The 226244-nt window shown below is 62.1% G+C and carries 221 protein-coding genes and 4 tRNA genes (2 of these 225 only partly in view); 129 read left to right on the plus strand and 96 right to left on the minus strand.

The genetic code is table 11. The features are described from left to right. Positions 1-1329: the 3' portion of an N-acyl-D-amino-acid deacylase family protein gene (locus U1R88_RS02880; protein ID WP_322429879.1), read on the plus strand. The gene continues 261 nt to the left of window position 1, outside the view; 1329 of the gene's 1590 nt are visible here — the last part of the coding sequence; its start codon lies off the left edge, out of view; its stop codon occupies positions 1327-1329. Here the strand turns inward: U1R88_RS02880 and U1R88_RS02885 are convergent. Both U1R88_RS02885 and tet read right to left on the minus strand, forming a co-directional pair. Beyond that, the gene (locus U1R88_RS02885) at positions 1326-2528 is read right to left on the minus strand and encodes a hypothetical protein (RefSeq protein WP_322429880.1); all 1203 of its coding nucleotides are present in this window, start codon (positions 2526-2528) and stop codon (positions 1326-1328) included. The two genes, U1R88_RS02880 and U1R88_RS02885, sit on opposite strands and share 4 nt — an antisense overlap. 252 nt (positions 2529-2780) lie before the next feature. Beyond that, entirely contained in the window at positions 2781-3962 is a 1182-nt protein-coding gene (gene tet, locus U1R88_RS02890; protein ID WP_322429881.1) for a Tet(A)/Tet(B)/Tet(C) family tetracycline efflux MFS transporter, read from the minus strand. Between the two features lie 193 nt (positions 3963-4155). On the opposite strand from tet, the gene tetR reads away from it, so the two are divergent. The 3 genes from tetR (at position 4156) to U1R88_RS02905 (ending at position 6384) form a co-directional block, all read left to right on the plus strand. Next, on the plus strand, positions 4156-4770 hold the full coding sequence (gene tetR / locus U1R88_RS02895) for a tetracycline resistance transcriptional repressor TetR (RefSeq protein ID WP_322429882.1): 615 nt from the start codon (positions 4156-4158) through the stop codon (positions 4768-4770). Then, on the plus strand, positions 4767-5309 hold the full coding sequence (locus U1R88_RS02900; RefSeq protein WP_322429883.1) for a helix-turn-helix domain-containing protein: 543 nt from the start codon (positions 4767-4769) through the stop codon (positions 5307-5309). Before tetR ends, U1R88_RS02900 begins: the two co-directional genes overlap by 4 nt. A gap of 88 nt (positions 5310-5397) precedes the next feature. Further along, positions 5398-6384: an NAD-dependent epimerase/dehydratase family protein gene (locus U1R88_RS02905; RefSeq protein ID WP_322429884.1), complete on the plus strand. Its 987-nt coding sequence runs from the start codon at positions 5398-5400 to the stop codon at positions 6382-6384. Between the two features lie 74 nt (positions 6385-6458). On the opposite strand, the gene U1R88_RS02910 is transcribed toward U1R88_RS02905, so the two are convergent. Continuing rightward, on the minus strand, positions 6459-7079 hold the full coding sequence (locus tag U1R88_RS02910) for an alpha/beta hydrolase (RefSeq protein ID WP_425545377.1): 621 nt from the start codon (positions 7077-7079) through the stop codon (positions 6459-6461). An 84-nt stretch (positions 7080-7163) separates the two neighbouring features. Next, a complete protein-coding gene (locus tag U1R88_RS02915) occupies positions 7164-8108 on the minus strand; it encodes a ring-cleaving dioxygenase (protein WP_322429885.1) in 945 nt (314 codons plus the stop codon). Positions 8109-8285: 177 nt separating this feature from the next. Here U1R88_RS02915 and U1R88_RS02920 point away from each other — a divergent pair, with 177 nt between their 5' ends. Continuing rightward, positions 8286-9194, plus strand: coding sequence for a LysR family transcriptional regulator (locus U1R88_RS02920; RefSeq protein ID WP_322429886.1), 909 nt, complete (start codon positions 8286-8288; stop codon positions 9192-9194). A 196-nt stretch (positions 9195-9390) separates the two neighbouring features. Here U1R88_RS02920 and U1R88_RS02925 read toward each other — a convergent pair whose 3' ends face one another. Continuing rightward, positions 9391-10158 (minus strand): SDR family oxidoreductase, encoded by a 768-nt coding sequence (locus U1R88_RS02925; protein WP_322429887.1) that lies wholly within the window; start codon positions 10156-10158, stop codon positions 9391-9393. Between the two features lie 385 nt (positions 10159-10543). Between U1R88_RS02925 and U1R88_RS02930 the strand changes: the two genes are divergently transcribed. Next, entirely contained in the window at positions 10544-10831 is a 288-nt protein-coding gene (locus tag U1R88_RS02930; protein ID WP_322429888.1) for a hypothetical protein, read from the plus strand. A gap of 52 nt (positions 10832-10883) precedes the next feature. On the opposite strand, the gene U1R88_RS02935 is transcribed toward U1R88_RS02930, so the two are convergent. Together U1R88_RS02935 and U1R88_RS02940 are read right to left on the minus strand one after the other, a co-directional pair. Further along, positions 10884-11312 carry a response regulator transcription factor gene (locus U1R88_RS02935; protein ID WP_322429889.1) on the minus strand — a complete coding sequence of 143 codons (429 nt, stop codon included), beginning with the start codon at positions 11310-11312 and terminating at the stop codon, positions 10884-10886. A gap of 207 nt (positions 11313-11519) precedes the next feature. Further along, entirely contained in the window at positions 11520-11804 is a 285-nt protein-coding gene (locus U1R88_RS02940) for a transcriptional regulator (RefSeq protein WP_322429890.1), read from the minus strand. 195 nt (positions 11805-11999) lie between these two features. Here U1R88_RS02940 and U1R88_RS02945 point away from each other — a divergent pair, with 195 nt between their 5' ends. Continuing rightward, positions 12000-12344 carry a RidA family protein gene (locus U1R88_RS02945; RefSeq protein WP_322429891.1) on the plus strand — a complete coding sequence of 115 codons (345 nt, stop codon included), beginning with the start codon at positions 12000-12002 and terminating at the stop codon, positions 12342-12344. A 135-nt stretch (positions 12345-12479) separates the two neighbouring features. Here the strand turns inward: U1R88_RS02945 and U1R88_RS02950 are convergent, their stop codons facing one another. Both U1R88_RS02950 and U1R88_RS02955 read right to left on the minus strand, forming a co-directional pair. After that, entirely contained in the window at positions 12480-13085 is a 606-nt protein-coding gene (locus tag U1R88_RS02950; RefSeq protein ID WP_322429892.1) for a histidine phosphatase family protein, read from the minus strand. A 33-nt stretch (positions 13086-13118) separates the two neighbouring features. After that, complete coding sequence (locus U1R88_RS02955; protein WP_322429893.1) at positions 13119-13424, minus strand: hypothetical protein; 306 nt, start codon at positions 13422-13424, stop codon at positions 13119-13121. 183 nt (positions 13425-13607) lie between these two features. Here U1R88_RS02955 and U1R88_RS02960 point away from each other — a divergent pair, with 183 nt between their 5' ends. Both U1R88_RS02960 and U1R88_RS02965 read left to right on the plus strand, forming a co-directional pair. After that, positions 13608-14237 (plus strand): LysE family translocator, encoded by a 630-nt coding sequence (locus tag U1R88_RS02960; protein WP_322429894.1) that lies wholly within the window; start codon positions 13608-13610, stop codon positions 14235-14237. A gap of 227 nt (positions 14238-14464) precedes the next feature. Further along, the gene (locus U1R88_RS02965) at positions 14465-15442 is read left to right on the plus strand and encodes a glutathione S-transferase family protein (protein WP_322429895.1); all 978 of its coding nucleotides are present in this window, start codon (positions 14465-14467) and stop codon (positions 15440-15442) included. A gap of 6 nt (positions 15443-15448) precedes the next feature. Here U1R88_RS02965 and U1R88_RS02970 read toward each other — a convergent pair whose 3' ends face one another. Further along, complete coding sequence (locus U1R88_RS02970) at positions 15449-16339, minus strand: LysR family transcriptional regulator (protein ID WP_322429896.1); 891 nt, start codon at positions 16337-16339, stop codon at positions 15449-15451. A gap of 267 nt (positions 16340-16606) precedes the next feature. On the opposite strand from U1R88_RS02970, the gene U1R88_RS02975 reads away from it, so the two are divergent. Continuing rightward, the gene (locus U1R88_RS02975) at positions 16607-16843 is read left to right on the plus strand and encodes a hypothetical protein (protein WP_322429897.1); all 237 of its coding nucleotides are present in this window, start codon (positions 16607-16609) and stop codon (positions 16841-16843) included. A gap of 21 nt (positions 16844-16864) precedes the next feature. Here the strand turns inward: U1R88_RS02975 and U1R88_RS02980 are convergent, their stop codons facing one another. Further along, the gene (locus U1R88_RS02980) at positions 16865-17239 is read right to left on the minus strand and encodes a hypothetical protein (RefSeq protein WP_322429898.1); all 375 of its coding nucleotides are present in this window, start codon (positions 17237-17239) and stop codon (positions 16865-16867) included. Between the two features lie 96 nt (positions 17240-17335). Here U1R88_RS02980 and U1R88_RS02985 point away from each other — a divergent pair, with 96 nt between their 5' ends. Beyond that, a complete protein-coding gene (locus U1R88_RS02985) occupies positions 17336-18262 on the plus strand; it encodes a DMT family transporter (RefSeq protein ID WP_322429899.1) in 927 nt (308 codons plus the stop codon). On the opposite strand, the gene U1R88_RS02990 is transcribed toward U1R88_RS02985, so the two are convergent. The 5 genes from U1R88_RS02990 to U1R88_RS03010 form a co-directional block, all read right to left on the minus strand. Further along, complete coding sequence (locus tag U1R88_RS02990; RefSeq protein WP_322429900.1) at positions 18216-18530, minus strand: hypothetical protein; 315 nt, start codon at positions 18528-18530, stop codon at positions 18216-18218. The two genes, U1R88_RS02985 and U1R88_RS02990, sit on opposite strands and share 47 nt — an antisense overlap. A 142-nt stretch (positions 18531-18672) precedes the next feature. Then, complete coding sequence (locus tag U1R88_RS02995) at positions 18673-19389, minus strand: class I SAM-dependent methyltransferase (protein ID WP_322429901.1); 717 nt, start codon at positions 19387-19389, stop codon at positions 18673-18675. A gap of 97 nt (positions 19390-19486) precedes the next feature. Then, the gene (locus U1R88_RS03000) at positions 19487-20278 is read right to left on the minus strand and encodes a dienelactone hydrolase family protein (protein ID WP_322429902.1); all 792 of its coding nucleotides are present in this window, start codon (positions 20276-20278) and stop codon (positions 19487-19489) included. Between the two features lie 65 nt (positions 20279-20343). Next, complete coding sequence (locus U1R88_RS03005; RefSeq protein ID WP_322429903.1) at positions 20344-21255, minus strand: agmatinase; 912 nt, start codon at positions 21253-21255, stop codon at positions 20344-20346. Between the two features lie 26 nt (positions 21256-21281). After that, positions 21282-21761: an Lrp/AsnC family transcriptional regulator gene (locus tag U1R88_RS03010; RefSeq protein ID WP_068283050.1), complete on the minus strand. Its 480-nt coding sequence runs from the start codon at positions 21759-21761 to the stop codon at positions 21282-21284. Positions 21762-21825: 64 nt separating this feature from the next. Here U1R88_RS03010 and ehuR point away from each other — a divergent pair, with 64 nt between their 5' ends. The 11 genes from ehuR to U1R88_RS03065 all read left to right on the plus strand — a co-directional run bounded on the left by ehuR (position 21826) and on the right by U1R88_RS03065 (position 33943). Then, positions 21826-23286, plus strand: a complete 1461-nt coding sequence (gene ehuR, locus U1R88_RS03015) for a MocR-like ectoine utilization transcription factor EhuR (protein WP_322429904.1) — start codon at positions 21826-21828, stop codon at positions 23284-23286. An 85-nt stretch (positions 23287-23371) separates the two neighbouring features. Further along, positions 23372-24352, plus strand: coding sequence for a hydroxyectoine utilization dehydratase EutB (gene eutB / locus U1R88_RS03020; protein ID WP_322429905.1), 981 nt, complete (start codon positions 23372-23374; stop codon positions 24350-24352). Next, a complete protein-coding gene (eutC, locus tag U1R88_RS03025; RefSeq protein WP_322429906.1) occupies positions 24349-25341 on the plus strand; it encodes an ectoine utilization protein EutC in 993 nt (330 codons plus the stop codon). Before eutB ends, eutC begins: the two co-directional genes overlap by 4 nt. A gap of 7 nt (positions 25342-25348) precedes the next feature. Beyond that, the gene (gene doeA, locus U1R88_RS03030; RefSeq protein WP_322430498.1) at positions 25349-26527 is read left to right on the plus strand and encodes an ectoine hydrolase DoeA; all 1179 of its coding nucleotides are present in this window, start codon (positions 25349-25351) and stop codon (positions 26525-26527) included. Beyond that, a complete protein-coding gene (gene doeB, locus U1R88_RS03035; protein WP_322429907.1) occupies positions 26524-27540 on the plus strand; it encodes a N(2)-acetyl-L-2,4-diaminobutanoate deacetylase DoeB in 1017 nt (338 codons plus the stop codon). The genes doeA and doeB overlap by 4 nt, the downstream gene beginning before the upstream one ends. A gap of 65 nt (positions 27541-27605) precedes the next feature. Further along, complete coding sequence (gene ehuB / locus U1R88_RS03040; RefSeq protein ID WP_322430499.1) at positions 27606-28457, plus strand: ectoine/hydroxyectoine ABC transporter substrate-binding protein EhuB; 852 nt, start codon at positions 27606-27608, stop codon at positions 28455-28457. 327 nt (positions 28458-28784) lie between these two features. Beyond that, entirely contained in the window at positions 28785-29450 is a 666-nt protein-coding gene (ehuC, locus tag U1R88_RS03045; RefSeq protein WP_068282870.1) for an ectoine/hydroxyectoine ABC transporter permease subunit EhuC, read from the plus strand. Continuing rightward, positions 29447-30139: an ectoine/hydroxyectoine ABC transporter permease subunit EhuD gene (gene ehuD, locus U1R88_RS03050; RefSeq protein WP_322429908.1), complete on the plus strand. Its 693-nt coding sequence runs from the start codon at positions 29447-29449 to the stop codon at positions 30137-30139. The genes ehuC and ehuD overlap by 4 nt, the downstream gene beginning before the upstream one ends. After that, positions 30136-30912 (plus strand): ectoine/hydroxyectoine ABC transporter ATP-binding protein EhuA, encoded by a 777-nt coding sequence (gene ehuA, locus U1R88_RS03055; protein ID WP_322429909.1) that lies wholly within the window; start codon positions 30136-30138, stop codon positions 30910-30912. The genes ehuD and ehuA overlap by 4 nt, the downstream gene beginning before the upstream one ends. A 127-nt stretch (positions 30913-31039) precedes the next feature. After that, complete coding sequence (locus U1R88_RS03060) at positions 31040-32530, plus strand: NAD-dependent succinate-semialdehyde dehydrogenase (RefSeq protein WP_322429910.1); 1491 nt, start codon at positions 31040-31042, stop codon at positions 32528-32530. A 30-nt stretch (positions 32531-32560) separates the two neighbouring features. Continuing rightward, the gene (locus tag U1R88_RS03065) at positions 32561-33943 is read left to right on the plus strand and encodes an aspartate aminotransferase family protein (RefSeq protein WP_322429911.1); all 1383 of its coding nucleotides are present in this window, start codon (positions 32561-32563) and stop codon (positions 33941-33943) included. A 106-nt stretch (positions 33944-34049) separates the two neighbouring features. Here U1R88_RS03065 and U1R88_RS03070 read toward each other — a convergent pair whose 3' ends face one another. The 3 genes from U1R88_RS03070 to pdxR form a co-directional block, all read right to left on the minus strand. Beyond that, entirely contained in the window at positions 34050-35135 is a 1086-nt protein-coding gene (locus tag U1R88_RS03070) for a PLP-dependent cysteine synthase family protein (RefSeq protein WP_322429912.1), read from the minus strand. Between the two features lie 123 nt (positions 35136-35258). Further along, positions 35259-35984: a class I SAM-dependent methyltransferase gene (locus U1R88_RS03075; protein ID WP_322429913.1), complete on the minus strand. Its 726-nt coding sequence runs from the start codon at positions 35982-35984 to the stop codon at positions 35259-35261. 79 nt (positions 35985-36063) lie between these two features. Next, a complete protein-coding gene (gene pdxR / locus U1R88_RS03080; protein WP_322429914.1) occupies positions 36064-37521 on the minus strand; it encodes a MocR-like pyridoxine biosynthesis transcription factor PdxR in 1458 nt (485 codons plus the stop codon). A 116-nt stretch (positions 37522-37637) separates the two neighbouring features. Between pdxR and U1R88_RS03085 the strand changes: the two genes are divergently transcribed. From U1R88_RS03085 to U1R88_RS03095, 3 genes are all read left to right on the plus strand, one after another. After that, positions 37638-38273: an FMN-binding negative transcriptional regulator gene (locus U1R88_RS03085; protein WP_322429915.1), complete on the plus strand. Its 636-nt coding sequence runs from the start codon at positions 37638-37640 to the stop codon at positions 38271-38273. A 44-nt stretch (positions 38274-38317) separates the two neighbouring features. Beyond that, positions 38318-39133, plus strand: a complete 816-nt coding sequence (locus U1R88_RS03090; RefSeq protein ID WP_322430500.1) for a YggS family pyridoxal phosphate-dependent enzyme — start codon at positions 38318-38320, stop codon at positions 39131-39133. 106 nt (positions 39134-39239) lie between these two features. Continuing rightward, positions 39240-39566: a hypothetical protein gene (locus tag U1R88_RS03095; protein WP_322429916.1), complete on the plus strand. Its 327-nt coding sequence runs from the start codon at positions 39240-39242 to the stop codon at positions 39564-39566. Here the strand turns inward: U1R88_RS03095 and U1R88_RS03100 are convergent. The 3 genes from U1R88_RS03100 to U1R88_RS03110 form a co-directional block, all read right to left on the minus strand. Further along, entirely contained in the window at positions 39548-39907 is a 360-nt protein-coding gene (locus U1R88_RS03100) for a hypothetical protein (protein WP_322429917.1), read from the minus strand. The genes U1R88_RS03095 and U1R88_RS03100 overlap by 19 nt on opposite strands. A gap of 184 nt (positions 39908-40091) precedes the next feature. Beyond that, complete coding sequence (locus U1R88_RS03105; RefSeq protein WP_322429918.1) at positions 40092-41624, minus strand: FAD-dependent monooxygenase; 1533 nt, start codon at positions 41622-41624, stop codon at positions 40092-40094. Between the two features lie 210 nt (positions 41625-41834). Beyond that, on the minus strand, positions 41835-42674 hold the full coding sequence (locus U1R88_RS03110) for an oxidoreductase (protein WP_322429919.1): 840 nt from the start codon (positions 42672-42674) through the stop codon (positions 41835-41837). 172 nt (positions 42675-42846) lie between these two features. On the opposite strand from U1R88_RS03110, the gene U1R88_RS03115 reads away from it, so the two are divergent. The 16 genes from U1R88_RS03115 to U1R88_RS03190 all read left to right on the plus strand — a co-directional run bounded on the left by U1R88_RS03115 (position 42847) and on the right by U1R88_RS03190 (position 54435). Then, the gene (locus U1R88_RS03115) at positions 42847-43428 is read left to right on the plus strand and encodes a TetR/AcrR family transcriptional regulator (RefSeq protein WP_322429920.1); all 582 of its coding nucleotides are present in this window, start codon (positions 42847-42849) and stop codon (positions 43426-43428) included. Between the two features lie 230 nt (positions 43429-43658). Next, entirely contained in the window at positions 43659-44144 is a 486-nt protein-coding gene (locus U1R88_RS03120) for a hypothetical protein (RefSeq protein ID WP_068282915.1), read from the plus strand. A 631-nt stretch (positions 44145-44775) separates the two neighbouring features. Then, on the plus strand, positions 44776-45306 hold the full coding sequence (locus U1R88_RS03125) for a dihydrofolate reductase family protein (protein WP_322429921.1): 531 nt from the start codon (positions 44776-44778) through the stop codon (positions 45304-45306). Positions 45307-45508: 202 nt separating this feature from the next. After that, positions 45509-45949 carry a lipid-binding SYLF domain-containing protein gene (locus U1R88_RS03130; protein WP_068282923.1) on the plus strand — a complete coding sequence of 147 codons (441 nt, stop codon included), beginning with the start codon at positions 45509-45511 and terminating at the stop codon, positions 45947-45949. A 270-nt stretch (positions 45950-46219) separates the two neighbouring features. Continuing rightward, positions 46220-47443, plus strand: coding sequence for a tyrosine-type recombinase/integrase (locus tag U1R88_RS03135; RefSeq protein WP_322429922.1), 1224 nt, complete (start codon positions 46220-46222; stop codon positions 47441-47443). A 65-nt stretch (positions 47444-47508) separates the two neighbouring features. Further along, positions 47509-48288: a hypothetical protein gene (locus U1R88_RS03140; protein ID WP_322429923.1), complete on the plus strand. Its 780-nt coding sequence runs from the start codon at positions 47509-47511 to the stop codon at positions 48286-48288. 239 nt (positions 48289-48527) lie between these two features. After that, positions 48528-48686: a DNA-binding protein gene (locus U1R88_RS03145; protein ID WP_322429924.1), complete on the plus strand. Its 159-nt coding sequence runs from the start codon at positions 48528-48530 to the stop codon at positions 48684-48686. A gap of 274 nt (positions 48687-48960) precedes the next feature. Beyond that, the gene (locus U1R88_RS03150) at positions 48961-49254 is read left to right on the plus strand and encodes a winged helix domain-containing protein (protein WP_322429925.1); all 294 of its coding nucleotides are present in this window, start codon (positions 48961-48963) and stop codon (positions 49252-49254) included. After that, on the plus strand, positions 49251-49481 hold the full coding sequence (locus tag U1R88_RS03155; RefSeq protein ID WP_322429926.1) for a hypothetical protein: 231 nt from the start codon (positions 49251-49253) through the stop codon (positions 49479-49481). Before U1R88_RS03150 ends, U1R88_RS03155 begins: the two co-directional genes overlap by 4 nt. Next, positions 49471-50892 carry a replicative DNA helicase gene (locus U1R88_RS03160; protein WP_322429927.1) on the plus strand — a complete coding sequence of 474 codons (1422 nt, stop codon included), beginning with the start codon at positions 49471-49473 and terminating at the stop codon, positions 50890-50892. Before U1R88_RS03155 ends, U1R88_RS03160 begins: the two co-directional genes overlap by 11 nt. Beyond that, positions 50885-51955 carry a hypothetical protein gene (locus U1R88_RS03165; RefSeq protein WP_322429928.1) on the plus strand — a complete coding sequence of 357 codons (1071 nt, stop codon included), beginning with the start codon at positions 50885-50887 and terminating at the stop codon, positions 51953-51955. The genes U1R88_RS03160 and U1R88_RS03165 overlap by 8 nt, the downstream gene beginning before the upstream one ends. Further along, positions 51955-52371: a hypothetical protein gene (locus U1R88_RS03170; RefSeq protein WP_322429929.1), complete on the plus strand. Its 417-nt coding sequence runs from the start codon at positions 51955-51957 to the stop codon at positions 52369-52371. The genes U1R88_RS03165 and U1R88_RS03170 overlap by 1 nt, the downstream gene beginning before the upstream one ends. Beyond that, positions 52358-52732 (plus strand): hypothetical protein, encoded by a 375-nt coding sequence (locus U1R88_RS03175; protein ID WP_322429930.1) that lies wholly within the window; start codon positions 52358-52360, stop codon positions 52730-52732. Before U1R88_RS03170 ends, U1R88_RS03175 begins: the two co-directional genes overlap by 14 nt. Next, complete coding sequence (locus U1R88_RS03180) at positions 52723-53367, plus strand: terminase small subunit (protein WP_322429931.1); 645 nt, start codon at positions 52723-52725, stop codon at positions 53365-53367. The genes U1R88_RS03175 and U1R88_RS03180 overlap by 10 nt, the downstream gene beginning before the upstream one ends. After that, complete coding sequence (locus U1R88_RS03185; protein WP_322429932.1) at positions 53360-53950, plus strand: hypothetical protein; 591 nt, start codon at positions 53360-53362, stop codon at positions 53948-53950. Before U1R88_RS03180 ends, U1R88_RS03185 begins: the two co-directional genes overlap by 8 nt. A 50-nt stretch (positions 53951-54000) precedes the next feature. Next, entirely contained in the window at positions 54001-54435 is a 435-nt protein-coding gene (locus U1R88_RS03190) for a hypothetical protein (protein WP_322429933.1), read from the plus strand. On the opposite strand, the gene U1R88_RS03195 is transcribed toward U1R88_RS03190, so the two are convergent. The 5 genes from U1R88_RS03195 to U1R88_RS03215 form a co-directional block, all read right to left on the minus strand. After that, on the minus strand, positions 54432-55523 hold the full coding sequence (locus tag U1R88_RS03195) for a M48 family metalloprotease (protein WP_322429934.1): 1092 nt from the start codon (positions 55521-55523) through the stop codon (positions 54432-54434). The genes U1R88_RS03190 and U1R88_RS03195 overlap by 4 nt on opposite strands. A gap of 7 nt (positions 55524-55530) precedes the next feature. After that, positions 55531-56250, minus strand: a complete 720-nt coding sequence (locus tag U1R88_RS03200) for a lysozyme (RefSeq protein WP_322429935.1) — start codon at positions 56248-56250, stop codon at positions 55531-55533. 278 nt (positions 56251-56528) lie between these two features. After that, positions 56529-56987, minus strand: a complete 459-nt coding sequence (locus U1R88_RS03205) for a thermonuclease family protein (RefSeq protein WP_322429936.1) — start codon at positions 56985-56987, stop codon at positions 56529-56531. Positions 56988-57002: 15 nt separating this feature from the next. Next, positions 57003-57329 carry a hypothetical protein gene (locus U1R88_RS03210; RefSeq protein ID WP_322429937.1) on the minus strand — a complete coding sequence of 109 codons (327 nt, stop codon included), beginning with the start codon at positions 57327-57329 and terminating at the stop codon, positions 57003-57005. Between the two features lie 26 nt (positions 57330-57355). Continuing rightward, positions 57356-57577, minus strand: a complete 222-nt coding sequence (locus tag U1R88_RS03215) for a hypothetical protein (RefSeq protein ID WP_322429938.1) — start codon at positions 57575-57577, stop codon at positions 57356-57358. Positions 57578-57706: 129 nt separating this feature from the next. Between U1R88_RS03215 and U1R88_RS03220 the strand changes: the two genes are divergently transcribed. The 3 genes from U1R88_RS03220 (at position 57707) to fosX (ending at position 59598) form a co-directional block, all read left to right on the plus strand. After that, the gene (locus U1R88_RS03220) at positions 57707-58447 is read left to right on the plus strand and encodes an SOS response-associated peptidase (protein WP_322429939.1); all 741 of its coding nucleotides are present in this window, start codon (positions 57707-57709) and stop codon (positions 58445-58447) included. A gap of 312 nt (positions 58448-58759) precedes the next feature. Then, positions 58760-59158: a hypothetical protein gene (locus tag U1R88_RS03225; protein WP_322429940.1), complete on the plus strand. Its 399-nt coding sequence runs from the start codon at positions 58760-58762 to the stop codon at positions 59156-59158. A 20-nt stretch (positions 59159-59178) separates the two neighbouring features. Further along, positions 59179-59598 (plus strand): FosX/FosE/FosI family fosfomycin resistance hydrolase, encoded by a 420-nt coding sequence (gene fosX, locus U1R88_RS03230; RefSeq protein ID WP_322429941.1) that lies wholly within the window; start codon positions 59179-59181, stop codon positions 59596-59598. A gap of 103 nt (positions 59599-59701) precedes the next feature. Here the strand turns inward: fosX and U1R88_RS35820 are convergent, their stop codons facing one another. After that, complete coding sequence (locus U1R88_RS35820; RefSeq protein WP_322429942.1) at positions 59702-59887, minus strand: hypothetical protein; 186 nt, start codon at positions 59885-59887, stop codon at positions 59702-59704. A gap of 475 nt (positions 59888-60362) precedes the next feature. Between U1R88_RS35820 and U1R88_RS03240 the strand changes: the two genes are divergently transcribed. From U1R88_RS03240 to U1R88_RS03255, 4 genes are all read left to right on the plus strand, one after another. After that, positions 60363-60647 (plus strand): hypothetical protein, encoded by a 285-nt coding sequence (locus U1R88_RS03240; RefSeq protein ID WP_322429943.1) that lies wholly within the window; start codon positions 60363-60365, stop codon positions 60645-60647. Next, on the plus strand, positions 60644-62569 hold the full coding sequence (locus U1R88_RS03245) for a hypothetical protein (protein ID WP_322429944.1): 1926 nt from the start codon (positions 60644-60646) through the stop codon (positions 62567-62569). The genes U1R88_RS03240 and U1R88_RS03245 overlap by 4 nt, the downstream gene beginning before the upstream one ends. 338 nt (positions 62570-62907) lie before the next feature. Beyond that, positions 62908-66378 (plus strand): M15 family metallopeptidase, encoded by a 3471-nt coding sequence (locus U1R88_RS03250; protein WP_322429945.1) that lies wholly within the window; start codon positions 62908-62910, stop codon positions 66376-66378. Between the two features lie 145 nt (positions 66379-66523). Next, the gene (locus tag U1R88_RS03255; protein ID WP_322429946.1) at positions 66524-67660 is read left to right on the plus strand and encodes a hypothetical protein; all 1137 of its coding nucleotides are present in this window, start codon (positions 66524-66526) and stop codon (positions 67658-67660) included. A gap of 227 nt (positions 67661-67887) precedes the next feature. On the opposite strand, the gene U1R88_RS03260 is transcribed toward U1R88_RS03255, so the two are convergent. The 3 genes from U1R88_RS03260 to U1R88_RS03270 form a co-directional block, all read right to left on the minus strand. After that, entirely contained in the window at positions 67888-68223 is a 336-nt protein-coding gene (locus U1R88_RS03260) for a hypothetical protein (protein WP_322429947.1), read from the minus strand. A 100-nt stretch (positions 68224-68323) separates the two neighbouring features. Next, the gene (locus U1R88_RS03265) at positions 68324-68785 is read right to left on the minus strand and encodes a hypothetical protein (RefSeq protein ID WP_322429948.1); all 462 of its coding nucleotides are present in this window, start codon (positions 68783-68785) and stop codon (positions 68324-68326) included. A 496-nt stretch (positions 68786-69281) separates the two neighbouring features. After that, positions 69282-70376 (minus strand): DUF2806 domain-containing protein, encoded by a 1095-nt coding sequence (locus U1R88_RS03270; RefSeq protein ID WP_322429949.1) that lies wholly within the window; start codon positions 70374-70376, stop codon positions 69282-69284. Between the two features lie 155 nt (positions 70377-70531). Between U1R88_RS03270 and U1R88_RS03275 the strand changes: the two genes are divergently transcribed. Further along, on the plus strand, positions 70532-70822 hold the full coding sequence (locus U1R88_RS03275; RefSeq protein ID WP_322429950.1) for a hypothetical protein: 291 nt from the start codon (positions 70532-70534) through the stop codon (positions 70820-70822). 129 nt (positions 70823-70951) lie between these two features. Here U1R88_RS03275 and U1R88_RS03280 read toward each other — a convergent pair whose 3' ends face one another. Further along, positions 70952-71722 (minus strand): hypothetical protein, encoded by a 771-nt coding sequence (locus U1R88_RS03280; protein ID WP_322429951.1) that lies wholly within the window; start codon positions 71720-71722, stop codon positions 70952-70954. Between the two features lie 447 nt (positions 71723-72169). After that, positions 72170-72361 carry a hypothetical protein gene (locus U1R88_RS03285; RefSeq protein WP_322430501.1) on the minus strand — a complete coding sequence of 64 codons (192 nt, stop codon included), beginning with the start codon at positions 72359-72361 and terminating at the stop codon, positions 72170-72172. Positions 72362-72587: 226 nt separating this feature from the next. Between U1R88_RS03285 and U1R88_RS03290 the strand changes: the two genes are divergently transcribed. The 3 genes from U1R88_RS03290 to U1R88_RS03300 all read left to right on the plus strand — a co-directional run bounded on the left by U1R88_RS03290 (position 72588) and on the right by U1R88_RS03300 (position 74210). Beyond that, entirely contained in the window at positions 72588-73016 is a 429-nt protein-coding gene (locus U1R88_RS03290) for a hypothetical protein (RefSeq protein ID WP_322429952.1), read from the plus strand. Between the two features lie 116 nt (positions 73017-73132). Beyond that, on the plus strand, positions 73133-73873 hold the full coding sequence (locus U1R88_RS03295) for a hypothetical protein (RefSeq protein WP_322429953.1): 741 nt from the start codon (positions 73133-73135) through the stop codon (positions 73871-73873). Between the two features lie 142 nt (positions 73874-74015). Further along, the gene (locus U1R88_RS03300) at positions 74016-74210 is read left to right on the plus strand and encodes a hypothetical protein (RefSeq protein ID WP_322429954.1); all 195 of its coding nucleotides are present in this window, start codon (positions 74016-74018) and stop codon (positions 74208-74210) included. A 147-nt stretch (positions 74211-74357) separates the two neighbouring features. Here U1R88_RS03300 and U1R88_RS03305 read toward each other — a convergent pair. Further along, positions 74358-74447 (minus strand) — tRNA-Ser (locus tag U1R88_RS03305). Positions 74448-74795: 348 nt separating this feature from the next. Here U1R88_RS03305 and U1R88_RS03310 point away from each other — a divergent pair. The 6 genes from U1R88_RS03310 (at position 74796) to U1R88_RS03335 (ending at position 81665) form a co-directional block, all read left to right on the plus strand. Beyond that, positions 74796-75887 carry a sugar ABC transporter substrate-binding protein gene (locus U1R88_RS03310; protein WP_068295369.1) on the plus strand — a complete coding sequence of 364 codons (1092 nt, stop codon included), beginning with the start codon at positions 74796-74798 and terminating at the stop codon, positions 75885-75887. Positions 75888-76011: 124 nt separating this feature from the next. Continuing rightward, positions 76012-76971, plus strand: coding sequence for an ABC transporter permease (locus tag U1R88_RS03315; RefSeq protein WP_322429956.1), 960 nt, complete (start codon positions 76012-76014; stop codon positions 76969-76971). Between the two features lie 11 nt (positions 76972-76982). Then, the gene (locus U1R88_RS03320; RefSeq protein WP_322429957.1) at positions 76983-78485 is read left to right on the plus strand and encodes a sugar ABC transporter ATP-binding protein; all 1503 of its coding nucleotides are present in this window, start codon (positions 76983-76985) and stop codon (positions 78483-78485) included. Between the two features lie 2 nt (positions 78486-78487). Further along, positions 78488-79432 (plus strand): ABC transporter permease, encoded by a 945-nt coding sequence (locus tag U1R88_RS03325; protein WP_322429958.1) that lies wholly within the window; start codon positions 78488-78490, stop codon positions 79430-79432. Positions 79433-79455: 23 nt separating this feature from the next. Further along, positions 79456-80217, plus strand: coding sequence for an SDR family NAD(P)-dependent oxidoreductase (locus U1R88_RS03330; RefSeq protein WP_322429959.1), 762 nt, complete (start codon positions 79456-79458; stop codon positions 80215-80217). A 227-nt stretch (positions 80218-80444) separates the two neighbouring features. Next, entirely contained in the window at positions 80445-81665 is a 1221-nt protein-coding gene (locus U1R88_RS03335; RefSeq protein WP_322429960.1) for an ROK family transcriptional regulator, read from the plus strand. Positions 81666-81838: 173 nt separating this feature from the next. On the opposite strand, the gene U1R88_RS03340 is transcribed toward U1R88_RS03335, so the two are convergent. Next, complete coding sequence (locus tag U1R88_RS03340) at positions 81839-84640, minus strand: aminotransferase class I/II-fold pyridoxal phosphate-dependent enzyme (RefSeq protein ID WP_322429961.1); 2802 nt, start codon at positions 84638-84640, stop codon at positions 81839-81841. Positions 84641-85027: 387 nt separating this feature from the next. Between U1R88_RS03340 and U1R88_RS03345 the strand changes: the two genes are divergently transcribed. Together U1R88_RS03345 and U1R88_RS03350 are read left to right on the plus strand one after the other, a co-directional pair. Continuing rightward, positions 85028-85834, plus strand: coding sequence for a class I SAM-dependent methyltransferase (locus U1R88_RS03345; RefSeq protein ID WP_322429962.1), 807 nt, complete (start codon positions 85028-85030; stop codon positions 85832-85834). 118 nt (positions 85835-85952) lie between these two features. Then, positions 85953-86633, plus strand: a complete 681-nt coding sequence (locus U1R88_RS03350) for a haloacid dehalogenase type II (RefSeq protein WP_322429963.1) — start codon at positions 85953-85955, stop codon at positions 86631-86633. On the opposite strand, the gene U1R88_RS03355 is transcribed toward U1R88_RS03350, so the two are convergent. The 4 genes from U1R88_RS03355 to U1R88_RS03370 are packed head-to-tail and all read right to left on the minus strand — an operon-like array spanning position 86630 to position 95728. Next, complete coding sequence (locus tag U1R88_RS03355) at positions 86630-89737, minus strand: efflux RND transporter permease subunit (RefSeq protein WP_322429964.1); 3108 nt, start codon at positions 89735-89737, stop codon at positions 86630-86632. The genes U1R88_RS03350 and U1R88_RS03355 overlap by 4 nt on opposite strands. Next, a complete protein-coding gene (locus tag U1R88_RS03360) occupies positions 89734-92922 on the minus strand; it encodes an efflux RND transporter permease subunit (protein ID WP_322429965.1) in 3189 nt (1062 codons plus the stop codon). The genes U1R88_RS03355 and U1R88_RS03360 overlap by 4 nt, the downstream gene beginning before the upstream one ends. Next, positions 92919-94283: an efflux RND transporter periplasmic adaptor subunit gene (locus U1R88_RS03365; protein ID WP_322429966.1), complete on the minus strand. Its 1365-nt coding sequence runs from the start codon at positions 94281-94283 to the stop codon at positions 92919-92921. Before U1R88_RS03365 ends, U1R88_RS03360 begins: the two co-directional genes overlap by 4 nt. A gap of 59 nt (positions 94284-94342) precedes the next feature. Then, positions 94343-95728 carry an efflux transporter outer membrane subunit gene (locus U1R88_RS03370; RefSeq protein WP_322429967.1) on the minus strand — a complete coding sequence of 462 codons (1386 nt, stop codon included), beginning with the start codon at positions 95726-95728 and terminating at the stop codon, positions 94343-94345. Positions 95729-96408: 680 nt separating this feature from the next. On the opposite strand from U1R88_RS03370, the gene U1R88_RS03375 reads away from it, so the two are divergent. Then, positions 96409-97563 carry a septal ring lytic transglycosylase RlpA family protein gene (locus U1R88_RS03375; protein ID WP_322429968.1) on the plus strand — a complete coding sequence of 385 codons (1155 nt, stop codon included), beginning with the start codon at positions 96409-96411 and terminating at the stop codon, positions 97561-97563. A gap of 106 nt (positions 97564-97669) precedes the next feature. On the opposite strand, the gene sseA is transcribed toward U1R88_RS03375, so the two are convergent. The 5 genes from sseA to gnd are packed head-to-tail and all read right to left on the minus strand — an operon-like array spanning position 97670 to position 103328. After that, positions 97670-98515, minus strand: coding sequence for a 3-mercaptopyruvate sulfurtransferase (sseA, locus tag U1R88_RS03380; protein ID WP_322429969.1), 846 nt, complete (start codon positions 98513-98515; stop codon positions 97670-97672). An 8-nt stretch (positions 98516-98523) separates the two neighbouring features. Beyond that, a complete protein-coding gene (locus U1R88_RS03385) occupies positions 98524-100056 on the minus strand; it encodes a tetratricopeptide repeat protein (RefSeq protein ID WP_322429970.1) in 1533 nt (510 codons plus the stop codon). 33 nt (positions 100057-100089) lie between these two features. Further along, positions 100090-100815 (minus strand): 6-phosphogluconolactonase, encoded by a 726-nt coding sequence (gene pgl / locus U1R88_RS03390; RefSeq protein ID WP_322429971.1) that lies wholly within the window; start codon positions 100813-100815, stop codon positions 100090-100092. Continuing rightward, positions 100812-102332, minus strand: coding sequence for a glucose-6-phosphate dehydrogenase (zwf, locus tag U1R88_RS03395; protein WP_322429972.1), 1521 nt, complete (start codon positions 102330-102332; stop codon positions 100812-100814). The genes pgl and zwf overlap by 4 nt, the downstream gene beginning before the upstream one ends. 3 nt (positions 102333-102335) lie before the next feature. After that, positions 102336-103328, minus strand: a complete 993-nt coding sequence (gene gnd, locus U1R88_RS03400; RefSeq protein ID WP_068295306.1) for a phosphogluconate dehydrogenase (NAD(+)-dependent, decarboxylating) — start codon at positions 103326-103328, stop codon at positions 102336-102338. 213 nt (positions 103329-103541) lie between these two features. Between gnd and U1R88_RS03405 the strand changes: the two genes are divergently transcribed. The 3 genes from U1R88_RS03405 to U1R88_RS03415 all read left to right on the plus strand — a co-directional run bounded on the left by U1R88_RS03405 (position 103542) and on the right by U1R88_RS03415 (position 104885). Beyond that, positions 103542-103617, plus strand: a tRNA-Lys gene (locus U1R88_RS03405). Positions 103618-103746: 129 nt separating this feature from the next. Then, on the plus strand, positions 103747-104592 hold the full coding sequence (locus U1R88_RS03410; RefSeq protein ID WP_322429973.1) for a protein-L-isoaspartate O-methyltransferase family protein: 846 nt from the start codon (positions 103747-103749) through the stop codon (positions 104590-104592). A gap of 89 nt (positions 104593-104681) precedes the next feature. Beyond that, positions 104682-104885 (plus strand): heavy-metal-associated domain-containing protein, encoded by a 204-nt coding sequence (locus U1R88_RS03415; protein ID WP_068295128.1) that lies wholly within the window; start codon positions 104682-104684, stop codon positions 104883-104885. Between the two features lie 100 nt (positions 104886-104985). Here the strand turns inward: U1R88_RS03415 and U1R88_RS03420 are convergent, their stop codons facing one another. Beyond that, positions 104986-107844, minus strand: coding sequence for a phosphoenolpyruvate carboxylase (locus U1R88_RS03420; RefSeq protein ID WP_322429974.1), 2859 nt, complete (start codon positions 107842-107844; stop codon positions 104986-104988). A gap of 370 nt (positions 107845-108214) precedes the next feature. Continuing rightward, positions 108215-108670, minus strand: coding sequence for a manganese-binding transcriptional regulator MntR (mntR, locus tag U1R88_RS03425; RefSeq protein WP_322429975.1), 456 nt, complete (start codon positions 108668-108670; stop codon positions 108215-108217). A gap of 225 nt (positions 108671-108895) precedes the next feature. Between mntR and U1R88_RS03430 the strand changes: the two genes are divergently transcribed. Continuing rightward, positions 108896-110260: an Nramp family divalent metal transporter gene (locus U1R88_RS03430; RefSeq protein ID WP_068295410.1), complete on the plus strand. Its 1365-nt coding sequence runs from the start codon at positions 108896-108898 to the stop codon at positions 110258-110260. Positions 110261-110379: 119 nt separating this feature from the next. Here the strand turns inward: U1R88_RS03430 and U1R88_RS03435 are convergent, their stop codons facing one another. Further along, positions 110380-111828 carry a hypothetical protein gene (locus U1R88_RS03435; protein ID WP_322429976.1) on the minus strand — a complete coding sequence of 483 codons (1449 nt, stop codon included), beginning with the start codon at positions 111826-111828 and terminating at the stop codon, positions 110380-110382. Between the two features lie 470 nt (positions 111829-112298). Here U1R88_RS03435 and panB point away from each other — a divergent pair, with 470 nt between their 5' ends. Continuing rightward, positions 112299-113120: a 3-methyl-2-oxobutanoate hydroxymethyltransferase gene (gene panB / locus U1R88_RS03440; protein ID WP_322429977.1), complete on the plus strand. Its 822-nt coding sequence runs from the start codon at positions 112299-112301 to the stop codon at positions 113118-113120. A 55-nt stretch (positions 113121-113175) separates the two neighbouring features. Here the strand turns inward: panB and U1R88_RS03445 are convergent, their stop codons facing one another. Further along, complete coding sequence (locus U1R88_RS03445; RefSeq protein ID WP_068295109.1) at positions 113176-114654, minus strand: AMP nucleosidase; 1479 nt, start codon at positions 114652-114654, stop codon at positions 113176-113178. Positions 114655-114818: 164 nt separating this feature from the next. Here U1R88_RS03445 and U1R88_RS03450 point away from each other — a divergent pair, with 164 nt between their 5' ends. From U1R88_RS03450 to der, 3 genes are all read left to right on the plus strand, one after another. Further along, positions 114819-115691, plus strand: coding sequence for a DUF2167 domain-containing protein (locus U1R88_RS03450; protein WP_322429978.1), 873 nt, complete (start codon positions 114819-114821; stop codon positions 115689-115691). Positions 115692-115925: 234 nt separating this feature from the next. Further along, a complete protein-coding gene (locus tag U1R88_RS03455) occupies positions 115926-116585 on the plus strand; it encodes a tetratricopeptide repeat protein (protein WP_322429979.1) in 660 nt (219 codons plus the stop codon). Between the two features lie 2 nt (positions 116586-116587). Further along, positions 116588-117994, plus strand: coding sequence for a ribosome biogenesis GTPase Der (gene der, locus U1R88_RS03460; RefSeq protein WP_322429980.1), 1407 nt, complete (start codon positions 116588-116590; stop codon positions 117992-117994). A gap of 10 nt (positions 117995-118004) precedes the next feature. Here der and U1R88_RS03465 read toward each other — a convergent pair whose 3' ends face one another. From U1R88_RS03465 to radA, 5 genes are all read right to left on the minus strand, one after another. After that, complete coding sequence (locus U1R88_RS03465) at positions 118005-118640, minus strand: macro domain-containing protein (protein WP_322429981.1); 636 nt, start codon at positions 118638-118640, stop codon at positions 118005-118007. Positions 118641-118655: 15 nt separating this feature from the next. Then, complete coding sequence (locus U1R88_RS03470; RefSeq protein ID WP_322429982.1) at positions 118656-119396, minus strand: SDR family NAD(P)-dependent oxidoreductase; 741 nt, start codon at positions 119394-119396, stop codon at positions 118656-118658. A 60-nt stretch (positions 119397-119456) separates the two neighbouring features. Continuing rightward, positions 119457-120920 carry an amidophosphoribosyltransferase gene (gene purF / locus U1R88_RS03475; protein WP_322429983.1) on the minus strand — a complete coding sequence of 488 codons (1464 nt, stop codon included), beginning with the start codon at positions 120918-120920 and terminating at the stop codon, positions 119457-119459. 142 nt (positions 120921-121062) lie between these two features. Further along, on the minus strand, positions 121063-121707 hold the full coding sequence (locus tag U1R88_RS03480) for a CvpA family protein (protein WP_322429984.1): 645 nt from the start codon (positions 121705-121707) through the stop codon (positions 121063-121065). A 181-nt stretch (positions 121708-121888) separates the two neighbouring features. Beyond that, complete coding sequence (gene radA, locus U1R88_RS03485; RefSeq protein ID WP_322429985.1) at positions 121889-123298, minus strand: DNA repair protein RadA; 1410 nt, start codon at positions 123296-123298, stop codon at positions 121889-121891. A 190-nt stretch (positions 123299-123488) separates the two neighbouring features. Between radA and U1R88_RS03490 the strand changes: the two genes are divergently transcribed. After that, positions 123489-123803, plus strand: a complete 315-nt coding sequence (locus U1R88_RS03490; protein WP_322429986.1) for a polyhydroxyalkanoic acid system family protein — start codon at positions 123489-123491, stop codon at positions 123801-123803. Between the two features lie 28 nt (positions 123804-123831). Here U1R88_RS03490 and U1R88_RS03495 read toward each other — a convergent pair whose 3' ends face one another. From U1R88_RS03495 to U1R88_RS03535, 9 genes are all read right to left on the minus strand, one after another. Continuing rightward, positions 123832-124836 (minus strand): sterol desaturase family protein, encoded by a 1005-nt coding sequence (locus tag U1R88_RS03495; protein ID WP_322429987.1) that lies wholly within the window; start codon positions 124834-124836, stop codon positions 123832-123834. Between the two features lie 213 nt (positions 124837-125049). Then, entirely contained in the window at positions 125050-125436 is a 387-nt protein-coding gene (locus U1R88_RS03500; RefSeq protein WP_322429988.1) for a VOC family protein, read from the minus strand. A 56-nt stretch (positions 125437-125492) separates the two neighbouring features. Beyond that, positions 125493-126599, minus strand: a complete 1107-nt coding sequence (gene alr, locus U1R88_RS03505; RefSeq protein WP_322429989.1) for an alanine racemase — start codon at positions 126597-126599, stop codon at positions 125493-125495. A 75-nt stretch (positions 126600-126674) separates the two neighbouring features. Then, positions 126675-128180 (minus strand): replicative DNA helicase, encoded by a 1506-nt coding sequence (locus U1R88_RS03510; RefSeq protein ID WP_322429990.1) that lies wholly within the window; start codon positions 128178-128180, stop codon positions 126675-126677. A gap of 154 nt (positions 128181-128334) precedes the next feature. After that, positions 128335-128907, minus strand: coding sequence for a 50S ribosomal protein L9 (rplI, locus tag U1R88_RS03515; protein ID WP_068295073.1), 573 nt, complete (start codon positions 128905-128907; stop codon positions 128335-128337). A 19-nt stretch (positions 128908-128926) separates the two neighbouring features. Continuing rightward, positions 128927-129931 carry a DUF2232 domain-containing protein gene (locus U1R88_RS03520; protein WP_322429991.1) on the minus strand — a complete coding sequence of 335 codons (1005 nt, stop codon included), beginning with the start codon at positions 129929-129931 and terminating at the stop codon, positions 128927-128929. Positions 129932-130056: 125 nt separating this feature from the next. Continuing rightward, complete coding sequence (rpsR, locus tag U1R88_RS03525; RefSeq protein WP_068295067.1) at positions 130057-130296, minus strand: 30S ribosomal protein S18; 240 nt, start codon at positions 130294-130296, stop codon at positions 130057-130059. Positions 130297-130298: 2 nt separating this feature from the next. Beyond that, positions 130299-130760, minus strand: coding sequence for a 30S ribosomal protein S6 (gene rpsF / locus U1R88_RS03530; protein ID WP_068295064.1), 462 nt, complete (start codon positions 130758-130760; stop codon positions 130299-130301). 309 nt (positions 130761-131069) lie between these two features. Continuing rightward, entirely contained in the window at positions 131070-132005 is a 936-nt protein-coding gene (locus U1R88_RS03535) for a TerC/Alx family metal homeostasis membrane protein (RefSeq protein WP_322429992.1), read from the minus strand. Positions 132006-132273: 268 nt separating this feature from the next. Here U1R88_RS03535 and U1R88_RS03540 point away from each other — a divergent pair, with 268 nt between their 5' ends. From U1R88_RS03540 to gyrA, 4 genes are all read left to right on the plus strand, one after another. Further along, on the plus strand, positions 132274-133044 hold the full coding sequence (locus tag U1R88_RS03540; RefSeq protein WP_322429993.1) for a CDP-alcohol phosphatidyltransferase family protein: 771 nt from the start codon (positions 132274-132276) through the stop codon (positions 133042-133044). Between the two features lie 156 nt (positions 133045-133200). Beyond that, positions 133201-134175 carry a quinone oxidoreductase family protein gene (locus U1R88_RS03545; protein WP_322429994.1) on the plus strand — a complete coding sequence of 325 codons (975 nt, stop codon included), beginning with the start codon at positions 133201-133203 and terminating at the stop codon, positions 134173-134175. Between the two features lie 30 nt (positions 134176-134205). After that, positions 134206-134928 (plus strand): class I SAM-dependent methyltransferase, encoded by a 723-nt coding sequence (locus tag U1R88_RS03550; protein ID WP_322429995.1) that lies wholly within the window; start codon positions 134206-134208, stop codon positions 134926-134928. Positions 134929-135320: 392 nt separating this feature from the next. Next, a complete protein-coding gene (gene gyrA, locus U1R88_RS03555; protein ID WP_322429996.1) occupies positions 135321-138050 on the plus strand; it encodes a DNA gyrase subunit A in 2730 nt (909 codons plus the stop codon). 146 nt (positions 138051-138196) lie between these two features. Here gyrA and U1R88_RS03560 read toward each other — a convergent pair whose 3' ends face one another. After that, the gene (locus U1R88_RS03560) at positions 138197-138478 is read right to left on the minus strand and encodes a hypothetical protein (RefSeq protein ID WP_322429997.1); all 282 of its coding nucleotides are present in this window, start codon (positions 138476-138478) and stop codon (positions 138197-138199) included. 602 nt (positions 138479-139080) lie between these two features. On the opposite strand from U1R88_RS03560, the gene coaD reads away from it, so the two are divergent. From coaD to dmeF, 7 genes are all read left to right on the plus strand, one after another. Beyond that, positions 139081-139599, plus strand: coding sequence for a pantetheine-phosphate adenylyltransferase (gene coaD / locus U1R88_RS03565; protein ID WP_322429998.1), 519 nt, complete (start codon positions 139081-139083; stop codon positions 139597-139599). 43 nt (positions 139600-139642) lie between these two features. Next, entirely contained in the window at positions 139643-140185 is a 543-nt protein-coding gene (locus U1R88_RS03570; RefSeq protein WP_425545379.1) for a peptidylprolyl isomerase, read from the plus strand. Between the two features lie 227 nt (positions 140186-140412). Continuing rightward, positions 140413-140883: a peptidylprolyl isomerase gene (locus U1R88_RS03575; RefSeq protein ID WP_322429999.1), complete on the plus strand. Its 471-nt coding sequence runs from the start codon at positions 140413-140415 to the stop codon at positions 140881-140883. Between the two features lie 189 nt (positions 140884-141072). Then, entirely contained in the window at positions 141073-142131 is a 1059-nt protein-coding gene (gene queA / locus U1R88_RS03580) for a tRNA preQ1(34) S-adenosylmethionine ribosyltransferase-isomerase QueA (RefSeq protein ID WP_322430000.1), read from the plus strand. Further along, positions 142125-143279 (plus strand): tRNA guanosine(34) transglycosylase Tgt, encoded by a 1155-nt coding sequence (gene tgt, locus U1R88_RS03585; protein WP_322430001.1) that lies wholly within the window; start codon positions 142125-142127, stop codon positions 143277-143279. Before queA ends, tgt begins: the two co-directional genes overlap by 7 nt. A gap of 171 nt (positions 143280-143450) precedes the next feature. Beyond that, complete coding sequence (locus U1R88_RS03590) at positions 143451-143726, plus strand: metal/formaldehyde-sensitive transcriptional repressor (protein WP_322430002.1); 276 nt, start codon at positions 143451-143453, stop codon at positions 143724-143726. Beyond that, the gene (gene dmeF, locus U1R88_RS03595) at positions 143723-144961 is read left to right on the plus strand and encodes a CDF family Co(II)/Ni(II) efflux transporter DmeF (RefSeq protein ID WP_322430003.1); all 1239 of its coding nucleotides are present in this window, start codon (positions 143723-143725) and stop codon (positions 144959-144961) included. The genes U1R88_RS03590 and dmeF overlap by 4 nt, the downstream gene beginning before the upstream one ends. Here the strand turns inward: dmeF and U1R88_RS03600 are convergent. Further along, entirely contained in the window at positions 144936-145472 is a 537-nt protein-coding gene (locus U1R88_RS03600) for a hypothetical protein (protein ID WP_322430004.1), read from the minus strand. The genes dmeF and U1R88_RS03600 overlap by 26 nt on opposite strands. 170 nt (positions 145473-145642) lie before the next feature. On the opposite strand from U1R88_RS03600, the gene msrP reads away from it, so the two are divergent. From msrP to U1R88_RS03620, 4 genes are all read left to right on the plus strand, one after another. Continuing rightward, complete coding sequence (msrP, locus tag U1R88_RS03605) at positions 145643-146584, plus strand: protein-methionine-sulfoxide reductase catalytic subunit MsrP (protein WP_322430005.1); 942 nt, start codon at positions 145643-145645, stop codon at positions 146582-146584. Continuing rightward, complete coding sequence (gene msrQ, locus U1R88_RS03610) at positions 146584-147213, plus strand: protein-methionine-sulfoxide reductase heme-binding subunit MsrQ (protein ID WP_322430006.1); 630 nt, start codon at positions 146584-146586, stop codon at positions 147211-147213. The genes msrP and msrQ overlap by 1 nt, the downstream gene beginning before the upstream one ends. Positions 147214-147556: 343 nt before the next feature. Beyond that, the gene (locus U1R88_RS03615) at positions 147557-149350 is read left to right on the plus strand and encodes an ABC transporter ATP-binding protein (protein ID WP_322430007.1); all 1794 of its coding nucleotides are present in this window, start codon (positions 147557-147559) and stop codon (positions 149348-149350) included. A 104-nt stretch (positions 149351-149454) separates the two neighbouring features. Next, a complete protein-coding gene (locus U1R88_RS03620; protein WP_322430008.1) occupies positions 149455-150216 on the plus strand; it encodes a hypothetical protein in 762 nt (253 codons plus the stop codon). A 41-nt stretch (positions 150217-150257) separates the two neighbouring features. Here U1R88_RS03620 and U1R88_RS03625 read toward each other — a convergent pair whose 3' ends face one another. Continuing rightward, positions 150258-150971 (minus strand): alanyl-tRNA editing protein, encoded by a 714-nt coding sequence (locus U1R88_RS03625; RefSeq protein ID WP_322430009.1) that lies wholly within the window; start codon positions 150969-150971, stop codon positions 150258-150260. An 8-nt stretch (positions 150972-150979) separates the two neighbouring features. Continuing rightward, positions 150980-152011: a cysteine synthase A gene (locus U1R88_RS03630; RefSeq protein ID WP_322430010.1), complete on the minus strand. Its 1032-nt coding sequence runs from the start codon at positions 152009-152011 to the stop codon at positions 150980-150982. Positions 152012-152289: 278 nt separating this feature from the next. Between U1R88_RS03630 and ybaK the strand changes: the two genes are divergently transcribed. After that, entirely contained in the window at positions 152290-152766 is a 477-nt protein-coding gene (gene ybaK / locus U1R88_RS03635) for a Cys-tRNA(Pro) deacylase (RefSeq protein ID WP_322430011.1), read from the plus strand. 303 nt (positions 152767-153069) lie between these two features. Here ybaK and U1R88_RS03640 read toward each other — a convergent pair. Beyond that, positions 153070-153145, minus strand: a tRNA-Asn gene (locus U1R88_RS03640). 157 nt (positions 153146-153302) lie between these two features. On the opposite strand from U1R88_RS03640, the gene U1R88_RS03645 reads away from it, so the two are divergent. Next, positions 153303-153572 (plus strand): hypothetical protein, encoded by a 270-nt coding sequence (locus U1R88_RS03645; protein ID WP_311936171.1) that lies wholly within the window; start codon positions 153303-153305, stop codon positions 153570-153572. A gap of 13 nt (positions 153573-153585) precedes the next feature. On the opposite strand, the gene U1R88_RS03650 is transcribed toward U1R88_RS03645, so the two are convergent. After that, complete coding sequence (locus tag U1R88_RS03650) at positions 153586-153990, minus strand: hypothetical protein (protein ID WP_322430012.1); 405 nt, start codon at positions 153988-153990, stop codon at positions 153586-153588. A 333-nt stretch (positions 153991-154323) separates the two neighbouring features. On the opposite strand from U1R88_RS03650, the gene U1R88_RS03655 reads away from it, so the two are divergent. Both U1R88_RS03655 and U1R88_RS03660 read left to right on the plus strand, forming a co-directional pair. Beyond that, positions 154324-154581 carry a hypothetical protein gene (locus tag U1R88_RS03655; RefSeq protein WP_311936165.1) on the plus strand — a complete coding sequence of 86 codons (258 nt, stop codon included), beginning with the start codon at positions 154324-154326 and terminating at the stop codon, positions 154579-154581. Positions 154582-154960: 379 nt separating this feature from the next. Next, positions 154961-155299 carry a hypothetical protein gene (locus U1R88_RS03660; protein WP_322430013.1) on the plus strand — a complete coding sequence of 113 codons (339 nt, stop codon included), beginning with the start codon at positions 154961-154963 and terminating at the stop codon, positions 155297-155299. A gap of 41 nt (positions 155300-155340) precedes the next feature. Here U1R88_RS03660 and U1R88_RS03665 read toward each other — a convergent pair whose 3' ends face one another. Next, complete coding sequence (locus tag U1R88_RS03665; protein ID WP_322430014.1) at positions 155341-155583, minus strand: type II toxin-antitoxin system HicB family antitoxin; 243 nt, start codon at positions 155581-155583, stop codon at positions 155341-155343. 512 nt (positions 155584-156095) lie between these two features. After that, positions 156096-156169 (minus strand) — tRNA-Cys (locus U1R88_RS03670). 215 nt (positions 156170-156384) lie between these two features. On the opposite strand from U1R88_RS03670, the gene U1R88_RS03675 reads away from it, so the two are divergent. The 5 genes from U1R88_RS03675 to U1R88_RS03695 all read left to right on the plus strand — a co-directional run bounded on the left by U1R88_RS03675 (position 156385) and on the right by U1R88_RS03695 (position 162003). Then, positions 156385-157041, plus strand: coding sequence for a protein-L-isoaspartate O-methyltransferase family protein (locus U1R88_RS03675; RefSeq protein ID WP_322430015.1), 657 nt, complete (start codon positions 156385-156387; stop codon positions 157039-157041). Between the two features lie 276 nt (positions 157042-157317). Beyond that, positions 157318-158607, plus strand: a complete 1290-nt coding sequence (locus U1R88_RS03680; protein ID WP_322430016.1) for a TolC family outer membrane protein — start codon at positions 157318-157320, stop codon at positions 158605-158607. Between the two features lie 228 nt (positions 158608-158835). Further along, positions 158836-159273 carry a PopZ family protein gene (locus U1R88_RS03685; RefSeq protein WP_322430017.1) on the plus strand — a complete coding sequence of 146 codons (438 nt, stop codon included), beginning with the start codon at positions 158836-158838 and terminating at the stop codon, positions 159271-159273. A gap of 114 nt (positions 159274-159387) precedes the next feature. Beyond that, positions 159388-161214 (plus strand): glutamine--fructose-6-phosphate transaminase (isomerizing), encoded by a 1827-nt coding sequence (gene glmS / locus U1R88_RS03690; protein ID WP_322430018.1) that lies wholly within the window; start codon positions 159388-159390, stop codon positions 161212-161214. An 84-nt stretch (positions 161215-161298) separates the two neighbouring features. Continuing rightward, positions 161299-162003, plus strand: coding sequence for a DUF502 domain-containing protein (locus U1R88_RS03695; protein WP_322430019.1), 705 nt, complete (start codon positions 161299-161301; stop codon positions 162001-162003). A gap of 19 nt (positions 162004-162022) precedes the next feature. On the opposite strand, the gene U1R88_RS03700 is transcribed toward U1R88_RS03695, so the two are convergent. The 3 genes from U1R88_RS03700 to U1R88_RS03710 all read right to left on the minus strand — a co-directional run bounded on the left by U1R88_RS03700 (position 162023) and on the right by U1R88_RS03710 (position 166463). Beyond that, positions 162023-163618 (minus strand): class I SAM-dependent methyltransferase, encoded by a 1596-nt coding sequence (locus tag U1R88_RS03700; RefSeq protein ID WP_322430020.1) that lies wholly within the window; start codon positions 163616-163618, stop codon positions 162023-162025. Between the two features lie 62 nt (positions 163619-163680). Next, positions 163681-165777 (minus strand): ATP-dependent DNA helicase RecG, encoded by a 2097-nt coding sequence (gene recG / locus U1R88_RS03705; protein ID WP_322430021.1) that lies wholly within the window; start codon positions 165775-165777, stop codon positions 163681-163683. A gap of 332 nt (positions 165778-166109) precedes the next feature. Further along, positions 166110-166463 (minus strand): DUF488 domain-containing protein, encoded by a 354-nt coding sequence (locus U1R88_RS03710; protein ID WP_322430022.1) that lies wholly within the window; start codon positions 166461-166463, stop codon positions 166110-166112. Between the two features lie 124 nt (positions 166464-166587). Here U1R88_RS03710 and U1R88_RS03715 point away from each other — a divergent pair, with 124 nt between their 5' ends. The 3 genes from U1R88_RS03715 to U1R88_RS03725 are packed head-to-tail and all read left to right on the plus strand — an operon-like array spanning position 166588 to position 171485. After that, a complete protein-coding gene (locus U1R88_RS03715; RefSeq protein ID WP_068284896.1) occupies positions 166588-166884 on the plus strand; it encodes an FAD assembly factor SdhE in 297 nt (98 codons plus the stop codon). After that, positions 166881-170405, plus strand: a complete 3525-nt coding sequence (mfd, locus tag U1R88_RS03720) for a transcription-repair coupling factor (protein ID WP_322430023.1) — start codon at positions 166881-166883, stop codon at positions 170403-170405. Before U1R88_RS03715 ends, mfd begins: the two co-directional genes overlap by 4 nt. A gap of 12 nt (positions 170406-170417) precedes the next feature. After that, positions 170418-171485 carry a D-TA family PLP-dependent enzyme gene (locus tag U1R88_RS03725; RefSeq protein WP_322430024.1) on the plus strand — a complete coding sequence of 356 codons (1068 nt, stop codon included), beginning with the start codon at positions 170418-170420 and terminating at the stop codon, positions 171483-171485. Between the two features lie 111 nt (positions 171486-171596). Here the strand turns inward: U1R88_RS03725 and U1R88_RS03730 are convergent, their stop codons facing one another. Continuing rightward, positions 171597-172982, minus strand: coding sequence for a class I adenylate-forming enzyme family protein (locus U1R88_RS03730; RefSeq protein WP_322430025.1), 1386 nt, complete (start codon positions 172980-172982; stop codon positions 171597-171599). A gap of 213 nt (positions 172983-173195) precedes the next feature. Here U1R88_RS03730 and U1R88_RS03735 point away from each other — a divergent pair, with 213 nt between their 5' ends. From U1R88_RS03735 to U1R88_RS03745, 3 genes are all read left to right on the plus strand, one after another. Beyond that, positions 173196-174545, plus strand: coding sequence for an AmpG family muropeptide MFS transporter (locus U1R88_RS03735; RefSeq protein ID WP_322430026.1), 1350 nt, complete (start codon positions 173196-173198; stop codon positions 174543-174545). Positions 174546-174776: 231 nt separating this feature from the next. Then, positions 174777-175517, plus strand: a complete 741-nt coding sequence (locus U1R88_RS03740; protein ID WP_322430027.1) for an invasion associated locus B family protein — start codon at positions 174777-174779, stop codon at positions 175515-175517. Positions 175518-175544: 27 nt separating this feature from the next. Further along, complete coding sequence (locus U1R88_RS03745) at positions 175545-176213, plus strand: invasion associated locus B family protein (RefSeq protein WP_322430028.1); 669 nt, start codon at positions 175545-175547, stop codon at positions 176211-176213. Positions 176214-176312: 99 nt separating this feature from the next. Here the strand turns inward: U1R88_RS03745 and hspQ are convergent, their stop codons facing one another. From hspQ to U1R88_RS03760, 3 genes are all read right to left on the minus strand, one after another. Further along, the gene (gene hspQ, locus U1R88_RS03750; protein ID WP_245197071.1) at positions 176313-176663 is read right to left on the minus strand and encodes a heat shock protein HspQ; all 351 of its coding nucleotides are present in this window, start codon (positions 176661-176663) and stop codon (positions 176313-176315) included. A 167-nt stretch (positions 176664-176830) separates the two neighbouring features. After that, positions 176831-177751 (minus strand): LpxL/LpxP family acyltransferase, encoded by a 921-nt coding sequence (locus U1R88_RS03755; RefSeq protein WP_322430029.1) that lies wholly within the window; start codon positions 177749-177751, stop codon positions 176831-176833. Positions 177752-177796: 45 nt separating this feature from the next. Further along, a complete protein-coding gene (locus tag U1R88_RS03760) occupies positions 177797-178972 on the minus strand; it encodes a UbiH/UbiF family hydroxylase (RefSeq protein WP_322430030.1) in 1176 nt (391 codons plus the stop codon). 122 nt (positions 178973-179094) lie between these two features. On the opposite strand from U1R88_RS03760, the gene U1R88_RS03765 reads away from it, so the two are divergent. The 7 genes from U1R88_RS03765 to U1R88_RS03795 all read left to right on the plus strand — a co-directional run bounded on the left by U1R88_RS03765 (position 179095) and on the right by U1R88_RS03795 (position 187168). Further along, positions 179095-180261 carry a D-alanyl-D-alanine carboxypeptidase family protein gene (locus tag U1R88_RS03765; protein WP_322430031.1) on the plus strand — a complete coding sequence of 389 codons (1167 nt, stop codon included), beginning with the start codon at positions 179095-179097 and terminating at the stop codon, positions 180259-180261. Next, positions 180258-180905, plus strand: a complete 648-nt coding sequence (gene tmk / locus U1R88_RS03770; protein ID WP_322430032.1) for a dTMP kinase — start codon at positions 180258-180260, stop codon at positions 180903-180905. The genes U1R88_RS03765 and tmk overlap by 4 nt, the downstream gene beginning before the upstream one ends. Beyond that, a complete protein-coding gene (locus U1R88_RS03775) occupies positions 180902-181942 on the plus strand; it encodes a DNA polymerase III subunit delta' (RefSeq protein WP_322430033.1) in 1041 nt (346 codons plus the stop codon). The genes tmk and U1R88_RS03775 overlap by 4 nt, the downstream gene beginning before the upstream one ends. A 161-nt stretch (positions 181943-182103) precedes the next feature. Continuing rightward, complete coding sequence (metG, locus tag U1R88_RS03780) at positions 182104-183669, plus strand: methionine--tRNA ligase (RefSeq protein WP_322430034.1); 1566 nt, start codon at positions 182104-182106, stop codon at positions 183667-183669. A 17-nt stretch (positions 183670-183686) separates the two neighbouring features. Beyond that, positions 183687-184487 carry a TatD family hydrolase gene (locus tag U1R88_RS03785; protein ID WP_322430035.1) on the plus strand — a complete coding sequence of 267 codons (801 nt, stop codon included), beginning with the start codon at positions 183687-183689 and terminating at the stop codon, positions 184485-184487. A gap of 5 nt (positions 184488-184492) precedes the next feature. Beyond that, entirely contained in the window at positions 184493-185314 is an 822-nt protein-coding gene (locus U1R88_RS03790) for an MBL fold metallo-hydrolase (protein WP_322430036.1), read from the plus strand. 201 nt (positions 185315-185515) lie between these two features. Beyond that, positions 185516-187168 carry a Na/Pi cotransporter family protein gene (locus tag U1R88_RS03795; protein WP_068284874.1) on the plus strand — a complete coding sequence of 551 codons (1653 nt, stop codon included), beginning with the start codon at positions 185516-185518 and terminating at the stop codon, positions 187166-187168. Between the two features lie 66 nt (positions 187169-187234). Here the strand turns inward: U1R88_RS03795 and U1R88_RS03800 are convergent, their stop codons facing one another. Further along, positions 187235-188476, minus strand: a complete 1242-nt coding sequence (locus tag U1R88_RS03800) for a Zn-dependent hydrolase (RefSeq protein ID WP_322430037.1) — start codon at positions 188474-188476, stop codon at positions 187235-187237. Next, the gene (locus U1R88_RS03805) at positions 188473-189681 is read right to left on the minus strand and encodes a diaminopropionate ammonia-lyase (RefSeq protein ID WP_322430038.1); all 1209 of its coding nucleotides are present in this window, start codon (positions 189679-189681) and stop codon (positions 188473-188475) included. Before U1R88_RS03805 ends, U1R88_RS03800 begins: the two co-directional genes overlap by 4 nt. 99 nt (positions 189682-189780) lie before the next feature. Here U1R88_RS03805 and U1R88_RS03810 point away from each other — a divergent pair, with 99 nt between their 5' ends. Next, positions 189781-190293 (plus strand): Lrp/AsnC family transcriptional regulator, encoded by a 513-nt coding sequence (locus U1R88_RS03810; RefSeq protein WP_322430039.1) that lies wholly within the window; start codon positions 189781-189783, stop codon positions 190291-190293. Between the two features lie 243 nt (positions 190294-190536). Then, positions 190537-191262, plus strand: a complete 726-nt coding sequence (locus U1R88_RS03815) for a tellurite resistance TerB family protein (protein WP_322430040.1) — start codon at positions 190537-190539, stop codon at positions 191260-191262. 235 nt (positions 191263-191497) lie between these two features. Here the strand turns inward: U1R88_RS03815 and U1R88_RS03820 are convergent, their stop codons facing one another. Further along, the gene (locus tag U1R88_RS03820; protein WP_322430041.1) at positions 191498-192160 is read right to left on the minus strand and encodes a hypothetical protein; all 663 of its coding nucleotides are present in this window, start codon (positions 192158-192160) and stop codon (positions 191498-191500) included. Here U1R88_RS03820 and U1R88_RS03825 point away from each other — a divergent pair. Further along, positions 192134-193000, plus strand: coding sequence for a S41 family peptidase (locus U1R88_RS03825; RefSeq protein WP_322430042.1), 867 nt, complete (start codon positions 192134-192136; stop codon positions 192998-193000). The two genes, U1R88_RS03820 and U1R88_RS03825, sit on opposite strands and share 27 nt — an antisense overlap. A 57-nt stretch (positions 193001-193057) precedes the next feature. On the opposite strand, the gene U1R88_RS03830 is transcribed toward U1R88_RS03825, so the two are convergent. Further along, positions 193058-193735, minus strand: coding sequence for a cysteine hydrolase family protein (locus U1R88_RS03830; protein ID WP_322430043.1), 678 nt, complete (start codon positions 193733-193735; stop codon positions 193058-193060). Positions 193736-193884: 149 nt separating this feature from the next. Here U1R88_RS03830 and U1R88_RS03835 point away from each other — a divergent pair, with 149 nt between their 5' ends. The 11 genes from U1R88_RS03835 to lysM all read left to right on the plus strand — a co-directional run bounded on the left by U1R88_RS03835 (position 193885) and on the right by lysM (position 203753). Beyond that, entirely contained in the window at positions 193885-194751 is an 867-nt protein-coding gene (locus U1R88_RS03835) for a MurR/RpiR family transcriptional regulator (RefSeq protein ID WP_322430044.1), read from the plus strand. A 109-nt stretch (positions 194752-194860) separates the two neighbouring features. Then, on the plus strand, positions 194861-196180 hold the full coding sequence (locus U1R88_RS03840; protein ID WP_322430045.1) for a glutamine synthetase family protein: 1320 nt from the start codon (positions 194861-194863) through the stop codon (positions 196178-196180). Next, positions 196180-196989: an N-formylglutamate amidohydrolase gene (locus U1R88_RS03845; protein WP_322430046.1), complete on the plus strand. Its 810-nt coding sequence runs from the start codon at positions 196180-196182 to the stop codon at positions 196987-196989. The genes U1R88_RS03840 and U1R88_RS03845 overlap by 1 nt, the downstream gene beginning before the upstream one ends. Beyond that, positions 196986-197612, plus strand: coding sequence for a cysteine hydrolase family protein (locus U1R88_RS03850; RefSeq protein ID WP_322430047.1), 627 nt, complete (start codon positions 196986-196988; stop codon positions 197610-197612). Before U1R88_RS03845 ends, U1R88_RS03850 begins: the two co-directional genes overlap by 4 nt. Then, a complete protein-coding gene (locus U1R88_RS03855; protein ID WP_322430048.1) occupies positions 197605-198393 on the plus strand; it encodes an ABC transporter ATP-binding protein in 789 nt (262 codons plus the stop codon). Before U1R88_RS03850 ends, U1R88_RS03855 begins: the two co-directional genes overlap by 8 nt. Then, a complete protein-coding gene (locus tag U1R88_RS03860) occupies positions 198386-199123 on the plus strand; it encodes an ABC transporter ATP-binding protein (protein ID WP_068284836.1) in 738 nt (245 codons plus the stop codon). Before U1R88_RS03855 ends, U1R88_RS03860 begins: the two co-directional genes overlap by 8 nt. Next, positions 199120-200022: a branched-chain amino acid ABC transporter permease gene (locus U1R88_RS03865; RefSeq protein WP_322430049.1), complete on the plus strand. Its 903-nt coding sequence runs from the start codon at positions 199120-199122 to the stop codon at positions 200020-200022. The genes U1R88_RS03860 and U1R88_RS03865 overlap by 4 nt, the downstream gene beginning before the upstream one ends. After that, positions 200019-201059, plus strand: a complete 1041-nt coding sequence (locus tag U1R88_RS03870; protein ID WP_322430050.1) for a branched-chain amino acid ABC transporter permease — start codon at positions 200019-200021, stop codon at positions 201057-201059. Before U1R88_RS03865 ends, U1R88_RS03870 begins: the two co-directional genes overlap by 4 nt. A 4-nt stretch (positions 201060-201063) precedes the next feature. Next, entirely contained in the window at positions 201064-202242 is a 1179-nt protein-coding gene (locus U1R88_RS03875) for an ABC transporter substrate-binding protein (RefSeq protein ID WP_322430051.1), read from the plus strand. 1 nt (position 202243) lies between these two features. Then, positions 202244-202993: a cyclase family protein gene (locus tag U1R88_RS03880; protein WP_322430052.1), complete on the plus strand. Its 750-nt coding sequence runs from the start codon at positions 202244-202246 to the stop codon at positions 202991-202993. Between the two features lie 274 nt (positions 202994-203267). After that, positions 203268-203753, plus strand: a complete 486-nt coding sequence (lysM, locus tag U1R88_RS03885; RefSeq protein ID WP_068284818.1) for a peptidoglycan-binding protein LysM — start codon at positions 203268-203270, stop codon at positions 203751-203753. A 507-nt stretch (positions 203754-204260) separates the two neighbouring features. Here lysM and U1R88_RS03890 read toward each other — a convergent pair. The 5 genes from U1R88_RS03890 to U1R88_RS03910 form a co-directional block, all read right to left on the minus strand. Beyond that, entirely contained in the window at positions 204261-205094 is an 834-nt protein-coding gene (locus U1R88_RS03890) for a carbohydrate ABC transporter permease (protein ID WP_322430503.1), read from the minus strand. Positions 205095-205119: 25 nt separating this feature from the next. Beyond that, complete coding sequence (locus U1R88_RS03895) at positions 205120-206037, minus strand: carbohydrate ABC transporter permease (RefSeq protein ID WP_425545380.1); 918 nt, start codon at positions 206035-206037, stop codon at positions 205120-205122. After that, entirely contained in the window at positions 206034-207368 is a 1335-nt protein-coding gene (locus U1R88_RS03900; protein WP_322430053.1) for an ABC transporter substrate-binding protein, read from the minus strand. Before U1R88_RS03900 ends, U1R88_RS03895 begins: the two co-directional genes overlap by 4 nt. A 56-nt stretch (positions 207369-207424) precedes the next feature. Beyond that, positions 207425-208084, minus strand: coding sequence for a GntR family transcriptional regulator (locus tag U1R88_RS03905; RefSeq protein WP_068284811.1), 660 nt, complete (start codon positions 208082-208084; stop codon positions 207425-207427). Positions 208085-208159: 75 nt separating this feature from the next. Continuing rightward, the gene (locus tag U1R88_RS03910; RefSeq protein ID WP_322430054.1) at positions 208160-209047 is read right to left on the minus strand and encodes a dihydrodipicolinate synthase family protein; all 888 of its coding nucleotides are present in this window, start codon (positions 209045-209047) and stop codon (positions 208160-208162) included. A 208-nt stretch (positions 209048-209255) separates the two neighbouring features. On the opposite strand from U1R88_RS03910, the gene U1R88_RS03915 reads away from it, so the two are divergent. Next, the gene (locus tag U1R88_RS03915) at positions 209256-209747 is read left to right on the plus strand and encodes an MEKHLA domain-containing protein (RefSeq protein ID WP_322430055.1); all 492 of its coding nucleotides are present in this window, start codon (positions 209256-209258) and stop codon (positions 209745-209747) included. Between the two features lie 4 nt (positions 209748-209751). On the opposite strand, the gene U1R88_RS03920 is transcribed toward U1R88_RS03915, so the two are convergent. Continuing rightward, positions 209752-210231 carry a DUF2938 domain-containing protein gene (locus U1R88_RS03920; protein WP_322430056.1) on the minus strand — a complete coding sequence of 160 codons (480 nt, stop codon included), beginning with the start codon at positions 210229-210231 and terminating at the stop codon, positions 209752-209754. 65 nt (positions 210232-210296) lie between these two features. Next, positions 210297-210827 carry a regulatory protein RecX gene (locus U1R88_RS03925; protein WP_322430057.1) on the minus strand — a complete coding sequence of 177 codons (531 nt, stop codon included), beginning with the start codon at positions 210825-210827 and terminating at the stop codon, positions 210297-210299. A gap of 132 nt (positions 210828-210959) precedes the next feature. Here U1R88_RS03925 and U1R88_RS03930 point away from each other — a divergent pair, with 132 nt between their 5' ends. After that, positions 210960-211616, plus strand: a complete 657-nt coding sequence (locus U1R88_RS03930) for an HAD-IA family hydrolase (protein WP_322430058.1) — start codon at positions 210960-210962, stop codon at positions 211614-211616. 82 nt (positions 211617-211698) lie between these two features. Here U1R88_RS03930 and arfB read toward each other — a convergent pair whose 3' ends face one another. Continuing rightward, positions 211699-212124: an alternative ribosome rescue aminoacyl-tRNA hydrolase ArfB gene (arfB, locus tag U1R88_RS03935; protein ID WP_068284801.1), complete on the minus strand. Its 426-nt coding sequence runs from the start codon at positions 212122-212124 to the stop codon at positions 211699-211701. Between the two features lie 144 nt (positions 212125-212268). On the opposite strand from arfB, the gene uvrA reads away from it, so the two are divergent. Together uvrA and U1R88_RS03945 are read left to right on the plus strand one after the other, a co-directional pair. After that, a complete protein-coding gene (gene uvrA / locus U1R88_RS03940) occupies positions 212269-215193 on the plus strand; it encodes an excinuclease ABC subunit UvrA (protein WP_322430059.1) in 2925 nt (974 codons plus the stop codon). A 217-nt stretch (positions 215194-215410) separates the two neighbouring features. Further along, positions 215411-216211, plus strand: a complete 801-nt coding sequence (locus U1R88_RS03945) for an extracellular solute-binding protein (protein WP_322430060.1) — start codon at positions 215411-215413, stop codon at positions 216209-216211. Here U1R88_RS03945 and U1R88_RS03950 read toward each other — a convergent pair. After that, positions 216131-217225, minus strand: coding sequence for a hypothetical protein (locus tag U1R88_RS03950; protein WP_322430061.1), 1095 nt, complete (start codon positions 217223-217225; stop codon positions 216131-216133). The two genes, U1R88_RS03945 and U1R88_RS03950, sit on opposite strands and share 81 nt — an antisense overlap. A 648-nt stretch (positions 217226-217873) precedes the next feature. Here U1R88_RS03950 and U1R88_RS03955 point away from each other — a divergent pair. From U1R88_RS03955 to U1R88_RS03965, 3 genes are all read left to right on the plus strand, one after another. After that, on the plus strand, positions 217874-218029 hold the full coding sequence (locus tag U1R88_RS03955) for a DUF1127 domain-containing protein (RefSeq protein ID WP_082979542.1): 156 nt from the start codon (positions 217874-217876) through the stop codon (positions 218027-218029). Between the two features lie 276 nt (positions 218030-218305). Next, on the plus strand, positions 218306-219718 hold the full coding sequence (trmFO, locus tag U1R88_RS03960) for a methylenetetrahydrofolate--tRNA-(uracil(54)-C(5))-methyltransferase (FADH(2)-oxidizing) TrmFO (RefSeq protein WP_322430062.1): 1413 nt from the start codon (positions 218306-218308) through the stop codon (positions 219716-219718). A 171-nt stretch (positions 219719-219889) separates the two neighbouring features. Next, positions 219890-220351, plus strand: a complete 462-nt coding sequence (locus U1R88_RS03965) for a tetratricopeptide repeat protein (protein WP_322430063.1) — start codon at positions 219890-219892, stop codon at positions 220349-220351. A 23-nt stretch (positions 220352-220374) separates the two neighbouring features. Here the strand turns inward: U1R88_RS03965 and U1R88_RS03970 are convergent, their stop codons facing one another. From U1R88_RS03970 to yajC, 5 genes are all read right to left on the minus strand, one after another. After that, a complete protein-coding gene (locus tag U1R88_RS03970; RefSeq protein ID WP_322430064.1) occupies positions 220375-221262 on the minus strand; it encodes a phytoene/squalene synthase family protein in 888 nt (295 codons plus the stop codon). After that, positions 221259-221639: an Mth938-like domain-containing protein gene (locus U1R88_RS03975; RefSeq protein WP_322430065.1), complete on the minus strand. Its 381-nt coding sequence runs from the start codon at positions 221637-221639 to the stop codon at positions 221259-221261. Before U1R88_RS03975 ends, U1R88_RS03970 begins: the two co-directional genes overlap by 4 nt. 6 nt (positions 221640-221645) lie before the next feature. Continuing rightward, positions 221646-222587 carry a protein translocase subunit SecF gene (gene secF / locus U1R88_RS03980; RefSeq protein ID WP_322430066.1) on the minus strand — a complete coding sequence of 314 codons (942 nt, stop codon included), beginning with the start codon at positions 222585-222587 and terminating at the stop codon, positions 221646-221648. A gap of 21 nt (positions 222588-222608) precedes the next feature. Continuing rightward, a complete protein-coding gene (secD, locus tag U1R88_RS03985) occupies positions 222609-224207 on the minus strand; it encodes a protein translocase subunit SecD (protein ID WP_322430067.1) in 1599 nt (532 codons plus the stop codon). A gap of 132 nt (positions 224208-224339) precedes the next feature. Further along, positions 224340-224690, minus strand: coding sequence for a preprotein translocase subunit YajC (gene yajC / locus U1R88_RS03990; protein ID WP_068284781.1), 351 nt, complete (start codon positions 224688-224690; stop codon positions 224340-224342). Between the two features lie 386 nt (positions 224691-225076). Between yajC and U1R88_RS03995 the strand changes: the two genes are divergently transcribed. Next, on the plus strand, positions 225077-225943 hold the full coding sequence (locus U1R88_RS03995) for an ATP-binding protein (protein ID WP_322430068.1): 867 nt from the start codon (positions 225077-225079) through the stop codon (positions 225941-225943). Between the two features lie 93 nt (positions 225944-226036). Here the strand turns inward: U1R88_RS03995 and U1R88_RS04000 are convergent, their stop codons facing one another. Then, positions 226037-226244, minus strand: partial view of a peptidoglycan DD-metalloendopeptidase family protein gene (locus U1R88_RS04000; RefSeq protein ID WP_322430069.1) — the final stretch only. The gene runs 1586 nt beyond the window's last position; 208 of the gene's 1794 nt are visible here — the last part of the coding sequence; the start codon falls outside the window, past its right edge; it ends in the stop codon at positions 226037-226039.

Genomic DNA, 226244 nt, shown 5'->3' on the forward strand with positions numbered 1-226244 from the left:
GTCGGCAATTGTTCCTTCTCGCTTTATCCGGCGGTGCCGGCTTCGCGCGAAAATCTGCGGTTGCATTTCTCCGGCCTGCTCGGCGAGACCCTGGACAGCGAGATCTTCGCCGACCTCGATGGCTATCGCCAGGCGCTGACGGGGGAGGGCATTGCACTCAATCTGGTGTCGCTGGTCGGCCATGCCGCGCTTCGCCTCGCGGTGATGGGTCATGAGCGCCGCCCGGCCAGCCCCGCCGAGATCGAAGCAATGTGCACGCTGCTCGCCGCCCAGCTCGACCAGGGCGCCGCTGGCCTCTCGCTCGGCCTCGTCTATCCGCCGAGCGCCTTTGCCGAGGAGGACGAACTCTTTGCGCTGGGAGACACCGTGCGCAGCCATGGCAAGGTGCTGGCAGCCCATGTCCGCTCCTATGAGGCCGGCCTGATGGATGCCATCCGCGAGTTCGGCGGCATTCTCCGGCATTCCGGTTCGGCGGGCCTGCTGTCGCATCTGCAATCGGCCGGCCGGCCGAACTGGGGCCAGATCCCGGCGGCGATCGAACTGCTCGAAGGCATGCGCTGCGAAGGCATCGACATCAGTTTCGACATGTATCCCTATCCGGCCGGCAGCACCTGGCTGCTGCAATTGCTGCCGCCTGCCGCCATGGATGGCGGGCTTGATGGCCTCAAGGCCCGCCTGCGCGATCCCACCCAATTGGCAATCCTGCGCGAATGGGTCGAACATGGCGGCCCTGCCTTCCATGGCCAGAGCAAGGTGTCGCTGATCGGCTGGGGCAATGTCCGCCTGTCCGCCGTAGGCAGCGCCGAGCTCAAGCGCCTGGAAGGCCTCGACATGGAGAAGGCCGCGGGTGAGCTCGGTGTCACGCCTTTCGACCTGATGCTGCGCTTCGTCGAGGAGGATGACGGCCAGACCGGCATCATCCTGTTCCAGCTCGATGAGGACGATCTGCACGCCGCCTGCTGCAATCGGCTTTACATGGCCGGATCCGATGGCCTGCCGCGGCCGGGCTCCAAGCCGCATCCGCGCGCCTTCGGCACCTTCCCGCGCATTGCCGGGCCGCTCCGGCGCGACAAGGACTGGTTCAGCCTGGAAGACGCCGTGCGCCGCATGACGTCCGTGGCCGCGCAGCGCTTCCAGCTCTCGGACCGGGGCCTGGTCCGTCCCGGACTTGCCGCCGATCTCGTGCTGTTCGAGGACGCCATCACCGACCGAGCGACCTTCGAGAACTCGACCCAATTGCCGACCGGCATTTCCCATGTCTGGGTAAACGGCGGAACCGTGGTTGCCGAGGGGCGCCAGACGGGCGAGCGGCCGGGCAGGGTGCTCTAGGAGCTGTCGACTTTCGACGCGATAGCGGTGACGGCGGCGCGTACCCAATCGAGCCGCTTGGCGGGTATCAGGCCGTAATTGTAGAAATTGATGCCTTCGGCACCGGCGGCCACGGCCGCCTGCACCCGCGCGACCAGGTCGGCGGCACTGCGGTTCTCCGGATAGAACACCCGAAAACCGGCTCCCAGGAATTTGCCGGGAGCCAGGGTCTTGCGGCCCGCGGCAAGCACCTCGCCGATCTCGTCGGGCGACATGTCGTAGCAGCACAGGATGAGGCCGTCGCATATCTCGCCCACGGCGGTGTGATCGACGCCGCCGAGCCAGCCATCCTTGAGGTCGATCAGTACGATCTTGGTGGAGGGATCGGCCTTCTGCCGGATCTCGCGGATCAGGCTGGTCACCGGTTCGCTGCGCCAGGCCAGGAAAGCATGCAGTTCGGGCCAGGCCTTGAAGGCATCGATGCCGGTGGCGGGAAAGTTTGGGAATTGCCGCTCCGGGGTTTCTCGCTCGCATAAATCGACGATGAAGCGCCGCACGGTCTCGCGTGCGGCCGCCCCGTCGACACCGGCCCGCGAAGCCCTTGCCAGGCAGTGGCCGCAAAAGCAGAGCGACAGCAGGAAGTCATCCTCGGCATTCAGGCCGACGCCATCCTTCTCATGATGATATTCATGCGCAAAACCCATGAAATTCGGGCTTTCGAGTTCCAGCATGTCAGGCTTGTAGGTCCGCGTGACATCCTCGACCAAGGTCACCACATAATCGCGCGCCGCCGGGCTCGACGGGCACAGATTGTAGTAGTTGGGGTTGCCGAAGGCATTGCGCGTGACGTGGCCGGGATGAAGCATGCCGAGCCGCGTATTGTGCAGGCACACCGTCCAGCAGGAGACCCGGGGGCCGCCAAGGGCGCGCTGCTCCACCAGGGCTGCCAGCATGTCGCCGCGCTCGGCGAGGTTTCGCGCCACCAGCGGCCGGATTTCCTTGCCCTGCCACAGCCGTTCATCCGGCCTGAAATAGATCGTGCCGTCCTCGGGGAAATAGGCCTTTCCGACAGGGCTGCGGGGCTGCAGGAAGCGGCCGGCGTGATAGGACGTCGCCAGCGAGATCGTGTTGAGGCCGGCGCGATCCCGCAGGTCCGCGACAGTTCCGGCCAGCCCCTGGTCCTGGATGTCCCAGGGATAGGTCCACATGGATAGATGCATGGTCGTTCCGCTCCGGCGTTCTGCAATCCGACGAAATTTTCGAAAGACGCAAAATCGTTTTTGAACAAGAGATTACGGCAAGATCTTCCCTCATCGATGCACGTCTTGCCCGGATCGAGTCGAATCGTCTGAGGATAGAATTCGAGCTGCGCCGGAACCAAGCGGAATGTGCCCCCCGCAGCGAAAAACCGCAGGACTTTGGCGGCCGGGTATGGCGGCATTGGTGGGCACTGTCCGGACGAAGTCGATTGCTCAAGCCTTGGCGGGGACCGACCGTTTCAGGAATGGGGGACACAGGAGATAGAGCAGGGCACCTGCCAGCCAGGCCCAGCCGCTCCAGGAAGCCAGGGAGGCAGAGTAGATCGCGGTGAAGAGCAGGGGGCCGATGATGGATGTCAGGCTGGTGAGGGCCGATAGCGATCCCTGCAACCGGCCTTGATGGTTCTCGCCGACCTCCCGCGACAACATGGCCTGAAGGGCAGGTGCGCCGATGCCTCCTGCCGCCAGCGGGATCATGATGGCGAATGCCATCCAGCCTTGCGTGGCGAAGGCCAGCAGCACATAGCCGAGTGCGTCGGCGGACATGCCGAGGATGATGGCACGGTCTTCGCCGAGCCATTGGGCCAAGGGGCCGGTCACGAACCCCTGGGCGACGGCGTGGAGAATGCCGAAGGCGGCCAGGGACAGCCCCACAGTGCCCGTATCCCAATGGAAGCGGCTTTCGCCGAACAGGACCCAGATCGACCCAGGCACCTGGCCGACCAGTTGCATGACGAAGAACACCGCCATCAGGGCCATTACCACCGGCAAGCCACGCACCCAACGGAAGGAGGCAATGGGATTGAAGGCCGCTCGGGAGAGAGGCCGGTGCTCGCCTCTATGGGTTTCAGGCAGGAGCAGGAGAGCGAGTAGCCCATTGAGGCCGTTCAGGCCGGCAGCCATCAGGAAGGGGGCATGCGGGGAAAAGCCCCCGAGCAGGCCACCGAGGGCGGGCCCGCCCACCAGGCCGAGGCCGAAGAACGCGCTCATCAGGCCGAAGCGCCGCGCACGCCGATCCTCCGGCGTGATGTCGGCGATTGCAGCACCAGCCACGGCCGCTGTCGCACCGGTGATGCCGGCAACGGCCCGCCCGACATAGAGCACCCACAAGACCGGTGCCGTCGTCATGATGGCATAGTCGACGGTCGCGCCCGCCAGCGAAGCCAATAGCACGGGGCGGCGGCCGAAACGGTCCGACAGGGCCCCGAGGGCTGGCGCGCACAGGAACTGCATCAGGGCATAGATGGCCAGCAACACGCCATAATGTCCGGCCACCGCATCGGCATGGACGAGATTGCGCAGGAGTTCGGGCAAGACCGGCATGACCAGGCCGATGCCGATGGCATCGAGGGTGACGACGCCCAGTATGAGCGGTAAGGCGAATTTGGTTGTCATCGGCACGCGGGGGCCCGTTCGATATGAATTTATCATTGATAAATTACGTCATAAAACTTATCGTTGATAAATGGTCAAGCCGGTGATGAACGGACCCGGCTTACTGAATCGGGATCGATGGGGTAGTTCTCCATGGCCGCATCGCCGTTCCGGAGGCCGGCGCCTTCTGGAGGCGATGCTGGGGAAGGACGCCATGGCGAAGCTGCAGCGCGAAAAGGTCATTCGAGCCGCACTCGATCTCTTGAACGAGGTCGGTGTCGATGGCCTGACCACCCGCAAGCTGGCCGACCATCTCGGCGTGCAGCAGCCGGCGCTCTATTGGCATTTCAAGAACAAGCGGGCCCTGCTCGATGCCCTGGCCCATGCCATGCTTGCCGAACGGCATACGCATGCGGTGCCGAAGCCGGGTGATGATTGGTGTTCCTTCGTCACCGGTAATGCCCGCAGTTTCAGGAAGGCCTTGCTTTCCTATCGTGACGGTGCGCGCATCCATGCGGGTACCAGGCCCAACGGGTCGGAAACCGCAAATGCGGAGACGCAACTGCGCTGCCTGACCGAGGCCGGGTTCACCACGGCCGACACCACCTATGCGCTGATGACCATCAGCTATTTCGTGGTCGGCTCGGTGATGGAGCAGCAATCGGCGCAGGCGGACAAGGCCGAGCGCGGTGACATGCCTCCTCCGGCAGGGACATCGCCTCTGCTGGCAGAGGCCATGGAGACTTTCGATCGGGATGGCTTCGAGGTGGCGTTCGAACGCGGACTGAGCTTCATCATTGCCGGCATGAGGGAGAGATTGCAGCGATGAACGCGATCGAGCAGGGACGTGCCTTACGCCGGCTACGCATGCTCAGGGGCATCAAGCAGAGCCACCTGGCGGAATTGCTCGGCGTGGACCAGGCCAGTATTTCCCGCTGGGAAAGAGGCGGCATGCCGCTCGGGCCAGATCGCTGGGCGATGGTCCTGGATCTGCTTGCCGCATCACCGGCTTCGGCTGGAGATGCCGCCTTGAAGCGCCTGGTAACGTCTTCGAGTGCCAAGGTTCATCTCATCTGCGACGATAGCCATCGCCTGCTGGCCGCCTCCCAGCCGCGGCAGGCCGAATGGCATGCCGATTTGCCCGAACTGATCGGCAGGTCACTGCTACCCTACGCCTCGGATGAAATCCTGGCGGCGGAGGAAGGGCTCTTCGCGCGCGGCTGGCATGAAGGCTATCTGGCCTCGCTGACGCTGGAGACGGGAGCCAATCATGATGCTGTCCTGCCGATCGAACCGAGCCGTGTGTTGTGGGAACGCGTGGCGCTGGCGGACGGCAGCGCGGGACGGCTGGTCACTACCATCGGCTGACCTCGCGCGCTTGCATATTTTATGCGTGGCCAGCCCAGCTTGCGATCGTTAGTCATCGGCGCCGAATGCCAATAGCGGATACTTCACCATGACGATCTTGGTAACGGGCAGCGCCGGACATCTGGGCGAGGGGCTGATGCGCACCTTGCGGGCGGCGGGCCGGCCTGCCATCGGCCTCGACATCAAGGCCTCGCCCTTCACCGATGCCGTGGGTTCGATCGGCGATCGCGCTTTCGTCCAGCGCCACCTGCCGGGGGTGCGTACGGTCCTCCACACGGCAACGCTGCACAAGCCGCATGTGGCCACCCATGGCTATCCGGACTTTCTCGACGTGAATGTCCAGGGGACACTCGCGCTGCTCGAGGCAGCCGCAGCCACCGATGTCGAATCCTTCGTCTTCACCAGCACGACCAGCACCTTCGGCTCGGCCCTGACGCCGGCAGCGGGCGAACCGACCGCCTGGGTCACCGAGGATGTGATCCCGATCCCGAAGAACATCTATGGTGCCAGCAAGATCGCGGCGGAGACCCTGTGCGAACTCTTTGCCCGCCGCCATCGCCTGCCCGTCATCGTGCTGCGCACCTCGCGCTTCTTTCCGGAAGCCGACGACGACGCACAGATGCGGGAGCGCTACAGCACCGACAACGCCCAGGCCAACGAGCTGCTCAACCGCCGCTGTGACATCCAGGACGTGGTCGATGCCCATATCGCGGCGGCAGAAAGGGCACCGGCGCTGGGCTTCGGCCGCTACATCGTCTCGGCGACGACGCCTTTCGGGCCGGAGGACTGCGCGGTGCTGCGGGTGGATGCGCCGGCCCTCGTGCATCGCCTGTTTCCCGATTGTGCCGAGCTCTATGCTGCCCGGGGCTGGAGCCTGTTTCCCGAGGTCGACCGGGTCTATGTCAACGCCCGGGCACGGGCGGAGCTCGGCTGGCATCCGCGCTACGATTACCGGCACATGCTCGACTGCCTGCGCGAGGGCCGGGACTTCCGCAGCCCACTCACCGGCGAGGTCGGCAGCAAGGGCTACCACGACAGGGCTTTCGCGGAAGGACCTTATCCGGTTCACGATTGAGCGACCGAACAGGCGGAACTCTACCGGAGGCGCTGTGATGACCTCGCCTCCGGTAGACGGCCTCTGCCACGCCACTACAAGCCGGCGAGCCAGGCCTTGGTCTGCTGGACATCGGCCTGCGTCAGGCCATGGCCGGCCGGGAGAGTTTCGTGGCGGACAGCGGCGTCACGTTCCCTCAGAAGAGCGGCCAGCGTGCCGGCATCGGCAGCCGGCACGATCGAATCGGCGGCTCCGGAAAGCATCAGCACCGGCTTGCCCTCCAAATTCGCCGCAGGCGCCGATCGCAAGGGCGTCATCGGCCTGAGCAGGGCCGCCCCGGCCAGAGCCTGCGGGTGCAACAGCAGGAGCGCCGCGGCGATATTGGCACCGTTGGAAAAGCCCAGTGCGACGGGCGCCGCGAGGCCATAGGCTTCACGCGCCTCCGCAATGAAGCCTGCCAGTTCGGCGGCCCGCCGGCGCAGATCCTCTTCATCGAACACACCTTCGCTCAGGCGCCGGAAGAAGCGGGGCATGCCGTTTTCCAGCACCTTGCCGCGCGGGGAGATGAGGGCACTGCCGGGCGCGACGAGTTCGCCCAAGCCGATGAGATCGTTTTCGTCGCCGCCCGTCCCGTGCAGGAGCAGGAGAGGCGGGCGCTTCGTATCCCGTCCCGTAACGAAGCGGTGGATATGCGACAATTGGGTTGTCATGGTCATGGTGATTGCCTCCTCGGATCGAGGGTGATGGGGATGTTCGGCGCTCCCGCCATATCGAAACGGGGGGGCGGGGCAGAAAGAGCTTTAGGCCGCGCCTGGCTCCAGGCGTGGCAGGGTGGCTTCCAGGGCCGAACGACGGCGTTCGAGGAAGGCTGGCAGTTTCAGGGCTTCGCCGAGCGTCGATGCCGGCTCGTCCACGGCAAAGCCGGGAACATCGGTCGCGATCTCGAACAGGACATGGCCGGGTTCCCGGAAATAGACCGAGCGGAAATAGTTCCGGTCTTTCTGCTCCGTGGTGCGGATGCGGTGGTTCTCGGCAAGTTTACGCACCATTGCGACCTCCTCGGCATCGTCGGCTGCACGAAAGGCGATGTGATGCACCGAGCCACCGCCGAGGCGGGCCGGCAGGTAACCGCTCGCCTCATTGATATCGACGATGCTGCCGGCTCCACCGCCTGGTACGCGATACCGCACCAGGCTGCCTTCGCGCCCGACCTCGCTGAAGCCGAAGACATCGGTGAGGATAGCGCCGGTCGGAGCTGCCTGCGCCAGCAGGAGGTTAACACCATGGAACCCGCGGATGGCGGCATCGGCAGGTATGCCGGCACCGTTCCATCCAGCCTCGTTCTCGATGCCGGGCACGGCGACGAGCGCAAGGCGCATGCCATCCGGATCCTGGAAGGACAACAGGGGCTCGCCGAAACGTCTGGTCAGCGGCTGATGGGCGACGCCGTTCACGACGAAGCGTTGCGTCCAATAGTCGATCGAACCTTCCGGTACCCGAAACACGGTTTCCTGTGTCTCGCCGAGCCCGATACGGCCGGGCGCAACGTGTTTCCAGGGAAAGAAGGTCAGGATGCTGCCTGGATGGCCGGCTTCGTCACCATAATAGAGATGATAGGTGCCTGGATCGTCGAAATTCACGGTCTTCTTGACCAGACGAAGGCCAAGTATGCGGGTGTAGAAATCGAGGTTGCGCTGGGCGGGGCCAGCAATGGCCGTGACGTGATGGATGCCTTTGCCGCTCATGGCGAAACTCCTTTCGGTTGGGAACGCCGGTTCCCTCGCCAAAGAGATAGGTCCGATAGGGCGGGAATTGCCATTGCGCTGATGCAATGAAATGGTTGGGTGTCAGGCTATTGAATTGTCGAGGCGAAACGTAATATAGCTGTGGAATAGGTTGAAGATGACGCCAGGGAATTTGTCGTGGGGGACGGTTTTCCGAATTTGGCCTGGGACGATCTGCGTCTGGTAAAGGCGGTTGCCGATACCAGGAACCTGCCCGCGGCGGCCGCGCGCATCGGCATCGATCACTCGACCGCCTTCCGGCGGTTGCGCCAGATCGAACAGACGCTAGGCGTCACCCTGTTCGAAAAACACCGTACGGGCTACACGCTGACATCAGCAGGCGAGGACGTGGCGGGGCTGGCCGACCGCGTCGACGAGGATATCGTCTCGGTCCTGCGCAGGCTTGCCGGTAGCGAACTCGACCTTTCCGGCGAACTGCGCATAACCACCAACGATACCTTGCTTGTGGAGTTGCTGACGCCACTGCTCGCCCGGTTCACAGAGGCCTATCCGGGCATGCGACTCGATGTGATCCTGTCGAATGCCGCGTTGAATCTGTCCAAGCGTGACGCGGATATCGCCATTCGTGCCTCCGACGCACCGCCGGACACGCTGGTCGGCCGGCGCGTCGCCCGCATCGGCTGGGCGCTCTATGGCAGGGTGGAGGATTTCCCCGAGCCCGGCCTGCCGGATCTGGAGACGCTGCATCGCCGGCGCTGGGTGGCGCTCGGCGACAATCTCGCCACGCTCAAGGCCGTGCGTTATGTCAAGGCTCACATAGCGCCGGAACGCATCGTCTATCGCGTCAATTCCGTACTAGGCCTCGCCGAGGCCGTCGAGGCCGGCATCGGCATCGGCCATCTGCCCTGTTTCATCGCCGGAACCCGGCCGGGGCTGCGGCGTATTGGACCGGTCAATCCGGATTTTGGAGCGGACCTCTGGCTACTCACCCATCCCGATCTTCGCGACGCTCCGCGCATTCGGGCGTTCCTCGATTTCCTCGCCGCCGAGATCGTGCGGCGACGGGCTTTCATCGAAGGTGCCTGACACCGCGGCAGTGATTTGGCCAAGACATCGGGCTGGCGTCATTGCGAGCGCAGCTTTAAAACGTCCTCTCGAAGGATGGGAGTGTCAGCCTCCGGCTGACATCTTGAAAGCCAAGCACTTGCCGCCCAATGAAATGTCAGCCGGAGGCTGACACGCCACATGTCTTGCGCGCCTTCATGCCAACGCGTCCGTCATGCTAGGTCCTCGTAATCGAGACACCGCCGTCGGCCAGCAGGGCCGTTCCCGTCACGAAGCTTGACAGGTCCGAGACCAGATAGAGCGCGGAACGGGCTATCTCCTCAGGCGTGGCCATGCGCTTGAGGGCGTGCAGCCCTTCGACGAAGGCGCGTGCCTCCGGCGTGTTGGAGACGCTTCGCCCCATCGGCGTATCCGTACCCCCAGGCAACAGTGCATTGGCCCGAATGCCCTTGGCGCTGTATTCGGCGGCGATCACCTGGGTGAGGCCGATCAGGCCAGCCTTGCTGGCGGCATAGGCGGCCATGCCGGGAAAGCCGACGGTATGGCCAACAAAGGTCGAGGTGAACACCAGAGCACCGCCGCCGCGCGACAGCATGGCGGGAAGCTGGTGCCGGGCTGCAAGGAAGGCGCTGGTCAGGTTGACATCGAGCGTATCGCGCCAGCTTTCAAGGGAGATTTCGGTCAGCGGCGCCATGTCGCCGGTGGTACCGGCGTTGTTGAAAGCAATGTCGAGTCCACCGAAATGCCGCTGGGAGGCCTCGACCAAAGCGATCTGGTGGTCCTCGTCCCGGATGTTGCCGGGCACCGTGACAGCTCTTCCGCCGGCGGCCGCGATTTCGGCAGCGACCTTGTCGAGAGCATCCTGACGGCGCCCCGACAGGACGACGGCGGCGCCCTCGGCGGCAAACAGGCGTGCCGCCGCTTCGCCTATGCCCGAGCTGGCACCGGTGATGATCGCGACCTTGTTTTCGAGTGTAGACCTCATGCCCGAAACCTCCAATTTGTTTGGGAGGTTCTTGTTCCCCGGGCATGACCCGATCGCGACCCGTTTCCTATGGTCCTGCTACTTTAGGTCAATTGCTGTTTCCTGGGAAATCGCAAAACGGGAAAACGGGCGGCAAGACTGGTTGTGTCCACCCGCCCATCGGCATAACCGTTTGAGGCGATCAAAACCCGAGAATGAACCTATGGCTTCTCTTCACTGCCGCCTCAGACGGATCGGCGCTATCCTGCTTGCGGGCCTTGCAGGCGGATTGTGGGCCACTTCCGTATCTGCGAGCGGGCAATTGCCGCCTCGTCCGGTTCCAGCCCAGCATTTCGCTGATTTCGAGACCTGCCTCGATCATTTGAAGACCGTTCAGAGGGCTGATATGGCAGGGGTGGCCGAGGGAGCGGTTGCCGATGGCGAAAACCGCACGCGCCAGAAACTGGTCGACGGCGACGGCATCGTGCGTGTCGGCGCGCAAAATGCACGCTACCAGGCCCGTGTCGGCAACCAGTTCCGCGTCACCGATCGCCAGAAGGGCGTCATCGAGACGACTTTCAGCTATGAAGACACCACACTCGAATGCCAGGGCGGCGAACTTACGGGGAGCGTGACCTCGGGCTATATGCTGCCGGGCGTGGAACAATTGCCCGAAGCCGCCAAGCCGCAGTGATGCGGCTCCAAAGCGAATAGCGCGTCGACCGAGGCGCTATTCGCTCTGGCGGTCACTGGCGCAAGGTGGCGCCTTCGGCGGCCTTGCTCGCAGCTTCCTCTCGCGAGGCAACATTGAGGACGCGCAGCAGCAGCGAGACATGGTTGCGCACCGTGAAGGGCGAGATGGCCAGCGCCCTGGCGATCTCCTTGTTCGACTTGCCCTGGACGATCAGGTCCAGGATGTCCTGCTGGCGAGGGGTGAGAACCGGGGTCAGGTGCAGGGCCTGGTCCGGGCCAGCCCAGGTCTCGAGTGCCGAGACCACCTGCTCGGCCGATACCAGCTTGCCGTCGGCGCCGCCCGGCTGGGCCGTCAGCAGGAAAATCGTGGCATTGGGGAAGTGTCGGCGCAATTGCGCCAGCGCATCCTCGCCATCCATTTCAATGATCGCCATGATGGCGCGGCGGATGTCGACGGGAGGGGCGGAGGAGGAAGACGTCAAAGCAATGTGTCTCAATCGAAATGTCCCAGTCATCGCGGTGCGGCGATTTCGGTGAAGCGATTTCCTGGCGGATACCGAACCTGCGACCTTGCTTGCTCTCCTTCTGTCATGCCTCCACATGGCCGTCTGTTCCGCACGTGACTCCGGAACAGACCCGCCGCCTTGCTCTCTTGGCTCGGCCCTCGCGCCAAGCCGGCGATCAACGGCTCAATCGTCGTTTTCGGAAGTGAGTTCCTCCGGCCGAAGGCCGGATTGGCGCCCCCCGAGGCGCAGGCGCAGGCCCGGCCCGTTGCCATCGTCCTCCAGGAACTGGATGCCCGCTTCTTCGAAGGCAAGGCACATGGCCGCCAAGTCCTGCCTCTGCGGTACTCGTCCGCCCTTTTCAAACTCGGCAATGATGACTTTCGGCACGCCGGAGCGCTTCACCAGATCGGCAACGTCGAAATCCAGGAGAGCGCGGGCAGCGCGGCTGAGAGAAGGGGTGAGGGACATTGTGAACGCCTCATGCGAATGAACAGGTCAATATTTGGCAGCAACCGGCCTTAACAGGAGATGTAGGAAACAGCGAGGCGTTCGGCCAGTTCATCCATCAAGATCGCAGGCAAGTGTTTCCTCGGCGGATGCGATTCCTGAATCGATTTCGATGCTGTAGAGGAGGGCCCTGACTTTTCAAGGAAGGACACTCCCATGGTCAAGCGTCTCCATCCCGGCGCGCGTTTCTGCAAGGCGGTCGTCGCCAACGGCATCGTCACCACGGCCGGCATCACCGCTGCCGATACCAGCGGCGACACCACCGCGCAGACCACCGACATCCTGGCGCAGATCGATGCCCTGCTGGCCGAAGCCGGTAGCTCGAAGTCGAACCTGCTCACGGCCAGCATCTGGCTGCGCGACATCGCTCATTTCGGCCAGATGAATGCCGTCTGGGACAAGTGGGTCGACATGAACAATCTGCCCGTTCGCGCCACCGTGGAAGCTCGCCTGGCCACGCCGGAACTGCTGGTCGAGATCCAGGTCACCGCGACGGCTTGATCGTCCTCGCTGAGGCGATCCTTTGTCATTGCTGGGCTCGACCCGGCAACCCAGCTCCCAGGCGACGGCCGCAGGATGCCCGGGTCAAGCCCGGGCATGACAAAAGTGGCGTTTCAGCCCTTTCCGGACCAGGCCCTAGCTCCGCGCCACGCGGGCATAGGCGTCCGCAGACATCCATTCGCCATTCTCGATCGGACGGCCCAGGAAAGCGGTGAAATAGCGTTTCATGTCCGTTCTATCGCTGGCATCGGGGCGTGCGGCCAGCATGCGCCAAGTCTGCATGATGTGGCCATGCGTAAAAATGGCGATGCGATCGAGCCCAAGCGCTTCTATACGACGGGCCGTGGCCCTGACACGCTCCAGCATCCGGGCAAATGATTCGGCGCCGGGACCGTCGACCCGCTCCGGATCGGCAATGCGCCAATAAGCTTCGACCAGCGGGCGACGCTGCTCCATCGTGGTATTTGCGCAGCGAACGGGCGACAGATAGGTAAATTCCTGCACCGGCCAGGTTTCGATCGGCGTCGCCGCGAAACGCTCAGCCGTCGGCGCCCCAGTCTGGCGTGCCCGCAGATAGGGCGACACCACGATCAATTCCGGGGCCCGTTCGAACCTGGCCGCCACCTCACGGGCCTGCTGCCATCCGGCTTCGGTAAGCGGCGCCGAGGAGGCGTCCTTGCTTACAGCCCCCACATTGCCAGTGCTTTCGCCATGGCGGATCAGCCAGAGCTCACGCGCCATGCCGCCTCCGGCAAACCGGCGGGGGAACGGCTCTCACTCGAATTCCTCAAACGGACGTCGAAGCCGGTCTTCCCGCGTGACCTGACGGGCGTTGAGCTTAATTTCACAGCCATCGCAGATGTCCGGCCGAGTCGTGAAAGCCTTGGATGCCTTGTCGTTGGCATCCGGAGCCCATTGTGAAGCAGGACTTCCCAAGGCAGGAGCCTTGCTGGCCGCAGCAACTGGTTTCTTGTGCCTGGGTTGCTCCACAGTCAGGTCCGGTAGTGCGAATTCCTCTGCCAGGACGGAGGTGCCCAGCAGTGGCAGGAGGAGGAATGCAGTGCAGGCGGACAGCTTCATCGGGGAGCCCCAGCATCAGGCCTTGCCAGCACGACAAGACCAGACGAGTCGATGGCAATATTCCAGCATAACACCCCCTCGGCAAGGGGAGAGCCTTTCGCCAAGCAAGGCCCTTGACACGGTTCTTGCTTTGCGCCCGACCTTGTGGCTTGCTCCGTCGCAAGAAATGACAAGGAGCGACCAATGCCTGATCCGACACTCTGGGGACTGTTCGTTCTCGCATCGGTCACGCTGCTGTTGACGCCTGGACCGGCGGTGCTGTTCATCGTGGCGCGCTCGGTCGAGCGGGGCAAGGTCGCGGGCCTGGTTTCGGTCCTCGGCATCCATCTCGGCACCATCGTCCATATCGTCGCCGCGGCGGTCGGGCTTTCCGCCTTGGTCGTGTCCTCGACCCTGGCTTTTTCCGTGGTCAAATATCTCGGCGCAGCCTATCTGATCTGGATCGGCATCCGCACGCTGATGGCACCGGACCTGCCGCCGGAGTTCTCCACCAGGCCGACCAAACCGCTGCATCGGCTCTTTCAGGAAGGCTTCATCGTCAACCTGTTCAACCCGAAGACGGCGATCTTCTTCCTGGCTTTCCTGCCCCAGTTCGTCGATCCGGCCCGGGGCGCCCTGCATTGGCAGATCCTCGTGCTCGGCTTCACCTTCATGGGGCTCGGCATGCTGAGTGACGCCATGTTTGCACTGGCAGCCGGCGCGGCGGGGGATTTCCTGCGCCGCAGCCGCCGCTTCCTGCGCTTCCAGCGCTGGTTCGCCGGCCTGTCCTTCATCGGCCTGGGCGTGACGGCAGCGCTGGTTTCGCGCAAATAGGACGCGGTGGCGCGCAGCATTGCTGCATCGGCAACGGGAGATCGACCTCGATCATGCTTGCGGATGCGGCTGCAGGCCAGCGTGCAGGGCGCTTCTTATCGATTTCATCGACAGATAGGTTCTATCGAACTCGACTATTCGGCTGGGCCGCCCCGTGCCAGCATTGCTTCCACCGGCGGCCGCCTGCCGGTGCGTCGAGGCGGATTGGATAAGCGTGAGGCTGCATCATGGGCGAGTTGATCGACGGACAATGGCATCGCACAACTCCCTCGAAGCTGATGGCTGACGGCCGGTTGAGGCGCCCGCCCTCCGTCTATCGCAACTGGATCTCCTCCCAGGCAGACGCGCCTTTCAAGCCGGAAGCCGGGCGCTACCACCTCTATGTCTCGCTGGCCTGTCCGTGGGCGCACCGCACCCTGATCATGCGCAGCCTCAAGGGGCTGGAGGGACTGATCGACATCTCCATCGTCAACTGGCTGATGGGAGAGGATGGCTGGAGCTTCGATCCGGGCCCCGGCGTGATGCCGGACAGCGTGAACGGCACGGCCAAGCTTCACGAAATCTATACGCTGGGCGATCCCGGTGCCACCACGCGCGTCACCGTGCCCGTCCTGTGGGACAAGCAGAGCCGGCGCATCGTTTCCAACGAATCCGCCGAAATCATCCGCATGTTCAATTCCGCTTTCGACAGCGTCGGGGCGCGACCGGGCGACTTCTATCCGCACGAGCTCCGCACGGAGATCGATGCCGTCAACGAGCGCATCTACGAAAGCTTGAACAACGGTGTCTACAAGGCAGGCTTCGCCACCACGCAAGCCGCCTATGAGGAGGCCGTAGGGGCCGTCTTCGAGACGCTGGATTGGCTGGAGCATCGGCTCTCGCGACAGGCATTCCTTTTGGGCGAGCGCCTGACGGAGGCCGACATTCGCCTATTCACGACATTGCTGCGCTTCGACCCGGTCTATCACGGCCACTTCAAATGCAACCGGCGCAGGATTGCCGATTACCCCGCGCTTTGGGACTATACACGGATGCTTCATCAGCATCGGCTGATCCGGCCGACCATCGCCATGGATCACATCAAGAAGCACTATTATGCCAGCCATGCCTGGATCAATCCGAGCCGTATCGTGCCTCTCGGCCCCGATCTCGACTATGACGCGCCCGTTTCCAGTCTGCGTGCGTCAGCGAGCCGCGCGGCGTGAGATCTCTCATGGCGCCTGAAGGCGCCTGATCGGCAGTTCGTCCGGTATCGCAGCGAAGGCTTCGCGCAGATGATCTGCCAGCATGGCAACCGCCCGTGTCGGATCCGGCGCGAGATGAAGCCGGATCTCGGCACCGGGCAGGGCAGGCAGGCCATCCCCGGGAGACAGGCTACGCAACCTGCGCGGCAGGAAGCTCGATTTCACCACGGTGACCGCCAACCCCTGGGCAGCCACGGCTTCCACCGTCGCCAGATTATGCGACACGAAGGCCAGTCGCCATGATCGTCTTGCGGCGTCGAGGGCTTCGATCGCCCATTTGCGGAAAAGGCAGCCCATCGGATAGAGCGCCACGGGGAGGGGATCGACCAGCCAGGCCTGATGCTCCGCACTGGCGGCCCAGACCGGCCGTTCGAGCCGCAGCAATTCTCCGCTCCCATGCCCCTCGGCGTGCATGGCGATGACGAGGTCGTAACTCTCGCCAAGGCGGCCGAGCATGGTGCTGGTCAGGCCGGTCTCCATCTCGACGTGAATGCGGGGATAGAGCGTCAGGAAGCGCGCCAGCAGGGACGGCAGTACATGGCTCCCATAATCGTCCATCACACCCAGGCGCACGCGCCCCTCGATCCGGTGCTGGCGAAGCTTGCCCACCGCCTCTTCGTTCAGGGCGAGGATGCGCCGGGCATAGGTAACCAGGCTTTCGCCGGCCTGGGTAAGCTCGACCATGGTGGTGTTGCGGCGGAACAACTCGGCGGCAACCCGCATTTCCAGACGCCTGATCTGCATGCTCACGGCAGATTGCGTGCGATTGAGCCGGGCCGCCGCCCGCGTGAAGGAGCGGTGATCGGCCACGGCCAGGAAGGCTCTCAGAAGATCGGGATCGAGCATCGGCAACGTCATCACGCATCATGATGACGACGGTGCAAGAAATGCAATTTCCTTATGAGCCCGCTTCCCGTGCCCGCCACTCGACGCGGCGTCGCCGACTTGATGAAAAGCGCCGACAGGCCCCGATATAGGGAGCGGTTTCCTTGCCTAGCCGATCCGTATTCGGCATAGCTCCGATTTTTTCCACGCCGCTTTCCGTCGCGTAAGCGGCCTGCTTGATAATTCATCCGGAACTAGGGATACCCCCGTCGGGACAGAGAATTTCTGGAAAGGGAAGCCATGGACGGAGCATATTTGTCGGCTTTGGCGGCTCTGGCCGGATCGAGCATCGGGGCGTTCGCATCCTTTGTAACGACCTGGCTCAATCAGAACTATCAGCAAAGAGTTCAGCGCCTTTCCAATGAAATGTCACGGCGAGAAAGAATATTCGGAGAATTTATTGACGAAGCGTCGAGGGTCTACGGCGATACCCTGGAGAATGATCGGACCGACACAGCAAAACTTGTTAAGCTGTAATCTATCAAGAATAGAATGAAACTATTCCCGGGGGACGAGGTTATCGCAAGAGCGGAAGAAGGCCTTCAAATAATCGTTCAGCGATATTCCTCGGAGAAGGTGGATTTCTCTCATTTTGATGCCAAAAAACTTCGGGAATCCGATCTCTTGTATGGCTTTACGGAAGCCTGCCGGAAGGAAGTCGTGCGCTACTGAAGGCCGGATTATGGAGCAGGCCGCCATCGGTGGGTCACGGCTTCCGCAAGCTTCATTCTGCCGATTTGCCGGCGGTGCCAGCCCCATCGGATCGACGATCCGACGTTCGAAGGAGAGGAACGAGGGCCCGACGGCGCAGGCCTCCGGGCAACTTGATTCATTCAGACCGGGGGCGGTCAAGCCTTGCAATCCGACGGCCATCACAGATCATGATGACGTTCATCAACCAAATGCAATTCCCGCGCACCCCCCGCCGCCGCTAACCTGTTCCCGTAACGATCACGACGGGAGCGGGCGATGTGGGGTGTTCTGGCGGCTGTCCTTTCGAGCGGTATCGGAGGCACTGCCGTGGTCGCCACACGCTCGCTCTCGAAGGCGATCGACCCGATCACGCTCGGCGCCCTGCGCTTCGGCCTCGGCTTCGTCTTCCTCCTGCCGGTCGCGTGCCTGCACCGTGAAGCCTGGCCGCCGCGGCGCGACTGGCCAGGTGTAGCGGGGCTGGGCCTTCTGTTCTTTGGGCTTTTTCCGATCCTGTTCAATGCTGCGCTCTATTTCACCACGGCAGCGCGCGGCGCCATTGCCCTCTCGGCCTTGCCGGTCCTGACCATGCTGGCGGCCACGGCCTTCCGGGCGGAGGCGATGACGGCACGCAAGGTCCTGGGCGTTCTGGTCACCATGTCCGGGGTGACGCTGGCGCTGCTGTCCGGGCTCTCCACAGCGCCTCCAGGCGCCTGGCGTGGCGATCTCCTGATGCTCGCGGCGGCGCTCGTGATGGCGCTCTACACGATCTGGTCCCGGCCTTTTGTCACCCGTTCAGGGCCTATTCGCTTCACTCTGATGGCGATGGGTATCGGGGCGCTCTGCCTCGTTTCGGTGGCGGCGATCGGCGGAGGCTTGGCGAATGTTCGCGGGCTTTCGCTGGAAGCCTGGCTGGCTGCAACCTATCTCGGCATTGTCGGCAGCGCGCTGGTCTTCTTCCTGTGGTCTTTCGCGGTCACCCATACGACGCCGACGCTGGTGGCTATCGCAGTCGCGGTCAATCCGATCACAGCCAGCCTCGCGGGGGAGCTGTTTCTCGGAGAAAGGCTGGGCTGGAACTTCGTCGCGGGTCTTGGCGTGGTCTGTCTAGGCATCGTCATTGCAGCCACCAGGCCCGGCTGGCGCCCTTCACAGATACTCAGCGAGAAACGTCGGTTTCACCCCCGAACACCACCCCGCGGTTGAATTGGTAATTGTAGCCAGCATGCGCGCCGAAGGAGGAACCGAGATCCGAGGAGGACTGGCTGGCGCCTTCCGTGCTCCATTTCGACCTTCCCTGGGACAGGCCGGCATGAGCACCGGCATAGAACCCCGTCCAGTCATGGGGACCGGACGCTTTCTTGGAATCCAGGGGCGGCGGCGCGAATTTATTCTCCTTGGGAGCAAATCCGTCGGCAAAAGCACTGCCCGTCAGCAGGAGCAGTGCGCCGGCGGCGAAAGCGAGGATCTTCATGGTCGACTCCGGCAATTTCGTAGATTGGTCGCAGAATCTACAGAAGAATGCGACCGAATGAAGATCCTGCCCGAATGAAATCCTCCTCCGCCGCTCGAGCGGGGTTGTGACCGATGCGCGGCCGTTCCAGCCAGGCACAGTCTCAGCCAAGCCGATGCGTGATCCAGCCGCCCCAGAACAGGCTCGAGAAGAACAAGGTCGGTTCTGCGAAACCGGCCTGCATCAACAATTCTGCGACCTCCTGATCGGAAGCGGGCGGATCGGCGCCCTGCCGGATCTTGCCCAGCTTTGCAGTGATCTCTTGGGCCGATGCCCCATGCATGCGCCAGCGCTCGCCCCAGGCCGCGAGAAAGAGCGGCTTGCTCGCATAGACATGCCGGTTGCCGGCCAGGATGAGAGGTGCCCCGGGTTTGAGACGGGCTGCCAGCGCCTCGAGGATGGCCTGCTTGGCGGGAAGGCCGGGAAGGTGGTGCAGAACGCCGATCAAGGTCGCGGCGTCATAGATCGGCTCTTCGGGCAGGGTCGCGACCTCGCCCAATACGGGCGTCGTTCGTGCCACCAGGCCCGCTTCGCCGACCGCGGCCATGGCGAGTTCGAGCATCGGGGCAGAAGGGTCCACGGCGGTGAAGTGCCAGAGCGGTTCGAGGCGAGCCGCCGAGACGATTTCCTGGGCGGTGCCGCCGGCACCCGCCACGAGAACCCGCGCCGGCCGACCTCGGCCGAGGTCGGCCGCGAGTAGGCAGGCGGCAAGTTCGTGGCAGGCATCATAGCCAGCAAGGGCGATGCGGCTCTGGACCCCATATTCGGCCGCCCTGCCGGCGTCGAATTTTCCGGCTGCCGTGTTCTCCGTCTCGGTCATGATCTTCTCCCTCACCACCGCTCCTTTGCTTGGGAGCGGCGATGCCGGGAAGGCCGGTTCTTATGCTGGTATAAAAGCTGACTGTCGCAGGCCTGGATCAATTCTTGGCAAAGCTCTCGGCCAGCCAGGACCGCATCATCGCATAAGATCTCGCCGCGGCCTTGGCGTCGTAGCGGCAATTGCCCGTCTTGCCGGTGGCCTCGGTTTCCGTGAAGCAATGCACGGCGTGGCCGATCTCGACGAATTGCCAGTCAGCGGGGCTGCCACGCATCTCCTCGGTAAATTTGGGCACGTCCGGCATGGTGGCGCTATCGTCGGCCCCATTGATGGCGAGCACGCGTGCCTTGATGGTCTTGGCTAGCGTCGGATCGTCGGTGCCGAGCCCGCCATGGAAGGAAATCACGGCCTTGGCGTCCGAGCCGCTGCGCGCCAGGTCGAGTACGGCGCTGCCGCCGAAGCAGAAACCGATCGCCGCCAGCCGGGACTGGTCGACCGGCGCATTGGTAGCGTTGACCTTCAATTGCTCGAAGGCCTTGTCGATGCGCTTGCGCATCAGAGCTCGATTGCCATAGAGCGGCCCGATGGCGGCCTTGGCTTCATCGTCGTTCTTGGGGCGAACACCCTCGCCATACATGTCGGTGAGCAGGATGACGTAATCCTTGCCCGCGATCTTCTTCGCCTTCTCGACGGCGGTGTCGCCGACGCCATACCAGTTGGGCACCATGACCAGGCCGGGTCGTTTGGCCTTGCCGGCGTCGTCATAGATCAGTTGGCTTTTGAAGGTCGTGCCGTCCAAGGTCCAATCGACCGGCTTGACCACCATCTTGGCGAAGGCGGGCGTGGCAACGAAAAGGGCAAGTAAAGGCAGAACGAAGCGGGCAAGGCGCATGGGATGTCCTCTCGACGGCGGATGAAACCTTGTCGGACCATCATGCTACCAGAGCCCGCAGGCTTTCAAACCTGCCGCGCGATGGTACCGATCACATTGACGAGAAGCCGCGCGGCCGTAAGCGCCGACAGGCCGCTTTCGTCGGCGGGCGGATAGAGTTCGACGAGATCGAAGCCCGCGATCCTTGCCCGCTTGCCGAGGCCTGCGATCAGGTCGATCACCTGGGTATAGCTGAGGCCGCCCGGCGTGCGGGCTGCCACTCCCGGCAGGACGCCGGGGTCGAGGCCATCGCAATCGAGGGTGACGACGACCTGCGCACCCGGGGGAATGTACTGGAGCGCAGCCTCGATGCCCTGGACGTGAATCTCACGGGCGGTGACCAGGCGGCTGCCATAGGTCCGGGCCGCCTCTATTTCTGCCAGGCGCGCGCTGCCGACGCCCCGCATGCCGACCTGCACGATGCCGGCCACATGCGCCATCTCGCTCGCGCGGCGCATCGGGCTGGAATAGCCCTGGCGTTCGCCGTGCAGTTCGTCGCGCCAGTCGATATGGGCATCGATCTGCAGGATCCAGACCGGGGCGTGATCGGCAAAGCCGGCAAGGAAGGGAATGGGGACGGAATCGTCGCCGCCGAGCAGGAGAGGTACGGCCCCCGCCGCCAGGATCTCGCGCGTCTTCGCCTCGATCCGATCCCGGTTCGTGGCATTGTCGTGCATGACAGTCTCGATGTTGCCGATATCGACGCAGGAACCGGGCTTGCCGTCGAAGAGCGGCCCACCCAGGTCGAAATCCCAATGCTCGACCAGACCGGAATCCTCCTGGCTGGCGGCGCGTATGGAGTCCGGCGCCAAGGCATAGGGTGTGCTGTCCTTGGCGGGATAGGTGCTGCCATGGCCGGCACCGAAGATCACCATTCGAGGCGTGCGGTCGCCGGCAAGGTGGGCGGGAAAGTCCAGGAAGGTGGGTAGGGCGGTCATTGGGATCCAATCCTGTCGGCAGCAACTCAGGAGACGGACGCTTCGACGATTTCGAGCGGGAATCCGGTCTGCTTGATGGTCTTCGTGACGATATAGGTGAAATAGCGGTCGATGCCGATTTCGGCCTCGAGCAAAGCATCGATCAGGCGCTGGTAGGAATCGATGTCGGTGGTCACCACGCGCAGAAGATAATCGATGCCACCCCCGACGGCGTCACAGGCGACGATGGCAGGCTCGCGCATCACCGCGGCCTCGAAGCGCTGGAAATCCGCCTGGCGATGGCTTTTGAGCGTGATCTCGACCAGCACGGTGGCAAAGCGCCCCAGCCGGGCCGCGTCGATGACGGCGCCGTAGCGGGCTATCACCCCGGCTTTTTCCAGGCGGCGCAGCCGTTCCCAGCACGCGGCTGCCGACAGGCCTGCCTCGGCGGCGAGGTTCAGCTTGGTGATGCGGCCATCGCGCTGCAGGGCCGCGAGGATCTTCAGATCGATCTTGTCGAGTTTCAACATGGCGCCGGCGAATGGATTGGTATAATACGGATGGGCTTGGGTATTGTATCAGGACAATTTCATGTCATTCTCCAATTCTGACCGGTCTGCGCGATTTGTCGAATCGCGCGCGCCTCTGGCGGCTGCAGCAGAATGGCGGCCAGTCCTACCGCGCCGCAAGGGCGTCACCAAGCACAAGCTGCTGACCGACCTGATCATTGCCGATGTCGAGGCCGAGGTCCTGAAGCCGGGAACGCGCATGCCGACCCATCGCGACCTTGCTCACGCCCTCAAGGTTTCGGTGCAGACGGTCAGCATCAGCTACAAGGAAGCGGAACGGCGCGGGATCCTGCGCGGCGAGGTCGGGCGGGGCACCTTCGTGCGGGACCGGGTGACCGAGCGCGCCGAACGCTTCATGCTCGATCGTTCCCCCGGCCAGACGGCCGACCTGTCCATCATCCGCGCCGTCTACACCGAGGCACATGAGCGTGCCTCGCGACAGGTGATGGCGCGCCTGGGCGACGGGGACAACAGCGCCTTCATGCGCACCTGCCGTCCGATCGCCGGGCTCGACCGGCACCGCGCCGCGGCCAGGCTCTGGCTGCGCGGGCTCGGCGTGGAAGCCGAATCCGAACGCATCCTGATCACCAATGGCGCGGCCCATGGCCTCTTCCTGGCCGTGGCCTCGGTCGTCCATCCCGGTGACCTCGTGCTGACCGAAAACCTGACGGATCACGGCATCATCGGCCTAGCCTCGTTGCTGGGTTTCACACTGCGAGGCTTGCCGACGGATGCCGAAGGCATCCTGCCAGAGGCTCTGGAATCCGCCTGCGCGGCGGGCGGCGTCAAGGCGCTCGTCCTCATTCCCTCGCTGGGCAATCCGACCAGCCACGTGGCCGGTGCCGAACGTCGGCGGGCGATTGCCGACATCGCGGGCCGCTACGGCATTTTCGTGATCGAGGACGAGGTCTACAAGCCCCTTCTCGACGAGCCTTTGCCCTCGATCGCCCAGATGCTGCCCGAACTCGGCTTCTTCGCCACTTCGATGACCAAATCGGTGATGACGGGGCTGCGCGTCGGCTATCTCGTGGTGCCGCCGGCCTATTCGATCCGCGTCGGCAGCATTATGCGGGTCACGAGCTGGAGCGCCACCAATCTTCCCGCCGAGATCGCCTCGCTGTGGATCGAGGACGGCACCGCCGAGGCCCTTCTCGGCCTGCAGCGCCAGGAAGCCCGCGCCCGCCAGGCCATCGTGACCCAGGTGCTCGGCGATATCGTCGCCTCCAACCATCCCCTTTCGCTTTGCGCCTGGCTGAAAGTGCCGCCGCGCTGGACGGAGGAGGGGCTGGTGCGTGCCTTGGCCCAGCGCGCCATCGCAGTAACGCCTTCCGATCCCTTCGTCGCCGGCGAAGCAGGTACCGGCGGGATCCGCATTTGCCTCGGTGGGCGGCTGTCGCATGCCGCCCTGGCGGAGACGCTCGCATCGGTTCGGGCAACCTTCGAGCAATTGCCGCCCGTATTCGATGCGCGCTTGATTGCCTGATCGCCCCTGTATCATTACAATATAATAATTGACATGATTTTTGTATCGTAACACCATCCCTCCCAAGCCAGGAGGGATGGGTTCGATGCCGGTTTCGGTCACCATCGACGAGATCAGGGCCGCCCATGCGCGGATCGCGGGGCACGTGGTTCGCACGCCGCTGCGCCACGCGCCATCGCTTTTGCAGGACAATTTGCCGGTTCATCTCAAGCTGGAGACGCGCCAGACCACTGGTTCGTTCAAGCTTCGCGGGGCAACCAACGCCGTTCTGTCATTGGACATATCGGCCCAAAAGCGAGTCCCGGGAGTCGTCACCGCCTCGACGGGAAACCACGGTCGTGCCGTCGCCCATGCGGCCAAAGCCCGGGCTATCCAGGCCGTGGTGTGCATGTCGCAGCTGGTGCCGGGAAACAAGGTCGAGGCCGTCCGCTCGCTCGGCGCCGAGGTGCGCATCGTCGGCCGCTCCCAGGATGACGCGCAGGAGGAGGTCAACCGGCTGGTGGCAGAGGAGGGCCTTGCCGAAATCCCGCCTTTCGACCACCCGGCCGTGATCGCGGGGCAGGGAACGATCGGGCTCGAAATCATCGAGGACCTGCCGGAAGTCGAACTCGTGCTGGTGCCGCTGTCGGGCGGCGGGCTGGCAGGCGGGATCGCGGCAGCCGTCAAGGCGCTCCGCCCCCAGGCCAGGGTCATCGGCATTTCGATGACCCGGGGCGCGGCCATGCATGCCAGCCTGCTGGCCGGCGAGCCGGTGCAGGTCGAGGAGTTGCCGACGCTGGCGGATTCGCTCGGCGGGGGCATCGGGCTCGCCAATCGCCACAGTTTCGCCCTGTGCCGCGCCTTCCTCGACGAGGTCATCCTGCTGACCGAAGAGGAGGTGGCATCCGGCATCCGGCATGCCTTCGCCGCCGAAGATGAAATCGTCGAGGGAGCCGCGGGCGTCGGCATCGCCGCCTTGCTGGCCGGCAAGGTCAGGCCGTCGGGACCGACGGCGATCGTGGTTTCCGGCCGTAACATCGACCCGGGCCTGCATCGGCGCATCGTGGAGGAGGGAGTGGCGGCATGATCGTGCTGACCGAAGCCGAATTGCGCCGTTGCGTGGCGCTCGATGCGGCTGCCGTCGATTGCGTCGAGCGGGCCTTCCTGGCTCTCGCGACCGAAGCGGTGGCCATGCCGCCGATCCTGCGGCTCGACATTCCCGAGCATCGCGGTGAGGTGGACGTCAAGACGGCCTATATTCCCGGCGTCGAGGGTTTTGCCATCAAGATCAGCCCGGGATTCTTCGACAATCCCCGGCTCGGCCTTCCCAGCCTCAACGGCCTGATGGTGCTGCTGAGCAGCCGGACCGGCCTGGTCGAAGCCCTGCTGCTCGACAACGGCTATCTCACGCAGATCCGCACCGCAGCGGCCGGAGCGGTCGCGGCCCGTCATCTCGCACGGGCAGATGCCCGCACGGCCGCCATCATCGGCGCCGGCGAGCAGGCCCGGCTACAGCTCGAAGCACTCCGCCTGGTCCGGCCGATCGACCGGGCCAAGCTCTGGGCTCGCGATGCCGCCAAGGCTGCGGCTACGGCCGAGGACCTGTCGCAGCGCCTGGGCATTCCGGTCGCGCCGGCCGCCAGCGTCGAGGCTGCCTGCGCCGGGGCGGACATCATCGTCACCACGACCCCGGCCGAAAGTCCGGTTCTCAAAGCCGAGTGGCTGGCACCCGGGCAGCATGTCACGGCGATGGGCTCGGATTCCGAGCACAAGAACGAAGTGGATCCGGCCGTCTTCCGCAAGGCGGTCTATGTCGCCGACAGTCTCGCGCAGACAAGGCGGCTCGGCGAACTTGCCCATGCCATCAGAGCGGGAACCGCTGGTGCCGATGCTGCGTTTGCCGAACTGGGACAGGTTATCGCCGACAGGGCCAAGGGGCGCCGGAGCGACGCCGATATCACCCTTTGCGACCTGACCGGCACCGGCGTGCAGGATACCGCCATCGCCACACTCGCTTTTCGCCGGGCCGCCGCCACCGGAGCGGGCCAGACTTTCGAGACAATCAAGGGAAAGTGACGGAATGATTGCGCCCACGCTCAATTTCAGCCGCGAGGAATATGCCGAGCGCCTGGCCAAGACGCGAGCCGCCATGGCCAGGGCGGGCATCGATCTGCTTGTCGTCACCGATCCTTCGAACATGCATTGGCTCACCGGTTATGACGGCTGGTCCTTCTATGTCCATCAATGCGTTCTGGTTGCGGGCGAGGGAGAACCGGTCTGGTTCGGCCGCGGACAGGATGCTAACGGTGCCAAGCGCACCGCCTGGCTCGCTCACGACAACATTGTCGGCTACCCCGATCACTATGTGCAGTCCACCGAACGCCATCCGATGGACTATCTGTCCGGCATCATCGAGCGGCGGGGCTGGGCCAAGGGCACGATCGGCGTCGAGATGGATAATTACTGGTTCAGCGCCGCGGCCTATGCCTCGCTGGTCCGGCATCTGCCCAATGCCCGTTTCAAGGATTGCCTGTCGCTGGTCAATTGGCAGCGGGCGGTCAAGAGCCCGACCGAGATCGACTATATGCGCAAGGCAGGCCGCATCGTCGAGGCGATGCACCAGCGCATCCTCGACAAGGTCGAGCCCGGCATGCGCAAGAGCGATCTCGTCGCCGAGATCTATGATGCCGCCATTCGGGGCGTCGATGGTTTCGGGGGCGACTATGCCGCCATCGTGCCTCTCCTGCCGTCGGGCGAGGAGGCCTCCGCGCCGCATCTGACCTGGAACGACCTGCCGATGAAAACCGGGGAGGGGACCTTCTTCGAGATCGCCGGCTGCTACCGGCGCTATCACTGCCCACTGTCACGCACCGTCTTTCTCGGCAAGCCGACCCAGGCCTTCCTCGACGCCGAGAAGGCCACCGTGGAGGGCATGGAAGCCGGGCTCGCCGCGGCCAGGCCCGGCAACACCTGCGAGGACATCGCCAACGCCTTCTTCGCCGTGCTCAAGAAATACGGCATCGTCAAGGATAACCGCACCGGCTACCCGATCGGCCTGAGTTATCCGCCCGATTGGGGCGAGCGCACCATGAGCCTGCGGCCGGGCGACCGCACGGAGCTGCGTCCCGGCATGACCTTCCATTTCATGACCGGACTCTGGCTCGAAAACATGGGACTGGAGATCACCGAGAGCATCCTGATCACCGAGAACGGCGTGGATTGTCTCGCCAATGTGCCGCGCCAGCTCTTCGTGAAACCATGAACGCCGATCCGATCCTGCGCCCGTCCCCGATCAGCGCCAGCGTCGATTTCGACGCCGACGGCATCCAGCACGGCCATCTGCGCCTGCCCTGGAGCCGGGACGATTCCGCCTGGGGATCGGTGGTGATTCCGATCACCGTGGTGAAGCACGGCGAGGGGCCGACCGCCCTTTTGACCGGCGCCAATCACGGCGACGAGTATGAGGGGCCGATCGCCCTGTTCGACCTTGCCCGCACGCTGCAGGCAGGGGATGTGAGCGGGCGCGTCATCATCGTGCCCGCCTTGAACTACCCGGCCTTTCGGGCCGCCAGGCGCACCTCGCCGATCGACAAGGGCAATCTCAACCGCAGTTTTCCGGGGCGGCCGGACGGCAGCGTCACCGAGAAGATCGCCGACTATGTCACGCGATGCCTGCTGCCTCTGGCCGACATCGTGCTTGACTTCCATTCGGGCGGGCGGACGCTGGATTTCCTTCCCTATGCCGCGGCACACGAATTGCCCGACAAGGCACAGGAAGACCGCTGCTTTGCCGCCGTGGCGGCTTTCTCGGCGCCGTGGTCGATGCGCATGATCGAAATCGATGCCGTCGGCATGTTCGACACCACTGCCGAGACGGCCGGCAAAGTCTTCGTCACCACCGAACTCGGCGGCGGCGGCACCGCCACGGCGCGCTCCGCGGGTATCGCCAAGCGCGGGGTCGCCAATCTCCTCCGACATGCCGGCATCCTGGCTGGGCAGCCTAAGATCGGCGAGACGCGCTGGCTCGACATGCCCTCGTCGGACTGTTTCGGCTTCAGCCCGGAAGAAGGACTGGTCGAGTTCCTCAAGGACCTCGGCGAGCCCGTCGCCAAGAATGAAGTTGTCGCCCGTATATATCCAATCGGCCGCACCGGGTCGTCGCCCTATGAACATCGGGCCGCACTGGATGGCCTGCTCGCGGCCCGCCATTTCCCCGGCCTGATCAAGGCCGGCGACTGCCTCTCGGTGATCGCAACCATCGAGGACCACGCCTGACAATCGACAACAGATCTGCCGGACACAACCAGGCAGGCAATCACACCAGACAGGAGAATGAGATGATGAAACTGCCCCGACTTGCCGGCCTTGCCGGATTGGCTCTCGCCATGAGCGTGGCCGGCGTCCAGGCTACCACCCTCGAGGAGGTCAAGAGCAACGGCTTCGTCCGCGCCGTTACGGCCAACGAGGTTCCCTACGGTTTCACCAAGGAAGACGGCACGGCGGCCGGCATCGGTCCGGAAGTGGCCATCGCCGTTCTCAAGAAGATGGGCGTCAGCGACATCGCCTGGACGGTCGCCCCCTTCGGCACCTTGATCCCCGGCCTCAAGGCGCGGCGCTATGATTTCGTGGCGGCCGAGCAGAACATCTCCCCCGAACGCTGCAAGCAGGTTGCCTTCACCGAACCCAATTCCAGCTATGGCGAAGGCCTCCTGGTCAAGGCCGGCAATCCCAAGAAGCTGACGACCTATGCCGATATCGCCAAGGATCCCTCGCTCAAGGTCGCGGTGGTGTCGGGTGCCAACAATATCGACTTCCTGCGCGCCGTCGGGGTTAAGGATGACCAGGTCGTCTTCATCCAGGCCAATGCCGATGCCATCGCCACGGTGAAGAGCCGGGCCGACGCCTATGCGGCAACCGAGTTGACGGTCGCCAGCCTCGCCAAGGGCCAGAAGGAGGTGGAACAGGTCAAGCCGTTCACCGATCCGATCGTCAACGGCAAGCCGGTACGCAACTATGGCGGCTTCGCCTTCCGTCCGGAGGACAAGGATCTGCGCGAGGCCTACAACGCTGCCCTCGTGGAATTCCGCAAGAGCGACGAATACAAGGCGATCCTCACCAATTACGGATTGAGCGAGGCCAGCATCAAGGCCGCCGCCGAGAAGAAGGTCGCGGATCTCTGTGCGGGTAAATGACGACTGAACCGTCCAGCCCATCTCCGAGAGTTCGCTAATACACGTAGAACGATCGCCAAATGAGGTGCGTAATCCTTCCCCGGTTTCGGGGAAGGTGTCGCTGCACAGCAGCGACGGAAGGGGGAGAGTGGCACTGAGAGGGCCATAGACCCATAAGGCCGCACCACCCACCCCCATTCGGCCCGGCTTTGCCGGTCCACCTTCCCCGAAGTCGGGGAAGGATTCTCGTGCTCTATCTTGAGAGCTGAGCCTTCGCGCGCACGCTGGCCCGTGGAGGCAATGGCAAGGCCCATGAGTCCGGGCCTACAAAACCGACGAGGGAGCCTCATGCATTGGATCTCCTATCTGCCTGCCCTTGGCCGGGGTGCGCTGATCACTGCCGAGATCACCCTGGCCTCGCTGGCCATCGGCGCTTTCCTGGCCTTCCTGGCCGGGATCGTCAGGGTCGAGGGCGGGCGCATCCTGTCCATCATCGCGCTTTGCTATACCGAGCTGTTCCGCGGCACCTCGCTGCTGGTACAGCTGTTCTGGTTCTATTACGCACTGCCACTGGTTGGCTTTTCCTTCTCCCCGGTATCCACGGGCATCCTCGTCCTCTCGATGCATGTCGGCGCCTATGGCTCGGAAATCGTGCGGGCCGGCCTCAAATCGGTGCCGCAGCAACAGCATGAGGCGGCGCGGGCCCTGAATTTCGGCCCGGTACACAAATTGCTGCACATCACGCTGCCCCAGGCCATCGTCGAGATGATGCCGGCCTTCGGCAACCTCGCCATCGAGACGCTGAAGCTTTCCTCGCTGGTGTCGTTCATCTCGATCGCGGACATGACCTTCCGGGCGCAGACCCTGCGCAACCTGACGCAGGACTCAACGACGATCTACACCCTCACTCTCGTGGGCTACTTCCTGATGTCGCTGGTGATCATGGTTGCCATGCGCTTCCTGGAACGCCTGGTGCGCCGCGGCGCGGCCTTTCCGAAGGCGGTGCACTCATGATGTATGGTTTCGAATGGGATCCATCGACGCCGCTGACCTATGCGCAGTCGATCCTGCCGATCCTGCTCATCGGCCTCACCGTGACGCTGCAGGCCGCAGCGGCAGGCTTTGCCATCGCCCTGGTGCTCGGCCTCGTCTTCGCCCTGATGCGGCGCAGCCGCTTTGCCGTGGTGAGTTGGGGGACCGCCTTCGTCGTCGAGTTCCTGCGTGACACGCCGCTCCTGGTGCAGCTCTTCTTCCTCTATTACGTCCTGCCCGACTACGGCATCGCCCTGCCGGCCTTCCTGACGGGCGCCATCGCGCTCGGCCTGCAATATTCGGCCTATACGTCGGAGGTCTACCGTGGCGGCATCGAAGCGGTGCCACGCGGACAATGGGAGGCCGCCACCGCCCTCAACATGTCGCGCTGGCAGCTCTATCAGAACGTGATCATTCCCCAGATGGTGCCGCGCATCCTGCCCACCATGGGCAACTACCTGATCGCCATGCTGAAGGAGACGCCCGTGCTCTCGGTGGTGACGGTGCTGGAAATGCTCGGCCTCGCCAACATGATCGGCGAAAATACCTTCGAATATCTGGTGCCGCTGAGCATGGTCGGCATCATCTTCCTCATCCTTACCCTGGTCTGTTCCGCCGGCGTCCACCGGCTGGAAAGGGCCTTGCCGAAAGCAGGGATACCGATGCGATGACCAAGAACGCCCAATCCGACATCATTCGCTTTTCCAATGTGAGCAAGCGCTTCGGCACCCTGACGGTCCTGCATGATTTCGACTTCACCGTCGCGCCGGGGGAGAAGGTTTCGCTGATCGGTCCTTCGGGATCAGGCAAGACCACGGTGCTGCGTATCCTGATGACGCTCGAACCCTTTCAGGACGGCACGCTGGAACTTGGCGGCATCGGCTATCACGAACCCGGTGGCCACGGCCCGTTCAAGGCCAGCGAGCGGCATCTGCGCCAGATCCGCACACAGGTCGGCATGGTGTTCCAGAGCTTCAACCTGTTTCCGCACATGACCGTGTTGCGCAATGTGGTGGAGGCGCCCATCGCCGTTCTCGGTCTGAAGCGAGAGGAAGCGGAATGCCGGGCCCTCGATTTGCTCGGCATGGTCGGCATGGTCGACAAGAAGGATCACTTCCCAAGCCAGCTTTCCGGTGGCCAGCAGCAGCGCGTCGCCATCGCGCGTGCCCTTGCCATGCGTCCCCGGGTCCTCCTGTTCGACGAACCGACATCCGCGCTCGACCCCCAACTCGTCGGAGAGGTGTTGGGGGTGATCCGCTCCCTGGCCAGCGAGCATGACCTCACCATGCTGCTGGTCACCCACGAGATGCGCTTTGCCCGCGAGGTTTCCGACCGCGTCTGCTTCTTCGATAAGGGCAGGATCGTCGAGCAGGGCGAGCCCGATCGCATCTTCTCCAATCCCGAACAGGCGCGGACGCGCGAGTTCCTGCAGTCGGTGTTGTGAGGCCGATAATCTGTCGGCGCGCCCCGGCAAATACCGAAGCTTTGACGGTGAGGGCAGGGGGGAAGCGAGACATTCTCGCAGCGCCTCGGGCTAACCTTCAGGACATGACGCCACCGGAGTTTCTTCGATGATCGCCACCGCTCTGAAACAAGTCGGCCATCCCGCGCTCGGCCGGCTCAACGACCGACGACTGCTCAGGGAACTCGCCTATATCGACGGCCGCTGGGTGCAGGGGAGGCAAGCCGCAAGCTTCGAGCTGCGGGATCCCGGCTCCGGCGCCATTCTTGCCCATATCGCCTGCCTGGGGGCGGAAGAAACGGGCAGGGCGGTCGATGCCGCCGCCAGAGCCTTCCCGGCCTGGAAGGCACTGCCGCCGCAGGAACGGGCCACCCGCCTGCGCGCCTGGCACCAGCTCATTCTCGCCGCACGCGAGGATCTCGCCTTGCTGATGACGCTGGAACAGGGCAAGCCTCTGGCCGAGAGCCGCGGCGAGATCGACTATGGCGCCTCCTTCGTCGAATGGTATGCGGAAGAAGCCAAGCGCGTGAACGCCGAGAGCGTGACCAGCCACCTTCCCGGAGCGCATATGCAGGTTTCCCGTGAGCCGCTCGGCGTCGCCGCCCTGCTGACGCCCTGGAACTTCCCGTCGGCCATGGTGACCCGCAAGGCGGCGGCGGCCTTGGCGGCCGGCTGCACCGTCGTGCTTCATCCGTCGTCCTATACGCCGCTCTCTGCCCTTGCCCTGGCTGAGCTGGCAGAACGCGCCGGCTTGCCCGCAGGCGTCTTCAACGTCGTCACCGGCGAGGCTGCTCCGATCGCCAGGCGCCTGTGCGAGGATACCCGCGTGCGGGTGGTCAGCTTCACCGGTTCAACCGAGATCGGGCGCCTGATCGCCGCCCAATGCGCACCCAGCGTCAAGCGCCTCGTGATGGAACTCGGCGGCAATGCACCGCTCATCATCTTCGGTGACGCGAATCTGGATCGCGCAATCAAGATCGCGCTCGATGCGAAATTCGCGACCTCGGGGCAGGATTGCCTGGCGGCCAATCGCATCTTCGTCCAGCGCTCGCTCTACCCAGCCTTCTGCGAGGAATTCAGCCGGCGCGTCGCCGGGCTCAAGCTCGGGCATGGCCTGGAAGAAGAAACCGACATCGGTCCGCTCATGCATGAACGGGCCGTCGCCCGCACCAAAGAGCGCATCGCCGATGCCTTGCAGCGAGGCGCCCGCAAGTTGACGGGTGGCGACATTGAATCCGGATCGCTCTTTGTGCCACCGACCGTCCTCGCCGACGTCCCAGATGACGCCCTGATCATGTGGGAGGAGGTGTTTGCGCCGGTTGCCAGCATCACGCCCTTCGACGACGAGCAGGAAGTGGTGGCGCGCGCCAATGCCACGGAGTACGGCCTTGTCGCCTATGTCGTCACCGAGAACACCGGCCGAGCGCTGCGCGTGAGCCGCGCACTGGAATACGGGATGGTGGTCGTCAACCGCGTGAAGCTGACCGGTGCGCCCATCCCCTTCGGCGGTGTCAAGCAATCCGGCATGGGGCGCGAAGGCTCGCGCCACGGCCTCGAAGCCTTCACCGATCTCAAATATACCTGTCTCGACCTCGCTTGACTGTTTCGACCTCGCCTGAAAGGAGCCGACATGCTCGACCGCGCCGTTTCCGACAATGAATTCACCGCCTGGGATCGCGATCACTTCTTCCATCCCTCGACCCATATGGCCCAGCATGCCCGCGGCGAGACGCCCAACCGCATCATCACCGGCGCGGAGGGGGTCTACATCACCGATCGCAATGGCAAGAGCAGTCTCGACGCCTTCGCCGGGCTTTACTGCGTCAATGTCGGCTATGGCCGTACCAAGATCGCCGAGGCGATCGCCGAGCAGGCAGCGCAGTTGCCCTATTACCATGCCTATGTCGGCCATGGCTCCCAGCCCTCGATCACCCTGGCCAAGATGATCATCGACCGGGCGCCGGAAGGGATGAGCCGCGTCTTCTTCGGCCTGTCGGGTTCGGACGCCAACGAGACCAACATCAAGCTGGTCTGGTACATCAACAATGTGCTCGGCCGCCCCGAGAAGAAGAAGATCATCTCGCGCTGGCGCGGCTACCATGGTTCGGGGCTGATGTCGGGCAGCCTCACCGGCCTTGCCGCCTTCCACAATCTGTTCGACCTGCCCAAGCCGCCTGTCCTGCACACCGAGGCCCCGTATTATTTCCGCCGGGAAGATCGTTCGCAGACCGAGGAGCAATTCGCCGATCATTGCGCCGCCAAGCTCGAGGAACTCATCCAGGCCGAGGGGCCTGATACGATTGCCGCCTTCATCGGTGAACCCGTGCTCGGCACGGGGGGCATCGTGCCGCCGCCCCGGACCTATTGGGAGAAGATCCAGGCCGTTCTCACCAAATACGACATCCTGCTGATCGCCGACGAGGTCATCACCGGATTCGGCCGGCTCGGCTCGATGTTCGGCTCGGACCATTACGGCATCAAGCCGGACCTGATCACTATTGCCAAGGGCCTGACCTCGGCCTATGCGCCGCTCTCCGGCGTGATCGTGTCGGAAAAGGTCTGGCGCATCCTCGAAAAGGGCTCGGACGAGTTCGGCGCCATCGGGCATGGCTGGACCTATTCTTCCCATCCGCTCTGCGCGGCTGCGGGCGTGGCCAATCTCGAACTCGTCGACGAACTCGACCTGGTCGCCAATGCCGGCAGCGTCGGCGCCTATTTCAAGCAGGCGCTGACGGATGCGCTCGGCGCGCACGCCCGTGTCGGCGAAGTGCGCGGCGAGGGATTGATGGCGGCCGTCGAACTCGTCCGGGATCGCGACGACCGCGTCTTCTTCGACGCGTCCGAAAAGGTCGGCCCGCGCGTGGTCGCCACGATGCTTGAGAATGGCGTCATCGGCCGCGCCATGCCACAGGGCGACATCATGGGGTTTGCGCCGCCGCTCTGCCTGACGCGCGAGGAAGCCGACATCGTGGTGTCGGCGGCGGCCAAGGCGGTGAAATCCGTGCTGGGATAAATGCGACGTGATCTTTCTGGGAGCGCGGACGTCCTCGTCCGCCTCTTGGAAACGCTATGGCTGCAGGCAAGGAAGAGGCGGACGAGGACGTCCGCGCTCCCAGGGATTATTCCGGGAATTGATAGCCCGGCGTCGACTTCGACAGCGCGATCTCATCGGCATCCATTTCGGCCTCGATGCCGTCGAACAGAGGCGTCGTCATATAGCGCTCGCCGGTATCGGGCAGCATGCAGAGGATGACGGAGCCGGCGGGTGCCTTCTCGGCGACCTGGCGGGCGACCGCGAAGGTAGCGCCGGCCGAAATGCCGACAAAGATGCCTTCCTTCTGGGCCAGGGCCTTGGCCCATTTCACGCCTTCGGCACCGGCGATCGGAACAAGCTCGTCATAGAGATTGTTGTCGATCCCCTCCTGCAGCACCTTGGGGATGAAGTCCGGCGTCCAGCCCTGGATCGGGTGCGGCTCGAAGGCGGGATGGCCGACTGCGGGCGAACCATCGGCATCGCGTTCCTGCTTCTGGCCGCTGCCGACCAATTGGGCATTGGCCGGCTCGCACAGAACGATGCGCGTCTCCGGCCGCTCCCGGCGCAAGACACGCCCGACCCCGACGGCGGTGCCACCGGTGCCATAGCCTGTGACGAAGACATCCAGCCGCTTGCCGGCGAAATCATTGATGATCTCGCGTGCCGTCGTTGCCTCGTGGATGGCGGCATTGGCCTCGGTCTCGAACTGATGGGCCAGGAACCAACCATTGGCCTCGGCCAGTTCCACCGCCTTGCGATACATGCCGAAGCCCTTCTGGGCGCGCGGCGTCAGCACCACCTTGGCCCCGAGCATGCGCATGAGCTTGCGGCGCTCGATCGAGAAACTGTCCGCCATGGTGACGACCAGCGGGTAGCCCTTCTGCGCGCAGACCATGGCGAGGCCGATGCCGGTATTGCCGCTGGTCGCCTCGACCACGGTCATGCCCGGCTTGAGCGCACCGGTACGCTCGCCATGCTCGATGATGCTGAGGGCCAGCCTGTCCTTCACCGAAGCGGCCGGGTTGAAGAACTCCGCCTTGACGTAGATCGTGGCATGATCGGGGGCGAGGTTGTTGATCTTGATGACGGGCGTATCGCCCACTGTCTCCAGGATACTTTCGAAAAGGCGGCCGCGGCCGGATGTCGTTGTGGACTGGGACTGTTGGGTCATCTCACCTGCTCCTTGGCTTCGGTTCGTCGCTTTTCGCAATCGCGTGATAACATCGAGGCGTGAGCCGGTCGTGAAGAGGGCGGCAGGGCCCAGAAAACCGCAGATGGTTTCTCCGGAACCGGCTCAGCGCCCGGCGGATATGATCACCATCATCGGCCGATCGCGCTCTTCCGCAAGCGTGGAGTGCTCTGCCACCTGTTCTTCCGTCGGGCTCCATTCCACCACGCGCCGGATCGCGAAGCCGACGTCGATCAGGGCGTTCAGGGTCGTCCCGAGGGTGCGATGATATTTGACAACGCCCTTGGCCAGCCAGTCAGTGGTGCGCTCGCCCTCCGCCGAATAACGATCAAGCGGCCAGATCTTCCGGCCGTCCTCGTCCTGCCAGCCTGGATGGCTCGGAGCCATGTAGATCGGGTGCTCGATGGAGAAGACGAAGCCGGAGCCCGGGCGTAACGCATCATGGATAACTCTGGCCAGGCGGCCGAAATCGGCAACATAGTGGAAAGCCAGCGAACTATAGGCGAAATCGAAACCAGCCTCCGGCAGTTCGAGGGTTTCGAGGTCGGCGATCCGATAGTCCGCCTTGGAACTCGCCGTCATGTCCCGGGCCCGCGCGAGCATGCTCTCGGAGAGGTCCAAGCCAAGCGTGCTCGCCGCCCCGTGATCGAGCGCCCATCGGCTGAACCAGCCGAATCCGCAGCCGAGATCGACCACGCGCTTGCCGCCGAGATCGGGGATCAAGGCTCGAATGTCCGGCCATTCCGGCGCTCCCGCCAGGCCGTGGACGGAGCGCGGCAATTGGCTGTATCCGTCGAAAAATTCCTGACGGTCGTAAATATTCTGAGCCATCCCCGTATCTTCCTTCGATGTTCTCCGCAGATGGCCCCGCGCCGGTCCAGCTGCAAAAGAGGCCGATGGCAAAACGGCTTCAGTTGCGGCTCTCGACCTCTGCCGCGCAATCGGCCAGCAATTCGACGCCTCGCCTGATCTGCCGCACATCCAGGCTGGCATAGCCCATCACCAGGCCGACCCAGTCGGGCTTGGTCGCGCTGCCCGCCGCATAGAGCGGCGACAGAGGGTGGAGACCGAGGCCGACATCGTTGGCTTTACGGATCAGTTCCCCCTCCTGGGCCGCCGGAATATGGCGGAACCATGCGATGATGTGAAGACCCGCATTGGCTCCCTCGACGGCAAGCCTGTCGCCGAAACGCTGTCGCAGCCCATCGAGCAGGGTGTCGCGGCGTTCGGCCATGCGCCGGCGAATGCGCCGGATATGGCGCTCATAGGCCCCTGTCTCCAGGAGAGTGGCGAGGGCTTCCTGCTCCAAGGCCGGGCTGTGCCTGTCCATGATCTGCTTGGCGTGCGTGAAAATGCCGGCGAGGCTGGAAGGGACCACCAGATAGCCGATGCGCAGGGTTGGCGACATGGTCTTCGAAACCGTGCCGAGATAAAGGACGTTCCGGCCGTTACCCAGGCCATGAAGCGGAGGCACCGGATTGATGTCGTAGCGATACTCGCTGTCGTAGTCGTCTTCGATCAGGTAGGCGTCGCGCTCCTGGGCCCAGGCGAGCAGGCGGTGGCGCCTGGCGATCGACAGCACGCTGCCGAGGGGAAATTGATGGGAGGGCGTGACATAGGCGAGCCGTGCATCGACGTCGTCGAGCCGCGAGGTGTCCAGCCCGTCCTGGTCAGCCGCAATCGGCATGATCCTGGCACCGGCCGCCGCGAAAATGTCCCGAGCCATCCGATAGCAGGGATCTTCCACGATCGCACCATCGCCGGGATCGAGCAGGAGACGGCTGCACAGATCCAATCCCTGCTGGGATCCGTTGACGATGATGATCTGTTCGGTCTCGCAGCGCAGCGCACGTGCCCGCCAGAGATAGCCCTGCAGGGCGCGCCTCAACCGGTGGGAACCGGCCGGATGACCATAGGAAAGGCGATCCGGTCTCTGCGCCAGCGCTCCCAATATGGCGCGTCGCCAGATCGGAGTGGGAAAGTCCGACACCGCGAGGTCACCGTAGCGAAAATCGATGGCCGGCCGCGCTGAGGGAGGGAGAAAGGCCGGCTGCACGGCCAGGCGCTCGCCATAGCGCGACAGGGGGAGGGGAACCGAACCCGCCGGTACCGGCGATGCCTCCGGCGAGCGGTCCAGAACGGCGGTCACTTTCGGCCTGGCGCCCCGGCGGCTGCGAATGAAACCTTCCGCCGACAACTGCTCATAGGCCGAGGTGACGGTTGCGCGGGCCACGCCGAGTTCGGATGCCAAGGCGCGGGAAGAGGGAAGGGCACCATCATCCCCGTAGGTTCCTGCCAGGATCTGAGCCCGCAGCACGTCATAGATCTGCCTGGCCCCCGGACCTCGCGCCTGTCGGTTTAGCGGCATGACAACTGGCCTAGTAAAAAATACACAAACTGGATGTTCTTGTTAAGCCAGTTTGCTCCTATCCTGGCGAGAAACCAAGTCGAGTTTTCACGAACCGAATTCCTGCGAGTCTTGCGATGTACATACCGCCCGCCTTCCGCGAAGACGATCCGGCCATCTTGCTGCAGCTGATGCGGGATACGCGGCTGAGCACTCTGGTGACAGCAACCGCGGCCGGCCCGATCGGCACACCCTTGCCCTTGTTCTTCGATCCGGACGAGGGAGAGCACGGCACCCTCTACGGCCACCTTGCTCGGGCCAATCCGCAATGGCAGGCCGAGCCGATCGGCGACGCCATGGCCATCTTCATGGGGGCCGACGCCTATGTCTCGCCCAGCTGGTATGCCGCCAAGCAGGAACATCACAAGGTCGTGCCGACCTGGAACTACGAAGCCGTCCACGCCTATGGGCCGGTGGAGTTTTTCGAAGATCCCGCGCGCCTGCTCGATGCCGTCACCCGCCTCACCAATCTGCATGAGGGGGCGATGGCCACGCCTTGGCAGGTCGACGATGCGCCACCGGCGTTCGTCCAAGCTCAATTGCGCGGCATCGTCGGGGTGCGCCTGGCAATCCGTCGCCTGGAGGGCAAGCGCAAGCTGAGCCAGAACCGGCCGGCCGCCGACCGGGTCGGCGTAGCACGTGCGCTCGCCGACAGCCCCGATCCCGTCGATCGCCGGATCGCTTCGCTCATCCCCCTCGATTCCATCCGATAGGCGGCTTGATACCAGGCCGGATGCTTGAAATGAACGAACACCACATGGAAGCCACCGACAGGCATGAGCCGGTTGTCAAAGCCGCAGAGACGACCGCTCTCGACGAGCAGGACGTTGCCCGTTTCGGCCCCGATCCGCAGACGAGTTTCGCCGCCAATCTTGCTGCCGTGCAACACAGGATCGAGGCGGCCAGCCTGCGCGCCGGCCGGCAACCGGCCGCCGTGCGCCTTCTTCCCATCACCAAGACCGTGCCGGCCCACATTTTGCGGCTCGCCTTTGCAGCCGGCATCCGCGACTTCGGGGAAAACAAGATCCAGGAGGCGCAGGGCAAACGCGATGACCTCGCCGACCTGCCGATCGCCTGGAGCATCGTCGGGCACCTGCAGACCAACAAGGTGAAATATCTCGCCCGCTTTGCCCGCGAGTTTCACGCCCTCGACAGCCTGCGGGTCGCCGAGATGCTGGACAAGCGCCTAGCCATCGAGGATCGCTTCCTCGACGTCTATGTCCAGGTCAATACCTCGGGAGAGGAGAGCAAATTCGGCCTGCATCCCGATGCGCTGCTCGATTTCGTCGATCGGCTCGACGGCTTTGCGCGCCTGCGTCCCCGCGGGCTGATGACATTGGCCCTGTTCAGCGACGACATGGCCCGCGTGCGCCCCTGTTTTCGCCTGCTGCGGGCCCTGCGCGACCGGGCGGTGAAGCGCAATGCCGCCTTGACCGAGCTCTCCATGGGCATGTCCGGCGATTTCGAAGCCGCGATCGAGGAGGGGGCCGACGTGGTTCGCGTCGGCCAGGCCATCTTCGGCAAGCGCCCGACGCCAGACGGGCATTATTGGCCCGGCTTCGCGCCAGGCTAAGGCGTCGCGTCGAAAAGTGAGCGCCGGTTTTCGGCGGGAATGATCAGGCAACCGAATCTACACCGTTCGGAGCGTGAATCCGTCTATCTCAAGACGGAGTTCGAACATGCCTGCAGCGCTCGCCATCGCCCAAACCTATGTGGGGCCCTTTGCTGAAGAATTGGCCAAGCTCCAGAAAACCAACCCGATTGCCGACGCCAAACGCTGGCAGCAGGCCAAGCATGATGCGATCGAGTTCCTGACCGATTGGGGCGACCAGGTGGCCGAACTCGGCTGGAGCGCCGATGACCTTTTCGGCCTGCACCCGACCGCGCCGCTTGTGCGTTATGACGTGATGGGGCTGATCTGGTTGCTGCAAGGGCAGGCCGTGAGCGAGGTCACCGACCAGAGCGCAAGGCTCGGCGCGACGACCTTTTACAGGACGGTACGATAGAACCGGGTGACCGACGACCCGCCGCAGCGAGCCTTCGGAATCACGCCGAAGTCACAGGCCGTCGACACACTCGCATCAGTCAACGGCCACGACATTAGGAGAGGTCGGCTGACGATAGTACCCCAATAGAACTCGCCCGGCGCAAGAAGCGTCGGGCTTTTTTGTCGGGTATCTTGATTCGCAATATTTGCCGCGCGCAGACGATCACCAACGGTGATGCCGGCCACCATGCCTGCGCCAGCCGTCATGCCCGTGCCGTCCGCCATGCCGACGCCAGCCTTCATGGCGACCGCGCCTCCAACCGCGATGCAGGCCATTGTCATGGTGCCGGCGCCAGCCATGCTTCCCCCAGCCATGCCAGCCGACCTGCTCGGCCTGCGTTGCGGCGGAAGTGCCCAGATGAACCGGTGCGAGAGCGGATGATGGTGCGACGCTGGCTGACAACGCGCCGACGGCAATAAGGGCAGCGAGAAGAAGCTTTTTCATTGAAAATCTCCAATCGGATTTGATGACGCTGACATTCCGTTACGTAATATGAATGGATGCTGAATGAATTTCATTATCCGGATCCGATCGCCTCGCTCTTACTACCGCCGCGGGCTTGCCGAACCAGGCGCCGAGCGCAGCCTCGAGGCCCATTGCACTTCGGTCCCCAACCCAGGCCACATGCCCGTCGGGTCGGATCAGCACGGCGCTTGGAGACCGCACCGCGCCGATCACCGGAAGCTCGCATATCCCCTCGAATTTCGCCTCGACCAACGCGATTCGATCCGCCCATCCCCGAATGTCGAGGCTGCCGCGTTCCCCGAGATTGAGCAGCACGGGCCGGGCGTCATGCAGGAGACCGAAGAGCCGCACTGGCCCATCGGCGCCGACAAGGTCGAGATCGGGCATGCGGCGGCCGAGCAGCGGATGCCCCTCACCGAGGTCATAGTGAATGTCGAGGCCAGACATCATGGCGCAATACCAGATGCGCGGGGCATCCATTTGCATCGCCGGCGCCATCATCTGGCGCAAGGCCTTCGTGCGCTCATCGCCGCGATTGAGGGCCGTGAGTGCCAGGGTGTGCTCCAGCAGGGCCGCTCCCACCGGATGCCGTTCGGCATGGTAGGTGTCGAGCAGGTCGTCCGGCGAGATGCCCTTGGCCACCTGAGCCAGTTTCCACCCTAGATTGACCGCATCCTGCAGGCCGATATTGAGGCCCTGTCCGCCAACGGGAGAGTGCACATGGGCGGCGTCCCCGGCCAGCAACACCCGTCCCTGCCGATAGGAGGCAGCCTGTCGCGCGGCATCGGTGAACCTCGACAGCCAAGTGACATTGTGGACGCCGAAATCCGATCCATAGGCGGCGATGAGCGTTCCGCGAAGGTCATCGACCGTGGGTTTGATGCCCCGTTCGAGACGTTGTTCCGTCACGACGCCGCGGACGCGTCTACCGTCCTCCAGCCGGCCAAGGGCATAGACGCCCCTTGCGCCATGGCGCATGCCCCAGGCCGGCTCGTCCGTCATGTCGGCCTCGAAAATCAGGTAGCTGACATCGGGGTCCCATCCGGGGAAGTCTATCCCCGCCATCTTGCGGACAAGGCTGCGACCGCCGTCGCAGCCTGCAAGATATTGCGCGCGCGCCATCCGGCCATCGTTCAAGCCAATGGTGACGCCGGTGTCGTCCTGCGTGAAGCCCGTTACCTCACAGCCGCGATAGATCGGCACCGCCAACTCGGAAATCCAGTCGGCGAGAATGCGCTCGATCTTGGCCTGCCAGAGCGCGAGCGTGTAGTTGTGACGGGTCGAACGGTCGCTGGCATCCAGAACGGTTCCGGCAAACGGCACGACCCGGTGTTTTTCGCCCTGTGAGATAAAGCGATCGGCGATGCCGCGCTGGTCCAGCACCTCGATCGACCGCGGATGCAATCCGCCTGCGCGAGATCCCTCGACATCCTGGTTCAGGCGCCGCTCGACAATGGCGACATCGATACCCGCCAGGGCCAGTTCACCCGCCAGCATCAAACCGGTCGGTCCCCCTCCGGCGATGAGCACGTCATGCCCGGACAAAGACATCTGCCACCTCATAAATCACGGTTGAGCCCCGTTTTCTACGCGATGACCGACGTCTTGAAGCAAGAGGGGTGGGCGCCCTATATCAGGAGTGGAAGGGAGCGGCATTCGCCGGACTCGGACAGGCCGCCTGCGGATTCAGGCAGGGAATCCGCGCGGCGCCGAGCGGGCGTCTTCTTCCCGTCAGCGCAGCAACAGCCTCTACAATCAGGCTCACTCGGTGAAATCGGTCGAACGGGAGACCTCTTCCCAGGCCGCCATCTCCGCCTTCATCGCATCGATCTTGTCTTGGACGAGCCTGAGCGCATCGGCCCCGAGATAGAGCCGGACTGGTGGGTTCGGGGCCGAGACCAGCTTGAGCAGGGCCTGTGCCGCCTTGGCGGGATCACCCGGCTGTTTGCCGTTTTTTGCCTGCCGGGCAGCACGGATCGGGTCCATCACCGCATCATAATCGGCAAGACTGCGCTCGGAGCGAACCATCGAACGCCCGGCCCAGTCGGTGCGAAACTGGCCCGGCGCCAACGCCGTCACATGGATGCCGAACGGCTTCACTTCCTTGCCGAGCGCTTCGGAGATGCCTTCGAGGGCAAACTTGCTGCCGCAATAATAGGTAATGCCCGGCATGGTGATGAAGCCCCCCATGGAGGTGACATTGACGATATGGCCGGAACGCCGCGCCCGCATGCCCGGCAACACCGCCTTGATCATCGCGACCGCGCCGAACACATTGGCATCGAACTGGCGGCGCATCTCCTCCAGCGACGATTCCTCCAGGATGCCCTCATGACCGTAGCCGGCGTTGTTGACGAGGACGTCGATGGCACCAGCCTCGTCCTGCGCCTGGGCAACGGCCTTCGGAACGGCATCAAAATTCGTGACATCGAGGAGCATGGCATGCGCGCGGCCTGGTGCAAGCGTCGTGAATGCCTGTGCCGCGACCGCAGTGCGGACCGTGCCGATCACGTGGTGCCCGGCTGCGAGCGCGCCTTCGGCAAAGGCTTTGCCCAGCCCCGAACTGACGCCCGTAATGAGAAAGGTCTTGTTGTTGCTCATGGGAGCTCCTTTTGCAGCGCGCCATCTGGCTCGCCATATTATATCGCGACCTTAATTATATATCATGATATAGATTTTCAAGTGATGTTCGAAACAAGGAATTGAAACGGCCATGGCTGGAACGGAGCGGCAACCCCTCAGGGAAAGGAACAGGCAGCTTGCCCGCGCGATCGTGCTCGATGCGGCCGAGCGGCTGCTCGAGAGGGGCGAAACAGCCGACTTCTCGATGCGGGCACTGGCGGCCGAGGCGGGCGTGGGGTTCGCGACGCCGTTCAATCATTTCGGCAGCAAGAATGCGATCATGCAGGCGCTTTCGGCCCGCCTGATCCAGCGGATGGCGGCGCAGTTCCGCGACGAGGCCCCCGCCGGTGACGCGATCGACCATGTGTTGGCAATGGGGCGGATCAGCGTCGCTCTCCTGCTGGAGAAGCCGGACGTCCATAAGGCGGTGGTGGGATCGCTCGGCATCGCCACTTCCGAGCCCGGTCCGGTGCGGCAGAACTCACGAGAGCTCTGGTCGCTGGCATTGGGGGACTTCGCTGGCATTGCCGTCGAGACGAAGACGCTCGCCGAGGCTGTGCTGGCAGACCAGCTTGCCTTCAATTTCCGGGGTTGCGTCTCGTTCTGGATCGCGGGCGAACTTCAAGATGAGGATCTTGATAGCGCTTTCCGGGTCGGCGCTTCCACGCTTCTTCTCGGCTTCGCCAGCCCGTCGCGTCGCACCGACCTGATCGAGCAGATCAGGCGCTTCTAGGGGCCGTGGGACGATGCCCGGCCCATCAGGCGAGTGACTTGACAACCATCCTACCAGAAGGTGGATTGAGAGGCCTCACTTAGCGGACGGAATGAGTCATTTTTTATCCCCGTAAAGATCGGAAAATCGACTGAGGGCTCCCCCTCGATCGATCCGGCTCAACTTTGAAGGTGTGGGTTGAGTTTGCCTCCTCGACTACCTTCTAGTTGGAAGAACAATAGGAGACTGAGATGTTTGGAATCTCTCCGATCGGCTGGGTGCATACACTCGGCAGCTTGCCCGCCATTCCGCTGGCACTTTACATGCTTATTCGCCACGGGCGGATTGTACCTGGCTCGACATCCGGCATCATCTATTTCATCTCGATGGTCATCGGTGCCGCAACGGCATTTCTCGTTGCGCATCAGCCGGTGAGCTATGTCATCGGTGCGGCGACCATCATGTTGCTGGTCGCAGGCTATGGCGTTGGGCGGCTTCCGGGGCTGGAACGTACCAAGCGCTTCATCGAGACGATCTGCCTGAGCCTGACCGTCTTCCTGCTGATGGTGCCGACGGTCACCGAGACCTTGCGCCGTGTGCCGGACGGCCATCCCCTCGTCACCGACTTGAAGTCGCCACTCCTCCTTGGGGCTCAGGGCAGCCTTCTCGTCCTGCTCATCGTCGGCCTGACGGCCCAGATCGTCTATCTCCGCCGACAGGGGAGGGTTGTGGCATGACAGCCTCGCCGGCGTGACGGCCATCGCCGGCATGCAGCCCGGCAGGGCTAGGGCCTGCCGTCGACGCACCCATTAACCATCATTCCACAGCGCTCATCATGCCGTGACTGATACTATCATTTTTCAGAAACCATTCATTTTTGTCTCGCTAGTTTGCTCCCCATAGCTGGGGGCGGCTTTTCTAGGAGAATATTATGAAAAAGCTTATTTGCGCCGTCGTCCTTTCCATTGCGGCACTTGGTGGGACAACTCTTGCTGCCTCGGCGGCGCCCCGGCATGACTGGCGGCATCCGGGTTTTGACCGGTACCACCATCGCCCGGTGTGCAAGGTCGTCAAGACCAAGACCTTCAAGCATGGCCGGCCGGTGTGGGTGACGCGGCGCGTTTGCCGATAAGGGCGGTTGCGAAGCGCCGGACGCAAACAGGCCCCCTCTGGCCCGCAGGCCGGAGGGGCGGTAACCGGGATAGTGAAACCCGGCTACCCGTGCGAAACTTCTCACCGTTCGCGGCTTCGCCGTCGCTCACTTTGCAGGTCTATTCCAGGCTTGGCCCCGGTAATCAGTGAATTTGATTGCCATATCCGGCAGCACGTCAAAATATTCCAAGAGATTTGGGCTGGAGACTTGGCGGCATGGCGAGGATCGTCTTCGGAATGAATCTGTCCCTGGATGGCTATGTCGACCACCAGAAATTTGCACCGGATCCCATACTCTTTCGTCACTGGATAGAGCATGTGCGCGGGCTGGCGGGCAGCGTCTACGGCCGCCGCATGTACGAGGTCATGCGCTATTGGGATGAAGATCATCCTGAATGGACCCCGGAGCTTCGCGATTTCGCGGTGGCGTGGCGGGAACAACCGAAATGGGTCGTATCGCGTTCGTTGAAATCGGTCGGCCCTAACGCCACGCTGGTCGCGGATGACGTCGCAGCGGTGATGGGCCGGCTGAAGAGTGAGGTCGTCGGAGAGATTTCCGTTTCAGGACCAGAGCTGGCGCAAAGCCTGACCGATCTTGGCCTCATCGATGAATATCGCCTCTATTTTCACCCGGTCGTGCTTGGTCGCGGCAAGCCGTTCTTTGCAGGCCCCCGACCGGCGCTGCGCCTTGTGGCCAGCGAGTTGATCGGCACGGATGTGATCCGGTTGACCTATGTGCCGGCCTGATCACGCAACCGACCGGGAAGATTGCGTCGATGCTACAGGCAATCATCGCCGCGTCGCCGGCCTGTCTGATCATGTCTGGGAGACAGCCATTCCAGCCGGCAGGCCTGGAACCAACGGCGGGCAAGACTGTTTAGCTCTAGCTTCGGCATGACGCTCACATGCCCTTCAGCCGGGTGACCGGCAATTTTGAAAGACTTGCATCATGAATATTTCGCCCAGATTTCGTACAATCGTGGCCGCGGTTATCGCCACGGCGGGCATCGGTCTCGCCAGTTCCGCGCAGGCCGACAGCGGTACGATCCGCTTTTACGTCTACAAGGCTGCCTTCTTCGTGGGTGGCTCCGGAGGCGAGGGCACCCTGACCTTCCATGGTCGCCGCTATCCCATCTCCATCGGCGGCATCTCGGGCGGCCTGGCTTTTGGGGCTTCCAAGACCTATTTCCAAGGCAGGGTGCGCAATATTTATCGCGTCCGAGATGCGACGGGGGTCTATGGCGCGGCGGGCGGCGGCGGCGCCGTCGGCAGGGGCGCGCAGGTGATCGTCATGACCAACGGAAAGGGAGCCCGGCTCGAGCTCCAAGGCCGGCAGGTCGGCCTGCAGGTCAACGCCGATGTCACCGGCCTTGCGATTTCGATGAAGTAAGGGGTGCGGTGTCGGCGGGCCGGCCCGGCTTCCGACACCGAAACATCAATCGCTTGGACGAAGAAAATAAATGGCGGAAGGGGTGTCCGCCTAACTATATGCTACAGAAGTCCACGGATACCCCATATATCACTGAAAAAGCCCGATATCCTTCGGATATTCCGGCCAATTTTGCCCTAGTCTCTATGGCGTAGCACCGAAATCTCTGCTACAAAATGGGACCGAATTTGGGACCCCCCAAGGCGGTCCCATTTCTTTTGAGGCAGTCCAATGGCCCGGCAACTAAACAAACTCAGTGCACGCGCAGTACAGGCCGTCACTCGTCCAGGCCGCTATGGTGATGGGGGAGGGCTGTCCCTGGTCGTTTCCGCTGACGGAAGGCGGCGGTGGGTCTATCGCTTTACTATCGATGGAAAGACACAGGATCTTGGCCTCGGCGGTGCACGCGATATGGGCCTCGCCCGAGCCAGGGAGTTGGCGACTGATGCGCGGCGCCTCGTGTCGGAAGGGAAAAACCCGCTAGATGCCAGGGTCGCCGCAAAGCAGGAGGCGGCCGCAAAGGCCATTACGTTCGGCGACGCCGCTGACGACCTGATCAAATCGATGGCGCCTGGCTGGAAAAATGCCAAGCACAAGGCGCAGTGGGAAATGACGCTCGGCAACACCTATTGCAAATCCATCCGCGCGATGGATGTCGCCAAGATCCGAACCGAGCATGTCCTGGCGGTTTTAAAGCCGATCTGGCAGGCGAAGGCCGAGACGGCATCGCGCATCCGTGGTCGGATCGAGCGGGTTCTAAATTCGGCAAAGGCGGCCGGGTTTATTCGGTCCCCATGGGAGAACCCCGCTCGCTGGTCGGGGCACCTCGATCATATTCTCCCGAAGCGTGCCAAGCTCACTCGTGGTCATCACGAGGCAATGCCGTACGACCAGTTGCCGGCGTTCATCAAAGCCTTGCATACGCGTGAGGGCAACGCGGCGCTCGGGCTTGAACTCACCATTCTGACGGCGGCCAGGACGGGAGAGATCATCAATGCCAGGCTCAGCGAGTTTGATATCGAAAAGGCGATCTGGATTATTCCTGCGGAGAGAATGAAGGCCAAGCGGGAGCATCGCGTTCCGTTGTCGCCTCGTGCTGTGGAGATTGTGGAGACGCTCAGGCTTCAGAAAAGCGAATGGTTGCTGCCGGGTTCTCAGCCAACGAAGGCTATCTCGAACATGGCAATGGCGATGCTGCTGACCCGCATGGACCAGGACGTAACCGTTCACGGCTTCCGATCGGCCTTCAAGGATTGGGCGGCAGAGTGCACGCCTTTCCCGAATGAGGTGAGCGAGGCCGCTCTGGCGCATATTGTCGGCGACAAGGTCGAAGCTGCTTATCGCCGTGGTGATCTCTTCGAGAAACGGCGCAAGTTGATGGAGGCCTGGGCCACTTTCTGCTCGACGCCGCCAGCGGGGAATGTCGTGCCGATGCATCGGGCCGCAACTCCATAGAACACGAACACGCAGGGATAGGCCGGCCAGCCGAAAAGCCGAGTCGCACCACTTGGTTTCCCTGTGTGCCCTTTGGTGCTTCGCAAGGTGCTGCGATGTTACGACGAGATACGCCCGGCCTAATTACGCCTGCAGAAGCGACTTTGCGCATTGCAAAAGCCAAAGACCCCGCAATATGGCGTATGGAAAGCTTGGGGGACGAGGAGCAGCGTGCTTGGACAAGCTTTATCTCCAACCATGATTTTGACCAGCTAACACGATGGCTTTCGGCCAAATACGTGTCGACGCCCAATGAGCAGAATGGTTTCCCGCTCTCGCCGGGAGGGCGTAGGTGGACATGCGTCTATTCGGCCACGCAATTCCTGTTGGATAAACTTGTAGATCGCACTGTAGTTGCGAAATATCTCTATGTGGATGGTGCCCTGGAGGATCTTGCCGGCTGGGAGTGCAATGACACGTTCCTAAAGCTTCTGCAGATGGGTGGTGTTCGCGGCAAATTCGGTTCTTTATTTCTCGAACTCTACAACCAACCTGTGCGAAAGATGGATGGCTGGATTCTTTTTGAGCCGGCCGACATCGCAGCGGTATCAGCGCGGACGCCGCCGAAAGACCGCTCGGCGATTGATACGGCCGATCCCTTCCGTGAAATGCGTAGCACTTCTGTAGATTTCAACAACATCCTCGATGCTATCAATGCTCTTTGGGGTAGTGAATTACCCAAGGTCAATTACGTTAAGCAAGATCAGGCCATCGCAAATTGGCTCACAGCGCAAGGACGCGCCGTCCCTGCGGGGTTAACGAGGACAACGCGGCGCATTCGAAAAAAATTAGAAAAATCAAAGTGATAGAGTAACTGCCGCTTTTGCCGCCCTTTGTGCCGCTCTCGCCGGTACCAAACGATAGGCTGCCGGCTCATTTTCTACCTGCGTTCACCGAAGTGAAGAGGTAGACCATGAAAGCCTGCTCCCACACCGCTCCTGTCACAGCCCAAGCTGCAGATACAGCCATAGCGCGTGTTCTCGTTGACAAACTGCCGCCAGCTACCCGCGGCAACGCGCACCCCGCTCAGCGAGTCTCCTATCTCATGAAGGAGATACCCGCGGTCACCGGCCGGGGTCTTTCGACGGCATATCGCGACGCCAAACTTGGCAAGCTCAAGGTTCGCAAGAGCGGCCGCTCTTCGATCGTCCTGCTCGACGATCTGATGGCCTGGCTTGGCGCCACCGACACCACCAATCCCTGAACAAACAAACGACCGACGCTCTGGCAAGCGCCGGCCGGGAATTTGTTCGCTCGCAACTCCTCATTCACGGTGAGAAGTCACATGCATCTTATAGTTCAGCCGTCGCAGGTCGGCAATAGGATTAACCCGCAGCCGCCCATGGCATCCACGGTTCCCGCCCTTCGGATGGCGCCGTCCGTCGCTGCTCTTCGAATTGCCCGGCGCTTTGGTCTCCCTCTTTCCACGGCCATCCTGGTTTCGAGCTTGGCGGGCCTCAATTCGGAGGTGTCGACTAATGGGTAAGGCTCCTCTCTCCATGCGGGTCCGCGTTGGCGGACCGGACGGCATTGTGCACCTTTTCAAGGGACGCGTCGCCAACACCCTGTCGCTTCTGAAAATGGCGGGCGAGCGCGGAATCACTCCTATTGAGCACCCTCAGCCGAGGACTTCCGACTACGTTTTCAAGCTCAGAAGGGCAGGGGTTTCGATTGAAACGATCATGGAGCCCCACGGCGGCCCGTTCGCGGGTGAGCACGCTCGCTATGTGCTGCGCAGCCCGATCGAGGTGATTTCGGAGGTGCGTGCATGAGCAAGCGACCTTCGCCGACTTATCGAGATGAAGAGCCGGGCCGGCACATCTCGATCTACTCCGGCCGCGACTTGAAAGGTTTCGTCGTTATCCGTGACGACGAAGCCCATGGGTACACGGCCCAAGGCAAACATTTGTGTTCCTTCCACGGAGAACAGGACGGCTTCTTCGAAGCCCGTGCGCTTCTCCTGGGAAAGGCAGTTACGAGGGGCGCGCATGAGCACTGATGCCACCCCCTATATCGTTGCGACAGAGCAGAATGTGCTCGGTGCTCTCCTGACGGACAACCGTGTATACGGTCGTATCGCTGGCATTCTCAGGCCCGAGCATTTCGCCGACCCATTGCATCAGCGCATCTACGAGGTCGCCACCAATCAGATCAACGCCGGCCGCGTTGCCAATCCAATCTCCGTAAGGCCGGCCCTCGGGGAGGCTGAGATTGCACCCGGTGTCGATGTACCGGCATATCTCGTGCGATTGTCCCAGGACACCGCGTCTCTGCTCGACGTGCACGATCATGCCGAGCTGATCCGCGACAGTTCGGCAATGCGGCGGTTGGCTGCGATTGGGGGCCAGCTATCCAGCCCTGCTTTGGAATATCCCTATCAGCGCCTCGGCACTGCATTCGACGAGATTGACGCTCTCCGCGCTGAACTGACAGCCACCACGTCGCGGCGTCTTTCGATTGGAAAGGCCGGCGATGAAACACTTGACCGTATCGAGCGCGCCCGCCGCGGCGAAAAGGTTGATGTGTTCGTGCCTACCGGCTTTGATGATCTAGACCGCGCCTTGAATGGTGGCTGGTACGGCGGTGACCTTATCATCCTGGCCGGCCGCCCTGGCATGGGCAAGACCGTTGTGGCCTGTGCGGTAGGCGTAGAGGCGGCCCGCAAGGGTGCTGGTGTGCTGGCCTTCTCCTTGGAGATCGACAGCAACCAGACCGTATCCCGCATGATCGCCCACCGCGCCTACCAGCCTCATTCCACGCTGAATTTCGGCCGCATCACAGCCGCCAAGGATATCAGCGACGAAGAGATGCGGAGGATCGAGGCGGTTCATGCCAGCATGAAGGAACTGCCGATCACGATCGACGACACGCCCAGGCTGACTGTCAGTCAGATTTACCAGAGGGCCAAGGCTGAACGGGACCGCTTGGCAGCCCGGGGCATCCCGCTTGCCCTGGTGGTGATCGACTACCTGAAATTCGTGAAGGCATCCGATCGGTATAAGGGGCAGCGGGTCTATGAGGTCGGAGAAATTTCCTCGGGCCTCAAGGAGATGGCGAAAGAGCTGAAGGTCGCCGTCATCCTCTGTGCCCAGCTGAACCGCGGTATCGAGGCCGAGAAGGACAAGCGCCCGGACCTCGCGCACCTTCGTGAATCAGGCGACCTTGAGGCCGATGCCGATGCGGTGCTCTTCCTCTACCGCGAGCACTATTACCTCTCACGCAGTCCTGAATTCCGCGCCAGTGACCCAGAGACCGTTACCAAGGCCCTCGACTGCGAAAACAAGCTCGAAATGATCATCGCGAAGAACCGGAAGGGGCCGACGACCAAGATCGACCTGTTCTGCGACATCGCTTGCTCTCATGTAGCTCCGGTTCACTTCCTTCGGTGCGGAGGCCAGGCCTATGCGTGATTACGGGAAGGTGGCTCCGTCGTTCTGGATCGGCAAAACCGGGAAACAGTTGCGCGGCAATCCCGATGCGCAGCTCGTCGCTCTGTATCTGATGACGAGTCCGCATTCGTCCATGACCGGCGTTTTCTATTGCCCGATCATCTACATCTCGAATGAAACGGGGATCCCCTTGGAAGGGGCTTCCAAGGCCCTTGGAAGCCTCCAGGAAGCCGATTTTTGTGTCTATGACCCGGATACCGAGACAGTTTTCGTTCGGGAGATGGCAAAGTTCCAGGTTGAACAGCAACTGAAGGCGACTGACAACCGGGTGAAAGGCATCATCAAAGACTTCCAGTCGATGCCTAAGGGACTGATACAGCAAGCATTTTTCGATCGATATGCTGACGCCTTCCACCTTCCAGGCGACCGCTTGGATTGTGATGAAATCGAAGCCCCTTCTAAGCCCCTCCGAAGCCAGGAACAGGAACAGGAACAGAATAATAAGATTTTGTCAGAACCGATCGCTGACGCTCTCGTTCTGACCGATCCGGCTCAGGGAAAGCCAGAAAGTTCAAAACGAGGCGACGATGTCGAGCAGGCTGCGGCCGAATATACCCGCATTGCCGAGAAGGCTGGTTGGCCGAAACCTCAGAAACTGACGGACGAACGAAAACGCAAACTCAAGCTCAGGCTGGAAGAGGCTGGCGGCCTTCAGGGCTGGATTGCGGCGATTGAGCGAGCTGCCCGATCGCCACTGATGCGAGGGGAAAATGACCGAGGTTGGCGCGCCAGCATCGATTTCTTCCTCAAGCCCAGCAGTTTCCTCAGGCTGATCGAGGGCAACTACGACGACAAGCGGCGAAACTCAGGCAGTGTCATACCGCGTACCCCGCAGGACCAAGAAAAGGGCTGGGCCAACCAGCTCACCCTTTGGAAGCGCGGAAGCTGGAACGGCTATTGGGGTCCGGAGCCCCTGCAGCCTGAATGCATCATCCCGCCTGAGTTCGTGAAGCGTTGGGAAGCATCCGTGCTTCCGCTTGCCCAGAGCTGTCCGCCGCCAATCCCCGAAAGCAGGACCCTCTGATGTCCAACGTGATCTCCCTTCACCCACGCTCAGCGCCGGAGCCCATCGAGTGGCCAGCATGCGAGACGATCGACGATGCCTTCGTTGTCGCGATGCTCGCCTTCATGGATTGCTTGGCCGAGACCGAACACCAAGCGGCGCTTGAGGGGCTTTATGTTCAGAGGCCAGCCAGCTTGCCACCGCTGTCGCAAATACAACTCGGCGGCCACGCGATGACGCTCGATCAGGTATTTGCCGCAGGCGGCACCATCAAAAAGCCGCTGCCCGTAGTGGCGCTGGCACTGTTCCATTTGTGGCGGAAGCTGATGCGCAGTGACGGCCTGCCGCCAATCGCAACCTACAGCGAAGCCGCTGACTTCTTGTTGAAGTCGGCGAGTTCCCTGAAAAACAGGGAGGCAGAGAATGCCCCAGCCTGAAAGCTACGCCATTGCCCCGCGCCTCCTTGAGGAGGTGAACCTTCTTCTGGTGCGCCAGATCTCAGACGCCGTCGACGGCGAGCCGATCCAGACAGATCAGGCATGGCCGCTCGGCGTCATTGCCGGCGGAATAGTGGCTCGCCTCAAGCCGCAGACCGAACTCGAAGGAATGCTGGCTGCCCAAATGGTCGCCCTGCATTTCGCAGCCATGGATGACTTCGCCAAGGCGAAGCAGTGCCCGGCAGACGACATCAAGGATCGCTTCCTCGCCGATGCGATCGAGAAATGCCGGACTTTCGCGATGACGGTTGGCGCCCTTGCCGAAGCCCGCAGTTTACGAGGAGAGCCGGCATGCCTCTGAACCGAAAGCAGCAGCGTTTCGTCGAGGAATTTATCGTCGACCTGAATGGCACGAAGGCAGCAATCCGCGCCGGCTACAGCATTCGCTCGGCCTATGCGATTGCCAGCGCTCTGTTGAGCAAACATGAAATCCAAGCTGCGATCACCGCGGAGCGCCGCAAACAGTCCGAGCGAACCGGTGTCACCGCAGATCGGATCATCCTTGAACTGGCACGCATCGCCTTGGCGGATATTCGCGACATCGCGCAGTGGGGTGAAACCGTCGCGATCAAGGACGCGGAAACCGGGGAGGAGAGGCTGATCCAGGGTCTATCCATGGTGCCGTCATCCGACCTCACCCCCGACATGGCCGCCAGCATCGCGGAGGTATCTCACGCTCGCGACGGCACCCTCCGAGTCAAGCTCCATGACAAGAACTCTGCGCTCGAAAAACTGGGCAGGCATCTTCGCCTGTTCCCCTCCTCGCATGAGGTCTCGGGACCGAACGGAGCACCAATTCCAGTTGAGGAGACGGTCAAACCACCCCGCGAGCTCGCGAAGATGCTCCTCTCTCTCATTCAGCAAGCCCACCGCGAAGAGGCGGCACCACAGCCTGGAAAAAATTCTCAAGTCATCGAAAGGAAACCCAATGACTGAAACAGAAACCACGCAGTACCAGCTTGTCACGCATACGATCATTCTTTGCCGGACGGATGATCGCCAACTTTGGCAGATCGCGGAATGGTGGAACGGCAGCGCGAGTGTCCTGAAAAAGGGCCGCCTCTCGTCGTTGTGGCCCGAAGCCCGTATGTTGGCGTTTCGCTCAGGCGCTCGAAAGGATCTGATTGAGACCAACAAGACCCTGCGTATACTCCTTGAGGATCCCTACGATGTGCAGACCATCATCTGCCCGAGTGGTCTTCCGGAATCTGCGAAATGGGTCGAGTTGGAGATGAAGACGAAGTCCGGCGATCCGCAATTTTCCCGTTACGTGGGTGAGGGGGCTCTGGGGCAGGATCTTCACTTTGATCTAAATCTCGTTGACGCCAAGATCCCGCCATATCGGATCGGTGAAATTGCATTCTTTGCAGATGCCCGCGCCATCGACATGAGTACCAGCTTCGCCGAGATGGTGAAGGCGCGACAGGATACCGCGGCACGATACCTGGCGCACGGGGCTGCGATGGCGGAGGCAAGGTCTGGGGTGCTTCCACGGCGCAAGGGGAGGGCCTTTAGCTAGCCTCACCCTCGATCACGCATGGAGTGTCCATCAGGTGGCCAGCGGAAGTCATGGAGGCGATTTTTGGACGCCGCAGCTACGGTGGTGGCGGCAGCCGTGGCAAGCCCGCCAGCGACTCTCAGAATCGATCCTATGACTCGTCTGTGTGGAAGCGCCGATCATCCCACCGTGAAGACAACATCTCGGCATCAGTCGTCCGCATGGACAAGATCGATGCAGAGATGTGGGAGATCAGCGAGAACCTGCATCGTGCAGACCTCACGGTTTTGCAACGTGACACGCAGGTAGCTCGCTGGATCGAGCTCCAAGAGCAAAAGAGGCAATCGGCGCAGGTTGCGCCGAAAGGTCGTCGCGCAGAAGTGGGACCTGATTTGGGACTTTGGCAGAACGATCAATATTTATCACGTTTATTCAATACGTTAGGTCTCGTCCGTGGCGGAGAAGCCCTCCGCATAGCTGTCTGTTGGTGGCGTCCCACCCCCTAGACGCAGCCATTATCCACTATCGTGAATTCGTTAAGTGTTCCCTTGAGCTCAGCCTCGGGATGCCGATCTACTCCAGTCCGTGGGGCACGTGGATCGAAGAAATATTTGAGGTCGGCGTTGCGGGCCACAAACTCGTTGTAGAGATCATGATTGCGTCCATAGCGGACTCCAAATTTCGTTCCATCAGTATCAACACTACGCGTTGTTATAGTAATTCCGCTGCCATCCCTCAAAGCTGCAAAAAGTTGATTGCTGCATAGCTTTGCGCCATCTTCCTTGACCTGAAATATAACAAACATATCCTTTTTCCAACCAAGCCGAACTGCCACCGAATTTCGACCATATACGATATCGTCGGATTCAATGTCGGCGCCATTTTGCCAGTCATGAATGTCTAAATTTGCAAATAACCTGTTGTTAGCAAGGAATTTTAATGAATAAGAATTTGCAATGACCGACAGCTTGAGATCCGAGACTTGAGGCGACGGTAGTGGAGTTCTGGAGCATGTGTCATATCCTCTTTTTGCTACTTCCTCACTTCTCAGTCTGTCCGGATACACATCGTCCGTTTCGAGACGTATGCGTTCCAAGAGATCAAACATAGATTGCCACGGACGCCCCATGCTAGCTACCGCGCATCCGGCAAAAAAATCTGCCTCTTCTTCCTTTTCCCGGTCAGGGATGTTCCGTCTAAATGACAAATGCCTTTGGACAAAGTGTCCCAACTCGTGACCTAGAACCGCAATTATTTCGACTTTGTTTGTTCCGAGAACTTCTTGAAACCACCTTGGATCATAGACAATGTATTCACCTTCAATAACTCCGTCAAATGTTGAGTCTTGTACGATAGTAGATTGAACTCGATTAGCATATTGGCACGGTATAACCACTATATCACTTTTAATTGCCATTGCCGCGCCAATTTCCTTGACTATCTGTTCGGCGTCTGATTGTGCAATTCCTAACGCCTTATGCGCATAATAATCCTTGATACAGCCCATGACCTGGCCCGATGCTGATGTAATGGCCACACCAAGACCGAATGCTACTGTCGCGATTGCTGCAAATAAAGAACGGCCTTTTACCATGGTAGCCTCACTCGCCTTTTCGAATATCAACGGCCGTCAAGCCAGAGGCGATGCCAAGTGAAGCGCAGCTCTTTCTGTCAAATTTTCCTTTTGGATTATACCTTAGTTCGCCGCGAAATAGATTAACTTCACATTTTCTGCGATCGATCAATCCTTGAAGAACCTCCCCCTTTGCTTTAATCCATCTGGGAAATTCTCTTTCAGCTAGTTTGTAATTCCGCTGATTGACGAATATCAGCAGATGAGATTTTGAGAAATTCTCTTTATTCACATTGAAGACAAAAGAGGACAACGCGCTAAACTGATCATCGGTGGTATCTACCTTAACCAATTGCTGAACTGCCCGCCGCGCACTCCGTGTATCTTCTTCGAGTATCTCTAAGCCTTTCTCAGTCGATATCGGTTGAGCAAAGCGCCCGTTTTCCACCTTCTTGAGATCAATCTTCTCGCACCGATTAAGGCTGAGGAGATGCCCATAGCCTACCGTGCAATAGCCGACCGGATCGTTATAGGGTATGGCTGACCACCCCTCGAAGTCCTTGATTAGATCCATTGCCAAAGGAGTTATTGGCCTTGCAGGTGCCGTGGTCGCAATGCCAAGTTGCTGGAGTTTGAAGTCTTCAATTTGACTACCCGCCATTATGTGGTCAGCGGGAGGGGTCTCCTGTTGGCTATAAGCGGAGTTGCTTAGAATAAGACTAAATAGAACCAGGATTGCTGCACGCATTGCATTCTCTCCGTTGTTCTATAATCCGATACGGCTAAGATATTTCTCTATTTGTAAGGGAGGCACAATGATAGTTTTAATCTTATTGGGCCTAAAACCCTGCCGACGTGCCATGATATTGATGCTAGCGTGACTAGAGCGTGACGATAGAATTAATTCACACCCTCAAAGATCACCGCATTATGTTACAGACTTCAATCTCTTATGCTCTAGCCCACACGTAACAGCGAAAACGATTGTTGCGATGAAGTCTGCAGCACTAAGAGTAGCAGATGGAATCAGTTGTTTGGCCCACACCACCAAAAGCGCCGTTCTTCGCGCGCTGCGGCTCCTGCCCTCCACGGCCGGGCGAGGTCCTCGCGAACCAACTGCATGCCGGCATTGACGCCCGATGGACTACCGATCCGTAGGGCGCCTAGCGTGCGGCCATATAGGTCCTTGTGCCCGTCACGCTCCACATAAACCACCTTGCCCCTGATCAGTTGCGCCAGCCTTGCCTTGGCCTTGAGGCCTTGCTGCAATCCCTCATCGCAATCGGGATGAAAGACTTCGGGCGCATCGATATCGCGCAGTCTGACTTTCTCAGCACAGCCGGGGCCAGGCTTTTTGCAGGGCAGCGCGACGGTGTCACCGTCGAGCACGATGATGCGATTGCCGTCGACCGGCTCATAGGTGGCCGCCAGTGCGGGTGAGGCGAAGAGGAGGAGGGGTAGGGCGATACGCAGAACTGGTTTCATTCGTCTCCCATAGCATCAGGCGCCGACTGATTTCGATATCGGCACCCACCGGCCGCGCACCTTGTGCAGGCCTTTCCGCGCCATGTAGGTGGCCCGCTCCTCGTCGTTCCAAGCCTTGCGATTGAACCACTCACCGCCAAATCGGGCCTGAAAGCGTTCGGCATGCTCCCGATCGGCAAAGCAAAAGACCACGTAATGCACGGCATCCCGGCTTACCGAATGTCCCCGGGGGCAAAGGCTCAAGCCTTCGTCACGGCAGAAGCCGCGGACGACATCATAGTTTCTGCCTCCGCAGGTTTCCTGAGGGACGCGGATCTGGTGGGGCCAGCCGCGGTCGATCATCGGTGGATCGAGTTCGTTTCGGCGCATCACCAGCGGCCCCGCATGAAGCCACGGGAAATGCCCTCAGCCAGTCGGCCGGCCGCCTCAGTCTGGGCTTCCAGGTCAGCCTGCAGGTGATCGGTCAGGATGATCAGGGCTCGGACGGCCGCCCTGGCATCCCCATCGCAGGCCGCAATCGCCTTGTTGACACGGGCGTCCAGGTCCAGCGGTGGCCCTGCCGCTGTGTTATCGATCCGTCGCGCTTTCATTCTATCCCCTCCAAGGGCCACGGAAGGCTAGGCCTGCCTCTGGGTCGAGTCCAGCAGTTTGTTCTCCTTGCGTTCCGGTTCGGAAGATTCCATTCTATCGCCGCAGCCGGCCAGCTATGGAGCAAGGCGATGTGCGGACGGGTTCAACAAACCGGGCCTGATCTACCCGGCGTTAACTCGGAAATGGGCGCAACTGAAGAGACGGTAGCGGCTGCCTGGAGGGCGCACCACAACGGATCGCCGCGGCAGTTCCTGTGGGTGATACGATGCCAGCCAGGTCTGAACCGTTACGTCCATGATCTTCTGCAATGGGGCCTGCTGCCTTCCTGGGTGAAGGATCCAAGTGACTGGCCCTATCCCATCAACGCGCGCGGGGAGGATCTTACCGCCAAGCCGAGCTTTCGGGGCGCTTACAAAAGCCGGCGCTGCCTTATTCCGGTCGATGCATTCTTTGAATGGATGAAAATTCTTGAGGACGGCAATCCGATCAAAAAGGGGGCAAAGAAACAGCCCTACGCCATCGCCATGAAGGACCGCTCAAAATTCGCACTTGGCGGCCTATGGGAAAGCTGGACCGACAAAGGTACCCAGGAGACAAGGCGCACCTTCACCATCGTCACCTGCGAGCCTAACAGCCTAGTCGCGCAGATCCACGACCGTATGCCGCTCATCCTTCATCGGAAGGACTATGACCGTTGGCTCGCCAATATCGAGCCTGACCCGCGCGCCCTGATCGTGCCTTTCCCTGCCGAGTTGATGGACATGTGGCCGATCTCAACCAAGGTGAATAGCCCGGCCTACAATTCCCCCGACGTTGTCGATCCGATTGACACGCCACCAGCAGCGCCAGGCCAATCTGACCTTTTGTAATCGAGGTGAATGTGACTAACCGGCCAGATATTCGCCGCGGCGCCGTGCTGCTGCTGAAACAGATGCCATGGCCCAATCATCCGGCCACGATCCTCCCTGGCGACCCGCCCGAGCTCGTGCCCGGCGAAGGCCCGGCCTTGGCGCCTTCACCGTCACCGCGACCTTCACTGCGATCATCGTGCGCGTTGACAACATAAGCTTCCGGCTGGAGCCGGAGGGCGGCGAACTCGGCAACAGGTGGGTCGTAATCTGGGTCCGGACAGAAACCGAATCTACACCGTTCCGTCGCTGAGTCCGTGAGAGGTAGAGACAATGGCCGACCCTGCTGAGCAGCTGTTCGATCTGCCGTTTGACGGAGAGATGCCGATGCCCGCAGCCCTTGCCCGAGCCCCCGCTTATTCCGGCCCGTTCGCCGACGAACTCGCCAAACTGATGCGCGAAAACCCGACGCCGGATCCGCGCCGCTGGGAGCAGGCGAAGCGCGACGCGATTGAGTTCCTGTCGGACTGGGGCGACCAGGCCGCCGAGCTTGGCTGGACGGCCGCCGAACTGTTCGGGCTGCATCCCGTGGCCCCACTGACCCGGTACGACGTCATGGGCCTGGTCTGGCTGTTGAACGGCAAGGAGGTCAGCGCGATCGACGAGCGGACCGCGAAAGTGGGGCCGACGACGATCTATCGCAATATGGGTCCGAATGGACGGGTTGCCTGAAGCGAAAGAAGGAGAAGGATTTGGTTCGAGGCCTCAGTCACATGACGTTCATCGTCCGCAATCTTGATCGTATGCAGGAAATTCTCGAAAAAGTATTCGATGCCCGGAAGATATATGACAGCGGCACGGCAACATTCTCTCTCTCGAAGGAGCGTTTCTTCCTCATCGGCGAACGCGATGAATCGATATGGGTCGCGACAATGGAAGGCGAGCCGCTTCCGTCACGGACTTACAATCATGTAGCCTTCAAGATTGCCAACGAAGATTATGAAGACTACTTGCAACGTGTTCTCTCACTTGGCCTTGAGGTCCGGGAAGGTCGTTCGCGAGTGCCGGGAGAAGGGCAGTCAATCTATTTCTATAGTGACGACAATCACATGTTTGAACTGCACACAGGGACTCTAGACGAACGTCTGAAACGCTATGCGGAAGGCCGCTAATTGCGTTGGCGTGGGAATCCTGACTTTTGAAGCGTCGCAAAAGGCAGCGATTCATGCGGTACAAAACTCGGGGATATCGTGACATAGGATTGCTATGGACAAATCATACGCACTTGCGGTCGTGCGCGCTTATCTTCAAGGCCTTAGGGAAGGCATGCATCAGCAGGGCAATCCTCCGCTTGCCGTTGTTGGCGAGTACCGGCTGGTGGATCCAGACGGATGGTGCTTCTATTGGAATACCCAGAAAAGCGTCGAAACTGGCCGTGCCGAAGACAGGCTTATAGGTCAAGGACCAACCATCGTTCTCGCAGATGGTCGATTGTTTGCCGGCGGTTCGGCCGACGCAATGTTCGAGGATCGAGGGGTTCCGCGTGTCTTGAAGCGACACGGCATAGACATTGACCGTGTGGTATGGGCAGAGGGATCAGAAGCGCCGAATTCCTTTTACTCGACTGTCCAACCCTTGTCGCAAGCTCCCTGATTTTTGAACCGGATCGTCCGGCGTCGAAAGCACTTAGATTTCACTGTCACAAAAGTCGGACGCAAAATAGTCACCGATCCCGAAGGAGCGGGGAGTGGTAGATAGCTCAGTATCCAAGAGCAGGTGTGTATGGCGGACATATATTCCGCCGTCTGTCGTCACTAAGCATCGGTAATCACAAATAATTGTTGAGAGATGCCAGCTCGATCCCATTTTGGGTCCCAATCGCGATTCACATGTAAGACATGAAATGTTATAACGTTACATATTTGGAGAAATCGCGATGACGGATCAAGAGCCTCGCTCGACGGGCAGCGGGTTGGCACTTTCGAAGCAGCAGATTGTCTTGGCACTTGCTGATGTTGGGAATCCCGGCAGGGACAACATGGTTCCTACTATCACTGGAAACGTCGATCCGTTGGCGGCTGACGCGGGCTCCGCTCAGTGGCTCGCCGGGGGGGCAATGGTTCCTGGCGATGCCGTCTTCCAGCTTATCCAAACTGCAACCGGCTGGAGCGCATCCCAGATGGATGCCTTCATGGAGCTAGCGAGGAGCAAAACGGTATGATCCGCTTCCTTGCGATTATCTTAGCTCTTTTCGCTACGTCCGCTTACGCGCAATATGGCACCCCCAACCTTCAAATCGATAAATCGGGCTCGACCCGCTGCCTCTATGTCTCCGATCTTAACAATACGACTGGAGCAGATAAGGCGCGTCCCTTCGGCTGCATCGACGGCAATGGCGCGTGGAACTATCCGGCCAATCTTCGCAACCTCAAGGATATCGACGAGCTTGCCCTGCGCGGTCGTGGCTTCATTGGTGACGGCGCCAGCCATCCGCTTTCGGGTATCACCAGCCTGAATGGTCGCAGCACCGTAGGGTGGACACTATCGCAGTGGCAGGCAGTCCTTCCCTCCGCTGCTGCGCTGTCGGACGAAATCGATTGGGCCGTAGTCCAATCCTTCCTTGATGCCGCCGGCTCGAATGCCATCCGCATCAAGTTCGGCCCTGGCACCGCAGTGTTCAACAAGCCACTCAAAACCTGCCTGCAGGCTGCGATCCGCCTCGATGGAGCCGGCTGGAACTCCACGATCCTGCAGACCTCTGGCGCAAACAATGGGTGGGAACACTGCCGAGGTGCGTCAGACCCACTGATGTCAAACCGCATCGAGGCGCATAATCTCGCCTTTAAGCGCCCGTCACCCTATGCCTCGAACTCCAAGGTTGCTGTCACCGCCCGCTTTAGGCCGCAGAGCAACGTGCATTTCGATCACGTCCAGATCGATGGCTATGATAACGGCATGGCGCTGGAGAATGCCGCAGGCTCGACGTTCAATTATGTGATTGCCACTTCGCAAGGGCCCGCGGGCGCCGCACAGCTTGGGACCGGCTTTGACCTTCAGGGCGGGCCCCATACGGATGCGGGTACCGGTCAGGCTGTTGGTGGCTCCTTTATCAACCATATCACCAACTCGCGCATGCAAGGCTTTGAGTTGGGCTATCGGTTCTATGCCCTCGGAGCCGGCCTTGAAGATATCCGCGTCACCAACTCGGCGGCCGGCGGTGTTCGGCGTGGTCTGCAGATCACTGGCAACATGACGGGTGGCGGCAATTACTCGCCGTTTGAAATCGGCATCGATAATTTCTCCTGCGATGCGACTACGACCTGTCTCGATATCGATCGCGGGTGGCATACCCTTGTGCGTGGTGGCGATTTCCTCCTGAGCCCGGCCATCGCGGCTACAACTTGGAACGGCACTGGCGCCGACTTTATCACGCTGTGCCGTGCGAACACGGTGAATATCCGTGATGCGTTCATTTCGAATAACGCCCAGGCGATCCCGATCAAGTCCATGCTCCACGTCAAGTCTGACAATGCGTGCGGCTTGACTGGTCCGATTAATCCCCTGGTATCGCAGATCACCAACAACACATTCGAAATTGGCAACCTGACGCCATCCGATGCGGTGGTGGCTGTCGACAGCGGCGCGGCCGGTATCCTCGTCAAGGATAACGTCTTCACCAGCACTTTCGTACCGATCGAGCCTCCTGCCGGCACCTATCGGTGGAGCACAACAGACAATAACTCAGCCCTTTTCTACAACACGAACGTTGGGTTCCTCGCCGCGAACGCACCGGCTGCCGCCGCTCGTACCAATCTAACAGCATTTAATGCGGCCTCTCTCAGTCTACCTCCCGGTCGATGGCAGTGTCAGGGCAACGTTCGGTATGTAGGTTCGGGTTCATCCACGCTCAATGTCGCCCAAGGCGGCCTCAGCACGACCTCTCTGAGTATCCCAAGCAACGGTACCGGCGGTGGATTCAAGTACAGTTTCACACAGGGTACCGATCAAGAGAATATCTACAATACTGGAACGGTAGTCTTTGACTGGACCGCTAGCACCACGATCTATCTCGTGGGTGTAGGCGCGTGGTCTGGTGGAACGCAGACAGCGAACGGCAATCTCCAATGCGTCCGGCTTAGGTAGCCTAAGCAACGGCGCAAGTCAGTCGGGCACTAGTGGCCCAATCGATCTTTGGAAGGTCCTCGCACCACCTCGTCACCGTAATGTTATAACATGCAATTATTTGAATGGCAGGTTGCAATGCAAGCGACATCCTCGGGCGATACCCAGCACAGGCCGGATCGGCGCCGATCCCGTGCGGTGAATTTCGCCGACACATTCACGTTCAGGCTTCCCGAGAGCGTTTCGGCCGCTATTCGCGCGAGCGCCGACAATTGCGGCAAGTCTAAATCGGATTGGCTTCGGGCGGTGATCATTCGTGAGGTATGCGCGCCTGCAGCGGGCGAGGGGGTATCGGTAAAATGATCAGACTTCCTGACTCCTCGGCCGTTGGCCCTACGCCGAATGCCAACAGCGGGCGCCCTGTTGCGTCCGTCGATCTGACTGGCGAAGCGCGCGGTCTCCAACAGGCTGGCGCCGGTATCCAGCAGGCGGCCGATGCCGGTTTCCGTGTTGCCGAAACCTTCAAGACCGACATCGACAAACAGAAGGCATGGGATACCGCGACGCGCTGGCAGGACTTCCAGAACAAGTGGCAGACCAAAGCTCAGGGCATGGCCGACAGCATGCAGCCTGGTGGCGTCGGTACCATGGACGCCTTCCGCAAGGATTATCGTGCGGATGCTCAGCAGTTCTATTCGACCCTGCCCGAGGACTTGAAGGGTGCCTATCGCCCGCAGATTTACGACTACGAAGGCAGGCTAGGTGGCACCTTGAACACTAAGGTCCTCACCGAGAAGACGCGATATGCTGGTGAGCAGCAAACGCAGATGGACAATAGCTTCGTCAATGAAGCTGCTGCCAATCCTACCGATCCGAATGCGGCAAAAGCTGCGGCCGATAAGATTAAGGCCTACACACTCGCGAACCCAAATCTTCCACCAATCGACAAGCAGACGCGCCTGGCCAAGGTAAATGACACGGTCGCGACTGGTCTCGGGTCCGCCATCGTAGCGAACAAGGACAGCGTTCGGCAGGTTTTTGCGCAGACTGGCACGACTGGTAATCAGCAAGCGAAGGGTCCGTTAGTATTCCAGCCGCCGGCTGATGCTGCCTCTCTCCCAAAGGGATTATCCGTTAACAATCCTCTGAATTTAAAATACTCCAAGAATGACAAGATCCCAGGCGGCAAGCAGGGCAACAGCGCTGGCGCTGCCGGTGTTATCGGGCCATCTCAGCACACCGATCAGGGTGACCCACAGGTTATTTATGCCACTCGGCAGGATGGCTTGGTTGCTGGCATCAACTTGCTGCGTGATAAATACGCTGCCGGCATGAGAACACCGCAGCAGATCATTGCGGGCGTCAACGGCTGGACACACGGGAACGTCTCGGCGGCGGCCACTGTTGCCAAGAACATGGGCATCGGGCTTGACGACGATATCAAGCTGAATGACCCAGTGATGGCGCAGAAGTTCATGCGCGCCTTGATCGTTCAGGAACAGGGCGCCGATGCCGCCGCCAAGGTTTCCGATGCCGAGATTGCCAATGCCGTTAGCGGAAAAGGCGGCTCCCAGCCGACTGCGGCACCGCAATCAGAAAAAGGTTTGGGCTACAATCCCAATGAGGGCGATGTTCCGACCGGCGGCCCAGCTCGCGGTACCTCAACCAGCCAAAACGTCCCACCGATCAATCCTCAGTATGGCTCGCGGTTCAATTACGCAAATGTCCAGAATATGGGGGACCCCCGATCGCCCGGCTGGGGGCAAAACAACCTCGTTCCCGTTCAGGCTGGCGGCCAAACATGGCAGGTCAATAAGCAGGCCGCATCAGCTTTCCAGGGGTTCCTTGGTGATTTAGCGGCGGCTGGCTATCCCCTGAAATCCAGTGGCGGTTTCAATTATCGAAACGTTCGCGGCGGCTCAGAGCTCAGTCAGCACGCCTTTGGCACGGCGATCGATATCGATGCCGAAAACAACGCGATGGGTTCGACCAAAACGAATCTGCCGCCGAATGTGCGTGAGCTCGCCGCCAAGTGGGGCCTGGTTTGGGGCATGGATATCAAGGGTCGCCCCGATCCCATGCACTTTGAATGGGCCGGTCCTGGTGGTGTTCAGAATATGCCGTCCGGTCAAGCCGACCCCTACTCCGTCGCTCGTTCCTACTTCCAGCGCCAGTTCGGCGACAATGTCGATCCCGATATCCTGAACCGTCTCGCCAATGCCGCTGTCACAGCGCGCAATCAGTTCAATGCCGATGCCCGCCAATTGATTGGGCAGGTCTCGCAAGATGCCCCAACTGCCATCGCCAATGGTGGAAAATACACCGGCGCAATGCCATCCAGGCAGGATTTCGAGGATGCCTTCGGGCGCGAGGCCGGTCAGAAATACACGGCCTTTCAGGCCAGCTTGCAGACCGCGCAGCAGACCTTCGACATGGGCACCCAGTCCGATGCCGATGTGAAGGCCACAGTTGCGGCCGCAAAGTCCAAGATGGACGCCACAACGGGCGAAGGCGCAGCACTAGCTGCCTCGCAGTATGAGACCGCAGCCAAGGCGGCAGAGGCCACGCTGAAGGCTCGCGCTGGCGATATCGTCGGCTACACCCAGCAGCACTTCCCGAACGTGAAGCACGCCTGGGAGACCTATGCATCCAATCCGTCGCAGGATGCGCTCGCCACTGCCATCGGCGCTACGACCGCGGCACAGGCTCAGCTTGGTACCAAGGGCACCGACCAGGCCGTGTTGCCGGCGAACATCGTCGATGACTTCGTTGCCAGGACCAAGCAGCCGAACCGCACGACAGAGCAGAACATGCAAGACCTGGCGGGCGTTGTGTTCGCAACCAATGATCCCGGACAACAACTCGCGATTTTTGATCAGCTGAGGAAAGCTGGCATCGCTCCGGAAGCCGAAACGGTTCTGAGAGCCTATCGTCGCGAGGACAAGGCCTCAGCTCGATTTCTGGCAGCGGTAATCGATGCCAAGAACATTCCGGAGAAGAAAGAGCAGGGCGGTGATACCGTGGCCGATGCCGTCGACCGTCAGATGACCGATCCGGCTACCGGCATCGCCCGCACCCTCTATGGCCTGGACATCGGGCGTGAAGGTAACCTCGAAACCTACACCACAGACCGCAACGTCTTCATCAAGGGTGTCAAGGTGAAAGTGCTGGAGGGCATGACGCAAAACGATGCCGTCAAGTTCGTCAATAAGGCTCTCTATGGCGACGCTCGCATTGTAGATCAGGGGAATGCGAGGATCACTGTTTCTGGCACACGAAACGACGAAGCCATCGTTCAGGGCCTTTCCCATCAGATGGGGGCGGTACGCCAAGCCCTGACTTCCTATGGCCTTGTGCATGGCATGGATGGAACGCCGGACGAGAGGAACACAAAAGCCGTTATCGAGCGCCTGAATCAGTTCCGCGCCAACGACATTGCGAGCACCGGAACATGGCGTGATATCGGCGACGGCTTCGGCTTTGTGGACAATGCCACGGGCCTGTTTGTCGCCGGCAAGGACGGCAAGCCGCTGATCATCTCGCCTGATCGAGCGGAAGCCGAGGGGCTATTGCGCCAGTCTGCCGACGAGACCGTGAAGAAGAACCTATCAGCCACCCCGAAGGCGCCCGTTAACGCGCCGCCTCCTGGCAACAACCCTGCAAACGTGCGGCCGCAATCTGAATTCCAGCCCTCCGCCAACATGGATGGCCTCGGCTTCAATCCGCCCGAGCCCAAGCAGGATTCGTTGATGGACTTCATCCCGGCCGACCAGAAGGCCGGTCCGGTGCCATCCATGGACAGCATCTTGAAGCCTGAAGGCGGGAACTGATGGCAAAGGCACTTTGAGTAGTCAGCCGATCCTTTCGCCTCGATATGAATGGGCCTCTATTCAGGAGGGGTAGGCGCGCGTATACGGTGACGCCCAATGGAAGGGCTAGTCAGATCGATGAGTTGCTTTTTTCTGGGGCGCTTAGATGAGTATTTTTGACGACATTGCCCGTCATGATCTTGCTCCACCCTTGGCAAATGATACGGACTTCTCGTACCTGAATCGCTCTAATCGCGTTGAAGCTACGCGAGTTCGAGTCTTGGTGGATAGCTGGTTTGAACGCTATCCGTTGGAGGATCGGGGAGGGCTTGCCGAACGATTCAGGTCCTCGATTAATCATCAACATAAAAGTGCATTTTTCGAACTCTTTCTGCACGAGTTTGTTCTGGCGACTGGTCATCGTATCATCGCTATCGAACCACCCCTTGCCCACACCCGCTATCGGCCGGATTTTCTTGTCGAATCCCCAGGCGGTGGACGCTTCTATCTCGAAGCTGTCTTGGCAACTGGACTATCTGACCGCGAAAGAGCTGAGCAGGCGAGGCTAGATACAGCCCTTGCTCTCATCGACCGAGCTGACGCACCACAGCATTTTTTGGACGTGACGACCCGTGGTGCGCCCACCGATAACATTTCGGGTAGGAAATTAATGCGCGGTCTGAATCAATGGATCGCGGCACTTCCTGATGGCGACGCAGCCGCAGATATTGCGCCATTTTGCTGGGAAGAGCACGGAGTCCGTATTGAACTGAAAGCCTGGCCGCGCCTTCATCCTGGTGCCCCGGGTAGAGCAATTGGGATAAGGCATTTCCCTTTTCGTGCAGGGAGGGGGCAGGCAGATATTCGAGAGGCGGTTGTCTTCAAGGCGGAAAAATATGGTGTCCTTGACCATCCGTTGGTCATTGCCGTCAATTCGTTCGAACACTTCCAGCCACAGGACGACCTCCTAAATGCTCTATTCGGTAGCGTTAGCGTTGCGATCCGAATTGAAAACGGACGTCGGCAGGTTGAGGAGAGACGTGCTCCAGATGGTGTTTGGTGGGGGCCACGCGGTGCTAGGAAGAAGGGGGTCGGTGCTGTGCTTGCGTTTGCACGCGTAGATCCCTGGAATTTCGCATCTCGGCACGGCTGCCTCGTGATTAATCCATGGGCAACATTGGAACTACCACCGCTGCACTTCGGCATAGATGAGGTCTTGTCGAGAAACGGAAATCTGCAGAGAACCCAAGGGGCAACGCTCGGCCAACGATTGGGATTACCGGGCCGATGGCCGGAGACCTAGCCACTGCACGTGAGGCTAATCCAATTTCAGACTGACCTATATTGGAGCTAGATTCATGGGCAATAGTCAGGCGCCCACGCGCGTCGTCTCGGTAGTTATGCGGAACCGACTTCCGCCATTAATGCGCAGTTTGTCATTGAAAGGATTGAGTTTTGCTGGGGGTGCCCTTGAAAGATCCCAATCCCGGTCCCTGTTTCACGATCAGCTGTCTGCGGACGAGCCCATAGTCATGGCGAGCGGGCGCGGGTATTGAATTTGTCGACTGCCTCGTTCACGGCCTCATTCGCAGCTCGACTCTCGGATACCAAGCAATCCTGATAATTGCGGATCTTGTTTTGGTATTCGAGCACTTCGTTCTTGCAATCCGAGAAATCGAATTCCGAGGCAAACTTCCCGAACATATCAACGCATGATGGCGCCTTGGGCCGCTCCAATTTCTCGCCATCAAGTGCGAAGAGTGGTCGAAAATCGCGGCACGCGAAATCCAAGGTAAGCGCACCAGTCATCGTCGGAGTGAAGGCGAATGCCGACATTACCAGCATGATTGAAAGCTTGCCCTTCACCTGTCGCTCCCGTCTCGCCCCTCACCCAAGTAAGGCGCATGCCGCGATGGCCGCGCGCTTAGATCATCGGCGGCTATTGTCTAGGATTGATCGAGCTAAACTACAGCTTTGCGGCTGCTGCCCCGAACATGAAATCGCCGGTAGTGCCATCGTTTAATGTAAATCGACCACCGCCGCTCATGCCGCTATTGTCGCGGGTGGCAGTGATAATGCCCTTCCGCCCATCCGAGCACAGAACCGGCATGCTGATTGTGGGAGATGTGTCCATCGCATCGTAGCTACCGGAGCATCGCAGATTGCCACTGCTGACACCGAAGGTGCCGCCGCTTAAGGCCGCAGTGGTAGTCCCTCGCATGATGCCGCCTGGAACTCCCTTAGTCACCACCGCAACCGGTAGAGTTGTCGAGCACCCTGCCAACATGATCGCCAATGCGACAACCGTAGTCTTCTTCATCTCGCCCCCGACGAAATCGCGAGCGGGGACGTCGCCCCGCTCCAGGCTATCAATCGTCATCCCCACCTTGACGACGATCTGCGGCACGATCACCGCAGTTCGAGCCATCCTTGGCCTGCTGCCAGGAATGATCACAGCTGCCCGCCAATGCCGGCGCCACTGTCATAGAAACCACAGCCGCGAATATCGCGGCGAGCACGATCCTGATCACTGCGATGCCCCCCAACCCGCACAATCGCGGATACCTCTTTCGAACGATATTTTGCGTGACGAGGGCGTGAATTAGTTGGGCCTAGGGGAGGGCGTGGCGCCCGCCATCTGTCCGAAACAGATCTGATTGCGCTGTATATCAGGGGCGCGATCCGCCATAGTTCATACGCGCGGTGGGGCCGAGGTCTGCGCCTGGCTTTTGCGCAGACGGTGCCTAAGACCATGGGCGCGGTCAACGTTTGCCTCTGCTGCCTCTCGCGAGGTGTCCCTCTGCCTCCTTGAAGCTGGACGCCCTGCGCTGCCGTGGCAGCATCGAGCTAGGTGACGCACTCACGGCGGAACTTGGTTCTGGGCGAAGGTATTGGATCCTTCGACCCGACCTTATGCGTGACGCTCATGATGATGGCAAACCTGCATCTGTATCGTTATTGGGCTGCTTCGTCGTCGCATCTAAATTGTCCGTATCTACTACCTCTACGACGGAATAAGACTTTAAATCGTCAGATATGTGGAGCACGTCGATTGGTCGACTGCTAACATAAGGAGCCAACGATTTAGCAAACTCGAGGATAGCTGACTGCTGGTTGTCTTCGACAATTGTCGAAATTTCCAAGCCCGCATCCGTCAGTATGTAAACGCTTATGTTCGGCGCGCCATCTCTTATCGAAAAGGGCGCGAAAAGATCGCGATTGTTGGGCTTGAATTCGGCCCCGTACTCAATGCCGATTCCATAGTGTCCGAACGTGCCAAGCCAGGCTTCTATGTCGTCGCGTCTTTTTACCTTATCAAACCTCTGGCTCTGGCCAACCCCGGGCTCCACCATGAGACCCGCAGATGTGAGCATAGAAACTTCTTTTACCGACAAATTTCCAATGAGTAACTTTGGTACAACAGGGCCAAGACGATGCTTGCATACTCTCTCGAATAGAGCCGCCGTTTGTGTATCAATTTCGTCAATAATACGAAATGCTCTTCTTGAAAATGTTCCCGGCCTTCGAACTTCAGAAGCAAGTACACGCCCCCACTTCTGGCGTATTTCCTCCGCCGATGCCCCTTGCGCATAGGTGTCTAGGCGATCAAGAAATTCCGGTTCCAAAATCTCGGGACCCGTTGAATTCTGCGCGTCTGAGGGCGGGGTCTGCCTTAAATCCTCAATGGCATACTGGACGACGGCGTCCTTGTTCTTTTGCTGCTGGACAGCCGTAGCAAACATGTTCTCAGCTACTCGCTGCGCAAACTCCTGATCGACTTCCATTCGCCGTATCGCTGAGCTCGCCGCAGCCTCTATCAATTGTTGCTCAGCTTGCATCTTGGCCCTTTCTATCGAGTTTCCTCGCTCGAGCTTTAAGCTTAATTTATCGCCAATGGCTCCCAGTAGCCTATCGAGGGCAGAAACAAAGCGGCTTTTGGCAGCTAGTTTAACGCCAGTTTCAGTAATCTCGCCGGAAAGCGAAACTTCATTCGAAAGATGATCTTCGCTGCCATCCATGCCACCCTCCCAAACAACCGGCATCAGCCTTGTTTGAGTCGCAGCATGCTAGCAACCTATTCTCTTCTCAATGGACAACTTTTTCACGGGTGAGTCACGTTTAAGCTCGTCAGATTGTACACCGCGAAAATTGCGGAACAATCAGGAGGCTTACAATGGCGGTATATATTATCGGCTATGACCTTCACCCAAGCAAAGGCGAAACATATGACGATTTGATGGAGGCACTAGGCAAGCTCAGTCCGAAGACATGGCACTGCTTGGACAGCACCTGGATGGTGGTTACCAATAAAACGGCCACTCAAATACGCGACGAACTTAAGCCTCACCTGTATAAAGATGATCAGCTTCTAGTTGTAAAGTACGAAGAGCATGGGAATGGCAGATGGGCGTTCTATGGGTTTACCGGGGACTGCGCTCAATGGATAAAGGATAATCTGGGATAGTGCTTGGCGTTCGTCGCTAGAGGGTCTTTGCCAAGCGTGCTATGTCCGAGGCTTTAAATCCCAGGCGCCACATAATGACGCCTGCGCGGTTGCGCCGTTGCTGGCGGTTTCGATCGGCCTGCGCTCTGATCACCGACGCCGCGTCAAAGCCTCTTCAGGCGTTGGCTCGTCGCTGGGAAGAGTGTCGAGCAAGGTGAAAACATCGGTGAGTGGCGCGTCGATCGACACATGCTTGAACCAGTCGGACTGCCCCCACGTTGCCGTAAGCGCCGCTTTCACCAGGACCTTGATCTTCCGCACGTCGGCCTTCTGATCGATAACCTGAAGGGCAACGGTGCCAACCACATCGTCGCGGACATGCGCCGGCAGCCCCTTCGGCGTCGCTGCCGTGATGGTCGCGAATAGATCTTTGCCGTACTGCTCGCGGTTCGGGCTCTGGCGCAGTCTGCGGTAAACTCGAAGCTTGCGGTTCCGCTCGTCGCGATGTTTTGCGTGGTGATCGGCGATGTGCTTTCTGGATCGCTCCGGGTTCTCTGCCCGCCATTGCCGAACATATTCTCGTTGATGTGCGCGGTACGCTTCCCGGTTGCGCTCGCGCCACTGACGCTTGAGTTCGTTGACTCGCTCCCTGTTTTTAGCCCTCCATTTTCGCTTCTGTTCGCGGGTCTTCTCTCGTTGTTCGGTAAGCTTTATTTCGATTTGCTCACGGTGGTCTTCTCGCCATTGGCGCATATAGTCGCGCTGGTATGCGCGGTGCGTTTCCAAGTTGTGATCACGCCATTGACGCTTGAGCTCATTTATGCGGGCGCGGTTCTTAGCCCTCCATTGACGTTGATACTCGCGGGCTTTCGCACGCTCGTCGGCATCACCACTGCCGGACTTAAGAATTTCGTCAGTCATTTGGAGCGCTCGCCCCGTTGCTCCATTGGTCGAGGCGGTCATCGAGGTCGATCTCGATTTCCTGCCCGTTCGAAAGGACGATGACGAGATAGGGCTGAAGCGGGTCAGCGCAGGCCAGAACCGCTAGGATGTGCTGGTTGAGGCCTTCGCGGAGTGATATCCAAGACGTTTCTCGGCGGGGCATTGCGATCCTCTCTTGATGTGGATCAGGCTGGGTATGCAGGTCCGCACTTCAACTGTCAGTTGGTGGCCTAGGGGTGGGATTACAGGATCGAACGAATCAGATTTGCTTTCGGTAGCTACGCGACTGCAGCCCCGCCCTACGCAGTGATTTTTTCATCGGCATGACATTGCGCGTCACGGAACCGAAAGCCGCTTGATAACTTCAGGGGGGTCTTTGTTTTTCGAGACCTGCCCGGCCTTGGGGCAGAGGGAGCACGACAATCCTCAGTCCGCGCCACGAAGCCTCACGCCTGGCCGACCGTGGTTGAGGAACTCGACGCCAGCTTCCTCCAGCACCATCTGCACAGCCCGTATTTTATCGAGCCCGCTGGTGAGGGTGTTCGCGCCCCTCTTCTCCATGCTTCCGATCGTGTTGATGTTCACGCCAGCTCGCGCCGCCAAGGCGCCTTGATCCATGTCGACCAAGGCCCGCGCTGCCCGAAGTTGATTCCCAGTCGTAAGCATCAAACTCATCCATTTCCTAGCACGCTATGATTTTTTCATAGTTTGCTATTGACTGCAATTGATATGATGGTTCATAGTTAACTGGTGATTTTTCATAGTCCCTATCAATCAACCCCGCGCTGGTAAGTTATCGGCGCCCGAGTACCGGCCATCAAAAAACACGAAAATCGAGGACATCATGCTGAACAGTCATGTTCCGGCAACCGCTACCGGCTTGCCAACCGATACCCACGTCGATCCACTCGTTACCCTCGTCGACGCCTATTTCACCGGCGTGCGGGCCTACGGTGCCGCGGACCTAAGCGGAATGTCCCCCGAAGAAGAGGGGAGCATAGCCTCACTGCTCTTTGGATGGGCCGCAGAGCGGATCGAGAACCCTGAGCAAATTCAATCGACCGCAGGCGCTCTGGCTCTCGTAAACTATCTCATGAACGACAATGAAGATTGGGGGCAGGAGGCCTGGAAGCTAATGCTTTCCGCTCTGCGAGAGTTTCTCGAAGCTCAGGCAGCAAAGGAAATTGCATTTTGCGCCAAGCCGGAGAACGCCAAGGCGATCGACGATCCGCTACTGAATATAACTGCATCGAAATTCCCAGTGAGTGACTGAGCGCCCCGGCCTAAATGCACAACCACCAGTAGGCCCTACGCTTTCGGATAAGGATCGGGGCCGAAATTAACAGTCTCATTACGTCGACCCACGCCAGCATAACAATCGAGGACCCCATGTCGAACAAACCCGCTTCGGCGGCCGCTACCGGCTTGCCTAATATCGACCGTCGCGCAGCTCTTGCCGGTTCCGCTAGTTTCCTCGCGGCAGTTGCGGCCGGCGCTTTCGGGGACGCCCCAACTGCCTTCGCAGCCGGGCGAACTCCACTGCCCATCCTGATACAGGCTCACAAGGACGCTTATTCCCGCTTCAACCATGTCGTTGGTGTTCGGAATGAACTTGAAAAAGCGGAAGACAAGATCCGCCGCAACAATCCAATCCTTGTGCCACTCGCCGTTATGTCGAATGGCACGAGCCCCATCTACTATGAACTGAGGTCGAGATCCGCCGACGATATTCGTAAGGGCATCCTCGACACGCACGACAAGCTACGCTGTGTTCATTGCCCGGACTGGTCGCGTGCCATGTTTCCGGAACTGTCGGCAGCGGCAGAGCGAGAGCTAGATGCTTCCCAGGAGCGCGCACTTCGGGCTCTTGCCGATGCTGAAGCTGAGCTAGAAGCACGCAAGCGCGATTTTGGGCTGGCAGCAGCGGAAGAAGCGGTGAGCGCTGCCGAAGGCGAAGAGTTTGAGGCCAGGCTCTCCCTTGCGCTCTACGTGCCGCGCAATACCGCCGAGGCGGCGGCCAAGAGAGAATACATCGACAACTCACCGCCTTTTCGTGACGGATGGTGCAGTGACAACGCCGAGTTCGTCGATGCGATGATTGCTCGCCTCGGCGAACAGGCCAGCGCGTAAGGGAGGCGAGTATGACCACCCAGCTTCACCCCGAAACGTCGAAGTTTGACGACGCGCTTCAGGCCCTCCGCGTCGATGCAACTGTGATGCTCACGCTGCCGGAGTAGTCATGGCATCATTGATCGTCAGAGGAGGACGAACAATGAGCCGACGCAAGCCGCGATTTACCCAAGTAGAAATGGTTCGTCTGTTGAAAGCTATCGATCAGGCTGGGATCAGCGCCATCATTGAAGTCACGGACGATGCCGTCCGCATTGTGCCCAACGCCGAAAAGCCAAAGGCTGAAGCGTTGCCGCGAGGGCTTCGGATCGTCGAGGGCAAAGACATCATCTTGTGACATCAAGCTGGCTGCCCCAGGCGAGGGGAGGTGAGCAGCCATTCCACAGTGATCTATCGAATGCTACCAACTACGCATGACAAAAATGGGACCCTAATAGGGACCAAAATCAAAAATCTAAAAAAACTCTGTAATTTCAATAAGTAATGGCGGAAGGGGTGGGATTCGAACCCACGGTAGACTTGCGCCTACGACGGTTTTCAAGACCGTTGCCTTAAACCACTCGGCCACCCTTCCGCATCTTCGCACCAGTGCCACCGCATGGCTGCGTGCGATTACGGGCGGTCTAGCAGAGTAGGGGGCTTCGTCAAGACCTTCTGCGTCGAGAAAGGCTATGATCCCTCGCGTCGCCGGCGAAGCGGGGGCGATCGCCATGGCCGGTTCGCAACCAAAATCAATCCAGACAATCGACCGGCAATGCCTCTGGCGTAACCCCGGCGTCATCCGACCGGCGAGCTCCGCATCTCCACGGCAGAAACAGGCTTGACTCACTTAAATTCATCAATTTAATTAAAGATCGACGGCGCGAACCATAAGCATGAAAAGCCGTCTCTCGAACAACGAGATCCGAGGAGGAATAGTCCAATGGCTTCTGCCCTTGATTTCATCGAGGCGGCGCTGATCGAACGTCGCCGCTTCTTGATCGGCTCGGCCCTTGCGGCCGGGTCGCTGTTGCTGCCCGCCGGGGCAAGGCGCGCCTTCGCGGCTTCCGACCTTCAGCTCGCCAGCTCGATCCGTTCGCTGTCGAACGCCTTTCACGTCGCCTGGGACAAGGGTTCGAAGGCTTATGCCGATACGGTGAGCGCGCCCTATGCGGCCCTGGTGACGGAGGGCAACAGCGAAAAGGGGATTGCCGACATCAAGGCCATGCTCGCCAAGGTCGGCAACAAGCTGGTGCTCGGTGTCGATCCCAACGATGTTCCCGATGCCCGGCCGATCGTGGAAGCCGTCGCCAAGGCTGGCGCCCATGTCGTGACGGTATGGAACAAGCCGGACGATCTGCATCCCTGGGATTTCGGCGACAACTACGTCGCGCACATGTCGTTCAACGGCGTGCCGGCCGGCGAGCAGACGGCCAAGGCCCTGTTCGACAGTTTCGGCGGCGAGGGTGGTATCGTGGCGCTCGGCGGCATTGCCTCCAACGCGCCGGCCATCCAGCGCAAGCAGGGCCTGATGAATGCCATCAAGGCCAATGGCAAGGTGGAACTCCTCGATTTCCAGGATGCCGACTGGGATTCCACCAAGGCCAACAACGTCGTCGCCGCCTGGATCACCCGCTTCGGCGACAAGATCAAGGGCATCTGGGCCGCCAATGACGGCATGGCCGTCGGCGCGCTCGAGGCGCTGCGCGCCGAGGGCCTTGCCGGCAAGGTCCTGGTCACCGGCATCGACGGCACCAAGGATGCCGTCACGGCGATCCGTAACAAGGAGATGGCCGCAACCGTCGACTGGAATCCCTATTGGATCGGCGGGATCGCCCTTTCCCTCGGCTATCATGCGGCAACCGGCGCGTTCTCTCCCTCCAAGGAGCCCAAGGAGCATCGCGAATTCTACGGCACCGGTGTCCTGATCACGCAGGCGGATGTCGAGGCCTATTGGAAGGCCAATATCGACACGACACCCAAGGTCGACTGGAACGATCTGTGGGGCAAGGTTACGGGCCAGATCACCTATTGAGATCGCGCCCGTCGGCGATGCGCGGCACGCGGGGCAAGGTCTCTCCCAGCCTTTCCCCACCGGCGTCCGCGCATCGCCCCTCTCGCAAGGATCCGTGCGGAATTCTCGAACCGAGACAGTCGAAATGGTGATCACCAGACAATCCCTCGCGCGTGCCGCGCCGGTCCTGGTCCTGCTCGGCCTGTGCCTCGGCATTTCGCTGCTGGATGCGCATTTTCTCTCGCTCGGCAATCTCATCCGCGTGGCTGCTTCGGCGGCAGCCCCGCTGACCCTGGCTCTGGGCGTGACCTTCATCATCCTGATGGGATCCATCGATCTGTCGATCGAGGGGTCGATGGCCGTGACGGCGGCGGCACTGTGCGCCTTCGTCGCCAATTCCGCCGGCACCGGCTTCGATCTCGGCCTGCTCGCACTGCCGCTGGCGCTGGCGACGGCGGCAGTCTTCGGTTGCATCGTCGGGACCATCCACGTGGCCATGAAGGTACCCTCCTTCATGGTCAGCCTCGGCATGGGTTTCGTCGGCACCGGTCTCGCCACCGTCCTGCTTGGCGGTGAAAGGGTGCAGATTCTCGATCCGTCGATCCGGGCTCTTGCGCTATCTCGCCTGGGCGGCGTGCCCCTGGCCGTCTATGTCGCGGCCTTCATGCTGCTCGTCGCCTGGTATGTGCAGGATCATACGCGCCTCGGCCGCCACATCATGGCGCTGGGCGGCGGCGAGGACCTCGCCAGGGCGTCCGGCGTCGCTGCCGGGCGCGTCCGCATCCTCGCCTTCACACTGGCTGGGGTCTTCTTCGGCGTCGGAGCCGTCCTCGCCTGCGCACGGCTGGGCGCCGGCAGCGCCTTGATCGGCAGCGGACAGCTATTCACCGCGGTCAGTGCCGTCGTGGTGGGTGGAACGGCGCTAACCGGCGGCAAGGGCGGGGTATTCAATACCCTCGTCGGCGTGCTGATCGTGATGGTGCTCAACAACGGCATGATCATCATCGGCCTGCCCACTTTCGTGCAGCAGGGCGTGCTCGGCGTGGTGATCATCGGCGCGGTGCTCTTGAATACGCCGCTGCGCGCGCTCTCCGTGGTGAAGTGAGGGCCGGCGCCATGCTCGAACTTCTCGACATCACCAAGCGCTTCGGCAGGGTCGAGGCCCTCAAGAATGTCTCGATCACCGTCAAGGCCGGCGAGGTCGTCGGCCTGGTCGGCGAGAATGGGGCCGGCAAATCGACGCTGATGAAGGTGCTCAACGGCATCAATCAACCCGATGCCGGCGAGATCCGCATTCACGGCAAGGCGGCCTCGATCTCCGGTCCCAAGGATGCGGCAGCGCGCGGCATCGGCATGGTGTTCCAGGAGCAGTCCCTGATCACCAATTTGTCGGTGGCGGAGAACATCTTCCTGGGCAACGAAACCCCGTTCATCCGCCTCGGCCGCATCGATTGGCGGCGCATGGCCGCCGCCGCCAGGCATCAGCTTGCCAAGGTCGGCCTGGGCATCGATCCCCTGACCGTCACCTCGGAACTGAGCTTCGTACAACGCCAGATGGTCGAACTCGCCAAGGTCCTGACCCTGGAGGAGGCGGTGGAAGGAAGCCTGTGCATCCTGCTCGACGAACCGACATCGGTATTGGAGCAGGCGGAGATCGACATTCTCTTCGATGTCATCCGCAAGCTGAAGCAGCGCGCCGGCATCATCTTCGTCTCGCACCGTCTCGACGAGGTCATCGACATTTCCGACCGGGTCTACGTTCTCAAGGATGGCGTCGTCGTCAGCCGGATGGCCAAGGGTGAGGCAAGCCCGGAACGCATCCATCACCTGATGGTCGGGCGTGCCGCCACCGGCTCCTACTACAAGGAGGACGGAAGGGCGCCATTTGGAGAGGAAATAGCCCTGAAGGCCAGGGGGCTGGCGCGGGCGCGGGCCTATGCCGACATCGATCTTGATCTTCATGTCGGTGAAGTTCTCGCCCTTGTCGGGACCGAGGGAGCCGGCAGCGAGGCCCTGATCCGAAGCCTGTTCGGGCTGGAGAAGATCCACCTGGGCAGCGCCCACTATCGCGGCCGCAATCTGCGTTTCGTCTCCCCGAGCCAGGCGGTGTCCCTGGGCCTCGGCTATGTCCCGCGCGAGCGCAAGTTCGAAGGCATCGTCGAGGAAATGTCGGTCGAGGAGAATATAAGCCTCGCTCATCTCAGGGGCATGAGCCGCTTCGGCATCCTGAAATTCGGCGAGATCGGCCGCGCGACGCGCAACCTCATCGAGCGCATGCGGATCAAGACGCCCAGCGCCGATACGCTTTGCGCCAATCTGTCGGGCGGCAATCAGCAAAAGGTGGTGCTGGCGAAATGGTACAATGCGGGTGCTCGCGTCTTCCTGCTCGATCATCCCACCCGTGGCCTCGATGTCGGCGCCAAGGAGGATGTCTATGGCCTGATCCGCGAGCTTTGCGCCAATGGCTGTTCCGTCATCCTGATCGGCGACACCCTGGAAGAGGCGCTCGGGCTCGCACATACCATCATCGTGATGAAGGATGGGCGCCAGACGGCACGCTTCGACACGCTGGCGGTACCGCCGCCTGAACCGCTCGACCTCATCCGGCACATGGTGTGAGCATGGTGCGCCTGCGTTTCCTCAACCCCTATCTGCCCTGGATCGCGCTGGTCCTCGCCATCCTCGCCGTGGGCCTGTTCGACACCCGCTTTCTCGATCCAATGACCTTGGTCGGCCTGATGGCCGACAACGCCACGCTGTTCGTGATGGCGCTCGGCATGACCTTCGTGATCTACGTCGGCTCGGTCGATCTGTCGATGCAATCGGTGGCGGCCGTCGCTTCCATCGTGCTCGCGCTTCTGCTGCCGGGATACGGCCTGGCCGCCATTCCGGCCGCCATCGTCGTCGGCGGGCTGTTCGGCCTGCTTTCGGGCTTCGTGCATGGCAAGCTGCGCATCCCCAGTTTCGTCGCCACCCTTGCGACCGGAGGCATCGCGGCGACGGCCGCCCTATGGATTTCGGGCCAGCGGGCGATCGGCATCTCCGGCGAAATCCGCAGCGACACGCTCGGCTGGATCATCGGCTCCACGCTCGGCCTGCCCAATGAAATCTGGGTCAGTCTGGCCGTCTTTGTCCTGGCCTTCGTGCTGGAACAGGCGACGCCCTTCGGCAAGATGATGAAGGCCGTGGGTTGCAGCGAACCGGCGGCAACCGTATCCGGTATCCGCGTCGTCAGGATCAAGCTTGCCGTCTTTGCCCTGGCCGGCGCCTTTGCCGCCCTGTCCGGGATCATGCTCGCGGGCCGGCTGTCGAGTGGAACGCCCACTATCGCCAATGAATTCCTGCTCCCGGCCATTGCCGCGGTGGTGCTGGGCGGCACCTCGCTCACCGGCGGCAATGGCGGCGTCCTGCGGACCCTTGCCGGCACCATGCTGATTGCCGTGTTTCGTACCGGCATGACCTTCGTCGGGGTCAATGCCCTGGCACAACAGATCGTCTTCGGCACGATCCTGATCCTGGCCGTCTGCCTCAACAGCGGCCATGCGCCCAAGGGCGTGATGAAATGACCACCACCACACAGGAAAAACGAATGCTCGAGAAATTTCGTCTGGACGGCAAGACCGCCCTCATCACCGGCGGCAATCGCGGCATTGGGCTGGCCGTCGCGCACGCCCTGGGCGAGGCCGGCGCGAAGCTCCTGATCTCAGGGCGGAGCAAGGTCGAGGAAGCAGAAAAGAGCCTGGCCGAGGCCGGCTATGACGTCGCGTTCGTCCAGGCCGACATTCGCGACCCGGCCGCGCCGCAGCAATTGGTCGATGCCGCCGTCGCGCGCTGGGGGCGGCTCGATATCCTCGTCAACAATGCCGGCATTGCCAGCCATGGCGACACCCCCGATTTCGACGAGGAACGCTGGCGCCAGGTGATGGACACCAATGTCGATGCCGTCTTTCGCGGCTGCCGCGCCGCCCTCGTGCCGATGCGCAGGCAACGCAGCGGCGCGATCGTGAATGTCGGCTCGATTTCCGGCTTCATTTCCAACGTGCCGCAGAACCAGGTCGCCTACAACGCCTCCAAGGCCGCGGTTCACATGATGACGAAGAGCCTGGCCAGCGAGTTCGCCGCCGAGAACATCCGCGTCAACGCGGTGGCGCCCGGCTATATCGACACCAACATGTCGCGCGGCGGCATCGAAAACCCGGAGTGGTTCCCGATCTGGCGCGACATGACCCCGATGGCCAGGGTGGGACAGCCGGAAGAAGTTGCCGCCTGCGTGCTGTTCCTGTGTGCGCCGGCATCGAGCTATGTCACCGGTGAGGTCCTGGTCGTGGACGGCGGCTATCTCACCCGTTGATCCGGCTCCTTCCTGCTCTGGATGGGCTGGGCTGTCGCGGCTGGAGCAAGGTGCGTTCTGACGTCGGCACCTGTGTGCTCCAGCCCGTTGTTTCCGGGCCGCTTCAAGGGTTCGGCGAGAGGGGTTTTGCGATTCTTGGTGATTCCGCCTAATCGCAAAGCGCTTTAGGGTGAACAATCTATGTTTCTCAAGGCAGGGCCGAAAGCCCTGCCGGTTTTGGTCGCGTCATGAATGAGTCCAACCGGGAAAGACCGGCCCCATCGTCCGCCGGGCGGCGCAGGCAGCGAGGCTACAATGCCTCGCGGGTCGGCGATCTCAATCGCGGCCTGGTCATCGAGGGCATTCGGCAATCGCCCGGAATCGGGCGCACGCATCTCGCTGCCGAAACGGGCCTGACCCCTTCCGCCATCACCCAGATCGTCGCGGCGCTGATGGAAGAAGGACTGGTGGCGGAAGTCGCGGCCGCGCGCGCGGCGGATCGAGCCGGGCGCCCCCGCCTGGGACAGCCCATCCGCGGGTTGCGCCTGATCTCGGGCTACGCCGCCACGATCGGCCTGCATTTCGATCACGAATTCGCCCGCGCCGTGCTCGTCGATGTCGCCGGCAACATCATCGCGCATGAAAAGGAGCAGTTGCGGATCGAGGAACCCGAAGCTTCGACGCATCTGCTCGCCACGCTGTTCTCCCGGCTCGACGCACACCCGCTGAGGCCGAAGCGCCTGTTGGGCGTCGGCGTTTCCGTCATGGGGCCGGTCGATCACGACAGAGGGGCCGTGGGGCAATCGAGCCAGTACCCCGCCTGGCGCAATTATCCCTTCGAAAAGGCGCTGTCGGACCTGATCGGCCACGATGTCTTCATCGCCATAAACGGAGCCGCGGCCGGCCTGGGGGAATACTGGTTCGGCGGCGGCCATCATCTGCCGAGCTATATCTATGCCTTTGTCGGCTATGGCCTCGGCGGCGCCCTGATCTTCAACCGCCGCGCCGTGCGCGGCTCCTATGGCAATGCCGGCGAGATCGGCCATATCCATACCTATCCCGACGGCGAGATCTGCTATTGCGGCGCCCGCGGCTGCCTGGAAACGGTGGTGTCTCTGCGCGGATTGGCGCGTTTCCTCGGCAAACCCACCGTCGAGGCCCTCGATTTCACCGCGCCGGGCTTTTGCGACGATCCCGATCTCGGCCGCTGGGTCGAGCAGGCAGGCACCGATCTCGGCCGCGCCCTGACCAGCGTCTCCAACATCGTCGACATCTCCAGCATCCTGATGAGCGGCCTGCTGCCCGAGCCCGTGCTGGGGCGCCTCGTCGAGCGCACGCGCAGGACCGTCGCGGCCTATCAGATGAACGCAAGGCCCAAGCCGATCGTGCTGGAGAGGGCACAGGCACCGAGCGACCTCGTCGCAGCTCTCGGTGCCGCAGCCATGCCGCTCTACGGCAATCTGTTCTGACGCCGCCCATTTTCTTTAAGTCAAGCGTCATTGCGAGCGAAGCGAAGCAATCCACGGGGGCCTCGCCGCGCCGAGCTGGATTGCTTCGCTTCGCTCGCAATGACGAGTTTCGATCAGCAGCAAGCTTCGAGCCGATGTCGGAAAACCGTCCTTCCCGGCATCGGCGCCGTGTTTCAGTTCTGCATGGCTTCCTGCTGGGCCTGGATCACGGTCGTCTTGGCCAGGGTCCGTTCTTCGGTGCGCGCCAGGGCCTCCTCGCTGAAGATGCGGAAGCCGAGATCCGGGCGATAGCCGTGGATCTCGTGCACGTCGAGGGCCGACATGAATTGCAGGATCTCCATGCTGATCACCTGCCCGGGCACCAGGATGGGGAAGCCGGGCGGGTAGGGGATCACGAACAGGGCGGAGACCAGTTCGCGCCCGGCCTGGATCGCCCGGGAGGCCTCCATCATGTTCACATATTCGCAGTTGCTGTCATCATAGGACAGGAAGAAGGCGCTGCGGATGTCGCCGTTGCGGGTCTGCGTATTGCTGGTGAGATTGTCGCCGCGGAAGGCCCGATGGAAACTGGAGAAGTCGGGCAGGGGCGGATGCTCCAGCGTCAGCGACCGCACCTTCTTGGCATGAATGCGTCGCTCGATGCTGCTCATGTCGGCGGCACGGCGGTCGAGATCCCGGGCGATCTTGACCAGCACCTCGATCAGATAAGCCACCGCCGAGCGTGTCGAACCGATATTGGTCATGAACAACACGGTGTTGCGTGAGGTCTTGTTGATCTGGATGCCGTATTTGTCCATCAGTTCCTTGTTCTTGAAGGTGTCGCCGTCGAGCCCGGTGGCGCCGATCGCCAGCGTCGCCCGGGTCGGGTCGAGCGCGAACTCGTCGGTGCGCCAGGCGAGCTCGAAATTGTTCCAGCCCGTCTCCTCGTTGAAATAGCTCTCGACGCCGGATTCCCGGTGCTGCAGCGGCACGAGATCCCCGACCGCCAGGAAACGGAAATAGCGCTTGAGCAAAGGATGGGCTTGCACCTGGTCGCGTAGGTTCATCGCCAGTTCGAGCTGGCGCTGCACCAGTTCGTAGCCCTCGAGCTCAACCTGCCGCCGCCCGACATCGAGGGACGCCAGGATCTGGTAGTTGGGCGAGGTCGAGGTGTGGGTCATGTAGGCTTCATGGAAAGCCTCTTCCGCCTTGTCGCGGAAATCCTGGTCCCAGACATGGATCATCGAGCCCTGGCGCAGAGCCGTGAGGGTCTTGTGCGTGGAATGGGTGGCATAGGCCCGTATGCGCACCTTGTCGGGATCCGGGATCAACTGCCGTTCGAGCAGGGCTTCTTCGTCGTCCCAATCGACGCTGGCCGCGAACTCCTCATAACGCTTGGCATAGGCCGAATTCTTGAACATCTCGGCAAGGCGCGCCGCCGTGGCCATCGCCGTCCTTGGACGGTAGACGGGATGGCAGCGCGCGAAGGCGAACCAGGCCTCGTCCCAGAGGAAGACCAGATCCGGTTTGATCGCCAGGCATTCCAGCATGACACGCTCGACGTCATAGACGATGCCGTCGAAAGTGCAGTTGGTCAAAAGCACCATGCGGACGCGATCGAGCGTGCCGGCGCGCTTGAAGGTCAGCAACTGCTCCTTGATGTGGCGGATCGGCACCGCGCCATACATCGAATATTGGTCGAGCGGATAGGAATCGAGATAGGCGACCTGCGCCCCCGCCAGCACCAGGCCGTAATGGTGCGATTTGTGGCAGTTGCGATCGACCAGCACGATGTCGTCGGGCCTCACCAGGGCCTGCACCACGATCTTGTTGCAGGTCGAAGTGCCGTTGGTGGCGAAATAGGTGCGGCGGGCGCCGAAGGCGCGGGCAGCGTGTTCCTGGGCGACTTTCAAGGGCCCGACGGGATCGAGCAGGGAATCCAGGCCGCCTGAGGTCGCCGAGGTCTCGGCCATGAAGAGGTTCATGCCGTAGAATTGCGAGAGATCGCCGATCCAGCTCGAATTGAGGATGGCCTTGCCGCGAGCCAGGGGCAGGGCATGGAACACGCCGGTCGGTTGTTTGGCATAGTCGCGCAAGGCGTCGAAGAAGGGGGTGTGATAGCGCTCGCCGACGCCCTGCATGATGGCACCGTAGAGTTCGACATGATCCTCTTCGCCGAAGAAGATGCGCTTGAACACTTCGCCTGCCGTCGCCGCGATATCCTCCACTTTCATGTCGGTGACGAGATAGAGATCGAGCTCCGGACGCAAGCGCGCGATCTGGCGGCCGAGCAGCGGCCCGCGCTCGAATTCGGGTATGGTCTCGATGCCATCCTGGACGCCGTCGAGGAAGCGGCGCAGCATGTCGTCGCTGTAGATCGAGCGGAAGGGAAAGCCGTGGCGGATCACCACCGCCTGCAGATTGAAGTTCACCAGGGTCGCGATCAGGGCGTCTTCGAAACTGGGGACGATCACGATGTCGAAGATGAACTCGTCTTCGGCATGGCGTTTGCGCTGAACGCGCCTGCGTAGCGCTGCCTCCTCGCTCGCCGACATCTCGTCGACGATGAGCACCTCGAAATAGGGGCGCGACAATTGCGCCTGACGTTCGCTTTCGGTCTCGATCTGCGAGGGCAGTTCGCCCTCTCCATCGAGCGAGCTTGCTTCATGCCGATAGGTCCGGGCTACCAGCACGCGATGGATGCGGCGCGCGGTCTGGTGTGCACGTGCCAGTTCTCCCCGTTCGATCCAGCTGCAGAGATCCGCGAAAACCCTGCCGCCCGGAAAGGCCCAATAGCTTTCGATCGGCACCAGGGCGGCGATCAACTCGTTGATATGGGCAAGCCGGGACTGGCGTTCGGAATGGTCAGGCGGGAGGGCGACCAATCGGCTCAGATCGTCGACAAGGCCGATCCAGCTTTCAGAGCGCATTTCCCATACGCTGCGATGACGGCTCAGCGAGTTCTTGCTTTTGTCGAACGAGACCCCGGCACTCATATGTTCCTCCAACGCTTATCGTTATACTTTGTGATTTCTTCCGTGAGAGGTGGTAGCGGACATCACAGGTTGGTTTTTCAGGACTATGCTTTGGACCAGCCCCAGGCACATTCCCTTATGCAAACGCTATGTCCTTCACGCATCGTCGAAGATACTGATCGGCTCAATGTCGAATCTGTCGGCCAATCCTCCCTGGATCTCTTGATATTGGCAGTCAGATTACAGTCACCGGGGTGTCGCACAAGCGGATTTCAGTGCGTATCCGAGCTATTTCGCAGGAGGTGGCCCGTTATTCATTCATCTTCCGCACAGGCAGGTACCATAGGGATGACGGGAGACCGGCCGGCGCTGGACCATGTGAGAAGAGCAGGGAAAACGGGTGACGCCATGGCATCGACGATTGCGCGAACTGCCGGCAGGGCGCTTTTCGGGGAAAATGCCCTCGCTTATGCCGCGTTCCGCCCTGCCTATCCCGAACGGGTGTTCGATATCCTCAGGACCCGCTGCGGGGCTGGCGAGGGCAAGACGGTTTTCGAGGTCGGGGCAGGAACCGGCCTGGCCACCGCTCCCATGCTTGCCATGGGGTGCCGGGTGACGGCTGTCGAACCGGATGCAAGGCTGGCAGCCTTTCTCGCCGACAGCCAAGCCGTCCATGCATCGCGGCTGGCCGTGCAGATTGCACCGTTCGAAGAAGCCGTCATGCCGCCCGGCTCCTTCGATCTCGGCATTGCCGCAACCTCCCTGCACTGGATCGACCCCGGCCTCGCCCTGACCAGGGCATACCGTCTCCTGCGCCCTGGAGGGCACTGGGCGATGTGGTGGAACATCTTCGGGGACCCGGACGAGACCGACACTTTCCAGCGCCGCACACATGGACTGTTCGAGCGCTTATCGAAAAGCCCCTCGCATGGCGATGGGCCGAAGGGGCATTTCGGCCTCGACACCAAGCGCCGTGTCGCCGAGCTCGAGCAGGCAGGATTCGGGTCCATCCTCGCCGAGGAAGTGCGCTGGCGTCCCGTTTTGAGCAGGCAGCAAATCCTGGGTCTGACGGCGACCTTTTCTCCCGTCGTCCGCCTGCCGGAAATCGAGCGCAGGGAGTTTCTCGATCGCCTCGGAACCATAGTCGACGAGGAATTCGGCGGCAGCGTCTCGCGGCATTTCATGACGGCGATCTATACGGCGAGGCGGCCTTGAGAGGCGGGTTGCCCGCCGCCATCATTCAGCGATTGCCGCGCTGCGACGGCAATCTTTATCCGCAGCGGCGCCACGTCGGTACGACCAATATTATGAAAAGGTAACGCGGAGCTTCCCTATGACCACGCCACTTCCTTTTTCAGCCATTTTATTCGATGCTTACGGCACATTGCTCGACCTTTCATTCATTGCCGAAAAGGCGGATTCGGCTTTTCCAGGGCACGGTGCCCCGCTCTCCACCCTCTGGCGCGAGAAGCAGCTCAACTACACGTGGCTGCGTACGATCAGCAGAAATTATGCCGATTTTGCCACGGTCACGGGCGAAGCCCTGGATTATTCGATCGAGCGGCTCGGCCTGACAGCGCCCCGGCAAAAGCGGGATGAATTGCTGGCCGCCTACTGGTCCTTGCCGAGCTTTCCGGAAGTGCCTGCGACCCTGGCGCATCTCAGGCAGAAGGGGGTACGGCTCGGCATCCTCTCGAATGGCACACCGGCCATGCTCGAAGCCGCGATTCAATCATCGGGCCTCGATGGCCTCTTCGACGATGTCCTCAGTGTCGACGCGGCCGGCTGCTACAAGACGGCAAGTGCCGCTTACCAGCTGGGCCCGGACCGCCTGAACCTGGCACCCGAACGCATTCTCTTCGTCTCGTCGAATGGCTGGGATATCTGCGGCGCAACCTGGTTCGGCCATCGTACCTTTTGGGTGAACCGAGCCGGGCACCCTCCTGAAAGACTGGGTGTTTCTCCCGATGCCACGGGATCAAGCCTGGCGGATCTCATGCCCCTGTTCATTTAACCCGGATTCGAGGCGGGCCTGGTGTCTCCTGCCGGCCGCTGGGGCTTGACGCTCCAGCGGCGGTGAAGGCGCGATAGCATCAGATAGATCACCGGCGTGGTGTAGAGCGTGAGGATCTGGCTGACGATCAGGCCGCCGACGATGGTGACGCCGAGCGGCCGGCGCAATTCCGTGCCGGGGCCGGTCGCCAGGATCAGGGGCAGGGCGCCCAGAATGGCGGCCAGCGTTGTCATCAGGATCGGCCGGAATCGCACCAGGCAGGCCTCGAAGATAGCGTCCCTGGCGCTGAGATTGCGGTCGCGTTCGGCTTCCAGGGCGAAATCCACCAGCATGATGCCATTCTTTTTGACGATGCCGATCAGCAGGATGATGCCGATGAAGGCGACGATCGTCAGTTCCATATTGGCGAAATGCAGGGCGAGCAGCCCCCCCAATCCGGCCGAAGGCAGGGTCGAGAGAATGGTGAGCGGATGCGCAAGGCTCTCATAGAGAACGCCGAGCACGATATAGACGGCCAGCAGGGCCGCCAGGATCAGCAGGGGCTGGCTTGATCCGGATTGGGCCGCCTGCTTGGCATCGCCGGCAAACTCCCCCCTGATATCGGCGGGCAGGTGCATGCCGGCAACCGCCGCCTCGATAGCCTCCGATGCATCCTGGATCTTGGTGCCCGGCGTCAGATTGTAGGAGAGGGTAATGGCCGGATATTGTCCCTGGTGATTGACCTGCTGCGGCGCGAGCCCGCGCTCTACGGAGGCGACCGCCGAAAGCGGCACCAGGCCCGACCGGCCGGGTACGTAGAGACCCGTCATGTCGCTGGGATCACGGCTTTGCTCGGGAGATGCGGCAAGCACCACGCGATATTGGTTGCGCTGGGTGTAGATCGTCGAGATCTGTCGTTGCGAAAAGGCGTTGTTGAGGGCGCTATCGATGGAGGTAATGGCCACGCCAAGGCGCGCCGCGGCCTCGCGGTCAATCACAAGTTTGGCTTGCAAGCCATTGCGCTGCCTATCGGAATTGACATCGGTCAAGCCCGGCACGGTCTTCAACCTCTCCATCACCTTCGGAGCCCATTCGACCAGAAGGTCGGCATCACCTGACCACAGCGTATACTGATATTGCGACTGGGACTGGCGCCCGCCGGCAGACACATCCTGCGGCGAGAACATGAATACGTTCAGGCCAGCGACGGCACGCACGCCCTTGCGCAATTGAGCGATGACCTCCTCGGTGGGCGGGCGCTGGTCCGGGGGCAGCAAGGAAATGCTGAGCTGGCCGGAATTGGTGCCGCCGAAGGGGCTCGAGCCAATGGAGGAACCGACACCGGTGACATAGGGGTTGCGCTGAATGATGGTCGCGACCTCGCGTTGCCAGACCACCACCGCATCGTAGGACGCATCCGAGGAGGCTTGAGAAAAACCTTGAATGAATCCGCCATCATCCTGAGGCACAAGGGATTTCGGCAAAGCATAGTAGAGCCAGCCGGTGCCGAAGACCGTGGCGAAGATGACCAGCAGAGTCAGGAAGCCGTGGCTGAGTACGCCGCGCAGGCTGGCGCCGTAGAAGCTCACCACCCGCTGCAGCACGCCCTCGACCGCGCGATCGAACATGCCGCGCCGGTCGCCGACACTGTCATGGCCGCGATGGGCCAGGATCATCGGCGTCAGGGTGAGCGAGATCACCGTCGAGGCGATCACCGCAAAAGCAAGCGTCATCGCGAATTCGAACAAGAACTTGCCGGTGATTCCTCCGGCAAAGAGCAAGGGAATGAAGACGGCCAGGAGCGAGAGGCTGATCGACACCACGGTGAAGCCGATCTGCCGGGCGCCCTCGATGGCGGCCTGCAGCGGCGGCAGGCCGGCTTCGCGCTTGGCATGCACATTCTCGACCATGACGATGGCGTCGTCGACGACGAAACCGACCGAGACCACCAGCGCCATCAAGGAAAGATTGTCGATGGAAAAATCGGCAAGCCACATCGCCCCGAAGGTGGCGGCCAGCGACAGGGGCACGGTGACGCCGGCCGCCAGGACCGGCGTGGAGCGGCGGAGAAAGACGAAGACGACAAGCACGACCAGGATGACGGAAGCCATCAGCGTCCATTGCATGTCGTCGACGCTGGCGCGGATCGTGGTGGTCCGGTCGGTCAGGACGTCGATGTCGATGCCAGCCGGAATCCGTGTCTTCAAAACCGGCAGTAACGCCTTGATGGCGTTCACGGTATCGATGACGTTGCCGTTGGCCTCCTTGGTGATGTTGAGCAGGATGGCCGGCTTGCCGTTATAGGTCGCGCTGGAGTTGAGATTGCGGACGCCTCGCTCCACCGTCGCGATGTCGCCGAGCCGCACGGCGGTGCCGTTGCCGGCGCGGATGATGATGGACGCATAGTCCTCGGGCGCCGACATCTGGCCGCCGGCATCGAGCGCCATGACGATGTCGGGGCCATCCAGGGAGCCGAGGGGGCTGATGGCGTTGGCTGCCACGATCGCCTGGCGTACCCCCTCCATCGACAGGCCCATGGCCGCGATGCGATCGGGGTTGAGCGTAACCCGGATCGCCGGCTGATCGGCACCGCTGACGGCGACTTCGCCGACCCCCTCGACCTGGGAGATGCGCTGCACGATCACACTGTCGGCGGCGTCGAACATGTCGCTGGCCCCCACCGTGTCCGAGGTCATCGCCAGGATCAGGATGGGACGTGCATTCGGGTTGAACTTGCGGAAGGAGGGGGCCGTCGACAGGTCCGACGGCAGGTCGGAGGCCGCGGCATTGATGGCTGCCTGCACATCCTGGGCCGCACTGTCGACATTGCGAGAAATATCGAACTGGATGATGATGAGGGTGGAGCCGAGGGACGAGCGCGAGGTGATCTCGGTCACCCCGGCGATCGATCCCAGCTTGCGTTCGAGCGGCGCCGCGACGCTGGCAGCCATGGTCGACGGGTCGGCACCGGGACGGCTCGCGGTCACCACGATGGTCGGCAGGTCGATGGCAGGCAGGCTCGAAACCGGTAATTGGCGATAGGCGGCGAGCCCCACCAGCAGGAGCCCCATCGCCAGGAGGATGGTGCCGATCGGCCGGCGGATGAAGGGCTCCGAGATGCTCATGCCTGCGGCATCGCCTGTGGCTTGCGGGCAAAACGCTCACGCAGTCGCTCGAAGCCGAGATAGATCACCGGCGTGGTGTAGAGCGTCAGCAGCTGGCTGAGCAGCAGACCGCCAATGATGGTGATGCCGAGCGGTATGCGCAGTTCCGATCCCATGCCGTGGCCGAGCGCCAGGGGCAGGGCGCCGAACAGGGCCGCCAGGGTGGTCATCATGATGGGGCGGAAGCGCAGGGCGGACGCGGTGACGATCGCCTCGTGCGGATCCATGCCCTGTTCGCGCTGCGCCTCGATGGCGAAGTCGATCATCATGATGGCGTTCTTCTTGACGATGCCCATCAGGAGGACGATGCCGATCAACGCGATGAGCGAAAGCTCGTGGCCGGTATATTCGAGCGCGAGCAGGGCGCCGACGCCGGCCGACGGCAGGGTCGAGAGGATCGTCACCGGATGGATGGCGCTCTCGTAGAGGACGCCCAGCACGATATAGATGGTGATCACCGCTGCCAGGATCAGCCATGGCTGGTTGGCGAGCGAGGATGAGAACTCGGCGGCATCGCCGGTGAAACGGGTGGAGATCGACGCCGGCATGCCGATCGCGGTCTGTGCCTTGCGGATCGCCGCAACGGCGTCGCTGAGCGAGGCCCCATGGGCGACATCGAAGCTGATGGTCGCCGAGGGGAACTGATCGTCATGCTCGACCACCAGCGGCGCCGTCTCGTGACGGATGCTGGTGAAGGCGCCGAGGGGGACCTGGTTGTCGGCGGCGCCCGATACCGTCGGTATGTTGGTCGCCGTGCCGCTGGCGCCGACCGTTCCCGCGGTGGGATTGGTGGTGGTGGCAAGCCCGGAGGTGCTGGCGGAACTGGCGACATAGATCCGGCTGAGCACGCTCGGTCCCACCTGGTCGTCCGGCTCGGCTTCCAGGATGACGCGATACTGGTTGGCCTGGGCATAGATCGTTGCGATCTGGCGCTGGCCGAAAGCGTTGTTCAGGGCGTTGGAGATGTCCTGCATGGAGACGCCGAGACGGGAAGCGGTGTCCCGGTCGACATCCACGAAGAGCCTGGCGCCGCCATTCTGCACTTCCGAGGTGACATCGCGCATCACGCCGGAGCGTTCGAGCTCGTCGGCCAGTTGATCGGCCCAGCGGTCGACGTCGCCCGCATCGGTTCCGGTCAGCGTATATTGGTAGGGCGCGCGGCCGGCGCGGGCGGTGATGCGGATATCCTGCACGCTCTGATAGGTCACGTGCAGGCCCGGCAGCCGACCGGTCTCGGCCTGCAGGCGCTGGATGATGTCCGTGGCATCCGCCTTGCGCTCGTTGCGCGGCTTGAGCACCAGGGAGAGCGAGCCGGTATTGGAGGTCAGATTGCTCCCGGAGACACCGATGGTGGCAATGGCGGAAAGGATATCGGGATCCTTGCGGGCAATCTCGGTGATGCTTGCCTGTGCCCTCTTCATGGCATCGAAGGAGGCCGTCGGCTCGGCCTGGATCACGGCCGTGATCAGCCCGGTATCCTGCTGGGGCAGGAAACCCTTCGGCATGGCGACATAGAGCCAGATCGTGGTCGCCAGCGTTCCGAGCGTCAGGAGCAGCATCAGAAAGCCATGGCGCAATGTCCACACCAGGCTGGCCCGATAGCCGCGGATGACGGTATCGAAGCCGCGGTCGATCCAATCCAGCACCCCCTTACGCTCGCCATGGCCCGGTTTGAGCAGGCGCGCGCACATCATCGGCGTCAGGGTCAGCGAGATCACGGCCGAGACCACCACGGCAATGGTCAGGGTCAAGGCGAATTCGCGGAACATGCGCCCGACGATGCCCGTCATGAACAGGAGAGGAATGAAGACGGCGATCAGCGACACCGTCAGCGAAATGATGGTGAAGCCGATTTCCTTGGCACCCTTGAGCGCGGCATCGAAGGGTTTCTCTCCTTCCTCGATGTGCCGCACGATGTTCTCGATCATCACGATGGCATCGTCGACCACGAAACCGGCGCCGATGGTGAGCGCCATCAGCGAGAGATTGTCGAGGCTGAAGCCGCAGAACCACATGACGCCGAAGGAGGCGATCAGCGAGAGCGGCAGCGCGACTCCCGCGATGATGGTGGCACGCAGGGTCCTGAGAAAGATGAAGACGACGAGAATCACCAGGCCGACGCTGAGGGCCAGGGTCATCTCCACTTCGTCAATCGAGGCCTGGATGGTCTGCGTGCGATCGTTGACGACCTCGAGCGAAACATCGGCCGGCAGGCTGCGGCGAAGCTCCGGCAGCGCCGCCAGCACGCTCTTGACCGTGGCGATCACATTGGCGCCCGGCTGGCGCATGATATCGATCACCACGGCCGGCTGGCCGTTGTAATAGGCGCCCACGCGTGCGTTCTCGAGGCCCTCGACCACGTTGGCAATGTCCTTGAGACGCACGGGAGCGCTGTTGCGGTAGGCGATCACCACGTCGGCGAAGGCATCGGCCGCACTGATCTGGTCATTGGCCGCGATCGTATAGGACTGGGCCGCCCCGTTGAGCGACCCCTTGGCGCCGGCAACGGTCGAGGTGGTGATGGCGAGCCTGATGTCCTCCAGGCCGAGCCCGTAGGCAGCGGCACGGGCGAGGTTGACCTGCACGCGCAAGGCCGGGCGCACGCCGCCCTGCACGTCGACATGGCCGACGCCGCTGACCTCGGCGAAACGCTGGGCCAGCAGGGTGTCGGCCATGTCGGAGAGGTTCCGGATGGTCTGCGTCTTCGAGCGCAGCGCCAGCGTCAGGATCGGCGTATCGGCCGGGTTCACCTTGGCATAGCTCGGCGGGTAGGGCAGCCCCGAGGGCAGGGTGGAGGCCGAGGCGTTGATGGCCGCCTGCACGTCCTGGGCCGCCCCGTCGATGTCGCGGTCCAGATTGAATTGCAGCGTGATCTGGCTGATGCCGAAGGCCGACGACGACACCATGGTCGCGATCGACGGGATCTGGCCGAGATTGCGCTCCAGGGGGGCCGTCACCAGTTTCGCCATGGTCTCCGGCTCGGCGCCCGGCAACTGGGTGGTGATCTGGATGGTCGGGAAGTCGACCTGGGGCAGGGGCGCGATCGGCAGCGCGAAGTAACCGAGCAGGCCTCCCAGCAGCACGGCGATGCCGAGCAGCGAGGTGGCGATCGGCCGAAGGATGAACGGGGCGGAAACCCCGTTCATGGCGCCGGCGCAGCGCCGCCGCCCTGCTGGCGACGATGCCCTTTGCGTTGCGGCTGGCCATCGCCTCCTTCCGCCTTGCTGCCGGTCTCCGGCTGCGCGGCAGGGATGCCCAGCCCTTCTTCATCCTCCTCGGCCGGGACGGCGCCCGATTTGGAAACCTCGACCTTGGCGCCGTCGCTCAGCCTGGCAAAGCCGGTGGTGATGATCTTCTCGCCATTCTTCAGGCCGCTATCGACGACAACCTGCTGATCGCCCTGTTGGCTGACGGTGACCGGGCGCATCTTGGCGGTGCCGTCGTCGCCGAGCACATAGACGAAGGTGCCGTTGGGGCCACGCTGGATCGCCGCAGTCGGCGCAACGACGACACCTGCCAGTGTCCTCACCTTGAGCTTGGCATTCACGAAGGCTCCCGGCCACAAACCCAGGGCATCGTTGGGAAAGACTGCCTTGAGTTGAATCGTGCCTGTGCTGGCATCCACCTCGTTGTTGACGACCTCGAGCTTGCCGGTATCGATCAGGACCTTGTTGTCACCGCGAAGCGCCTCGACCTGCAAAGGCTCCTTGCCGCTGGCCGACGCGATCTCGGCCAGGGCCTGCTGCGGCACCGAGAACAGCACGGCGATGGGCTTGAGCTGGGTCAGCGTGACGAGGCCCGTACTGCCCGAAGCTTGTACGACATTGCCCACGTCGACGCTGCGGATGCCAGCCCGGCCGTCGATCGGAGCGGTGATGGTGGTATAGGCCAGGGTCGCCTGCGCGCTGGCTATGGCCGCATCGTCTGATTTGAGCTGGGCCTCATATTGCGCCACGGTGGACCGCTGCGTATCGGCCGTCTGCCGGGTTACCGAATTGCTGGCGGCCAAGCCGATATAGCGCTGGAGGTCGCGCTTGGCATTGTCGAGCAGGGCCTGGTCCTGGGCCTTCTTGGCAATGGCCTGGTCCAGCGTGGCCTTATAGGTCGAATCGTCGATACGGGCGATCACGTCGCCCTTCTTGACGTCCTGGCCTTCCCGAAACGGCATGTCGACGATCTGTCCGCTCACCTGGGGCGTGATCGTCACGGTATTGTAGGCCTTCACCGTGCCGACGCCGTAGAGATAGACCGGCACATCGGCTGTCTTGGCTTCGGCGATCAGCACCGGCAGGGGCCCGCCGTCGAAGCTGCCGCGCCGGCCTCGCCGGCCGCCACCCGCCCGCGGTGCCACGGGCTTGCCCTGGTCCGCGCTCTCGGCTGGCGGCAGATAGGCCTGCAGCCATGGCGGAGCCGAGGCGCGCCAGCGATCACGCGTCAGATAGGCCGACCCGGCTCCGGCAGCCAGCAGAATGGCCAATGTCGCGAGGCTGCGCGAAAGTTTGGGCATTTCAACTCACTCGAATCGAGAACGGGCGCGAGCAGGATTTCGCATCACCACGACACGCCCTAGTTTTGCGGCGTTTGCGCGGCGGACATGGTCCAGCCGCCGCCCAAGGCCTGATGCAGGCTGATCAGCGCCTGCAGACGCAGCAGCTTCACCTGCACCAGCGTGTCCTGGGCGTTGAAGAGGGTTTGCTCGGTCTGCAGCACCGTCACCAGATCGACGGTGCCTTCGCGCAACTGCTGCTCCGAGATGGCGTAGGCCTTGCGCGAACTCACCACCACGGCCTGCTGCAGCGCTTCCTGGCGGGCATATAGGCGCACGGCCGCCAAGGCGTTCTCGACATCGACGAAGGCTTGCACCACCGTCTTGCGATAGGCGGCGACCTGGGCGCTCTGCACGCCATTGGCTCTTTCGACATTGCCGCGCAGGGTCCCGCCATCGAAGATGGGCTGCGTCAGGCCCGCTGCGATCGAATAGAAACCGGACGCCGGGTCGAACAGGCTCTTGAGCGCGGCGCTCTGCACGCCGCCTTGCCCGGTTAGGGAAATCGAGGGGAATTGGGCGGCTCTCGCCGACAAGGCGTCCTGATGGGATGCCATCAGACTGGCTTCGGCGGCCGCGATATCGGGCCGGCGCGTCAGCAATTGCGAGGGAAGTCCTGCCGCGACGACCGGTACGCGCAAACGTCCCAAGCCGCCGCCTTTAATGTCCACCAGGGCAGGGGGCTTGCCGACCAGCAGGGCGACGGCCGCCTTGTTCTGCGTCACCGACAGTTCGAGCGGTGGGATGCTGGCACGCTGCTGGTCGAGCAGACTCTGCTGCTGGGCGACCTGCAGCGACGTCGCCGTCCCGGCTTTGAGCTGGTTGTTGATCAGCGTCATGATCCGGCTGGCACTTGCGACGTTTTCGCGCGCAATGCGCAGCCTGTCCTGAGCGCCGAGGATGGAGAAATAGGCATCCGCCACATTGGCGATCGCCGTCAGCTCCACCGTGTCGCGATCGAAGCGGCTTGCAGCCTCGCTCGACCTGGCACTGGCCAGGGCCTGGCTGTTCTTGCCCCAGAAATCGATCTCGTAGCTGGCACTCGCCGACAGGCCATAGGTTGCGCGCCCACGCCCGACACGCCCCGTCGACGAGGCGGCACGGGCCCGCTGGGCCGAGATGTCGCCATCGATCTGGGGAAACAAGGGGGCCCGTGCAATGGTGATGCCCGCCTGGGCCTGTTCGATATTGGCGATGGCGGTCGCGATGTCGAGATTGCCCGTCTGCGCCTGAGCGACCAGCGCCGTCAGTTCGGGGGAGCCGAAGCTGCGCCACCAATCCGTACGCAATGGCCCGGCCGGCTTCGCCTTCGCAGCCTGGTCGTAAGCGCTCGGCACGGCGATCGCGAGATTGAGCGGGCGAACATCGGCGCAACCGGCCAGCATTGCCGCAAGCCCGGTCAACATACCGACTGCCGTTGCTGAAGTACGCATCTGACGACGAGAAAACTTCACGATGGGGCCTTCGAAAAGGTGTGTTCCAGTGACCCTAGGGCAGGAATCACCAACATGCCAAGCACATAGCCAAGTCGACGGCATTGCGCGAGCGATCCGGGAGTACCTGTTTGCTGTCGAGCGCCATCCCTCGATTCCTTTCCGTCATCCGGCCTGCCTCAAACTGGCCCGGCGACTATGGCAGGACCGTGTTTGCGGGGGTGGTTCTGCTCTGTAAAGTTGTGTGAAGTGAACTTTTTTGCCGGCAATCGAACAGTGCTCGACCGTACTGGTTAACCGCCCTTTTCCTACTGATTTTGTTCAGGAAATATTGACCTCACCATGACCGCTACGGCGAGTGGGCCGGTGTCCTGGTGCCGCATGGGCCCGTTCGGGGGCTTTCAATTTGTCTGATCTTGCGCTATCGGCTGTTTACGGTTTGGAAACCCTGCCGCAATTCAGACGCAATGTCAGGGCGTCTTTATGGCGGAAATCGGGGGAAATCCATAACCGGACACGAAGTGCAGAACGGCTTCGTGCTTCGAAATGAAACAGCAGGTTGCGTTCGTACTGCGCCCCGCCATGTCGTGCTGAACACGCCATGGCCGCTCGCAGACCACGGCGCCTCTTCGCTCCATAAGAAGGATTCTGAGATGGCGGAAAACCTCTCGACTGTTCCAAATCGCGTCGAGTTGCGTATTTCCGACACTTCATCTCCTTCCTGGGTATCCGGGGCAGTCGTCAAGGCGACCGTTGCCCTTGTCGGCTGTGCCGCGTTGGCAAGCTGCGCCGCACCCAACCAGGCCTACGCCCCCAAGCCTGCCACCACGCAGGTTGCGGCCGCTGCCAGCACGACCATGGTACCTCCGCCCGCAGGCATGCGTGTGGCCACCCCGCCCGTTCGCAGCAAGAACGGTACGGACAAGCCCTATGCCATCGGTGGCAAGCGCTATGTGCCGGCAAGCCATGATTCCAAATACACCGCCGTCGGTCTGGCGTCCTGGTACGGCCCGGGCTTCAACGGCCGTAAGACGGCTGTCGGCGAACGCTTCGACATGACGGGGCTTTCGGCCGCGCACAAGACCATGCCGCTGCCGAGCTATGCCCGCGTCACCAATCTGACCAACGGCACCTCGATCGTCGTTCGCGTGAACGATCGCGGCCCCTATGTACATGGCCGCTTGATTGACCTGTCGAGCCGGGCCGCTGACTTGCTGCAATTCAAGGGTTCCGGCGTCGGGCGGGTAAAGGTCGAGTATGTCGGCCGCGCTCCTGAATCCGGCTCCGACAACAAGATGTTGTTGGCGACCTTGCGGACCGACGGCACGCCGGCGCCGCTGCCTGCCGGCCTCCCGAACACCATGGTCGCCGACGCAGCGCCGCCGACCCGACCGACGGTGACACCGATCCTGCCGGTCAAGGCCGTAACGCAGGTGGCTTCGGCAACCGAAGCGAGACCTTCCAGCCTTGCAGCCCCCGAGATCAAGCCGGTGATGGTGCCGCCGGTCATTGCCCAGGCCGATCCGATGGATCCGCCGGTGGCCACCACCGAAGTGGCTGGCTTGACCAATATGGCGTTCACGCCGCTGCCACCCTCGCGCCCGCGCAGTTCGGACGGTGTCCTGGGCAAGGTGCCGACCGGCTCCGTCGGTCAGGTGAATCTGGCGAAGGCCAAGGCGCCCGACGCATCGATGGAACCGGCTATGGCCGTGCAGCCGACGGCTCAGGCCTTTGCAGCGACACCGGCTCATGGGCCTGCAGTTCTGGTGCCGACCCCGCCCGTCACCGCTTCGATGGCGGGACAATAGGCCGGATCGCCAGTCAACCAAAGAATCAAAAAGCTCGCACATATCCTTGTGCGAGCTTTATTTTTGCGCAGATGAAGCGATTTTCGCCGTCGTAGAGCGAAGCGTTTCAATCGCCCGTTGCCAAAGGCAGATCCGGCCGGGCGCCCCATTCGGCCCAGGATCCGTCATAAATACCCTCGACCGGCTTGCCGACGGCATCGAAGGCCAGGGCCAGAATGGCAGCCGACACGCCCGAGCCACAGCTCGTCACCAGCGGTTTTTGGGTATCGATGCCAGCCGCTGCCATCGCCTCCGTGATTGTCTGCGGGGAGGCCAGGCGGCCATTTTCGACAACAGCGGCATAGGGAAGGTTACGGGCACCCGGCATGTGCCCCGGGCGTACGCCCGGCCGCGGTTCCGGCGCGTCCCCGCGGAAGCGCTCCGCCGGCCGGGCATCCACGATTTCCGCACTGCCTTGCGCCAAGGCAGCCTGGACCTGCTCGGCGCTCTTCACCTGGCTACCATCGAAACGCGCGGTGAAGCGAGCCGGCACCGGCTGCATCTCACCGCTCTCGACCGGACGGTTCTCGGCCTGCCAAAGCGGAAAGCCACCATCGAGGACGGAGACCCTGGAGGCGCCGAAGATCCGGAAGGTCCACCACACCCGTGGCGCCGAGAACAGGCCGGCCCCGTCATAGACGACGATATGCTTGTTCTCGGTGATGCCGAGAGCACCGACGGCTGCAGAGAAAACCTCGGGGCTGGGCAACATATGGGGCAACCTGCTGCTCGCATCCACGACCTTGTCGATATCGAAAAAGACGGCGCCGGGAATATGAGCAGCCAGATATTCCGCATGACCATTGCGATTGGTCGCCGGCAGATGCCAGGAACCATCGACGATCGCCAGATTCTCGTCGCCAAGATGCGCGGCCAGCCAAGCGGTGGAAACCAGATGGGGAGAGGAGATCATGGTATTTCCTATGCCTTCTTGCGAGTTTTCTTGCCGATGAGCCGGTCGAGAGCCACCTTGGCTTTCTCATGCCCCTGGGCGGCGGCCTTGCGATACCAGGCGATGGCGTCCTTCTTGCTAGCGCGGATCCCGCGCCCGTTTTCATAGAAAACGCCGAGATTGAACTGGGCAACCGGTTCGTCCTGCCCGGCCGCCAGCCTGAACCATTTCAACGCCTCGACTTCGTCCTTGGGCGCACCGGTACCAGCGGCAAGTTGCACGGCAAGATTGGTCTGGGAAGGGATATAGCCATCCTCGGCAGCCTGTCGATACAGCGAAACCGCCTTGGCGGGATCCTTGGGGACGCCCTTGCCTTCGGCGTAGAACAACGCCAGGTTGTGCCGCGCCGCGTTATATCCATTGTCTGCGGCTTTGACGTACCATCTGGCTGCTTCAGCCGGTTCGGGGGACAGACCCAGCCCCTCGTCATAGGCATAGCCGAGATCCATCTGAGCCGAGCCCAGGCCCTGTTGCGCTGCCTTGGTGTACCAGACCACGGCAAGAGCCGCGTTCTTCTCGACCCCATCTCCCTTGGCATAGCGCCGAGCGAGTTCATATTGCCCGTTGGCACTGCCGGCGGCTGCAGCCTTGCGATAGTAGTCGACGGCAGCGGCAGTATCCGCTTCGACGCCGTTACCTTGTTCGTACATGACCCCTAGATTATAGGCCGCTTCGCCGTCGCCATGCTCGAAGGCTTGGCGATAGAGAGCCAGGGCTTGCTCAGCGCTCTGTTCGACGCCGTCTCCCCTAAGATAGAGCCCGGCAAGGTTGTTCTCGCAGCCGCTTTCGCCCGCATCGGCGCCCTTCCTGTACCATGCCACGGCCGCCGCAAGATCCGGCTCCGCGCCATGGCCTTCCTCGGAGAGGTTGCCCAGGTTGAGGAACGCTCGTTTCTCACCGAGATCGATGGCCTGGAGATAGGATTGGCGTGCCTTCTCATACTGTCCGGCCCCTTCCAGGGACCGCCCGAGCATGTAGGCGAACCGTCCTTCCTTCGGCTGCCCGGCCAGGGCCTGCTCACAAGCCGGAATCGCCTTGGCGTGATCGATGTCGCCCATGGCAAACCCCGGAGCGAGGGAGAGCGGATCGCTTCCGCCGCGCGAAGCGAGGCGGTCGCAGTCGGTCACCGGCACGCCGGTGCTGGGGCGAGACCGATCGGCAATCTCGCGCTGTGTACAGGCCAGATGCCTGGCATAGGAGCCGGCTCCCGTTTCGATCCTGGTCCGGCCTTCGGCATAGCAGGCGCTCTGAATGGCATCCGGCACCTTGGCCCAGATATCGTTCAACTCGACATAGGCCGTCGCCTCCCGGTTGAAGCAGGCGACCATGTCCGGGCTGTCCAACGTCACCTTCGGCGGACGGCCGACGGTATCCAGGCAATAGTCGTCCGACCGATAGATCGGGAACATCTCCGCCGAAGCCTGCCCGGCGAGGCCCGTCGCCAGCATCGCGACCAGCGCGGCTACGCTTACTCGTCCCGCCATCATTCCCCCAAAAGCCACGCCCTTCGCCAAGACAGCGAAACTGCCAGCAGGTCAACCAGGCACGGCTGCCTTGTCCAGGAACCAGTGAATCGGACCGGCGGCCTCGACATGGGCCGACGGCAGATCGGCTCCCCCGAAGACCTTTGAGAGCGTCTCCCGCTTGTCGGCCCCGGCCGCGAGGAAGGCGACAGCCCGGCTGGAGGCAATGGCAGGGAAGGTCAGGGTGACCCGCGGCACGAAGGGATCCAGGCCCGGATCGGAGTGAACGACCCAGCGGTCCCTTACCGCCAGGGCTGGCTTGCCCGGAAAGAGGGAAGCTGTATGCCCGTCGGATCCGACGCCGAGCAGCATGATATCGAAGAGCGGCCGATCCGGATCGAGCACCTCGGCGCCATAATAAGCCTTGAGTGCCTGCTCATAGTCCTGCGCTGCCGCCTCGGGCGAGACGGGTGCGGCAGCAATCTCATGGATGTTCTGCTCGGGCACCGGGACATGATCGAGCAGGGCCGCCTTCGCCATCAGCGTGTTGCGCCTGGCATCGTCGGCAGGCACGATGCGCTCATCGCCCCAGAACCAATGAATGCGCTCGAAGGGCAGGACGGAACGCCAGGGATCGCGAGCCAGGCGCTCATAGAGGCGCTTGGGCGTCGAGCCCCCGGATAGCGCCACGGCAATCGGCCCCGGCCGCACCTTGAGTTCGGCGACGAACCAGTCGGCCGCACGGTCGGCCAGGGCGTCGGCATTGTCCGAGACATCGATGATACGCTCGCTGCTCATGCGATCGGCCGCCAGCTGCGTCCGTCGCGGGCAAGCATGACCTCTGCTGCCGCCGGGCCTTCGGAACCGGCCGCATAGGTGGCGAGCCCTCGATCGCCTGCATTGGCCCAGGCATCGAGGAAGGGCTGTACCGCCGCCCAGCCGGCCTCGACCCCATCGGCGCGCTGGAACAGCATGGCGTCACCGATCATGCAGTCATAGATCAGCGTTTCATAGCCGGTGCTCGCGGCCGCCTCGAAATAGTCCTTGTATTTGAAGTCCATGCCGACACCGGCCAGGTCGATCTTGGGCCCCGGCACCTTGGCGTTGAAGTGCAGCGTGATGCCTTCCTCCGGCTGAATGTCGAGCACCAGCGTGTTGGGGCCCATGCCGGACAAGGCGGTGTCGCGGAACATGGCGATCGGCGCATCCTTGAAGCGGATCGCCACCTCGGTCTTGCGCTTGGCGAGAGCCTTGCCGGTGCGCAGATAGAAGGGCACCCCCGCCCAGCGCCAATTGTCGATGGCGAATTTGATCGCGGTAAAGGTCGGCGTGACGCTCTTGGGATTGACGTCCTGCGAGGCACGATAGGCCGTGATCGGGGTATCCCTGATGATGCCGGGGCCGTATTGCGCCCGCACCGAGTTCAGGATCGCCTGTTCGGGCGTGTATTGCGTGATTGCCGCCAGGGCCTCCGCCTTCTCCGAACGCACCGAATTGGCCGAGTAGCGGGCCGGCGGCTCCATGGCGACCAGTGACAGGAGCTGGCACAGATGGTTGGGCACCATGTCGCGCAGGGCACCGGTGGCGTCGTAGAAGGCGCCGCGGCGCTCGACCGTGACGGTCTCGGCCACGCTGATCTGGACATGGTCGATATGATCGCGATTCCAGATCGGCTCGAACAGGCCATTGGCGAAGCGCAGGATCATGATGTTCTGGACCGTCTCCTTGCCCAGATAGTGATCCATCCGATAGATCTGGTCTTCGCTCAGCACGCTCAAGAGCTGCCGGTTGAGGGCCTGGGCCGAAGCAAGATCGGTGCCGAACGGCTTTTCGACGATAACGCGCCGCCAGGGCCCGCCTTCCACTTCCTGGCTGAGGCCGACCTCCTGCAGGAGCCGGGTGATCGGCGCGAAGCCCGATGGCGGCGTCGCCAGGTAGAAGAGGCGGTTGCCGCCGGTGTTTCGCGCGCTCTCGACCTTTTCCAAGTGCCGGGCGAGATCCCGGAAACTGTCTGGGTTCTCGACTTCGGCGACCACGCTGGTGACGCAGGCGAAGAGTTTGTCGGCGACGGCCTGGTCGACCGGGCGGGTGGCGAACTGCTTGAGGCCATCCACCAGGGACTGGCGGAAGACATCGTCCGCCATGGGCCGGCGCACCACGCCGATAATGGCGAAGTTTTCCGGCAGCAGGCCGGTGGCCGCAAGATTATAGAGGGCGGGGACGAGCAGGCGCTTGGTCAGGTCGCCATTGGCGCCGAAGACGACGAAGCAGCAAGGGCCGGCGGCGCCGCCCTTGTTGATGTGGTGGGCATTCATAACTCAAGCCTTGGGCGCGGAATTCTTCGGTTCGACGTGACCGCCGAACCCCTTACGCATGGCGGAGAGGATCTTCTCCGCATAGGTGTGCTCCTGGCGGGAGCGGAAGCGGGTGTAGAGAGCGGCGGTGAGGACTTCGGCCGGTACGGCCTGGTCGATGGCCGCCTCGATCGTCCAGCGTCCTTCGCCGGAATCTTCCACGAAACCGGAATATTCGCTCAATTCCTCGTCGGCGGCGAGCGCGCTCGCCGTCAGGTCGAGCAGCCACGACGTGACGACGCTGCCGCGACGCCAGACTTCGGCGATATCGGCCATGTTGAAATCGAATTTCTCGCCTTCGGCCCGGCCTTCGTTGGCAGCGGAGCGCAGGATGTCGAAACCTTCCGCATAGGCCTGCATCAGGCCGTACTCGATGCCGTTGTGGATCATCTTGACGAAATGTCCGGCGCCGCAGGGGCCGGCATGGATATAACCTTGTTCGGCGCGCGGATCGTGCTTGTCGCGCCCCGGTGTGCGCGGCACATTGCCGATGCCCGGCGCCAGCGTGGCGAAGATCGGATCGAGGCGGGTGACCGTTTCGGTCTTGCCGCCGATCATCATGCAATAGCCGCGATCCAGGCCCCAGACACCACCGGAGGTGCCGACATCGATATAATCGAGCCCCTTGGCGGCCAGTTCCTTGCCGCGGCGGACGTCGTCCTTCCAATTGGTGTTGCCGCCGTCGATGATCACGTCGCCCGGAGACATCAGGCGCGAAAGCTGGTCGATGGTGCCCTGCGTAATGGCGCCCGCGGGCAGCATGACCCAAACCGCACGCGGCGGCGTCAGCTTCGAGACGAGATCGGCAAGATCACTCGCACCAACCGAGCCTTCGGCCACCAGAGCCTGGACCGCCGGAGGAGCACGGTCATAGACGACGGTGGTGTGGCCGTTCTTCATCAGGCGGCGGGCAATGTTGCCGCCCATGCGGCCCAGGCCGATGATTCCCAATTGCATTGGCTGATCTCCTTTTGCCGCCCCCGGCAGCTTATCGTCCGTTACGTGCTTAGCACCGTTTTCAGCTGTCGCAAGCGCATGTATTCATCACTTCATGAGCATGACGAGGGGATGACGCGCCATTTTTGCATGGCACGCTGCAATGGCAGCTTGACCCATCCGCTCATGACGCTTAGAGACACCGCAATTGCAGGGCAAGGTCCTGCCTGGTGAGAGCTCGTAGCTCAGTCGGTAGAGCACGTGACTTTTAATCATGGGGTCGTGGGTTCGAATCCCACCGAGCTCACCACTGATTTTCCTGACATTGTCGATGAAACGGCTGGTTGTCCCGATCCGGGATCAAACCCGCACTATCTGCAAGCCCATCTGCACAAAGAATGTTAGATTTTGCAACGGGATCAGAGCAGGTAGGGACATCATGGCCAGCGAGAGAGCCGCGCTGGAGCAGGCACGTCGTGATTTTGCCAGGTCGATGCTGAAGGAAAGCGGATCGGGGGACCCGCGCATCGAGAGGGCGTTCGAACTCGTGCCGCGCGAAGCCTTCCTGCCGCCCGGCCCCTGGCTGATGACCCATCATGGCGGTTATGTCGAGACACCGGATGCCGATCCGATCCACCTCTACAGGAATCGCCTGGTTGCCTTGAAGGCGGACAAGCAGATCAATACGGGCGAGCCGTCCTTGCACGCGGCATGGCTGGGCGCGGTGGCTCCCAGGGCAGGAGAGAGGGTCAGCCATATCGGGGCGGGTCTGGGGTATTACACCGCCATATTGTCGGTGCTGACATTGCCTGGCGGACACGTAACGGCATTCGAGATCGAGGAGGATCTCGCCGAGCAGGCAAGGCGCAACCTCAAGCCTTTCGAAGGCGTGAGCGTGATTCGTGCCGATGCCACGCGCATCGCCTTGCCGCCCTCCGACCTCATCTATGTCAATGCCGGCGTGGTCGCCCCACCGCTTGCCTGGCTTGCCGCACTGCAGCCCGGCGGTCGCCTGATCTTTCCCTGGAGACCGCGCGAGGAGATCGGCCTTGCCCTGCGGGTGGATGCCAGCGGCGCCGGCTTCGCCGTCAGGCCCCTGATGTCGTCCTGGTTCATTCCCTGCACCGGGGCGTCGCGCGAAATCCGAACGATTCGTGCGCCGCGCTCCTCTCGTGAAGTCTCGGCCATACGCTCGCTTTGGCTTACTACTGCGAAGGTTCCGGATGAGAGCGCGATCGCCGTCTATCCCGATCTTTGGTTCTCTTCGGTTGTGCTGGATGCCTGACTGCTTGGGCAAAGGGGAGCGTCCAAAAAGGCGCTTGACCTTACAATGATGGCAAGCCCTACAAGGTCTTCATCGATTGGAGACCTCGCATGATCACGTTGAAAATACCAGAAATGAGCTGCGGCCATTGCGCCAAGACGATTACGGGAGCGCTGAAGGCGATCGATCCCGGCGCTGGCGTCGAAATCGACCTCGGGACGCAGACCGTCAAAGTGGCAAGCGCCGCCGACGAGGCGAAATTGCGCGCGGCGATCGCCGAGGCCGGCTACGAGAACGAAAAGTTGCCGGCCTGATTGCCAGGCCGACAGAGAAAGGGGCCGGCCAGCGATGGCCGGCCCTTTTCCTTGCAAGCGAGAAAATCGCGATGCGACGGAATCGCCATCATTCTCAACTTTAGCCGTGAGCCCCGAACTCGAGCGCAATGGCGGCGCCGATGGCAAGGATCGTCCGATAGGTTCTTTCGATCGGATCGATGAGATTGCGCGTGAGCGCCGCATAGTTCGAGGGGGCGTCGCCCGGATAGCTGAAAGTCTCGGCGAGACTATAGCCTTCCATGGTCAGCCCGTTCACCGGATAGGCATCGCGCAGCAGCGCCACCGCTTCGGTAATGCGCAGGCTGAAGATCAATTCCATGATGTCCTCGCGCGAGACATCGTTGCGCGTGGAGAATTTCGGCACCCGCGCTGCCATCAGCAATATGTGCTGGAGCAGGGCAAGGCGTACCGCCTGCAGCATGTCGAGCCTCTCCCGGTTTTCCGAGATCGATTTGCCCAGGTCCTGCCCGGCAAGGTCGAGCAGGCGATGCAGTGCAATGGCATCGAGCCGTAGTCTCACAGCCAATTCGTTGATCGAGGCGGCCCGGTCGTCATCCTCCAGCAATTGGGTGATGAACAGGCAGGGCTCGGCCAAATGCGGCTCGGCTCCAGCATAGGGGCGCGTCGACCAGAAGGAACGGTCGAACAGGGTCGAGAAGGCGGCCAGTGCCTTGATGCTGGAGCGCCGCTTCATATGCACGACATGCGAAGTCAGGCGACGCAGCCGGTCCGATTTGGCGAAGGTGTCGATGAAGCGATCCTCATCGCCGCGCAGCGCCGTGCCGAAGCCGGCGATCACCGTGGCGGGGTGGCCGAGTTGCTGCAGGATGGCATTGTGAGGAATGGCCCTGATGCGCCGGACCTGGTGTACCTCGCCCCCGGAAACGTCGAACTGACGCCGCGACTTGCGCGAACCGGTTTCGTTCAGCAGGCCCTGGGCAAAAGAACCGAGTGCCCGGTGATAAGCATGATCATCGAGCAGTTTGCTATGAAAAGAGGCAAGCCTGCGGAAGAAGTCGAAGGAGAAGGTGGTGTTGGAATAGAAGGGATCGTCGCTGGCCGGCATTTCCCGCCAGGCCACTTCGGCCTCCAGCATGCGCGTCAGCGTGGCGAGGGCAAGTTCGGGCGTTTCGAAATAGACGAAGCCATCGCCCCCCTGAAAGCTGATCTCATGCTTGAGGGCAATGCCCCGGCTTTCGAACTCGCGACGCGCCCAGGGGCTCATCACATAGAAGGCTCGGTCTTCGAAACTTCCCGGATGGGCGCCACGACCGGCCGATTCGCCATGCGTGTCGAAGATCAGGACTTCGACATCCGTCAGCCGGTGGCGCTCGCAGGCTCTGGCCAATTGCCCATGCAGACGTTCGATCGCCAGTGCCGCGGTAACCTGGCCCATGAAGCGGCCCGAATCCGAAAAACCGGTCTGGATCGCTAGCCGGCCCCGCCGGCGTACCGCCTGACGATATTCCTCGATACCGAACAGCACGTCGAAGAATCGCGACGCGCCTTCCAGCGCCGTCGGCGTCTCGAACAGGGGCGAAACGTCGAGCTTGTCTTCAACACCGAACAAGCGGGCAAAATAGACCGCGGCCATCACCGTCGCCGGGGCCTCGCATTCGGCGATGAGCAGACGGATGCTCGAATCCCGGTCGACATGTTTGAGGATCTGTGCCGCCAGCACGAATTGGCGCAGCGCCGTCTTCTGCTCGATATCGAGCGAGCCGAAATTGACGGAGACCGGCTGGGCCTCGCGAATGAATGTTGCCAGGCGTTCCAGCATCGAGCGGGAGGTGATGTTCTCCTCCGAATCGATGTCGAGATGCTGGCGCATGGCATTGTGCAATTGCGTGGCATTGATGCGCATATGCACTTCGCCGACCCCAAAGCCGAGGGTCAGCATCTCGCTGCGCAGCGCAACGAGGTCGAGCGCGATCTCGGGCGGAGCATCGGCGATCGCGATGTCGATCAGGGCGATGTAGGGCCGAACGCTGGTAGCCGCATCCGCATGGCGGGCGGTGAGGAGATCGGCCGCCTGCCGGAGTGCGGGGCGATCGAGAGGCGATTGGTTGAAGGCTTCGAGAATGTCGGCGTTCCAGGCGCGCGTACGCTCGATCCGCGCGGTCAGTTCTTCGAGACGCTGTGCGGTCTGCGAATCCGGCCCGACCTGGTCGGCAATGCGCACGACCTCGCCGAGATAGCGATCGATCTGGTGCTGCTTTTCCGCGAGGCGAAAACGGAAGGAATCGATCCAGCGAATATCGGTGCGTCCATCGAGATCATAGCCGATCCAGGTGCCCAGACCGGCATAGCCGACCGTGACGGCGCGCCATTCCAGCGACCGCCGCTCGCGCAGGACTTCGGCGAAGACACGTGCAAATTCACCGATCGCCGTCTTGGCGGCATCGAGGGCGACCATCGCCGCCTCATGCTCGACCTGCAGGGTGATCGGGTTGTCCGGTGCCATCAATGCATCAGGCAGCGAGGCCTCGCCACCGCCGGCCATCTGCGCCAGACGCGCCCGATTGGCGCTGGAAAGCAGGAAGGTGGGATGCCCGGTGAAGACGATGCAGAGCTGGGTGCGCGCCAATGGGGAGACACTGGAAACGCCACGGCGCCCGGTTGCGAGCAAATGTTCGGCAACACGGCGCAGGCTCTTGCGGTTGCTTGCCATATCGAGCGGACCGACATAGTCCCGCAAGGCTTTGGCGCGTGCAGCGAAGGTCTCCTGGCTGAGGCGTAGCGCCAGGGCCTCGAAATCCTCCCGCGTCAGGCGCCCGGCTTCGAGCTCACGCGACAATTCGAAGGCCAGTTGGGCCACCGGGTTGTAGCGCGGCTCGTCAACCAGTTTGGCGCGGGCGCTATCGAGCTTGTCGCGGCAGAAACGTTCGAGCTCGACGATACGGTCGTCAGGTCCAGGCTCCGGCAAGGGTGCATCCATCTGGGTTCTCGGTCGACAGGTTTTTCAGGCGGTCCATAAACCACCTCTGCGTTGGAAACGAGCAAAAATCGTGCCGGAGACACAGCTAAAACGAAAGAATCGATCAACGTGGCTCGCCGGTTCGTTCCGATTGCGTTGCGCCTCCTTCGTGCAAGACAGCACTTGAACGCGCGCGGACAAGCAGTTTCCCCTTTTTCTTAGCATGCTCCGTAGCGGCTTATATTCGGCGCCGACCCAGCTGCGACAGCCAGTCTGACCCGGCTCGAGGCCGCTGCCGATCGACCGACGACGCCATTCGTGCCGGCCGAAATCGTCGAGGAACAGGAATTTCCCCCCGGCAAAAACGCGAAGAAACGGCTGACGATCGTCCCTAAGCCTTGGTTGTGACGAAGCGCGAAAAGGCGTCGAGGGTAGCCTTGCTGACATGGTGTTCGATGCCCTCGGCATCCCGCCGGGCAGTATCCGCGTCGATTCCAAGCGCCAGCAGGAAAGCCTCGACGATATGGTGGCGCTCACGGCTGGCCTCGGCGAGCGCCTGGCCCGCTTCGGTGAGAAACACGCCGCGATAGGGGCGCTGGGCCACGAAACCTTCGTCCGCCAGCCGTTTGAGCATTTTGGCGACGGTTGGCTGGGCCACGCCGAGACGGGCGGCGATATCGACCTGCCTAGCTTCGCCGCCGTCGCTGATCAGGTCGGCGATCAGTTCGACATAGTCCTCGATCAGTTCGAGGCGGCGTGCTTCGCGCGCCTGGCGGAAACTCTCGACATGGACGACGGCGTCGACCAGGCCGGGTTCGGGGGGTGAAAGCGCAGCGGAACGTTTCATGCCGGCTCTCCTAAGCTGATTCCGGTGTGCATCCCAAGGCAACAAACGGTCGCCACCAACTCGGTTTGCAACATTGCAACTGCGGGTATGCCCGATCCGCGTGGCCTTATCAATGGCGGCGATAAAATACAGCCTTGGCGTTTATCCATTGACCAATCTTTAGAGTATAGCATATGCTATATTCATCGACATGGAGTGATGCGGAATATCGTGGTGGAGAAGGGTATGAGTGCGGATGGTGCGGGAGCGGCCTCGGCCGAGCAGGGGGGCTGGCGTGTGGCTCCCGACGAAGAACGGCGGCCAAGTCTGGGGACGATGAATGCCAGCATTCCCGTGCCGAAAACGGGTTTGTGGGTGCGCCGGTTCCTGGCCTTTCTCGGTCCGGGCTACATGGTGTCCGTCGGCTACATGGACCCGGGCAATTGGGCAACCGACATCGCTGGCGGCTCGAAATTCGGCTATACGCTGCTGAGCGTGATCCTGCTGTCGAACCTGATGGCCATCGTGCTGCAGGCTCTGGCGGCGCGGCTCGGCATCGTCACGGGGCGCGATCTCGCCCAGGCTTGCCGTGACCACTATTCCCGCCCGGTGAACCTCATGCTCTGGTTCGCCTGCGAGTTGGCGATCATCGCCTGCGACCTCGCCGAGGTCATCGGCACGGCCATCGCCCTCAATCTCCTGTTCGGCATCCCCCTGGTCTATGGCGCCATCATCACGGCGGTCGACGTCTTCCTGGTGCTGATGCTGATGCAGCGTGGCTTCAGGACGCTGGAAGCCTTCGTGATCGGCCTTTTGATCGTGATCTTCGGCTGCTTCATCATCCAGATCATCCTGGCCGCCCCCGCAATCCACGATATCGTCGGCGGGTTCCTGCCGCAGGCCAAGGTCGTCACCAATCCCGAGGCTCTCTACATCGCCATCGGCATCATCGGTGCCACCGTGATGCCGCACAACCTCTATTTGCATTCATCGATCGTGCAGACCCGCGCCTATGAGCGCACGGAGGAGGGCAAGCGCTCGGCCATCCGCTGGGCCGTGACCGACAGCACCATCGCGCTGATGCTGGCTCTCTTCGTGAACGCGGCAATCCTGATCACGGCAGCAACCGTGTTCCATCAGAATGGCCGGACCGATGTCGAGGAGATCGAGCAGGCCTATCAATTGCTGTCGCCGATGCTCGGTGTCGGCATCGCCTCCACGCTGCTTGCGGTTGCCCTGCTGGCCTCGGGCGTCAACTCGACGGTAACCGCCACGCTCGCCGGTCAGATCGTGATGGAAGGGTTCCTCCACCTGCGCATTCCCGATTGGGCGCGCCGGTTGATCACGCGCGGCATCGCCATCGTGCCGGTGGTCGCCGTCACCGCCCTCTACGGCGATCAGGGCACCAACAAGCTGCTGGTGCTCAGCCAGGTGATCCTGTCGATGCAACTGCCCTTCGCGATCATCCCGCTGGTTCGCTTCGTCTCGGACAAGCGCAAGATGGGCGCCTTCGTCACGCCGATCTGGCTGACGATGCTCTCCTGGGTGATCGCGGGCGTCATCCTGGTCTTGGATATCAAGCTGCTGGTCGACACCTTCACAGGCGCCTGACTCAGCGAAAGGCATGACGCGCGCCACAGCCGTTGCGACAGCGCCGGATCCGATCTCGAAATCGGATCCGGCGTTGTAATTATTTACGCCAAGGCGCGTTGTGCTTTTGGGATGTCAGGTCAGTTCGCATGGACCAAAGCGAGACGGGCAAGGCGCTCGGCCGTATCCTGGGAGCCCGCCTTGGCAGCAGCTTCGTAGAAAGCCTTTGCCTGTGCCGCATTCGCCTGGGAGGCGTCCTTGACGATGGCCGGATCATAGGTCTCGGCCAGGGCGAACAAGGCACGTGGATCGGAGCCGCTTCGATAGGATTCCAGGGCTTCCCTCGCCCCGATCACGTCACCGCTGGCCAATAACTCACGGGCCGACTGCACGGCCTGATCGACCTCGTCCACGGTAATGGCGATGGTGCTGACGCTACGCGTCGCACTCGACGGGGCAGGGGCGGGTGCCGAGGCCGGAGAAGTGACGCTCGGTGCCGGCGCGGGAGAAGGAGCTGGAGCAGGTGCCGCGGCGACCTTGGTTTCCGGCTGCGTCGAGGCGGGCGGCGCGACCATGCTGCCCAAGGATTGCAGCTTGCCCGGATTGGCCCAGAAATACGCTCCGACTGCTGCGATGCCGGCCGCGAGCAATGCGGAAGCGATCAGGGCCGGTGGAATCTTGATCTTTGCCCAGTTGCGCCGGGAAACGCGCGTATCGTTGGCATTGGCCGCCGGATTGACACCGAAGCGCGTGGGTTTCCGCGCCGGTGCCAGTTGAGGCATGACCGGTTTCTCTTCCTTGACCGGAGGAGCAACGGGCGTCGCTGCAGCATCGGCATATGCTGCCAGTGAACTGCCACCATTTCTCAAGTCCAGATCCTGCGGCGGTTCAGCCGTCGTGCTTACCGTCGACATCCGCGGCCGTTCGCGCGAAGGCGGACCACGGAATTCGAAGGCTTGCTCGGCCTCGGAGCTTGGCTGCTCGGGGGCGGGAGCAGGCGTGTCCAGCGACGCCGCACGCGGCATCTTCGGCGGTTCGACCTGCGGCTTCTTTTCCGCTTCGGGCGCGATCTCTATGAAGAGTGCCTCACCGAAATCGAAGCCATTGTCGTCCGCACTGTCCTCCACTGCCGGCGCGGGATCTGCCTGCACGGCAGCAGGTGAAGACGGAGCCTCGAGGGTCGGTACGAGCTTCGCTTCGGCTTCGGGGAGCGGGGCCTCGGCGGGGCGGGACGCAGGCTCCTTCGGCGGCAACGCCAGCGCAACCAGGTGATCGAGGGAAGGGGAAGAAGGTTTGAGCTCGGCCGGCCTCGATTCGCTCGACTTGCCTTGCGTCGGCTCGTCTCGCGCCGGCTTGGCTTCGTTCGTCTCGGCGACCGCCTTTGTCCCCGCCGCACCGGCTTCATTGGCCGGCTTGGGCACGATCAGTCGCGGATCACGAGCAGGCGAGGAAGCAGCACGCTGCGCCGTAGCCGCAGCGTGCTTTTCTTTCAAAGCCTCCGCAGCCAAGCGCGCATTTTCCATATGGCGCTGAAATGCTTCGCGAACAGCGGCCGCGAGAGCCTCGTCTTTCTTCAGGGGTTCAGCCATATCGTTCCCACCCAAACGCTACACGGGCACCCACTGTGACGTGAAAAAGGCCATCCAGCCGCGAGAGCGGAAAAGATAGCGTCCGGAGGAGTGCCTGCGCAAACAAATTCTTTAACCATTTGTTAACGAAGATGCAGCCGGGGTCGATGCAGTGCCCTGAAAAGTTCACGAATATGGTTAAGGCGCCCCACTAGAGCCGAGCAAAGCCTGTTTGGGGATGCTACGATGCTGCAGTGCGACAACAAGAGAAGGCAAGGGACGGGAATATTCGGGCCTGGCGCTTTACGCCATGACGCTTTTCGAGGATTGCTGTGTCGTCCCCCGGCTAGGCGGTGTCGGGCCGAGGTTGTTTGGGGTGACCGCCAGCGTTCTTCGTCGGGAGGAGCATCGAATCCTTCCGGCCCATGATTAGGGCGTCGCAGCCGGCCTGTGACATCAGCACCGGTCCTTGGACGTCCAGGAGGAATTTCGTGTCCGTTCAAAATCAGTCCCAGCGAGTCACTGCGCCGCAGATACGCCTGCGCAAGGGAGGAGAACCGATCGTGGTTCTCACCTCCTATCACACCCACACCACGCGCATCATCGACCCCTTCGTCGACTGCATCCTGGTCGGCGACAGCCTGGGCATGGTCATGCATGGCATGGAAACCACGCTGCCGGTGACGCTGGAGATGATGATCCTGCAGGGCAGGGCGGTGATGCGCGGCTCCTCGCATGCTCTGGTGGTGGTCGACATGCCGTTCGGCTCCTACGAGGAATCGCCGCAGCAGGCCTTCCATAACGCGGCACGAATCCTGAAGGAAACCCGTTGCGGCGCCATCAAGCTCGAAGGCGGCGAACGCATGGCCGACACCATTCGCTTCCTCACCGAGCGCGGCGTGCCGGTGATGGCCCATGTCGGTCTGACGCCGCAATCGATCATGGCACTCGGTTCCTTCAGGGCCCAGGGGCGTGAAGAAGCCGATTGGGCCCCGATCGAGCGCGATGCCCAGCTGGTCGCCGAAGCAGGGGCCTTCGCCGTGGTGCTCGAAGCGCTCGCCGAGCCGCTCGCCGCCAAGATCTCCGCCAGCATACCTATCCCGACCATCGGCATCGGCGCCTCGCCGGCCTGTGACGGACAGGTGCTGGTGCTGGAGGACATGCTGGGCCTGTCCGACCGGGTACCGAAATTCGTCAAGCGCTTCGGCTCGCTCGGCGACCAGATCCGGGAAGCCGTGCAGGGCTACGCCGAAGCCGTGCGCGACCGCAGCTTCCCGGCGGCCGAGCATACCTATGGCATGAAGAAGAAATAGCCCGGGCCGGACACTCGTCTGCGCCCTCTCGTCGGAAGGGCGCAGACGCAAACCATCATTGGAAGGCGACCTCGTTGAAGCTGCGCAGCTTGCGGGAGTGCAGTTGGCGCTTGTCCGTCTCGCGCAGCAGCGCCATGGTCTCCAGGCCGACGGCGAGATGTTGGGAGACCCGTTCGCGATAGAAGGAATCCGCCATGCCCGGCAATTTCAGCTGGCCATGCAGCGGCTTGTCGGAAACGCACAGAAGCGTGCCATAGGGCACGCGGAAACGGAAGCCATTGGCCGCGATGGTGCTCGATTCCATATCGAGGGCGATAGCACGGCTCTGGATGAAGGGCAGGTTCTGCACCGTCGAGGGACGCAGTTCCCAGTTGCGGTCGTCGACGGTGGCAACGGTTCCCGTCCGCATCACCCGCTTGAGGTCATAACCGGTCAACCCCGTGACCCTTCCGACAGCGCGCTCGATCGCAATCTGGATCTCGGCGAGGGCCGGCACAGGCACCTCGCGTGGCAGATCGGCATCCAGCACCTGGTCCTGGCGCAGATAAGCATGGGCGAGCACATAGTCGCCCAGCATCTGCGAATTGCGCAGGCCCGCGCAATGCCCGAGCATCAGCCAGGCATGCGGCCTGAGCACCGCGACATGGTCGGAAATGTTCTTGGCGTTGGAAGGGCCGACGCCGATATTGATCATGGTGATGCCTGAATCATCAGCGCGCTTGAGATGATAGGCCGGCATTTGCGGCAGGCGCGGCGGATGGTGGCCGGTCACGTCGAGCTGCTGGGTTTCGCCCCCAAGCTCGGTGACGACATTGCCCGGCTCGACAAAGGCCGTGTAGCCGGACCCTAGCGAGCCCCCTTCACCCTTGGCCAGGATGGTCTGTGCCAGCCGCACGAATTCATCGATGTAAAACTGGTAGTTGGTGAAGATCACGAAATTCTGGAAATGCCGCGCCGAGGTGCCGGTATAGTGCTTCAGGCGCATCAGCGAGAGGTCGATGCGCGGCGCGGTGAACAGCGCTAGCGGCTTGGCACCGTCGGCCGAGCGCACATCGATGCCGTTGGCGATACGATCGTCCATGATGGTGAGATCGGGCACGTCGAAGATCTGCGGCAGCAGGGCGAGACGCCCATAATCGAGGCCGCTTTCGGCGTGGAAGTCTTCGCCGAGCGCAAAATGGATCGGGATCGGCGTGGAGCTCTCGCCCACTTCGACATCCACACCCGTGTTGCGCAGCAGCAGCGCGATCTGTTCCTCCAGATAGCGGCTGAAGATGTCCGGCCGAGTCAGCGTCGTTGCATAGGTGCCGGTATCGGCCACGAATCCGAATGGCGTACGAGCATCGAGCGTGGGCAAGCTGTCCGTGTTGACACTGACATAGGGGTAGTAGGCGCGAATGCGGTGATCGAAATCCTTGCCACGGGTGAAGGCCGTGAAGGCCTCCCGCAGGCGCGCGGTGTTCGCGTCATAGAGCTGCGTGATCGCCGCTACGGCCGCTCTCGCATTGTCGAAGCGGCGGGGCTTAGTAGTCATTCCAATTTCGAAGCCGCGCTGCGGCTCTCCCTTTTCAATCTTCTAGTTCAGCCCAGGTGACATCGCAACGACATCCCATCGCGCCATCGAGGAAATTTCCGGCCGTGACATGGACTGCAAAGGATTTGGCGCTATAGGGCATCATCGTCGAATGGAGACTGCCCATGTTCGCCAGGTATCTGCTTGCCATCGCGGCTATGGCCTTCCTGCTGCCCGGCCACGGGCTGGCGCAGGAGGTCGACGGAATCCGCAAGGCACAGGTCCTGCAACAGGCTGTCGAGGCGATGCAGAAGGCGCTGCTGCCAGGGCCAGCCATGGCTCCTCTGGACAATCGGGCAACACTGAAGCTCCCGCAAGGCACCGGTTTCGTACGCCAGCCGGAAGCGGAGGCCTGGGCTTCCGCCTCGGACTATCCGAGCGATCCCAGTGTTCTCGGCATGCTGGTGCCGACCGGCGAGCAGAATTGGGTCGTCTTCATTCATTATCGCTCCGGTGTGCGCATCGACGATGCCGAGGCCCCCGGCTGGAACGCAGATGATCTTCTGGCGCGCCTCAAGGCAAACACGGAGGAAGGCAATGCCGCCCGTGAAAAACGGGGCGAGCCCCGGCTTGAGGTTCGCGATTGGCTGGTCAGGCCCCATTACGACGAGGCGCAGCATACACTGATCTGGGGCGCAATCAGCCCCGAAAAGGGTGGGGAAGCCGATGAGGGCACGGCCAACATCCACGGCTATGCACTGGGCAACGAGGGCTATTTCGAGCTCACCCTGGTCTCGCCCGCCGCCGAGGTGTCGTCCTATGTGCCGATCGCCCAATCCTTCCTCGCGGGCCTGCAATTCACTGCCGGCAATCGTTATCAGGACGTGGTGAGGGGAAAGCTGGAAGTGCGACCGGTCACGAGCCTGATAACTCCCACCTCGCCCGACCTTCGCGCCACGGCGCTGGCCTATCTCAAGGCGAACTGGCTGTGGCTATTGGCAGTGCTCTTGGTACTGGCCATTCTCGCCGGCAGCGCGTTGCGAGCCCTGCGGCGATGAAAACCGCTGGAATACCGAGATTTAATCTCGGTTTGGACGACCGGAAGCGCTGTTTGCTTGACGGCAAGGGGCCGCTCCTCTACGCCGAAAACACATCTCGCGCCAGCGCGAACCAAGGCGTCCTGCGGTTGGGTGGAAAAACCTCGAATCGCAAGGACGCGTCCAACCAAAGAGTCAGGGCAAAGGGCGTTCTTGCTACAGCGCGCCATGCTCTAGAGGATACGAGCCGGGTCTATGACCGATATCTTCCAGGAAGTCAGCGAGGACATGCGCCGTGAAAAGGCGCAGAAGCTCTGGGCGAAATATGGCAATTACGTTCTTGGCGCCGCTCTCGCCGTGGTCATCGGCGTGTCGGGTTACGTCGCCTATCAGCATTACCTGAAGCAGCAGGCCGAAGCCACCGGCGCGCGTTTCCAGGAAGCGATTTCGCTGGCCCAAAGCGGCAAGACCAAGGAGGCTGCGGCTGCCCTCGGTGCGCTGATGAAGGACGGCAGCGCCGGCTATCAGACCCTTGCCCGTTTCCGCCTGGCGGCAGAGACTGCCAACGACAAGGTCGAGGATGGCATCAAGGCCTATGAGGCGCTGGCCGCCGATTCCTCGCTCGGTCCTGTGCTGCAGAGCCTCGCCAAGGTGCGCGGCGGCTATCTCATGATCGACACCGCCTCCTATGCGGATCTCGCCGGCAAGATCGAGCCCCTGACCGCGGCGGGGGAGCCCTGGCGTCATTCCGCACGTGAGGTTCTCGGCCTTGCGGCGTGGAAAGCCAAGGATCTTGCCAATGCCTCCAAATGGTATCAGGCCGTGATCACCGACAAGGATGTACCGCCGGCGCTGCGTCAGCGGGCCGAGCTGATGCTGCAGCTCATCGCCTCCGACCAGCCTGCCAAGGCCTGACCATGGCTGTTTCCATCGCCATCGTCGGCCGGCCCAATGTCGGCAAGTCGACCCTGTTCAATCGTCTGGTCGGTCGCAAGCTCGCCATCGTCGACGATCGCCCGGGCGTGACGCGTGACCGGCGCGAGGGCGACGCCAGGCTCGGCAGTCTCCATTTCAAGGTGATCGACACCGCCGGCCTCGAGGTTGCCGACGATGCCTCGCTCGCCGGGCGCATGCGTGCCCAGACGGAAGCCGCCATCGCCGAATGTGACCTGATCCTGTTCATGTTCGATGCCCGTGTCGGCGTCACCCCGGCAGACGAACATTTCGCGGAAGTGGCACGGCGGTCCGGCAAGCCCGTCATTGCGGTCGCCAACAAGACCGAGAGCCGCACCGGCTTCCAGGGCGCTTATGAAGCCTACGCGCTCGGGCTCGGCGATCCCGTGCCGATCTCGGCCGAGCATGGCGAGGGCATGGCGGATCTTGCCGAGGCGATCGTCGAAATCGCGCCGGCCACGGGCTATGAGCCCGAGGAGGAGGTCGCGGAGACCGATGCGGTCGTCAGCGGCGAGGAAGGCGAGGAAGAGGCGATCGATCTCGGTGCGGGCGTGGCCCGCCCGTTGCGCATCGCCATCATCGGCCGGCCTAATGCCGGCAAGTCGACCCTCGTCAACGCCCTGATCGGCCAGGACCGCATGCTGACCGGACCCGAGGCCGGCATCACCCGCGACACCATTTCGGTGGACTGGACCTGGCGTGACAAACGCATCAAGCTGTTCGATACCGCCGGTATGCGCAAGAAGGCCCGCATCGAGGACAAGCTCGAAAAGCTGTCCGTTTCGGATGGGCTGCGGGCGGTCCGTTTCGCGGAAGTGGTCGTGCTGCTGCTCGACAGCGCCACGCCTTTCGAGAAGCAGGATCTGCAGATCGCCGATCTCGTGGAGCGCGAAGGCAGGGCGGTCGTCATCGGCCTCAACAAATGGGATCTGGTCGAGGATCGCCACAAGGCGCTCGCCAGCGCCCGCGAAATGTTCGAGCGCCTGCTGCCGCAATTGCGCGGCGCGCCGGTGGTCACTCTTTCCGGCTTGTCGGAACAGGGCCTCGACCGCTTGATGGAGGCCGCTTTCCGTGCCTTCACGACGTGGAACCGTCGTGTGCCGACAGCGCGCCTCAACCGCTGGCTCGGGGGCGTGCTCGAACATCATCCGCCGCCGGCCGTGTCGGGTCGCCGTATCAAGATCCGCTACATGACGCAGGTGAAGACCCGCCCGCCGCATTTCGCCATCTTCGGTAACCAGCTCGATGCTCTGCCCGACAGCTTCCAGCGCTATCTGGTCAATGGCCTGCGCGAGACGTTCGACATGCCCGGCGTGCCTATCCGGCTCAGCCTGCGTTCGCCGAAGAACCCCTTCGACAGGAAGAAGTAGCCAGACAATTTCACTGGAGGCGAACGGGCTGATCCGTATAGAGCAATTGATGCTTCTCGCTCGCTTCCGCCCAGCTTTGGGGCATAGCACGTTTCATACTCATGACCTCGTCATAAGCTGCGCGCATCTGGCGAGCGCAGATCTCAGCAGGCACCCGACCAACGCCCGTTCCCATCCCAGGAAAGGCAATGGCCTTCAGGTGCGCCGACAATGGTATCCCAGTGAGCGGGCCCGATGGAAAGTGACCGTAACGGGCCAGCAGAAGGACAGCGCGTGTTGCAAGGTAAGGATTGATGGAATCTTTGCCTAAAGCCATTGGCACCCGCATCGTCGGTGCGGCGATCAGATAGGCAGGGATCGAGACACCAGTCTCAACAATCTCGGCTTGCCCGACGAGTAGTTCCCCATGATGTCGTTGGACAATCGCACTTCGCAGCCGATCCTGAACCTGCCAGCCAAAATGGCGAGAGTACACGAGATCGATACCGCCATCCATGAAGCCGAAGCTGTTTGCCGGGCTGACAATGGCATCATATTCGACGTCAAGGATCGATCCTCGATGGACCTCCACTTCAATCGTGCCCTTAAACGCATCGGCCCAAGCCTTGGCGAGTGAGTTGTCCCTGGCCACTAAGGCAATTCGCATGGACCACCCCTGGAACTATTCCGGCGCCCTGAAGCTGAGGAAGCGTTCCTGGCGCATCTCGTAGACCTGCCCGGTCTCGGTAAGATCCGGACTCGCGAGCTTGAGGATCGAGGGCGCGATGCTGGAGGGATGCGGCAGGGTGTCGGCGTCTTCACCCGGCATTGCGGCCGCGCGCATATGGGTGCGGACGGGGCCGGGCGAAAAGAGGTTGGCCCGGATCGGTGAATTTACCGTCTCGGCGGCATAGGTCGCCACCATGGAGTTGAGGGCCGCCTTGGTGGACGCATAGAGCCCCCAATAGGCCGTCGACTTCCAGGCCGCGCCCGACGTGATGAAGATGGCGCGTCCGGCATCGGATTTACGAAGCAGGGGATCGAAGGAGCGGATCAGGCGCCAATTGGCCGTGACGTTCACCGCAAACACATTGTCCCAATCCTTGGGCTCGATATGGCCAAGGGGGGAGATCGCGCCGAGCGCCCCGGCATTGCCGATCAGGATGTCGAGCTTGCCATAGCGCTCGAACAGCGTGTAGCCGAGCCGATCGATACCGTCGCCATCCTTGATGTCGAGAGGAACCAGGGTCGCAGCACCGCCCTTCTGGCGGATTTCATCGTCGAGATCCTCGAGCGCACCGACGGTGCGGGCCACGGCGATGACATGCGCGCCCGCCTCGGCCAGGGCCACGGCCGTAGCACGGCCAATGCCGCGCGATGCGCCGGTGACGAGCGCCAGGCGGCCTTTGAGAAGATCGGACATCGGAAAACTCACAAGATGGATAGGGCTGCTGTGCCCACCCCGGACCGGGGTGGAGACGCGTCAGCTTGCTTCGGCGAGCAGTGAGAACTGCTGCTTGGCACCTTCGCCGACCACATCGGTCAGGAAGGTCGGATAGTCGCCGGTGAAGCAATGATCGGTGAACTGCGGGCGGACAGAGTCACGCTGGTCGTAACCGCATGCCTTGTAGACGCCATCGACAGACAGGAAAGCCAGTGAGTCGGCACCCATATAGGCCCGCATGGCTTCCAGATCCATTCGCGCCGCCAGCAGGTTTTCCCTGTCGGGCGTATCGATGCCGTAATAGTCGGGATGGGTGATGGGCGGGCTGGAAATGCGGAAATGCACTTCCTTGGCCCCGGCATCGCGCATCATGCGCACGATCTTCACCGACGTGGTGCCGCGCACGATCGAATCATCGATCAGCACGACACGCTTGCCTTCGATGACCGAACGATTGGCGCTATGCTTCATGCGCACGCCCATTTCGCGGATGGCCTGGGTCGGCTGGATGAAGGTGCGTCCGACATAGTGGTTGCGGATGATGCCGAGTTCATAGGGCAGGCCCGCCGCCTGGGCATAGCCGATCGCCGCGGGAACGCCGGAATCCGGCACCGGCACCACCACATCGGCTTCGACGCTGGCTTCGGCGGCAAGCTGGGCGCCGAAGCTCTTGCGCACGGCATAGACGCTGCGGCCGTGAACGATGGAGTCCGGACGGGCGAAGTAGATATATTCGAAGATGCAGGGCCGGGGAGGCACGCGCGGGAAGGGCTTCAGTGATTCCACGCCGTCCTTGGTGATGATGACGACCTCGCCATTCTCGATGTCGCGCACGAAGCGGGCACCGATGATGTCGAGGGCGCAGGTCTCGGAAGCAAGGATGTAGCAGCCATCGAGTTCGCCTAGCACCAGGGGGCGAATGCCGAGCGGATCGCGGGCGCCGACCAGCATGTGGTTGGTCAGGCCGACAAAGGCATAGGCCCCCTCGATCTGGAACAGGGCATCGATGAAGCGATCGATGAACTTCTCGCGTGTCGAGCGCGCGACAAGATGCAGGATCACCTCGCTGTCCGAGGTGGCCTGGAAGATCGAGCCGCGGGCGATCAGTTCACGGCGCAGCGTCAGTCCGTTGGTGAGATTACCGTTGTGGGCAACGGCGAAACCGCCGCCCTCGAGCTCCGCGAACAAGGGCTGCACATTACGCAGGATGGTGCCGCCCGTCGTCGAATAGCGGGTGTGCCCGATGGCCTGGGAGCCGGGCAGGCGCTCGATGACCTCGCGTTTGGAGAAGGTGTCGCCGACCAGCCCGAGCCGCCGTTCCGAATTGTAGCGCACGCCGTCGAAGGTGACGATGCCGCAGGCTTCCTGCCCGCGATGCTGCAAGGCATGGAGACCGAGGGTGGTGATCGCCGCTGCCTCGCTGTGTCCGAAGATGCCGAACACACCGCATTCCTCACGCAGGCGGTCGGCGTCGAGATCCAGATCGTCGTTGTCACGGGCCATGGCGCTCACTTGGATTTTTTCTCCAAAAAAGGGTGAGCGGCCCGAAACCAGGTTTCGCCGCTCCGTTCGACATTGAGATAATACCACCGATCGACTTTTCCAGCATACCTGCTGGGAAGTTTACTGTGGCAATGCAATCGCATCATTGTGCAGGCGCAGGCGCCGCCGGAGCCGGGGGTGCCGGCTGGGTCTGCGGAGCGGCGGGAGCGCCGGCGGCATCCGGATCCGGTTCCTGCGTATTGGTGTTGGTGTCGGCACCAGGCCCGATCACTTCATTGGCTCGCAATTGCTTGAGGATCACGTTTTCGGGATCGCTCGGCAACAGGGTAAGGATCCAGTCGCGCCCGGACACCAGAAGCTGGCGGGATTTGGCATCCTGCACCCAGGTCGGCTCCGACTTGGGCGGCACCAGATAGCTGAAGAAGATGAAGGCGACGATGGCGAGCAGAAGACCGCGAGCCGCACCGAACAGGAAACCGAAGGTCCGATCGATCGCCCCGATCCGGCTGTCCAGGATCATGTCCGAGATACGGATCGTGATGAAGGAGGCGATCAGGAGAACGAGCAGGAAGATGCCGGCACCTGTCGCAATACGAGCCAGCGTATCGTTCTTGATATAGGGCGTGACCAGCGGCAGCACCCGCGAGAACAGCAACAAGGTGGCTATTGCGGCAGCGGCCCAGGCGGCAATGGCCAGAACTTCGCGGGTGAAGCCTCGTACCATTGCGAGAAGGGCCGAAATCAGCATGACGCCGATGACGATCAGATCCAGCAGCGTTACGGGCATTGGCGGTCTATCCTGATTTGGAAGCAGTGTTTCCCGGTAAAGCCCGCGAATGGGTTTTACCGGGAAATACTGCAAATACCTGCATAGGCGACGCGACAGACAAGGCCGCGCGCCTTTCTATAACGACGGTTCGACACGGCGTCACCCATTTGCTGCAGCGCAATCGGCGGAAATGCCCGCTTCATGGCGAAACTTTAGTGGATTTCCGCCTTTGGCTTTCACCAGAGGCGGCAATATCCGCAACAAGTGTCGCAAGTGAGGCAACGCCGTTCACCTGCATGCCACTGTCCGAACCCGACTCGTTTCCGGGCACAGGACAGACGGCACGATGGAAACCGAGCTTGGCCGCTTCCTTCAAACGGGGCCCCATATGCGCAACCGGACGGACGGATCCAGACAGCGAGACTTCACCGAAATACACGGCATCCGCGGGCAGGGGAGCGCCCGTCAAAGAGGAGATCAAAGCTGCCGCTACGGCAAGATCGGCCGCGGGCTCCTGGATGCGCAAGCCGCCGGCCACGTTGAGATAGACATCGTGCCCCCCCAGCTTGACGCCGCAATGGGCTTCTAGCACGGCCAACACCATGGACAGGCGGCTGGAATCCCATCCCACGACCGCACGCCGAGGCGTACCGAGGCTCGTCGGCGCTACCAGGGCCTGCATCTCGACCAGAAGCGGCCTCGTGCCCTCCATGCCGCCGAACACGGCCGTGCCTGGAGATCCGAGATCGCGTTCGGACAGGAACAAGGCGGAGGGATTGGTCACCTCGCGCAGGCCGAGCCCGGTCATTTCGAACACGCCGATCTCGTCGGTGGGACCGAAGCGGTTCTTCACGCCGCGCAGGATGCGGAAGTCACGTCCGCCATCACCCTCGAAGGAGAGTACGGCATCGACCATATGCTCAACGACGCGCGGGCCGGCGATCTGCCCGTCCTTGGTGACATGGCCGACGAGAATGACGGTACTGCCGGACCGTTTGGCGTAGCGGATCAGGGCCTGCGCCGAACCGCGCACCTGCGTGACGGTACCAGGCGCCGATTCGACCGTGTCCGTCCACATGGTCTGGATCGAATCGATGACGACCAGGCGCGGCGGCGGGCCGTGCTCGAAGGTCGCCAGGATGTCCTCGACCGAGGTCTCGGAGGCCAGTTCCACCGGTGCACTGGCAAGCTCCAGCCGCTCCGCCCGCAGCCGCACCTGCGCCGCAGCCTCCTCGCCCGAAATATAGATGACCCGGGCGTTGCGGTTGGCAAGCGCCGCGCAGGCCTGGATCAGAAGGGTGGATTTGCCGATGCCGGGATCGCCTCCCAACAGGAGGACCGAGCCTCGCACGAAGCCTCCACCGGTGACCCTGTCGAGTTCCTCGATCCCCGAGACCAGGCGCGGCGCTTCGTCGGTCGATCCCGTCAGGCTTTCGAGCGCAAAGACGCGTCCCCGTCCTCTTGGACGCTGCGAGGCGGGAACGGCTGCGATGGCGCTGGCTTCCTCGGCAATCGAGTTCCACTCGCCGCAGGCATCGCATTTGCCCTGCCAGCGATTATAGGTGGCACCGCAATTCTGACAGATGAAGGAGGGGCTTCGTTTGGCCATGATGCCCTTCTAGCGGGCGGGTCGAGTCTGATCAAATCCGACAGACCGCCCCTGGCCTGTCGCCGCCCAGGCCTGCAAGTGCAATCCACAGGCCAAGAATTGAACCCACAGGCCAGGAACGACCTCCCCTTGCAGGCACATCGAGCCACAACCTATATCTTGGCAACCACGCACCACCCTGGAACAGTCCATGTCGCGCCCGCTGACCGTCACCATTCCTCACAGCCTTGGCCGTGCAGCCGCCCGCAAGCGCATCGAAGATGGCATTGCGCAACTGCGCGACAGCTATGCCGGGCAATTCACGGCGCTCGAGGAAACCTGGAACGGTGACAGGTTCGAGTGCCGCCTGAGCGTGTTCAAGCAGACCGTTTCGGGTAGCGTCGATATCGGCGACGATACGGTGACGGTGAGCATCCTGCTGCCGATCTTCCTGACGATGCTGGCAGACAAGGTGACCACGCTGATACAACAGCGCGGCCAGGTGTTGCTAGAACACAAGAGCTAAGGCCCAGCCGCATTCCCGAGCAGCAGCCTCACTCGCCGCCGGCCCGCTCCGGGTGCAGCATCATGCGTTTTGTCCGCGCGACGCTACGCCGTATGGCGACAGCGCATTTCACGATCGGGCCGAGAAAGCACCACCAGATCCTCTGATAGTCGCCGCGCTCGTCCTCCACCGTGCCGATGCCGTATTTCTGCACTTCATCCCGCGTCGCCAGATAGGCCGTGCCGGCGATCCAGTCCCAGATCGACAATCTCGAACCCATATTTTTGTCCCAGTGCTTGCGGGCCACGCTGTGATGGACCTGATGCATGCGGGGACTGATAAAGATGCGGTCCAGGATCCCGAAGCTGATGGAAAAATGCGTGTGCTGAAGCGTGCCCAATGTCAGCAGCGAGAAGATCAGCGATGCGCTCGCCTGCATCGCCAGGAGCTCGACGATGGATAAACCATAGAAGAATACGATCAAGGTAACCGGTATGACCCGGCATAGGCCAATGAATACGGCATCGAGAAGTACACCTACCGGATGCACGCGCGAGGCGGTAAGCGGCGTCAGGAAGGTGGCCGAGTGATGAATCTTATGGAATTCCCAAAGATAACGATTTTTGTGCTGGGTATAATGACTTATGAACTCTCCAAGATCGGAAAACATGAACATAATTATACATAATATGACAATCGTCACCGGCCCGGCTTGCAATTTCTGATCGAACTGGAACCAGGCACTCAGCGCCGCACCGGCCTTCTCCGCTAGGAACGTGGTCAGGATCGCTGCGAAAAGAGCCACCCATCGAAAGGAGAATTTGATGATGAAGTACAGGAGAACGTCGATTTTCGTCGAGTGACTAAGCCATCCCGAAACAGGCATAAAAAAGCGAAGAAACCCTCGAATATTTCGGCTGGCATTCGTATCGGCCAGCAAGAACAAGAAAGCAAACACACCACCCGACACGAACGTTGCCATCATCAACAATATATTGATGCGCGCCATCGCAAAATCTGTAATAGCGGCGATGACATCCGAAACGATCGGCATGAGATTACTTTCCGTAAGCTTCCAAATGGGAGACTAAAAGCAGCGCATTGCAAAATCTCGATTGTCAAAGATGGTGATGAAAGTCAACATCGCCGGCGAAATCGAGGTCTCCCGGAACAATCTCGTAGAAAATATGCTCCGTCGACGCGACATATGCGTGAAACGAAAGTCGACGACACCCGTCTTCATCGGGCTCTCGAAAGCGAGATTCCGTCAGCCGGGCAGGTGGCAGACCGCCTCGATATTATGGCCATCCGGATCGAGCACGAAGGCCGCATAGTAGTTGGGATGGTAATGAGCCCGAATTCCAGGCGGGCCATTGTCGCGCGCACCAGCGGCCAATGCGGCGGCATAAAAGGCATCCACCGCCTTCCTGTTTTTTGCAGCGAAGGCAATGTGGAAGCTGCCCTCCCTGGTGTCGCCATCCCCAAGCCAGAATTGAGGCCGCCCGTCCGTGCCATAGCCGCACTGGGCGGTGTTGCCGGTCATCTCCCGCGTGACTTCTTTTTGCACCGAATAGCCGAGCGGCGCGAGAACTTGGTCGTAGAAGGCACGGGAACGTCGATAGTCACGAACCGGAAAGCCGAAATGGTCGATCATTGCATTCTTCCCGAGCAACGCCTGTGGTGACCGACGGCAAGGGCAGGCGCTATCGCCTAGACCGCCAGGTGCCGATCATAGCGAGTCCCCAGGCTGGTGAGTATCTCATAGCCGATCGTACCGGCACGGCGCGCCACCTCATCGACCGGCAGATTGGGCCCGATCAGTTCAACCCAATCGCCCCGTTTCACCGTGTCTGCCGGCAGATCCGTCACGTCGATCGCCGTCATGTCCATCGAGATGCGTCCGGCGATCAGGCAGTATTTGCCTGCGACATACGCCAGCGCTGAGTCGAAATCGTCGGAGGAGGAGCCCGAACGCATATAGCCGTCGGCATAGCCGATAGCCACCATCGCAATGCGGGCGGGCTGCCGACTCGTCCAGGTCGCGCCATAGCCGACATATTCGCCGGGAAGCACGTTGCGAACCTGCAGGACCTGGGCTGAAAGGGTGATGACCGGCCGCATCGGATTGGGTTGACCGGGCAGGGGGTTGGAGCCGTACAGCGCCACGCCCGGACGCAGCAGATCGTAGCCGATCTCTGCCGGCAGGAAGGTGCCGTAGGAATTGCAGAGCGAGGCGGGCACATCCGGATAGAGCGATCTGACGCCGGTAAAAGCCTCGAACTGCCTGGCATTGAGCGGATGTTCGGGCGTATCGGCGCAGGCGAGGTGGCTCATCAGCAGGGAAGGTCTGAAGAGCTCTCCCTCCGCGGCCAGGGCATGGGCTTCGTCGATGCGCAGCCCGAGCCGGGACATGCCGGTATCCACGTGCAAGGCGGCACCTCCCTGCCAGCCGGTGGCGGCAACGAAGGCGGACCATTCCCGCAATTCTTCGCGCGAGCCCAAGGCCGGCCTCAGGGCATTCGCGGCAAACCTGTCGCCATGGCCGGGCGCAAGGCCGCTCAGGACATAGATCGTGGCATCCGGAGCGAGCTTGCGCACGCGAATACCTTCGTCGATCTGGGCGACGAAGAAGGTACCGCAGCCTGCCCGGCTAAGGGCGGGTACGACATTGTCGATGCCCAGGCCATAGCCATCGGCCTTCACCACGGCCGCACATTCGGCCTTAGGCCGCTGCTGCCCGCAACGCCGCCAATTGGCGGCGAGGGCGTCGGTGTCGATGGTCAGGCGGGCATAAACGGGAGGCAGGGAATCGGTCATGCGCAGACCATAGAGCGGGTTGGAATCTGGCGGAAGGCGGGACCGCAAAGATCGCGCCTTCCAGATGGTCGACGCCTATTCGCCAGTCTGGATCGGCAGATGATCGGTGCGGGCAAGATTGCCGAAACGAGTGACGTCGGCGTCGAACTGCACCTTGACGGTGCCGGTCGGACCGTGGCGCTGCTTGCCGATGATCACTTCGGCGACACCGGCCAGGCTTTCCATCTCGGCCTGCCATTTGAAGAACTCCTCGCTGCCTTCCTTCGGCATCTTGTTCTTCACGTAGTACTCCTCGCGGAACACGAACATCACCACGTCGGCGTCCTGCTCGATCGAGCCGGATTCACGCAGATCCGAGAGCTGCGGACGCTTGTCGTCACGCGATTCCACCTGACGCGAGAGCTGAGACAGGCCAATGAGCGGCACATTCAGCTCTTTGGCCAGCGCCTTGAGGCCCGTCGTGATCTCGGTGATTTCCTGCACGCGGTTCTCGCTGCCCTTCTTGCCCGAACCGGTGAGGAGCTGGATGTAGTCGACGATCAGGAGGTCGAGGCCGCGCTGGCGCTTCAAGCGCCGTGCGCGCGCCACGAGCTGGGCGATGGAAATGCCGCCGCTGTCGTCGATATAGAGCGGCGTCGCCTGCATGTCCTGGCTGGCGGTGACCAGGCGGCTGAACTCGTCCTCCGAAAGATCGCCGCGGCGGATCTTGTAGGAAGGCACGTTGGCCTGCTCGGCCACGACGCGGGTGGCGAGCTGTTCGGCGGACATTTCCAGCGAGAAGAAGCCGACCGAACCGCCATCGATGGTCTTGCGTGAACCGTCTGGCAGGATCTCGAACTGGTAATTCTTGGCGATGTTGTAGGCGATATTGGTGGCAAGCGAGGTCTTGCCCATGCCGGGACGACCGGCAAGAACGATGAGGTCGGACGGCTGCAGGCCGCCCATCATCCTGTCGAGATCGTCGAGGCCGGTGGCAAGACCCGACAATTGCCCATCGCGCTGATAGGCGGCGGAGGCCATGTCGATGGCATCCTTCAGCGCATCCGAGAAGGTCGAGAAACCGCCTTCGTTGCGTCCCGTCTCGGCCAAAGCGAACAACCGGCGCTCTGCCTCCTCGATCTGGTCCCCGGGGGTCATGTCGACCGGGGCGTCATAAGCGACGTTGACCAGTTCCTCGCCGACCTGGATCAGGGAGCGCCGGAGAGCGAGGTCGTAGATGATCTGGCCATAATCGGCCGCGTTGATGACTGTGGTCGCTTCAGTGGCGAGGCGGATGAGATATTGCTGCGTGGTGAGCCCGCCAATGTCCTGGTCCGGACCGAGAAAGGTCTTCAGCGTGATGGGCGTCGCCATCTTGCCGGCGCGCACGAGGCTCGAGGCGATCTCGAAGATCCTGCGATGGAAAGGGTCGAAGAAATGCTCGGGCAGCAGGAAGTCGGAAACCCGGTAGAATGCTTCGTTGTTGACCAGAATGGCGCCGAGCAGGGCCTGCTCGGCTTCGACATTGCTGGGGGCCTGCCGAAAGGTCACGGCTTGGCCGGTCTCGAGCTTGTGTACGGTGGCTTCGACAGGTGTGGACATCAGGCTCTTGGGATCGTGATTCGTCGGGCAGCAAGCTTAGCACGCTCGCCGCTCCCCTTGGCCTTTGATCGGCAATTCACAGTGATTCACAACCGGGCAAAATAAAAGCCGGGCGACAAGCGCCCGGCTCTTGATCGTGTCGAAGGGTCGAGAATCAGACCTCGGGCTGCTCGCCGGTGCCGGGAACGCCGGGGATCTCGATGTCCTCGGGGTTCTCGAAGGTGTCCTCGTCGTCCTGCGGGGCCAGCACGTCTTCGCCGCGGATCTGGCGCTCGGCTTCTTCGGGCGAACGGGCGATGTTGGCGGTGACGGTGACTTCCACTTCCGGATGCAGGTGGACGAGCACCTTGTGCAGGCCGATGGTCTTGATCGGGGTATTCAGCACGAACTGCGAACGAGCCACGGTGAAGCCGCCGGTGGTCGAGGTCTCGGCAAGGTCGCGAGCCGTGACCGAACCGTAGAGCTGGCCGGTCTCGCCAGCCTGGCGGATCAGCGTGAAGGTTTGGCCTTCCAGCTTGGCGGCAACGGCTTCGGCTTCCTTCTTGAGCTCGAGATTGCGGGCTTCGAGCTGCACGCGCTCGTTCTCGAAGCGCTCCTTGTTGGCCTTGGTGGCGCGCAGGGCCTTGTTGTTGGGCAGAAGGAAGTTACGGGCATAGCCGTCCTTCACCTTCACGGTCTCGCCCATCTGGCCAAGCTTGGAAACGCGCTCCAGCAGAATGACTTCCATGTTCATCTCCTTTGTTCGTCTATCGGGGGGTACTGGGGGTATTGGAGCGGTCGCCAAAGCGGCCGCGCAGATTGAAGAAAGTCTCGACCAGGCCGAACACGATCATCAGCGGCATCGCGATCCAGGACAGGAACACACACAGCAGATAGGTCACGGCCAGGATCAGCGGACGCATGGCTCCGCCACGCGTAAGGACATGCACCGCGGCAAATCCCTGGACCAGGAAGGCACCGAGCAACGCCGCCAGCAGCAACTGCCCGGCAAAGCCGACCGTGCCTGGAAGCAGCGAGACGGCGCTGGCAATCGCCAACAGGCCGAGCGACCAGATCGGGAGGCGGAGTTCAGCCGCCACGTCGGGCCAGGGGCGGGGCAGGCGGCCCGAGATCAGGGCAATGCGTGCCGACAGCCACAGGCCTCCAAGATTGGACACCGTGGTGAACAAGGCGGCGAGCGGCAACAGGATCACGCTGAAGACCTGCAGGAACGCTTCCGGATCCACGCCGTCCTTGGCGGGAATCGGTTGATCCTTCGATCCGCCCATCATGATGCGATAGGCCTGCATGAGTTCGGTGCGCAGATTGGCCAGCGCCTGTTCGGGGGTCGAGCCGAGTGCGAGGATGCCGAAAAGGGTCCCTGCCATTCCCAGCACGGCAGCGACGACCGCCAAGGTGCCAAGCGAGAGGGGCGCACGATCAATCGCACTGTCGCCATAACCGGCGACGGCGAGATAAGCCAGTCCCCAGGCCGGCAGGGCTCGGGAAACACCGAACTGCAGGGCGAGACGGAAGGGGGAGGAATCGGAAGATTGGGCGGCGACGCCCGAGGCAACCAGGGCCAGCACTGCCATGGCGGCGATGGCGGCGGCAAGGCCGGCACGGTATCCCCAGCACAGCGTGGCCAGGGTGATCGGCAACGCGGAGAGAACCGAGAGCAAGATGCCGAAGCCCGAGCCGCTCAGGGGAGCGAGCGCCAGGATGGCTGCGGCAAGGCCGGCACCAAGGCCGATAGGAATATCGCGTTGCATCGTCGAGCTGTCCCGCTGTCGCGGTTAGAGGTCTTGTGGTGAAGACCCCAGCCATGGCCGGATCGCCCGGCTGACTGTCGTTGGAGATAGGCGGCGAGGCACAAAAGCGCCTCGCCGCAAAGTCATCAGCCGATCACGTAGGGCAGCAGGCCCAGGAAACGGGCGCGCTTGATGGCCTGAGCCAGCTCGCGCTGCTTCTTGGCCGAAACCGCGGTGATACGGGAAGGAACGATCTTGCCGCGCTCGGAAATGTAGCGCTGCAGGAGCTTGACGTCCTTATAGTCGATCTTCGGCGCATTCGGGCCCGAGAACGGGCAGGTCTTGCGGCGACGGAAGAAGGGGCGGCGTCCAGGTGCGGTAGCCATGATCACTCTTCTCCCTGCTGCTCTTCCGAAGAGCCTTCGAAGCGCTCGCGGCGCGGGCCACGATCATTGCCGCCCGAACGGGGGCCGCCACGGCCGCCGCCGAAGCCGAAGCCGCGGTCGTCGTCGCGACGCTCGTCGCGATCGGACTTGCGCAGCATGGCCGAGGGACCTTCCTCGAGCTCGTCGACGGAAAGGGTGAGGAAGCGCAGGATATCTTCGGAGATCGACATCTGACGCTCGACTTCAGCCAGGGCCGCATGCGGCGCGGTGATGTTCAGCAGCGTGAAATGAGCCTTGCGGTTCTTCTTGATGCGATACTGCAGGGACTTGACGCCCCAATATTCGGTCTTGCCGACGGTGCCGCCATGCGCTTCGATGACACCCTTGAACTGGGCGGTCAGCGCTTCGACCTGCTGGGAGGTCACGTCTTGGCGAGCCAGGAAGACATGCTCGTAATTCGGCATGAGATGGCCTGTCCTTTGGTTACAACGCGTCGTGGTTGTCACGTTCGCCTGGCGCGAAGCCCCTCGTGACCCGGCAGGCCGTCGAGGAATGTCTTAAGAGGGCGAAGACACGGGATGCCGGAACCCTGGGGGTTCCTCTGCGCAAGCGCAGCCATCCGTTCAGCCTCCGGCCGAAGCGAAGCCGGGTCCATACAGAGTTTGCCGCATCAGCGCAAGGACTAAGTTGTCTATACCAGATGCAGGCCGCCGTCGCATGCGATCAATTCGAACATCTACACGACGGGGCGTCGCCCGATCCGGTTGATGCGATCAGGTTTTCGCGGAAGTCAGGATCGAGGCGAGGATGGCGATCCCCAGCGTCGCGAAGGTGATCGCCATGGTCAGCACATTGTCGAACTCGCCGACGAGGCGCTCATAGAAAATCACGACGCCGATAAAAACCAGCAATGCCGCCAACGCGACCTTCAGATAGCGAAATTTGGCGATGAGCGCGTCGATGACGAAATAGAGCGCCCGCAGACCGAGAATGGCGAAGATGTTCGAGGTGTAGACGATGAAGGGGTCCTGCGTCTGGGACAGCACCGCCGGCACGCTGTCCACGGCAAAGACGATGTCGGCCACGTTGATCACCGCAAAGGCGGCGAACAGCGGTGTCGCGTGGAGGACGGGCTTGCCGTCGCCATCGAGCAGGCGGACGAAGAAGTGCTCGTTCTCGATTTTCGTCGTCATGCGCAAATGGCGCATGAACCAGGCAACCGCCCTGTTCTGGTCGAGGTCCACCTGTTCGTCCACGCCGCGCAGCATGCGCAGCCCGGTCACGACCAGGAAGAGGCCGAACAGATAGAGTACCCAGGCAAATCGCGCCACGATTGCCGCGCCCAAGCCGACGAAGACGCCCCTGAGGACGATGGCGACGACGATCCCCCAGAACAGCACGCGATGCTGATATCGGCGAGGCACGCCAAAAAAGGCGAAGATCACCGACATCACGAAGACATTGTCGATCGAAAGCGACTGCTCGAGCGCATAGGCGGTGAAGAACAGCGATCCTTTCTCCGGGCCGAAATACAGCCATGCGCCGCAACCGAACATGGCGGTCAGCACGGCATAGGCCGCCGTCAAACCAATCGATTGGCCGAGCGACAGCACCGGAATGCGGCGATTGAGATAGCCCAGATCGAAGATGAGAATGACGGTGATGGACGATGCGAAGATCGCCCAGAACCACGGGGGCGCTCCGAGCATATCGGTGGACGCCAGAGATAGTCCGGACCATTCCATGGATCGCGCGCTCGTTTTCGGCTTCCGGCTCGGCGATGTGGGTGGTTCATGCAGTGATGGTGCCGGGGAGGGGATGTGTCAACCGCCGGCCGCCCCCTGCGAGATCGCATGGTGGACGGACGTGCCTGCGCAGACGTTCTTGTGGGCACCCGGGCCTGGAGACGAAAATATTCTAGCGCCGGGGTTATGTGGCGATATGATGACGCTCCCTCAGTAGAGAATCCGAGCAGCGTTGGCTTCATCACCTCCTATACCTTCCGGCAATCCGATAACCCCGCAGCAGAAGCGGCTGGCTTTCGGTGTGCATCTGTTTACGGCCAGCGGCGTGCTGTGGGGATTTCTTGCCCTGATAGCGGCTGTCCAGCACGATTGGCGCACGATGTTCGCCTGGCTGGCGCTCGCCCTGTTCGTGGACGGCATCGACGGCACGATTGCCCGCAAGATCAACATCACCGAAGCCTCGCCCCGCTGGTCGGGCGTCGCTCTCGATCTGATCATCGACTATCTGACCTATGTCATCGTCCCGGCCTATGCCCTCTACAGTTCGGGCATGCTGGGCGGTTCGAGCAATGTGCTCAACCTCATCGCCATGGCCGTGATTCTTCTCACCAGCGCGATGTATTTCGCCGACAACGAGATGAAGACGGAGGACGCTTGGTTCAAGGGCTTTCCGGCGGTGTGGAACCTGATCGTGTTCTATTTCTTCCTGCTCAGCCCGGCCGAGCCGACGATCCTCTCCATGACGATCATCTTCCTGGCGGTGCTGGCACTCGGCCTGATGACCTTCGCATCCTTCGTCTTCGTGCATCCGTTGCGCGTGGCCAAGCTGAGGCTGCCTACGCTGATCCTGCTGGTGGTATGGTCCGTGCTGGCAATCATGGCGATCTGGGAGAATGTCGATCCGGCCCCCTGGGTCACCTGGGCGCTTTGCATCATCGGCGTCTATTTCCTGATCCTCGGATATTTCCGCACGGCGCCGGTTCATGATCGCATGGCCAAGTAGTGTCCGAGGCCCGGGTGTTTCCATGACTTCCGGCGGCCCTGGACATCATCGCAAGCGTCGGTAACATCGTCGGGTGGCAGGACGTCGAGCCATGCTGCAAGCCACCTGAAAGCGCCCCTTCGTTTCATCACGTGATTTCAACCACAGGTATTTGCCATGCCCGCAGCCATTCGCGTTCATCAGACCGGCGGCCCCGAGGTTTTGACCTATGAGGAGGTCGCCACGCCGCTGCCCGCCGCCGGCGAGGTCCTGATCCGCCAGCATGCCTGCGGCGTGAACTATATCGATACCTATTACCGCTCCGGCCTCTACAAGGCGCCGTCCCTGCCGTTCACCCTCGGCGCGGAAGGGGCGGGGGAAGTGATCGCGGTCGGCGAGGGGGTGGGCAACTTCAAGCCCGGCGACCGCGTGGCCTATGCCGGTGCCGTCGGCAGCTATGCCTCCGAGCGCACCTATCCCGCCAACCGGCTCGTGCCGTTGCCGGAGGCGATTTCCTACGAGCAGGCAGCCGGCATGATGCTCAAGGGCATGACGGCGCAATATCTGATCCGGCGCACTTTCAAGGTCTCAACCGGCCAGACGGTCCTGGTGCATGCGGCCGCGGGCGGTGTCGGGCTGATCCTGTGCCAATGGGCCAAGGCGCTCGGCGCGACGGTGATCGGCACGGTGGGCTCGGAAGAAAAGGCCGCGCTGGCGCGCGCCAACGGCGCCGACCACACCATTCTCTATCGCAGCGAGGACTGGGTGAAGCGGGTGGCCGAAATCACCGATGGCCGCAAATGCGAGGTGGTCTATGACGGTGTCGGCAAGGATACCTTCCCCGGTTCGCTCGACTGTCTGAGGCCACTCGGCATGTGGGTTTCCTTCGGCAATGCCTCCGGCCCGGTCGAGCCGGTTCCCATGCTGCTCCTGTCCCAGAAGGGTTCGCTCTTTGCTACCCGCCCAACCTTGGGAACCTATGTTGCCGAACGCGCCGACCTGCTGGCGACGGCCGGCGACCTGTTCGAGACGGTCGCCTCCGGCAAGGTGAAGATCCCGGTCAACCAGCGCTATCAGCTCAAGGATGCCCGCAAGGCGCATGAGGAACTGGAAGGGCGGGGCACGACGGGATCCTCGATCCTGTTGCCGTAGGGCGTCACGAAACGTTAGTTGCGGTGGCGAATGACCGAAGACATCTATGACCCGCAATTCGTGAAAGGCGTCTTCGATCGCTGTTCCGATAAATATATCGCGTTCAGCACCTGGTGCTCGCTCGGCTTCACTGAACGCTGGCGCCGGCAATGCGTCGAGGCGCTGCCAGCGCCGCCAGCCCCGGCTGCCATGGGCTATGATCTCATGGCCGGCACCGGCGAGGTCTGGCCTCATCTCCTGAAACGCCATCCGACGACCGCAAGCATCATCGCCGTCGATATCTCCACGGGCATGCGTCAGCGCGCGATGGCCCGCCTTCATGCTCACCGGGCCCACAAGATCGCCTTCATCGAGGACGACGTCCTGTCCAGCAATTTACCGGACAGCAGCGCGGATTTCGTGATTTCGACCTTTGGTCTGAAGACGTTCAATCCTGGCCAGCATCGCAAACTTGCAGCCTTGATCGCCCGCTGCCTCAAACCGGGCGGTTGTTTCTCGCTGATCGAGGCCTCCGATCCCAAGGGATGGTGGCTTCGTCCGCTCTATCTGTTCCATCTCAAGATGGTGCTGCCCATGATCGAGCGCTTCCTGCTGAAGGGAGCCCAGGACTTCGCCATGATCGGCACCTACAGCACCAATTTCGGCGATGCCTCCGCCTTCGCCCGCATGCTGGAGGCGGAAGGCCTGCAGGTTGACTACCTGAAGTTCTTTTACGGATGCGCAACCGGTGTATGCGGACGCAAGCCGGCATGAGCAGGTGCTTTCATCGTCAGGGCCGCTCGCCTCACGCATGCCATGTTTTTCGGCTCCAGAGCATTCGGTAAGAGTCGCGAATAACCCTTTGAAAGACAAATCGAAGAATGCTGTTGGCACCGGAAGCGCCAGGGTGGTACCGGGGGGCGGAATGGGCTAAAGCGTTTGGCGATTTAATGGAATCACTGAGAGTCGCCAAAGCGTGTTGCGATTTGAACGGACGACTTCAAATCGCAAAGATGCGTCGAAACAAGGTGCTAGAGCAAATTGGCGTTCACGTTTGAGCGCATTTTGCCTTGGGACGCGTCGAGAACGAAGAGCGTGAGCAAGGAGCGTTTCCCAAGACGCGATTTGTTCATGAGGACGCCGCAGAATCGGTTTGAGGCCGTGCATTGACTGACGAAAACGACAAGAGGCCGGATGACGGGGAACCGTCCGACATCCGCTCGACTTCCATCACCGACGAGATGAGGCGCAGCTATCTCGATTACGCCATGAGCGTGATCGTGAGCCGTGCCCTGCCGGACGTGCGTGACGGCCTGAAGCCGGTCCATCGGCGCATCGTGCATTCCATGTACGAGAACAACCACACGCCCGACCGCAAATACGTCAAGTCGGCCAACATCGTCGGCGCCGTCATGGGTCAGTATCACCCCCATGGCGACCAGTCGATCTACGACGCCCTGGTCCGCATGGCCCAGCCCTTCTCCATGCGCCTGATGCTGGTGGACGGGCAGGGCAATTTCGGGTCGGTGGACGGCGATCCGCCGGCGGCGATGCGCTACACCGAGTCGCGCATGTCGAAGGCCGCCGTGGCGATGATCGACGACATCGACAAGGCTACGGTCGACTTCCAGGAAAACTATGACGGCACCAAGGAAGAGCCGTCCGTCCTGCCGGCGCGCTTTCCCAACCTGCTGGTCAATGGTGCCGGCGGCATCGCGGTCGGCATGGCCACCAACATCCCGCCCCACAATCTCGGTGAGGTGATCGACGGCTGCCTAGCCTATATCGACAATCCGGCCATCACCATCGACGATCTGATGGAACTGATCCCGGGCCCCGATTTCCCGACCGCCGCCAACATCGTCGGCCGCTCGGGCATCCGCTCGGCCTACAACACCGGCCGTGGTTCGATCATCATGCGCGCCAGCGCCACGATCGAGGAAATCCGCAAGGACCGCGACGCCATCATCGTCACCGCCATTCCCTACCAGGTCAACAAGGCGACGTTGCAGGAGCGCATCGCCGAACTGGTGCGCGAGAAGCGGATCGAGGGCATCGCCGAAGTCCGCGACGAGTCCGACCGCCAGGGCATGCGCCTCGTCATCGAGCTCAAGCGTGACGCGGTCGGCGAGGTGGTGCTGAACCAGCTCTACCGCTTCACCTCGCTGCAGACCAGCTTCGGGGCAAACATGGTGGCGCTGAATGGCGGCCGCCCCGAGTTGCTCAACCTCAAGGACATGATCTCGGCCTTCGTCGACTTCCGTGAGGAGGTGATCAGCCGCCGCACCAAATATCTGCTGAACAAGGCGCGCGACCGCGCCCATATCCTGTGCGGCCTCGCCACCGCCGTCGCCAATATCGACGAGGTCATCCGCATCATCCGCACCAGCCCCGACCCGAACACGGCCCGCGAGGCCTTGATGGGCCGCGATTGGCCGACGGGCGATATTGCGCCACTGATCCTGCTGGTCGACGATCCCAAGCACCCGATGAACGAGGACGGCACCTACCGCCTCTCGGATGCCCAGGCCCGCGCTATCCTGGAACTGCGCCTGGCCCGCCTGACGGCTCTCGGGCGCGACGAAATCGGCGACGAGCTGCAGACTCTGGCCGACCAGATCCGCGACTATCTCGACATCCTGCGCTCACGCGCGCGCATCATGGCGATCGCCCGTACGGAACTCGAGGAGATGAAGGCGCTGCACGCCACGCCGCGCCTCACCGAGATCCTCGATTCGGATGCCGATTTCGAGGACGAGGACCTGATCCAGCGCGAGGACATGGTGGTGACCGTGTCCCACGCCGGCTATGTCAAGCGGGTGCCTCTCTCCACCTATCGGGCGCAGCACCGCGGCGGCAAGGGCCGCTCCGGCATGCAGACCAAGGAAGAGGATTTCGTCACCTATCTGTTCGTGGCGAACACCCACACGCCGGTGCTGTTCTTCTCCTCCAAGGGACGCGTCTACAAGGAGAAGGTCTGGCGTCTGCCGCTGGCGGCGCCCCAGGCGCGCGGCAAGGCCTTCATCAACCTGCTGCCGATCGAGGCGGACGAGCGGATCACTTCGATCATGCCGCTGCCCGAGGATGAGAACCAGTGGGCGACGCTGCACATCATGTTCGCCACCTCCTCCGGCACGGTGCGGCGAAACGACCTCTCGGACTTCGTCCAGGTCAACCGCGCCGGCAAGATCGCGATGAAGCTGGAGGAAGGCGAGCAGATCCGGGACGTCTCGATTTGCACCGAGGCAGACGATGTGCTGCTCACCACCGCTCTCGGCCAGTGCATCCGCTTCCCCGTACCCGACGTGCGCGTGTTCAAGGGGCGTGACTCCATGGGCGTGCGCGGCATCCGGCTGGAGGGCGAGGACACCGTCATCGCCATGGATATCATCGCCCACCGCGAGATTTCTCCCGAGGAGCGATCCGCCTATTTCAAGATGCGGCGCGCTGTGGCCGGTGAGACCGAAAACGGCGACAACGGCGTCGAGGATACCGAGGAGACGAGCGACACCTCTGTGGAAATCTCCACCGAGCGTTACGCCCAGCTCTCGGCCGAGGAGCAGTTCATCCTCACCATTTCCGAAAATGGTTATGGCAAGCGCTCTTCCTCCTACGAGTATCGCATCACCGGACGTGGCGGCAAAGGCATCGTGGCCATGGCCGTCAACCAGCGCAATGGCAAGCTGGTCTCCTCCTATGCCGTCGAGCACAGCGACCAGATCATGCTGGTGACCGATGGCGGCCAACTCATCCGCTGCCCGGTCGAGGGCATCCGCATCGTCGGACGCGGCTCGCAAGGCGTCATCGTCTTCAACACGGCCGAGGGGGAGAAAGTCGTCTCCGTCGAGCGCGTCAGCGATGAGGGTGACGAAGACGAGGAAGGCGGCGAAGAATAGCCCCAAACAAAAAAAGCGGCACCCCGCGAAGGGTGCCGTTTGTAAGTTCCGGAAGGGCTTTTGCGATCAGCCGAACCGGCGGTCTTGGAGGGAGGAAGCCATCACATCACCACAGGTTACGGATGATGCGAGGGATAATAAGGGGATCATTGCGGCAGCTTGACCTTGACCAGCGTGGTCTTGCCGGTGTCCTGATAAACTTGGATCAGCGTCACCGGCGGCATCGCCTGCTTGGCAGCGGCATCGCCTGCGCAGGCGGCAATGATTGAATTCTTGCTGCAATCGGCAGCGAGGGATGCAACGTTCAGCCTGTCGCCGCGGCTGGCGGCAACCTGTTGGGGCTGCATGCGGGCCACATCGAGAAGAGAGGCGGCGGCGAGGGCGAAGAGGCTTGCACCGATTGCCAGAGCGGGGCGAAGGGTTGTCATAGCCATGCATCCTATCAGTTCAGGTATGTCTCAACCTTGTTTGATCACTTATGACTCATTAACCATGATGCGACCGTGACTCGCCGTGCGCTTTCGCACACGCCGTCCTCGCGGGTTGGGCGTTTGCGCGACAAGGGCGTTGGAGACGAGAACAGCGAGGGCCATGTGCATCAACCGTTTTGGGGCAGAATTTACCCGTTGGATCGTAAATTCCGAGGCATTTCGCTTGAACTGTGTCGTGCCCCGGATAATGCGATGGCCGGCCAGAAAGTTCCCTGAGCGGTCGATCATCGGAACGATTTTCGTTGCCTTCCGCAGACGGGCCTCGCCTCAATGGTCGGCGCAGAGTGTACCAAAATGAAACATTCCGGATGCCTGGACCTTCGGCTTAAGCCTTAGGGCGTGCCATCGGTTATAGTCTGGAGTTTGACGAGGTTAATAATGGTCGGATGGGAAGGGCAAGCGTTGCCGAGACTTCGCGTCACGGCAAGCAAGGCGGCCAGGCTGCAAGGCTTTTGTCCTCGATTGCCTTCCCCTCGGCGATCACTACGCCGTCAAACCCGAGATTATAGCCAACGATACGCTCCAACGATGAGAGTGCCATGACTTCAGCCCATGCCACGCCTAGGACGGCCTTCTATGCGGGCTCTTTCGACCCTCTGACCAACGGCCATGTCGACGTCATCCGGCACGCTGCGGCCGTAGCTGATCGATTGGTGGTCGCTATTGGCGTGCATCCTGGCAAGGCTCCCTTGTTCACGGCAGAAGAGCGCATGGACATGATCCGCGAGGATTGCGGCCCCTTGCTCGGTCCTGACCAATTGGAAGTCGTCACCTTTGCGGATCTCGCCGTCGATGCGGCCCGGCGCGTGGGAGCGACCTTGCTGATCCGCGGCCTCAGGGACGGCACCGATCTCGACTATGAAATGCAGATGGCCGGCATGAATGCGGCCCTGGCGCCCGGTGTGCAGACCGTATTCCTGCCATCCTCGCCGATCGTGCGCCCTATCACCGCCACGCTTGTGCGCCAAATCGCGGCCATGGGTGGCGATGTCTCCGGATTCGTACCGGCAGGCGTGCTGCGCCGCCTGAAGGCGCGGTTCGCCAAATCGACGCCCTAGGGCAAAACCCCGCAATCCATTCCGTCTTCGAGGGAGACAATCCTTGCTTCGTATTCTTTCTGCTTTGGCCGTCGTGATCGGCCTTTTCGCCGTGGCCCCCGCTCAGGCTGCGCAAGCCGATGCCAACACCGTCTATCTCGACACCCAGTATGGCCGCGCCACCATCAAGCTGCGTCCCGACCTCGCACCCAAGCATGTCGAGCAGATCAAGACGCTGGTGAAGCGCGGCTTCTACAACGGCATCGTCTTCCATCGGGTGATCGAGGGTTTCATGGCCCAGACCGGCGATCCCACCGGCACCGGCACCGGCGGCTCGGACCTGCCTGACCTCAAGGCCGAATTCACCAACAAGGCCAAGTTCGTGCGCGGCGTCGTCGGCATGGCCCGTTCCTCCGATCCGAATTCGGCGAATTCGCAGTTCTTCATCATGTATGCCCCGCAGGCCAGCCTGGATGGCCAGTACACTATCGTCGGCGAAGTGGTGTCCGGCATGGACGCCATCGACAAGATCAAGAAGGGCGATTCCAGCGACAACGGCATGGTCAGCAATCCCGACAAGATCATCAAGATGCAGTTGGCCAAGTAGATATGTCGTTCCAGGCGCATTGCAGCATGAAATGGTGCAATGTCGACCAGTAACCGCGCTCCAAATGAAGCGCCTCATTCGTCATACGGTTCCGGATCTGCGCAGCATCGCTTCGCGCCGCAGCGCATCCGGGATGACCATGGCACCATTCGCCAATTGCAAGAAGGGCGGCCAGGCACTATCTAGCCGTCATTCCACTTCACTTTCCGAAAGAAAGGAGCGTGCCGATGGCCGCTGATCCCGAAAACACGATCGTCATGGAAACCACGCAGGGCCGTGTCGTCATCGAACTGCGTCCGGACCTCGCCCCCCAGCATGTCGAGCGCATCAAGCTGCTCGCCCGCGAGAAGTTCTATGACGGCATCGTCTTCCATCGGGTGATCGATGGTTTCATGGCGCAGGCCGGCTGCCCCGACGGCCGCGGCACCGGCGGCTCCAAGCATCCGAACCTGCCGGCCGAGTTCAACGACGAGTCGCATGTGCGCGGCATCTGCTCGATGGCCCGTTCCTCGATGCCGAACTCCGCCAACTCGCAGTTCTTCATCGTGTTCGACAACGCCAAGTTCCTCGATCGCCAGTACACGGTCTGGGGCAAGGTCGTCGAAGGCATGGAGAATGTCGACAAGATCAAGCGCGGCGAGCCGGTGGTAAACCCCGACAAGATCGTCTCGATGCGCGTTCAGGCCGACATCGTCTGAACAAAGCCGAGACAGAAGATCGGGCACTACCGGAGAAATCCGGTGGTGCCCTTTGCAGTTTAAAACGTCATTGCGAGCGCCGCGAAGCAATCCAGGTGCCATGAAACGCAGAGCCTGGATTGCTTCGCGGCGCTCGCAATGACGCCCTGTAACAAAGCACCGTTAAATTGGGTTGCTTGGACGTTGACTATGCGCGTTTCCGATTTCGATTTTCATCTTCCTGCCGAAAACATCGCGCTTCGCCCCGCCGAGCCGCGCGATCAGGCGCGCCTGCTCGAAGTCGATCCCCTCGGCAACACGCTCGCCGATCGCACCGTGTCCGAGCTGCCGACGCTGCTGCGTGCGGGTGACATGCTGGTCTTCAACGACACCAAGGTCATCCCCGCCAGGCTGGATGGCCTGCGTCGCCGCCCGGGAGGGGCAGGGGCCGCTATCGAAGCGATGCTCCACCAGCGCCTCGGGCCGGCGCAGTGGAAGGCCTTCGCCCGCCCCGGCAAGCGCCTGGCCGTGGGTGACACCATCGAATTCGGCGAAGACCTGAGTGCCGCCGTCGAGGAAAAGGGCGAAGGCGGCGAGGTCACGCTGCGCTTTTCACTCGAAAGCGCCGAGCTGGACGTGGCGATCGCCACGGTCGGCCACATTCCCCTCCCGCCCTATATCGCCTCCAAGCGAGCCGAGGATGCCCGGGATCGCGAGGACTACCAGACCATCTATGCCAAGGCTGATGGCGCGGTAGCCGCTCCCACGGCCGGGTTGCATTTCACCCCGGACCTGTTTGCAAGGCTGGATGCGGCCGGCATTGCCCGCCATTTCGTCACGCTGCATGTCGGCGCGGGCACCTTCCTGCCGGTGAAGGGCGAGGATCTGTCCGAACACAAGATGCATGCCGAGTTCGGGGTTGTGACCGCCGAGACGGCGCAAGCGCTCAATGAAGGCAAGGCGAGGGGAGGGCGCATCATCGCCGTCGGCACCACGTCGCTGCGCCTGCTCGAAAGCGCTGCTGCGGCAGACCGCACGATCAACGCTTTCGCTGACGAGACCTCGATCTTCATCACACCGGGCCATGACTTCCGCACGGCCGACGCCTTGATGACCAATTTCCATTTGCCTCGCTCGACCCTGATGATGCTGGTCTCGGCCTTCGCCGGCTACGACACCATGAAGGTGGCCTATGCCCATGCCATCGCCGAGGGCTACCGCTTCTATTCCTATGGCGATGCCAGTCTGCTATGGCGGGCGCCATGCTGAATACTTCGACACCGACGACCGCCGGCGAGGTCTCCTTCGCCATCCATGCCACCGAGGGTGCCGCTCGCACCGGCGCCCTGCATCTGGGGCGCGGCAGCGTGCGCACACCGGCCTTCATGCCGGTCGGCACCGCCGGTACGGTCAAGGCGATGTATATCGACCAGGTCAAGGACCTCGGCGCCGACATCATCCTCGGCAACACCTATCACCTCATGCTGCGCCCCGGCGCCGAGCGGGTCGCTGCGTTCGGCGGCCTGCACGAATTCTCGCGCTGGCAGGGCCCGATCCTCACCGATTCCGGCGGTTTCCAGGTGATGTCGCTGGCTGGACTGCGCAAGCTCGACAAGAACGGCGTCACCTTCCGCAGCCATATCGACGGCTCCTCCCATCGCCTCACGCCCGAGCGCTCGGTCGAAATCCAGACCCTGCTCGATTCCGACATCATCATGCAGCTCGATGAATGCGTGCGCCTGCCTTCGACCCGTAAGGATATCGAGCGCGCCATGCGGCTGTCGCTCGATTGGGCCGAGCGCTCGAAGCGCGCCTTCGGCACCCAGCCCGGCAAGGCGATCTTCGGCATCGTGCAGGGCGGCGACATTCCCGATCTGCGCATTGCCTCTGCGCAGGCGCTGGCTGGCATGGACTTCCCCGGCTACGCTGTCGGAGGGCTCGCCGTCGGCGAACCGCAGGCCGTGATGCTGGAGATGATCGAAACGGTTGAGCCGCATCTGCCGCGCGAAAAGCCGCGTTATCTCATGGGTGTCGGCACACCGGACGATCTGATCGAAAGCGTATCGCGCGGCATCGACATGTTCGATTGCGTCATGCCGACCCGTGCCGGGCGCCATGGCCTGGCCTATTCGCGTTTCGGCAAGGTCAATCTCAAGAATGCCCGCCATGCCGAGGATCCGCGCCCGCTGGACGAGGCCTCGTCCTGTCCCGCCGCGCGCGACTACAGCCGCGCCTATCTGCACCATCTCACCAAGGCCAACGAGATCCTCGGCATGATGCTGCTGACCTGGATCAACCTGGCTTACTACCAGGAGCTGATGGCCGGCATGCGCGCCGCCATCGCCGAAGGGCGCTTTGCCGAGTTCAAGGCCGAAACCAAGGAAAATTGGGCCCGGGGCGATATCGCCAGGCTGTAGGCTCCTGGTGTGCCGATCTTCAGACCGGCACGGCACCGCAGCGTCCTCTGAGCGAAGATTGCCGATCTGAAGATCGGCACACCCGGAAAAGCGACCTCTATCCTCCGGCCCAAGCTCTTGCCTGTTTCTATTGTCGCATATACCCTACCCCCCTATGCTATGGAGGATGCCATGAGCCACACGATCCAGGAAAAGGCCAAGTTGTTGGCACGGGTCCGCCGCATCAAGGGGCAGGTCGAGGCGATCGAGCGGGCGCTGGAGAATGAACTGGGCTGCGATCCCATCATGCACATGCTGGCCGGGGTGAGGGGGTCTATCGCCGGCATGATGGCCGAGGTCATCGAGGACCATGTCCGCGACCACATCATGATGCCTGGCCTGGACGAAGCGGGCCGTCGTGAAGCCGCCGAGCATCTGATCGACGTCGTGAGGAGCTATCTGAAATGACCATGCCCACCGCCAATGCTCCCTTCGAGCACAGCCATGTCTTCCTCGGCGCCGATCACGATTCCAACGAACGCCGGACCTGGGCCGTCATCATCCTTTGCGTGGCAATGATGGGCCTGGAGATCGTCGGCGGCGCCATCTATGGCTCGATCGCGCTGATGGCGGACGGCCTGCATATGTCGACTCATGCGGGCGCCCTGCTGTTGACGGCGTTGGCCTACCGTTACGCGCGCCGGCATGCCTTCGATCGGCGCTTCACCTTCGGCACCGGCAAGGTCGGCGACCTCGCCGGCTATACCAGCGCCGTCATCCTGGCGATGATCGCGCTGCTGATCGCCTATGAAGCCGTGATGCGCCTGCTGGCCCCGGTGCCGATCGACTACGGCCAAGCCATCGCCATTGCAGTGCTGGGCTTGGGCGTCAACATCGCCAGCGTATGGCTGCTCAACGGAGGCGGCCATCACCATCATCACCACGCGCATGGGCATGGACATGATCACGGCGACCATCACCATCACGAGGAAGCACGTCGCCTGTCGACGGCATCCGGCTCGCTCGAACTGAGTATTTTCGAGGAAGGCGTCCCGCCACGTTTCCGCCTGCGGTCCCTGCAAGGCCCCATGCCGGAAGCGGCCACAGTCAGCCTGAAGATCATTCGGGAGGATGGAACGAGACAGCGTTTCATCTTCACGGACCACGACACCTATCTGGAATCGCAGGAAGAAATCCCCGAGCCCCATGCTTTCGCCGTCAGGCTCGATCTCGGTGGCGAGCGGCTGACCACGGCCTTCGCGGAAGCACATACCCATAGCGGGCACCATGACAACAACATGCGATCGGCCATTGCCCATGTCATGGCGGACGCGGCGGTTTCCGTGTTGGTGATCGTCGGCCTCCTGCTCGGTCTGCTGGCCGGTTGGGGCTGGATGGACCCGGTCGCCGGCCTGGTCGGCGCCACGGTCATCCTCAGTTGGTCCTATACGCTGATCCGCGACACCGGCGGCATCCTGGTCGACATGCTGCCCGACCGCCGGCTGGCGGACGCCATGCGCCGGACGATCGAGGAGGAGGGCGACAAGGTCGCGGACCTGCATCTGTGGCGGCTCGGCCCCGGCCATCTCGGCGCCATCCTGTCGATCGCCTCGGCCCATCCCAGGGAACCGGACTTTTATCGCGGCAAGCTGGCAATGTTTCCTTCCCTCTCGCATGTCACGATTGAGGTTCAGCCTCGATAGATCCATCGATCGCGATCGGGCGGATGCTGGGGCCACTGCAGGCATTGCAAAGGCCGGCTCGACAAAACAAGCTTTGGAGATGCGCTTGCATCTGGGCACGGGAGGCTTGCCAGTGGGATTGTTGACGGATGTGCTGATCGCAGACGCTGCCGAGGCCAAGCTGATCTGCGAAATCTGACCTCGGGAGAGGCGCTGGCCTGCCATCGAGACCAAGGGCCTCGACAACAGCAAGTTCGCAGCCCTGGCGGCGGCATGGGGCGATCACGAACTGTCCGACGCTCTGGAGAGCGGCGGGTACATCGCCGCGACGCGCAGCGATGAGGGGCCATGGGTCTTCGTATTTCCGGACTCCTTTCGGGATCGGATCGCGGCAATAGAGCCGGCGCGAATTCCTGAAGTCGCCAAGGCATGGTCGGGCCAGCGAGAACTCGAGCTCGATGGCTGGAAGGCCGATGATCTCGATGGCCCTTTGCTTCAATTGCGCGAGTTTGCCGCGCGTACCGTCAAGCAAGGCAAATCCCTGCTGCTCTGGATGAGCCTGTGAAAGTCGGGAGCCGGTAACGCGCCGATCACGATCGCGCACATCGATTTTACCTCCGATCTTACGTGATCGTGAGAAACATCCATCCCTGCAAGGGCGTATAAGGAAAGTAAGTCCACGCCCATCGACCAGGGAAGATCATGCTGATCCGCCACGCCCCCGACCTCACCGAGGCCCATGTCACGCCGAAGCAGGCCTATGTCGACCGCAGGCATTTTCTCGCCGGTATTGGAGCCGTCGCCGGCGCCGCCCTTCTGCCTGTCTCGGCCGAGGCGGCCAAGCTGTCGGGAGCCAAGAGCGCCTATTCCACCGACGAGAAGCAGACCAGTCTGGAAGACGTCTCCAGCTACAATAATTTCTACGAGTTCGGCACCGACAAGTCCGATCCAGCCGCCTATGCCGGCAAGCTGACCACCACGCCCTGGAGCATCAAGGTCGACGGGCTCGTCAACAAGCCGGCGACCTATGCGCTGGAGGACTTCGTCAAGCCCTATCGCCTCGAGGAACGCATCTACCGCCATCGCTGCGTCGAGGCTTGGTCGATGGTGGTCCCCTGGCTTGGTTTCGCGCTCGCCGACGTGATCAAGAAGGCGGAACCGCAGGGCGCTGCCAAGTTCGTGGCTTTCGAAACGCTGGTGCGGCCCTCGGAGATGCCGGGCCAGTCGGCCTTCTTTCCGGCCCTGAAGTGGCCCTATGTCGAGGGCTTACGTCTCGACGAGGCGCTCAACCCGCTCACCATCCTCGCTGTCGGCCTCTATGGCGAAACTCTGCCCAACCAGAACGGCGCACCGCTACGCCTGATCGTGCCCTGGAAATACGGCTTCAAGGGTATTAAGTCGATCGTGCGCATCAGCCTGGTCGAGAAGCAGCCGGCCACCTCGTGGAACCTGGAGAACTCGAGCGAGTACGGCTTCTATTCCAACGTCAACCCGGAGGTCGATCACCCGCGCTGGAGCCAGGCGAGCGAGCGGCGCATCGGTGCAGGCCTGCTGGCCGGCCGGCAGCCGACCTTGATGTTCAACGGCTATGGCGAGCAGGTAGCCGCAATGTATGCCGGCATGGATCTGAAGGCCAACTACTGATGCAACCCTCGCGCGCCAGCCTGCAAGCCGTGCTCAAATGGCTCATCTACGTCGTCGGCATGCTGCCGGCCGTGTGGTTGTTCTATCTCGCCTTCACCGGGCGTATCGGCGCAGATCCCGTCGCACAGCTCGAATGGGGACTGGGGCTGTGGGCCCTGCGCTTCCTGATTGCCTGTCTCTGCATCACGCCGCTGCGCCAACTTCTGCGCATCAACCTCTTGCGCTATCGGCGTGCGCTCGGTCTGGTGGCCTTCTATTACGTGCTGCTGCACCTGAGCGTCTGGCTCTGGCTCGACCGTGGACTCGATCTCCATGCGGCCGTTCAGGACATCCTGCGCCGGCCTTACATCACCATCGGCATGGCAGCCTTCACTTTGCTCGTACCCCTGGCACTGACGTCGACGAATTGGTCGATCCGCAAGCTTGGCGGCAAGGCCTGGTCGAAATTGCACAAGCTCGTCTATCCCGCCATCGCGCTCGGAGCGCTGCATTTCATCATGATCAAGAAGGTCTGGCTGATCGAGCCGATGGTCTATGCGGTGATCGTGCTTGTGCTGCTGGCCTGGCGCCTGTTGTGGCCGCTGATCGGCAACCGTCGCCCAAACGCAAGGCGGGTTGCGTCAACCTAATACAAGCGACGGCACCATCCGACTGCCGCCACCTTCTCCTCAAAAGGAGAGGGGCAGTGCATTCGATCGGGCTCACTGCGGCCGAAAAAATCGGTTGCTTCGGTGCGAATCTCCACCTATCTTGCGCTTCCCGGTTCACACTCAGCATGAGGGAGAATTGCATGACCACATTTCTGATTCTCGCTCACGTGTCGAACGCTCGGCCATATGAGATCCTGACGCGTTAGGTCGCGTCCTTTTCTCCCGAACACTCTCCGGGTCTTTTTCCTGAACATATTTTGCGTCGCACTTTTGTGCGCGCCTTGCATTTTGGAGACGGCGCGGGGCTGCGCCGGTTACCCCCATGACTCTTTCTCGCAAAGAGCCTGGCCGCAATCCCATGGCGGCTGTGCTTGGATTCACTTTTGATCACTGGCGAACCCAGGCCGATCTCGTCGCCCTGATCGTGGTCGCCGTCGGCGTGGCGACGGTGGCCGAAGTGGTCGTCCCGATCTATGCCGGCCAGATGGTCGATGCCGTCACCACCGGCCTTGGTGGAGCAAGCGAGGCCTGGTGGGCGCTTGGCGCCATGCTGGTCCTCGGTGCGGTTGCCGTGGGCTGCCGGCAGCTGTTCTTCTATGCCATCACCATCCTGACCACACGGATGATGAGCACGATCGCCCGCGAAGCGTTCGCGCGGGTGCAGCGTTTCTCCACCGACTGGCACGCCAACAATTTCGCAGGCTCGACGGTCAGGCGCATCACCCGCGGCATGTGGGCACTCGACATGCTCAACGATACGCTGCTGGTGGCCATCCTTCCCTCCATCCTCGTCCTGCTCGGCTCGACGGTGGTGCTGGCGACGGTCTGGCCGATGCTGGGCCTGGTAGTGCTCATCGGCTCCATCGCCTTCGTGGCGATGACGGTGGTACTGTCGGTGAACTATGTCGCGCCGGCGGCGCGCCTGGCCAATAGCTGGGATACGCGCGTAGGCGGTGCTCTCGCCGATGCCGTCACCTGCAACGCGGTGGTGAAAGCCTTCGGCGGCGAAACGCGCGAGGATGCCCGGCTGACGGCCGTGCTGGCCAAATGGCGCTCGCGCACCAATCGCACCTGGATGCGCGGCACCAATGCCGGTACGGCCCAGAACGTGTTCCTGCTGGGGCTGAGGGCCGCGGTGCTGGGCGTGGTGCTGTGGTTATGGGCGCGCGGGCAGGCCGGCGTTGGTGACGTCGCGCTGGTCCTGACCAGCTATGCCGTGGTCCATGGCTATCTGCGCGACATCGGCATGCATATCCACAACCTCCAGCGGTCGGTGAACGACATGGAGGAACTGGTGGCGTTCTACGACCAGCCGATGGGCGTGAAGGACAGGCATGATGCCATGCCGGCCATGATCACGGACGGACGCATCGCCTTCGAGCATGTCACCTTCCACTATGGCGGCCATGCCGATGCCCTCTATCGCGACTTCTCCGTCGAGATCGGGGCAGGGGAGAAGATCGGCCTGGTGGGCCGGTCAGGCTCGGGCAAGACCACGTTCGTGAAGCTGATCCAGCGTCTCTACGACGTGAATGCCGGCCGCATCACCATCGACGGCCAGGACATCGCCGACATGACGCAGGCCAGCTTGCGCAGCCAGATCGCCATCGTGCAGCAGGAGCCCATCCTGTTCCACCGCTCGCTTGCCGAAAACATCGCCTATGCCCGCCCCGGCGCCAGCATGGCCGAGATCGAGCACGCGGCAAAGCTCGCCAATGCGCATGCCTTCATCTCGGCCTTGCCCAAGGGCTATGGCACGATGGTGGGCGAACGCGGCGTAAAGCTGTCCGGCGGAGAGCGCCAGCGCGTGGCGCTCGCCCGGGCCTTCCTGGCGGATGCCCCGGTGCTGATCCTGGACGAGGCGACCTCCAGCCTCGATTCGGAATCGGAGCATCTGATCCAGGAGGCGATGGAAAGGTTGATGGCAGGGCGCACCACCATCGTCATCGCCCATCGGCTCTCGACCGTACAGGCGATGGACCGCATCCTTGTCTTCGACAAGGGCAAGATCGTCGAGGAAGGGGACCATGCCAGCCTGATCCGCCATCCCGACGGCATCTATCGCGGTCTGTTCGAACGCCAGGCCCTGGAACTCGCCAAGGGCTGGGCGGCTTAAGACGAAGAGACAAACAGGGATGGGGCGCAAGGCGTGCCCCATCCTGACAACCGATCCCTGACGAAGCGGTCTGGATAGCGCCTCCGGCAGAGGTCCTCACTTCGATGAATGAAACTCTGCGCACCATCGTCGCCGAGGCCTATGACCTGTTTCCCTCACACCGTTTCGGGGCGCGGCTGCATAATGTCTGCACGGGTTGTTGTGTTACCGCAGAGGAGCAGGCGCTGCTGATCGGCACGCCGCGCCAGGCCATTCCCGTCCCGCTGATGCAAGCCTATTATGGTGCGGCATTCAACGGGTGCCTGAGTGCAGAGGAGACCGAGCATTTCCTGCCGCGCTTGCTCGAACTCTCCGCCGAGGGGTATCAACTCGGCACGGGTGGTTTCGAGTGCAATTTCAATCACCTCGGCACGCGCGGGGCTGACTATCGGCACAATTGGAGCCGGGAGAAGACCGCACTGATCGATCGCTATTTCCTGGCTCTGGCCGAATTCTCCTGGCAGGCTGGGCTCCCAAATCCGCAATGGCAATGCCACGCAATCGAAGATGTGTTGTGCGCCATTGCACGAGGAAGTGCTCGCCTGCCTCGCATCCTGTCGGCGTGGCAGGCAGACCAGTCCCGGCAAGCGACCATCCGGCTGGCGAACACGATCTCCAATTTGCATTGGTCAAGGCGCAAAGTCGGCTTCGCCAAACTCACCAACGCCTTCTGGGCCGACGTTCCGGATCAGGAATATCTCTGTGTCGCCTGGCTGTGCAGCCCTGGCCACTATACCCGTTTCGACACGACCATGAACCAGGAGGAAGACGACGAGGTTTTCGCGCTCCTCTCTCTGGCCCGAGACGTCGTGAGTGCGCCGCCATGATCCGACCGTTCGGCATTGCCTGGCCGGCTATGAACGAACCGTCAAGCCAGTGCGATACGCACCCGCCGGTTCTGCTTGCCCTTCTTTTCGATCTGCGTCACCGCGATGCGGCCGATCTCGTCGGTGTTGCGCACATGCGTGCCGCCGCAAGGCTGCAGGTCGAGGCCTTCGATCTCGACCAGCCTGATCACCCCCGAGCCGCGCGGAGGCTTGACCGACATGGTCTTGACCAGGCCGGGATTAGCGTCGAGTTCGGCATCGGTGATCCAGCGCTCGCTGACCTCGGCACCCTGGCCGATCATCGTGTTGACCTTGTGGGCGATCTCGTCCTTGTCGAGGCCGGCATCCTGGATGTCGAAATCGAGCCGCCCCTCGCCATCACCGATGGATCCGCCCGTGACGGGGTAGGGCAGGGCGACCGAAAGCAGATGCAGGGCGGTATGCACTTTCATGCGGGCGTAGCGCCGGGACCAGTCCAGCGCCAGTTCGACCGTATCACCCACAGCCGGCAGCAACCCTTCCGGTGGCACGACATGCGCGATTTCGGTCTTGGTCTCGTCGTTCCACACCGCATTGGTGATGGCGATGGTGCGCCCGTCCGACAGCGTCATGGTGCCGACATCGCCGGGCTGGCCGCCGCCCATGGCGTAAAAGACCGTGCGATCCAGAATGATGCCATGTTGCGACAGCCCAATCACCGTAGCGCTGGCGCCGGGGCTGTAGGGATCGTCTCTGAACAGCAGATCTGTCGCCATGTCGTCACCTATTCCAACGGAGCCTTGATGGTGGAACGCTTTTCAAGCCATTCCGGCACGGGCAGGTTCTTGGAACGCATGAACGCAGGATTGAACAGTTTGGACTGATAGCGCGAGCCGTGGTCGCACAGGATGGTCACGATGGTGTGGCCCGGCCCGAGTTCCCTGGCCATGCGGATGGCACCGGCAATGTTGATGCCGGTCGACAAGCCCACGCACAGCCCTTCTTCCTGCAGCAGATCATAAACCAACGGCACCGCTTCTTCATCAGCGATCTGATAGGCGAGATCGACCGGTGCGCCCTCGATATTCTTGGTGACCCGGTTCTGGCCGATGCCCTCCGACATCGACGAACCAGAGAATTTCAGTTCGCCATCGGTGAACCAGGAATACATGGCGGCCCCCATCGGATCGGCGACGCCGATCTTGATGGTGGGATTGGCCGCCTTCAGGGCGATGCCGACGCCGGCCAGCGTGCCGCCCGAACCGATCGAGCAGATGAAGCCGTCGAGCTTGCCGTCTGTCTGTTCCAGGATTTCCGGTGCCGTGGTCTCGATATGGGCCTGGCGGTTGGCGACATTGTCGAATTGATTGGCCCAGACCGCACCGCCCGGTTCGGTTTTCGCCAGTTCGGCGGCCAGCCTGCCCGAGACCTTCACGTAGTTATTGGGGTTGGCATAGGGTACCGCAGGCACCTCTACGAGTTCTGCCCCCGCCAGGCGCAGCATGTCCTTCTTTTCCTGGCTCTGGGTCTCGGGGATCACGATCACCGTGCGAAAGCCCATGGCATCGGCGACCAGCGCCAGACCGATGCCCGTATTGCCGGCCGTGCCTTCGACGATGGTGCCGCCGGGCTTCAACTCGCCGCGCGCCACCGCATCCTTGATGATGAAGAGCGCCGCACGATCCTTCACCGACTGGCCCGGATTCATGAATTCGGCCTTGCCAAGAATGGTGCAGCCCGTCAGCTCGGACGCGCGGTTGAGGCGAATGAGGGGCGTGTTGCCGATGGCATCGACGAGACCGGTACGGAAAGCCATGTGTGATCGTCTGCTGATTTGAGGGGATGCGACCCTAACCCGACTTTTCTGATCGGCATAGGGGAGAGACATATCGACTACGGGTTTTCCAAGCCGCGGTGCCATGATAGCTCTCGCCCCCGCAGGCAGGCTGTCCCGACAGGGACTGCCGCTATCGATCCTCGCCAGAGCAAAGCGCGTTTAGACGGAAACGCTATTTTGCTCTAACTCTTTGGTTCGACGCATCTTTGCGATTCTTGGCGATTCCGCCAAATCGCAAAACGCCATAGGAAGCCGTCATGTCGAAGGTGACACGCGCCACCCAGATGCTTGCCAAGGCCGGCGTCGCCTTTTCCGTCCATAGCTACGACTACGATCCAGACGCCGACAGCATCGGCCTGCAGGCCGCCGAGGCCCTCGGAGAACCGCCCAGCCAAGTGCTGAAGACCCTGATGGCTCTGGTCGACGGCAAGCCCGTCTGCGTCGTCGTGCCGTCGGACCACGAAGTCTCCATGAAGAAGCTGGCGGCGGCCTTCAATGGCAAGTCGGCGCAGATGATGAAGCCGGCCGATGCCGAGCGTAGCAGCGGATACAAGGTCGGCGGCATCAGCCCGTTCGGCCAGATGCGCAAGGTGCGCACCGTCATCGAGGAAACCGCGCTCGGCGCCGACTACATCTATGTCAATGGCGGCCAGCGCGGGCTGCAGATCCGGCTCGCTCCCGGTGATGCCAGGGCTGTCCTCGACGCCACCGCCGCTGCTCTGGTCGCGGCTTGACCCGTCCACCCCCCACCATCGACGAGCATCGATAGGTGACTGCAGGGCACCGAGAGCAAAGCGCGTTTAGACGGAAACGCTGCATTGCTCTAACTCTTTGGTTCGACGCGTCTTTGCGATTCTTGGTGATTCCACCAAATCGCAAAACGCTTTAGCCGGATGCCCTCCGGGCATCGATGAGCACTGCAAGTCCGGCCAGAACACAACGCCTGAAAAGACGGAGGCAGCGAAGGATCAATCGCCAATAGGCGATGCGCCCTGCCGTGCCGCACAATAGAACCGAATTTCAGGTGAAAAGGAGAATGGCTCCGCGAGCAGGACTCGAACCTGCGACCCAGCGATTAACAGTCGCTTGCTCTACCGGCTGAGCTATCGCGGAACAGAGGGTGTCCCCCGGTGGAGCGGGTGTATAGCTCCAAGAATCTCACTTGCCAAGACCTATCCTGCCCTCATTGCATCTTCTTTTCGGATTAATATCTAAGGGTAAGGGAACACAACCGGATCAAAGGTCCGGTTTTGACCGTCTGGAGGGCTTTTTGGCACCCAATGAACAGATCAATCGTCCGAAGGTGAAACTCGCCGGACGACATTTTCATCTGCCGGCCTCGCGAAGCCTGCGAGTGATTCTGGGTGTTCTGCTGGTGATAGGCGGTTTTCTGGGCTTCCTGCCGATTCTGGGCTTCTGGATGATTCCGCTCGGCCTGCTGATTCTGTCGATCGATATTGCGCTGGTACGGCGTCACCGCCGCAAGCTCGCGGTCTGGTGGGGGCGCCGGCGTCAGCCACGCCCGGTGGAGGATCGCTGATTCCGTCAGCGCTTCAGGCGTGGCCGGCTACCACGCGCGTTTCCTCGACAACAACCAGGTGATTGACGACCCGTTGAAGTTCCTTGAGCGCAACCAGCCGATCTCGGCGGGAAATCTGCTCGAGGTCTTCATTCCCTTCGACGGCACAAGCGCGGGCAAGGAAATCGGCCATCTTGATCTGGCCGAGGAAGAGTTCGAAGGCAAACACTTCCAGATAGAGGCCATAGGGCTGATCCGGCGCCGCATGGCAAGGGCAGATCTTGATTTCCAGCTCGCTCGCCTCGAGCACATCGAGATCGCTCCGTGTCGGCACACCCGGCTTATCGCGGTTGCGCGTCAGCCATTCCCGCTGACGGTCGACTTCGTTGGGAGCTCGATCTCGACCGAGCGGATAGTAGCTGTCATTGGCATCCGTCATGCACAGTATTCCCTTGGCTGGCCGCGCCGGTCGATCCAAGCGGCGCCCGGCCGGAAGGCCGACGGTCGCAATCAATGGACCGGCTTGCGTTAACAGACTCTCATCCAAGGTCCCCGGACAGCATGCCGTCCGTGGAATCATGGCGCGCAGCTAGTGTTTGGCATGACGCAAAGCCGAAATGGCGGTATCATACTGCATCAGGCTAGCGACGGCTCTTACCTGCCACCACAGAAGCAGGCTGCAGCCGGTTCGTCTCTCTCGCTTGAGCTGTTTGGCTATCACGCGCCGATCACGAGCGTAGTCGCCTGATGATAAAAAAGGGGGAGGTATCCGATGGTGGACGACTTCAGCACGCTGCAACAAAAGGCGCAGGCGCTACAGGTCGAGATCGAGAGCCTGTATGCTTTGCTGGGAGCAATGGCCCGGGCGCTCGAAGAAACCGACCAGGATTTCAAGCAGCGTGTGGCCCAGTCGGCGGGGGCGGCCATTCGGGCTCAGATGGTGGATGACGATACGCAGGTGATGCGAAACCACTGCCTCCATTTCATCGCGAGCACGCTGAAAGTGCCGCTGTACTGCGTCATCCGCTGAAGGGCGGATCCTTTCTGCCTTCTTCCGGGACCGACAACTCCGGCCGTTTGGATTTGCCGTTGGAAGTCCCTTTGCGACGCATGGACGCCACGAGAATCACGCTATGCTGCGTCGGGATCGGCAGGTGTCATTGCTCGATGCCCCCGACAACCGACGATGACAATGCCTCGCTTTCAGGTACGAGAGCGATCTCGTCGGCGCTCGAAAGGCGCAATGGAGCAGGGGGACAGCAACGGCCTGGGATATTTCCAGTCGTTTCAGGTTGCCTGAGCCGTGGCAAGCCGCGCTGGAAAACTCGTCGCCACGCTATGCTTGTCATTCAGGCGGCATTCAGCTCGTCCCCACTACTTTTACGCGAAGAATAGCAAGGAGATACGCCATGTCCCGATCGGTTCTCGTCGGCATGCTGGCGGGTGCAGGCATCATTTTTTCATCGGCTGCCGGTGCTGCAATATCGGCCCCCTTGGCCGCCCCCAATGCGTCGCCAGCCGTGCAGGTTCAATATTATCCTCCTTGCCCGCCCGGCTATAAGGTGACCGGCCATGGCGTCTGCAAGCCGAGCCGCTACCTCAAGAGGCATCCCGGTCAGGATCCCTATAGCGAGAACTATCAGCGCACGCGTCGGTATTACCGTTATGACGATGATCAGTCAGGTTACGATCGTCGCTATCAGCGCCCCGATTACAACAACAATGGCGATGACGACGGCGATTACTGATCACCGTTCCTTGCGATCAGTCCTGGACATCACGCTCCCAGCTAAGCTGTCTTGAGAGCCGCCCAAATCGCCACATGGTGGCGCGATGGCCTGGGGATGGCGCGGCCAAGCTGCCTTGAATTCTCGATCCAGGCCTGGATTGCGTCCTGCGCCTTGGCGACCGCGCCCTCAGGTGTTTCGCCATTGCTCACGCAGCCGGGAAGATCAGGGACGATTGCGGCGAACCCGCCCCCATCCGCAACGGACCGCGGCTCGACCAGAATTGGGTATTCCAGATCGCCCATGTCGCCCCCACTAGCAAACGCACCATATCGCGCGTGGGCGTCATTTGGATGTCAGCAGGCGCAGCATTGCTCGATACCGCGTCCTTGCGATGAAGGGAGATCGCGAATCGATCGTGCCCTTGCCGCCGCGGGCGCCGAAAACGGCCGCCCTTCGCACAAACCGTATCGCATGGTCATTGAGGGGTAAGCCCCATAGCCAAATTGCCGGACGCCCCGGGGCGTCCTAGGCTTCAGACGCTCTCAGCCGGGGCCCCGGCTGATCGAGCAGGGAGGCCCGGGAGACGATCCTGCAAATCTGCCCTCCGGGCCTCCTGTTTTCTTCCAAGGCGAAGGCCCTGGCCGATCTCGGGGAAATCTCGCGCCGCGAGGAAGAAAGGGAAGTGGGCGAGAATCGCCTGAACCGCGAGCATCATGCCGAACCGGTGCAAGGTGAAAGCGAACAACGGACGCATCCATTCCGCCGTCGCTGTCGCCAGCAGCCCAATCAGGACGCCCGATGCATCAGAAAAAAGTGGAGGCCACGCCCGGAATCGAACCGGGGTGCAAGGATTTGCAGTCCTCTGCGTAACCACTCCGCCACGTGGCCATCCATTGTCGCGCTGTGCAGGACAAAGCGGAGGCAGGCGCTATAACAAGCAAGCCTCACGCGTTCAACCGGTTTTCTCAGCCGAAGCAATATTTCCGTGAATGCGGATTGCGGGCTGCAAAACTGAAGCCTCCCATCTCGCTGCAAGGCCAGCCTTCTTGCCTTTTGCGAGGCCATGCCGCAAACAACGCTGTGACAAACAGAGATATCGAGCGATGACCGACTTCATCCAAGCGCGCCGCACCATGGTGGATTGCCAGATTCGCACCAATGACGTGACCGAGGCGCGCGTCGTGGATGCCTTCCTTGCCGTTCCCCGCGAGATTTTCGTGCCGGCCTCCAAGCAGCCCTTGGCCTATCTCGATGCCGATCTGGCAGTGGGGGGCGAGGCCGGCCAGCGCTATCTCATTCAGCCGATGTATCTGGCCAAGCTCGTCCAGGCCGCGGGCATCAAATCCACCGACACCGTACTCGATATCGGTACGGCGACCGGCTATTCGGCAGCGATTCTCGCAGAACTCGCGGAGAAGGTCGTGGCGCTAGAGAGCGATGAGGGGCTTGCGGCGTCGGCAAAGACTGCGCTGGCGTCATACTCCAACGTGACGGTAGTGACCGGCCCGCTTGAGCAGGGAGTGGCCGGATCCGGACCTTATGACGTGATCCTGATCGAAGGCGCTGCCGAAGAAATTCCACCCACCCTGTTCGCCTCACTCAAGGAGGGTGGTCGCCTCGTCGCGGTGGTCGGCGGTGGTCGCCCCGGACGGGCCACCGTGTTCGTCAAGGTCGGGTCGGACCATACCGGCCGCATCGCCTTCGACGCCTCAGTGCCGGCCCTGGTAGCCTTCGCCAAGGCCCCCGCCTTCTCATTCTGACTATCAAAACAGCACCTTAGGAGAAAATTAACCACTAATTAACCGAACCCGGGGTTCACTGTCTCTTTTTTGCTTCAACCTCGGATTTATCTCTGGGCAGCCGAAATCAGTTGTTGGTGAAAGCTGCCTGACAGGCTATTTTTTTAAAAAATATGGCGGTTTGTCTGCCTCTTTTGATTTGGGTCGGGTCGAGTCATGAAAACTGTAAGCGTATTTTCGTTATTGGCTGCAAGTGCTTCGCTTGTTTTCTTCATGGGCGGAGCGCAGGCTCAGTCCTTGCAATCGGCCCTTGCCCAAGCCTATGCGGCCAACCCCACCTTGAATGCGCAACGCGCCGGCACGCGGGCCAATGATGAAACTGTCTCGCAGGCGCTCAGTGGTTACAGGCCGAACGTTTCGGCTTCGGCGAGCATCAGCGCCGAACGGGATTTCACCAAGTCCCTGCAGGGGAGGCGGTCCAACGACACCCGATTTCCGCGCGGCGCCGACATCACGGTAACGCAGAATCTGTTTAACGGCTTCCAGACCGCAAATTCAGTGCGTGCTGCCGAATCGGGCGTGCTCAGCCAGCGCGAGACGTTGCGTGACACTGAGCAGTCGGTACTCCTCAACGCCGTAACGGCGTATATGAATGTGTTGCGCGACGCCGCTCTGCTCAATCTGCAGAAGAACAACGTCGAGGTGCTCGAAGAACAGCTCAAGCAGACCAAGGACCGCTTCAATGTGGGCGAAGTGACGCGGACCGACGTCGAGCAGGCCAATTCCAGTCTGGCGAGCGCACAGTCCCAGCGGGTCGCCGCCGATGCGCAGCTCAAATCGTCGGTCGCCATCTATCGGCAGATCATCGGCTCGCAGCCCAAGAAGCTGCAGCCGGTCAAGGTGCCACGCTCGCTGCCGAGGAACCAGAACGCCGCAATCCAGGCCGGGCTTGCCAATCATCCCGGTATCACGGCCGCGCTTCATGCCGTCGACCAGGCCGCCATGCAGGTGAAAGTCGCCGAGGGCGCACTCTATCCCAGCCTGAACGCCCAGGGCACGATCTCACACAATTATGAGCCATCCGGCGCGAAGATGGGCACTTCAGCCGCGATCGGCGCCTTCCTCACCGTGCCGATCTATTCGGGCGGCGGCGACTATTCCAAGATCCGCCAAGCCAAGGAACTGCTCGGCCAGGCGCGCATCCAGGTCGACGTCAACCGCGAATTGGTACGCTCCAACGTGATTCAAGCCTGGGGCTCCCTGGACGGCGCCCGTGGCGAAATCCAGGCCTTCCAGGCTGCCGTCAATGCGCAGGGTGTGGCCCTCGCCGGCGTGCGTGAGGAAGCCAAGGTCGGCCAACGCACCACCTTCGACGTGCTGCAGCAGCAGCAATTGCTGCTGCAGGCACGGGCCAGCCTGATCCAAGCGCAGCGCGACCAGATCGTGGCCGCCTATACTGTGCTGTCGACAGTCGGCAAGCTCAACGCCGCGGCGCTCGGCCTCAAGGTTGCCCGCTACGATCCCACCACGCATTATGATCAGGTGCGTGACAAGTGGATCGGCACCGACATTCCGGATGGGCGCTAAGCGGCGCCTGCCCACAGGAAGATGACGGCAACGCCCTCCGTATCCTTGCGATCGGAGGGCGTTCTTGCTTGAAGTGCCACCATGCCGTTTCGCGCTTGGATGGACTCGTCGAGAGCCGCCAGGACAGCTCGAAACGAGGAACCGGCGCAAAGCGCGATTCGAAGACATTGCACTTTGCTCCAGCGCGCCATCGGGGCACGGCGCGCTCGATGTGGAAGGAGTCGCCCGATGTCGTCACCTACGCGGGCAGATCCGCCTCGTACCCTCAAGGAACCCTCGATGGACGAGATTCTAACTTCCATTCGCCGCATCATCTCCGACGATCCGCCGGCAAAACCAGGACGCCGTTCCGCTGCCGAGACTTCTTCGCTCGCGGACCTGCCAAGTGCGGCCGCCCTCCCTCGGGAAGAAGCGGCTTCGCCTTCCATCCCAGCCGGCCTGGAGCGGGGTGCCGGCGGCCTGCTCTCGGCGGAGCCTCAATCCGAGGCGGCGTCCGCCTTCGCCTCCCTCAATCACACGGTATTTTCCAAGAACGCGCGCACGATCGAAGATGTCGTACAGGAGATGCTGAGGCCCATGATGCAGACCTGGCTCGACGCCCATCTGCCGTCTCTGGTCGAGCGCTTGGTGCGCCAGGAAATCGAACGCATATCCGGGCGATCGTGACGGGCTGAGGCTCTCTGTCACAAACCGTCAGGCATTTTGATTTCTCACCTCATTCACGAAGCCCTAAATCCCTCGCGTCTAGAGTTCGTCTCGAATCGATGAAGGGTAGGGCGTATGTGCGGCATTGTCGGTATTCTGGGTAAGGAAGCGGTTGCGTTGCCTCTGGTGGACGCCCTGCGGCGCTTGGAGTATCGCGGCTATGATTCCGCCGGCATCGCCACGCTCGAAGATGGAGCCATCACACGCCGTCGGGCCGAAGGCAAGCTGCGCAATCTCGAAAGCAAGCTTGATCGCGATCCGCTCGCCGGCATGATCGGCATCGGGCATACGCGGTGGGCAACCCATGGCAGGCCGACCGAGGAAAACGCTCACCCGCACGCCACGGCCCGAGTCGCAGTGGTCCACAACGGCATCATCGAGAATTTCCGCGAGTTGCGCGAAGAACTGAGCGCAGAAGGCGCGCGCTTTCGGAGCGAGACCGACACCGAAGTCGTGGCCCATCTCGTCAATCGCGAGCTCGATCGCGGCCTGCCGCCGATCGAGGCGGTGCATGCCAGCCTCAAGCGCCTGCGCGGCGCCTTCTCGCTGGGTTTTCTCTTTGCTGGCCAGGACGACCTCCTCATCGGCGCGCGTTTAGGCTCTCCGCTGGCGATCGGCTATGGCGAAGGCGAGATGTTCCTCGGCTCGGACGCCATCGCGCTGGCTCCCTTCACCAACACCATCGCCTATCTCGAAGACGGCGACAGCGTCGCCTTGACGCGCGGCTCGGCGACCATCTTCGATGCCTCCTTCAAGCGTGTTCACCGTCCGATCCAGAAATCGCAGGCCTCCGCCACTATCGTCGACAAGGGCAACCACCGGCATTTCATGGCCAAGGAAATCCATGAACAGCCGGAAGTGGTTTCCCATACGCTGACCTCCTTCATCGACATGGTCGGCGAGACGATCCGACTGCCCGAGAATCTGCCTTTCGATTGGGCGGCACTCCACCGCGTCACCATATCGGCCTGCGGCACGGCATCCTTCGCCGGCATGATCGCCAAATACTGGTTCGAGCGTTACGCGCGTCTGCCGGTCGAAGTCGATATCGCTTCCGAGTTCCGCTACCGCGAAGCCCCCCTCGACAGGGGCGGCCTATCGATCTTCGTGTCCCAATCGGGCGAGACGGCCGATACGCTCGCGGCCTTGCGCTATTGCAAGGAACAAGGCCAGCATACGCTTGCCGTCGTCAACGTGCCGACCTCGACCATCGCCCGCGAGGCTTCGGTGATGGTGCGCACCTTGGCTGGCCCGGAGATCGGGGTCGCGTCCACCAAGGCCTTCACCTGCCAGCTCGCAGCTTTGGCGGGCCTCGCCATCGGCGCCGGCAAGGCGCGCGGTGTGTTGTCTGCCGAGGAAGAGAGCGAACTCGTGCACGCCTTGATCGAGGCGCCACGCCTGATGGCCGAGGCGCTGCGCCTCGAACACGAGATCGAAACGTTTTCCAGAGACCTCGCCAAGGCCAAGGACGTACTCTATCTCGGCCGCGGCACCAGCTTTCCTCTCTCCTTGGAAGGTGCACTGAAACTCAAGGAAATCAGCTACATACATGCAGAGGGTTATGCCGCGGGCGAACTCAAGCATGGCCCGATCGCCCTGATCGACGAGACCATGCCGGTGGTGGTGATCGCGCCGTTCGACACGATCTTCGAAAAGACCGTCTCGAACATGCAGGAAGTTGCCGCACGTGGCGGCCGCATCATCCTGATGACCGACGAGGCCGGGGCGGCAGCTGCCGCGATGACGACCCTGAAGACGATCATCCTGCCTTCGATGCCCACGATTCTGACGCCTCTGGTCTATTCCATTCCGATCCAGCTTCTCGCCTATCACACCGCTGTGATCATCGGCACCGACGTCGACCAGCCGCGTAATCTGGCCAAGAGCGTCACCGTCGAGTAGGAATACTCGCGGGCGTCGCCCGATTGGACCGGTTGCACAAATTTGCATCGACAGGCGGTGACAAGGGCGTGCTAGAAGCGTGACATGGTACGAGATACGCCTCCCCATACGGTGACACCTGCCGGTCCGCCTCAACGGGTCAGCAGATTTGGCGGTTTGCACAGCTACTTTCTCACCGGCCTTGTGGTCACCGGGCCGGTCGCGATCACGCTCTACCTGATCTGGACTTTCATTCAGTGGGTCGACGGCTGGGTCAAGCCATTCATTCCTGAGCGTTACCTGCCCGAGACCTATCTCCCTTTTCAGATCCCGGGTTTCGGCCTGGTCGTGGCGATCACCGGCCTTACCCTGATCGGCTTCTTCACCGCCAATCTGGTGGGTCGTACCCTGGTGCGCCTCGGCGAGAAGCTGCTCGACCGCACGCCGGTGGTGCGCGGCATCTACAAGGCTCTCAAGCAGGTGTTCTCGACCATCTTCTCGCAATCCGGAACCTCGTTCCGGAAAGTAGGGCTGGTCGAGTTCCCTCAGGGTGCCTGGTCAATCGTCTTCATCTCCGCCGAACCGAGCCCGGTGGTGGAGAAGAGGCTTCCCGGCGGCAATGGCGAAGCCTGGGTTTCGGTCTTCATGCCCTGCGCGCCCAACCCGACGACAGGATTCTTCTTCTTGCTGCCGAAGGCAAAGGTGATCGAATTGCCCATCAGCGTCGAGCAAGCCACCAAGCTGGTGATATCAGCCGGCTTGATCCAACCCGAGACGTTGACCGTCTCCGAAGAATTGCGGCCGAGCTGAGCTTGCTGACACGCCTGCTTCAGGGCTCGATCAGGGCATTGTTCCAGGCCGTGTCGAGCATGGCCGCAAGGTGCTCCTGGGCGCAGGCTGCAATATCGGCTTCGTCGCTGACACGCTGACCGTTGCGTTGGAAATGGAGGGCATCTCCGGCCGCCTTTGCCTTGAGGTAATCGAGCAACTGCCCGCGGGTCAGCGAGCCGTCCATCACAGGCAGGACATGCTGCGCCACCACGCCGAGATCGAAATTCTCGTGGCGCGGGTTCACCGTGCGCGTGCGGCCGCTGGCGGCATCCTTGCGCGCGAGCGCGGTCGCCTTGGGACGATCCTCGTTGGCCGCGCCAAGCGTGACCGGCGCGGTGGACGCAATCGCCAGGCCAGAGAGAACCCCCTGGAGCAAAGCGCCCCGAATCTCGCTTCTTTCCAGCTGCGTGAGCTTTTTCCCGTCGGCGGCCTCGATGTCGGCGATCAATTGCCGATAATTCGCGGTCGCCGGACGCCTTTGTGCGATCAATTGATAGGCCTTGCGAACCACCTCCGCCCGCGTGCGGATCTGCCGGCCGTTTCGGTTTTCGAAACAGTAGGGCATCTCCGGCTCACTTGAGGAAACCTGGCTGATATCGGCGATGAGATGCAGATCCTCGATCCGCTCCGCATCGATATTGCGCTTGGTGGCCGCAGCGCGGGCAGGGGGGATCAGCAACGTCTGGCGGAAGGTGCGCCCGGTCAGGACATCGATGTAGTTTTCGGTCTCGAGCAGCGTGTTACCACCCAGCATTCTCAGGGCCTTGGCTGCCTCCGCGCCGAAATTCTCGGGTACCATCATGTGAACATCGCTCTCGCCGAGATAAGCGAGCTGATGCTGTCCGGCCGCATACATGAAGTCGTGGAACGAGCACGGCGTGTTTTCGAGTTCCAGGAACTCATGCGCGAGATAATCGTCCGATACCTTCTGCAGTTGGGCAACGCCTTCCTTGACTGCGGCACCATAGGGTCCGGGCGGAGCATGTTCGGCCAGGAAACTCATGAACTCCCGTGCCTTGGCGATACGCTCGCGCTGATTGCTGGCCTTCCCGACATGCGCCATCAGGGCATCGCGCAGGACCTGCTTGGGCCGCCAGCCCGGCAATACGTTGAAGCTCACATAGGCGATGCCCTGGAATTCCAGATATTTCGAACAGATTTCAAGAATGGCGTGGCGCACGGATTCGGGAACCCAGGAGTAGACGCCATGGCAGAGGATGAAATCGAAGCGATGGCCGGGATCCTCGAAGAATGTGATGTCCTGCTGGCGCAATTCGATATTGGTCAGGCCGATCGCGTCGATCCGCCTGCGCCCGTCGGCGATCTGGATGCCGGAAAGATCGATCCCGAGAAAGCGCCCCTCGGGATAGGCGGCGGCAAGCGGAATGAGATTGCCGCCGCTGGCACAGCCGATCTCGAGCACGCGCATCTTGTCGAGCGACGGCATCTCGAGGCCGAACAGCCTGGCTGTGGCGGCGAGCCTTGCCGGATGGGTCTGCGGGAAGGCATGGGAAACATAGGGTATCTCGTCATAGCTCGCCTGGTTCCTGGCTTGGGCTTCGGCAAAACCGCCTGGGCAAGCTCCGGTGATCATTATTATATCCTCTGCCTGCGAACTGAAATGTCTCTGCAGATTACACCGTCACTTCCCTTACGCTATCCCGATCGTAGCAGACGCACGGCTTCATCCCGCTCGAACAGATAGAGCAAGGTCCGCAGGGCGACGCCGCGCGGCGAGACCAGTTCCGGATCGCGCGCCAGCACCAGCCTGGCATCGTCATTGGCGGGAGCCAGCAGATGGCGATGGCTGTCGAGATCGGCCACCCGGAAGCCGGGCATGCCGGATTGGCGCGTGCCGAGCACGTCGCCTTCGCCTCTCAGTTTCAGATCCTCCTCGGCGATGCGGAAGCCATCCTCCGTCTCGCGCATGATCTCGAGCCGCTTGCGGGAAATTTCCCCAAGCGGGCCCTTGTAGAGCAGCAGGCAGGTCGATTTGTCCGAACCGCGCCCGATGCGCCCGCGGAGCTGATGGAGCTGGGCGAGGCCGAAACGCTCGGCATGCTCCACCACCATCACCGTCGCCTCCGGCACATTGACGCCGACCTCGATCACGGTGGTCGACACCAGGACACGCAGGTCGCCCGCCACGAACCGGGCCATCACCTCGTCCTTGGCCGCACCCTTCATCTGGCCATGCAGCAGGCCGACCTTGTCGCCGAAGAGCGAGACGAGATGAGCATAGCGATCCTCGGCGGCTGCGACATCGAGGGTCTCGGATTCCGCGATGAGAGGGCAGACCCAATAAGCCCGTGCGCCGGTCTGCAGCAGGCGCCCCAACCCGTTCACCACCTCGTCGAGCCGTTCCAGCGAGATCAAGCGCGTGTCGACCGGCTTGCGCCCGGCTGGCTTTTCGCGGAGCTGGGAGGAGTCCATGTCGCCGAAATAGGTCAGCACCAGGCTGCGCGGAATGGGCGTGGCCGTCATCACCAGCACGTCGATACCGGCATTCTTGCGGCTCAGGGCCAGGCGCTGATGAACGCCGAAGCGATGCTGCTCATCGACAATGGCAAGGCCGAGATCGCGAAACTCGACATCCTCCTGGAACAGGGCATGGGTGCCGACCACGATGTCGATGCTGCCATCCTTCAGCGCGGACTGCATGCGCGTACGTTCGCGGGCCTTGTCACGCCCGGTGATCAGGCCGACGCGCAAGCCGGCGGCTTCGGCCAGCGGCTGGATGGTAGCCAGGTGCTGGCGGGCGAGGATTTCCGTCGGTGCCATCAACGCCGCCTGCCGGCCGCCTTCCACCATGGTCGCCATGGCAAGCAGGGCCACCACCGTCTTGCCCGAGCCGACATCACCCTGCAGCAGCCGCAGCATCCGGGTCGGCGCCGCCATGTCGGCCCGGATGTCGGCCAATGCCATAACCTGGCTCGCCGTGAGCTTGAAGGGCAGGGCGGCCTCGATCCGGGCTGAGATCACCCCCGTTCCGGTGACGGCAAGGCCGGGCAGGGCCTTGTTGTGGGCGCGCACCATGGCGAGGGCGAGCTGCGAAGCCAGGAGCTCGTCGTAAGCGAGCCTCAGTCGGGGCGCCGAGTCCGGCGCAACGACCTGCGGTGTCTCCGGCGAATGCAGAGCAGCGAGGGCCTCGCGGAAGCCTGGCCAGCGCTGAGCCTTGAGCCAGGCAGGATCCTGCCACTCGGTGAGCTCGGCAGTGCGGGCGAGCGCTTCCTGCGCCGCCTTCTGGATCTGGCGCGGATAGAGCCCTTCCGTCAGCGGATAGACCGGCTCGACCAGGGGCAGCGATTTGAGCCCTTCCTCATCGACGATGCGGTCGGGGTGCACCATCTGGCGCATGCCGTCGAACAGTTCGATCTTGCCGCTCAGCCAGCGCTTCTCGCCGACCGGCAGGGCATGCTCGATCCAGCTCGTCTGTGCGGCAAAGAAGACGAGGGTGAGATCACCCGTATCGTCATGGACATAAACGCGATAGGGGCCCTTGCCACCACTGGGCCGATGGCGCTCCACCACGACTTCGACCATTACCAATTCGCCGATCGGCGCATCCGCCAATTTGGGGCGGCGGCGGCGATCGAGCACGTTGGCCGGCAGGTGGAACAGGGCATCGACGACCCGCGCTCCAACCGGCTCCGCGCCTCCCAGAAGGCGGGTGAGCAGCTTCACCAGCTTCGGCCCGATCCCTGGCAGGGATGAGACGGAAGCGAACAGGGGGGTCAGAATCGCCGGACGCATGAAAGCCTCGCCGGCTCTTTTGACCGGGCAGGCGGCAAGAGGCAAGTTTCAGAGGAAGGAAACCGGTCGCATTGCCTCGAAAGAGAACAGGTGGCGGCACCGTGCAATCCTGTGTTTTGGTTTGCTTGAGCGCTCTGCATTTCCCCCTCATCCCCCTGCCGGGGCCTTCTCCCGCAAGGGGAGAAGGAACTGGATTGAGATAGAGCGCGCAGCGGAATGGCTCTCAAATTGTCACCGCCCACCAGATTAATCCCCTTCTCCCCTTGCGGGAGTAGATCCCGGCAGGGGGATGAGGCAAGGCAAGGCAAGAAAAACAAAATGGATTGTCGTACTTAGACCCGCATGCGCTCCAGTATTCCTCTGATTACCAGCGCATGGGTATGCTCGACATCCCTGGCTGCATAGATCAGGGTGGCGACCTTGTCCCCGATTAGGCGGCGGAGCGCGACAACAGCCTCTTTGTTGTGGGCGAGCTCACTTTCGTAGCGGGCCTGAAATTCCTGCCATTTCGCCGGGTCGTGGCCGAACCATTGCCGCAGGGCAGGGCTGGGGGCAACATCCTTGGCCCAGACGTCGATATGCGCCTCCGGCTTGGACAGGCCCCGGGGCCACAGGCGATCGACCAGGATGCGCAGGCCGTCAGAGGAAGCGGGTGGATCATAAGCGCGTTTCAATCCGATCGGCATCACGGCTCCCAGTCACCCCGCAGCCCGCGCCCAGGGAATTTGACCGCACGGATGATATTTCGGTCATCCATGGTTTCCACAACGCTTCTTACTCTCTATACAGCGAGCCAACAGGATCGAGAACATGTCCGGAACGATACGCACTTCTGAGGAACTTGACCCGCGTCGCAGACGGATCGTCTACCGGGCCTGGCATCGCGGTTTTCGCGAGATGGACCTCATCATGGGCAGTTTCTGCGATGCCGTCATCGTCGAGCTGTCCGAGGAAGAAGTCGCCGACTTCGAGACTCTCATCGATGCCCCCGATCACGAACTCTACGCCTGGATCAGGAACGAAGAGCCGGTACCAGGCGAATTCGATACGCCCGTGTTCAGGCGGCTGCGCGATTACCATTTTACCATGAAGCCGATGTTTGCATGAAAGCCGCCGATCGACTCGCCGAAGTCCTGAATCGCCCCGGCGGACAACTCGTTTTCTCCAATTGCGCCGACGGCCAGGATGGCCTCGTGCTCGCCGATTTGGCGCGCAAGCTGGTGGCGCAGGCCCGAGAGCGGCCGGCGGCCCTCCTGCACGTCGCGCGCGACGGCACGCGCTCCGCTACGCTGGAAGCGGCCCTCCAGTTCTACGCGCCGGATATCGACGTCATCAGTTTTCCGGCCTGGGACTGCCAGCCCTATGATAGGGTTTCTCCCAATGCCACCGTCGTGGCGCGGCGCATGACCGCGCTGTCGCGATTGGCGACCACGAGGGGCGGGGACAAGCCGCGCATCGTGCTCACCACCGTCAATGCCGTGCTGCAACGCGTGCCGTCCCGTGATCTCGTCGCCGCCCAATCGCTCTCGGCTGCGCCCGGCAATGCCGTCAACATGGATCGGCTGTCCGCCTGGCTGGAGCACAATGGCTATCTACGCTCCTCGACGGTGCGCGAGACCGGCGAATATGCGGTGCGCGGCGGCATCCTCGATCTCTATCCGCCGGGCCTCGCCATTCCGGTGCGTCTCGACTTCTTCGGCGACACGCTCGAATCCATTCGCAGCTTCGACGTCGAGACCCAGCGCTCCCAGACCCAATTGCGCATGCTCGACCTCGTGCCGATGAGCGAAGTCCAGCTCACCACCGAGACGATCAAGCGCTTCCGCCAGGCCTATCTCGCCGAATTCGGCGCCCAGACCCGCGGCGACCCGCTTTATGAAGCCATCTCGGAAGGACGGCGCTATGTCGGCCTCGAGCATTGGCTGCCGCTGTTCCACAACAAGCTCGACACGCTGTTCGACTACCTGCCCGAGGTTCCCGTCGCGCTCGATGCGCTGGCCGAGGATGCTGCCGGCGAAAGGCTGGCGCAGATCAAGGACTATTACGACGCCCGCCGCGACGTGCTGGGCAAGCCCGGCGAGAGCGTCCCTTACAAGCCGCTGCCGCCGGATCGTCTCTACATCGCCCCCGAGGAATGGCGCCGCCGCCTCGACGAGGCCGCCCTGGCCCGTCTGACGCCTTTCGCGTCTCCTCCAACGCCCGGCCGCGAAATCGTCGACTGCGGTGGCCGGCAAGGCCATAATTTCGCAGCGGAACGCGCTGCCGAGGACGCCAACGTCTTCGACGCCGTGGTTCGCCACATCAGAGCCCTGCAGGGCAATGGCCAGCGGGTCATCGTGGCGGGCTGGACCGACGGTTCGCGTGAGAGGCTCGGCGCCGTACTGGCCGATCACGGCCTCACCCAAGCCAAGCCGGTTCCGGACTTCGCCCGTGCCCTGGCCTTGCCGAAAAGCGAGATCGCCCTCGGCGTGCTGCCGCTGGAAACGGGCTTCGAGACCGCGGATCTGGCCATCGTCTCCGAGCAGGATGTTCTTGGCGATCGCCTGGTGCGCCGCGCGTCCAAGCGCAAGCGTGCCCAGAACTTCCTGACCGAGATCGGCACGCTCTCGCCCGGCGACATCGTCGTGCATGTCGAGCACGGCATCGGGCGTTTCGTCGGCCTGCAGACGGTGACCGCCGTCGGCGCCCCGCATGACTGCCTCGAAATCCACTATGCGGGCGGCGACAAGCTGTTCCTGCCGGTGGAGAATCTGGAGCTGCTGTCCCGCTACGGCTCGGAAGACGCCGAAGCCCAGCTCGACAAGCTCGGCGGCCGCGGTTGGCAGGAACGCAAGGCGCGCATGAAGAAGCGCATCCGCGAGATGGCGGGTGAGCTGATCAAGATTGCCGCGGCACGTGCCCTGCGCGAGGCACCGAAGCTGGTACCGGCCCAGGGCATTTACGACGAATTCGCCGCGCGCTTCCCCTATAGCGAGACCGAAGACCAGCAATTCGCCATCGACTCGGTGCTCGAGGATCTCGCCTCGGGTCGCCCGATGGATCGCTTGGTCTGCGGCGATGTCGGCTTCGGCAAGACGGAAGTGGCGCTGCGCGCCGCCTTCGCTTGCGCGCTGACGGGCAGGCAGGTCGCCGTCGTGGTTCCCACCACGCTGTTGGCGCGCCAGCATGCCAAGACCTTTGCCGATCGCTTCAAGGGGCTTCCCGTCAAGGTCGCGCAGCTCTCACGTTTCGTACCGGCCGACGAGGCGCGCAAGACCAAGGCAGGCCTGGTCTCGGGCGATGTCGATATCGTGGTCGGCACCCATGCCTTGCTCGCCAAGACCATTGCCTTCCGCGATCTCGGCCTCCTCATCATCGACGAGGAACAACATTTCGGCGTGGCCCACAAGGAGCGCCTCAAGCAGCTGCGCTCGGAGGTGCATGTGCTGACCCTCTCGGCGACGCCGATCCCGCGCACCCTGCAGCTCGCCCTCACGGGCGTGCGCGAATTGTCGATCATCGCCACCCCGCCCGTCGACCGCCTGGCGGTGCGCACCTTCGTCACGCCTTTCGATCCGGTGGTGCTGCGCGAGGCGCTGATGCGTGAACGCTATCGCGGCGGCCAGAGCTTCTTCGTCGTGCCGCGCATCGAGGACATCGCGGACGCCAAGGCCTTCCTCGACGAATATGCACCCGAGGCCAAGGTCGCCATCGGCCACGGCCAGATGGCCGCCGGCCAGCTCGAAGACGTAATGACGGCCTTCTACGAAGGCAAATACGACATCCTGCTCTCGACGACGATCGTCGAATCAGGCCTAGACATCCCCACCGCCAACACGCTGATCGTCTGGCGGGCGGATATGTTCGGCCTTGCCCAGCTCTACCAGCTGCGGGGGCGCGTCGGACGTTCGAAGACCAGGGCCTATGCCCTGTTTACCCTGCCGGCCAATCGCACCATCACGCCGGGTGCCGAGCGCCGGCTCAAGGTGCTGCAGTCCCTGGATACGCTGGGTGCAGGCTTCCAGCTCGCTTCGCACGATCTCGACATTCGCGGTGCCGGCAACCTGCTCGGCGACGAGCAGTCCGGCCATATCAAGGAGGTCGGCTACGAACTCTACCAGCAGATGCTGGAAGAGGCGGTCTCGGCCCTGAAGGAAGGCGGCGTCGAGACCGAGGTCGAGGAACAGTGGTCGCCGCAGATCACCATCGGCACTCCGGTGGTGATCCCGGAGGACTATGTGCCGGACCTGACATTGCGCCTCAGCCTCTATCGCCGCCTGTCCTCGCTGGACACAGATGCGGAGATCGATGCCTTCGGCGCCGAGCTTACCGATCGCTTCGGCGAGCGGCCGGCCGAGGTCGACCAGCTCCTCAAGCTGATGTCGATCAAGGCCCTGTGCCGGCGCGCCAATGTCGAGAAGGTCGATGCCGGCCCAAAGGGCGTCGTGGTCTCCTTCCGCGACAACGCCTTCGCCAATCCGGACGGGCTGGTGCGCTACATCGCCGAGCAGGGCTCCTTCGCCAAGGTCCGCCCCGACATGCGCATCCTGTTCCAGCGCGATTTCGACAAGCCCGACGACCGGCTCAAAGGCACGGCCGTCATTCTCAAGAATCTCGCTCGCATCGCCGAGACGAAGAAAGCCGCCTGATCGGACACAACGATGGCAATGTCCTCCCTCTCTTCCGTCGAAACCCCCTTCGTCCAGGTCGACCTCGATATCGCCGAGCGCAATATCGTGCGGCTCCAGGCCTATTGCGACGGACACGGCCTCAAGCTGCGGCCGCATATCAAGACGCATAAACTGCCGCTCCTGGCCCGCTTCCAGGTCGAGCAGGGCGCGGTCGGCATCACCTGCCAGAAGCTGTCGGAGGCCGATGCCATGACCGATGGCACCGGGCTCGACGATGTCCTGATCACCTATAATCTGGTGGGGGAAGCCAAGCGCGAGCGCCTGCGAGCTCTTTCCGAACGCATCCGTCTCAGCGTCGTGGCCGACAGTGCCGCCGTCGTCGACGAATTGGCGGCCGCCATGAAGGGAACGGGGCGCAAGCTGACCGTGCTCGTCGAGTGCGATACCGGCGCCCAGCGCTGCGGCGTTCCCACGCCCGAAGCGGCGGCGGAACTGGCGAACCGCATCGCGGCATCATCCGAGCTCACTTTCGGCGGGCTGATGACCTATCCGCCGGTCGGTGGCACCGACGCGGTACAGGATTTCATGAAAAGAGCGAAATCTCTGATCGAAGCTTTTGGAATTCCTGTCGAAACGATTACAAGCGGTGGATCGCCAGATATGTGGCGGGCGCATGAAGCGCCCATCGTCACCGAATACCGGCCGGGCACCTATGTCTACAATGACCGTTCCCTCGTCACACGCGGCGTCTGTGGCTTCGATGATTGTGCCCTCAACATAGTTGCCACCGTCGTATCGGTACCCGATACGCACAGGGCCATTATCGATGCCGGCTCGAAGGTCCTGACCTCCGATCTGCTCGGCCTGACGGGCCATGGCCATGTCCTCGGCCGTCCGGACATCGCGATCGACCAGCTCTCGGAGGAGCACGGCAGGCTGGTCACCGAACAGCCGATCAACCTGTCCGTGGGTGACCGCGTACGCATCGTGCCCAATCACGCCTGCGTCGTCGCCAATATGCTGGACTTCGTGGTCCTTTGCCGCGGCGAGACCCTTATCGGTCCCGAGCCTGTCGCAGCGCGCGGCCGGGTTTGGTAGGAAGCAGTGGTTTCTTCAGCTCCATCGAGAGATGGAGCACGACCGAACACGTCGTCCAGTGCCTCCGATAGGGGCGATCCGAAGATCGATCCGCCTGTTTTTGGTCTGGTATCAGGCCGCGCCCGCAAGCGGCTGGCTGGACTTAGAAGTATCGACACTTTGGCCAGGCTCATGGAGCTGCGGTGCCTCTTGTGCGCTCATGGGCTTGCCAAAGCGTGCGCCCGTGACCTCAAGGAGGCCGACGCCTCGCTCCGTGGCTCCCGAAGCAGGGTAGGAGGTCGATACCCACCCCTCCGCCCCGAGGGGATAGGAAACCTCCCGCTCGCTGACGTCGAAACCGATCCCCGGCACCTGCTGGCCACGTAGAGCGAGATAGCCACTTTCCTCGATGCCGGCCTCGACAAGCGGCCGGGCGCCATCTTCCGGCGACGAGACCAGGGCGTCGAGCCCGAACCTGCCATCCGCCAGCGGGCGCATCGGCACGATGCCGATCTCACCGAGCACGGCGAAATGCGGAACGGGGCAGGGAACATCGGCCGGAACGACGGCTGTGTGGGGTGCACGCGCAAGGCCTGCGACCTTCTCGAGCTTGCCGCTGTCGAACAGGCCGTCGACGAGGCTGGCGCGCAGCACGACATCGGGCAGCAAGGCATGGGTGACACCATGCATGGTCATCTGAACGGCAAAGACCGTCGCATCGAAAGCCTGGTGCAGGACGAGCTGGCATCCCGTGCTGAGCCATGACACCAGGCCGCCGGCAAGCCCGGCAAGCCCCGATGGCGCCATCGGACACAGCATGCGCGAGGTTCTCGACAGGCCGAGTTCGGCTACCAGGATGGCTGCAGCCGCATGCCATTCCCGGTGATTGCGGGCGACGGCAAAATCTCCCTCAGGGCCTCGATCGATCGTCATGATCGCCAGGCTTTCCTCAGGACGCTCGCGCCGCGACAGGCGGGTGATCGCACCCGTGCGCGGATAGCCGATGCAATCTTCGAACGAGACCGTCCCGCCGGGCAGATCCGCGCCGAAGGCTCCGATGAAGCGAATATCGGCGATGGACTCATCGACGAGATGACGCAGGGACCGCAGGGGCTGGACATCGCCCATGCGCCGCGCCGCCAGGATCGCCTTGGCGTTCAGGCGCTCCGCGACGCCGACGATCTCGGCCGGAGAGAAGTCGATCGGAACGATCACCGCCACCAGACCGGCCCGGATGCAGCCGAGCAGTGCGATCAACGTATCGGTGACGTTGAGCCCCTGCACGCAGACCAGGGCCTCGCTCGGCAGTCCCATCTCGAAAAAACGACCGGCAACCGCGGAAACGGCGGCATCGACCTGGTTCCAGGTCAGCCGGCGAGGCGCGCCGTCCGCCCAGAGCGGGCGATCCGGGGCATCGACCAGGGCCAGCGTATCACCGCCACGCTGGGCACTGAGGCGCAGCAGCTGGTCGAGGGTAGGGGGAGCGGGGGCAATCCTGGGCGTGATGTCTGACGTCATGGGGCCTCAGGTATTCACGGGGCACGAATCAGATCCAGGCGAGTCTAACCCCGGATGAGGGCAAAGCCATAGCCGGTTTGTCGATCCGGGTCGTCCCGCGTGCGGACGCCATCCACACCTTGAGCAGATATCATCCCGCATGCCGGTGCAGATGGGAGACCTCGCGCATCAAAGCATTTGGCCTGCCCCGCCGGGCAATCCATAATCACCAACATGATTCCCGGTCAGAAATTCCTCACGCTCCTGCGCGACATCGCCGCCGATAAGCGACTCGCTTTCATGCTGTTGCTCGGCTTCAGCGCCGGCCTGCCATTCCTGCTGATCTACAGTACGCCGTCGATCTGGTTTACTGAAGCCGGCTTCTCCGAGGGTGTGATCGGGCTGACATACTATGCAACCGTCGCCTATAGCTTCAAATTCGCCTGGGCGCCGTTGCTCGACCGTTTTGACCCGCCCTTTCTTTCACGCTCCTATCAGCGTTGGCGCGGGTGGCTTTTGTTGGCGCAGGGGACGATCACGATCGGTTTGTTGGGTGTCGCCGCCAGCAATCCTTCGGCCGCGCTCTGGCCAACGGTTGCGTTCACCACTCTAATCGCCATAGCCGGAGCAAGCCAAGACATCGTAATCGATGGCTGGCGCATCAACGTCATGCCTGCCGATCGCCAGGGCGTCATGCTCGCCTGCTACCAACTGGGCTATCGATTCGGCCTCATTGCGGGCGGAGTGGGCGCTCTATTCGTTGTCTATTACGCGGGTTGGCACATTGCCTATTGCGTGATGGCGCTGCTGATGCTGTTGGGTATCGCCGCCACACTCTGGGCACCGGACCCGGATAGACTTGAAACGCCGATAGAAATTTCCAAACCGACAGCACCAGCGAAGGTGAACCGCATCGACACGGTCTCGTCCAGCTCTGGACGGAGACTTCCGCCTTTCATGGCCGCCTATGAAGAACCGCTCGCCGATTTGTTTAGACGGTTTGGGCAACTCATCGTCCCCATCCTGCTGCTGGTGGCCCTGTTTCGATTGCCAGACTATTTGTCCGGCGTAATGGCCAATCCGCTCTACACCAAACTCGGTTTCAACGTGATAGAAATAGCGACGGTTACCAAAGTCTATGGTATTCCGATCGCCCTTTTTGCGGCCTTCGTCGGCGGAATCTCAATTACCTGGTTGGGTTTGATGCCCACTTTGATTATTGGCGGCATCGCAGGCGCGGCATCCAATCTCGCCTTAGCCGCGTTGGCGACGAGAGGGGGAGACTTCACCTTCTTTACGATCGCCGTAGGCGCGGAGAATTTTGCCGGCAGTTTCGCGGGGACGGCTTTGATGGCCTATATGTCGAGCCTGACGAGTCGGACTTATGCCGCAACTCAGTATGCGTTGTTGAGTTCCCTCTATGCGCTTCCCGGCAAGTTGGTGGGAGGATTGTCCGGCTTCCTGGTTATGGCTTGGGGATATCCTACCTTTCTGACATCGACCGCGCTAATTGGCTTGCCGATTGTCGCTCTCTCCCTACTGATATGGTGGAGGGAGACCAGGCGAACGGCTGCGGCAACTTGATCATGCCGCCGGTCACTTTTTCTTCAATTTGTCATGCACAAGCTGCGGCACCGTCGCCATAGGTTGTTTTCGAGGCTGGAAACCCGTGCCCGCTTCGTTTAAGGACCTTTCCCGAAATCGTCATCTTGGCGCCTTCGTCGGCGATGAGAGACATTCAGCCCCATCGGTGCGTTGCCAACCCGCGCTTGCCCAGCGCGTTGCGGCGGCGGACTTAGGACCCAAGGATTTTGCATGATGTCGTTCCGCCTCCTTGCGACTGCAGCTCTTGCGGCGCTCAGCCTTGCGGTGACACCCGCATTGGCACAGGATACGCCCGCCAAGCCGGCCGCACCCGCCACGAAGCCGAAGGCACCTGCAGCCAAGCCGGCGCAGAAGCCTGCAGCGGCCGCTCCTGCGGCAGCTGCAGCACCCGCTGAGCCGGTTCCAGGCCTGGAAGGCGCAACCACGCCCGCCATCTCCAGCTCCCAGCCGGATTGGGTGAAGCTGTGTCAGGCCGATCAGGCCAAGAAGGAAATCTGCCTGACCCGTCGCGACCTGCGGTCCGATACGGGGCAGACGATGATGACGGCCATCCTGATGCAGAACGTCACCGACAAGAAGCAGATCCTGCGCCTCGTCCTGCCGGTCGGCGCCCTGATCCAGCCTGGTGTCGGCCTCTATCTCGACAATGCCGCCTTCTCTACCGGCAAGTATGCCGTCTGCTCTCCCGAGGGCTGCCTGGTCGAACTGCCGATCGATGAGGCACAGCTCAAGGCCCTCCGCGCCTCCAAGACCCTGGCGATCGCCTTCAAGACCCCCAACCAGGGCGTCCAGCTGCCCCTGGGCACCGAGGGCTTCGCCAAGGCACTCGACAACAAGCCCCTCGATCCCCAGTCGATCGTCGACGAGCAGAAGAAGCTGCAGCAGCAGTTGCAGGACGCCGCCGAGAAGGCGCGCCAGCAGCTCAACGCCAATCCGGCGCCTGCTCAATAAGACCGCCCAGGAACAGGAATCCAGATTATGCGAAACTCTCTGATCGCTGGCGCTGCGGCAGCCTTGATCCTGTCGACCGGTACCGCGCTGGCCCAGCAACAGCCCCAGCCTGCTGGCCAGCAGCCCGAACTGCCCAAATTCGACCAGCCGGACTGGACCAAGATCTGCGCCAAGACCCCCGACGGCAAGGACACCTGCCAGACCGTGCGCGACCTTCTGGCGCCGACGGCCGCCTGGATGATGACCGCGCAGGTCGGTCAGGAGAAGGGCGGCAAGCCCAAGCTCACCGTGATCATTCCGGCCGGCGTGGTGCTGCCGCTGGGAGCCCGCGTCCTCGTCGATGACCAGACCATCGACACGGCCAAGTATCGCATCTGCACGGGGCCGAGCTGCATCGCCGACATGCCCTTGACCGATGCCAATCTGGCAAACCTCAAGAAGGGCAAGAAGCTGAAGGTGCAGGCGATCACCTTCCAGGGGCAGCCTATTTCTCTGGAGATCGGGCTGGACGGCCTCGGCAAGGCCCTCGATGCCCAGGGCATCGACCAGGCCGGCTATGCTGCAAAGCAGAAGGCCTATGGTGAGAAGCTGCAGGCGATTTTCCAGCCCCTGATTGATGCCCAGCGCAAGCAGCAGCAACAGCAGGGCGGTGCGGCACCAGCTGCCCCGGCAGCTCCCGCAGCGCCGGCGCAATGAGATGACAAAGGCCGGCCTTCGGGCCGGCCTTTTCATATCGGAAGGTGGCTGCCTCGCACCGGTCGCGGAAGCCGCCGATACGTTCAACGGGCCCGGTTGTCAGTGCCGCGTACCGGGCTTCAGCCGATAGCCGCCATCGTCATCGCGATCGAATAGTTCTTCGATCTGCGTGTTCCGGACCGGCCTGCCGCTGTCGTCAATAACCAGGTTTTGCTCGGAGACATAGGCGACATATTCAGTCTCCTCATTCTCCGCGAACAGATGATAGAAGGGCTGGTCCTTCGAAGGGCGCACATCTTCCGGAATGGACTGCCACCATTCTTCCGTATTGGCGAACTCCGGATCGACATCGAAGATGACGCCGCGGAATGGATAGATGCGGTGACGCACCACTTGACCGATAAAGAACTTTGCTTCCCGCGCTTTATTCATACGCCGTTCAATCGTCATCTGTGCTCGGCAAGCTTGCAATAGTGATGCCTGCAGCCGGGCGATACCAAAGCCCGCCACAATCGGACGAGCCTGTTATCTCGTTACCAGGATAGCAGTATTATCGTCAAAGTCGTCCAATATTTCATTAATTTCACGTGGTAGGAGAGGGATGACGCAGCCCGCCGTCACCCCCAGCGCCGGTGTGCCCACATCCATTGTTCGGGATGTTCGCGGATCCACTGCTCGAACAGGGCATGAATTCTGCGCGTCGCTTCGGCAATGTCGGCATCGCGGTCAGCGGTACGCGGCACTTCGATGGCCTCAGCCTCGATGTAGAAATGTACGCCGCCGGTACGCACGCATCGCGCAGCGAGCAGTACGGCATCGGTGCTACGGGCCAGCAAGGCGGGAAAGGGCGTGGTCGGGGCAGGGCGCCCGAAGAATAGCGTCGTGATGCCCCGGCGGTCACGCAGATCCGCCAGCAAGGCCACCGAGCCGCCCTCCCGCACGATGCGCATCAATTTGCGCCCGATGTCATTGCCCTTCGGGAACAGGCCGCGCGGATAGCGGTCCCGGCGAGCCAGCGTGACATAATCATCGACCCTGGGGTTCTTCATGCGCTGGTAGACGCCGGCTGCCTTGATGCCGTGAAGCAGTGTCGGATAGATCACCAGTTCCCAATTGCCAGTGTGCAGCGAAACGAAGACACTGCCCTTGCCGGAGGTTTTCAGCGCACCGAGCTGATGGCCGGCGCGGTCTTCGATGCGGCCGGCCCGGAGGATGCGCTCGCTGATCAGTGCTTCCGCGAAGGTCCGGCCAAGCTGCATCCACATGGCCCGCGCGATGACCTCGATCTCGGCGCGCGATTTTTCGGGATAGGCTGCTGCGAGATGACGAAGGGCACGTTCGTGGCGACGCAGATGCGGCGCGACGAGTCGCCAAATCGCCCCCATCACCCATGAGCCAAAGTCGATGGGTAATATATGCAACAAGCCGGCAAGGGCACGCAGTGCACTATATTCAAAGGCGTATTTGATCCGCCGCGCACGGCGTCGCCCCCCCTTTTCGTCAGTGCCGCCCGCCACGATGCCTTCCGCTGTTTCCACGAATTGTTCGTCCCGCCGGCCATTGATAGCAGAAGCCGGAAGAATTCAATGCTCGGCTGCGCGCGCAAGCCCCTGCCGCATCATTACCCGTCTCAGGGGACCGACCCGCTCAAGGGCGTAGAGCCCGAGGCCGCGCAGCCCCTGCAGAGGAAAATGCCCGGACAGCAAGGAGCGGTTCAAGAGATCGACAGCCGAGTGGCGGGTCCCGATGTCGAGCCGCCTTGCCTTGGCATAGGCCTCGATCACGCCGGCATCGCCGGGATCGCGGGCGACCTCCAGGGCCTTGGCCAGGGCTGCAATGTCGCGCAGCGTCAGGTTGAATCCCTGCGCCCCGATCGGCGGCAGCACATGGGCGGCCTCGCCGATGAGCGCAACCCGACCAACCGCCTGCGTCATCGCCACGACCGCACTCATCGGCCAGAAGGAGCGCCGGCCGTCGACCTCGACATGGCCAAGCAGGGCGTGGCTGCGGATTTCGATGGCCCGGGACAGGGCGGCATCATCCAGCCCCCGCAACTCTTCGGCCTTTTCAGGGGAGACGACCCAGACGAGACTGGCCCGCTGCCCCGGCAGGGGCACCAGTGTGAACGGGCCGGACTCGGTGTGGAACTCGGTGGAAATGTCGCGATGGCTGCGACCGATCTTCAGATTGAGGGCCAGTGCCACCTGCGGATAGTCATGGCTGCGCGTCTCGATCCCGGCAGCCTGCCGCACGAGCGAGCCGCGTCCGTCCGCGGCTATGATGAGATCGGCAGTCAGATCAGGCTGTCCGTCGAGCTTGAGAACGAGACCGGCTGGTCCCGGTTCGGCGGCAAGCACCCGCACCGGCAGATGTTCAACACCGGCATCCCGCAGATGGGCCTGCAGGATCCCGGTCAGAGCGCCGTTGGGGATGTTCCAGCCAAACGCCTCCAGACCGATCTCCTCGGCCTTGAAGGCGATCGGGCGGGCCCGCAGGAGCCGCTGGGTCGCATCGACGATGGACATCACCCGCAGCGGCGCAGCCTCGGAATGACCGGCAATCGCGATGCCTGCCCTTGCCAGGGCCTGGATGCTGCCATCGAGCAGGGCCGTGGTGCGTGTGTCGCCCACATTGCCGGGCGGGCCGACCAGGGTGGTCCTGAAGCCTTTTGCAGCAAGGACCACGGCACAGGCCAGGCCCGCAAGCCCGGCCCCCACGATGACGATCGACCGATGATTTGATTCACGATTGGCTGGCATGATGCTCAACGCAATTAACGCCCTCTGAAGCGGACGTCACCTGTTTTCCGAATGCCGCGGACCAAGCGCAATTGCACCGGAACGCGTGAATTTGGTAATATCGGACGGAACGGACATCGGCGATGAAAAGCTTTGTCATCGGGCTCTTTCTGGCGGCCGCTGTGCTGGTGCCGCCGCTCCGTGCGGAGCCGTTCACCACCACCGCGCCGATCGCCCTGGTGATCGAAACCGGTTCGGGTACGGTCCTGCTCGACAAGAACGCCGACAAGCCGGTCGAGCCCGCCGCCATGGCCAAGATCATGACCGTCGCCGTGGTCGCCGAAGCTCTGCGCAAGGGCCAGGCTTCGAGAGAGACCGAATATCCGATTGCGGAGGACATCTGGCGCAAGGGTGGTGCCCCCTCGGGCAGCGCCACCATGTTCGCCGCCGTGAGGAGCCGGGTGCGTGTCGATGATCTCCTGCGCGGGGTTATGGTCCAGGCTGCCAATGATGCCTGCCTGGCGTTGTCGGCGGGCCTCACGGGCCAGCTCGAGGGGCTGGTGCCGCGCATGAACACGCTGGCCGCCGAGATCGGCTTGCAGCACACGCAATTCCGCAATGTCACCGGCTTTGCCGATCCGGCCCAATTGACCACGGCGCGGGATCTCGCCCGGCTGCTCGGCTGGCTCCGCCGGAACGAGCCGGACATCTATGCCATCTACCAGGAGCGGGACTTCACCTGGAACAAGATCCGGCAAACCAACCGCAATCCCCTGCTCACACAGGGCTTGGGGGTCGATGGCGGCGTCACCGGCGCATCCGACACGGCGGGCTATGGCGTGGTCGTTTCGGCCCTTCACGGCGACCAGCACTTCATCATGGTGCTGCACGGCCTGCAATCGAATGCCGAACGGGCGACGGAAGCCAAACGCGTCCTTGAATGGGCCGAAAATTCATTCCGCCCACGTCTCGTCTTCACCAAAGGCGAGATTGTCGGCGAGGCATCCGTCTATGGCGGCACGGCCAATGTCGTGCCCGTCGTGGCCGATCGCGACGTCTCCATGCTGGTGGACAACAGCGGTCCGGAAAAACTCAGCGCCAGACTGCTCTATGATGGGCCTCTTGAGGCGCCGGTACAGAAAAACACCTCCGTCGGCCGGCTCCAGATCCTGCGCGAGGGACAGGTTTCACTGGAAATTCCCCTGTATGCAGCCGCCGATGTGCCAGTCGGCAGTCTTCCCCAACGCGCATTCGGTGCTATCTACGAGCTTGGCATCGGATTGATACAGGGTGGGCACGACAAGCGATGAAGGGTCGGTTCATAACGTTCGAAGGCGGCGAGGGCGTGGGTAAATCCACCCAGATCCGCCGGCTGGCGGCATCCTTGAACGCGCTCGGCGTCGAGACCCTGCTGACTCGCGAACCCGGCGGCTCGCCGCATGCCGAGGAATTGCGCGAAGTTCTGCTTTCCGGCGGCGCCAAGCATTTCGGTCCCTTTGCCGAGACTATTCTGTTCTATGCAGCACGCGATGACCATCTCAACACCACGATCAGGCCTGCCTTGGCCAGGGGATTGTGGGTCCTGTGCGATCGCTTCATGGATTCGACCCGTGCCTATCAGGGGGTGCTGGGCGAGGTCGAACCAGCCCTGATCCGCTCGATCGAGCGTGTGGTGGTTGGTTCGACCGTGCCAGACCTCACGCTCATTCTCGATATGCCGGCCCGTGACGGGCTCGCCAGGGTCCGGTCCCGCGGCACGACCATCGATCGTTTCGAGGGCGAAAGCCTGAATTTCCATGAGAAGCTGCGCGAGGCCTTTCTGGCCATCGCCGAATTCGAACCCCGTCGCTGCGCCGTCGTCGACGCCTCCGCCTCCCAGGATGCGGTTGCCGCGGCAATTCTCGGCGTGGTGCGAAGAAGGCTCAACCTCGATGCGGCCCGGGTGCCGGCATGAGTGAACGCCTCGAAAGCGATATGCTGGCCGACAGCCCGCATCCGCGCGAAACCACGCATCTGATCGGCCAAGAGCGGGCGGAGCAGGCTCTGCTGAGCGCCTATCGTTCGGGCCGCATCCATCATGCCTGGCTGCTGGGCGGCCCCGAGGGCGTCGGCAAGGCGACGCTGGCCTATCGCATGGCCAAATTCGTGCTGACCCATCCCGATCCGTACCAACTCGGCGGTGCAACGAGCCTCTCTGTCGCTGCCGACGCCACGGCTGCACGCCAGATCGTATCGCAATCGCATGTCGACCTTGCGGTCCTGCGTCGCCTTCCCAATGATAAGACCAAGGGGTTCTATTCCAACATTCGTGTCGACGACGTCCGCAGCGTGGTGCGTTTCCTCGGCTCCACCGCCGGGGCAGGGGGGTGGCGCATCGCCATCATCGATTCTGCCGAGGACCTGGCACGTGAGGGCGCCAACGCCCTGCTCAAAGTGCTGGAAGAGCCGCCGCCGCGCGTGCTCTTCTTGATGATCTCGCATCAGCCGGCCCGCCTCCTGCCGACCATTCGCTCGCGCTGCCGGCTACTCACGCTCGATCCCCTCGGCGACGCCGATGTCCTCAAGGCCGCGGCACAGGCGCGTCCAGATCTGTCCGAGCAGACGCTGGCTGCAGGGGCTGCCTTGGCGCAGGGCAGCGTCAGGCGCGCCTTGACCCTGGCGGATGGGGAGGGGGTATCTCTGCACCGTTCCCTTACGGACCTGCTGGCCAAGCTGCCTCGGATCGACGTAGCCGCAGCCCACGCTCTCGCTGACCGCTGCGCCAACAAGGCAGGCGACGAGAATTTCGCGCTCCTGCTCGACTTCCTCGACGAATGGCTGCACCAGCGCCTGCTGGCGGCGCGTGGTGAACCCGTGGCCCGCCTTGCGCGCTGGGCTGAGGTATGGGAGAAGGCCCGTCATGCTGCGCGTGATGTCGAGGCCTACAATCTCGACCGCAAACCTTTCGTGCTCGCGACCCTCGGCTTGCTCGCCGAAGCTTCTGCAGCCTAAAGGGCTTTGCGTTAGACGCAATCGCGTCGACTCGCGAAACGCCCCAGGCATTTTCCGGCGAAAAGTCTCCCAACTTTCCCCGAAAATGCACTACATCAGGAATCCCTGATGCGCGGCCTGACTGGCGGTGTCGCGCATCGTTGTCAGGAAAAGCGTCATCGATGGCCGAGAAAGACACCTATTACATCACCACGGCGATCTCCTATCCCAATGGCAAGCCCCATATCGGGCATGCCTATGAGCTGATCGCGACCGATGCCATCGCCCGCTTCAAACGGCTCGACGGGAATGATGTGTTCTTCCTCACGGGCACCGACGAGCACGGCCAGAAGATGCTGCAGACGGCGGCCAAGCAGGGCACCACGGCCCAGGCCCTGGCGGACCAGAATTCGGAATATTTCCGCGAGATGGCTCGGGTGCTCAATGCGTCGAACGACGATTTCATCCGCACCAGCGAAGAGCGCCATCATCGCGCCTGCCAGGAGATCTGGCGGCGGATGGAAGCGGCAGGCGACATCTACCTGTCGAAATATTCGGGCTGGTATTCGGTGCGCGACGAAGCCTTCTTCGACGAGAAGGACCTGGCGCTCAATTCGGATGGCTCCCGCAGCGTGATCGAGACCGGTGCCAAGGTGGAATGGGTGGAGGAGGAAAGCTATTTCTTCCGCCTTTCCGCCTATCAGGATCGCCTGCTGAAACACTACGAGAGTCATCCCGGCTTCATCGGTCCGGAGGAACGCCGCAACGAGATCCTGAGCTTCGTGCGCTCGGGTCTGCGCGACCTTTCCATCAGCCGCACCACCTTCGATTGGGGCGTGCCGGTTCCCGGCAATCCCAAGCATGTGATGTATGTCTGGGTCGATGCGCTGACCAATTACCTGACGGCGACCGGCTTTCCGGACACCGATACCGAACGTTCGAATTTCTGGCCGGCCAGCGTGCATATCATCGGCAAGGATATCGTGCGCTTCCACACGGTTTATTGGCCGGCCTTCCTGATGTCGGCCGGCATCGAGTTGCCGCATCGCGTCTTCGGCCATGGCTTCCTGTTCAACCGCGGCGAGAAGATGTCGAAGTCGGTCGGCAACGTGATCGATCCCTTCACGCTGGCCGAGCATTACGGTGTCGACCAGTTGCGCTATTTCTTCCTGCGCGAAGTTCCTTTCGGCCAGGATGGCAATTATTCGCATGAGGCGATCGTCAACCGCATCAATGCCGACCTCGCCAATGATTTCGGCAATCTGGCCAATCGTTGCCTGAAGATGATCGCGGCCAATTGCGGCGGCAAGGTACCCAGCCCCGGCGATCTCCTGCCGTCCGACGAGCAATTGCTGAAGGCGGCGGACAATCTGATCTGGCAGGCTCGGGACGCCATCTTCAATTTCGCCCTGCACACCATCCTGGCCGATCTGTGGAGCGTGGTGGGCGAAGCGAACCGCTATTTTGCAGCCGAGGAACCCTGGAAGCTGAAGAACAGCAATCCGGCTCGCATGGAGACCGTGCTCTATGTCACCGCCGAGGTGGTCCGCCAGGTTGCCATCCTGGCCCAGCCGGTGATCCCGGCAGGGGCAGCGCGCCTGCTCGATCAACTGGCCGTGCCGGAAGATGCGCGCGACTTCGACCATCTCGGCATTGACGGTCGCCTGTCGCCGGACATCGAGCTGCCGGCGCCGACGGCCGTCTTCCCCCGCTATGTCGAGGCGGCCGACAGGGCAGGCAAGGCCTGAGACGGACAAACTGAACCATGCTGATCGATAGCCACTGCCATCTCGATTTTCCCGATCTGCAAGCCGAGATCGATGACGTCGTCGCGCGTGCGCGCCAGGCCGGGATCGGGCGCATGATCACCATCTCGACCCGTATCCGCCAGTTCGAGAAGATCAGGGCGCTGATCGAGCGCTATGACGATGTCTTCGGCTCGGTCGGCACGCATTGCCTGCATGCCCATGAGGAGGACGACATCCCGCTCGAGGCCATCCTGGAACTTGCCGCCCATCCCAAGGTGGTGGCGATCGGCGAGGCCGGGCTCGACTATCACTATGACTACGCCCCGCGCGACGTGCAGGCGCGCGGGTTTCGGAAACATATCACCGCGGCACGGCTCACGGGACTGCCGCTGGTGATCCATGCCCGCCAGGCCGACCAGGACATCGGCGACATTCTCGAGGAAGAAATGGGGAAGGGGGCTTTCAGCGCCGTTCTCCATTGCTATTCGTCCGGCCCTGACCTGGCCCGTCGAGGGTTAGCGCTCGGTTTCTACGTCTCCTTCTCCGGCATCCTCACCTTCAAGTCGGCCGAGGAGATCCGGGATATCGCCCGCTTTGTCCCGCATGACCGGCTGCTGGTTGAAACGGATGCGCCCTATCTGGCGCCCATGCCATTCCGCGGCAAGCGCAACGAGCCCGCCTTTGTGGCCAATACCGCGCGCATCCTGGCCGAAACCATCGGCCTGAGCGAGAGCGAGGTGGCGAGGCAGACCAGCGAGAATGCCTTCCGTCTCTTTGCCAAAATGCCGCGTCCCGACGGCATCAAGGCGGCAGCCTGACGCCGATGACGTTGACAGCGACATTGCTGGGCTGCGGTTCCTCCGGCGGCGTCCCTCGAGTCGGGTCTGGCTGGGGCAGTTGCGATCCCCACGAGCCGCGCAACCGGCGCCGGCGCTGCGCCTTGCTGCTCGAACGGGATGGAGCGGAGGGCGGCCGTACCACCGTGCTCATCGACACCGGCGCCGACATGCGCCAGCAATTGCTGGACGCCGAGGTCAAGGCGGTCGATGGCGTGCTCTACACCCATGATCACGCCGATCACACTCATGGCATCGACGATCTGCGCGTGCTGGCGCTCTATCAGCGCAGCCTCGTCGATGTCTATGCCGACCGGCGCACCGCCGCCCTGCTGCGGAACCGCTTCGACTATTGCTTCGAGACGCCGCCGGGCTCTTCCTATCCCCCCATCCTGACGCTCAACACGATCACGGTTGGACAGGCCGTCAGTATCGGGGGCGCCGGCGGTTCGATCACCGCCTTGCCGTTCGAGCAGGACCACGGAGATATCCAGTCTCTCGGATTTCGCATCGGAAACTTTGCTTATTCCAGCGATATCAATGGACTGACGAAAGAAAGCGAAGCTTTGCTGGAGGGATTGGACGTCTGGATCGTGGACGCCCTTCGCCCCACGCCGCATCCCAGCCATTGGTCACTGCCGGAGACGCTGGCCTGGATCGAGAGATTGAAACCGCGCCGCGCCATCCTGACCAACATGCATACGGACATGGACTATCAGACCCTGCGGCGGACGCTGCCTGCCGGCGTGGAGCCGGGCTATGACGGCATGCGCATCGAGCTGGCACCACCACACGGCAGGCACGTTTAGACGGAAACGCTCCTCTGCTCACACTCTTTGGCGCGACGCGTCTTTGCGTTTTTGATGCGGCTGACGGATCACAAAACGCTCTGGAACAAACTGACCGAAAAGCTCAAAATGTGACATTAATGTTCATGCTGTTTCAATTGCTTATGTGATAGATTCGTCTTTCTCGTCATGAAGAGGATTCGTCCTTAAGGAATTATTCGGTTGGCTGGTCAGCACGTTTTTCTCAATCTTCTCGCCGGTATCGCACTCCTGATCTGGTCCACACGCCTGGTGAAGACGGGCATCATGCGGGCCTTCGGCGAGCGATTGCGCGGCGTGATTTCGCGTGCCACTTCCAATCGATTTTCGGCCTGCCTGGCAGGGGCAGGGGTGGCCGCGGCCCTCCAGAGTTCAACCGGCTCGACCCTCCTGGTGATGTCCTTCGTCGAGCGAGGCTTCCTTACGCTCGCCATGGCTCTGGCCGTCTTGCTCGGCAGCAATGTCGGTACCACGCTCGTGGTCCAGGCTCTGTCCTTCGATCTTTCCGCCCTGATGCCGGTCCTGATCGTTGCCGGTGTGGCCTCGTTCATGCTCGGGCGCTCTTCCGTCGCCCAGAATGTCGGCCGCGCCATGATCGGCCTCGGCTTGATGATCCTGTCGCTTCACCTGGTTGTCGGGATCGCCGATCCGATCCGCCAGAGCGAGATCATGACCTTGATCTTCGAACGCCTCAACGGCCAGCCCTGGGCAGCGCTGCTGATCGGAGCTGCGCTGGCCTGGCTGGTGCATTCGAGCGTGGCGATCCTGCTTCTGGTGATGTCGCTGGCCGGGGCAGGGGTGGTAGGCATTCCGCTCGGCCTTGCCCTGGTGCTGGGCGCGAATATCGGCTCGGGACTGGCGCCTCTCGGTCTGTCCCTGGCTGCCCCGATCGAGGTGCGGCGAGCACTGCTCGGCAATCTCGGCACCCGCCTGGTCGGAGCCGTGGTGCTCTTGCCCCTGATCGGCCTCATCCAGCCTTGGCTGGCGCAACTGGAAGCCTCGGGGGCCCGCCAGATCGCCAATTTCCATGTCGGCTTCAACTTAGCGCTTCTGATCGTCTTCCTGCCCTTCATCGACCAGACCGCCCGGTTGCTCGAAAGGCTGGTGAGGGCACCGGAAGCGCCGATCGGCGAGCGTCCTTCGCCCGTGCTCGACGAGGGGGATTTCGACAGCCCTTCGGTCGCGCTGGTGGCTGCCTCGCGCGAAGTGATCCGGCTCGCCGAACTGGTTGAGATCATGCTGCGGGAATCGATCATAACCTTCGAGGAACAGGACGATTCCAGGCGCAAGCAGATCAGCCAGCTCGATTATCAGGTCGACCGCCTGCAGGAGAACATCAAGCTCTACCTGACCCGGCTGACGCGTACGCCGCTGGACAAGGACATGAGCCGGAAGGCGTTCGAGCTCATCCTGTTCACCACCAATCTCGAGCATGTCGGTGACATTCTCGACAAGACCCTGCTGGAACTGGCGGCCAAGAAGCAGCGGCTCAATCTGAGTTTCTCGAGCGAGGGCTGGGCCGAAATCAAGGCCATGCATCGCGAGGTGGTGGCGCAGATGCGCCTCGCCATCACGGTGTTCATGACCCAGGATCCCGTCATGGCCCGCCAATTGGTGGTGGCCAAGGATCATATCCGCAATTTCGAACGCTCGGCGGCGGAGAGCCACCTCAATCGCCTTCGGGCCGGTACGCTGGCCTCGATTGAGACCAGTTCGCTGCATATGGACGTCATCCGCGACCTCAAGCGCATCGTCGCCCATCTGACGGCCGTGGCCTATCCGATCCTTGAGGCAGCAGGCGAGCTTTCGACGTCACGCCTCAAGGATGCCGGATAAAATCCAGCCTCACCAATGTGATAAATGGTTTTTTTCGAGCGATTAATCGACTAGAGCGGGTTGGGATCACCCCGGCGCAGCGGTGAGATTTCGCACCACGTCGAGAAGCACGCTTGCACCGGCGAGAAGATCGGCATCCGGCGTGAACTCCTTGGGATTGTGGCTGATTCCGGCAACGCTGGGCACGAAGATCATGGCTGAGGGCGCAATCCGCGCCATCATCTGGGCATCATGCCCCGCCCCGGAAGTCATCCGGCGGCAGGGCAGGCCGCGCCGGCCCGCCGCCTGTTCGATCTGATCCACCAGTTCCCTGTTGAAAATGACCGGCTCGAAGCGGGCGAGGCGCTCGACGGACACCGTGACGCCCTCCGACCGTGCGAGCACGTCGAGAAATGAGGCGAGGGCGCCTTCTGCCTCGCGCAGGCGCATCTCGTCGGGATCGCGCAGGTCCACGGTAAAGGTCGCCCGTGCTGGGATGACGTTGATGGCATTCGGCTCGAATCGAAGGCTGCCGACGGTCGCCACCGATGACGTATTGGCGGCAACGGCCCGCTCGCGCAGAAAGGTTATCACGCGCGCCGCGGCATGGCCGGCATCATGGCGCAGCGACATCGGGGTGGTGCCAGCGTGGTTGGCGACACCCTCTATGGTGATGCGCTGCCAGGAGATGCCCTGCAGCGTCTCGACGGCACCGATGGCCCGGCCTTCGCGTTCGAGCACCGGGCCTTGCTCGATATGAAGCTCCAGATAGGCATACGGCTTGAGGAAGCCGGGCTCCCGTTCGCCCGCATAGCCGATCCGCAGCAACTCGGCGCCAAGCCTGGTCCCATCGGTGCCGATCGAGGCAAGCGCCTCCTCGACCGGCAATCCGCCGGCATGGACCAGGGAACCCATCATGTCCGGCGCGTAGCGTACGCCTTCCTCATTTGTGAAGGCAGCCACGGCGATCGGGCGGCTTGGGTGCCAGCCCGAGGATTTCAGCGTCTCGATGACTTCGAGGCCCGACAGCACACCATAGCAGCCGTCATAGATTCCGGCGTCGATGACGGTGTCGATATGAGAGCCGAGCAGGAGCGGGGCCTCGTCCCGTACATCGTCCGGCTGCCAGATGCCGAAGATATTGCCGATCCTGTCGATAGCGACCTCGAGGCCCGCATCATCGAGCCATCGAACCAGACTGTCGCGCCCTGCCTTGTCGGTGTCGGATGCCGCCAATCGGGCCAGTTGGCCATCGTCGCCACGACCGATCGCCCCGAGACTGCACAGACGCCCCAGCAAGCGCTCGGCCTGGATGGACATCTCGCTCATGCCCGGGCCTCCCCATTTGCCATCCGCACATCCTCCGGGTCGAGGCCGACAAGATCCCGGTATCGCGCGGGATCGGTGGCGCCTTCGCTGTTGATCACCAGAACGCGGGCATGGGCATCCAGGCCGAGTGCCTGGCGCATGACATCGTCCCGAGCAGCCTGAAGCAAGCCGGCAAAACCGGCCGCGCCGCTCTCACCCGCGACAATAGCGGGATCGCCAGGCAAAGGACGCGCCAGGGCCTTCATCGCGGCGATCGCTTCCTCGTCCTCCACCGTCATGAAACCGTCCGCCACCCGCTCCAGGATCCGCCAGGCAACCTGGGACGGCTCGTAGCATTCCAGCATCGCCATCACCGTAGGAGCACCATGGCCGACCTTCACGGGTCGGCCGGCCTTCGCGCTGGCGAAGACACAGGCCGAAAGCGCCGGCTCGACCACCACCAGCTTCGGGCGTCGGGCATCGAGGACCAGTGCTGCATGGCCGCCAAGCGCTGCCGCGATGCCGCCGACGCCGGCCTGGACGAATAAATGCGTCGGCGGTTTGCGCATCTGCTGCAGGGCTTCGCGCAAAATGGTGGTATAGCCCTGCATCACAAGGCTCGGGATGCGCTCATATCCAGTCCAGGACGTATCGGAGACAACGGTCCAGCCCCTGGCTTGGCTGACGCGCGCGGCTTCGGCAACGGAGTCGTCATAGGTGCCATCCACCCGTATGATCTCGGCCCCGAAGGCTGCGATCGCTTCCACGCGCCCCGGACTCACCCCGCCATGCACGAAGATCACGGCTTTGGCTCCGACAAGCCGGACTCCGTGTGCAACGGAACGACCGTGATTGCCGTCAGTCGCACACGCGAAAACCATCTCGGAGGCAACCGATCTGACGTCGTCCTGCCCGAGTTCTGCGTAATCGACTTGCCGACCCAACTGCCGGCTTGCTCTCTCGATGACCAGCCGCACCACGGCATAGGCTCCACCAAGAGCCTTGAAACTACAAAGGCCTAGGCGATGGGCCTCATCCTTTACGAGGAGCTCGCCGATGCCGAGCCGTTCCGCCAAAGCGGGCAGGGAGAGCAGGGGGGTCGGGCGATAGTCGGCACGGATAGCTAGAAAGCGCTCGACCTCGTCCGCACCGGCACTTCCCAGCATGTCACGGTCTTCGGCGAGGATGGCGGAACGATAGTGCGGGCCGGAATTGACCAGATGCATCGGGGACCTCCATTTATCAGGCGCAATTCTATTGCGTAGCGGCCGATGAAAGCGCTCTGATCGGGGATCTTTGGTGCAATTTTGTCTCGTCAGGTCTCCATGTCGCGCATTTCCGGCTCATCTCTCGAACTTGACGGCTTCGACGTCGCCATCCTGGCTATCCTGCAGCGCGACAACCACACGCCTCAACGCAAGATCGCCGATGCCATTCACCTGTCAGCGCCGGCCGTACAACGCCGCATCCGACGCCTGGAGGAGAGTGGCGTCATCACAGCCAATGTCGCCATGCTCGATCCGGCCAAACTTGGCCAGCCGTTGACCATCGTGGTCAATGTCGACCTGGAGCGCGAGCGAAGCGCCCTGATCGACGAGGCAAAGAAGGCTTTCCTGGCCGAAACCTGCATACAGCAATGCTATTATGTCGCCGGAGAAACGGATTTCGTGCTGATCTTGAACGTGCCGTCGATGGCTGACTACGAAGCACTGACGCGCCGGCTGTTCTTCGCCAACAGCAACGTCAAGCGCTTCCGGACTTTCGTAGTGATGGACCGGGTCAAAGTCGGCGCCGCCTTGTCCCTGGACAAGGTCTCGGGCGTCTCGACGTCTCTATGACTTTTCAAGATATTAGATTTGAATAATATTATACTCTATTGAATTATAACGATAAATTTTAAATTGCACGCCAAATTCTCATCGCCTTCATGACCAAGATTTCATATTGGCGGCCTTGAAGCCGCCGGGTTCTTGGCACCACATCCGGCCGTGCTGATCGATCCGGTCGAATCCCAAGATGGAGACGTCCGAAAGTTCGTGGCGAGCTCGGGCTGGGCGATCGTAGAGGAGCAAGAACGGATAATGGATCTGAACAATCTGCTTGGAAAAGTGCTGGGTGCCGGCGGTCAAGTTCTCAACACGCCGGGCAAGAAGCTGGCGGCTGGTGGCGCTGCGGCAGGCATCCTGTTTACCGAGACCGGCCGGGATCTGGCCGGCGCTGCCGTCAAATATGGCGGCATTGCCGCTATCGGCGCGCTGGCGCTGCATGCCTGGCAACGCAGCCAGGCAGGGCAAGCCGGTGCTCCGGCAACAGCCGACAACGGCGCCACGGCGGCCAATAGCGCACCAGGCGGCTTCCTGCCGCCACAATTGTCGAGCCCACAACCGCTGCCGCCCGTCATCGAGGCCCGTGCGGTAGAGGCATTGCCCGTGGAAACACCCGCCGCGGCTGAAAGCCATGCCAAGCTCTTGCTAGGCGCCATGATCAATGCAGCCAAGGCCGACGGCAATGTCGACGCCGAGGAGCAGAGCCTGATCCTCGGACATGCCGACAAGCTCGATCTCTCCGATGACGAACGCAACTTCCTGTTCCAGGAGCTGAGCAAGCCATTCGACATGGAGCCGATCGTGCGTGGTGCGAGCACGCCGGAACTGGCGGCCGAGGTCTACGCCGTTTCGCGCATCGCTGTCGGCGCCGCTTCGCCAGCCGAGAATTCCTATCTGCATGTGCTGGCCAGCCGCCTGAAGCTGCCGCAGGCCGTCACGGGCCAGATCGACAACGGCCTGGCTGCCGCCGTCAGCCGATAGCGCGGCCGGGGATCAGACCGCGTCGATCCCGAACACCAAGACCGGGCTTTTCCCGAAAAGCCCGGTTTATCAGGCCCTTGGGCCGGTTGGGGGGATGGGTTTATGTTCCATAATATATCTTATGCGAATTAAAGACGTCGTCCACTACCCCACTCCTAGGCTGGTTTCGGCCGGCATTTGCGACGAGCTTGATCGCTGCTCGCCATCGAAATTGCCAGCTGTCGTTCAAGGTTCTTCAGCGCCTCTGCATCATTTGCAGCGCCGACCATCGACGGCCGTTCACAGGCATGCCAATTTTGGCCGCTAGGACCGCCGTTTCCCTGGAGGTCGTCCAATGCGCTGCATGCTCCTTGTCTGCTTGCTCTTGCTTGCGCAGCCGGTTCGGGCCGCTTCCGACTTCACCGATGGCGTATGGCTGACGACGGGATACGGCCATGCCTATGCCATCGACGGCGGACATTTGCAGCGTTTCGAGATCACGGCAATCAGTTGCCAGAAGTCGGTCTCTGCCGAACGCATTGCGGCCTCCGAAAATTCCGCTCGCTTTGTCGGCTCCAGCATCAACAACGACACCGGGGTAATCGATGCCTTCGCGTTCCGGCGAGGTCGACAGCCGAACCGGCTCGTACTGACTGTGGACGGCGTCGCCACCCAGACCCAACTCACACGCACCGATGCACTGCCAACGGCCTGTTCGCAGGCCAATTCCACGGATCCCATCGTCAATTTCGACATTTTCGCGCGAACTTTCGCCGAACAATATCCGTTCTTCAAGCAGCATCACGTCGATTGGGCGGCCGTGACAGCCGCCCATCGGATGGCTATCGGCCCTACCACGGACGATCAGACGCTCTTCAGGCATTTTCGCGAGATGCTGGCGCCCCTCGAAGATGCCCATGTCTGGGTCGAGGCACCAGCCCTCGGCCTGGAGTTCAGCGGCTGGCGCCCACCCGCAGCCAGGAGCGAGGCAATCCATCAGCGCGCGCTCACCATCGTTGAAAAGCGGTTCCTGACGACGCCCCTCGCCTGGTACTGCAACCGGCAGCTTGCATTCGGCATGTTGCCCGACGGTGTCGGCTATTTGCTGATCGTCAGTTTCGAGAACTACGACAAGAATGCCGAAACTGCCGCCCAGACTGCCGCTCTCGATGCGGCGCTGGACGACATTTTCGGTAAGGTAGCCGGATTGCATGGGCTCATCGTCGACATACGCCTCAATGGCGGCGGCACCGAAATGTTGGGCTTGCAGATCGCGGCACGCCTGACCACCGTATCCTATCCTGCCTCCAGCAAGATCTTTCGCATCGATCCGGCGGATCCGACGAAATTCAGCAAGCCGCAGCCGATCATGGTGACGCCTTCCCCGCGCCCGGGCTTCTACGGACCGATGGTGCTGCTGATCGGTCACGACAGCGTCAGTGCGGCCGAGGCTTTCGCCATGTCGCTCCAGGGGCGCAGGCACAAACCCGTCTTCATCGGTGAGAACACGCAAGGCGTCTTCTCCGACGTGCTGATCCGCCATTTGCCGAATGGCTGGCGCTTCGGCGTTCCCAATGAAATCTACTTGAACCAGCATAAGCAAGCCTATGATATAACGGGCGTTCCACCTGATCTTCCGACCACCCTGTTCACTGAGGCCGATCTCGAGGCCGAGCGTGATCCTGCTCTTCAAGCCGCGATGCATGCCATTGACGAAGCGCACCGATCGGGGCAATTTCCGGATCTTCCAAACCGATAATAAATTAAATTAAATGTATGATATTATATATTGAAAAATATATGTTTTTGTATATTTTTAGCTCGAAATCCGCTTGATCTCGGCAATCATCTCGTCGGTGCTGCGTGTCCGGCAATAATGCCCGTTCATGCTGTCGATCGAAGCCAGATGATTTTCCGGTGTCTCGGCCGCACAGCAATCCTCTATCTGTGTCACGAGGAAGCCGCGGTCGGCTGCGTCACGTATGGCCGACTCGACGCACTGGTCGGTCACCACGCCATAGACGATCAGGAACTCCACACCGAGATTGCGCAGCACATACTCGATATTGGTGGCGTTGAAGATGCCGGATGCCGTCTTGGGGATGATGATCTCATCGCCCCTGGGACCGACAGCCTCGATCACCTTCGCTTCCCAGCAACCCTTCGGGAAATTCAGCCCTGAGATCTTGTGGTCGAGGCTGCGGTCGCGGCCATCCTGGGTCAGGCTTTCCAGCACGGTGAAGATCACCTCGATGCCGGCGGCCCTCGCCGCTTCCTGCAGGCGGGCCTGATTGGGGACCACCACACTGTCGATGCGCTCATAGAAGTCTCGCTTGGCCGCTTCCGGCGTGCCCGGCATGCGGGCCCGCGCCAGAATCTGCGCGTTGAACTCGCCATTCTGCATATCGACACTGAGCAGCGCCGTTCGGGCCGCAACAATCTCGCGCTCGCGGTATGCGCCGCCCGGCGCGTCGATGGCTGGAAGGCCGGCCATGATGTCCTCACAAGATGGAATGCCCTGCTGTAATTCAAATTACGGTTTTGCCCGCAATTGACCTATCCTGTACCGAGGCACTGTGAAAGACAATGGCATCCGCGCGGGTGTCAGGAACATCCGCTCGGACATAGAGAAGAGGTATCTCCATGGAGCCCCCGAGAGCCGCCCTGCCCCAGACCGGCACGACGCTTGCCGATCGCGTCGCGGCGACCATGCCGTCGCTGAGCGACGCGGAGAAGCGTGCGGCCCGCGCCCTTCTTGCCCGCTATCCGACCACCGGCATGGAGACGGTGGCGCTGTTCGCCGAGAGAGCCAAGGTCAGCGCCCCCACCATCCTGCGCTTCGTGGCCAAGCTTGGCTTCCCAGGCTATGCCGACTTCCGGCGGGCACTGCGCGAGGAAATGGAAGCCCAGGCCGAGTTCCCCCTCACGCGCCCGCACGCCGATGCCTCGACCTCGGCGCTCATCGAGTTCGCCGGCGCTCTGGCCGAGACGGTGCACGGCTCGATCGCCATGATCAATGAGGCGGAACTCACCCGCCTGGTCGACATTCTCGTCGATGAAAGACGTCAGGTCTTTCTGCTGGGCGGCGATTTCACCGAGCCGGCCGCACGTCATCTCGAATTCCACCTGCGCAAGCTTCGCGGCAGGGTCAGGCTGTTCTCCACGGGTTTGTTGCGACGCGCCGACGAACTCGCCGAACTTCGGCGCAAGGACGTGGTGATCCTGTTCGACATTCGCCGCTATCAGGCCGACACGGTGCGTACGGCCGAGGTGGCCAAGAACCGCGAAGCCGTGGTCGCCCTCTTTACCGACCAGTGGATGTCGGATGCCGCCCAGGTCGCCGATATCGTGTTGAGGGCCCGTGTCGACGTCCCATCGCCATGGGACAGCCTGATCGGAGTGATCGCCCTGGTGGAGGCGGTCGCCCTCGCTATCGACGCCCGGCAATGGCCGATTGCCAGGGCTCGATTCGAAACCATCGAGGGTGTCCGGCAGAAGCTGCTTCCATAGCAGCCACTGTTTGCAAAAAATTACGACATCGTGCCAATAACATCGTCTTGTAAGAAATAATTCTCGCGTGCTAGCGTTCGTCCCTATTGGAACGGGAAACGGCACGCCAATGGCAACAAGGCCTGAGAGAATCATCACGGTCTGCTGCAGCGACATTGCCGGCCAGGTCAGGGGCAAGGGATTTCCCGCAGCCGACCTGGAGAACCGCCGTCGCTTCGGTGTCGGCTGGACCCCGACCAACATCATGATCAATTGCTTCGGCCGCATTCCCGCCACTCCTTTCGGCGCGGAAGGCGATCTCATGCTGGTGCCGCAACCCGGCGGGGATATCCGCCTGCCCTATGACGACGGCACGCCCGCCGAGCACATCATCCTCGGCGACATCACGACCATGGCGGGCACTCCCTGGGATTGCTGCCTGCGCAACCTGCTCAAGCGAGCCCTCGCAGCACTCGAAGCAGAGGCGGGCCTGCGCCTCATCGCCAGCTTCGAGCATGAATTCTGGTACGAGGCCGGAGAAGAACGCCCGGGCGACTCCTACGCCGCCAGCAGCCTCAGGGGCATGGAAGGCTTCATCGGCTCCTTCCTGGCTACCCTGCGCGCCAACGATATTGTCCCCGATACGTTCCTACCAGAATATGGCCCAAGGCAGTATGAAATCACCATCGATCCCGCCGAAGGCCTGAAGGCGGCCGATCAGGCGGTGAAACTCCGCGAGATCTGCCGCTCTCTGGCCCGCCGCCATGGCAGCCATGCCAGTTTCTCGCCCGTGGTGACACCGGGCATCGTCGGCAATGGCGTGCATATCCATTTCAGCCTGACCGATCTTACCGGCAAGCCTGTCTGCTATCAGCCTGGACGACCGGGAGGCATGAGCGAGATCTGCGCTTCCTTCTGCGCCGGCATCCTGCGACATGCTCGCGCCCTGTGTGCCGTCACCGCACCGAGCGTGATCTCCTATGAGCGGCTGAAGCCGCATTCCTGGTCGGCCTATTATGCCAATCTCGCCGATCGGGACCGCGAGGCGCTTTTGCGCATCTGCCCCTATCCCGAGATCGAGGGCATCGACGTCGCCAAGCGTTACAACATCGAGTATCGCGGCGCCGATGCCACTGCGAGCCCCTATCTGCAGCTGGCCGTGCTGGTCTTTGCCGGTCTTTCGGGCATACGGGACGCCCTGCCCGCCCCCTTCATCTCCAGCGGCGATCCCGGGCGCTGGAATGCAACGGAACGAGCCGAACGCGGCATCGGCGACCTGCCTCGCAGCCTGGACGAAGCCCTGGACGCCTTGAAGGCAGACACCGCAGCCACCGCCTGGCTCGGTCCGGTTCTGACCGAGGCCTATCTCATGCACAAGCGCGGCGAGATCGAAATGGCCGGGGACACAGGCCTGGAAGACCTCTGCGCCCTCTATGCGAGGGCCTATTGATGATTTCGCCCCTGCGACCTCCCCCGACCGGCCTGCTCGCTGCCGGCGATCCACCGCCGGTCGGCTTGCACAATGAAGAGGCCTTCTCGCCCTTCCTGATCATCTGCGACCATGCCGGCAATGCGGTTCCCGCCGCCCTGGCGAGATTGGGCCTACCGCAATCAGAGCTCGACCGCCATATCGGTATCGACATCGGCATCCTGGGCGTCAGCAAGGACCTCTCCGATCGGCTGCGGGCGCCCCTGATATTCCAGCGTTATTCGCGCCTGGTGGCCGAGTGCAACCGGCGGCTCGACTCGCCGAGCTTCATGACGCCAATTTCCGACGGAACGACTGTGCCGGCCAACCGGGATCCCACGGCCGATGACCGCCAGGCTCGTATCCGCGAGATCGTCGAACCCTATCATGCCGCTATATCCACCCACATCGATCATAAGCTCGCGGCCCGCCTGCCCCTGATCCTGGTGTCGATGCACAGCTTCACGCCCTCCCTTTTAGCCGCTCCCGCGCCGCGCCCCTGGCATGTCGGCCTTTGCTTTCACGACAACAGGCAATTCTCGGATCTGGTTCTCGCTGAACTGGCCAATCAGCGCGATCTCGTGATCGGGCGCAACGAGCCCTATGGCGTCAACATGGCCGAGGACTATTCCGTGCCCGTCCACGGTGAGGAGCGACGATTGCCCTATGTCGAGTTCGAGATCCGCCAGGACCTCATCGCCGATGCATCGGGCCAGGCGGCCTGGGCGGAGCGCCTGGCGCCCATCCTGAATGCCGCCTATGCTCGCTTCAGCCTGGAGACCGGCCGATGATCCCCGATCGCAAGGCGCCCCTCGATCCCGTTCGGACCGCCATCCTGGTGATCGACACACAGGACGGCATCTTCAACGCACAAGCCGAGGCAACACGGCCCTATTTCTACCGCTCGGCCCGCGATGTCGCCATTCCGAACATTGCACGCCTGCTGGCCGCCGGCCGGGCTGCAGGCACCGAGATCGTCTATACCGTCATCGCCAGCCTGACCCGGGACGGTCGCGATCGCAGCCTCGACTACAAGCAGACCGGCTTCCATTTCGCCCCCGGCAGCCCGGAAACCCGCGTCATCGCCGAGCTCGCGCCCGGCCCGGACGACATGGTGCTGCCGAAAACCTCGTCCAGCCTCTTCAACTCCACCAATTTCGAATATCTCGTCCGCAATATCGGGCTCGACACCCTCGTGGTAACGGGATTCCTGACCGATCAATGCATCGACCACACCGTGCGCGACGGCGCCGATCGCGGCTTTCGCATGGTCTGCCCCGTCGACGCCTGCACCACCGATACACCCGAGCGACACGAGCGGGCCCTGAGCGCCTTCAAGGGCTATTGCCGGCAGGCCAGCACCGACGAGTTGGTCAAAGAACTGGCGGCCCCGTGGAGGCGCAGCGATGGCTGAACCGACCTCGTCGCAAGTCGCCCCCCTGCTGCGCACGGCCGATCTTACCAAGGCCTTTCGCGGCCTAGTCGCCCTGCGCAATCAGGCCATCAGCGTGCGGGCCGGCGAGATCGTCGGCATCATCGGCCCGAACGGATCGGGCAAGAGCACTTTTTTCAATCTGGTGACGGGCTTCTCGCGCCCCAACGCCGGCACGATCGAGTTCCTGGGCCAATCGATCGCCGGCCTGTCGACGGCTGCCATCGTCGAGCGGGGCATCGCCCGAACCTTTCAGGGCTCTCGCCTGTTCGGCTCGCTGAGCGTGCGGGACAATGTGCTGGCTGCGGCCCAGCTTCGCCATCCCATCGGCCCCTTGGCGGCGATCCTGCGGGGCGCACACTACCGCGAGCGCCTGGATGCCGCCCAGCGCTCTGCCGATGAATTGCTCGACCTGATGGCCCTCCAGCCGAAGGCTCGGCAACCGGCATCGGCCCTGCCCTATGGCGACCAGCGCCGGCTTGAAATCGCCCGTGCTCTGGCAACTCAGCCACGGCTGCTGCTGCTCGACGAGCCCGCCGCTGGGCTCGATTCCAACGAGACCCGTGTCCTCGCCGGGTTGATCCGGGCTATCCGGGATCGCTACGGCATCGCCGTCGTGGTGGTCGAGCATGACATGGATCTGATCATGACTCTGTGCGAGCGCATCCAGGTCCTGGCCACCGGCGAGGTCATCTGCACCGGAACGCCCGCGGAAGTGCGCAACAACAGCAGGGTCCGGGAGGCCTATCTCGGCCATGCCTGATGCCCGTTCCTCCTCTCCCTTGCTCCGGATCGACGGGCTCGAAGTCAATTTCGGCGCGGTCCGTGCGCTCAAGGGTGTCTCCCTCGATGTCGGCCAGGGCGAAGTCGTTGCCCTGGTCGGCGCCAACGGCGCCGGCAAGAGCACGACCTTGCGCACGATCTCCGGCCTGAATCGTCTAAAAGCCGGAGCCATCACCTTCGCGGGCCAGGCGATCGCAACCCTTCCGCCCGCCGAGATCGTGCGGATCGGCATCTCCCATAGTCCGGAGGGCCGGCGCCTGTTCGGCGGCCTGACGGTGGCCGACAATCTGCGCCTCGGCGCCTGCACGCGGCGGGATCGCGACGGCATCGGCCGCGACCAGGAACGCATGTTCGCCCTGTTTCCGATCCTCAAGCAGCGCCTGGCGCAATTGGCCGGCACGCTCTCGGGCGGCGAGCAGCAGCAGCTTGCCCTCGCCCGCGCCATGATGGCGGCCCCTCGCCTCCTGCTGCTCGACGAACCCTCGCTCGGCGTGGCTCCCCTGCTGGTCCGCCACATCTTCGATGCGCTGTCCGAACTCAAGCGCCAGGGCATGACCATGTTGCTGGTCGAACAGAACATCGCGATCGCCCTCGAACTGGCCGACAGGGCCTATGTGCTGCGCACCGGCCGCGTGGTGCTCTCCGGCAGCTCCGCCGAACTGACGGCCAATGACCGCGTGGCGCAGGCCTATCTGGGGGCGGATGAATGAACAGCTTCGAATATATCCTCCAGCAGATCATCAATGCCGTCAGCCTGGGCAGTCTCTATGCCCTGGTCGCGGTCGGCCTCTCCATCGTCTTCGGCGTGCTCAAGCTGACCAATTTCGCCCATGGCGATGTGATGATGGTGGGCGCCTTCACCACCGTGATCCTCGGCGTGGCCGGCATGCCTTTTGCCCTCGCCATGCTCTGTGGCATCCTCGCGGCGGCCCTGGCCGGCTTCGTGATCGAGCGCATCGCCTACCGGCCGATCCGCAACGCGCCGGACGTGACGCGGCTGCTGACCAGCCTCGCCGTCACCTATATCCTGGAAAATCTCGGCATCCTGGCCTTCACCTCTTCGCCGCGCAATTTTCCCCTGCCCGATTTGCTCAACGGCTCCTGGCAATTGGCGGATGGCGCCATCACCTTCACCAACATCAACATCCTGACCATCGCTCTCTCCTTCCTGTCGCTGCTGGGCCTCGGCTGGTTCATCACCCGCACCACCATCGGGCTCGGTATGCGCGCGGCAGCCGAAGACATGTCCGCCGCCCATCTCGTCGGCCTCGACGTCAACCGGGTGATCGTGATCGCCTTCGTGGTTGCCTCCGCCTATGCCGGGCTCGCCGGCGTTCTCTGGGCCGCCCAGGCCGGCGTGGTCCAACCCCAGATGGGCTTCACGCCCTTGCTGAAGGCCTTCGTCGCCGCCATCATCGGCGGCTTCGGCTCGATCTCGGGCGCTCTTGTCGGCGGCTATATGCTCGGCGCCCTCGAGATCTTCATCGTCGCCTTCCTGCCGGATGCGGTGACGCCCTACCGCGACGCCATCGTTTTCAGCCTGCTGATCGCCTTCCTGCTGTTCCGTCCCGGCGGCCTGCTGCAGCCCAATCGAGAGATAAAGCTATGAAAGCCGGCCTGCCCATTCCCCTGCTCGCGGCCGTCGGCTTGGTGGTTGCCGGTGCGATTGCCGTCGGCGCTCCCCTGGTACTGAGCGACTATTTCACGCGCATCCTGATCCTGATCGCTCTCAACTCGGTCCTGGTTCTCTCGCTCTCGCTGAGCAATGGCTTCACCGGCGTGTTCTCGCTGGGCCATGTCGGCTTCGTCGGTGCCGGCGCCTATGCCTCGGGCATCCTGTCGCTGACGGTGCAACAGAAGGCTGCCCTGCTGCCGCATCTGCCGGCGCTGCTGTCGAGCTTCAGCCTGCCCTTCCTGCCGGCCACACTGGCGGCGGGCCTGTTCACCGCCCTGCTCGCGGTGATCGTCGGCTATCCCCTGATGCGGCTGTCGGGCTATTTCGTCTCGGTGGCGACGATGGGTTTTCTCATCATCGTCAATGTCGTGCTGATCAATGCGGCCGATTTCACCCGCGGCTCGCGCACCTTCACCGGCGTGCCCCTGCAGACCAACCTGCCCTGGGTGATAGCCTGGCTGGTGGTGACGCTCATCTTGCTGGCGCGCCTGGTCTATTCGCCTTTCGGCCGCTCGATGATGGCCGTCAGAGACGACACCATCGCCGCCGGCGCCGTCGGCATCGACGTGCTGCGCACGCGGCTGATCGCCTTCGTGATCGGGGCCTTCTTCGCGGGCGTCGGCGGTTCGCTCTATGCCCATTATCTCGGCTCCTTCTCGCCGATCACCTTCTATTTCGCCATGACGCTGAACCTGATCGCCATGCTCGTCCTGGGCGGCATGGGCTCGCTTTCCGGCGCCTTGATCGGCGTCGTCTGCGTCTCCTTGCTGTCCGAGGTGCTGCGCTCCGCCGAGCGCGGCTTCAGCCTGCTCGGCGTGACCGTGCCGCCTCTGTTCGGGGCGAGCCAGATCGTGCTCGGCATCGTCTTCATCCTGATCATGATCTTCCGGCCGAAGGGGATCATGGGCGACCGCGAACTGACATTCGGGGCGACCAAAACATCGGCGAGCAGTCCATCAATTGAGAGGTGACCAGATGTTGACGTTGAGCAGACGCAGAACCCTCGCCCTAGGCCTGTCGGCCGCCGCCTTGCTGGTACATGCGGGACCCGCGCTCGCGGCCGATCCGATCAAGATCGGCTATTCGGCCAATCTTACCGGTGTGCAGGCCTCGCTGGACGGGCCGATGCTGAACGGCGCCAAGCTGGCGGCGCAGGAGATCAATGCCGCCGGCGGCGTGCTGGGCCGGCCGATCGAGCTGGTGACCTACGATTCCAAATCGGACGCCACCGTGATCTCGACCGTCGCCAGCCAGATGATCGACAGCGACAAGGTCGTCGGCATCATCGGTTTTGCGGATTCGGATTCGGTGCTCGCCATCGGTCCCCAGGTCCAGAAGGCGGAAATCCCCTTCGTCACCCCCGGGGCCACCTCGCCCAAGCTGCCGGCTCAGCTCGGCAACGAGGTTTTCCTCGCCGCCTTTGGCGACAATGTCCAGGCAGCCGTCGGAGCCGAGTTCGCGCTGAAGACGCTGAACGCCAAGACCTGCTATCTGCTCACGGATATCGGCACCGAATACACCACCCTGCTCTCGGACTATTTCGTCAAGGCCTATGAGCATGGCGGCGGCAAGATCGTCGGCAAGGACAGCTACAAGATCGGCGACAAGACCTTCACGGCCCAGATCGCCAAGATCAAGGCCCTGCCCGAGAAACCAGCCTTCATCTATGCGGCCGCCAATGCGGAGGAAATCGGCCTCATCCTCAAGCAGTTGCGTCAGGCCGGCATCACCCTGCCTGTGGTGGGCGGCGACGGCTACGATACGCCTTTGCTGCTGCAGGTGGGTGGCGAGGCCGCCAACGACACCTATTTCACCACCCACGCCTTCATCGGCGACGGCGCCAGCGCCAAGGTGAAGGCCTTCATGGACGCCTACCAGAAGGCCTACAACACCGCGCCGGAAAATGCCTTTGCCGCGCTCGGCTACGATGCCGTGAAACTGATGGCCGACGCCGTCAAGCGCGCCGGAGCGCCCGAGCCCGCCAAGATCCGCGATGCGCTCGCGGCCACCTCCGGCCTCGATGGCGTGACGGGTACGATAACCTATCGCCCGAACGTCTCGGTGCCGGACAAGTCGGTCTCGGTGATCGGTGTGAAGGGCGGCAAGCTCACGCTCGCCGGAGAGGCCGCGCCCTCCTTCGTCGCGGAGCCCTGACATGGCCACTTCCCTGTCCTTGTGGGAGGTCTATCGCGCCGCATTCGCCGGCGCGATCTTCACCGATCTGAGCCACGCCTTCCACCCCGGGCAACCCCGCTTCTCGGCCTTCCCGGACGAGGAGCGCCAGCTCGTGTTCGACTATCCCAAGGGCGATGCCTTCCAGGTGCATCGCTATGCCTTTGTCGGGCAATGGGGCACGCATGTCGATCCGCCCGTGCATTTCATCGAGGGCGGACGCGCCGTAGACGACCTACCAGTCACCGACATGCTGCTGCCCCTGGTGGTGCTGGACATTCGAGAGAGGGTTGCCGGCAATGCCGATGCCACGCCGGAACTCGCCGATCTCGCAGCCTGGGAGAGCCGCAACGGCACCATTCCCGCAGGCTGCTTCGTGGCCCTGCGCACCGGGTGGTCGAAGCGCTGGCCTGACAATGAGCACTTCTACAATCGCTCGGCAGACGGCGTTTCCCATTGTCCCGGCTGGTCGCGAGCGGTACTCGAAGAGCTATTCGAGGGGCGGGGCATCGCCGCAATCGGCCACGAGCAGATCGACACTGATCCCGGCATGGCAACATCGAAGGGCGATTTCAGCCTTGAGCATTACGTGCTGTCGCGTGATCGCTGGCAGATCGAGCTGCTCGCCAACCTCGACGCCTTGCCGGAAGCCGGCGCCCTGATCATGGCAAGCTGGCCCAAGGCCAAAGGGGGATCCGGATTCCCGGCTCGTGCCGTCGCCATCCATCGCTGATCTCGAACTGTTTCGGCATCACGTCGCTATTGCCGCGACCATGCCGAAGCCCGTCTCTCAATGCACGCCGGACCAGTATTCGCGCACAAGAAGCGCCTACTCGATGTCGCTTCACCACAAAGACAGGCTTTTTTTGTCCTTCTTGACTACGCTGGCAATCTCTTCGACAGGCACTGCACTTGCCGGCTCCGTCACACTCGAATCCGTGTGACCACACAACCGTTCCATGCTAGCCTGCCGCTAGGTAATTTTGCCTAACACGCCTGGAGTGAACATGGGACTGTTCAATTTCATCAAGGACGCCGGCCATAAAATGTTCGGTTCGAGCAAGGCCGAGGCGGCGCCAGCAGCGCCAGCGGCAGCGGCTCCCACCGACATTGCCGCGCTGGTGAAAAAGCAGATCGAGGAAGCCGGCCTCAAGGCCGAAGGCCTGAATGTATCGGTGGATGGAGATAAGGTCGTCTTGGGTGGCATGGCGCCGTCCCAGGAAGTCGCCGAGAAGATCATTCTCACCGCCGGCAACAACAATGGCGTGGCGCAGGTCGACAGCCAGCTCGGCGTCAACACCCCAGGAACGCCCTCGACCATGTATACGGTGGTGAAGGGCGACACGCTCTGGGCCATCGCGGAGAAGCATTACGGCAAGGGCAAAGGCAATCTCTACAAGGAGATCGTCAAGGCCAATACCCCGCCGGTCAAGGATCCCGACCACATCCTCCCCGGCTGGGTGCTGCGCATCCCGCCGATCGGGCAGGCCTGAGCCATCTCCTCACGCAGCAGCTTCGAACCCGGCGAGCCATCTCGCCGGGTTTTTCTTCGGCGAAAGCGCGCGCAACAATTGGTGCACAGCAATTCAGTTCCCAAAATAAATCAGAGAGATATGAAGGAATGAAAAAGCTGTAGCTTACGGCGATTGCGGTGATCGGTGTCTGGATCACCCTTGTCGTATTGAAGAACCTATTATCGATTGCCAGCCCAATGCATATCGCCATTACAGCCTTGATATTACTTGTGTGCGCTTATGGCACCTACAAGGCGATTAGGGCCGCATACTGCGAGTGGAGGGAACGGTCCTAGTACCCCCGCCCCTTTCAAATCGGGCCTTTTACCCGCAAACGGATCCAATTGCCCGCAGGTCATTCCCCCTACGCGAATCCGCTTCGCCGTTGCAACGCGGATGCCGCCTCCAATGCATCCCACCGAATCTCCCATCCCTGAAGCCACACTTCTCTCATTCGATTCAGCCTGCTGGGAAAACACCAGCCGCCTACTTAACCGCCCCCGCCGTCAGGCCCGCCACGATCTGGCGTTGGGCGAACAAGGTCAGCAGCAATACCGGCAGCGTCACCACCAGCGCCGCGGCGGCGAGCGGGCCCCAGCTCACCTGCTCGAAGGACAGCATGTTGTAGACGGCGACGGGCAGCGTGCGTGTCTCTCGGCTGGCCAGCACGATGCCGAAGACGAAATTGTTCCAGGAGAAGATCACGGCCAGGATGAGGGAGACCACGATGCCCGGCTTGGCGATCGGCAGCGCCACCTTGTAGAAGATCTGCCAGCGCGAGGCGCCGTCGATCATCGCCGCCTCCTCCAGTTCCAGAGGCGTGGTCTCGAAATAGCCGATCATGATCCAGATCACGATCGGGATCGTCACCACCAGGTGGATGATGATCTGCGGCCACAACGTGCCGAGCAGGCCGAGCGACTGGAACAGGAGGAACATCGGGATCAGGAAGGAGAGGCCCGGCGTCATGCGGGCGATCATGATCACCATCGCCGCCTTGTCGGCCTTGATGCGGGCGATGCCATAGCCCGCCGGCACGCCGACGATCAGCGCCAGCACCGTGGCCGCGCCGGTCACGACCACGCTGTTCCAGAAATAGCGCAGGAAATCATTGGTGGCGAAGATCTCGGTGTAGTTCGACCAGGCGAATTGCTCGGGGATCAGGATCGGCGGATAGGCTCCGTTGTCGATCTCGTATTTCAGCGAGAGCGACAGCATCCAGATGAAGAACAGTAGGGCGGGCGACACCACGACAAAGCCGAGGAACAACGTGCCGGCGAGGCGTGGGAGATCTCGAAGCTTGATCGTCCGAAATTTCATCATCCAAATCCTCATCATCCTGGCCTCAAGCATTCCATTTCGCGCGCTGGCGCAGATGCAGCAGCACCAGCGACATCATGATGATGATGATGAAGAACACCACGGCGATCGCCGAGCCGTAGCCGATGTCGTAATAGGAGAAGGCCACGTTGTAGAGATAGAGGTTGATGGTCTCCGAGGCCGTGCCCGGACCGCCCTGCGTCATCGCATAGATGATGTCGAAGCTCTTGAGCGCGTCGATCGAGCGGATGATCACCGCGATCATCATGAAGGGCAGGATCAGCGGCAGCGTGATGTAGCGGAATTTCTGCCAGGCATTGGCCCCGTCGATCTCGGCGCCCTCGAAAGGCTCGCGCGGCATGGAAGCCAGCCCGCCGAGCACGATGAGCATGATCAGCGGCGTCCATTGCCAGGTTTCCACCAGCACAAGCGACGGGATCACCGTGCCCTGCTCGAAGATCCAGGCCTGAGGCGGAATGCCCACCAGCGACAAGAGGTAGTTCAAGACGCCGAGCTGGGGATGGAACATCATGGTCCACACCAGGGCGACAGCGACGGGGGTGGCCATCATCGGCATCACGAAGATGCCGCGCAGCACGCCACGCAAGGGCATCTTCGAATCGAACACCAGTGCAGCCAGCGTGCCCAGGACCAGCGGCGCCACCACCGAGAGCACGGTGTAGGTCAGCGTGTGCCACATCGACTCCCAGAACCGGATGTCGCCGGCCAGGCGGATATAGTTCTCCAGCCCGACGAAGCGCGGCGCCGAGCCGACCTGCCAGGCATTCGCGCTCATGCCGATGGTAAACAGCCAGGGAAAGACGATCACCGCCGCCACGAGTATGAGTGCCGGCAGGATGAAGGGCCAATAGCCCTGCCTCAGCGGGCCGGACGCACTGTTGTTCGCCTGGACGGACGCCACGGCCGGGCTTTCGGCGCTCATTGCGCCTCGCTGCGGGCGAGCACGGGTTTGAAGGCTTCCGTCGCCTTCTTCATCTCGGTCGCCGGATCGCCGCCCCCGAGCAGATTGGTCAACCCCACGCCGATGATATCCCGGAACTCGGTGACCGGGATGATCACGGGAAGCCCGAGCTGGCTGATCGGTGCGGATTGCGCCACGCAGTCCACCCAGGCGCCGGGCATGGTCACGCCTTCGCGCACCTTGGCGTCGTTCAGGATCGAATTGCGGAACGGCACGCCCGCTCCGGCCTGCAGCAGCCGAGCCCCCATTTCCTTGGAAATCGCCCACTGGCAATAGAGATAGGCCGCTTCCTTCTTGGCCGAGGCCTCGGTGACGCCGATGCCGTCGCCGAAGGTGGCGGAGGCCTGCGCAGCCGGCCCCTTGGGCATCACACCATAGCCGACCTTGCCGACCACGCGGGACTTCTGCGGATTCTCCAGCGGCGGGGCAAAGCCGACACCGTCGAGCCACATGCCGACCTTGCCCTGCAGGAAGGCGGACTGGCATTCGGCCCAGTTGAAGCCGGTAACCCCACGCGGGGCCGACTTGGTCATCAGGCGCTGGTAGAGCGCGGCAGCCTCGATCGCCTCCGGGCTGTCGGTCTGCAGCGAACCGTCGGCACCGACGGGGTTCTTGCCATTGCCGAGCAGGAAGCTGGTCCACACCGGCACATTGGCATTCTTGGCGCCCCGCGCCACGAAGCCCGCAATGTTGTTGCTGGCATCGGTGATGGTTTCGGCCGCCTTGACCATCTCCTCGAAGGTCTTGGGATATTCAAGCCCCTTGGCGGCGAACAGGTCCTTGTTCCAATAGACGATCCAGTAATCCACCGAGAAGGGCAACGCACCGAAGCGGCCATTCCTGTCCTTGGCGAAGGCCAGGCCCGCAGCGGCGAAATCGCTCTCGACCAGGGTGGGATCCGTCAGTTCGGGGTTCTTGAGGAAGGGGCCGAGATCGGCCAGCCAGCCGGCTTTCTCGAACTGGCGCTTCTGGACGTGATAGCTGACATGGATGACGTCGAAGCTCGGCTTGCCGGAGGTCAGCTCGATCACGGCCTTCTGGCGCTGCTGCTGCTCCGGCGTCTGCTCGGCATTGACCTTGATGCCGGTAAGTTCCTCGAATTCCTTCTGGTATTTCTGCAGCGTATCGCCACGCGGGCTCTTGATCAGGTTCACCTCGAGCGTGGTGCCGGCATATTTCTTCCAGTCGACTGCCGCGAAGGCCGGCCGGATACCGGCGAGGCCGGCAGCGCCGAGTGCGGCGGAACCGGCCAGGAATTGCCGGCGCGACGGCTTCAACAAATCAAAACTCATAGGTTCCTCCTCCCAAAGCTTCTTCTGGATCGTCTGTCTTGTGTATCGTCCCGGCGCTAGACCTTGAGCGCCAGGGCACGGGCGTTGTTGATGTGTTCGGCAATGGCGTCCACCGCCTTTTGCGGCTCGCGGCTCTCAATGGCATCGAGGATGGCAAGGTGCTCGCGCATCACCGGCACCACCCTGCCATCGATACGGAAACGCTCCTGGTTGATCAGGCGCATCTTGATCGAGTTGACGCGATAGGCCTTGGCGATGATCTCGTTGCCGATGGAATCGATGATGGTGTCATGCAGGTTCCAGTCGGTCGCCTGCGCTTGTTCCACCATCTCGGGGGCCAGATCTTCCGACAGCCCCCGGGCCAGCATGTCCTCGTGCTCGCGGCGCAGCTTCGCCAGCAGGCCATCGGAGGCCGACACCGTGAAAAGAGCCACGGCCTCCTTCTCCAGGAAGAGGCGGAACTGGAAAGCGTCCTTGATGAGGTTGAGGTCGATATGGGCGATCTGGATGCCACGCTGGGGAATGGTGGAGAGCAAGCCCTCCGCTTCCAGGCGCGGCACGAGTTCACGGATTGCTCCAAGCGGCAGGCCGGTCAGCGCCACCAGTTCGCGCTGGGATACGAACTGTCCGGGACGGACATCGCGCGCCAGCAGATGGCGGGTGAAACTGGCATAGGCCTTTTCCCGCAACCGCAGCGGTTCGCCGCCTTCTTCCATCCGCCCCCTCCCTGATCCGGAGCAAATGCGATTTTTCGAACCGCACTCTTCTCCAGCTTCTGTTTTGACGCCTCTCTAGGCCGCCTTCGTTTGCCCGATGCGGTCAAACAGGCCAGCCAGCTTCTTGGCATCATGCTCGGGCAACGTCACCAACGGCGCCCGTGTTGCCGACCATGCTGCATCGCCGGTACGATAGGCAACCATCGCCTTAATCGCCGGGATGACCGGATAGTGGAGGAGTTCGTCGACGAAGGCGACCACCCCTGCGTCGTCCCGTCCTTCGTGAACCATGGCAAGCAGGCGCCCGGGACAGATATTCGCCATGCCGGAAATCGCCCCCTGCCCGCCCATGCGCACGCCCGCCGCCAGGCCTCTCTCGTCGCCGATCAGGATGGCAAGGTCACCATGGGCTTCCAGCAGAGACTGCGTAAACGGCCAATTGCCCGAGGAATCCTTGACGCCGGCCACCACCGACGGGAACGCCTGCTTCAGTCGCCCGATCAGGTCCACCGAAAGCTCCACGGCGGTAACCGAGGGAATGTTGTAGAGATAGACGTCCCTCGCTTTCGGCCCGACCGCCTCGAACACGGCGGCAAACCAGGTGAACAGGCCATCGTCCTGCAAGCCCTTGAAATAAGAAGGCGGTGCCAGCAGCACGCCACGGCAACCGACATCGAGAGCCTGCCGGGCTTGAGCCGCTGCATCGGCAATGGCATTCGCCATCACGCCCACCACGATCTGCCGCGCCTCGATGCCGTCAGCCAGGAAAGCCGACAGCAGAATTTCACGTTCAGTCGACGCGATCGAGGCCCCCTCCCCGGTGGTACCGAACAGCGTAACGCTGCCGCAGCCATTGGCGAGGCACCAGCGCGCATGGGCGACGGCACGGGCGACGTCAACCTGCCCTTGGCCATCGAAGGGCGTGGCCAATGCCGCTGAAAGGCCAAAACGGTGGTGCGTCATCCCTGTCTTTCATCGATTTTTCAATATGCAACTACCGATAACAGACTAACATGTCAGTCGCAAGTCGGATGGAAAATTTTGTCTGATCAATTTCGGCTGCCGGGCTTGACCGGTTGCCGCGAGGCGGCGACATTCGCGGCATACAACCCGCGGCTCTCGCTTTGGCGAGCAGGCCGTACGGGCTCATCCCTTCAACCACCATCCGCTCATGACATTCCCCCTTGGGCTCGCAGCAACCTGGCCGGCTCTTGCCGGCAATCCGGATTTCGCCGCCCTGCTCGACCGCAGCCTCCGCCGCCTGACGGGGCGCGGGCTTTTTCCAACTCCGCCGGGCGAGCGGGCAGACGCGACATGGCTCTACGCCGAGGCGCCCTTCTGCCTTCTGGCCCATGACACCTATGCCGATCCCGTTTTCATTTATGGGAACAAGGCCGTACAAGCATGCTTTGAATATGATTGGGAAGAATTGACGCAATTGCCATCCCGTCTGTCGGCGGAGTTTCCGGATCGAGACGAACGCCAGCGCCTGCTCGATACGGTCAAAAGGCAGGGTTTCATCGCCGACTATCGCGGCGTGCGCATCGCCAAATCAGGCCGGCGCTTCTTCATCGAGAATGCCACAGTTTGGGAAGTGATCGACGATGCCGGCAACCGCCATGGCCAGGCCGCCATGTTCGCCTCCTGGCGCGATCTGCCCTGAGCCGTCAGCGGATGATCAGGGCCGTCCCCCACAGGCCGATCGCAAATACCGTATGCGCGACCAGATTGAGCAGGCGTACCTTGGTGGGATTGGGTGTTTTCGACGCGGCCCAGCCGATGCCGAGCCCGGGTTGCAGCAGGAACCAGCCGGCGCCCACCGTGACGATGCCGAGGATCCAGGCCGGCAGGAATGTCGGGTTCGCCAGCCAGGCGGCTCCGGCGAAGATCACCAGGATCACGCCATAGAGGATGCCGACCACGTAATGGCCGATCCATCCCAACGCCAATTCATGGGCATAGGGCTCGGCCTTGCCGATATCGTCATGGAAGACGCGGCCTTTTTTCAGATGCCAGAACCATCGGCCGACAGGGGCCCAGTTGGGCAGGTTCTCACCGAAGAATTTGTGCAGCACGATCGCCCATAGATCCATCAGGACCGTTGCACCAACACCGATCGCAACGCCGCGCCAGAAAAGTTCGAACATGCCGATTCCGCCAAGAGGACTGTATTCATCATACAAAACACGCCGCAGCCGGCGGGCGCAAGATTTCAAATCTCGAGAAGAGCGCGGATTTCGTCTGGATCAGCGATAATGATGCGGCGGGCCAGCGAAACGGCAAAGCCGCCGCGTGCCAATATGGCGATTTCCCGCTCGACCTCGGCGTCCCTGTCCGCCCGTCGCCAGGGACCGATGCGCCGGCGCTGTGCCAGCCGGGCGGCAGCCCTCTCCTCGGCCTTACCACGGTCCTCCCCTGCAAGCGCCTGGGCCACCAAGGCGCGATCGACGCCCTTGGCAGCCAAGGCAGCGCCGATCCGGCGAGCCGAAAGGCCGCGGCTGCGCCCGGCATGAAGGCGTGCCTCCACGAAACTGGCGTCGTCGATGAAACCGAGCTGCCGGCAATGGTCGATCGTGCGCTCGATCAGGTCTACGACGTCAACTTCCGGCCCCAGTTTGCGGCGCGCCCGTCGCTGCAGGACCAGACGGAGATTGGCGACGCTGGTCGATCGCTGGCCGAGATAATGGAGCGCCGACTTGCGCATCCAGCTTTCTTCGCGGCTCAGCGACGGGATGATGGACATGGCAGCCTCGAATCGTTGGAAAGAACTTGCCGGAACTCACGGCTGCGCGCCATCATCCTGCGGCTCGGACCTGGCTTGACAAGAATCGCGACACGCCGGCCTCTGCACGTCTTCTCGGATCAGGCGGTTCCCATGTCCTTCTCTCTGGTGATTTTCGATTGCGATGGCGTTCTCGTCGACAGCGAGATCCTGTCGGCGGAAGTCGAGGCCGAAGCCCTGTCGGCGCTCGGCGTCAAAGTCACCGCCCATGACGTGATGCAGCGTTTCCTCGGTCTGACCCAGGAGGCTTTGGAAGAGCGCTTCGAGCAGGATTTCGGTCTCAGGCTGCCGCCTGACCATGCCGAGACCACGCGTCGCATGCTTCGGGCAGCCTATATAGCCCGACTGGAACCCATTCCGGGCGTGCGCGAGGTCCTCCAGAGCCTGCCGATGCCCTTTTGCGTGGCCTCCAACAGCCCCCCCGCCAAGCTTGGCCTCGGCCTCAGCATCACCAACCTGTTCGAACTGGTCTATCCCAACATCTTCAGCGCGAAGCTCGTAGCGCAGGGCAAACCGGCACCGGATCTGTTTCTCCATGCAGCGAAGGCTCTGGGTGCGGCCCCCGCCGACACCGTGGTGGTCGAGGACAGCGTGGTCGGCGTCAAGGCGGCCAAGGCAGCCGGCATGACGGCGATCGGCTTCGTCGGTGGGCTGCACCATATGCCGCCGAGCGAGGAAACCCTGGTAGCCGCCGGCGCCGATCACATCGCCGAGACGATGGACGAGGTGAAGGCTCTGATCCTGGCGTAAGATCGGGGCCTGTCTTCGGACCAGCCAAAGCTTTTCTGTAAACGCCAAGTTTCCGGCTGCGCCAAAGACCAGCCCCCCGATCTCAATCCATCGAGATCCTGCCGCCGCGCAGCGATTTGACGTTGGAGCGGCGCGATTTGGACTCGAGGCGCCGCGCCTTGGCCGCTTTGGAAGGCTTGGTTGCCTTGCGGGGCGGCGGTGGCGGCGTGGCCGCCTCGCGCAGAAGCGCGACCAGCCTCTCGCGGGCATCTTCGCGATTGCGCTCCTGGGTGCGGAAACGCTGGGCGAGGATGACGACAACCCCTTCCTGCGTCAGCTTGCGGCCGGCGAGCTTCTGGGCCCGGATTGCGACATCGTTCGGCAGCGAGGGCGAAGTGCGGATGTCGAAACGCAACTGCACCGCCGTCGACAGCTTGTTGACGTTCTGTCCGCCGGGTCCGGAGGAGCGAACGAAATCCTCGATGATTTCGCGCTCGTCGATGGACAAAGTTGAGGTGATCTCGATCATGGAGCCTGCATAACGTATGGCCTTGGACCGTGCTGCTAAATTCTGCGGATAAGTTCACGAATTGTTCTTGTCTTTTCGTCCTTGCTCCTTCAATTTGCGGACCAAAGAGCCTATCTCTCGGCAAAAGCCCACAGGATCGTCCGTATGTCTGGCCGCCCCATCTCCGGCAGCGCTGTTCCATCGCCTGCCGATCGCCGCTTCATTACCGTGCGCGGCGCTCGCGAGCACAATCTCAAGAATGTCGATCTGGAAATCCCGCGCGACAAGCTGGTGGTGTTCACCGGCCTTTCCGGCTCCGGCAAGTCGTCGCTCGCCTTCGACACCATCTATGCGGAGGGCCAACGCCGCTACGTCGAGAGCCTGTCGGCCTATGCGCGCCAATTCCTCGAAATGATGCAGAAGCCGGACGTCGACCAGATCGACGGCCTGTCGCCCGCCATCTCGATCGAGCAGAAGACCACATCGCGCAATCCGCGCTCGACGGTGGCGACGGTCACCGAGATCTACGACTATATGCGCCTGCTCTGGGCCCGCATCGGCATTCCCTATTCGCCGGCAACCGGGCTGCCGATCGAAAGCCAGACGGTCAGCCAGATGGTGGACCGGGTCATGGCCATGCCGGAAGGCACCAGGCTGTTCCTGCTTGCTCCCGTCGTGCGTGGACGCAAGGGCGAATACCGCAAGGAACTCGCCGACTTCCTCAAGCGAGGCTTCCAGCGCGTCAAGATCGACGGCACCTTCTATGAAATCGCCGACGCCCCTGCCCTCGACAAGAAGCTCAAGCATGATCTCGACGTGGTGGTTGACCGCATCGTGGTCCGCGCCGACATCGCCAGCCGCCTGGCCGACTCCTTCGAGACCGCGCTCGAACTCGCCGACGGCATCGCCGTGGTCGAACTCGCCGACCAGAAGGAGGCCGACGGCTCGCCCAAGCGTGTGATGTTCAGCCAGAAATTCGCCTGCCCCGTCTCCGGATTCACCATTCCGGAGATCGAGCCGCGGCTGTTCTCCTTCAACAATCCCTTTGGTGCCTGCCCGTGCTGCGACGGCATCGGCACCGAGATGACGGTCGACCCTGTCCTGGTGGTGCCGGACGAGACATTGTCGCTGCGCAAGGGCGCGCTGGCCCCCTGGGCGAAATCGACCAGCCCCTATTACAGCCAGACGGTCGATGCCCTCGCCAAGCACTACAAATTCGGCGTGACTACGCCCTGGAAGGACCTGCCGGAAAAGGTGCAGCAGGTGTTCCTCTACGGCTCAGGCGAGGAACAGATCGTATTTTCCTTCGACGATGGCCTGCGCTCCTACGAGACCCGCAAGGCCTTCGAGGGCGTGGTCACCAATCTGGAGCGGCGCTGGAAGGAAACCGATTCCGAGCAAGCGCGCGAGGATATTTCGCGCTTCATGGCCAACACGCCCTGCAAGGCCTGTGCCGGCTTCCGCCTCAAGCCCGAATCCCTGGCCGTGAAGGTCACGCACAAGCATATCGGCGAAATCTCGGCGATGTCGGTGCGCCAGGCCCAGCACTGGTTCGAAGCACTGCCGGCCGAGCTCAATACCAAGCAGAACGAGATCGCGGTCCGCATCCTCAAGGAAATTCGTGAGCGCCTGCGCTTCCTGGTCGATGTCGGTCTGGATTACCTGACGCTGGCCCGCAATTCCGGCACGCTGTCGGGTGGTGAGAGCCAGCGCATCCGCCTGGCCTCCCAGATCGGCTCGGGCCTCAGCGGCGTGCTCTATGTGCTGGACGAGCCATCCATCGGCCTGCACCAGCGCGACAATGAGCGCCTGCTCGAAACGCTGCGGCGCCTTCGCGAACTCGGCAACACCGTCATCGTGGTGGAGCATGACGAGGATGCCATCCTGCAGGCCGATTACGTTGTCGATGTCGGGCCCGGTGCCGGCGTGCATGGCGGGCGTGTCGTAGCCCAGGGCACACCGGCCGAGGTGATGGCCAATCCGGCCTCTCTCACCGGCAAATATCTGACCGGTGAACTCTCGGTCCCCATGCCTGCCGAACGGCGCAGGCGCCAGAAGGGCAAGGCGCTGAAGCTCACCGGCGCTCGCGGCAACAATCTCAAGGATGTTTCGGTCGAGGTGCCGCTCGGCCTGTTCACTTGCGTCACTGGCGTCTCGGGTGGCGGCAAGTCGACCCTGCTGATCGATACCATCTATAAGGCCGTCGCCCGCAAGCTGAACGGCGCGCTGGAGCACCCGGCGCCCTACGACAAGCTCGATGGCCTGGAACTGATCGACAAGGTCATCGACATCGACCAGTCGCCGATCGGCCGCACCCCACGTTCCAATCCGGCAACCTATACCGGTGCCTTCACGCCGATCCGCGAATGGTTCGCCGGCCTGCCCGAGGCGAAGGCGCGCGGCTATCTGCCGGGACGCTTCTCCTTCAACGTCAAGGGCGGGCGCTGCGAAGCCTGCCAGGGCGACGGCGTCATCAAGATCGAGATGCACTTCCTGCCCGACGTCTACGTCACCTGCGACGTCTGCAAGGGCAAGCGCTACGACCGCGAGACGTTGGACGTGCGCTTTAAGAACAAGTCGATCGCCGACGTGCTCGACATGACGGTCGACGAGGGAGCCGAATTCTTCAAGGCCGTGCCGAACATTCGCAACACCATGGAAACGCTGGCGCGGGTGGGGCTGGGCTATGTCAAGGTCGGCCAGCAGGCGACCACCCTGTCGGGCGGCGAGGCCCAGCGCGTCAAGCTCTCCAAGGAATTGGCGCGCCGCTCGACCGGGCGCACGCTCTACATTCTCGATGAGCCAACCACAGGCCTGCATTTCCACGACGTCGCCAAGCTCCTGGAAGTGCTGCATGAACTGGTCGACCAGGGCAACACCGTGGTGGTGATCGAGCACAATCTCGAAGTCATCAAGACGGCCGACTGGGTCATCGACATGGGACCGGAAGGCGGCGACGGTGGCGGCGAGGTCGTTGCCGAAGGCACGCCGGAAGCGATCATCCGGGAACCGCGTTCCCATACTGGGCGCTTCCTGCGCGAGGTGATGGAGCGCCGTCCCCAGGGGCGCCGAGGCGAAGCAGCCGAATAACCCCTTAAGATGCGGGCGCCCTCGTCTGCATCCCAGATGCCCGCGGACATGCGCGGCCAAGAGCCGGAGAGATTCCGCGCTCCGGGTTGCGCTTTACGTCGGCGCCCCGATCTCCCGTCATGGCAAAGCCATTGCCAAACGAGTGTTTCGCTGGTTAACGCTATAGCCATTCATATATAGCGAGTCGGCGCGACCGCTCCGTTTCCGGGAGAAGCAAATGTTCAGGATCCTGCTCGCCGCTGGTCTGGCCCTCGCCAGCACCGCTGCCCGGGCTGACGAAGTAGTGCTTTATGGCGCCGGCAGCCTTCGTGCGGTGTTGACCGACATCGCGCAGGATTTCAGCAGGAAGAGCGGCGTCAAGGTACGCACCGACTTCGGTCCTTCAGGCCTGATGCGGGAGAAAATCGAGCAGGGCGACAAGGTCGACATCCTGGCTTCGGCGGACATGGCTAGTCCCCGCAAATTGCAGAAGGATGGCAAGGCGAGTGCCGTCGTCATGTTCACCCGCAACCGGCTTTGTGCTTTCGCCCTGCCTGAAGCCAGGCTCGCCAGCACCAACTTTGCCGAGCGCCTGCTCGATCCTGCCGTGAAGCTCGGCACGTCCACGCCCAAGGCCGACCCCGGTGGTGACTATACCTGGGCCATGTTCCAGTTGATCGACAAGCGAAACCCGGGCGCCTTCGCCAAGCTGGATGCCAAGGCCCAGAAGATCGTTGGTGGCTCGACAGCGCCTATCCCCGCCGGTCAGGATCCGATTGCCGATGGCTTCAAGAGTGGGCAGATCAACGTGATGATGGGCTATTGCAGCGGAGCGGCGCAACGCAAGGCGGCCACGCCGAACCTGGAGGTCATCCAGGTCCCCGAAGCCTATGAAACCGGCCCCGAATATGGCCTGGCTCTGGCGCACACCGACAACGCCTCTGCCGTGGCGCTGATGCTAGCGATCCTCTCGCCGGAAGGTCAGGCCACCTTCGGCCGATATGGTTTCGCGCCGGTCGGCCTGCCGTCTCAACCCTGAACGCAGCGAAGGAACAGGTGGCATTCCCAGCATTGGTATATGCCGCCCCGTCATTTCCATCGGCCTTCGGGTGGCGCGTACAGCGGCGCCAGCAAATCTCCCGGCAATGCCAACGGGAAATTTGGTGCGCATATTACCGGCTGCTCCCAGCCACAGATGGCGCCAATGAACCAGAATGGCGCGCAGGCGCCCCGCCATCGGTCTGCGCAGCGGCGCTGCCGCCAGCAGGACGAGAGCCCATGGCAGCAAGCTTTTTCGGCCACTCGACTCACGTCCAGACCGGCCAACGGCCGAGAATGGCGTGGCCCGCAGCCAGGGCAGGCGAAACTGCGCAAGAATGGCGTGGATATCGTCCTCATAGAGCCGCCCGTCGGCAAAACCGTTGGCACTCTTGTTGCCGCCCACCGGCTCGGTATGCCGAACCGGAAATTCATCGATCACGGCAAAATCGCGAGGGCTTTCAGCGACGAGGTTGCACCAGATGAGGTCGATGCCGCTTTCATAGCCAAGAGCGTAGAGCGGCGCGATCCGTTCGAGAATGTCGCGCCGAAAGACGGGACACATCATCTCCACGAAATTGACATAGCGCAGAGCGTACCGTCTCTGTCGAAGCAGGCAGGCATAGGTGAAATGGCTATCCCATGTCAGCGCCGGTTGGGCAATCTTGAGATTGTGCTGATCGCAGCGGGAAAAAATCCCATTGATGGCAGCTGGAGATGCCTCAATATCCTCATCAAGAAAGCATATATATTTATATCTACTGATAAACTTCGCGTTTTCGCGCAAGAATCCGTCATAGCCGGCAACCTTTCTACCTAAGCGACGCTCAAAATAGACCCCATCTTCCTGGATGGCGGGCGAGTTGGGTTCGTAGCTGCTGAGAAAGACATCATAATTTCTATCCACACCAGTGGCCAGCCACTTCGCGTGAAGACTCTTTGGCCCGATCCGCGCAACCAGCAGATATTTTCGGGCTCTTTTCTCCGAGCCATCTCCTGAACCATTCGTCGTCATTGCTTCAGTCTCCCGCTAACCTTCCAGGGGTTCGGCGCACTTCGGCGTCACGTAAGCTCAGGACCCAATCAAAATAAATAAACAACCCCAAATGAAATGAGACTTATCACATTTTATAGGATCTTAATGAATCTATACTCGAATATATCTTCGATAAATACGCCAGTGAACGCATCAAAGATTCTTGATTATTCCTATTTTTCGAGTTCCCTATAGCATGCCGGCACCTTGGGAAGCCAAGTCCAACTTTGGTGTATAGCGGTACTACTGGCGGGGTAACGTACACTACGTCTCGGCGAGCATTCTTGGGTGCCGGATTAGGGCTGCCTCCTGCCAATTGCGCCGAGCGGTATTACCAAGCGCTGCTGGCGGTATGCGGCCGATACCACCGCCACTTTCTGCGATATCCCGCCCTGGGCCTCTCAGCCGCTACAGTCCGAAAAAGATATGCACGGTGCGCATCACAGTCAGGCCATCATTGCCATTATGGACGATTTTTAAATGATGACAGCATTACGACATGCAAAAAATGCATGATTGTTGTGCGATGCAGCATCTACCTCATTCGAGGAAAAAACGGCATATAGGGAATGTGAACGGCGTTGAGGAATTCGCTTCAACGCAGGTTCGCAGAAGAGGAACCTTATCATGTTGTTCGCAGCTTTGATCGAACGTGTCCGCATCTGGCGCCGTGAGCGCGAGACGCTGGCCGAGCTCAGGCGCTTGAACGGACGCGATTTGGCCGACATCGGTATCAACCCTGCCGACGTTCGCGCAATCGCGCGTCAGGCCGCCCGCGCCTAATCTTGCAGGTAATGACCAATGGGCTGCACGGCTCATTGGTACAGTTTCGACGATCCACCCGCGTGTCCATCTTTTGCAGTGGAAAGTCGTATCGCATTTGCCAGCCGGTGGTATGCCGGCCGGCGATCGGGCTGCGATGATATCGAGCCTAAGCGAAAAGTCGTAGGCGCCGCCTTGCAGGACGAGGGCCGAGTGCCACATAGCCGCCCTTTTTGGGGCGGCTTTTTGTTGGGTTGATGCTTCAATAGCCGCCCCCGATGGTCTAAAAGCCGGGGCATGAGCATTACCCCCATTCATATCATCGGCGGCGGTCTCGCCGGTTCCGAAGCCGCCTGGCAGATTGCCCAGGCAGGCGTTCCCGCCATCCTGCACGAGATGCGCCCCGTTCAAGCGACCGAGGTCCACAAGACCACGGACTTCGCCGAGCTCGTCTGCTCCAACTCCTTCCGCTCCGATGACGCCGAGACGAACGCCGTCGGCCTGCTCCATGAGGAAATGCGCCGACTGGATTCGGTGATCATGGCCTGCGCCGACAGCCACAAGGTTCCGGCGGGCGGCGCGCTGGCGGTGGACCGAGACGGCTTCTCGGCTGCAGTGACGGAACGGCTGACGTCACACCCCTTGATCGAGATCCGGCGCGAACATGTCGACGGCCTGCCGCCGGCGGATTGGGACAATGTCATCGTTGCCACCGGTCCTCTCACCTCCAAGCCTCTGGCCGATGCCATTGCCGCGCTAACCGGCGAAACCTCGCTCGCATTCTTCGACGCGATCGCTCCGATCGTGCACCGCGAATCCATCAACATGGACATCGCCTGGTTTCAGTCGCGCTACGACAAGCCCGGCCCGGGCGGCACCGGCGCCGACTATATCAACTGCCCCCTCAGCAAGGAGGAATACGAAGCCTTTCTCGACGCCGTTCTGACCGGCGACAAGACAGGCTTCAAGGAATTCGAGGGCACGCCCTATTTTGATGGCTGCCTGCCGATCGAGGTCATGGCCGAGCGAGGTCGCGAAACCCTGCGCTTCGGACCGCTGAAGCCGGTTGGCCTCACCAACCCCCGCAACCCCGAAGTCAAGCCCCACGCCATCGTGCAGTTGCGCCAGGACAATGCGCTCGGCACGCTTTACAATATGGTCGGCTTCCAGACGAAGCTGAAATATGCCGAACAAGTTCAGGTCTTCCGCCTGATTCCGGGGCTCGAGAATGCCGAATTTGCCCGCCTGGGCGGGTTGCATCGCAACACCTATCTGAATTCGCCGGTATTGCTGGACCCGACGCTGCGCTTGAAGACGCAACCGCGCTTGCGTTTTGCCGGCCAGATCACGGGATGCGAAGGCTATATCGAAAGCGCGAGTGTCGGCCTGATGACGGGCCGCTTCGCCGCCGCCGAACGCCTGGACCAGCCGGTAACACCGCCGCCGGCCACCACGGCCCTCGGTGCCTTGCTCAACCACATCACGGGAGGGCACCTCGTCAGCGAGGATGCAGGCCCGCGCTCCTTCCAGCCGATGAACGTCAATTTCGGCCTGTTCCCGCCTTTGGAGGCCTCGCCGAAGGGGGAAGGCGGAAAGCGCTTGCGCGGCAGCGAAAAGACCCTTGCCAAGAAGCGGGCGATGAGCGCCAGGGCCTTGGAAGCGTTGGAGGCCTGGAAGAAGACGACGGCCGGCGAGCAGCTCCACGCCTGAGCATCGCGGTTTGCTTCAAGCCATTGCCATCCCGGGGCAAGAAGCAGGATGGGCACGGGCTTGAGAACGATGTAGCTTGCATCTGGTTCCGGCCCGCGTCCTCGCTGGAACTGACGATCCGATCGACGACGTTCACAATCCCACCTCGTCCTCTCCGAACAGGATCCTGCCATGCCCCGCCTCCATGGCCTCGCATCCGCCCTGGCCCTGCTTCTCATTGCAGGCCAGGCCTCGGCTGCCGACACCTCATCCGGTGCCCCTGCCGCAGCTGCAACCTCCGATCTCGCCCCCATCCGGGCTCAGATCAAGGCGGAGGACTATAAGGCTGCCATAGCGGCCCTCCAGCCCCTGGCTGACCAGGGCTCGAAAGACCCCGACGTCTACAATCTGCTCGGCTTCAGCCTGCGCAAGAGCGGAGACCGCACGACCGCGCAGACCTTCTATCAGAAGGCGCTCGTCCTCGATCCCAACCATAAGGGAACCCTGGAATATCAGGGCGAACTCTTCATCGAGAATGGCGACCTTCCCAAGGCTCAGCAAAATCTCGCTGCCCTGGTCAAGCTATGCCCCAATGGCTGCGAGGAGCGAGAAGACCTGGAGAAGGCGCTGGCCCAGGCTGCCAAACCGAAATAGTTCGGGGCAACCTTGCCTTCAGGTTAACGCAGCTTGCGTGAAAACCGCCATAGGTGCCATTGACTGCGCCATTGCGGCAGTTCGGCCTCCTGGCGAAACCAGTCAAAGCCCGGGCGCGTCATGCGCTTGAGCAAAGGGCCAACCAGCGCAAGACCGACATAGGCGGGTGCAACTGCAGTGGGCACGGCAGGCAGCAATTGCTCCGCCTGGTCCAGATGCCGCAACGCTACCCCGGCAAACTCGGCAAACATGGCCCGCATCTCACCGGTGTTGCGTCCGTTCAACAGATCCTCCCGGGCCGTTCCGTGCTTGAGCACGAGATCGGCCGGCACGAAGATCTGTCCCCTCGCCGCATGCCGGGCAGCCTGTTTCATCAGGCAGGCCATGCCATAGGCCACGCCGGCATGCCCGGCAAGATCGGCAGTGCCCGGGTCGCCGCCATCGGCGAGAATGAGGCTGGCCAAACGGAACAGACTGGAATAGGTCTCGCCGCAATAGCCTTCCAGATCGGTAACGCTCTGCAGCAGGTCGTCATAGAGATCGTGCGCATGGGCATCGATCAGGGTTAAGAGCGCCGAAGCCGGGAGGTGGTAGCGATCGATCGCGGCCAGAAGCTCGGAGGCAACGGGATGCCCCGAGATATGCCCCCTCGCCTGCCCCTCCAGCAGGTCCCGCCACCATTGCAACCGGACTTCGCCCGGCAGAGGCTCCGACACCATATCCCTCACGCGCTCGATCTCGCTGTTGAAGGCGTAGAGCGCATTGAGGCCGCGCCTGTGCTCGGCCGGCGCAAACAGATTGGCAAGCCAGCGATTGCGGTCATGTTCGCGCAGCAGGCTCGCGCAATAAGCTTCGTTCGTCATACTAATATTGGAATTGGCCAGGGAATTGGCCGGGCGGTCGGCGCTCATGGCACGGCGATCAAGGCGGCAGCCACGCGCCGATCCTCGGCGAGCAGGACATTCCAGGTGCGGGTCGCAGCACCGGTCGGCATTGCATCGACGACGATCTTGAGATCGCGAAAACGCCAGCGCAGCGCTTCGGGGAAAAATGCGACGTCGGGACCGGTGCCGACGAGCAGGATCTCGATGGCATCGGCCTCCACGAAGACCGGCTCGAAGGCCTGCGCCGAAAACTCGGCCACGCTCGTCACCGGCCAGGCATGCATGCCCGAGGGCAGGCAAAGAAGCGAACCGCGATGCGACATCTCCGCAAAGCGGAACCCACCGGTGCCATAGGCATCGATCGGCGCCACGCGCGGCAGGAAGCGGCGTTCGCCTCCGGTCATGGCAGCTTACTCCGGCTTGTCGCCGCCTGCCGTCTCATGGCTGCCCGGACGCAGGCCCAGATAGATCAGGACGGGCGAGGCAATGAAGATCGAGGTGTAGGTACCGACCAGCACGACGCCGAACAGCATGGTGGCGGTGAAGCTGTGAATGGCGTGGCCACCGAACAGAAGCAGGGCCAGCAAGGCCAGTGCCACGGTGACGTGGGTGATCACCGAGCGCGACAGCGTGGCATTGATCGACTCGTCCAAGAGCTCATCCATCGGCTTCTTCTTGTATTTGCGCAGGAGCTCGCGGATTCGGTCGTAGATCACCACGGTATCGTTGAGCGAATAGCCGAGGATGGTCAGCAGCGCTGCAACGCTGGTGAGGTCGAAATCGATCTGCGTCACCGACATAAAGCCGATGGTGAGCACGATATCATGGACGTTGGCGATCATGGCGCCGACAGCGAACTGCCAGTCGAAGCGGAACCACAAATAGATCAGAATGCCCAGAATGGCGACGAAGATGCCGACTGTGCCGACCGTCACCAGTTCCTGCGAAACGCTCGGGCCGATGATCTGGATCTGGTCATCCTTGCCGGAGATGTAGTCCGGCGCCAGCGTCTGCTTGACCTTTTCGGCAACCGCATTCTGCTCGGCATCACCGCCCGGCTGCAGGGCAATGCGCATGAGCACCTGCCCCTTGTCGCCGAAACTCTGGATCTGGACTTCTCCCAGCCCGAGCGGCGTCAGCTTGTCACGAATGGCCTGCACGTCGGGCTGCCCCGATTGAGCCGTGACGCCAAGGGCGATACCGCCCTTGAAATCGATGCCGTAATTCAGGCCGTGGGTGAAGAAGAGCACCAGGGCCAGGATCGACAGCACCGCCGAAATCGGAAAGCTGATACGCCGGAACCGGATGAAGCCGAAGCTGGTATTGTCGGGAACAATGCGAAGATGGCGCACCGCGCTCACTCCATCAATCTATCAAATCGGGATGGAACGAGGCTTGACCCCGCGATACCACCAGGAAACCAACAGGCGCGTGACCGTGAAGGCGGTGAACACCGTCGTGATGATGCCGATCCCCAGCGTCACCGCGAAGCCCTTCACGGCGCCGGTACCGACGAAATACAGCACGGCGGCGGCAATGAAGGTGGTGATGTTGGAATCCAGGATGGTCGCCAGCGCCCGGGCAAAGCCGGCATCGAGAGACATCAGCACGGTTCGTCCGGCCCGCACTTCCTCGCGTATGCGCTCATAGATCAGCACGTTGGAGTCGACGGCGATGCCGACCGTCAGCACGATGCCGGCGATGCCCGGTAAGGTCAGCGTCGCGCCGAGCAGGGACAGGATGCCGAAGATCATGCCGACATTGAGCGCCACGGCGACGGAGGCGATGATGCCGAATAGGCCATAGCTGGCGATCATGAAGCCGATGACCAGGATCGAGCCGACCAAGGCGGCCATCTCACCGGCGCGAATGGCGGCCTGGCCGAGGCCCGGACCGACCGTCTGTTCCTGAATCACCGTCATGGGCGCGGGCAAGGCACCCGAACGCAGCAGCAGCGCCAGATCCTGAGCCTGCTGGGTGGTGAAATTACCCGAGATCTGGCCCGAGCCACCGGTGATAGGCTCGCGAATGACCGGCGCCGACAGGACCTTGCCGTCGAGCACGATGGCAAAGGGCTTGTTGACATTCTCGGTGGTGACACGACCGAACTGGCGCGCGCCATTGGTGTTGAAGCGGAAGGAGACCACTGGCTCGCGCGTATTCTGGTCGAAGCTCGCCTGGGCGTCGGTGAGTTCGTCGCCGGCAACCATCACCTGGTCTTCGATCAGATAGTTCTGGCCTCCGTCCGATGACGGCAGGACCGTGGAACCGACCGGCGGGCGGGCCCGCATGGCCTGGTCGACCGGCATGCTGAGATCCACGAGGCGGAACTCCAGCTTGGCCGTCTGGCCCAGCAGAGTCTTGAAACGATCCGGATCTTCCAGACCCGGCAACTGCACCACGATGCGATCTTCGCCCTGGCGCTGGATGATCGGCTCGACCACACCGGTCTGGTTGACGCGGTTTCCGACGATCTCCACAGAACGCTGGACGATGCGGGTCATGCGGTCGCGCAGGCCTTCATCGGTCAAGGCCACACTGACCTGCCCCGGCGTCGAGGAGGTGACAGTCGCGGTGCGGTTGCCGGTGCCGAACAGATTGCCGTCAGCCGGATTTCCCAGCACCTGCAGCAACTGGACGGCCTTTTCGGTGTCGGCCGGATTGGGCAGTGTCACCAGGATGCCGCGTCCCTGCAGGGCGGCCTGGCTGCGGATCTTGTTGTCGTTCAGGATCTGGCGCGCCTGCGAACGCAGGCTGGCGACCTGTTCCTTGATCACCGCATTCTTGTCGATCTCGAGCAGGAAGTAGGAACCGCCCTGGAGATCGAGCCCGAGCGTCAGTGTCTTGTGCGGCAGCCAGGACGGCATAGCCTTGACCCAGTTGGCCGGCATCAGATTGGGTGCAGCCAGCCATAGGCCGATCAGCAAGGTAAGAAGGACCGAAGCCGTCTTGGCGGGAGAAAAGTGCAGCATAGCGGAGCAATTCCGAGCCTTGACAGGCTATTCTCAGGACAGTCGGGAGATGAAGAACCGCGCCGACCCTATCCTGAGTCTCTTATCGTGTCTTGTGATCGAAGCCAAAGAGGGGAATTACCCCAGAACGCTTCAGGCCGCCTCGGACTTCTTCACCGGCTCGGTCTTGGAGCGGACGCTGACCACCATCTCACGGATGACTTTCACCCGAACGCCTTCGGCAATCTCGGCCTCGATCTCCGACTCGCCTTCGACAGCCTTGGTGACCTTGCCGATCATGCCACCCGACATCACGATGGTGTCGCCACGACGGATCGCCTTGAGCAGAGCGGCCTGTTCCTTCGCCTTGCGCTGCTGCGGGCGGATCAGCAGGAAGTAGAAGATCACGAACATCGCGATCGGCAGCAGCAGCGTGCCACCGAGACTGGAGAACAGATCGCCGCCGCCCTGGGCTGCCTGGGCAAAGGCTGGTGTCGTGAACATGGGATCGCCTCTCAAGAGAAGCGGCCGGGACAGCCCGGCCGCGAATTCGCGCGGAATATAGTGAACCAGCCACCGAAAGCAAACAGAACGCCACTTTTGCCTGGCACATGACGAAAAATTCATGGCTAACGATGTGGGAAACCATCCATTCGGGTATCATGGCAGTGCATCAAAAGCCGGTAGCCCGGGAATCGTGGGCCCTGCGTCAAAGGCGCCAGCGCAGAGGTCCCGGCCCTGCCAAGAACGCCCCTCGGCCACGCGCCAGCGTTGCTACAGCGCGCATCGCGCCTCGCCTGAAAGGCAGGCGCGGCATGCCGCCGCTTTTCAGCGCCCCATTGGCGCGTTAGAGACGAAGAGCTTACTCAAGTTCATCTCACCTGGTTGCCATGACTGATTTTTCATCCCGCGAATTGCCGCAATTGCTCGCTCGTATCGCCGACGCCCTGGAGCGGTTGGCACCGCCCGCCGCCATCAAGGCCGACTTCGATGCCGCCGAGGCCTTCATCTGGCAGGCAGGCGAGAAACATCTTCAGCCCGTGCCCAAGGTGAACAGGGTTGCAATGCCGCTGCTCAAGGGTATCGATCTGGTGCGGGATCTCCTGGTCGACAATACCGAGCGCTTCGCGCGCGGGCTGCCTGCCAACAACGCCCTGCTCTGGGGCGCCCGGGGCATGGGCAAGTCGTCGCTGGTAAAAGCCTCCCATGCCGACATCAACGCCAAGCTTGGCGGCATCCTGAAGCTGATCGAAATTCACCGCGAGGACATCGACAGCCTGCCGGAACTGATGAACCTCACGCGCCAGGCCCCCTATCGCTTCATCGTGTTCTGCGACGATCTTTCCTTCGATAGCGACGACACCTCCTACAAATCGCTCAAAGCCGCCCTGGAAGGCGGCGTCGAGGGGCGCCCGGACAATCTCATCTTCTACGCGACGTCGAACCGGCGTCACCTGATGCCGCGCGACATGATTGACAATGAGCGATCGACCGCGATCAATCCCGGCGAGGCCGTGGAAGAAAAAGTATCGCTCTCCGATCGTTTCGGCCTGTGGCTCGGCTTCCACCGCTGCAGCCAGGACGATTACCTCGACATGGTCTATGGCTATGCCGAGCACTTCGGCCTCGACCTCGATCGCGACACCATGCGGGCCGAGGCCCTGGAATGGGCGACGACCCGTGGCGCCCGCTCGGGCCGCACAGCCTGGCAATATGTGCAGGATCTTGCCGGCCGACTGAGCAAGACGTTGAACTGAACCCAATCCACCGGCCCAATAGAAAGTGGCCCGGACATCGCTGCCGGGCCACTCGAGCTGCTTCGGGGTCTCGCGGAGAAGCAGATTTCGGTATCAGGTGCCTGAGAGATAGCGGGTCGGATCGACCGGCGCGGCGCCCTTGCGTACTTCGAACAGCACCTGCGGCGAGGTCACGTTACCGGTCTGGCCGGCGGTCGCGATGGTCTGGCCACGCCGGACGGTTTCGCCTTTCTTGACGTCGAGATCCTTGGCGTGGCCGTAGGCCGTGACATAGCCGTTGGCGTGGCGGATGAGGATCAGG

The sequence above is a fragment of the Labrys sedimenti genome (assembly GCF_034424805.1).
GTDB lineage: Bacteria > Pseudomonadota > Alphaproteobacteria > Rhizobiales > Labraceae > Labrys > Labrys sedimenti.

Bases quoted from the DNA above. Each gene is read 5' to 3' on its own strand.
- U1R88_RS03490 (WP_322429986.1), top strand. From the start codon at position 123,489: ATGTCGCGCCCGCTGACCGTCACCATTCCTCACAGCCTTGGCCGTGCA.
- hspQ (WP_245197071.1), bottom strand. From the start codon at position 176,663: ATGACGATTGAACGGCGTATGAATAAAGCGCGGGAAGCAAAGTTCTTT.
- U1R88_RS02965 (WP_322429895.1), top strand. From the start codon at position 14,465: ATGGGCGAGTTGATCGACGGACAATGGCATCGCACAACTCCCTCGAAG.
- U1R88_RS03190 (WP_322429933.1), top strand. From the start codon at position 54,001: ATGGAGGCGATTTTTGGACGCCGCAGCTACGGTGGTGGCGGCAGCCGT.
- der (WP_322429980.1), top strand. From the start codon at position 116,588: ATGGCTGTTTCCATCGCCATCGTCGGCCGGCCCAATGTCGGCAAGTCG.
- U1R88_RS03970 (WP_322430064.1), bottom strand. From the start codon at position 221,262: ATGAGCGCCGACCGCCCGGCCAATTCCCTGGCCAATTCCAATATTAGT.
- U1R88_RS03925 (WP_322430057.1), bottom strand. From the start codon at position 210,827: ATGTCCATCATCCCGTCGCTGAGCCGCGAAGAAAGCTGGATGCGCAAG.
- U1R88_RS03175 (WP_322429930.1), top strand. From the start codon at position 52,358: ATGCCCCAGCCTGAAAGCTACGCCATTGCCCCGCGCCTCCTTGAGGAG.
- U1R88_RS03900 (WP_322430053.1), bottom strand. From the start codon at position 207,368: ATGAGTTTTGATTTGTTGAAGCCGTCGCGCCGGCAATTCCTGGCCGGT.
- U1R88_RS03510 (WP_322429990.1), bottom strand. From the start codon at position 128,180: ATGTCCACACCTGTCGAAGCCACCGTACACAAGCTCGAGACCGGCCAA.
- purF (WP_322429983.1), bottom strand. From the start codon at position 120,920: ATGGCCCGTGACAACGACGATCTGGATCTCGACGCCGACCGCCTGCGT.
- U1R88_RS03410 (WP_322429973.1), top strand. From the start codon at position 103,747: ATGGCCAGCGAGAGAGCCGCGCTGGAGCAGGCACGTCGTGATTTTGCC.
- tmk (WP_322430032.1), top strand. From the start codon at position 180,258: ATGAAGGGTCGGTTCATAACGTTCGAAGGCGGCGAGGGCGTGGGTAAA.
- U1R88_RS03135 (WP_322429922.1), top strand. From the start codon at position 46,220: ATGGCCCGGCAACTAAACAAACTCAGTGCACGCGCAGTACAGGCCGTC.
- U1R88_RS03090 (WP_322430500.1), top strand. From the start codon at position 38,318: ATGGAAGCCACCGACAGGCATGAGCCGGTTGTCAAAGCCGCAGAGACG.
- U1R88_RS02975 (WP_322429897.1), top strand. From the start codon at position 16,607: ATGGACGGAGCATATTTGTCGGCTTTGGCGGCTCTGGCCGGATCGAGC.
- U1R88_RS03170 (WP_322429929.1), top strand. From the start codon at position 51,955: ATGTCCAACGTGATCTCCCTTCACCCACGCTCAGCGCCGGAGCCCATC.
- mfd (WP_322430023.1), top strand. From the start codon at position 166,881: ATGAAAGCCGCCGATCGACTCGCCGAAGTCCTGAATCGCCCCGGCGGA.
- U1R88_RS03495 (WP_322429987.1), bottom strand. From the start codon at position 124,836: ATGCCGATCGTTTCGGATGTCATCGCCGCTATTACAGATTTTGCGATG.
- dmeF (WP_322430003.1), top strand. From the start codon at position 143,723: ATGACCATGCCCACCGCCAATGCTCCCTTCGAGCACAGCCATGTCTTC.
- U1R88_RS03995 (WP_322430068.1), top strand. From the start codon at position 225,077: ATGACTGATTTTTCATCCCGCGAATTGCCGCAATTGCTCGCTCGTATC.
- U1R88_RS03545 (WP_322429994.1), top strand. From the start codon at position 133,201: ATGCCCGCAGCCATTCGCGTTCATCAGACCGGCGGCCCCGAGGTTTTG.
- U1R88_RS03345 (WP_322429962.1), top strand. From the start codon at position 85,028: ATGGCATCGACGATTGCGCGAACTGCCGGCAGGGCGCTTTTCGGGGAA.
- U1R88_RS03365 (WP_322429966.1), bottom strand. From the start codon at position 94,283: ATGCCCAAACTTTCGCGCAGCCTCGCGACATTGGCCATTCTGCTGGCT.
- mntR (WP_322429975.1), bottom strand. From the start codon at position 108,670: ATGAAACGTTCCGCTGCGCTTTCACCCCCCGAACCCGGCCTGGTCGAC.
- U1R88_RS03335 (WP_322429960.1), top strand. From the start codon at position 80,445: ATGAATGAGTCCAACCGGGAAAGACCGGCCCCATCGTCCGCCGGGCGG.
- U1R88_RS03330 (WP_322429959.1), top strand. From the start codon at position 79,456: ATGCTCGAGAAATTTCGTCTGGACGGCAAGACCGCCCTCATCACCGGC.
- glmS (WP_322430018.1), top strand. From the start codon at position 159,388: ATGTGCGGCATTGTCGGTATTCTGGGTAAGGAAGCGGTTGCGTTGCCT.
- coaD (WP_322429998.1), top strand. From the start codon at position 139,081: ATGACTTCAGCCCATGCCACGCCTAGGACGGCCTTCTATGCGGGCTCT.
- U1R88_RS03760 (WP_322430030.1), bottom strand. From the start codon at position 178,972: ATGCCAGCCAATCGTGAATCAAATCATCGGTCGATCGTCATCGTGGGG.
- U1R88_RS03865 (WP_322430049.1), top strand. From the start codon at position 199,120: ATGAACAGCTTCGAATATATCCTCCAGCAGATCATCAATGCCGTCAGC.
- U1R88_RS03620 (WP_322430008.1), top strand. From the start codon at position 149,455: ATGAATGAAACTCTGCGCACCATCGTCGCCGAGGCCTATGACCTGTTT.
- msrQ (WP_322430006.1), top strand. From the start codon at position 146,584: ATGCAACCCTCGCGCGCCAGCCTGCAAGCCGTGCTCAAATGGCTCATC.
- U1R88_RS03465 (WP_322429981.1), bottom strand. From the start codon at position 118,640: ATGCGAATTGCCTTAGTGGCCAGGGACAACTCACTCGCCAAGGCTTGG.
- U1R88_RS03840 (WP_322430045.1), top strand. From the start codon at position 194,861: ATGGCAACAAGGCCTGAGAGAATCATCACGGTCTGCTGCAGCGACATT.
- U1R88_RS03255 (WP_322429946.1), top strand. From the start codon at position 66,524: ATGAGTATTTTTGACGACATTGCCCGTCATGATCTTGCTCCACCCTTG.
- U1R88_RS02960 (WP_322429894.1), top strand. From the start codon at position 13,608: ATGCCTGATCCGACACTCTGGGGACTGTTCGTTCTCGCATCGGTCACG.
- U1R88_RS03185 (WP_322429932.1), top strand. From the start codon at position 53,360: ATGACTGAAACAGAAACCACGCAGTACCAGCTTGTCACGCATACGATC.
- U1R88_RS03240 (WP_322429943.1), top strand. From the start codon at position 60,363: ATGACGGATCAAGAGCCTCGCTCGACGGGCAGCGGGTTGGCACTTTCG.
- U1R88_RS03125 (WP_322429921.1), top strand. From the start codon at position 44,776: ATGGCGAGGATCGTCTTCGGAATGAATCTGTCCCTGGATGGCTATGTC.
- ehuA (WP_322429909.1), top strand. From the start codon at position 30,136: ATGACCAAGAACGCCCAATCCGACATCATTCGCTTTTCCAATGTGAGC.
- U1R88_RS02910 (WP_425545377.1), bottom strand. From the start codon at position 7,079: ATGACCATGACAACCCAATTGTCGCATATCCACCGCTTCGTTACGGGA.
- U1R88_RS03700 (WP_322430020.1), bottom strand. From the start codon at position 163,618: ATGATCACCGGAGCTTGCCCAGGCGGTTTTGCCGAAGCCCAAGCCAGG.
- U1R88_RS02990 (WP_322429900.1), bottom strand. From the start codon at position 18,530: ATGAAGATCCTCGCTTTCGCCGCCGGCGCACTGCTCCTGCTGACGGGC.
- U1R88_RS03875 (WP_322430051.1), top strand. From the start codon at position 201,064: ATGTTGACGTTGAGCAGACGCAGAACCCTCGCCCTAGGCCTGTCGGCC.
- U1R88_RS03775 (WP_322430033.1), top strand. From the start codon at position 180,902: ATGAGTGAACGCCTCGAAAGCGATATGCTGGCCGACAGCCCGCATCCG.
- U1R88_RS03280 (WP_322429951.1), bottom strand. From the start codon at position 71,722: ATGACTGACGAAATTCTTAAGTCCGGCAGTGGTGATGCCGACGAGCGT.
- U1R88_RS03160 (WP_322429927.1), top strand. From the start codon at position 49,471: ATGAGCACTGATGCCACCCCCTATATCGTTGCGACAGAGCAGAATGTG.
- U1R88_RS03375 (WP_322429968.1), top strand. From the start codon at position 96,409: ATGGCGGAAAACCTCTCGACTGTTCCAAATCGCGTCGAGTTGCGTATT.
- U1R88_RS03150 (WP_322429925.1), top strand. From the start codon at position 48,961: ATGGGTAAGGCTCCTCTCTCCATGCGGGTCCGCGTTGGCGGACCGGAC.
- U1R88_RS03270 (WP_322429949.1), bottom strand. From the start codon at position 70,376: ATGGATGGCAGCGAAGATCATCTTTCGAATGAAGTTTCGCTTTCCGGC.
- U1R88_RS03625 (WP_322430009.1), bottom strand. From the start codon at position 150,971: ATGGCGACAGATCTGCTGTTCAGAGACGATCCCTACAGCCCCGGCGCC.
- U1R88_RS03730 (WP_322430025.1), bottom strand. From the start codon at position 172,982: ATGACGTCAGACATCACGCCCAGGATTGCCCCCGCTCCCCCTACCCTC.
- U1R88_RS03060 (WP_322429910.1), top strand. From the start codon at position 31,040: ATGATCGCCACCGCTCTGAAACAAGTCGGCCATCCCGCGCTCGGCCGG.
- U1R88_RS03005 (WP_322429903.1), bottom strand. From the start codon at position 21,255: ATGACCGCCCTACCCACCTTCCTGGACTTTCCCGCCCACCTTGCCGGC.
- U1R88_RS03870 (WP_322430050.1), top strand. From the start codon at position 200,019: ATGAAAGCCGGCCTGCCCATTCCCCTGCTCGCGGCCGTCGGCTTGGTG.
- U1R88_RS03880 (WP_322430052.1), top strand. From the start codon at position 202,244: ATGGCCACTTCCCTGTCCTTGTGGGAGGTCTATCGCGCCGCATTCGCC.
- U1R88_RS03725 (WP_322430024.1), top strand. From the start codon at position 170,418: ATGGCAATGTCCTCCCTCTCTTCCGTCGAAACCCCCTTCGTCCAGGTC.
- U1R88_RS03155 (WP_322429926.1), top strand. From the start codon at position 49,251: ATGAGCAAGCGACCTTCGCCGACTTATCGAGATGAAGAGCCGGGCCGG.
- secD (WP_322430067.1), bottom strand. From the start codon at position 224,207: ATGCTGCACTTTTCTCCCGCCAAGACGGCTTCGGTCCTTCTTACCTTG.
- U1R88_RS03295 (WP_322429953.1), top strand. From the start codon at position 73,133: ATGTCGAACAAACCCGCTTCGGCGGCCGCTACCGGCTTGCCTAATATC.
- U1R88_RS03850 (WP_322430047.1), top strand. From the start codon at position 196,986: ATGATCCCCGATCGCAAGGCGCCCCTCGATCCCGTTCGGACCGCCATC.
- arfB (WP_068284801.1), bottom strand. From the start codon at position 212,124: ATGATCGAGATCACCTCAACTTTGTCCATCGACGAGCGCGAAATCATC.
- U1R88_RS03445 (WP_068295109.1), bottom strand. From the start codon at position 114,654: ATGACTACTAAGCCCCGCCGCTTCGACAATGCGAGAGCGGCCGTAGCG.
- U1R88_RS03820 (WP_322430041.1), bottom strand. From the start codon at position 192,160: ATGGGCATCTTCGAGGGGCGCCAGCATCTCGCGAAAATGCCTGAAGAG.
- U1R88_RS03550 (WP_322429995.1), top strand. From the start codon at position 134,206: ATGACCGAAGACATCTATGACCCGCAATTCGTGAAAGGCGTCTTCGAT.
- rplI (WP_068295073.1), bottom strand. From the start codon at position 128,907: ATGGAAGTCATTCTGCTGGAGCGCGTTTCCAAGCTTGGCCAGATGGGC.
- U1R88_RS03695 (WP_322430019.1), top strand. From the start codon at position 161,299: ATGGTACGAGATACGCCTCCCCATACGGTGACACCTGCCGGTCCGCCT.
- U1R88_RS03470 (WP_322429982.1), bottom strand. From the start codon at position 119,396: ATGTCCGATCTTCTCAAAGGCCGCCTGGCGCTCGTCACCGGCGCATCG.
- ehuB (WP_322430499.1), top strand. From the start codon at position 27,606: ATGAAACTGCCCCGACTTGCCGGCCTTGCCGGATTGGCTCTCGCCATG.
- U1R88_RS03910 (WP_322430054.1), bottom strand. From the start codon at position 209,047: ATGACGCACCACCGTTTTGGCCTTTCAGCGGCATTGGCCACGCCCTTC.
- U1R88_RS03210 (WP_322429937.1), bottom strand. From the start codon at position 57,329: ATGATCGACCGCGGCTGGCCCCACCAGATCCGCGTCCCTCAGGAAACC.
- U1R88_RS03265 (WP_322429948.1), bottom strand. From the start codon at position 68,785: ATGGCTCGAACTGCGGTGATCGTGCCGCAGATCGTCGTCAAGGTGGGG.
- ybaK (WP_322430011.1), top strand. From the start codon at position 152,290: ATGTCGAAGGTGACACGCGCCACCCAGATGCTTGCCAAGGCCGGCGTC.
- radA (WP_322429985.1), bottom strand. From the start codon at position 123,298: ATGGCCAAACGAAGCCCCTCCTTCATCTGTCAGAATTGCGGTGCCACC.
- U1R88_RS03065 (WP_322429911.1), top strand. From the start codon at position 32,561: ATGCTCGACCGCGCCGTTTCCGACAATGAATTCACCGCCTGGGATCGC.
- U1R88_RS03195 (WP_322429934.1), bottom strand. From the start codon at position 55,523: ATGGTAAAAGGCCGTTCTTTATTTGCAGCAATCGCGACAGTAGCATTC.
- U1R88_RS02940 (WP_322429890.1), bottom strand. From the start codon at position 11,804: ATGTCCCTCACCCCTTCTCTCAGCCGCGCTGCCCGCGCTCTCCTGGAT.
- pgl (WP_322429971.1), bottom strand. From the start codon at position 100,815: ATGAGCAGCGAGCGTATCATCGATGTCTCGGACAATGCCGACGCCCTG.
- U1R88_RS03420 (WP_322429974.1), bottom strand. From the start codon at position 107,844: ATGGATGCACCCTTGCCGGAGCCTGGACCTGACGACCGTATCGTCGAG.
- U1R88_RS03845 (WP_322430046.1), top strand. From the start codon at position 196,180: ATGATTTCGCCCCTGCGACCTCCCCCGACCGGCCTGCTCGCTGCCGGC.
- U1R88_RS03070 (WP_322429912.1), bottom strand. From the start codon at position 35,135: ATGACCCAACAGTCCCAGTCCACAACGACATCCGGCCGCGGCCGCCTT.
- U1R88_RS03590 (WP_322430002.1), top strand. From the start codon at position 143,451: ATGAGCCACACGATCCAGGAAAAGGCCAAGTTGTTGGCACGGGTCCGC.
- U1R88_RS03205 (WP_322429936.1), bottom strand. From the start codon at position 56,987: ATGAAACCAGTTCTGCGTATCGCCCTACCCCTCCTCCTCTTCGCCTCA.
- U1R88_RS03245 (WP_322429944.1), top strand. From the start codon at position 60,644: ATGATCCGCTTCCTTGCGATTATCTTAGCTCTTTTCGCTACGTCCGCT.
- U1R88_RS02945 (WP_322429891.1), top strand. From the start codon at position 12,000: ATGGTCAAGCGTCTCCATCCCGGCGCGCGTTTCTGCAAGGCGGTCGTC.
- U1R88_RS03120 (WP_068282915.1), top strand. From the start codon at position 43,659: ATGTTTGGAATCTCTCCGATCGGCTGGGTGCATACACTCGGCAGCTTG.
- U1R88_RS03655 (WP_311936165.1), top strand. From the start codon at position 154,324: ATGGTGGACGACTTCAGCACGCTGCAACAAAAGGCGCAGGCGCTACAG.
- U1R88_RS03785 (WP_322430035.1), top strand. From the start codon at position 183,687: ATGCTGATCGATAGCCACTGCCATCTCGATTTTCCCGATCTGCAAGCC.
- U1R88_RS02900 (WP_322429883.1), top strand. From the start codon at position 4,767: ATGAACGCGATCGAGCAGGGACGTGCCTTACGCCGGCTACGCATGCTC.
- U1R88_RS03630 (WP_322430010.1), bottom strand. From the start codon at position 152,011: ATGGCTTTCCGTACCGGTCTCGTCGATGCCATCGGCAACACGCCCCTC.
- U1R88_RS03890 (WP_322430503.1), bottom strand. From the start codon at position 205,094: ATGAAATTTCGGACGATCAAGCTTCGAGATCTCCCACGCCTCGCCGGC.
- trmFO (WP_322430062.1), top strand. From the start codon at position 218,306: ATGAGCATTACCCCCATTCATATCATCGGCGGCGGTCTCGCCGGTTCC.
- U1R88_RS02950 (WP_322429892.1), bottom strand. From the start codon at position 13,085: ATGGCGCGTGAGCTCTGGCTGATCCGCCATGGCGAAAGCACTGGCAAT.
- U1R88_RS03945 (WP_322430060.1), top strand. From the start codon at position 215,411: ATGTTCAGGATCCTGCTCGCCGCTGGTCTGGCCCTCGCCAGCACCGCT.
- gnd (WP_068295306.1), bottom strand. From the start codon at position 103,328: ATGCAATTGGGAATCATCGGCCTGGGCCGCATGGGCGGCAACATTGCC.
- U1R88_RS03975 (WP_322430065.1), bottom strand. From the start codon at position 221,639: ATGACCGGAGGCGAACGCCGCTTCCTGCCGCGCGTGGCGCCGATCGAT.
- U1R88_RS03250 (WP_322429945.1), top strand. From the start codon at position 62,908: ATGATCAGACTTCCTGACTCCTCGGCCGTTGGCCCTACGCCGAATGCC.
- yajC (WP_068284781.1), bottom strand. From the start codon at position 224,690: ATGTTCACGACACCAGCCTTTGCCCAGGCAGCCCAGGGCGGCGGCGAT.
- U1R88_RS02995 (WP_322429901.1), bottom strand. From the start codon at position 19,389: ATGACCGAGACGGAGAACACGGCAGCCGGAAAATTCGACGCCGGCAGG.
- U1R88_RS03415 (WP_068295128.1), top strand. From the start codon at position 104,682: ATGATCACGTTGAAAATACCAGAAATGAGCTGCGGCCATTGCGCCAAG.
- U1R88_RS03320 (WP_322429957.1), top strand. From the start codon at position 76,983: ATGCTCGAACTTCTCGACATCACCAAGCGCTTCGGCAGGGTCGAGGCC.
- U1R88_RS03520 (WP_322429991.1), bottom strand. From the start codon at position 129,931: ATGCAACGCGATATTCCTATCGGCCTTGGTGCCGGCCTTGCCGCAGCC.
- doeB (WP_322429907.1), top strand. From the start codon at position 26,524: ATGAACGCCGATCCGATCCTGCGCCCGTCCCCGATCAGCGCCAGCGTC.
- U1R88_RS02930 (WP_322429888.1), top strand. From the start codon at position 10,544: ATGGCAGGGGTGGCCGAGGGAGCGGTTGCCGATGGCGAAAACCGCACG.
- U1R88_RS03895 (WP_425545380.1), bottom strand. From the start codon at position 206,037: ATGAGCGCCGAAAGCCCGGCCGTGGCGTCCGTCCAGGCGAACAACAGT.
- U1R88_RS03110 (WP_322429919.1), bottom strand. From the start codon at position 42,674: ATGAGCAACAACAAGACCTTTCTCATTACGGGCGTCAGTTCGGGGCTG.
- U1R88_RS03220 (WP_322429939.1), top strand. From the start codon at position 57,707: ATGTGCGGACGGGTTCAACAAACCGGGCCTGATCTACCCGGCGTTAAC.
- U1R88_RS03650 (WP_322430012.1), bottom strand. From the start codon at position 153,990: ATGACGGATGCCAATGACAGCTACTATCCGCTCGGTCGAGATCGAGCT.
- pdxR (WP_322429914.1), bottom strand. From the start codon at position 37,521: ATGCCGCTAAACCGACAGGCGCGAGGTCCGGGGGCCAGGCAGATCTAT.
- U1R88_RS03905 (WP_068284811.1), bottom strand. From the start codon at position 208,084: ATGGAAGAAGGCGGCGAACCGCTGCGGTTGCGGGAAAAGGCCTATGCC.
- msrP (WP_322430005.1), top strand. From the start codon at position 145,643: ATGCTGATCCGCCACGCCCCCGACCTCACCGAGGCCCATGTCACGCCG.
- U1R88_RS03215 (WP_322429938.1), bottom strand. From the start codon at position 57,577: ATGAAAGCGCGACGGATCGATAACACAGCGGCAGGGCCACCGCTGGAC.
- ehuC (WP_068282870.1), top strand. From the start codon at position 28,785: ATGCATTGGATCTCCTATCTGCCTGCCCTTGGCCGGGGTGCGCTGATC.
- U1R88_RS03310 (WP_068295369.1), top strand. From the start codon at position 74,796: ATGGCTTCTGCCCTTGATTTCATCGAGGCGGCGCTGATCGAACGTCGC.
- U1R88_RS02955 (WP_322429893.1), bottom strand. From the start codon at position 13,424: ATGAAGCTGTCCGCCTGCACTGCATTCCTCCTCCTGCCACTGCTGGGC.
- U1R88_RS03435 (WP_322429976.1), bottom strand. From the start codon at position 111,828: ATGGCTGAACCCCTGAAGAAAGACGAGGCTCTCGCGGCCGCTGTTCGC.
- U1R88_RS02905 (WP_322429884.1), top strand. From the start codon at position 5,398: ATGACGATCTTGGTAACGGGCAGCGCCGGACATCTGGGCGAGGGGCTG.
- lysM (WP_068284818.1), top strand. From the start codon at position 203,268: ATGGGACTGTTCAATTTCATCAAGGACGCCGGCCATAAAATGTTCGGT.
- U1R88_RS03225 (WP_322429940.1), top strand. From the start codon at position 58,760: ATGGCCGACCCTGCTGAGCAGCTGTTCGATCTGCCGTTTGACGGAGAG.
- U1R88_RS03290 (WP_322429952.1), top strand. From the start codon at position 72,588: ATGCTGAACAGTCATGTTCCGGCAACCGCTACCGGCTTGCCAACCGAT.
- U1R88_RS03665 (WP_322430014.1), bottom strand. From the start codon at position 155,583: ATGGGCGATCTGGAATACCCAATTCTGGTCGAGCCGCGGTCCGTTGCG.
- U1R88_RS03500 (WP_322429988.1), bottom strand. From the start codon at position 125,436: ATGATCGACCATTTCGGCTTTCCGGTTCGTGACTATCGACGTTCCCGT.
- sseA (WP_322429969.1), bottom strand. From the start codon at position 98,515: ATGATCTCCTCTCCCCATCTGGTTTCCACCGCTTGGCTGGCCGCGCAT.
- U1R88_RS03085 (WP_322429915.1), top strand. From the start codon at position 37,638: ATGTACATACCGCCCGCCTTCCGCGAAGACGATCCGGCCATCTTGCTG.
- U1R88_RS03825 (WP_322430042.1), top strand. From the start codon at position 192,134: ATGCTGGCGCCCCTCGAAGATGCCCATGTCTGGGTCGAGGCACCAGCC.
- ehuR (WP_322429904.1), top strand. From the start codon at position 21,826: ATGTCATTCTCCAATTCTGACCGGTCTGCGCGATTTGTCGAATCGCGC.
- U1R88_RS03180 (WP_322429931.1), top strand. From the start codon at position 52,723: ATGCCTCTGAACCGAAAGCAGCAGCGTTTCGTCGAGGAATTTATCGTC.
- U1R88_RS02925 (WP_322429887.1), bottom strand. From the start codon at position 10,158: ATGAGGTCTACACTCGAAAACAAGGTCGCGATCATCACCGGTGCCAGC.
- U1R88_RS03145 (WP_322429924.1), top strand. From the start codon at position 48,528: ATGAAGGAGATACCCGCGGTCACCGGCCGGGGTCTTTCGACGGCATAT.
- U1R88_RS03325 (WP_322429958.1), top strand. From the start codon at position 78,488: ATGGTGCGCCTGCGTTTCCTCAACCCCTATCTGCCCTGGATCGCGCTG.
- U1R88_RS02915 (WP_322429885.1), bottom strand. From the start codon at position 8,108: ATGAGCGGCAAAGGCATCCATCACGTCACGGCCATTGCTGGCCCCGCC.
- U1R88_RS03200 (WP_322429935.1), bottom strand. From the start codon at position 56,250: ATGCGTGCAGCAATCCTGGTTCTATTTAGTCTTATTCTAAGCAACTCC.
- U1R88_RS03275 (WP_322429950.1), top strand. From the start codon at position 70,532: ATGGCGGTATATATTATCGGCTATGACCTTCACCCAAGCAAAGGCGAA.
- U1R88_RS02885 (WP_322429880.1), bottom strand. From the start codon at position 2,528: ATGCATCTATCCATGTGGACCTATCCCTGGGACATCCAGGACCAGGGG.
- U1R88_RS03955 (WP_082979542.1), top strand. From the start codon at position 217,874: ATGTTGTTCGCAGCTTTGATCGAACGTGTCCGCATCTGGCGCCGTGAG.
- U1R88_RS03105 (WP_322429918.1), bottom strand. From the start codon at position 41,624: ATGTCTTTGTCCGGGCATGACGTGCTCATCGCCGGAGGGGGACCGACC.
- U1R88_RS03450 (WP_322429978.1), top strand. From the start codon at position 114,819: ATGTTCGCCAGGTATCTGCTTGCCATCGCGGCTATGGCCTTCCTGCTG.
- queA (WP_322430000.1), top strand. From the start codon at position 141,073: ATGCGCGTTTCCGATTTCGATTTTCATCTTCCTGCCGAAAACATCGCG.
- U1R88_RS03370 (WP_322429967.1), bottom strand. From the start codon at position 95,728: ATGTTGACCGGGCTTGCGGCAATGCTGGCCGGTTGCGCCGATGTTCGC.
- U1R88_RS03660 (WP_322430013.1), top strand. From the start codon at position 154,961: ATGTCCCGATCGGTTCTCGTCGGCATGCTGGCGGGTGCAGGCATCATT.
- U1R88_RS03815 (WP_322430040.1), top strand. From the start codon at position 190,537: ATGGATCTGAACAATCTGCTTGGAAAAGTGCTGGGTGCCGGCGGTCAA.
- U1R88_RS03950 (WP_322430061.1), bottom strand. From the start codon at position 217,225: ATGACGACGAATGGTTCAGGAGATGGCTCGGAGAAAAGAGCCCGAAAA.
- U1R88_RS03340 (WP_322429961.1), bottom strand. From the start codon at position 84,640: ATGAGTGCCGGGGTCTCGTTCGACAAAAGCAAGAACTCGCTGAGCCGT.
- metG (WP_322430034.1), top strand. From the start codon at position 182,104: ATGGCCGAGAAAGACACCTATTACATCACCACGGCGATCTCCTATCCC.
- rpsF (WP_068295064.1), bottom strand. From the start codon at position 130,760: ATGCCGAATTACGAGCATGTCTTCCTGGCTCGCCAAGACGTGACCTCC.
- eutC (WP_322429906.1), top strand. From the start codon at position 24,349: ATGATCGTGCTGACCGAAGCCGAATTGCGCCGTTGCGTGGCGCTCGAT.
- U1R88_RS03075 (WP_322429913.1), bottom strand. From the start codon at position 35,984: ATGGCTCAGAATATTTACGACCGTCAGGAATTTTTCGACGGATACAGC.
- U1R88_RS03715 (WP_068284896.1), top strand. From the start codon at position 166,588: ATGTCCGGAACGATACGCACTTCTGAGGAACTTGACCCGCGTCGCAGA.
- U1R88_RS03285 (WP_322430501.1), bottom strand. From the start codon at position 72,361: ATGGATCAAGGCGCCTTGGCGGCGCGAGCTGGCGTGAACATCAACACG.
- U1R88_RS03315 (WP_322429956.1), top strand. From the start codon at position 76,012: ATGGTGATCACCAGACAATCCCTCGCGCGTGCCGCGCCGGTCCTGGTC.
- U1R88_RS03130 (WP_068282923.1), top strand. From the start codon at position 45,509: ATGAATATTTCGCCCAGATTTCGTACAATCGTGGCCGCGGTTATCGCC.
- U1R88_RS03860 (WP_068284836.1), top strand. From the start codon at position 198,386: ATGCCTGATGCCCGTTCCTCCTCTCCCTTGCTCCGGATCGACGGGCTC.
- U1R88_RS03830 (WP_322430043.1), bottom strand. From the start codon at position 193,735: ATGGCCGGCCTTCCAGCCATCGACGCGCCGGGCGGCGCATACCGCGAG.
- U1R88_RS03745 (WP_322430028.1), top strand. From the start codon at position 175,545: ATGCGAAACTCTCTGATCGCTGGCGCTGCGGCAGCCTTGATCCTGTCG.
- U1R88_RS03790 (WP_322430036.1), top strand. From the start codon at position 184,493: ATGACGTTGACAGCGACATTGCTGGGCTGCGGTTCCTCCGGCGGCGTC.
- U1R88_RS03575 (WP_322429999.1), top strand. From the start codon at position 140,413: ATGGCCGCTGATCCCGAAAACACGATCGTCATGGAAACCACGCAGGGC.
- U1R88_RS03675 (WP_322430015.1), top strand. From the start codon at position 156,385: ATGACCGACTTCATCCAAGCGCGCCGCACCATGGTGGATTGCCAGATT.
- tetR (WP_322429882.1), top strand. From the start codon at position 4,156: ATGGCGAAGCTGCAGCGCGAAAAGGTCATTCGAGCCGCACTCGATCTC.
- U1R88_RS03805 (WP_322430038.1), bottom strand. From the start codon at position 189,681: ATGCATCTGGTCAATTCCGGCCCGCACTATCGTTCCGCCATCCTCGCC.
- ehuD (WP_322429908.1), top strand. From the start codon at position 29,447: ATGATGTATGGTTTCGAATGGGATCCATCGACGCCGCTGACCTATGCG.
- U1R88_RS03685 (WP_322430017.1), top strand. From the start codon at position 158,836: ATGTCGTCACCTACGCGGGCAGATCCGCCTCGTACCCTCAAGGAACCC.
- U1R88_RS03355 (WP_322429964.1), bottom strand. From the start codon at position 89,737: ATGAGCATCTCGGAGCCCTTCATCCGCCGGCCGATCGGCACCATCCTC.
- recG (WP_322430021.1), bottom strand. From the start codon at position 165,777: ATGCGTCCGGCGATTCTGACCCCCCTGTTCGCTTCCGTCTCATCCCTG.
- U1R88_RS03095 (WP_322429916.1), top strand. From the start codon at position 39,240: ATGCCTGCAGCGCTCGCCATCGCCCAAACCTATGTGGGGCCCTTTGCT.
- tgt (WP_322430001.1), top strand. From the start codon at position 142,125: ATGCTGAATACTTCGACACCGACGACCGCCGGCGAGGTCTCCTTCGCC.
- U1R88_RS02970 (WP_322429896.1), bottom strand. From the start codon at position 16,339: ATGACGTTGCCGATGCTCGATCCCGATCTTCTGAGAGCCTTCCTGGCC.
- uvrA (WP_322430059.1), top strand. From the start codon at position 212,269: ATGTCTGGCCGCCCCATCTCCGGCAGCGCTGTTCCATCGCCTGCCGAT.
- U1R88_RS03735 (WP_322430026.1), top strand. From the start codon at position 173,196: ATGATTCCCGGTCAGAAATTCCTCACGCTCCTGCGCGACATCGCCGCC.
- U1R88_RS03535 (WP_322429992.1), bottom strand. From the start codon at position 132,005: ATGCTCGGAGCGCCCCCGTGGTTCTGGGCGATCTTCGCATCGTCCATC.
- U1R88_RS03455 (WP_322429979.1), top strand. From the start codon at position 115,926: ATGACCGATATCTTCCAGGAAGTCAGCGAGGACATGCGCCGTGAAAAG.
- U1R88_RS02985 (WP_322429899.1), top strand. From the start codon at position 17,336: ATGTGGGGTGTTCTGGCGGCTGTCCTTTCGAGCGGTATCGGAGGCACT.
- U1R88_RS03765 (WP_322430031.1), top strand. From the start codon at position 179,095: ATGAAAAGCTTTGTCATCGGGCTCTTTCTGGCGGCCGCTGTGCTGGTG.
- tet (WP_322429881.1), bottom strand. From the start codon at position 3,962: ATGACAACCAAATTCGCCTTACCGCTCATACTGGGCGTCGTCACCCTC.
- zwf (WP_322429972.1), bottom strand. From the start codon at position 102,332: ATGAATGCCCACCACATCAACAAGGGCGGCGCCGCCGGCCCTTGCTGC.
- U1R88_RS03165 (WP_322429928.1), top strand. From the start codon at position 50,885: ATGCGTGATTACGGGAAGGTGGCTCCGTCGTTCTGGATCGGCAAAACC.
- U1R88_RS03615 (WP_322430007.1), top strand. From the start codon at position 147,557: ATGACTCTTTCTCGCAAAGAGCCTGGCCGCAATCCCATGGCGGCTGTG.
- U1R88_RS03810 (WP_322430039.1), top strand. From the start codon at position 189,781: ATGTCGCGCATTTCCGGCTCATCTCTCGAACTTGACGGCTTCGACGTC.
- U1R88_RS02980 (WP_322429898.1), bottom strand. From the start codon at position 17,239: ATGGCCGTCGGATTGCAAGGCTTGACCGCCCCCGGTCTGAATGAATCA.
- eutB (WP_322429905.1), top strand. From the start codon at position 23,372: ATGCCGGTTTCGGTCACCATCGACGAGATCAGGGCCGCCCATGCGCGG.
- U1R88_RS03360 (WP_322429965.1), bottom strand. From the start codon at position 92,922: ATGAACGGGGTTTCCGCCCCGTTCATCCTTCGGCCGATCGCCACCTCG.
- U1R88_RS03560 (WP_322429997.1), bottom strand. From the start codon at position 138,478: ATGACAACCCTTCGCCCCGCTCTGGCAATCGGTGCAAGCCTCTTCGCC.
- U1R88_RS03800 (WP_322430037.1), bottom strand. From the start codon at position 188,476: ATGAGCGAGATGTCCATCCAGGCCGAGCGCTTGCTGGGGCGTCTGTGC.
- alr (WP_322429989.1), bottom strand. From the start codon at position 126,599: ATGACCGATTCCCTGCCTCCCGTTTATGCCCGCCTGACCATCGACACC.
- U1R88_RS03930 (WP_322430058.1), top strand. From the start codon at position 210,960: ATGTCCTTCTCTCTGGTGATTTTCGATTGCGATGGCGTTCTCGTCGAC.
- U1R88_RS03300 (WP_322429954.1), top strand. From the start codon at position 74,016: ATGAGCCGACGCAAGCCGCGATTTACCCAAGTAGAAATGGTTCGTCTG.
- rpsR (WP_068295067.1), bottom strand. From the start codon at position 130,296: ATGGCTACCGCACCTGGACGCCGCCCCTTCTTCCGTCGCCGCAAGACC.
- U1R88_RS03835 (WP_322430044.1), top strand. From the start codon at position 193,885: ATGGAGCCCCCGAGAGCCGCCCTGCCCCAGACCGGCACGACGCTTGCC.
- U1R88_RS03000 (WP_322429902.1), bottom strand. From the start codon at position 20,278: ATGCGCCTTGCCCGCTTCGTTCTGCCTTTACTTGCCCTTTTCGTTGCC.
- U1R88_RS03915 (WP_322430055.1), top strand. From the start codon at position 209,256: ATGACATTCCCCCTTGGGCTCGCAGCAACCTGGCCGGCTCTTGCCGGC.
- U1R88_RS03710 (WP_322430022.1), bottom strand. From the start codon at position 166,463: ATGCCGATCGGATTGAAACGCGCTTATGATCCACCCGCTTCCTCTGAC.
- U1R88_RS03100 (WP_322429917.1), bottom strand. From the start codon at position 39,907: ATGGCTGGCGCCGGCACCATGACAATGGCCTGCATCGCGGTTGGAGGC.
- U1R88_RS03740 (WP_322430027.1), top strand. From the start codon at position 174,777: ATGATGTCGTTCCGCCTCCTTGCGACTGCAGCTCTTGCGGCGCTCAGC.
- U1R88_RS03920 (WP_322430056.1), bottom strand. From the start codon at position 210,231: ATGTTCGAACTTTTCTGGCGCGGCGTTGCGATCGGTGTTGGTGCAACG.
- U1R88_RS03350 (WP_322429963.1), top strand. From the start codon at position 85,953: ATGACCACGCCACTTCCTTTTTCAGCCATTTTATTCGATGCTTACGGC.
- U1R88_RS03480 (WP_322429984.1), bottom strand. From the start codon at position 121,707: ATGCCCGTAACGCTGCTGGATCTGATCGTCATCGGCGTCATGCTGATT.
- U1R88_RS03855 (WP_322430048.1), top strand. From the start codon at position 197,605: ATGGCTGAACCGACCTCGTCGCAAGTCGCCCCCCTGCTGCGCACGGCC.
- U1R88_RS03965 (WP_322430063.1), top strand. From the start codon at position 219,890: ATGCCCCGCCTCCATGGCCTCGCATCCGCCCTGGCCCTGCTTCTCATT.
- U1R88_RS03430 (WP_068295410.1), top strand. From the start codon at position 108,896: ATGAGTGCGGATGGTGCGGGAGCGGCCTCGGCCGAGCAGGGGGGCTGG.